This is a genomic window from Pseudomonas sp. PSE14 (assembly GCF_029203285.1).
In the GTDB taxonomy this organism is placed as follows: Bacteria; Pseudomonadota; Gammaproteobacteria; order Pseudomonadales; family Pseudomonadaceae; genus Pseudomonas.
In genome coordinates this window covers 392,647-620,453 of record NZ_CP115669.1, presented here as the reverse complement: position 1 = coordinate 620,453, position 227,807 = coordinate 392,647, and the positions used below count along the sequence as shown (strand labels likewise).

General features: G+C 65.2%; 206 protein-coding genes and 1 tRNA gene (2 of these 207 only partly in view). 103 read left to right on the top strand and 104 right to left on the bottom strand.

Translation table 11 applies throughout. From position 1 onward, the window contains the following. Both O6P39_RS02860 and coq7 read left to right on the top strand, forming a co-directional pair. Positions 1-134 carry the 3' end of a histidine triad nucleotide-binding protein gene (locus O6P39_RS02860; protein ID WP_275609963.1) on the top strand. The gene continues 205 nt to the left of window position 1, outside the view, so the window shows 134 of its 339 coding nt (coding positions 206-339); its start codon lies beyond the left edge, outside the window; the stop codon is at positions 132-134. A 95-nt stretch (positions 135-229) separates the two neighbouring features. Continuing rightward, entirely contained in the window at positions 230-877 is a 648-nt protein-coding gene (gene coq7 / locus O6P39_RS02855; protein WP_275609962.1) for a 2-polyprenyl-3-methyl-6-methoxy-1,4-benzoquinone monooxygenase, read from the top strand. A gap of 176 nt (positions 878-1,053) precedes the next feature. Here the strand turns inward: coq7 and speD are convergent, their stop codons facing one another. Both speD and O6P39_RS02845 read right to left on the bottom strand, forming a co-directional pair. Beyond that, positions 1,054-1,848 (bottom strand): adenosylmethionine decarboxylase, encoded by a 795-nt coding sequence (speD, locus tag O6P39_RS02850; RefSeq protein WP_088420394.1) that lies wholly within the window; start codon positions 1,846-1,848, stop codon positions 1,054-1,056. 222 nt (positions 1,849-2,070) lie between these two features. Next, positions 2,071-2,493 carry an OsmC family protein gene (locus O6P39_RS02845; RefSeq protein ID WP_275609961.1) on the bottom strand — a complete coding sequence of 141 codons (423 nt, stop codon included), beginning with the start codon at positions 2,491-2,493 and terminating at the stop codon, positions 2,071-2,073. Between the two features lie 377 nt (positions 2,494-2,870). Between O6P39_RS02845 and crp the strand changes: the two genes are divergently transcribed. Continuing rightward, positions 2,871-3,518, top strand: a complete 648-nt coding sequence (gene crp, locus O6P39_RS02840) for a cAMP-activated global transcriptional regulator CRP (protein WP_275609960.1) — start codon at positions 2,871-2,873, stop codon at positions 3,516-3,518. A 63-nt stretch (positions 3,519-3,581) separates the two neighbouring features. Here the strand turns inward: crp and trpC are convergent, their stop codons facing one another. From trpC to O6P39_RS02720, 24 genes are all read right to left on the bottom strand, one after another. Beyond that, positions 3,582-4,418: an indole-3-glycerol phosphate synthase TrpC gene (trpC, locus tag O6P39_RS02835; RefSeq protein WP_275609959.1), complete on the bottom strand. Its 837-nt coding sequence runs from the start codon at positions 4,416-4,418 to the stop codon at positions 3,582-3,584. Further along, complete coding sequence (gene trpD / locus O6P39_RS02830) at positions 4,415-5,464, bottom strand: anthranilate phosphoribosyltransferase (RefSeq protein ID WP_275609958.1); 1,050 nt, start codon at positions 5,462-5,464, stop codon at positions 4,415-4,417. Before trpD ends, trpC begins: the two co-directional genes overlap by 4 nt. After that, the gene (locus O6P39_RS02825) at positions 5,461-6,057 is read right to left on the bottom strand and encodes an aminodeoxychorismate/anthranilate synthase component II (protein ID WP_081520759.1); all 597 of its coding nucleotides are present in this window, start codon (positions 6,055-6,057) and stop codon (positions 5,461-5,463) included. The genes trpD and O6P39_RS02825 overlap by 4 nt, the downstream gene beginning before the upstream one ends. A 318-nt stretch (positions 6,058-6,375) precedes the next feature. Then, entirely contained in the window at positions 6,376-6,627 is a 252-nt protein-coding gene (locus O6P39_RS02820; protein ID WP_275609957.1) for a hypothetical protein, read from the bottom strand. Next, positions 6,624-6,980 (bottom strand): hypothetical protein, encoded by a 357-nt coding sequence (locus O6P39_RS02815; RefSeq protein WP_275609956.1) that lies wholly within the window; start codon positions 6,978-6,980, stop codon positions 6,624-6,626. The genes O6P39_RS02820 and O6P39_RS02815 overlap by 4 nt, the downstream gene beginning before the upstream one ends. Then, the gene (locus tag O6P39_RS02810) at positions 6,977-7,606 is read right to left on the bottom strand and encodes a glycoside hydrolase family 19 protein (protein WP_275609955.1); all 630 of its coding nucleotides are present in this window, start codon (positions 7,604-7,606) and stop codon (positions 6,977-6,979) included. The genes O6P39_RS02815 and O6P39_RS02810 overlap by 4 nt, the downstream gene beginning before the upstream one ends. A gap of 1 nt (position 7,607) precedes the next feature. Next, complete coding sequence (locus O6P39_RS02805) at positions 7,608-8,612, bottom strand: contractile injection system protein, VgrG/Pvc8 family (RefSeq protein ID WP_275609954.1); 1,005 nt, start codon at positions 8,610-8,612, stop codon at positions 7,608-7,610. 64 nt (positions 8,613-8,676) lie between these two features. After that, positions 8,677-8,886: a tail protein X gene (locus O6P39_RS02800; RefSeq protein WP_275609953.1), complete on the bottom strand. Its 210-nt coding sequence runs from the start codon at positions 8,884-8,886 to the stop codon at positions 8,677-8,679. Beyond that, positions 8,858-9,763 (bottom strand): phage tail protein, encoded by a 906-nt coding sequence (locus O6P39_RS02795; protein WP_275609952.1) that lies wholly within the window; start codon positions 9,761-9,763, stop codon positions 8,858-8,860. Before O6P39_RS02795 ends, O6P39_RS02800 begins: the two co-directional genes overlap by 29 nt. A 9-nt stretch (positions 9,764-9,772) precedes the next feature. After that, positions 9,773-11,740: a glycine zipper domain-containing protein gene (locus O6P39_RS02790; protein WP_275609951.1), complete on the bottom strand. Its 1,968-nt coding sequence runs from the start codon at positions 11,738-11,740 to the stop codon at positions 9,773-9,775. 139 nt (positions 11,741-11,879) lie between these two features. After that, the gene (locus O6P39_RS02785; RefSeq protein ID WP_275609950.1) at positions 11,880-12,221 is read right to left on the bottom strand and encodes a phage tail assembly protein; all 342 of its coding nucleotides are present in this window, start codon (positions 12,219-12,221) and stop codon (positions 11,880-11,882) included. An 11-nt stretch (positions 12,222-12,232) separates the two neighbouring features. Then, on the bottom strand, positions 12,233-12,736 hold the full coding sequence (locus O6P39_RS02780; protein ID WP_081520768.1) for a phage major tail tube protein: 504 nt from the start codon (positions 12,734-12,736) through the stop codon (positions 12,233-12,235). Positions 12,737-12,748: 12 nt separating this feature from the next. After that, a complete protein-coding gene (locus O6P39_RS02775) occupies positions 12,749-13,909 on the bottom strand; it encodes a phage tail sheath family protein (protein ID WP_275609949.1) in 1,161 nt (386 codons plus the stop codon). 89 nt (positions 13,910-13,998) lie between these two features. Then, positions 13,999-14,517, bottom strand: coding sequence for a DUF4376 domain-containing protein (locus O6P39_RS02770; RefSeq protein WP_275609948.1), 519 nt, complete (start codon positions 14,515-14,517; stop codon positions 13,999-14,001). Between the two features lie 12 nt (positions 14,518-14,529). Beyond that, positions 14,530-16,065 carry a phage tail protein gene (locus O6P39_RS02765; RefSeq protein ID WP_275609947.1) on the bottom strand — a complete coding sequence of 512 codons (1,536 nt, stop codon included), beginning with the start codon at positions 16,063-16,065 and terminating at the stop codon, positions 14,530-14,532. Next, positions 16,056-16,670 carry a phage tail protein I gene (locus tag O6P39_RS02760; protein WP_275609946.1) on the bottom strand — a complete coding sequence of 205 codons (615 nt, stop codon included), beginning with the start codon at positions 16,668-16,670 and terminating at the stop codon, positions 16,056-16,058. The genes O6P39_RS02765 and O6P39_RS02760 overlap by 10 nt, the downstream gene beginning before the upstream one ends. Next, positions 16,663-17,553, bottom strand: coding sequence for a baseplate J/gp47 family protein (locus O6P39_RS02755; RefSeq protein WP_275609945.1), 891 nt, complete (start codon positions 17,551-17,553; stop codon positions 16,663-16,665). The genes O6P39_RS02760 and O6P39_RS02755 overlap by 8 nt, the downstream gene beginning before the upstream one ends. Beyond that, a complete protein-coding gene (locus O6P39_RS02750; RefSeq protein WP_169942377.1) occupies positions 17,550-17,876 on the bottom strand; it encodes a GPW/gp25 family protein in 327 nt (108 codons plus the stop codon). The genes O6P39_RS02755 and O6P39_RS02750 overlap by 4 nt, the downstream gene beginning before the upstream one ends. Before the next feature lie 108 nt (positions 17,877-17,984). Continuing rightward, positions 17,985-18,548, bottom strand: coding sequence for a phage baseplate assembly protein V (locus O6P39_RS02745; RefSeq protein WP_275609944.1), 564 nt, complete (start codon positions 18,546-18,548; stop codon positions 17,985-17,987). Further along, on the bottom strand, positions 18,545-19,072 hold the full coding sequence (locus O6P39_RS02740; protein ID WP_275609943.1) for a hypothetical protein: 528 nt from the start codon (positions 19,070-19,072) through the stop codon (positions 18,545-18,547). The genes O6P39_RS02745 and O6P39_RS02740 overlap by 4 nt, the downstream gene beginning before the upstream one ends. Positions 19,073-19,089: 17 nt before the next feature. Further along, positions 19,090-19,434: a phage holin family protein gene (locus tag O6P39_RS02735; protein WP_024763586.1), complete on the bottom strand. Its 345-nt coding sequence runs from the start codon at positions 19,432-19,434 to the stop codon at positions 19,090-19,092. Between the two features lie 316 nt (positions 19,435-19,750). After that, the gene (locus O6P39_RS02730) at positions 19,751-20,224 is read right to left on the bottom strand and encodes a GNAT family N-acetyltransferase (RefSeq protein WP_275609942.1); all 474 of its coding nucleotides are present in this window, start codon (positions 20,222-20,224) and stop codon (positions 19,751-19,753) included. 80 nt (positions 20,225-20,304) lie between these two features. Beyond that, entirely contained in the window at positions 20,305-20,664 is a 360-nt protein-coding gene (locus tag O6P39_RS02725) for a hypothetical protein (protein ID WP_275609941.1), read from the bottom strand. 20 nt (positions 20,665-20,684) lie between these two features. After that, a complete protein-coding gene (locus O6P39_RS02720; protein WP_275609940.1) occupies positions 20,685-20,894 on the bottom strand; it encodes a TraR/DksA C4-type zinc finger protein in 210 nt (69 codons plus the stop codon). A gap of 415 nt (positions 20,895-21,309) precedes the next feature. On the opposite strand from O6P39_RS02720, the gene O6P39_RS02715 reads away from it, so the two are divergent. Continuing rightward, complete coding sequence (locus O6P39_RS02715; RefSeq protein ID WP_275609939.1) at positions 21,310-22,080, top strand: helix-turn-helix transcriptional regulator; 771 nt, start codon at positions 21,310-21,312, stop codon at positions 22,078-22,080. Between the two features lie 120 nt (positions 22,081-22,200). Then, the gene (locus O6P39_RS02710) at positions 22,201-22,527 is read left to right on the top strand and encodes a pyocin activator PrtN family protein (protein ID WP_275609938.1); all 327 of its coding nucleotides are present in this window, start codon (positions 22,201-22,203) and stop codon (positions 22,525-22,527) included. Between the two features lie 219 nt (positions 22,528-22,746). Here O6P39_RS02710 and trpE read toward each other — a convergent pair whose 3' ends face one another. From trpE to O6P39_RS02660, 10 genes are all read right to left on the bottom strand, one after another. Next, positions 22,747-24,240, bottom strand: a complete 1,494-nt coding sequence (gene trpE, locus O6P39_RS02705; protein WP_275609937.1) for an anthranilate synthase component I — start codon at positions 24,238-24,240, stop codon at positions 22,747-22,749. A gap of 123 nt (positions 24,241-24,363) precedes the next feature. Next, entirely contained in the window at positions 24,364-25,185 is an 822-nt protein-coding gene (locus tag O6P39_RS02700; RefSeq protein WP_275609936.1) for a phosphoglycolate phosphatase, read from the bottom strand. Continuing rightward, complete coding sequence (gene rpe, locus O6P39_RS02695; RefSeq protein WP_254470221.1) at positions 25,185-25,859, bottom strand: ribulose-phosphate 3-epimerase; 675 nt, start codon at positions 25,857-25,859, stop codon at positions 25,185-25,187. Before rpe ends, O6P39_RS02700 begins: the two co-directional genes overlap by 1 nt. A 201-nt stretch (positions 25,860-26,060) precedes the next feature. After that, on the bottom strand, positions 26,061-26,888 hold the full coding sequence (locus tag O6P39_RS02690; protein WP_275609935.1) for an ABC transporter permease: 828 nt from the start codon (positions 26,886-26,888) through the stop codon (positions 26,061-26,063). A 10-nt stretch (positions 26,889-26,898) separates the two neighbouring features. Next, on the bottom strand, positions 26,899-28,149 hold the full coding sequence (locus O6P39_RS02685; protein WP_275609934.1) for an ABC transporter permease: 1,251 nt from the start codon (positions 28,147-28,149) through the stop codon (positions 26,899-26,901). Between the two features lie 128 nt (positions 28,150-28,277). Further along, the gene (locus O6P39_RS02680) at positions 28,278-29,327 is read right to left on the bottom strand and encodes an ABC transporter substrate-binding protein (RefSeq protein ID WP_275609933.1); all 1,050 of its coding nucleotides are present in this window, start codon (positions 29,325-29,327) and stop codon (positions 28,278-28,280) included. Between the two features lie 73 nt (positions 29,328-29,400). Beyond that, entirely contained in the window at positions 29,401-30,510 is a 1,110-nt protein-coding gene (locus O6P39_RS02675; RefSeq protein ID WP_275609932.1) for an ABC transporter ATP-binding protein, read from the bottom strand. A 189-nt stretch (positions 30,511-30,699) separates the two neighbouring features. Then, entirely contained in the window at positions 30,700-31,737 is a 1,038-nt protein-coding gene (locus tag O6P39_RS02670) for an ABC transporter substrate-binding protein (RefSeq protein ID WP_275609931.1), read from the bottom strand. A gap of 163 nt (positions 31,738-31,900) precedes the next feature. Then, a complete protein-coding gene (locus O6P39_RS02665) occupies positions 31,901-32,530 on the bottom strand; it encodes a response regulator transcription factor (RefSeq protein WP_152219834.1) in 630 nt (209 codons plus the stop codon). After that, positions 32,527-34,983 carry a sensor histidine kinase gene (locus tag O6P39_RS02660; protein WP_275609930.1) on the bottom strand — a complete coding sequence of 819 codons (2,457 nt, stop codon included), beginning with the start codon at positions 34,981-34,983 and terminating at the stop codon, positions 32,527-32,529. The genes O6P39_RS02665 and O6P39_RS02660 overlap by 4 nt, the downstream gene beginning before the upstream one ends. Before the next feature lie 153 nt (positions 34,984-35,136). Between O6P39_RS02660 and O6P39_RS02655 the strand changes: the two genes are divergently transcribed. Beyond that, positions 35,137-36,192 carry an alpha/beta hydrolase family protein gene (locus O6P39_RS02655; RefSeq protein ID WP_275609929.1) on the top strand — a complete coding sequence of 352 codons (1,056 nt, stop codon included), beginning with the start codon at positions 35,137-35,139 and terminating at the stop codon, positions 36,190-36,192. A gap of 1 nt (position 36,193) precedes the next feature. Here O6P39_RS02655 and O6P39_RS02650 read toward each other — a convergent pair whose 3' ends face one another. The 3 genes from O6P39_RS02650 to O6P39_RS02640 are packed head-to-tail and all read right to left on the bottom strand — an operon-like array spanning position 36,194 to position 38,653. After that, positions 36,194-36,958, bottom strand: a complete 765-nt coding sequence (locus tag O6P39_RS02650) for a DnaJ domain-containing protein (protein WP_275611871.1) — start codon at positions 36,956-36,958, stop codon at positions 36,194-36,196. A 1-nt stretch (position 36,959) separates the two neighbouring features. After that, positions 36,960-37,634: an N-acetylmuramate alpha-1-phosphate uridylyltransferase MurU gene (murU, locus tag O6P39_RS02645; protein WP_275609928.1), complete on the bottom strand. Its 675-nt coding sequence runs from the start codon at positions 37,632-37,634 to the stop codon at positions 36,960-36,962. Next, positions 37,631-38,653, bottom strand: coding sequence for a phosphotransferase (locus O6P39_RS02640; RefSeq protein WP_275609927.1), 1,023 nt, complete (start codon positions 38,651-38,653; stop codon positions 37,631-37,633). Before O6P39_RS02640 ends, murU begins: the two co-directional genes overlap by 4 nt. A gap of 129 nt (positions 38,654-38,782) precedes the next feature. On the opposite strand from O6P39_RS02640, the gene O6P39_RS02635 reads away from it, so the two are divergent. From O6P39_RS02635 to O6P39_RS02580, 12 genes are all read left to right on the top strand, one after another. Continuing rightward, positions 38,783-41,560 carry an LPS-assembly protein LptD gene (locus O6P39_RS02635; protein ID WP_275609926.1) on the top strand — a complete coding sequence of 926 codons (2,778 nt, stop codon included), beginning with the start codon at positions 38,783-38,785 and terminating at the stop codon, positions 41,558-41,560. Next, entirely contained in the window at positions 41,541-42,833 is a 1,293-nt protein-coding gene (locus O6P39_RS02630) for a peptidylprolyl isomerase (RefSeq protein WP_275609925.1), read from the top strand. The genes O6P39_RS02635 and O6P39_RS02630 overlap by 20 nt, the downstream gene beginning before the upstream one ends. Before the next feature lie 114 nt (positions 42,834-42,947). Beyond that, positions 42,948-43,949, top strand: coding sequence for a 4-hydroxythreonine-4-phosphate dehydrogenase PdxA (pdxA, locus tag O6P39_RS02625; protein WP_275609924.1), 1,002 nt, complete (start codon positions 42,948-42,950; stop codon positions 43,947-43,949). 115 nt (positions 43,950-44,064) lie between these two features. Next, positions 44,065-44,883: a 16S rRNA (adenine(1518)-N(6)/adenine(1519)-N(6))-dimethyltransferase RsmA gene (gene rsmA, locus O6P39_RS02620; protein ID WP_275609923.1), complete on the top strand. Its 819-nt coding sequence runs from the start codon at positions 44,065-44,067 to the stop codon at positions 44,881-44,883. Beyond that, positions 44,880-45,260 (top strand): Co2+/Mg2+ efflux protein ApaG, encoded by a 381-nt coding sequence (gene apaG / locus O6P39_RS02615; protein WP_152219814.1) that lies wholly within the window; start codon positions 44,880-44,882, stop codon positions 45,258-45,260. The genes rsmA and apaG overlap by 4 nt, the downstream gene beginning before the upstream one ends. Continuing rightward, positions 45,260-46,084 carry a symmetrical bis(5'-nucleosyl)-tetraphosphatase gene (locus tag O6P39_RS02610; protein WP_275609922.1) on the top strand — a complete coding sequence of 275 codons (825 nt, stop codon included), beginning with the start codon at positions 45,260-45,262 and terminating at the stop codon, positions 46,082-46,084. The genes apaG and O6P39_RS02610 overlap by 1 nt, the downstream gene beginning before the upstream one ends. Positions 46,085-46,127: 43 nt before the next feature. Further along, the gene (glpE, locus tag O6P39_RS02605; RefSeq protein ID WP_152219810.1) at positions 46,128-46,457 is read left to right on the top strand and encodes a thiosulfate sulfurtransferase GlpE; all 330 of its coding nucleotides are present in this window, start codon (positions 46,128-46,130) and stop codon (positions 46,455-46,457) included. A 288-nt stretch (positions 46,458-46,745) separates the two neighbouring features. Continuing rightward, positions 46,746-48,668, top strand: coding sequence for a PrkA family serine protein kinase (locus tag O6P39_RS02600; protein ID WP_015475261.1), 1,923 nt, complete (start codon positions 46,746-46,748; stop codon positions 48,666-48,668). Between the two features lie 103 nt (positions 48,669-48,771). Next, on the top strand, positions 48,772-50,040 hold the full coding sequence (locus O6P39_RS02595; RefSeq protein WP_275609921.1) for a YeaH/YhbH family protein: 1,269 nt from the start codon (positions 48,772-48,774) through the stop codon (positions 50,038-50,040). Next, a complete protein-coding gene (locus O6P39_RS02590; protein ID WP_275609920.1) occupies positions 50,037-51,590 on the top strand; it encodes a SpoVR family protein in 1,554 nt (517 codons plus the stop codon). The genes O6P39_RS02595 and O6P39_RS02590 overlap by 4 nt, the downstream gene beginning before the upstream one ends. 59 nt (positions 51,591-51,649) lie before the next feature. Then, positions 51,650-52,159: a DUF4136 domain-containing protein gene (locus tag O6P39_RS02585; RefSeq protein WP_275611870.1), complete on the top strand. Its 510-nt coding sequence runs from the start codon at positions 51,650-51,652 to the stop codon at positions 52,157-52,159. Positions 52,160-52,326: 167 nt separating this feature from the next. Then, entirely contained in the window at positions 52,327-53,556 is a 1,230-nt protein-coding gene (locus O6P39_RS02580; RefSeq protein WP_275609919.1) for a multifunctional CCA addition/repair protein, read from the top strand. Between the two features lie 109 nt (positions 53,557-53,665). Here the strand turns inward: O6P39_RS02580 and folK are convergent, their stop codons facing one another. Both folK and folB read right to left on the bottom strand, forming a co-directional pair. Beyond that, entirely contained in the window at positions 53,666-54,202 is a 537-nt protein-coding gene (gene folK / locus O6P39_RS02575) for a 2-amino-4-hydroxy-6-hydroxymethyldihydropteridine diphosphokinase (RefSeq protein ID WP_275609918.1), read from the bottom strand. Then, positions 54,193-54,546 (bottom strand): dihydroneopterin aldolase, encoded by a 354-nt coding sequence (folB, locus tag O6P39_RS02570; protein ID WP_138525588.1) that lies wholly within the window; start codon positions 54,544-54,546, stop codon positions 54,193-54,195. The genes folK and folB overlap by 10 nt, the downstream gene beginning before the upstream one ends. 80 nt (positions 54,547-54,626) lie before the next feature. Between folB and plsY the strand changes: the two genes are divergently transcribed. Then, entirely contained in the window at positions 54,627-55,196 is a 570-nt protein-coding gene (gene plsY, locus O6P39_RS02565; RefSeq protein ID WP_275609917.1) for a glycerol-3-phosphate 1-O-acyltransferase PlsY, read from the top strand. 93 nt (positions 55,197-55,289) lie between these two features. Here plsY and tsaD read toward each other — a convergent pair whose 3' ends face one another. Next, positions 55,290-56,315 (bottom strand): tRNA (adenosine(37)-N6)-threonylcarbamoyltransferase complex transferase subunit TsaD, encoded by a 1,026-nt coding sequence (gene tsaD, locus O6P39_RS02560; protein WP_275609916.1) that lies wholly within the window; start codon positions 56,313-56,315, stop codon positions 55,290-55,292. Between the two features lie 201 nt (positions 56,316-56,516). Between tsaD and rpsU the strand changes: the two genes are divergently transcribed. From rpsU to O6P39_RS02530, 6 genes are all read left to right on the top strand, one after another. Next, positions 56,517-56,732, top strand: coding sequence for a 30S ribosomal protein S21 (gene rpsU / locus O6P39_RS02555; protein WP_003085057.1), 216 nt, complete (start codon positions 56,517-56,519; stop codon positions 56,730-56,732). A gap of 196 nt (positions 56,733-56,928) precedes the next feature. Further along, positions 56,929-58,935 carry a DNA primase gene (gene dnaG, locus O6P39_RS02550; RefSeq protein ID WP_275609915.1) on the top strand — a complete coding sequence of 669 codons (2,007 nt, stop codon included), beginning with the start codon at positions 56,929-56,931 and terminating at the stop codon, positions 58,933-58,935. A gap of 79 nt (positions 58,936-59,014) precedes the next feature. Further along, complete coding sequence (rpoD, locus tag O6P39_RS02545; RefSeq protein WP_275609914.1) at positions 59,015-60,871, top strand: RNA polymerase sigma factor RpoD; 1,857 nt, start codon at positions 59,015-59,017, stop codon at positions 60,869-60,871. Between the two features lie 106 nt (positions 60,872-60,977). Next, entirely contained in the window at positions 60,978-64,712 is a 3,735-nt protein-coding gene (locus tag O6P39_RS02540; protein WP_275609913.1) for an EAL domain-containing protein, read from the top strand. 16 nt (positions 64,713-64,728) lie between these two features. Continuing rightward, positions 64,729-64,805: transfer RNA gene (locus O6P39_RS02535), tRNA-Ile, on the top strand. A 127-nt stretch (positions 64,806-64,932) separates the two neighbouring features. Then, entirely contained in the window at positions 64,933-66,006 is a 1,074-nt protein-coding gene (locus tag O6P39_RS02530) for a site-specific integrase (RefSeq protein ID WP_275609912.1), read from the top strand. A gap of 78 nt (positions 66,007-66,084) precedes the next feature. On the opposite strand, the gene O6P39_RS02525 is transcribed toward O6P39_RS02530, so the two are convergent. Beyond that, positions 66,085-67,080 (bottom strand): hypothetical protein, encoded by a 996-nt coding sequence (locus tag O6P39_RS02525; protein WP_275609911.1) that lies wholly within the window; start codon positions 67,078-67,080, stop codon positions 66,085-66,087. Positions 67,081-68,977: 1,897 nt separating this feature from the next. Here O6P39_RS02525 and O6P39_RS02520 point away from each other — a divergent pair. The 14 genes from O6P39_RS02520 to O6P39_RS02455 all read left to right on the top strand — a co-directional run bounded on the left by O6P39_RS02520 (position 68,978) and on the right by O6P39_RS02455 (position 87,980). Then, positions 68,978-69,367 (top strand): conjugal transfer protein TrbJ, encoded by a 390-nt coding sequence (locus O6P39_RS02520; protein ID WP_275609910.1) that lies wholly within the window; start codon positions 68,978-68,980, stop codon positions 69,365-69,367. After that, positions 69,364-70,950: a TraI/MobA(P) family conjugative relaxase gene (gene traI, locus O6P39_RS02515; RefSeq protein ID WP_275609909.1), complete on the top strand. Its 1,587-nt coding sequence runs from the start codon at positions 69,364-69,366 to the stop codon at positions 70,948-70,950. The genes O6P39_RS02520 and traI overlap by 4 nt, the downstream gene beginning before the upstream one ends. Positions 70,951-71,392: 442 nt before the next feature. Continuing rightward, positions 71,393-74,869 (top strand): type I restriction-modification system endonuclease, encoded by a 3,477-nt coding sequence (hsdR, locus tag O6P39_RS02510; RefSeq protein WP_275609908.1) that lies wholly within the window; start codon positions 71,393-71,395, stop codon positions 74,867-74,869. A 79-nt stretch (positions 74,870-74,948) separates the two neighbouring features. Then, a complete protein-coding gene (locus tag O6P39_RS02505) occupies positions 74,949-75,593 on the top strand; it encodes a hypothetical protein (RefSeq protein WP_275609907.1) in 645 nt (214 codons plus the stop codon). Further along, the gene (locus tag O6P39_RS02500) at positions 75,590-76,294 is read left to right on the top strand and encodes a hypothetical protein (RefSeq protein WP_275609906.1); all 705 of its coding nucleotides are present in this window, start codon (positions 75,590-75,592) and stop codon (positions 76,292-76,294) included. The genes O6P39_RS02505 and O6P39_RS02500 overlap by 4 nt, the downstream gene beginning before the upstream one ends. Further along, positions 76,295-76,978 carry a protein phosphatase 2C domain-containing protein gene (locus O6P39_RS02495; protein WP_275609905.1) on the top strand — a complete coding sequence of 228 codons (684 nt, stop codon included), beginning with the start codon at positions 76,295-76,297 and terminating at the stop codon, positions 76,976-76,978. It begins immediately after the preceding gene. Between the two features lie 60 nt (positions 76,979-77,038). Further along, positions 77,039-78,586: a class I SAM-dependent DNA methyltransferase gene (locus O6P39_RS02490; RefSeq protein ID WP_275609904.1), complete on the top strand. Its 1,548-nt coding sequence runs from the start codon at positions 77,039-77,041 to the stop codon at positions 78,584-78,586. Then, the gene (locus O6P39_RS02485) at positions 78,579-79,964 is read left to right on the top strand and encodes a restriction endonuclease subunit S (protein ID WP_275609903.1); all 1,386 of its coding nucleotides are present in this window, start codon (positions 78,579-78,581) and stop codon (positions 79,962-79,964) included. Before O6P39_RS02490 ends, O6P39_RS02485 begins: the two co-directional genes overlap by 8 nt. 114 nt (positions 79,965-80,078) lie before the next feature. After that, a complete protein-coding gene (locus O6P39_RS02480; protein WP_275609902.1) occupies positions 80,079-81,365 on the top strand; it encodes a hypothetical protein in 1,287 nt (428 codons plus the stop codon). A 109-nt stretch (positions 81,366-81,474) separates the two neighbouring features. Continuing rightward, positions 81,475-82,401, top strand: coding sequence for a restriction endonuclease (locus O6P39_RS02475; RefSeq protein ID WP_275609901.1), 927 nt, complete (start codon positions 81,475-81,477; stop codon positions 82,399-82,401). Positions 82,402-82,486: 85 nt separating this feature from the next. Beyond that, positions 82,487-82,801 (top strand): hypothetical protein, encoded by a 315-nt coding sequence (locus O6P39_RS02470; protein ID WP_275609900.1) that lies wholly within the window; start codon positions 82,487-82,489, stop codon positions 82,799-82,801. A 948-nt stretch (positions 82,802-83,749) separates the two neighbouring features. Continuing rightward, positions 83,750-84,073: a hypothetical protein gene (locus O6P39_RS02465; protein WP_275609899.1), complete on the top strand. Its 324-nt coding sequence runs from the start codon at positions 83,750-83,752 to the stop codon at positions 84,071-84,073. Positions 84,074-84,234: 161 nt separating this feature from the next. Next, positions 84,235-86,415 carry an EAL domain-containing protein gene (locus O6P39_RS02460; protein ID WP_275609898.1) on the top strand — a complete coding sequence of 727 codons (2,181 nt, stop codon included), beginning with the start codon at positions 84,235-84,237 and terminating at the stop codon, positions 86,413-86,415. Then, positions 86,412-87,980, top strand: coding sequence for a PAS domain-containing methyl-accepting chemotaxis protein (locus O6P39_RS02455; RefSeq protein ID WP_275609897.1), 1,569 nt, complete (start codon positions 86,412-86,414; stop codon positions 87,978-87,980). The genes O6P39_RS02460 and O6P39_RS02455 overlap by 4 nt, the downstream gene beginning before the upstream one ends. Positions 87,981-88,119: 139 nt before the next feature. On the opposite strand, the gene O6P39_RS02450 is transcribed toward O6P39_RS02455, so the two are convergent. The 4 genes from O6P39_RS02450 to O6P39_RS02435 form a co-directional block, all read right to left on the bottom strand. Further along, positions 88,120-89,469: a glutamine synthetase family protein gene (locus tag O6P39_RS02450; protein WP_275609896.1), complete on the bottom strand. Its 1,350-nt coding sequence runs from the start codon at positions 89,467-89,469 to the stop codon at positions 88,120-88,122. A gap of 76 nt (positions 89,470-89,545) precedes the next feature. Next, a complete protein-coding gene (locus O6P39_RS02445; protein WP_275609895.1) occupies positions 89,546-90,097 on the bottom strand; it encodes an XRE family transcriptional regulator in 552 nt (183 codons plus the stop codon). 13 nt (positions 90,098-90,110) lie between these two features. Further along, positions 90,111-91,400: an FAD-binding oxidoreductase gene (locus tag O6P39_RS02440; RefSeq protein WP_275609894.1), complete on the bottom strand. Its 1,290-nt coding sequence runs from the start codon at positions 91,398-91,400 to the stop codon at positions 90,111-90,113. Between the two features lie 106 nt (positions 91,401-91,506). Then, positions 91,507-92,265: a hypothetical protein gene (locus O6P39_RS02435; protein ID WP_275609893.1), complete on the bottom strand. Its 759-nt coding sequence runs from the start codon at positions 92,263-92,265 to the stop codon at positions 91,507-91,509. Between the two features lie 288 nt (positions 92,266-92,553). Between O6P39_RS02435 and fnr the strand changes: the two genes are divergently transcribed. Then, positions 92,554-93,264 (top strand): fumarate/nitrate reduction transcriptional regulator Fnr, encoded by a 711-nt coding sequence (gene fnr / locus O6P39_RS02430; protein ID WP_275609892.1) that lies wholly within the window; start codon positions 92,554-92,556, stop codon positions 93,262-93,264. Between the two features lie 204 nt (positions 93,265-93,468). On the opposite strand, the gene O6P39_RS02425 is transcribed toward fnr, so the two are convergent. Together O6P39_RS02425 and O6P39_RS02420 are read right to left on the bottom strand one after the other, a co-directional pair. After that, on the bottom strand, positions 93,469-95,442 hold the full coding sequence (locus O6P39_RS02425) for a PhoX family phosphatase (RefSeq protein ID WP_275609891.1): 1,974 nt from the start codon (positions 95,440-95,442) through the stop codon (positions 93,469-93,471). A 206-nt stretch (positions 95,443-95,648) separates the two neighbouring features. Further along, positions 95,649-96,356: an MOSC domain-containing protein gene (locus O6P39_RS02420; protein ID WP_275609890.1), complete on the bottom strand. Its 708-nt coding sequence runs from the start codon at positions 96,354-96,356 to the stop codon at positions 95,649-95,651. Positions 96,357-96,456: 100 nt separating this feature from the next. Here O6P39_RS02420 and O6P39_RS02415 point away from each other — a divergent pair, with 100 nt between their 5' ends. Further along, positions 96,457-97,335 carry a LysR substrate-binding domain-containing protein gene (locus tag O6P39_RS02415; RefSeq protein WP_275609889.1) on the top strand — a complete coding sequence of 293 codons (879 nt, stop codon included), beginning with the start codon at positions 96,457-96,459 and terminating at the stop codon, positions 97,333-97,335. Positions 97,336-97,826: 491 nt separating this feature from the next. Here the strand turns inward: O6P39_RS02415 and O6P39_RS02410 are convergent, their stop codons facing one another. From O6P39_RS02410 to bioB, 10 genes are all read right to left on the bottom strand, one after another. Further along, complete coding sequence (locus O6P39_RS02410; RefSeq protein WP_275609888.1) at positions 97,827-99,605, bottom strand: acyl-CoA dehydrogenase C-terminal domain-containing protein; 1,779 nt, start codon at positions 99,603-99,605, stop codon at positions 97,827-97,829. A gap of 207 nt (positions 99,606-99,812) precedes the next feature. Then, positions 99,813-101,609: an acyl-CoA dehydrogenase C-terminal domain-containing protein gene (locus O6P39_RS02405; protein WP_275609887.1), complete on the bottom strand. Its 1,797-nt coding sequence runs from the start codon at positions 101,607-101,609 to the stop codon at positions 99,813-99,815. 116 nt (positions 101,610-101,725) lie between these two features. Beyond that, the gene (locus tag O6P39_RS02400; RefSeq protein ID WP_275609886.1) at positions 101,726-103,006 is read right to left on the bottom strand and encodes a GGDEF domain-containing protein; all 1,281 of its coding nucleotides are present in this window, start codon (positions 103,004-103,006) and stop codon (positions 101,726-101,728) included. A 171-nt stretch (positions 103,007-103,177) separates the two neighbouring features. Then, positions 103,178-104,983: a phenylacyl-CoA dehydrogenase gene (locus tag O6P39_RS02395; RefSeq protein ID WP_275609885.1), complete on the bottom strand. Its 1,806-nt coding sequence runs from the start codon at positions 104,981-104,983 to the stop codon at positions 103,178-103,180. Between the two features lie 308 nt (positions 104,984-105,291). After that, positions 105,292-105,522, bottom strand: a complete 231-nt coding sequence (locus tag O6P39_RS02390) for a hypothetical protein (RefSeq protein WP_275609884.1) — start codon at positions 105,520-105,522, stop codon at positions 105,292-105,294. A 74-nt stretch (positions 105,523-105,596) separates the two neighbouring features. Next, on the bottom strand, positions 105,597-106,280 hold the full coding sequence (gene bioD, locus O6P39_RS02385; RefSeq protein WP_275609883.1) for a dethiobiotin synthase: 684 nt from the start codon (positions 106,278-106,280) through the stop codon (positions 105,597-105,599). 87 nt (positions 106,281-106,367) lie between these two features. Then, entirely contained in the window at positions 106,368-107,171 is an 804-nt protein-coding gene (bioC, locus tag O6P39_RS02380; RefSeq protein ID WP_275609882.1) for a malonyl-ACP O-methyltransferase BioC, read from the bottom strand. Then, complete coding sequence (locus tag O6P39_RS02375; protein WP_275609881.1) at positions 107,164-107,889, bottom strand: alpha/beta fold hydrolase; 726 nt, start codon at positions 107,887-107,889, stop codon at positions 107,164-107,166. The genes bioC and O6P39_RS02375 overlap by 8 nt, the downstream gene beginning before the upstream one ends. Beyond that, complete coding sequence (gene bioF, locus O6P39_RS02370) at positions 107,882-109,087, bottom strand: 8-amino-7-oxononanoate synthase (protein WP_275609880.1); 1,206 nt, start codon at positions 109,085-109,087, stop codon at positions 107,882-107,884. The genes O6P39_RS02375 and bioF overlap by 8 nt, the downstream gene beginning before the upstream one ends. A 146-nt stretch (positions 109,088-109,233) precedes the next feature. Continuing rightward, a complete protein-coding gene (bioB, locus tag O6P39_RS02365; RefSeq protein WP_207888149.1) occupies positions 109,234-110,292 on the bottom strand; it encodes a biotin synthase BioB in 1,059 nt (352 codons plus the stop codon). A 239-nt stretch (positions 110,293-110,531) separates the two neighbouring features. Between bioB and O6P39_RS02360 the strand changes: the two genes are divergently transcribed. From O6P39_RS02360 to rarD, 6 genes are all read left to right on the top strand, one after another. After that, positions 110,532-110,825 (top strand): hypothetical protein, encoded by a 294-nt coding sequence (locus O6P39_RS02360; RefSeq protein ID WP_275609879.1) that lies wholly within the window; start codon positions 110,532-110,534, stop codon positions 110,823-110,825. Positions 110,826-110,934: 109 nt separating this feature from the next. Further along, complete coding sequence (locus O6P39_RS02355) at positions 110,935-111,591, top strand: ComF family protein (RefSeq protein ID WP_275609878.1); 657 nt, start codon at positions 110,935-110,937, stop codon at positions 111,589-111,591. A 93-nt stretch (positions 111,592-111,684) separates the two neighbouring features. Beyond that, positions 111,685-112,449 (top strand): TOBE domain-containing protein, encoded by a 765-nt coding sequence (locus tag O6P39_RS02350; RefSeq protein WP_275609877.1) that lies wholly within the window; start codon positions 111,685-111,687, stop codon positions 112,447-112,449. 111 nt (positions 112,450-112,560) lie between these two features. Continuing rightward, positions 112,561-112,971, top strand: a complete 411-nt coding sequence (locus tag O6P39_RS02345; RefSeq protein ID WP_275609876.1) for a substrate-binding domain-containing protein — start codon at positions 112,561-112,563, stop codon at positions 112,969-112,971. 56 nt (positions 112,972-113,027) lie between these two features. After that, positions 113,028-114,002: a serine/threonine protein kinase gene (locus O6P39_RS02340; RefSeq protein WP_275609875.1), complete on the top strand. Its 975-nt coding sequence runs from the start codon at positions 113,028-113,030 to the stop codon at positions 114,000-114,002. Positions 114,003-114,317: 315 nt separating this feature from the next. Further along, positions 114,318-115,205 (top strand): EamA family transporter RarD, encoded by an 888-nt coding sequence (gene rarD / locus O6P39_RS02335; protein ID WP_275609874.1) that lies wholly within the window; start codon positions 114,318-114,320, stop codon positions 115,203-115,205. Between the two features lie 658 nt (positions 115,206-115,863). Here rarD and O6P39_RS02330 read toward each other — a convergent pair. Together O6P39_RS02330 and O6P39_RS02325 are read right to left on the bottom strand one after the other, a co-directional pair. Next, entirely contained in the window at positions 115,864-116,382 is a 519-nt protein-coding gene (locus O6P39_RS02330; protein ID WP_275609873.1) for a glycine cleavage system protein R, read from the bottom strand. A 13-nt stretch (positions 116,383-116,395) separates the two neighbouring features. Then, the gene (locus tag O6P39_RS02325) at positions 116,396-116,845 is read right to left on the bottom strand and encodes an N-acetyltransferase (RefSeq protein WP_275609872.1); all 450 of its coding nucleotides are present in this window, start codon (positions 116,843-116,845) and stop codon (positions 116,396-116,398) included. Positions 116,846-117,139: 294 nt separating this feature from the next. Here O6P39_RS02325 and O6P39_RS02320 point away from each other — a divergent pair, with 294 nt between their 5' ends. Further along, entirely contained in the window at positions 117,140-119,317 is a 2,178-nt protein-coding gene (locus O6P39_RS02320; protein WP_275609871.1) for a malate synthase G, read from the top strand. A 703-nt stretch (positions 119,318-120,020) separates the two neighbouring features. Continuing rightward, positions 120,021-121,550, top strand: a complete 1,530-nt coding sequence (locus O6P39_RS02315; RefSeq protein WP_275609870.1) for an NCS1 family nucleobase:cation symporter-1 — start codon at positions 120,021-120,023, stop codon at positions 121,548-121,550. A gap of 42 nt (positions 121,551-121,592) precedes the next feature. Here the strand turns inward: O6P39_RS02315 and pcaD are convergent, their stop codons facing one another. Then, on the bottom strand, positions 121,593-122,390 hold the full coding sequence (pcaD, locus tag O6P39_RS02310; RefSeq protein WP_275609869.1) for a 3-oxoadipate enol-lactonase: 798 nt from the start codon (positions 122,388-122,390) through the stop codon (positions 121,593-121,595). A gap of 97 nt (positions 122,391-122,487) precedes the next feature. Here pcaD and O6P39_RS02305 point away from each other — a divergent pair, with 97 nt between their 5' ends. Continuing rightward, complete coding sequence (locus O6P39_RS02305; RefSeq protein WP_275609868.1) at positions 122,488-123,363, top strand: LysR family transcriptional regulator; 876 nt, start codon at positions 122,488-122,490, stop codon at positions 123,361-123,363. Here O6P39_RS02305 and O6P39_RS02300 read toward each other — a convergent pair whose 3' ends face one another. After that, positions 123,364-124,116 carry a glutathione S-transferase family protein gene (locus tag O6P39_RS02300; RefSeq protein WP_275609867.1) on the bottom strand — a complete coding sequence of 251 codons (753 nt, stop codon included), beginning with the start codon at positions 124,114-124,116 and terminating at the stop codon, positions 123,364-123,366. Positions 124,117-124,288: 172 nt separating this feature from the next. Between O6P39_RS02300 and O6P39_RS02295 the strand changes: the two genes are divergently transcribed. The 3 genes from O6P39_RS02295 (at position 124,289) to O6P39_RS02285 (ending at position 128,368) form a co-directional block, all read left to right on the top strand. Continuing rightward, a complete protein-coding gene (locus O6P39_RS02295) occupies positions 124,289-124,807 on the top strand; it encodes an RNA polymerase sigma factor (protein WP_275609866.1) in 519 nt (172 codons plus the stop codon). After that, on the top strand, positions 124,804-125,766 hold the full coding sequence (locus O6P39_RS02290; protein ID WP_275609865.1) for a FecR family protein: 963 nt from the start codon (positions 124,804-124,806) through the stop codon (positions 125,764-125,766). The genes O6P39_RS02295 and O6P39_RS02290 overlap by 4 nt, the downstream gene beginning before the upstream one ends. A 205-nt stretch (positions 125,767-125,971) precedes the next feature. Further along, positions 125,972-128,368: a TonB-dependent siderophore receptor gene (locus tag O6P39_RS02285; RefSeq protein ID WP_275609864.1), complete on the top strand. Its 2,397-nt coding sequence runs from the start codon at positions 125,972-125,974 to the stop codon at positions 128,366-128,368. A 231-nt stretch (positions 128,369-128,599) separates the two neighbouring features. Here O6P39_RS02285 and O6P39_RS02280 read toward each other — a convergent pair whose 3' ends face one another. Then, positions 128,600-129,457, bottom strand: a complete 858-nt coding sequence (locus O6P39_RS02280) for a protein phosphatase 2C domain-containing protein (protein ID WP_275609863.1) — start codon at positions 129,455-129,457, stop codon at positions 128,600-128,602. 80 nt (positions 129,458-129,537) lie between these two features. Here O6P39_RS02280 and O6P39_RS02275 point away from each other — a divergent pair, with 80 nt between their 5' ends. Beyond that, positions 129,538-130,497: a lyase gene (locus tag O6P39_RS02275; protein WP_275609862.1), complete on the top strand. Its 960-nt coding sequence runs from the start codon at positions 129,538-129,540 to the stop codon at positions 130,495-130,497. 16 nt (positions 130,498-130,513) lie between these two features. Next, the gene (locus tag O6P39_RS02270; protein ID WP_275609861.1) at positions 130,514-131,137 is read left to right on the top strand and encodes a glutathione S-transferase family protein; all 624 of its coding nucleotides are present in this window, start codon (positions 130,514-130,516) and stop codon (positions 131,135-131,137) included. Between the two features lie 275 nt (positions 131,138-131,412). Here the strand turns inward: O6P39_RS02270 and O6P39_RS02265 are convergent, their stop codons facing one another. From O6P39_RS02265 to O6P39_RS02245, 5 genes are all read right to left on the bottom strand, one after another. Beyond that, positions 131,413-131,712 carry a hypothetical protein gene (locus tag O6P39_RS02265; RefSeq protein WP_275609860.1) on the bottom strand — a complete coding sequence of 100 codons (300 nt, stop codon included), beginning with the start codon at positions 131,710-131,712 and terminating at the stop codon, positions 131,413-131,415. Positions 131,713-131,723: 11 nt separating this feature from the next. Continuing rightward, entirely contained in the window at positions 131,724-133,169 is a 1,446-nt protein-coding gene (creD, locus tag O6P39_RS02260) for a cell envelope integrity protein CreD (RefSeq protein WP_275609859.1), read from the bottom strand. A 241-nt stretch (positions 133,170-133,410) separates the two neighbouring features. Further along, positions 133,411-134,832 (bottom strand): two-component system sensor histidine kinase CreC, encoded by a 1,422-nt coding sequence (gene creC, locus O6P39_RS02255; protein ID WP_275609858.1) that lies wholly within the window; start codon positions 134,830-134,832, stop codon positions 133,411-133,413. Then, on the bottom strand, positions 134,832-135,521 hold the full coding sequence (creB, locus tag O6P39_RS02250) for a two-component system response regulator CreB (RefSeq protein ID WP_275609857.1): 690 nt from the start codon (positions 135,519-135,521) through the stop codon (positions 134,832-134,834). The genes creC and creB overlap by 1 nt, the downstream gene beginning before the upstream one ends. A 66-nt stretch (positions 135,522-135,587) precedes the next feature. Further along, positions 135,588-136,115: an ATP-dependent zinc protease gene (locus O6P39_RS02245; RefSeq protein WP_275609856.1), complete on the bottom strand. Its 528-nt coding sequence runs from the start codon at positions 136,113-136,115 to the stop codon at positions 135,588-135,590. Between the two features lie 137 nt (positions 136,116-136,252). Here O6P39_RS02245 and O6P39_RS02240 point away from each other — a divergent pair, with 137 nt between their 5' ends. Continuing rightward, positions 136,253-137,152, top strand: a complete 900-nt coding sequence (locus O6P39_RS02240; RefSeq protein WP_275609855.1) for an acyltransferase — start codon at positions 136,253-136,255, stop codon at positions 137,150-137,152. A gap of 8 nt (positions 137,153-137,160) precedes the next feature. Here O6P39_RS02240 and O6P39_RS02235 read toward each other — a convergent pair whose 3' ends face one another. After that, the gene (locus O6P39_RS02235) at positions 137,161-137,715 is read right to left on the bottom strand and encodes a DUF2780 domain-containing protein (protein ID WP_275609854.1); all 555 of its coding nucleotides are present in this window, start codon (positions 137,713-137,715) and stop codon (positions 137,161-137,163) included. A 101-nt stretch (positions 137,716-137,816) separates the two neighbouring features. Next, entirely contained in the window at positions 137,817-138,350 is a 534-nt protein-coding gene (locus tag O6P39_RS02230; protein WP_275609853.1) for a DUF2780 domain-containing protein, read from the bottom strand. Positions 138,351-138,627: 277 nt separating this feature from the next. On the opposite strand from O6P39_RS02230, the gene mdtD reads away from it, so the two are divergent. Next, complete coding sequence (gene mdtD, locus O6P39_RS02225) at positions 138,628-140,064, top strand: multidrug transporter subunit MdtD (RefSeq protein ID WP_275609852.1); 1,437 nt, start codon at positions 138,628-138,630, stop codon at positions 140,062-140,064. On the opposite strand, the gene O6P39_RS02220 is transcribed toward mdtD, so the two are convergent. Beyond that, a complete protein-coding gene (locus O6P39_RS02220) occupies positions 140,065-140,601 on the bottom strand; it encodes a RimK/LysX family protein (RefSeq protein WP_275609851.1) in 537 nt (178 codons plus the stop codon). A 93-nt stretch (positions 140,602-140,694) separates the two neighbouring features. Further along, positions 140,695-140,907: a cold-shock protein gene (locus O6P39_RS02215; protein ID WP_015475193.1), complete on the bottom strand. Its 213-nt coding sequence runs from the start codon at positions 140,905-140,907 to the stop codon at positions 140,695-140,697. 321 nt (positions 140,908-141,228) lie between these two features. On the opposite strand from O6P39_RS02215, the gene dbpA reads away from it, so the two are divergent. After that, on the top strand, positions 141,229-142,605 hold the full coding sequence (gene dbpA, locus O6P39_RS02210) for an ATP-dependent RNA helicase DbpA (RefSeq protein WP_275609850.1): 1,377 nt from the start codon (positions 141,229-141,231) through the stop codon (positions 142,603-142,605). Between the two features lie 196 nt (positions 142,606-142,801). Next, positions 142,802-144,997, top strand: a complete 2,196-nt coding sequence (gene yccS / locus O6P39_RS02205; protein ID WP_275609849.1) for a YccS family putative transporter — start codon at positions 142,802-142,804, stop codon at positions 144,995-144,997. Positions 144,998-145,052: 55 nt separating this feature from the next. Here yccS and O6P39_RS02200 read toward each other — a convergent pair whose 3' ends face one another. The 8 genes from O6P39_RS02200 to rpmE form a co-directional block, all read right to left on the bottom strand. Continuing rightward, entirely contained in the window at positions 145,053-145,784 is a 732-nt protein-coding gene (locus O6P39_RS02200) for a transporter substrate-binding domain-containing protein (protein WP_275609848.1), read from the bottom strand. A 67-nt stretch (positions 145,785-145,851) separates the two neighbouring features. After that, positions 145,852-146,667, bottom strand: coding sequence for a phosphatase PAP2 family protein (locus O6P39_RS02195; RefSeq protein WP_275609847.1), 816 nt, complete (start codon positions 146,665-146,667; stop codon positions 145,852-145,854). Positions 146,668-146,718: 51 nt separating this feature from the next. Then, positions 146,719-147,492: a slipin family protein gene (locus tag O6P39_RS02190; protein WP_275609846.1), complete on the bottom strand. Its 774-nt coding sequence runs from the start codon at positions 147,490-147,492 to the stop codon at positions 146,719-146,721. After that, positions 147,489-148,832, bottom strand: coding sequence for a nodulation protein NfeD (locus tag O6P39_RS02185; RefSeq protein ID WP_275609845.1), 1,344 nt, complete (start codon positions 148,830-148,832; stop codon positions 147,489-147,491). The genes O6P39_RS02190 and O6P39_RS02185 overlap by 4 nt, the downstream gene beginning before the upstream one ends. 141 nt (positions 148,833-148,973) lie before the next feature. Continuing rightward, on the bottom strand, positions 148,974-150,242 hold the full coding sequence (locus O6P39_RS02180) for a malic enzyme-like NAD(P)-binding protein (RefSeq protein ID WP_275609844.1): 1,269 nt from the start codon (positions 150,240-150,242) through the stop codon (positions 148,974-148,976). Positions 150,243-150,345: 103 nt separating this feature from the next. Then, on the bottom strand, positions 150,346-151,755 hold the full coding sequence (locus tag O6P39_RS02175; protein WP_275611869.1) for a M48 family metalloprotease: 1,410 nt from the start codon (positions 151,753-151,755) through the stop codon (positions 150,346-150,348). 38 nt (positions 151,756-151,793) lie between these two features. Further along, complete coding sequence (locus tag O6P39_RS02170; RefSeq protein ID WP_275609843.1) at positions 151,794-152,546, bottom strand: thermonuclease family protein; 753 nt, start codon at positions 152,544-152,546, stop codon at positions 151,794-151,796. Positions 152,547-152,622: 76 nt separating this feature from the next. After that, the gene (gene rpmE / locus O6P39_RS02165) at positions 152,623-152,838 is read right to left on the bottom strand and encodes a 50S ribosomal protein L31 (protein WP_090264577.1); all 216 of its coding nucleotides are present in this window, start codon (positions 152,836-152,838) and stop codon (positions 152,623-152,625) included. A gap of 210 nt (positions 152,839-153,048) precedes the next feature. Here rpmE and O6P39_RS02160 point away from each other — a divergent pair, with 210 nt between their 5' ends. From O6P39_RS02160 to O6P39_RS02115, 10 genes are all read left to right on the top strand, one after another. Then, on the top strand, positions 153,049-155,268 hold the full coding sequence (locus O6P39_RS02160; RefSeq protein WP_275609842.1) for a primosomal protein N': 2,220 nt from the start codon (positions 153,049-153,051) through the stop codon (positions 155,266-155,268). Between the two features lie 212 nt (positions 155,269-155,480). After that, positions 155,481-157,220: an arginine--tRNA ligase gene (gene argS / locus O6P39_RS02155; RefSeq protein ID WP_275609841.1), complete on the top strand. Its 1,740-nt coding sequence runs from the start codon at positions 155,481-155,483 to the stop codon at positions 157,218-157,220. A 6-nt stretch (positions 157,221-157,226) separates the two neighbouring features. Beyond that, entirely contained in the window at positions 157,227-158,057 is an 831-nt protein-coding gene (locus tag O6P39_RS02150) for an SPOR domain-containing protein (protein ID WP_275609840.1), read from the top strand. A 144-nt stretch (positions 158,058-158,201) separates the two neighbouring features. Then, positions 158,202-158,738 carry an ATP-dependent protease subunit HslV gene (hslV, locus tag O6P39_RS02145; RefSeq protein WP_275609839.1) on the top strand — a complete coding sequence of 179 codons (537 nt, stop codon included), beginning with the start codon at positions 158,202-158,204 and terminating at the stop codon, positions 158,736-158,738. Between the two features lie 29 nt (positions 158,739-158,767). Continuing rightward, positions 158,768-160,108, top strand: a complete 1,341-nt coding sequence (gene hslU / locus O6P39_RS02140; RefSeq protein ID WP_275609838.1) for an ATP-dependent protease ATPase subunit HslU — start codon at positions 158,768-158,770, stop codon at positions 160,106-160,108. Positions 160,109-160,200: 92 nt separating this feature from the next. Further along, positions 160,201-160,572, top strand: coding sequence for a DUF971 domain-containing protein (locus O6P39_RS02135; protein ID WP_275609837.1), 372 nt, complete (start codon positions 160,201-160,203; stop codon positions 160,570-160,572). A gap of 569 nt (positions 160,573-161,141) precedes the next feature. Continuing rightward, positions 161,142-162,821 carry a class II poly(R)-hydroxyalkanoic acid synthase gene (phaC, locus tag O6P39_RS02130; RefSeq protein ID WP_275609836.1) on the top strand — a complete coding sequence of 560 codons (1,680 nt, stop codon included), beginning with the start codon at positions 161,142-161,144 and terminating at the stop codon, positions 162,819-162,821. Further along, positions 162,818-163,819, top strand: coding sequence for a poly(3-hydroxyalkanoate) depolymerase (gene phaZ / locus O6P39_RS02125; RefSeq protein ID WP_275609835.1), 1,002 nt, complete (start codon positions 162,818-162,820; stop codon positions 163,817-163,819). The genes phaC (O6P39_RS02130) and phaZ overlap by 4 nt, the downstream gene beginning before the upstream one ends. Positions 163,820-164,135: 316 nt before the next feature. Continuing rightward, the gene (gene phaC / locus O6P39_RS02120; RefSeq protein WP_275609834.1) at positions 164,136-165,818 is read left to right on the top strand and encodes a class II poly(R)-hydroxyalkanoic acid synthase; all 1,683 of its coding nucleotides are present in this window, start codon (positions 164,136-164,138) and stop codon (positions 165,816-165,818) included. Positions 165,819-166,123: 305 nt separating this feature from the next. Next, positions 166,124-166,738 carry a TetR/AcrR family transcriptional regulator gene (locus tag O6P39_RS02115; RefSeq protein WP_275609833.1) on the top strand — a complete coding sequence of 205 codons (615 nt, stop codon included), beginning with the start codon at positions 166,124-166,126 and terminating at the stop codon, positions 166,736-166,738. 49 nt (positions 166,739-166,787) lie between these two features. Here O6P39_RS02115 and O6P39_RS02110 read toward each other — a convergent pair whose 3' ends face one another. From O6P39_RS02110 to O6P39_RS02100, 3 genes are all read right to left on the bottom strand, one after another. Continuing rightward, positions 166,788-167,678 (bottom strand): phasin family protein, encoded by an 891-nt coding sequence (locus tag O6P39_RS02110; protein WP_275609832.1) that lies wholly within the window; start codon positions 167,676-167,678, stop codon positions 166,788-166,790. A 10-nt stretch (positions 167,679-167,688) separates the two neighbouring features. Beyond that, positions 167,689-168,099 carry a phasin family protein gene (locus O6P39_RS02105; protein ID WP_275609831.1) on the bottom strand — a complete coding sequence of 137 codons (411 nt, stop codon included), beginning with the start codon at positions 168,097-168,099 and terminating at the stop codon, positions 167,689-167,691. Between the two features lie 170 nt (positions 168,100-168,269). Further along, positions 168,270-168,545 carry a polyhydroxyalkanoic acid system family protein gene (locus O6P39_RS02100; RefSeq protein ID WP_275609830.1) on the bottom strand — a complete coding sequence of 92 codons (276 nt, stop codon included), beginning with the start codon at positions 168,543-168,545 and terminating at the stop codon, positions 168,270-168,272. Between the two features lie 140 nt (positions 168,546-168,685). Between O6P39_RS02100 and ubiE the strand changes: the two genes are divergently transcribed. From ubiE to O6P39_RS02040, 12 genes are all read left to right on the top strand, one after another. Continuing rightward, positions 168,686-169,468, top strand: a complete 783-nt coding sequence (gene ubiE / locus O6P39_RS02095; protein WP_275609829.1) for a bifunctional demethylmenaquinone methyltransferase/2-methoxy-6-polyprenyl-1,4-benzoquinol methylase UbiE — start codon at positions 168,686-168,688, stop codon at positions 169,466-169,468. Next, a complete protein-coding gene (locus O6P39_RS02090; RefSeq protein WP_275611868.1) occupies positions 169,465-170,091 on the top strand; it encodes an SCP2 domain-containing protein in 627 nt (208 codons plus the stop codon). The genes ubiE and O6P39_RS02090 overlap by 4 nt, the downstream gene beginning before the upstream one ends. After that, positions 170,088-171,695, top strand: a complete 1,608-nt coding sequence (gene ubiB / locus O6P39_RS02085) for a ubiquinone biosynthesis regulatory protein kinase UbiB (protein WP_275609828.1) — start codon at positions 170,088-170,090, stop codon at positions 171,693-171,695. The genes O6P39_RS02090 and ubiB overlap by 4 nt, the downstream gene beginning before the upstream one ends. 83 nt (positions 171,696-171,778) lie before the next feature. Next, entirely contained in the window at positions 171,779-172,192 is a 414-nt protein-coding gene (gene hisI, locus O6P39_RS02080) for a phosphoribosyl-AMP cyclohydrolase (protein WP_024766215.1), read from the top strand. After that, complete coding sequence (locus O6P39_RS02075) at positions 172,182-172,520, top strand: phosphoribosyl-ATP diphosphatase (protein ID WP_045212901.1); 339 nt, start codon at positions 172,182-172,184, stop codon at positions 172,518-172,520. Before hisI ends, O6P39_RS02075 begins: the two co-directional genes overlap by 11 nt. Positions 172,521-172,545: 25 nt before the next feature. Then, positions 172,546-172,794, top strand: coding sequence for a twin-arginine translocase TatA/TatE family subunit (locus tag O6P39_RS02070; protein ID WP_275609827.1), 249 nt, complete (start codon positions 172,546-172,548; stop codon positions 172,792-172,794). Between the two features lie 11 nt (positions 172,795-172,805). Beyond that, positions 172,806-173,312, top strand: a complete 507-nt coding sequence (gene tatB / locus O6P39_RS02065) for a Sec-independent protein translocase protein TatB (RefSeq protein ID WP_275609826.1) — start codon at positions 172,806-172,808, stop codon at positions 173,310-173,312. Next, positions 173,309-174,106, top strand: a complete 798-nt coding sequence (tatC, locus tag O6P39_RS02060) for a twin-arginine translocase subunit TatC (RefSeq protein WP_275609825.1) — start codon at positions 173,309-173,311, stop codon at positions 174,104-174,106. The genes tatB and tatC overlap by 4 nt, the downstream gene beginning before the upstream one ends. After that, positions 174,103-174,810, top strand: a complete 708-nt coding sequence (locus O6P39_RS02055) for a 16S rRNA (uracil(1498)-N(3))-methyltransferase (protein WP_275609824.1) — start codon at positions 174,103-174,105, stop codon at positions 174,808-174,810. The genes tatC and O6P39_RS02055 overlap by 4 nt, the downstream gene beginning before the upstream one ends. A 184-nt stretch (positions 174,811-174,994) precedes the next feature. Then, positions 174,995-176,908, top strand: coding sequence for a methyl-accepting chemotaxis protein (locus O6P39_RS02050; protein ID WP_275609823.1), 1,914 nt, complete (start codon positions 174,995-174,997; stop codon positions 176,906-176,908). Positions 176,909-177,322: 414 nt separating this feature from the next. Next, positions 177,323-178,900, top strand: coding sequence for a methyl-accepting chemotaxis protein (locus O6P39_RS02045; protein ID WP_275609822.1), 1,578 nt, complete (start codon positions 177,323-177,325; stop codon positions 178,898-178,900). A 99-nt stretch (positions 178,901-178,999) separates the two neighbouring features. Beyond that, a complete protein-coding gene (locus O6P39_RS02040; RefSeq protein WP_275609821.1) occupies positions 179,000-179,428 on the top strand; it encodes a UPF0158 family protein in 429 nt (142 codons plus the stop codon). Between the two features lie 166 nt (positions 179,429-179,594). On the opposite strand, the gene O6P39_RS02035 is transcribed toward O6P39_RS02040, so the two are convergent. From O6P39_RS02035 to mexA, 3 genes are read right to left on the bottom strand one after another with little or no spacing between them, the layout of a single operon-like run. Further along, complete coding sequence (locus tag O6P39_RS02035) at positions 179,595-181,043, bottom strand: AdeC/AdeK/OprM family multidrug efflux complex outer membrane factor (RefSeq protein WP_275609820.1); 1,449 nt, start codon at positions 181,041-181,043, stop codon at positions 179,595-179,597. Between the two features lies 1 nt (position 181,044). After that, positions 181,045-184,188, bottom strand: a complete 3,144-nt coding sequence (locus O6P39_RS02030; RefSeq protein ID WP_275609819.1) for an efflux RND transporter permease subunit — start codon at positions 184,186-184,188, stop codon at positions 181,045-181,047. Positions 184,189-184,203: 15 nt separating this feature from the next. Next, positions 184,204-185,361 carry a multidrug efflux RND transporter periplasmic adaptor subunit MexA gene (gene mexA, locus O6P39_RS02025; protein WP_275609818.1) on the bottom strand — a complete coding sequence of 386 codons (1,158 nt, stop codon included), beginning with the start codon at positions 185,359-185,361 and terminating at the stop codon, positions 184,204-184,206. Positions 185,362-185,630: 269 nt separating this feature from the next. Here mexA and O6P39_RS02020 point away from each other — a divergent pair, with 269 nt between their 5' ends. Beyond that, on the top strand, positions 185,631-186,065 hold the full coding sequence (locus O6P39_RS02020; protein ID WP_275609817.1) for a MarR family transcriptional regulator: 435 nt from the start codon (positions 185,631-185,633) through the stop codon (positions 186,063-186,065). 52 nt (positions 186,066-186,117) lie between these two features. Here the strand turns inward: O6P39_RS02020 and O6P39_RS02015 are convergent, their stop codons facing one another. The 3 genes from O6P39_RS02015 to O6P39_RS02005 all read right to left on the bottom strand — a co-directional run bounded on the left by O6P39_RS02015 (position 186,118) and on the right by O6P39_RS02005 (position 188,941). Further along, the gene (locus O6P39_RS02015; RefSeq protein WP_275609816.1) at positions 186,118-186,693 is read right to left on the bottom strand and encodes a YceI family protein; all 576 of its coding nucleotides are present in this window, start codon (positions 186,691-186,693) and stop codon (positions 186,118-186,120) included. A 27-nt stretch (positions 186,694-186,720) separates the two neighbouring features. Beyond that, positions 186,721-187,275, bottom strand: coding sequence for a cytochrome b (locus O6P39_RS02010; RefSeq protein WP_275609815.1), 555 nt, complete (start codon positions 187,273-187,275; stop codon positions 186,721-186,723). 178 nt (positions 187,276-187,453) lie between these two features. Further along, complete coding sequence (locus tag O6P39_RS02005; RefSeq protein ID WP_275609814.1) at positions 187,454-188,941, bottom strand: flavin monoamine oxidase family protein; 1,488 nt, start codon at positions 188,939-188,941, stop codon at positions 187,454-187,456. Between the two features lie 191 nt (positions 188,942-189,132). Here O6P39_RS02005 and O6P39_RS02000 point away from each other — a divergent pair, with 191 nt between their 5' ends. Beyond that, on the top strand, positions 189,133-190,536 hold the full coding sequence (locus O6P39_RS02000) for an adenosylmethionine--8-amino-7-oxononanoate transaminase (RefSeq protein ID WP_275609813.1): 1,404 nt from the start codon (positions 189,133-189,135) through the stop codon (positions 190,534-190,536). A gap of 65 nt (positions 190,537-190,601) precedes the next feature. Beyond that, the gene (locus tag O6P39_RS01995; protein WP_275609812.1) at positions 190,602-191,321 is read left to right on the top strand and encodes a 16S rRNA (uracil(1498)-N(3))-methyltransferase; all 720 of its coding nucleotides are present in this window, start codon (positions 190,602-190,604) and stop codon (positions 191,319-191,321) included. A 121-nt stretch (positions 191,322-191,442) separates the two neighbouring features. On the opposite strand, the gene O6P39_RS01990 is transcribed toward O6P39_RS01995, so the two are convergent. From O6P39_RS01990 to pilG, 9 genes are all read right to left on the bottom strand, one after another. Beyond that, complete coding sequence (locus tag O6P39_RS01990; protein ID WP_275609811.1) at positions 191,443-192,057, bottom strand: LysE family transporter; 615 nt, start codon at positions 192,055-192,057, stop codon at positions 191,443-191,445. Positions 192,058-192,098: 41 nt separating this feature from the next. Further along, entirely contained in the window at positions 192,099-192,599 is a 501-nt protein-coding gene (locus O6P39_RS01985; RefSeq protein ID WP_275609810.1) for a chemotaxis protein CheW, read from the bottom strand. A 16-nt stretch (positions 192,600-192,615) separates the two neighbouring features. Next, entirely contained in the window at positions 192,616-193,647 is a 1,032-nt protein-coding gene (locus tag O6P39_RS01980; protein ID WP_275609809.1) for a chemotaxis protein CheB, read from the bottom strand. Beyond that, positions 193,640-202,066 carry an Hpt domain-containing protein gene (locus O6P39_RS01975; protein WP_275609808.1) on the bottom strand — a complete coding sequence of 2,809 codons (8,427 nt, stop codon included), beginning with the start codon at positions 202,064-202,066 and terminating at the stop codon, positions 193,640-193,642. The genes O6P39_RS01980 and O6P39_RS01975 overlap by 8 nt, the downstream gene beginning before the upstream one ends. Positions 202,067-202,090: 24 nt before the next feature. Next, positions 202,091-202,954, bottom strand: coding sequence for a CheR family methyltransferase (locus tag O6P39_RS01970; protein ID WP_275609807.1), 864 nt, complete (start codon positions 202,952-202,954; stop codon positions 202,091-202,093). Positions 202,955-203,013: 59 nt separating this feature from the next. Further along, positions 203,014-205,062 carry a methyl-accepting chemotaxis protein gene (locus O6P39_RS01965; protein WP_275609806.1) on the bottom strand — a complete coding sequence of 683 codons (2,049 nt, stop codon included), beginning with the start codon at positions 205,060-205,062 and terminating at the stop codon, positions 203,014-203,016. Positions 205,063-205,142: 80 nt separating this feature from the next. Beyond that, positions 205,143-205,679 (bottom strand): chemotaxis protein CheW, encoded by a 537-nt coding sequence (locus tag O6P39_RS01960; protein WP_275609805.1) that lies wholly within the window; start codon positions 205,677-205,679, stop codon positions 205,143-205,145. A 62-nt stretch (positions 205,680-205,741) separates the two neighbouring features. Further along, positions 205,742-206,107 carry a twitching motility response regulator PilH gene (gene pilH, locus O6P39_RS01955; protein WP_009615257.1) on the bottom strand — a complete coding sequence of 122 codons (366 nt, stop codon included), beginning with the start codon at positions 206,105-206,107 and terminating at the stop codon, positions 205,742-205,744. A 46-nt stretch (positions 206,108-206,153) separates the two neighbouring features. Beyond that, positions 206,154-206,561 carry a twitching motility response regulator PilG gene (pilG, locus tag O6P39_RS01950; RefSeq protein ID WP_015475142.1) on the bottom strand — a complete coding sequence of 136 codons (408 nt, stop codon included), beginning with the start codon at positions 206,559-206,561 and terminating at the stop codon, positions 206,154-206,156. 269 nt (positions 206,562-206,830) lie between these two features. On the opposite strand from pilG, the gene gshB reads away from it, so the two are divergent. The 7 genes from gshB to O6P39_RS01915 all read left to right on the top strand — a co-directional run bounded on the left by gshB (position 206,831) and on the right by O6P39_RS01915 (position 212,803). After that, on the top strand, positions 206,831-207,793 hold the full coding sequence (gshB, locus tag O6P39_RS01945; RefSeq protein WP_275609804.1) for a glutathione synthase: 963 nt from the start codon (positions 206,831-206,833) through the stop codon (positions 207,791-207,793). A gap of 54 nt (positions 207,794-207,847) precedes the next feature. Continuing rightward, positions 207,848-208,741 (top strand): energy transducer TonB, encoded by an 894-nt coding sequence (locus O6P39_RS01940; protein ID WP_275609803.1) that lies wholly within the window; start codon positions 207,848-207,850, stop codon positions 208,739-208,741. Between the two features lie 76 nt (positions 208,742-208,817). After that, positions 208,818-209,387, top strand: a complete 570-nt coding sequence (locus tag O6P39_RS01935) for a YqgE/AlgH family protein (protein WP_275609802.1) — start codon at positions 208,818-208,820, stop codon at positions 209,385-209,387. Continuing rightward, positions 209,384-209,821: a Holliday junction resolvase RuvX gene (ruvX, locus tag O6P39_RS01930; protein ID WP_088416421.1), complete on the top strand. Its 438-nt coding sequence runs from the start codon at positions 209,384-209,386 to the stop codon at positions 209,819-209,821. The genes O6P39_RS01935 and ruvX overlap by 4 nt, the downstream gene beginning before the upstream one ends. A 151-nt stretch (positions 209,822-209,972) precedes the next feature. Next, the gene (gene pyrR, locus O6P39_RS01925; protein ID WP_275609801.1) at positions 209,973-210,485 is read left to right on the top strand and encodes a bifunctional pyr operon transcriptional regulator/uracil phosphoribosyltransferase PyrR; all 513 of its coding nucleotides are present in this window, start codon (positions 209,973-209,975) and stop codon (positions 210,483-210,485) included. A gap of 45 nt (positions 210,486-210,530) precedes the next feature. Beyond that, the gene (locus O6P39_RS01920; protein WP_275609800.1) at positions 210,531-211,535 is read left to right on the top strand and encodes an aspartate carbamoyltransferase catalytic subunit; all 1,005 of its coding nucleotides are present in this window, start codon (positions 210,531-210,533) and stop codon (positions 211,533-211,535) included. Further along, positions 211,532-212,803, top strand: coding sequence for a dihydroorotase (locus O6P39_RS01915; RefSeq protein ID WP_275609799.1), 1,272 nt, complete (start codon positions 211,532-211,534; stop codon positions 212,801-212,803). The genes O6P39_RS01920 and O6P39_RS01915 overlap by 4 nt, the downstream gene beginning before the upstream one ends. A 283-nt stretch (positions 212,804-213,086) precedes the next feature. On the opposite strand, the gene O6P39_RS01910 is transcribed toward O6P39_RS01915, so the two are convergent. The 5 genes from O6P39_RS01910 to pilT form a co-directional block, all read right to left on the bottom strand. Further along, positions 213,087-214,256 carry a cystathionine gamma-synthase gene (locus O6P39_RS01910; protein WP_275609798.1) on the bottom strand — a complete coding sequence of 390 codons (1,170 nt, stop codon included), beginning with the start codon at positions 214,254-214,256 and terminating at the stop codon, positions 213,087-213,089. Continuing rightward, positions 214,253-215,626: a cystathionine beta-synthase gene (locus tag O6P39_RS01905; RefSeq protein WP_275609797.1), complete on the bottom strand. Its 1,374-nt coding sequence runs from the start codon at positions 215,624-215,626 to the stop codon at positions 214,253-214,255. The genes O6P39_RS01910 and O6P39_RS01905 overlap by 4 nt, the downstream gene beginning before the upstream one ends. A 225-nt stretch (positions 215,627-215,851) precedes the next feature. Then, positions 215,852-216,256: a TM2 domain-containing protein gene (locus O6P39_RS01900; RefSeq protein WP_275609796.1), complete on the bottom strand. Its 405-nt coding sequence runs from the start codon at positions 216,254-216,256 to the stop codon at positions 215,852-215,854. A gap of 92 nt (positions 216,257-216,348) precedes the next feature. After that, positions 216,349-217,494 (bottom strand): PilT/PilU family type 4a pilus ATPase, encoded by a 1,146-nt coding sequence (locus O6P39_RS01895; protein WP_275609795.1) that lies wholly within the window; start codon positions 217,492-217,494, stop codon positions 216,349-216,351. A 106-nt stretch (positions 217,495-217,600) separates the two neighbouring features. After that, positions 217,601-218,635, bottom strand: a complete 1,035-nt coding sequence (gene pilT, locus O6P39_RS01890; protein ID WP_151189058.1) for a type IV pilus twitching motility protein PilT — start codon at positions 218,633-218,635, stop codon at positions 217,601-217,603. Between the two features lie 73 nt (positions 218,636-218,708). On the opposite strand from pilT, the gene O6P39_RS01885 reads away from it, so the two are divergent. The 12 genes from O6P39_RS01885 to O6P39_RS01830 form a co-directional block, all read left to right on the top strand. Continuing rightward, positions 218,709-219,398, top strand: a complete 690-nt coding sequence (locus O6P39_RS01885; RefSeq protein ID WP_275609794.1) for a YggS family pyridoxal phosphate-dependent enzyme — start codon at positions 218,709-218,711, stop codon at positions 219,396-219,398. A 17-nt stretch (positions 219,399-219,415) separates the two neighbouring features. Further along, positions 219,416-220,249, top strand: coding sequence for a pyrroline-5-carboxylate reductase (proC, locus tag O6P39_RS01880; RefSeq protein ID WP_275609793.1), 834 nt, complete (start codon positions 219,416-219,418; stop codon positions 220,247-220,249). Positions 220,250-220,262: 13 nt separating this feature from the next. Then, positions 220,263-220,856, top strand: a complete 594-nt coding sequence (locus tag O6P39_RS01875; protein WP_275609792.1) for a YggT family protein — start codon at positions 220,263-220,265, stop codon at positions 220,854-220,856. Between the two features lie 5 nt (positions 220,857-220,861). Further along, positions 220,862-221,152, top strand: a complete 291-nt coding sequence (locus tag O6P39_RS01870; RefSeq protein ID WP_275609791.1) for a DUF167 domain-containing protein — start codon at positions 220,862-220,864, stop codon at positions 221,150-221,152. A gap of 118 nt (positions 221,153-221,270) precedes the next feature. After that, on the top strand, positions 221,271-223,238 hold the full coding sequence (locus tag O6P39_RS01865; protein ID WP_275609790.1) for a dynamin-like GTPase family protein: 1,968 nt from the start codon (positions 221,271-221,273) through the stop codon (positions 223,236-223,238). A 75-nt stretch (positions 223,239-223,313) separates the two neighbouring features. Next, entirely contained in the window at positions 223,314-224,453 is a 1,140-nt protein-coding gene (locus tag O6P39_RS01860; RefSeq protein ID WP_275609789.1) for a homoserine O-acetyltransferase, read from the top strand. A gap of 11 nt (positions 224,454-224,464) precedes the next feature. Then, the gene (gene metW / locus O6P39_RS01855) at positions 224,465-225,085 is read left to right on the top strand and encodes a methionine biosynthesis protein MetW (RefSeq protein ID WP_275609788.1); all 621 of its coding nucleotides are present in this window, start codon (positions 224,465-224,467) and stop codon (positions 225,083-225,085) included. 20 nt (positions 225,086-225,105) lie between these two features. Continuing rightward, complete coding sequence (locus tag O6P39_RS01850; RefSeq protein ID WP_275609787.1) at positions 225,106-225,528, top strand: DUF4426 domain-containing protein; 423 nt, start codon at positions 225,106-225,108, stop codon at positions 225,526-225,528. After that, on the top strand, positions 225,525-226,118 hold the full coding sequence (gene rdgB / locus O6P39_RS01845; RefSeq protein ID WP_275609786.1) for an RdgB/HAM1 family non-canonical purine NTP pyrophosphatase: 594 nt from the start codon (positions 225,525-225,527) through the stop codon (positions 226,116-226,118). The genes O6P39_RS01850 and rdgB overlap by 4 nt, the downstream gene beginning before the upstream one ends. Next, positions 226,115-227,302 (top strand): radical SAM family heme chaperone HemW, encoded by a 1,188-nt coding sequence (hemW, locus tag O6P39_RS01840; protein ID WP_275609785.1) that lies wholly within the window; start codon positions 226,115-226,117, stop codon positions 227,300-227,302. The genes rdgB and hemW overlap by 4 nt, the downstream gene beginning before the upstream one ends. Before the next feature lie 72 nt (positions 227,303-227,374). After that, positions 227,375-227,698, top strand: a complete 324-nt coding sequence (locus O6P39_RS01835; RefSeq protein ID WP_207887084.1) for a DUF3392 domain-containing protein — start codon at positions 227,375-227,377, stop codon at positions 227,696-227,698. Positions 227,699-227,739: 41 nt separating this feature from the next. Next, a protein-coding gene (locus tag O6P39_RS01830; RefSeq protein ID WP_275609784.1) for a hypothetical protein crosses the window boundary here: on the top strand, positions 227,740-227,807 show its beginning. The gene runs 187 nt beyond the window's last position; 68 of the gene's 255 nt are visible here — the first part of the coding sequence; its start codon is at positions 227,740-227,742; the stop codon falls past the right edge of the window.

Sequence of the window (227,807 nt, the reverse complement as noted above, 5' to 3'; positions counted from 1 at the left end):
GCCTGGCCCAGGAACTGGGCTGCGACGAAGGCTTCCGCGTGGTGATGAACTGCAACGACCTGGGTGGGCAGACCGTGCACCACATCCACATGCACGTGCTCGGCCAGCGCCAGATGCACTGGCCGCCGGGCTGACAGGTAACCTGGGGACTCTTTGCGCGCACCACGGCAAGACCTGTCATCCGCCATCCGGTAAACTGCCGGGCGAATGTTCTTTCCGGAGGTGCGCCATGTCCGCCGACCGTCACTACTCCCCCGCCGACCGCTTCCTGCTGCAAGCCGATGCCGCCTTGCGCACCCTGCTGCCGTTCAGCGGCCACCCGGGGCGCCCGTCGCCGGCCATCGTCCAGCCCGACGCCGAGCTCAGCGAAACCGATGCCCGTCATGTCGCCGGTCTGATGCGCATCAACCACACCGGTGAAGTCTGTGCCCAGGCGCTCTACCAGGGCCAGGCGCTGACCGCCAAGCTGCCGCACGTACGTAAAGCCATGGAAGTCGCCGCCGACGAGGAAGTCGACCACCTGGCCTGGTGCGAACAGCGCATCCGCGAACTGGGCAGCCGACCGAGCCTGCTGAATCCGCTGTTCTATGGCCTGTCGTTCGGCGTTGGCGCGGCCGCCGGTCTGATCAGCGACCGCGTCAGCCTCGGTTTCGTCGCCGCCACCGAGGATCAGGTGTGCAAGCACCTCGACGAGCACCTGACCGAGCTTCCCGCCGAGGACCAGAAGTCCCGCGCCATCCTCGAACAGATGCGCACCGACGAGCAGCACCACGCCACCAGCGCCATCGAGGCCGGCGGCCTGCGCTTCCCCGCGCCGGTGAAGTTCGGCATGACCCTGCTGTCGAAGGTGATGACCAAGTCAACCTACCGGATCTGAGCCGGCCGGAAACAAAAAGGGGCACCCGGTGGGTGCCCCTTTTTCGTTTCTACTATCGAGCGTTACGAGCGCAGGAGAGACAAGGCGAAAAGTCGGGATGAAAGCGGAGTTTGCTGCAGCAAATGAGCATTTCGGCCCGGCTTTTCAACGCCGTATCTCCCAGCGCAGTAGCTCGATCAGCGCGGCATGTTGCGCGCGTAGAATATTTCCAGCATCTCGTGACGCACACGCTCCTCCACCTGCTTGCGCTGCTCGGGCGACAGGTTGCTGGTCGCATCGCCGAACAGGTAATTGTCCAGGTCGAACTCCTTGAGCAACATCTTGGTGTGGAACATGTTCTCCTGGTACACGTTCACGTCGGTCATCTGATAGGCCTCGTACGTGTCGTCGGAGAGATAGTTCTGGATCGAGTTGATCTCGTGGTCGATGAAGTGCTTCTTGCCTTCCACGTCACGGGTGAAACCGCGCACACGATAATCCACGGTGACGATGTCCGAATCGAACTGGTGGATCAGGTAGTTGAGCGCCTTGAGCGGCGAGATGACGCCGCAGGTCGACACATCGATGTCCACCCGGAAGGTCGCGATGCCTTCCACCGGATGGATCTCCGGATAGGTGTGCACGGTGATATGGCTCTTGTCGAGGTGCGCCAGGATGGTTTCCGGTAGCGGCCCCGGGGATTCCTCGATCTGGCTGTCGGTCGGGGTGACCGGCTGCTCGGAGATCAGGATGGTCACGCTGGCGCCTTGCGGATCGTAGTCCTGACGGGCGATGTTCAGGATGTTTGCGCCAATGATGTCGACAACATCGGTGAGGATCTGCGTGAGACGCTCGGCATCGTACTCTTCGTCGATGTACTGCACGTAGGCCTGCTGGTCTTCAGGCGTCTCGGCATAGCAGATGTCATAGATGTTGAAGCTCAAGGTCTTCGTCAGGTTGTTGAACCCGTGGAGCTTGAGTTTGCTTTTCACCGTGGGAACTCTCTTCAATGCGGCTCTGCCGCGTGGTTGAGCATGCCCGTCAGATGCGTACGGCGCACCTGCGTAGGACGGTTTACACCTCTTCGCGATGGCGATTGTGGTTGCTTGGTTTCGAGCCGGAGGGCCCTGAAAAAAGGTGGCGCATTATGCAGAGGTCAGGCGACCTCTGCCACAGTTTGCGCACCCTTGATGATGAAAGGATGAACCTGGCTGTCAGCCCAGCTCGACGATCTCGTAGTCGTGGGTGATCTCGACGCCGGCGCGGCCCAGCATGATCGAGGCGGAGCAGTACTTCTCGGCCGACAGCTCGACCGCACGCTTGACCTGCGCTTCCTTCAGACCACGGCCCTTGACTACGAAGTGCACGTGGATCTTGGTGAACACCTTGGGGTCTTCGGTGGCGCGCTCGGCTTCGAGGAAGGCTTCGCAGCTTTCCACCGGCTGGCGTCCCTTCTTCAGGATGCTCACCACATCGAAGTTGGTGCAGCCGCCCAGGCCCAGCAGGAGCATCTCCATCGGGCGCACGCCCAGGTTGCGGCCACCAGCATCCGGCGGGCCATCCATCACCACCACGTGGCCACTGCCGGACTCACCGAGAAACATCGCTTCGCCAGCCCACTGGATTCGCGCTTTCATTGAGAAGAACTCCGCCGAAAAAAGGGGCGCCAGCTTATCACAGCCCTTTCGACCGCCCAGTGGAGCCGCCGGCTGTTAGCTGTGTCGCAATTCAGCGAGGATCACTGTCATTTATTGCTTAAGCTGGCGCCATTTTACTGGCACACTCTCGGAAATTGCCCCGACGAATGTTCCGGTTTTCTCATTGTTGGTAACACGTCGTCTGTTAATCTCTTGCCCAATTACCTACAGGCAAGTCATTGCACCAAGGGGCAATCTTGCCGCCCTGGGGATCGAGGGGGATCCAGCCAGGGACATGCGGCGCCACTCATACTGAATAAAAAATCATTAGACGCCTGTTGTGCAAAGGCCACTCTTTTACTTTCCGGGACTCGGGCATGGTAGCTATTACCCTTACACCCAAAATCAAGAACCTCGACAAGTTGCTCGCGCACTGCCACCGCCGCCGCTTCACCGCCAAGAGCACCATCATCTACGCCGGCGACCGCTGCGAGAGCCTGTTCTTCATCATCAAGGGCTCGGTGACCGTACTGATCGAGGACGATGATGGCCGCGAGATGATCATCGGCTATCTCAATACCGGCGACTTCTTCGGAGAGATGGGGCTCTTCGAGAAGGAAGGCAGCAGCAACCAGGAGCGCAGCGCCTGGGTCCGCGCCAAGACCGAATGCGAAGTTGCCGAGATCAGCTACACCAAGTTCCGCGAACTGAGCCAGCAGGATCCGGAGATTCTCTTCACTCTCGGCAGCCAGATGGCCGATCGCCTGCGCAAGACCACCCGCAAGGTCGGCGACCTGGCCTTCCTCGACGTGACCGGCCGTGTCGCCCGCACCCTGCTGGACCTGTGCCAGCAGCCAGACGCCATGACCCACCCGGACGGGATGCAGATCAAGATCACCCGCCAGGAGATCGGCCGCATCGTCGGCTGCTCCCGCGAAATGGTCGGCCGCGTGCTCAAGAGCCTGGAAGAACAGGGTCTGGTGCACGTGAAGGGCAAGACCATGGTGGTCTTCGGCACTCGCTGAAGCTCCCCCCCAGAACACAAAAAAGCCGGCAATCGCCGGCTTTTTTGTTGTTCGCAGGAACGATCAATCCGGGTCGGAGCCCAGCTTGACCTTGCTGTGTTCGGGGAAGAACAGGCGCTTGAGCTCGGTACCCGGCTCCTCGGCACGCATGAAGGCTTCGCCGACCAGGAAGCCGAACACGTCGCTGACTTCCATCAGCTCGACGTCGGCGCGGTTGAGGATGCCGCTCTCGGTGATCACCATGCGCTCGCGCGGGATTTCCGGCAGCAGGTCCAGGGTGGTCTCCAGGCTCACCTCGAAGGTGTGCAGGTTGCGGTTGTTGATACCGACCAGCGGGGTGTCCAAGGTCTTCAGCGCACGCTCCAGTTCAAGCGCATCGTGCACTTCCACCAGCACGTCGAGGCCGACGTCCTTGGCCACCGAGGCCAGCTCGGCCATGCGCACGTCATCCAGCGCCGAGACGATCAGCAGGATGCAGTCGGCGCCAATGGCACGGGCTTCCACCACCTGGTACGGGTCGATCATGAAGTCCTTGCGAATCACCGGCAGCTTGCAGGCCGCTCGGGCTTCCTTGAGGTAAGCGTCGCTGCCGAGGAAGAAGTCGATATCGGTCAACACCGAAAGGCAGGTAGCGCCACCCTCTTCGTAGCTTCGGGCGATATCGGCAGGGTCGAAGTTCTCGCGAATGATGCCCTTGCTCGGCGAAGCCTTCTTCACCTCGGCGATCACTGCCGGCTCGCGATGCTTGGCGCGCTCCAGCAGGGCATTGGCGAAACCGCGCGGTGCTTCCGCGGCTCGCGCCAGCTGCTCCAGCTCGGCGATGCTCACGCGGGTGCGGCGTTCGGCGACTTCTTCGGCCTTGCGGGCCAGGATCTTCTGCAGAACCGTCGGCACACTCACTGTGCATTCTCCTCTCGGTAAACGGCGGTGAAGGCCGCCAGCTCTTCCATTTTTTCCCGCGCCAACCCCGTGTGCAGGGCGTCGTGGGCCAATTGCATGCCTTCGTGCAGGCTGGTGGCCAGGTCTGCGGCGTAGAGCGCGGCACCAGCGTTGAGCACGATCAGTTCGGCAGCTTTCTGCCCGGCCTCGGTCTTGCGACGACCGAGGGCATCGCGGATCAGCTCCAGGGATTGCTGCGGGCTGTCCACGGTCAGGCCGATCAGGCTCTGACTCTTGATGCCGAAGTCTTCGGGCTGCACTTCGTATTCGGTGACCACGCCGTCCTTCAGTTCGGCAACGTGGGTCGGCGCGGCCAGGCTGAATTCGTCCAGGCCATCGCGGGAATGCACCACCAGGATGTGCTCGCTGCCCAGGCGCTTGAGCACTTCGGCCAGCGGGCGGCACAGCGCCTGGCTGAACACGCCGACCACCTGGTGCTTCACGCCCGCCGGGTTGGTCAGCGGGCCGAGCATGTTGAACAGGGTACGCAGGCCCAGCTCGCGGCGCGGGCCGGCGGCATGCTTCATGGCCTTGTGGTGGACCTGGGCGAACATGAAGCCGACGCCGACGGTCTCGATGCAGCGCTTCACCTGGACCGGTTTTAGGTCCAGATAGATGCCGGCGGCCTCCAGCAGGTCGGCGCTGCCGCTCTTGCCGGAGACCGCACGGTTACCGTGCTTGGCGACCTTGCCGCCCGCTGCGGCGACCACGAAGGCCGCCGCCGAGGACACGTTGAAGATGTTCGCGCCGTCGCCGCCGGTGCCGACCACGTCGACCACGTGCTTCAAGCTGTCCAGCTCGACCTGGTCGGCCAGCTCGCGCATCACGGCCACGGCGCCGACGATCTCGTCGATGGTCTCGCTCTTCATGCGCATGCCCATGAGGAAGGCGCCAATCTGCGCGTCGGTGCACTGCCCGGTCATGATCTCGCGCATGACGTCCTGCATTTCCTCGGTGGTCAGGTCCAGCTGGTTGACCACGCGGTTGAGGGCTTCCTTGATATTCATGCGCGCACCCCGCCGGTCTGCTTGAGGAAGTTGGCCAGCATTTCGTGGCCCTGTTCGGAAAGGATCGACTCAGGGTGGAACTGCACGCCCTCGACGTTCAGCGTCTTGTGGCGCAGGCCCATGATCTCGTCGACCGAGCCGTCTTCCAGCGCCGTCCAGGCGGTGATCTCCAGGCAGTCGGGCAGCGTCTCGCGCTTGACCACCAGCGAGTGGTAGCGGGTCTGGGTCAGCGGGTTGTTCAGGCCGGCGAACACGCCCTGGTCCTTGTGGAACACCGGGCTGACCTTGCCGTGCATAACCTGGCGGGCGCGCACCACATCACCGCCGAAGGCCTGGCCGATGGACTGGTGGCCCAGGCACACGCCCAGCAGCGGCAGCTTGCCGGCGAAGCGTTCGATGACTTCCAGGGACACGCCCGCCTCGTTCGGCGTGCACGGGCCGGGGGACAGGACGATGCGTTCGGGGTTGAGCGCGGCGATCTCGTCGACGCTCAGTTCGTCATTGCGAATGACGTGGATGTCGGCCTTCAACTCGGCGAAATACTGCACCAGGTTGTAGGTGAAGGAATCGTAGTTATCGATCATCAGCAGCATGTCTGCTCGAACCTCAATGATTGCACTGCTTTCGGATCGCGCCATCGTCGACACCCGATGCGGCCCTGCGGGCTGCGCGAATCTGGCAATTATGCCAGCGGATGGAGGGAATGGACGCGTAAGAAGAGACCGGCGTCATGCCGGGAAAGAAGGAATCAGGCGCGCCAGCGCCAACGGGCGAATGCCTTGAGGAGGGAGGTAATGATGCGGCTGCGGTGGATCACGGTTGCGGTCTCGCCTAGCAATGGCCGAACAGTAGCCCAAGGCCGGGCGCCAGCGCAATACGCACGGCGCCCCTGCCGACGAAGGTAGGAAGGTTCAGCGGCACGCATCGAGCGCGGCGCGCAGGCGGGTTTCGTAGGCCAGGTGCTGCTGACGTTCGGCCAGCAACGCCCGTACCTTGGTTTGCAGATCGTCCGCCGGGCGCAGGTCGGCGGTGACGAATCGGGGGAGCTCGATGGATGGCGTCTGGCACGGTACCGGGACGGGAACACGAACTTCCACCGGCTGGGGCACGGTGCTTGTGCAGCCGGCAATAGATAGCAGCAGGGCGAGCAGCGGCAGCTTCATGGCGTTAGCTCCCGGTCGATCAGCTGACGCACCACGGCGCACTCCTCGCCCTGGCTGCGTTCCAGCAGAAGCCGGCTGGCAGCGGCTTCGTGGCTTTCCGCCTGCTCGCGAGCTTGAGCCAGGGCGCGCTCGGCGGACTCCGCGCGCTGGCGAGCGGCCCGTTCCAGCGCATCTATCTGCCCGTTCTGCAGCGCCAGCTGCGCTTCCAGCGCCTTTCCGGCATCGCTGCAGCGCACCTGCTCCAGGCGCAAGCGTTCCAGTTGCCCACCATAGAAACGAGCCATCAGCCAACCGCCGACATAGCCGCTGAGCAGAATGCCCGCAACGCCCAGCGCCAGCCTGATGCGACTCATCCCAGCACCTCCTGTGCCCGCAGCCACAACCGCGTGCGTTCCTCGAGCCCATTCAACCCGCCGTTGATCGTGCGAGTGATTTCCTCGAAGCGCCCACTGTCGGCCAACTCGTTCAGGCCGTGGCGCTGCCACCACCAGGCGGCGGACCGGCAGGCCCAGCGCGGTTCGCCAAGCAACTGCGGGCGCGCGACAAAGGGTTGCGCGAGTCCCTCGCCGACCGCCCGGTAATTGCTCCGCCCAGTCACCTGCAGCAACCCACGCCCGCGAAAGCGCCAGCCATCGCCGGAAGCTTCGTCCCCATTGCCATTGCGCCCGGCGTAGACGATGTTCGCAATGCGTTCGGGCTGGTAGGCGATCTCACGCGCCAGCGCCGTGGGCGAGCCATCGGCGCTGCGAAAACGTCGAGGCCAGACGGCCGCCAGACGTTGAGCACTGTAGGTCAGGCTCTCCACGCAACGGCTCAGCTGTGCACTCTCATGGCCGATCTGGGCGAGGAAGGCGGCAGCACGAGGCGGCGCGTCGATTCCGAATTCCCCCATGGCGGCGTCGAGTGCCGGAAGAAAAACGCCCGCGACAGGGCGAGCGTTGGGCAGGATCAGCAGCAGCTGGCGTTCGTCGATTTGCATATCAGCCACCCTCCCCTGCCTTGCCTTTCCCCTGCGCCCCGCCGTTGCATTTCACCGTGGTGGTCCAGCCGCCGGCAGAGTAATGCTGGGTGACCGAGTCAATCAGGTAGCGCCCATCGAGCCCCGCCTTGAAACCTTGCAGGTCAACAGTCAGCTCGGCGAACAGATCGGCGCGGCCGGGCAAGTCCAGCTGCACTTCAGCACTGTTGCGATTGAATTCGGCCAACCGTGCGGCGGCGACACGCCGGGCCGCCGCTTCGTCCGGCTGCGGGTGGCGATCACAATGCTCGGCGGCAACCTTCGATGGAGCGTCCGGGTTGGCCACGCGCACCTGCCTCTGCACGCCATCGGCGCCGCGATAAGGCACCTTCACCGCCGCCACCACCTTGCGATCGTCCAGGGTGAAGCGGAAGGCGCTGACATCACCACGCCCCAGCACCGGTATCTCCAGCACTTGGCCACTGGCGCTGCGGCCGGACTGACGCGGCTGCACCAGCAGGCTGTTGTTGGCCAGCTTCGCGGTGCAGTCGTACAGCCGCGCCAGGCGGGTGATGAAATTGAAGTCCGACTCGCGGATCTGATCGATACGCGCGATCACCGTCTCGACACTGCACGCCGCCCGCCAGCCATTGCGCGCCGCGATATCCGCCACGACGCTCGCCAGGCTGGCGCCCTCCCAGTGGCCGCAACGGCTGGCCTTGCCTTGTCCGCGCATGTCACCGCTCTTGCCCTTGATCACCAGGTTGTCCGGCGTGCCGCTATAGGTCAGCGTATCCACCACATAGCGGCCCATACGCGTGAGCGGAGCACCGTCGTAGCCGAGGAAGACTTCCAGCGCGGCCCCGCGACGCGGCAGGATCACCGCGCCGTCGCGGTCGTCGATGGTGATCTGGAAGGTGTCCGACTCCAGGCCGGGTTTGTCGGTCAGCTGCAGCTCGATCAGCCGGTCACTGACCAGCGGGGTGATGTCCGCACCGTCGGCGCTGATGCGAAAGACTGGTTTCATAAGCCCCCCTGAATGAAAAGGCCCCGCCGAAGCGGGGCCTGGTTGTGGAAGCGATCAACCGTGGTCACTCCCACAGGCGCACGCTCTGGTCAGCCGGCGCGGCCAGTTCCGGCAAGTGGATGATCACTCCCGCTCGCAGCGGTTGCGGTTCGTCGGCGAGTCCAGGGTTGGCATCGAGCACGGCCTCCACGCAGCCATTGAGGTGGCCATAGCGCTGGTAGCACAGGCGGTCCAGCAGGTCGCCATCAGCGCTTCTGACTATCGTCGTCGCCATAGCGGGTGAACTCCAGGTCGAGGGTTTGCTGACGCGGTACGCCATTGGCGAACAGCGCCTCCTGCGTCTCCGTGATCTTGGTCAGGCACCAGTTGCCCAGGTCGTCGCCACGGCCCGTGCCGAGGTGGACCGGTTCGCGCAGCGCCGCGATATCCCGCAGCGTGCGCGGCTGGTTCCAACCGACCCGCTGAGCGGTATCGCCGGCGCGGATGAACAGCGGCATCACCACGCCACTGAGCGTGAGGGTTTCCGGGCCCAGGCCGACGCTCTGCTGAGCGCTGCGCCGCCCCAGCCGCGCCTGGTCCCTCCAGGCGTAGCTGCTGGTGCGCGTCAGGCGTTGGAAGCCGGTGGTGTCGACGTTGAAGTAGTAGGTGTGCTCGGTCGACTTCAGCGGCGTCATGATCAACAGGTGCTGCGGTACCTTGCACATCTGCTCGGAGGGATCGAGCTTGGGCGCCAGCACCGAGGTCGGCAGGATGTCGCCCAGGCGCGGGTCGATCTTGCCCAGGACCTTGTTCACCGCCTGCCCGGCGCGACTGACCTCCTCGCCCAGCTTCTTCACCCGCTCGTTCACCTCGGTAGCGACGCGCTTGGCCTTGTCGATGTCCTGCTGCAGCTTTTCCTGCTCGCGCTGGGCCTTGTTCACCACGTTCTGCAGCTTGCCCTGGGCGCGCAGGACGCCGTCGGTGACGCGCTTGAGCTTGGCCGCCGCCTCGGCTGTCACGCCGGGCAAGCCCTCGAGCGCGGAGACGCCACTGCGGATGTGCAGCATGGCCTTGTCCAGCGGCTCAGCGACCTGCCCCAGGTCGCGCCGGGCAGCCGTGGCGGCGCCGGCGATCTTGTCGAGGCCGGCATGGAACTGTTCCAGATAGGTCATGCGGCCTCCTTACACGACGACGGTATCGAACAGCGCATTGCGCTGACGTTCCTGCTGGGCTTCGCCGATCAGGCGACGCAGGGTCGGGATCAACTCGTCCAGCAGTTGCTGTGGGTTAACGATATTGCCCGCCACGTTGATGCTGACCTGCGGCGAGAAGGTCCAGTTGGGCGGGCCACTGGCAACGGGTGTTGCAGCGGCCGGAGCTGCGGGTTGCGGCGCAGCGGGCGGCGGTTTCGGAGCGTTGTCGGACGGGCCGAGCAGAGCGCCGGCCTTGCCGCCGATCCACTCGCCCACGCTCGCTCCGATGGCGCCGCCCACCAACGTACCGACCACTGGGATCGGGATTAATGTGCCCAGCGCAGCACCAGCAGCCGCACCGATGGCCGAGCCGCCCGCCTTGCCATAGCCGACTGCCTTTTCTTGTGGCGACTGATTGCTGTTGTAGATGGAAGCGACATCGGTAATTGCCAGCGCTGCGTTGACCGGTCCGAAACGCCTCAGTGCGGTGCCCGCACCCCGCGCCAGGCCGCCCACCGCCCGCCCGACACCGGAGGTGCCAACCGTTCTTGCCAGGCTCGCACCACGGCGCAACATACCGCCCGCCACGCGCCCGCCCCGCGAAGAACGAACCGTCTGCGCAGTCCTCCCAATCCATCCGGAAGCGGCACTGGCGGCGCGTCCCAGCGTGGATCGCGCACGTTGGAGGATGCTACCGCGTGAACTCTTGCCGGTGCCCTCCGGCCTGGTCTTGCCACCGGACTTCCCCTTGCCTTTGCCCCTCGGACTGCGATCAGGCACATCGCCGAAGCTGCCAGCTGGCCAGTTGGTGACGAAGACGTCCTGGACATCACGCTTGCCCCAGTTCCCGGGCAGCAATCCCCTAGCGTCCTGGGCGAACTGCTTGATACCGATGGCCGACTTCACCGCCAGCAATCCACCACCCATCACCGCCGCCGCGGTCAGCAGGAAATCATTGCTCTTGAGTAACGCATCGCCGATCTGCAGCATCGCGCCGCTGATCAACTGTTCTTTCTGCTCCAACTGGCCCAGCGGCGACTCGCGACGTTTCTCCACACCTTGCTGCAACAGATCGGCATGCGCGGCAGCAAGGGCTTGTCGGGACTGAAGCAAACTCTCGACCTTCTGCGCATCGCCCGTCCGGATCGTGGTCAACCCAGTGAGCAGATCACGGCTGAACAGCTCTACCGACGGAGCTTCTTTCTGACCGCGCCAGGCCACCGCACTCAGCGCACGCGCCAGATCCGCCGCGTTGTTAATGCCGCCCTTCTGCTGCAGCTCACTGACCAGCTGGGCCGCAGTTTCCGTCGACACGCCCTGGCCCTGGGCAAACTTCGCCGCCACCGGCAGCATCGCGGCCACGTCGCTCAGCGGGATCTTGCGCTCGACCATGGCTTGCGCGAGATCCAGCACCTTGTCACGCGGCATCGCGGCGTCGTGTCCCGCCTGTACCACCCGGTCGCTCAGCGCAGCTTCAGCAGTCGGATCGTATGGCTGCCCCGCTGCCTCGCGCACTTGCATCAGCCGCCCGCGGAACGCGAGGGTCGTGCCGACCGAGGAGCGCAGAACGTCGCCGACTGAGTTCAATTCAAACAGAGACTTGGTCGCCGTCTCCAGGCGCTGCCAATCGTTCGCCGGCGCGCTCGCAGCCGGCGCCATACTGACTGTGATTTTTGGCAGGCGAATGTCCAACGGCCGCAACGCCAGCAGGTCGATGATCCGCCGCAACGCCAACCGCGTTTCGCCCGCATTGCGCTCGCTGGCGCGATGGCGGATGTCCTGGTTGTCCTGGACGACCTCGACTTCATTCGCCAGCGTCATCAGCGGCAGGCGCGGGTCCAGCCAACCGACGAGGGTGCCCAGGCGCGTGGCGGCATCCCCGACCACCCTCCCGAGCGTGCTGCCCAGACCCACGATTGCGCCTATCGCCAGTTCCGGCTTCTCACTCATATTCATTTCACTTGCCCCTTTGACGACAAAGGAGCGCCGGTTACCCGACGCTCCCTTCAGGGCGAACTAGCCCACCTCATTCCCCAGCCACCAACGCAGGTCGCTGAGGGTCATGCGCTCCAGTTCGCCGGCCGTGAAGCCCGACTCAGTCGCCAGTCGCCGCGCCAGCTGGCGCATCAGTGCGAAGCTCATCGCCGTCCTCTCGCACCAGGCGAAAGTAGGCGTGCTGCAGGCGCTGGTAATCGCTGAGCTTCAGCCCCTCCAGGTCCTGGCGGCTGACCTGCAGCAGCGAGGCGAACAGCTGCAGCTCGCGCTCCTCGTCGTCGCTGGCCACCTTGCTGGCCAGGCGAATGTCACGCACCGTCGGCGCGCGCAGGGTGAGAGCGTCGACCTCGACGCCGTTGCAGGAGGTCGGGCGGGACAGCTTCACCACCGCCGTGTCCTCGGACAGGCTCAGCCACGCGGGCTGTTTGACGGAGTCTTGCATCAGGGTTCTCCTCAGACGCCCAGGTCGTTACGCATGGCGGCGAGCTGGTCGACGCCGTCGATCTTGCGCACCGAGTTGGCCGGGTCGATCTCGAACATCTCGCGGCCTTCGACTTCCAGCTTGTAGTAGGAGACCGCCACGCTGTAGGTGCAGGCGGCCAGGTCGCCGGCCTTCCAGTCGCCCGGGTTGATCTCCTTGAGCAGGCCGCGAACGGTGGCGACCACCGGCACGGTGCCGCCCTTCTGGGTCTTGAAGGAGCCGCGGAAGGTGCCGTTGAAGGCGCCCTGGTCGCTCAGGCCGAAGAACTTCATGGCCTCGCGGCGCGCGCCGTTGGTGGTGAACTTGGCTTCCATCGCCTCCAGGCCGACATCGAGCAGGACCGGCGCATCCATGCCGCCGGCACGGTACTCCTGGGTCTTGACCTTGAGGGTCGGCAGGGTCAGGGACGGCACGTCACCGGCGAAGCTCACGCCGTCGACGAAGAGATTGGTGTTGGTGAGGATCTGCGGAATCATCGATAGGTCTCCTTAGGCTGCGTCCAGAACTTCGGTGAGCCACTGATCGGTCACCTCGACGCGGAAGTTGGGGTTCTCGGCAGGCGGTACGTCGGTGAAGCGGATGTTCCAGTACACCTTGCCCTGGGCCAGTTGGCTGGCAGTGTTGAGTTCCGGGTCGGCGTAGACCTCGAAGTCGATCACCGCGCCCTGGTTCTTCAGGTCGCGCATGAAGGCCTGCAGGCCCTCGGTGACGTCTTTCACGTAGGTCTTGGTGATGCCGCGGTCGACCGCCCACTTGTGCCCGGCGAGGATGGCGTCCATCACCATGTCCATGGTCCGCACGCGGGTCACGAAGGCCCATTTGGCGTCGCTGGAGAGAGTGCGGTTGCCCCACAGGCGGTAGCCGTCGTCACGGATGATGGTGGTGATGCTGGCGTTGTTGAGCAGGTTGGCGCGGCAGGTCTCGTCGCCGTCGAGGAACTCGATGGGGCGGCCGGTACCGGTGATGCCGAGCAGCTCCTTGTTCGACGGCGAGGACCAGAAGCCGTACTGGCTGTCGGTCCAGGCGAACAGCGCGGCGGCGTTGGCCGAAACCGGCGCATCGACGGTGGCGCTGCTGGCGGTGTCCCAGTACTGCACGCCCGGATCGACCAGGTAGATGCGCTTGCTGCCGAACTCGCCGGCGTAGGCGATGGCCGCTTCGTCGGTGGTGTTGGGGCCGTCGACGATGGCGATGGCGCGCAACTTGTCGGCCAGCGCACCCATGGCGGTGGCCACCGCCTGGGTGGCAGAATGCTTCGGCGCGACCAGCAGACGGGGCTGGGCGTTGAAGCGCGACTTGCCGTCGAGCAGCGCCTGCAGGCCGGTACGCTGGCCGGCCTCGGTGACCGTGCCGATGATGGCGGAAGTCAGCTGCGCGGCATCCTCCACCTTGGCCACGCCGACCGCCACAACCACCGCGGCGGACTGGGTGAAGATCGCGGTGCAGGACTTGTAGATCGCCGACGCGGTACCGAAGGCGGCGGCCGCTTCACGCAGGCTGGTCAGCAGCACCGGCACGTCCGCTTTTGCGGTCAGCGTGGCCTCGGGGGTGAAGGTATCCACCAGACCGATGATCGAGGACGACGGCAGCGCAATGGTGCGCGCGCCGACGTCGACATTGGTCACGGTGACGCCGTGAAAGAAGCTCATAGGGTTTTCTCCAGACATAAAAAAACCGCCGGGAGGCGGTTGGGTGTGCCCTGGTCGCGGGTGCGATGGGCGGGGATACGGGTGTTGTGTCAGGTGGGCCAACCCTCGTTGAGCATCGTCTGAGCGAAGGTCCCGTTTTCCAGATGGGCAAGCAGTTCGGCCTCGCGATCGAAGCAGACCTGCACGTGAGCGCGTATGGCGCTGGCGATGCTGAGGATTTGCTTTGCATCCAGATCAACGAAGCCTGCCTCAGTCTTCCACTGACACACATAATCCGGGGAGAGCATTGAGGCCACAGCAGCGCCGGTAACCAGACCCTGGCTCTCTCGATCAGTAGAAATGGCCAGTCCGCCTACTTTCAGGCCGGCGGTTTCTGCCTGGTAACGGCGAACCGCGATGTCGCGGGCATAACGTTCGGGACTGGTGTCCACAAGAGGCGAACGGAGGGTCGGCCGACCGTGCTCATCCGCCTCAATGCGCAATCCGCTCGACTGACCGACCAGGAGCGCATTGCGTTCTTCAACAGTAATTTCAACAGCATCCGACGGAATGGCCGCGCCGTGGATGTCGCCAGAATAGAACCCGCCGGTAGCTTTCGAGTAATACATGGATTTCTCTCCTCAATATCCGATCGCTATCCAGCGCACGTTAAGCGCGGCTGAAGAATAACTGTTGAATAGCGAAATCTTCGTTTTATCGGGCGCCGCAGTGCCAATCGATCCATTCGGTGGAGAGGTTGCTACCCAACTTGCGGTCGCCTGCAGCATTCCGTTGGGCCATGCAATGGGCAAAGTTTGATCTGTCGGTACGTTATTCGCTGCAACGTTTGCCATGCCCCACTGAATAATCAAACCACCAGGCAACTTCTGGTAACCGTTGCTTTGTTGGTTCGATACAAAATCAGCGTTGCTCCCTAGCCCACAAGTCGACTGCAAGCTCTGCCACGTTGTGCTAGTAACTGCTACCAGAGTAATACTCTGCCCAAACGCGACCCTGATTAAGGCAGTTCCACCCATGGAGATATGATTTATCGTAGCGCCCGCTCCCGGGACAATGCTCAGCGACTCCCCTGTCGTGAAAATCGTGACAGATGCTCCAAGAGGTAGCCCGAGGCTATTGGGCGTCGGCATCGTGAAGGTGAGATTATTTACGCCCACGTACAATGCCTTGCCGACATCAGCCGCGGTCATAGTTCTTGAAGCAACAATCACTCCGTAACCGGCGAACGAGCCCAATGCTCGCTGCACAAACTCAGTCGTTGCAAGCGAAGTGTCATTGTCGAACTGGACTGGAGTGGGCGCCTTTGGATCTCCAGTGAAGGCTGGTGACACCAGCCTCGCCAAACCATTGGTAATGTTCTGGAACAACAGCGCCGTGGTACCAAGAACAACTGCCCCATCGGTCACTAACTGCCAAACGCTATCCGCCTGTGCAGTACCGCTCTCCACGGTAACCGTCAGCCCTGGCGTCACCTCACTGCTCTCATCTGCATCTGTAGCGCGCTTCCAGGCATTGGCGGCGACGACATACAAGCCGTTGTCCACTGCATTGCTCTGGTTCTTCACCAGAACGCGGTCACCCGCCGCCAATGCAACACCATCCAGCGTCTGCAATCCGCTCAGGGTGATGCTGGCGGTAGTCGCCGCACGCACCGACTGCTTGTAGTCCAGGCGATTCAGCGCGGTGACGATGGAGTTGTCCACGTACTCCCGAGTCGCCAGCACCACACTCGGATCGATCTTCAATTCCACCGATGCCGCATTGCTGACGATCAGCACGATGCGCACGGTCTGGGTGCGGCCGCTGCCTTCGGCCAGTTGCGGTTTATAGGAGGGCGCGCAGTTGGCGTAGGCGATCAGCGCGCCGGCCTCGTCGTACAGGCCCATCTCGCGGATCCACCAGCCGCCGACTTCTTCGGGGATGACCTGCTCGGCGATGATCTGCGCGCTGTTGGCCGGGTCGATGCTGAGCTGGTTCAGCGGCGCCCGGCGCACTTCGTTGACCAGTGCCGTACGGCTGGCGTCGGGGGTCGGCACGTTGCCGCCGCCGTCGCCCACGGCGAGCTGGGTGATTTTCAGGGTGGTGCCCAGCGCGGTGGCATTCGCCAGCTTGCCGGCACCGATCGTGGTGAGGAGTGCGTAGTAGGTTACGGCCATGGGTAGACGCTCAAGCTATCGATGGTGTGCTCCCGTCCCGGCAAGCCGTAGCTGCCGAGTGTTTCGATCACATCCGGGAGGTAGGGATAGACGGTGACGATGTCGCCGTCGTATTGCCCGGAGCCGACGTTGATCCGCCCCTGGGATTCCAGGCTGATATCCAGCCCGATGAGGTGCCGCGTGAGCGGTTTGGCGTCTTCGATGAGGCGCTCCACCTCCTGGTACATTTCCTCGCTGATGCCGCTGTCGAGCACGCCGATGCGCAGGCGGAAGGTTCCCGGTTCGCCCATGGGCGTGCCCTGCCACCACTCGATGATCTCGATCAGGTAGCCCAGCGGCTCGATCACCCGCCGCAGTGCGGCGATGGTTCCCTTGTGCTGGTGGATGCGGAACGCCGCGGCCACCGCCTTGCGCTTCACCGTCTCGCTCCAGGCCGGGTCCCAGCGGTCCACCGACCAGGCCCAGGCGAGGTACGGCAACAACACCACCGGGCAGCGCTGCGGGTCCATGAGCTCGCGCAGCGGCACAGGCAGATCGCCGACCTGCACGTCAGCCAGCGCGCGCTCCAGCGGCGTCGAGTTGATCGGCAGCAGGCGGCTACTCATCCGAACCTCCCACACGGATCTGGTAGCCGCTGCAGTACGCCGCCTGGGTGGCGTCGAGCACCACGTCGGCCGCCGGCTTGGCCAGTTCGACACGCTGCACGCCTTCCACATGCAGGGCGGCGAACAGCGCGCTGCGGCGGATGTCGCGGCCGATGCGGCGCTGGGTGGCGATGTAGGTCTGCAACGAGGCCTCGGCGGCCTGCTGGATCAACTCGGCTTCCGGGCCCGGGTAGATGTAGAGCACCGCGTCGACCTGGTACGGCACGATAGCGGCGGACTGCACCGTGAGACGGTCGCCCACCGGGCGCACATCTTCATCGTTCAGCGCACTGCGCACCGCCTGAAGCAACTCTTCCGAGGCGGCGCCATTGCCCTCGGAGGACAGCACGCTGACCAGCGCCTCGCACGGCTGCGGGCTGATCGCCGAGACATCGGCGATGCGCCCGTCGGCGCCGAGCGCGAAGGCAACATAGGCATTGCGCGGGCCGGCGACGGAAAGCTGGTCGAAAGCCAGTTGGGTGCGGTTGCGCAGCGAATCGTCGCCTTCCAGCACGGCCGGAGTCGGTGGCGAGGTCGTGGCATCCGCCTCCTGGATCACCAGGCGTTTCACGTTGTAGCCAGCGGCCAGTTGGTCAAGGTCACCCTGGGTCGCATAACCCAGCATCACCGCACGGGCGGCGTCGTTGATCCGGGCGCGCAGCAGCAGCTCCCGATAGGCCGCCAGTTCCAGCAGCTTGACCACCGGATCGGACTCCAGCGCGGCGTTCCAGCCCTCGCCCATGGCACGGCGAAAGTCCGCCAGCAGCTCCTCGTAGAGACTCTCGTAGTTGAGGTCCTCCACCACTTCCGGGGCGGGCAGTTGAGACAGGTCGATGAGGCTCATGCCGCCACCTCCAGGCCGACTTCGTCGCCCAGGTAGATGCCGCGCAAGCGCAGCGAAACGCTGCCGCCCATCACCGCCGTCACCTGCACCGAACTCAGGCGCAGGCGCGGTTCCCAGCGGCCGATGGCGCGGGCAACTTCAGCCTGCACGGCGCCCTTCCAGCCTTCGGTCACCGGCAAGTCGACCATGCGCCGCAGGCGGCTGCCGTACTCGGGACGCATGCGCCGGCTGCCCAGCGGTGTGCCAAGGATGTCCTCGATGGATTGCTTGAGGTGCGCCAGGCCGCTGAGCGGCTGGCCGTTGCGTCGATCCATGCCGATCATGGCCATGCCCTCCGCCGCTCGGGGTGCGCACAGGATTGTTTGCCCATGGCAGTTCTCCAGAAATGCAAAGGCCCGCGCAGGGCGGGCCGGGTTGAAAGTGGAAAGGCGTCAGTGGGTGTGGTGGTTGCTGTTGCCGGCGGTGTCCATGATCGAGCCGGTGCTGCTGATGTTGCCGTTCACTGTCAGCGCGCCCTTGATGCTCACCGGCCCGCTCAGCTGGATGCTCGCGGCGGTGACGCTCACGGCACCGGGGTCGATCACCACCTGGGTGCCGCCGACCTTCACCGTGGCGCTGCCGGCCGGCAGTTGCAGGTCGTAGCGGTGCGCCTGCCAGTCGTAGCTCAGCACCGCGCCGTCGGGGAAATGCCAGCTCTCCACTTCGCCACGATTGCTCGGTGCCGCCGCTGCCGCACCGAACAGACCGGGCACGAAGGTGCCCATGGCTGCCATGCCGGACGGGCTGAGCAGCACGCCCTGCTCGCCCAGGCTCGGCGCTCGCCAGTGGCGCGCGGCACCCGCCGCCTGGGCGTGCCAGCGCACCCAGGCGCTGGTCCATTCGCCGGAGCGCACGCGCACCCGCGCCGCCGCCAGGTCCACCGCCACCACTTCGCAGGGCATGACCAGCGCGGCCAGCATGCGGTCGTGCTCGGCGCTCACGTAGTCCTGGTTCATTGCAGGGCTCCCGGATCGAAGTAATCGTCCTCGTGGCCGGGACCGATTTCGGGATCGAAACCGAGCCTGAGGCTGCCCGGCGGCTGGTCTTCCCACAGCCACTCGGTCTCGCCCAGCAGCACCGGCTGCCGCCATTCGACCAACCAGACGCGGCACGCCGCCAACGCCGGATCGTCAGTCTCCGGCTGCGCCTGGATGAAGCTCACCGGCTCCAGTTCCAGCCCCCAGTTCTGCGCGCGCAGCAGGATGGTCAGCGCAGCGACGTTGCGCAGCGCCAGGGCTTCGGCTTCGTCGTCACGCTCCACCAGGACGCGCGCCTGCATCTGGCAGATCAGGGCCGTCTGGCCATTGCCGGGGTCCTGTCCCGGCAGCAGGCCGGCACACTCCAGCGCCAACGCAGGGAGCGTCACTGGTACGCTGCGCAAAGGGCCGCGCAGGAAGGTGCCGATCTCGGTCAGGCGCGCGGTCAGCGTCTGCTCCACCGTGTCGAGCAGTAGCGCCAGGGTCAAAGGTTGTTCCGACATGTCGTCTCCTTGCAGCTTCACTCTTGCCCGCGCTCGCTCGGCGGTAGTTCGCACACGCCCAGGCGCTTCGCCGCCCAGCGTTCGTAGAGGCCGACGGCGATCTCCGCGCCGGCCGCCGCAGTCAAGCTGCCGATGGCGGCGGCCAGCGTCAGCGAGGCGCCGCAGGCCATGGCCAGGAACATCACGGCCATGCCGCAGACGATGGAGGCGCCGGAGCGTAGCGCCAGTCGCCGCAGCAATCGCCAGCCGCCCAGGCCCGCCTTGTCGGCGCGCCACATTTCACCGCTGATGCCGCCCGCGACAGCGAGCAAGATCAGCCCCCACAAAGGCACGTCGGCCAGGGTCTGAGGTTCGTTGCCCATTGGCTCACCTTGGATAAAGACGCCCGCGAACGGGCGAAACCGGCGGCTATCAGCCAACCGGGGATGACTGCCGACGTGCTCGCCGGCCACCCGCCGCCACGGCGGATCAGAAAAACGCGGGCATGAAAAAGCCCGGCTCAGTGGCCGGGCTTTTCGGGGTTTCGCGTTGTGCTCCCTGGGGACGCACCTTTACAAGAATGACTACTTTGTACCCCCCGATTCCCGCCGGAACAAGGCTTGTTGGGGAATGCACGGCAATAGGTGGATGACGAACCGGAATGTGCAGTCGAAACGCGGAAATCCGGCTTCGGAAATTTCAGAGTGCCTTGATCATCAGCACCGTCGTGAAGCCGCTGTGCCACTCCTCGTCGGGGTAGAAATCGACTTCCGCGTAGCCGTGCTTGCCATAGAAGGCGCGCGCCTGGTTGTTGAAGGTGTCCGTTTCCAGTCGAACCTGGAGATACCCCGCCCTGGCGATCTCAGCTTCGGCATGACTCAGCAGTGCCGCGCCGATCCCCAGGCGCTGCCGCTGCACAGAGACATGCAACGCATCGATGAAGTCGTCGCGCCAGTCGAGCAGGCCGACGACCTCGTCATCGATACAGGCGACATGGAATAACGGTAGGCGCTCGCGCACATAGGCGGCGGTGTGCGCGGAAGACTCGAAGCGCTCGATGGCTTCGGCAGTCAACGCGGGCTTCCAGGTGGCTTCGTAGGTTTCGCCAAGGATGCGCAGGATGGCATCGGCATCGACGGGTTCGGCGCGGCGAATGAGGATAGGCGTTTTCATGGAGCGCGAGCATAGCGCAACACTGCACGCGAAAAGCACGAAGCCCAGCACTGGGCCGGGCTTCGGAGGGCGGGAAAGATTCAGGCGGCGCGGCGCATCAGCCGCGACTGGATGCTCTGGTGCGCCACGTGCAAACGCAGGTAGAAGGTATTGCGGCTGCAGCGGCAGTGCCGGTACTTCTGCGACGCCTCGCTGTCGCGGTTGAGGTAGTGCTCGGTGACCACGTCCTTCTGCTCGTCGGGCAGTTGGTTGATGATCAGGTCCAGCTCGGCGACACGGTCGAGGATCACCCGGCTGCCCCGCGTGCCGCGCACCATCTCGCCCTTGTTGGCGATCATCATTGCCAGCAGGTTGCCGCCGGCGTAGCCGCCACCGGCGCTGCCAGGGTTGTGCATCTCTTCGGCCCAGAGCTTGAGCATTTCGTCGATGGGTTTGATCACGGCGTTTCTCCCGAGGCGGCTCAGTGCCGCCGCTCCAGTTCATCCAGTGCCTGGCAGTCGATGCAGCGGGTGCAGCCGGGCGCGGCCAGGCGTCGCGCCGGCGGGATGTCGTCGCCGCAGTCCTCGCAGGACTCGGCGGAGCTGACGGCCACCGCCGGCCGGCGGCTGAGCAGCAGGTCCTCGATGCGGTCGAGCACCAGGTCGTTGGCGTAGTCGGCGATATCAGCCACGGCGCACCTCCGCTCGGGCGAGGGTGACGGGCCGCGAGGCGCGGTTCGGGTGTTGCTTCATGAAGGTCCTCCTGGCGACGTGCCCTCCGTGGTCGCCGAGCCTTCGGCCGCCTGGGGTGGTCAGTCGCGATCTGTTCGTCGCGGACGCCCGCCCTTCGCGGCAGCGTCCCTTGCCGGTACGCGGGCGGCACCTCCCTGGCCCGCCCGCGCCCTCCAGCCTGCCCCGCGCATCACGGTCTGCAGGCAACCTGCGGCCTCCTTGCCGCAGCGGTGGGGAAGCCGTTGCTTCCCGTCAGCCCATGCCGGTTTCTCGTCTGCTCGGTGGGCTGCTGGTTTTTATGATTACAACCATAGCTATATTTAGTCAACACCAAGGCTATTTACAGCCTACAACCCAGGAGGTAGAGTGCCGGCCATGGACAAGACACCCTCATCGACGCTGGCCGACCGCCTGAAGCAGGCGATGGCCTCGCGCAACCTCAAGCAGGAAACCCTGGCCGAAGCCGCCGGGGTTTCGCAGAACACCATCCACAAGCTGACCTCGGGCAAGGCGCAGAGCACGCGCAAGCTGATCGAGATCGCCAGCGCGCTGGGCGTCTCGCCGACCTGGCTGGCGACCGGCGAAGGCATGCCTACGCAAGCCGCCGGCGTGCCAGCCACGCTCCCCGCCGATGGCAGCCCGCTGCGACTGGAACCGCTGCACCCGTGGGATAGCGATACGCCGCTGGACGAGGACGAAGTGGAACTACGCCTGTACAAGGAAGTGGAACTGGCGGCCGGCGCCGGCCGCACCGCAGTGCGCGAGATAGAGGGGCGCAAGCTGCGTTTCTCCTACGCCACGCTGCGCGCGGCGGGGGTCGATCCGGCGGCGGCGATCTGCGCCCAGCTCACCGGCAACAGCATGGAGCCGCTGATCATGGATGGCTCCACCATCGGCATCGACACTGCGACCACGCACATCACCGACGGCGAGATCTATGCCCTGGAACACGAGGGCATGTTGCGGGTGAAGTTCGTCTATCGACTGCCCGGCGGAGGTATCCGCCTGCGCAGCTTCAACCGCGAGGAATACCCCGACGAGGAGTACCCGCCGGAGCAGTTCGACAGCGGGCAGATCCGCATGATCGGCTGGGTGTTCTGGTGGTCCACCGTGCGCCATCGCCGCGCGCCGACCCTGGTGCGCTGAAGCCCTTTCGCAGCATGAACCCCGCTTCGGCGGGGTTTTTCTTTGGCCGGCGATTGAAGCAAAATACAACCTTTGCTATATTTACACTTGTCGCCACCACCATCGGAACAGGAGAGTCCCATGCAGTCGACCGCCGATATTCGCCCCGCCCCGCGCCCGGAGACGGTGAGCCTGGTCTATCAGATTTTCGGGGACGTCCTGGTGCCGCTGGAGCAGGTACGCGAGCGCTGGTTCCGCAACCTGAACCGGGAGAACTTCAGCAAGGCCCTGTCCTGCGGGCGCATCGCCCTGCCGGTGACCACGCTGGACGACAGCCACAAGGCGATGCAGTACGTGGCGGTGGATCATCTGGCGGCTTATGTGGAAGAGCGTTCCCAGCAGGCTGACGCCGCCCTCGCCCGGCGCAAGGCGAACCTGCAGGTGATGGAAGCACGGCAGGCGGGGTGAGCCGAACGCCACGCCCTGTAGGAGCGAGCTTGCTCGCGAACCGGCCTAGTGACGGAGCAGCCGGCGAAATCTGTTCGCGAGCAAGCTCGCTCCTACGAAGAGTCTTGCTTCCCTGATAGTTCTGCGCAGGGATCCCTCCTCATCCAGAACACAGGTGTAACCCGCTCCTACGGAAAAGAAAAGGCCCCGCCGAAGCGGGGCTTTTTTCGAGTCAGCGACTCAACCGTTGCCGTGCAACTTGGCGGTGTGTTCAGCCAGCGCCACGGCGCGGAACATGGCGCGGCGCTTGTTGATGGTTTCTTCCCACTCCGCCGCCGGCACCGAGTCAGCAACGATGCCACCACCCGCCTGGACATGCAGTTCGCCGTTCTTGATCACCGCGGTGCGGATCGCAATGGCAGTGTCCATGTTGCCGTTCCACGCAAGGTAGCCGACTGCACCGCCGTAGACGCCGCGCTTGACCGGCTCCAGCTCGTCGATGATTTCCATCGCGCGAATCTTCGGCGCGCCGGACAGGGTGCCGGCCGGCAGGATGGCGCGCAGGGCGTCCATCGCGGAAAGCTCGGGCTTCAGCTGGCCGTTCACGTTGGAGACGATGTGCATGACGTTGGAGTAGCGCTCGATCACCATCTGCTCGGTGACCTTCACCGTGCCGGTGTCGGACACGCGGCCGACGTCGTTGCGGCCCAGGTCGATGAGCATCAGGTGCTCGGCGATTTCCTTGGCGTCGGAGAGCAGGTCCTCTTCCAGCGCGCGGTCGGCCTCCTCGGTCGCGCCACGGGGGCGGGTGCCGGCGATGGGGCGCACGGTGACTTCGCCGTCCTCGACCCGCACCAGCACTTCCGGCGAGCTGCCGACGACGTGGAAGTCGCCAAAGTTGAAGAAGTACATGTACGGCGTCGGGTTGAAGCAGCGCAGCGCGCGGTACAGATCGATGGGTGCAGCCGCGAAGTCGATGGACATGCGCTGCGACGGCACCACCTGCATGCAGTCGCCAGCCAGGATGTATTCCTTGATGGTACCGACGGCGCGCTCGTAGTCCTCGCGGGTGAAGCTGGCGCGGAACTGCGGTTCCGGGGCGTTGACCGCACTGAAGTCCAGGCCACGGCGCGGGGTGATCGGCTGGCGCAGGCGCTCCAGCAGTTCTTCCAGCTGCGCCAGGCCCTTGTCGTAGGCGTCGGCCTGGGCCGGGTCGGCGAGAACGATCGCGTGCATCTTGCCGGCGAGGTTGTCGAAGACCACCACCGCGTCGGAGACCATCAGCAGGATGTCGGGGTTGTTCAGCGGATCGGGGTTCGGGCACTGCGCCAGGCGTTGCTCGACGTAGCGCACGCAGTCATAGCCGAAGTAGCCGACCAGGCCGCCGTTGAAGCGCGGCAGACCGGCGATGGTCGGTACACGGTAGCGGTCCTTGAACGCTTCGACGAAGGCCAGCGGATCGGCACATTCGAAGCTCTCGGTCTCGACGCCGTCGACCTTGATGCTCGCCTGGTGGCCGTACACGCGCAGCACGGTGCGGCTGGGCAAACCGATGATGGAGTAGCGCCCCCACTTCTCGCCGCCCTGCACGGATTCGAGCAGGTAGGTGTTGGGGCCATCGGCAAGCTTCAGGTAGATCGACAGCGGGGTGTCGAAGTCGGCGAGGGTTTCGCAGGTCAGCGGAATGCGGTTGTAGCCTTCGGCGGCCAGGCGCTGGAATTCTTCGCGGGTCATGATCAGCCTCGTGGAATATGAGCCTGCTCAGGATCTCGCCGATGTGCGGGAGAGGGTGAACAGGCTTTGAGGAGGAAACGGTCTAGGTTGCACACACACGCCGGGTGAACCGGCCAGGGGATGTCAGGCGCGCCAGCGCCAGCGGGCCAGGGCCTTGATGACTTTCATCCAGAGTGTGTGGGGAGCCGTATCCACGGTGCGATCTCGCTTGGCGGGGTTGGAGCTGTGGTCGGGCAACACTATCGCGTTGCCTTTATCGAAGCAAGGCAGCAATTGGCGCAGATCGTCCACCACCACGGTCGGTGCTTCCTCGGTGATCGGGCGGCCGTGGTTGTAGCCGTAGCTCAGACCCACGCTGCGCACGCCGGCGGCCTTGGCGGCGAGGATGTCGTTGCGCGAGTCGCCGACGAACAGGGCTTCATCCTCCGACACGCCGGCCATCTTCATCACGAACAGCAGCGCGGCCGGGTCGGGTTTCTGCTGCGGCAGGGTGTCGCCGCCGATGATCCAGCGGAAGAACTTGCCCAGCTTCATCTCGTCCAGCAGCGGACCGACGAAGCGCTCGGGCTTGTTGGTGATCAGCGCCAGTTCGACATCCTGCTTCTTCAGCCACTTCAGGGTGTCCACCACGCCGGGGTAGACCACGGTGAGCGCGTGGCTGTCGGCGTAGGCGTCCATGAAGAGTTCGAGGGCGCGCTCGGTGTCCTCTTCGCTAACCCCCTCGTGCTCGATGTCGTTGGCCAGGGCGCGGCGCACCAGTACGCGCGCGCCGTTACCAACCCAGTGACGCACGGCGTCCAGGCCGGCGGGCTGGCGACCGAGCGCCAGCAGCATCTTGTCCACCGCGGCGGCCAGGTCCGGGACCGAGTCCACCAGGGTGCCGTCCAGGTCGAACATCACCAGACGCGGCAGGTGCCCGGCGAACAACGGCTGCGCGGCGCTCATCACTTGCGCGCCTGCGCCAGCTCGGCATGCATGGCGCGGATGACCTCGGCGTAGTCCGGTGCGTTGAAGATGGCGGAGCCGGCGACGAAGGTGTCGGCGCCCGCTTCGGCGATTTCGCGGATGTTCTTCACGTTCACGCCGCCGTCGATCTCCAGGCGGATGTCGCGGCCGGAGGCGTCGATCAGCGCGCGGGCTTCGCGCAGCTTGTCGAGGGTGCCGGGGATGAACTTCTGCCCGCCGAAGCCGGGGTTCACGCTCATCAGCAGGACCATGTCGATCTTGTCCATCACGTACTTGAGCGCGTCCAGCGAGGTGGCCGGGTTGAACACCAGGCCGGCCTTGCAGCCGCCATCCTTGATCAGTTGCAGGGAGCGGTCGATGTGCTGCGAGGCTTCCGGGTGGAAGGTGATGTAGGTGGCGCCGGCTTCGATGAAGTCGCCGATGATGCGGTCCACCGGGGAAACCATCAGGTGCACGTCGATGGGCGCGGTGACGCCGTACTTGCGCAGGGCCGAGCAGACCATCGGGCCGATGGTGAGGTTCGGCACGTAGTGGTTGTCCATCACATCGAAGTGGACGATGTCGGCGCCGGCAGCGAGCACCTTGTCCACATCCTCGCCCAGGCGGGCGAAGTCGGCGGAAAGGATCGACGGAGCGATGGCGTAGGGTTGCATGGCGCACCTCTGTGGGCGAAATCACGGATGGCGCGCATTGTAGCCGCTCGGGCGGCTCGAAGGGGGCCGTACTGATGATTGCACCGATAGCCGATACAGAAAGTGCGGTAAATGAGGCGGGAAAGCGGAGAAAAAGATCGCGGATCGATCCCGCCGCTGTGGGTGAGCACGGCGACGAAACCGTCCGCGAAACACTGTGGATCAGGCAGTCGGTGCGGTCCGCATCTTCTCGCTGCGGCCGCGCAGCCACTCGAGGGTGAGCAGGAGCAGGACGGAGAAACCGATCAGCAGGGTCGCCGCGGCGGCGATGGTCGGGCTGAGGTTCTCGCGGATGCCGCTGAACATCTGGCGCGGCAGGGTGGCCTGCTCGGGGCCGGCGAGGAACAGGGTCACCACCACTTCATCGAAGGAAGTGGCGAAGGCGAACAGCGCACCGGAAATCACCCCGGGGGCGATCAACGGCAGGGTGACCTTGAAGAAGGTCAGCACCGGCGGCGCGCCCAGGCTGGCGGCGGCGCGCACCAGGTTGTAGTTGAAGCCCTGCAGGGTCGCCGACACGGTGATGATCACGAACGGCACGCCCAGCACCGCGTGGACGATGATCAGCGAGATGTAGCTGTTGCCCAGCCCCAGCGGCGCGAAGAACAGGTAGCTGGCCACACCGATGATCACCACCGGCACGACCATCGGCGAGATCACCAGGCTCATGACCAGCGCCTTGCCGCGGAACTCGCCGCGGGTCAGGCCGATGGAGGCCAGGGTGCCAAAGACCATGGCCAGCACGGTGGCCGCCGGGGCGACGATCATGCTGTTGGTCAGCGAACGCATCCACTCGGCGGAGTTGAAGAAGTCGGCGTACCAGCGCAGGGAGAAGCCCTGCAGCGGGTAGACCAGGAAGGTGCCGGAGTTGAACGACAGCGGCACGATCACCAGCACCGGCAGCACCAGGAACAGCAGCACCAGGCCGCAGAGGATGCGCAGGGTGTAGAACCACAGGCGCTCGACCGGGGACATGTAGGGACTCAGCATTTTCTTCTCCTCAGCCCAGGCGCAGGCGGCTTGCGCCCACCAGCCAGCCGTAGATCACGTAGAGCACCAGGGTGGCGAACAGCAGCAGGCCGCCCAGGGCCGTGGCCATGCCCCAGTTGATGGTGGTGTTGGTGTAGAAGGCGACGAAGTAGCTGACCATCTGGTCGTTCGGGCTGCCCAGCAGGGCCGGGGTGATGTAGTAGCCGATCGACAGGATGAACACCAGCAGGCAACCGGCGCCGACGCCCGCCACGGTCTGCGGGAAGTAGACCTTCCAGAAGCTGGAGAACGGGTGGCAGCCCAGCGAGATGGCGGCGCGCATGTAGCTGGGGGAGATGCCCTTCATCACGCTGTAGATCGGCAGGATCATGAACGGCAGCATGATGTGCACCATGGAGATGTACACGCCGGTGCGGTTGAACACCAGCTGCAGCGGCTGGTCGATCAGCCCCATCTTCAGCAGCGCGCCGTTGATCAGGCCGCCGGACTGCAGCAGCACGATCCACGCGGCGACACGCACCAGGATCGAAGTCCAGAACGGCAGCAGCACCAGGATCATCAGCAGGTTGGACTTGCGGGTCGGCAGGATGGCCAGCAGGTAGGCCAGCGGGTAGGCCAGCAGCAGGCAGATCACGGTGATCACCGCGCCCATCCAGAAGGTACGGGCGAAGATGTCCAGGTAGATCGACTGGTCGGGTGTCGCGCGGGCGATTTCACCCAGGTCGTCGATACGGTGATCGAGCGCCGCCAGCAGGTAATAGGGGGTGACGTGGCTGGCGTTGCGGCGGATCGCCTGCCAGTAGGCCGGGTCGCCCCAGCGCTCGTCGAGGCCTTCCATCGCGTCCTTGTACGACGCCGGCTGCTCCTTGAACGGCAGCGCGCGGGCAGTCTTGGACAGCAGGCTGCGGTAGCCGGCCAGCTCCATGTTCAGGCGCTTGGAAAGGTCACCGATGGTCTGGTTCTTGCGCGCGGCGACCAGGTCTTCGCTCAGCGCCTTGTACACCGCATCCGAAGGCAGCGACTTGCCGTCCCATTCGGAAATGGCATTGACGGTCAGCGGCAGCGAGCCGACGACCTCGGGGTTGTTCACGCTCTTGTAGAGCAGCGCCGCGATGGGCACCAGGAAGGTCAGCAGGAGGAAGACCAGCAGCGGCAGGATCAGCGCCTGGGACTTCAAACGGTTCATCCGCTCCGCACGCGCCAGGCGCTGCTTGAGGGTGGTGGTGCCGGCGACCTCGTTCAGGGACACAGCGGTGGCCATAGCGAACTCCGGTAAAACAGGCCGCCCGGGAGCGGCCAAGGTGTGGTGTCAGGAGGAGCCGCCGCGAGGGGGCGCTGCGACTCCGGTCCGCCGTGGCTCGAACGGCCACGGCGGTCAGGCACTGCGTCTTACTTGGCAGCCCAGGCGTTGAAGCGCTGCTCCAGCTGCTCGCCGTAGTCAGCCCAGAAGGTCACGTCCATGCCCACCTGGCCCTGCATGTTTTCCGGGGTGGTCGGCATGTTGTGCAGCAGTTCCTTGCCGAGCAGCGGCACGGTGTTCTTGTTCACCGGGCCGTAGGCGATGTTCTCGGCGTAGATCTTCTGCTGCTCGGGCTTGACCGAGAAGGCGATGAACTTGAGGCTCTCCTCGACTTTCTTGGCGCCCTTCGGGATGGCCCAGGCGTCGAAGTCGTAGATGCCGCCGTTCCAGACGATCTTCAGGTTGCTCTCCTTCTGCACGGCAGCGATGCGGCCGTTGTAGGCAGAGCTCATGACCACGTCGCCGGAAGCGAGGTACTGCGGCGGCTGGGCGCCGGCTTCCCACCACTGGATGCTCGGCTTGATCTGGTCGAGTTTCTTGAAGGCGCGGTCCTGGCCTTCCTTGGTGGCCAGCACCTTGTAGACGTCCTTGGGCGCGACGCCGTCGGCCATCAGGGCGAACTCCAGGGTGTACTTGGCGCCCTTACGCAGGCCGCGCTTGCCCGGGAATTTCTGGGTGTCCCAGAAATCGGCCCAGCTGGTCGGAGCGGTCTTGAGCTTGTCAGCGTTGTAGGCCAGGACGGTGGACCACACGAAGAAGCCAACGCCGCAGTTGGTCACGGCGCCCGGTACGTAGTCGTCAGCCTTGCCGAGGATGGCCGGGTCGATGGGCTCGAACAGGCCTTCGTCACAGCCGCGGGCCAGTTCCGGCGATTCCACTTCCACCAGGTCCCAGGAGACGCTGTTGGTGTCGACCATGGCCTTCACCTTGGCCATCTCGCCGTTGTACTCGCCAGCGACGATCTTATCGCCGGTGCTCTTCTGGTAGGGCTCGTAGAACGCCTTCACCTGGGCGTTCTTGTTGGCGCCACCGAAGGACACCACGGTCAGGTCGGTGGCGGCCATCGACTGGGCCGCGCAGGCCAGGCCGACGCTCAGTGCCGCGAGCTTCAGGCCCGCTGCTTTCAGGGACTTCGACATTATTGTTCTCTCCACAGTGTGCAGGTTTGTTTTTCTTGGATGCATCAGGCCCGGGAGTGGCCGGGCCTTGGTGTCACGCCGCCGGCAGAGGATCGAGCGCGCGGACGTGCTCGACGGCCCAGCCCAGCGGTACTACATCGCCAACGCTGAGCGCGGGATCGAGCTCGGCGATCGGCTGCTTGACGAAGAAATCGGTACGGCCACACACCTCCAGGCGGATGCGCACGTGGTCGCCCAGGTAGATGAACTCGGCGACGCGGCCGGAGAAGCGGTTCACGCAGTTTTCGCTGTGACCGTTCAGGCGCACGCGCTCGGGACGGATCGACAGGCTGACGGTGTCACCGACGTTGCCGACGTTGACCGCCAGCGCCTCGACCTTCTCGCCACGGGCCAGGCCCACGGTGCAGCGGTCGCCATCGCGGGCCTGCAGCTGGCCGGCGATACGGTTGTTCTCGCCGATGAAGTTGGCGACGAAGGAGTTGCGCGGGTGCTCGTAGAGCTCGGCCGGCGGGGCGATCTGCTGGATCTCGCCCTGGTGGAACACGGCCACGCGGTCGGACATGGTCAGCGCCTCGCCCTGGTCGTGGGTCACGTAGACCACGGTCACGCCCAGGCGCTGGTGGATGTGCTTGATCTCCATCTGCATGTGCTCGCGCAGTTGCTTGTCGAGCGCACCCAGGGGTTCGTCCATCAGCACCAGTTGCGGCTCGAAGACCAGCGCGCGGGCCAGAGCCACGCGCTGCTGCTGGCCACCGGAAAGCTGGGCGGGATAACGACCGGCGAAGGTATCGAGTTGGACCATCGACAGGGCGCGCTTCACGCGCTCGGTGACGTCGGTCTTGCTCATGCCGCGCACGGACAGCGGGAAGGCCAGGTTCTCGGCCACGGTCATATGCGGGAACAGGGCATAGTTCTGGAACACCATGCCGATGTCACGCTTGTGCGGGGGAACGTTGTTGATGGCGCGGCCGGCGAGCTGGATTTCACCGGCGGTGGGGGTTTCGAAACCGGCCAGCATCATCAGGCTGGTGGTCTTGCCGGAACCGGAAGGCCCCAGCAGCGTCAGGAATTCGCCTTTGCGAATGTCCAGATTGAGGTCCTTCACGATGAGCGATTCGCCGTCGTAGCTCTTCTGCACACCACGGAAGCTCACCAGCACATCGTTTGCCTGATTCTCGGCCATAACCGCACCTTTGTTTTTTTGTAAATGCCGTTGATCTCAAGCCTAGAGAAGCTGGACCTGCGCGCAAATCGGGCGGTATGAGAGATTGCTATAAGGCTTAGAGAGGATGCTTTGTAGGGATCGCCCTACAAAAAGTGGCGAAATGGCATATCGAACCCGCTGCTTGCGCGACGGGTCCGACACCCGCCTTCAGCGCTTGGCCCAGGCCTGGAAGCGCTTCTCCAGGGCATCGCCGTGCTCGGCCCAGAACGCTACGTTCATGCCGACGGCGTTGGCGATGTTCTGCGGCGCGGTGGGCAGGTTGGCGGCGACGTCCGGCGCCAGCAGCTCCACAGCCTTGCGGTTGGTCGGGCCGTAGGAAATATTCTCGGCAAAGGCCTTCTGCTGCGGCGGCTGACTGGCGAAATGGACGAACTGCTCGGCCAGCTCCTTCTTGAACACGCCCGAGGGCAGCGCCCAGAAGTCGAAGTCGTAGATGCCGCCGGCCCAGACCATGCGGAAGCCCTTCTGCTCGCCCTGCGCGGCGGCGATCCGGCCATTGTAGGCGGAGCTCATCACCACGGTGCCGTCGGCCAGGTCGCGCACCGGATCCTGCCCGGATTTCCACCAGTTGATGTTCGGCTTGAGTTCGTCGAGCTTGCGGAAGGCGCGGTCGACGCCCTCGTCGGTGGCGAGCACCTTGTAGACATCCCTGGGTGCCACGCCGTCCGCCATCAGGGCGAATTCCAGGCTGTATTTGGCGCCCCAGCGCAGGCCCCGCTTGCCGGGGAATTTCTTGGTGTCCCAGAAGTCCGCCCAGCCGCTGGGCGTGCCTTGCAGCTTGCTCTGGTTGTAGGCCAGCAGGGTGGTCCAGACGAAGATGCCGACGCCGCAGGGTTGCACCGCGCCGGGGACGAAATCGGCGGCATTGCCGACGGTCTTGGCGTCGAGTTTCATGAACAGCCCTTCCTCGCAGCCACGGGCGAGTTCGGGAGCCTCGACCTCCACCACATCCCAGGACACATGGCTGATCTCCACCATGCGCTTGAGCTTGGCCAGGTCGCCGTTATAGGAGCCGTGCACGACCGCCGTATCGGTGGCTGCCTTGAAGGGTTTGTAGAAGGCCGCTTCCTGGGCTTCCTTGTTGGCGCCGCCAAAGGAAATCACCGTGACATAGTCCGCCAGCGCCGGCAGCGCGACGCTCCCCAGCAGGCCGACCAGCAGCCCTCCCCTTACCGCTCGCAACATCTTCTTCTCCTTGTTATCACGACGTACCGCATGAAGCGGGCAATGATTCCCTGCCTCACGCTGGCTAGATAGACGGCTTCTTACAAAAATCGGACACGTCGCACAGAGCGAGGGGAAAATTCAGCGGGCGAACTGTCGCAGATCAAACAGCGAACAGGCCAATTCAAAGGAGCTTGTGCTCCATGGCGTAGCGCACCAGGTCCGCCACCGAGTTGGCGTTGAGCTTCTGCATCAACCGGGCCTTGTGGGTGCTGATGGTCTTGCTGCTGACCGCCAACTGCTGGGCGATCTCGTTGACGCCCTCGCCATGCACCAGGCGCTCGAACACCGAGAACTCCCGCTCAGAGAGCAGCGCGTGGGGCGGCCGCGAGTCGGTCAGGCCGACTTCGAAGACCATGCGGTCGGCCAGGTCCGGATCGATGTAGCGGCCGCCGCTGGCGATCTTGCGGATCGCGGTGAGCAGCAGCGCCGGGTCGCTGTCCTTGGTGGCATAACCGGCGGCGCCGGCCTTCAGCGCACGGGCGACCATCTGCACTTCGTCGTGCATCGACAACATCAGGATCGCCGGCGGGTTATTCAGTGCGCGGATTCGGGGGATGGCTTCCAGGCCGTTGACGCCGGGCATGGAGATGTCCAGCAGAACCACCTCGCACGGAGTCTGGCGCAGCGTTTCGAGCAGCTGTTCGCCGTTGGTGGCCTCGCCCACCACCTGCAGGTCCTTGGCCATGCCGATCAGCTGCTTGATGCCCTCGCGCACAATCGTATGGTCTTCCGCCACCAGCACTCGAATCACCGCCACTCCTCCCGTTCGTTGTCATTATCGTTAGGGTTGTCGCCATAACCGTCGTTGCCCAGGGGCACCCGGATCCACAGCGTGGTGCCCTCCCCGGGCTGGCTGTCGATCTGCAGCGTGCCGCCGAACATCAGCACCCGCTCGCGCATGCCCACCAGGCCGAAGGACACGCCCTGGCGCGTGGCGCCGGGGTCGAAGCCCACGCCATCGTCTTCGATGCGCAGGCACAACTCGTCGCCCTCGACGCCCAGTTGCAGCTCCACAGTATGCGCCTGGGCATGGCGCATGACATTGGTCAGCGCCTCCTGGAGGATGCGGAACAGGCCGATGGCCTTGGCGTCCGACAGCGCCGGTGGGTTCTCCGGCACCTGCACCAGGCAGGGGATCTGCGTGCGCGCCTCGAAGCGCCGCGCCTGCCATTCGACCGCCGAACCGATGCCGGCATCGAGGATCGGCGGACGCAGCGCGGTGGCCACGTCGCGCACCAGCTGGAACAACTGGGCGATCAGGCGCTTCATATTGTCCAGGCGCTCGCGCAGGCCGCCGTCCAGCTCGGCGTAGGCCAGCTCGCACATCGAGGTTTCCAGCTTGAGCACGGTGAGCACCTGACCGAGTTCATCGTGCACTTCCCGGGCGATCCGCGCCTTCTCCTCCTCCCGCACGCTTTCCAGGTGCGCGGACAATTCGCGCAGTTGCGCGCGGGACTCGCCCAGCTCCAGCTCGATCTGCTTGTTCTCGGTGATATCCCAGACCACGCCGTCCCAGGCCAGGCGGCCGTCGTCGAGGGTCCGCACGGTGGCCTTGATGTCCACCCAGCGCGGCTCATGGCTGCGAGTGAGGATGCGCCCCTGCCAACGCCAGTTGCTGCCGCTTTCCACCGCCTGCAACTGGCTGGCGAGATAGCTGTCGCGTTCGGAGGGCACCACCAGCCCCATGATCCCGAGGCCGCTCTCGCGCAGGTAGCCGGGGGCGTATCCAAGGGAAGTCTCGCTGCCGCCGGTGATGAAGCTGATGTAGGCGAAGTCGGAGTCATCCTCCGGCGCGTTGGGCTCCAGACGGAACACCAGCCCCGGCACGTTGGCGGCGATGCCCTGCAGGCGCGCCTCACTTTCCTCCAGCGCGGCACGGGCGCGGCGGCGCTCGGTGACGTCGTTGAGGAACACCAGCAGGTATTCGGAATCGCCGAAACGCAGGAAACTCAGCGAGACATCCGCTGGCAGCCACTGGCCGTCGGCGCGCAGGCACTGGGTCTCGAAGCTCAGCGGCGCCTCGTCGGCATTGCGCGCGCGGCGCCAGAGGTTGAGCCAACGGTCCATGTCCAAGGTCGGTTCGAGGTCCGCCAACGGGCGATCTACCAGGCTGCCCGGCAGATAGCCGAGCATTTCCTCGGCGGCGCGGTTGGCATAGCGCACGTGGCTGTCCCAGTTGACCCAGAGAATGCCCACCGTACTGCTGTCGATGGCGAACTGGGTCAGGCGCAGCGCCTGCTCGGCAGCCTGGCGCAACTCGATATCGCGCCGCGCCGCGACCAGGCGCGACTCCAGCGCCCGATGCTGGCGGCGCTGCAACAGCAAGGCGCCGGTGGCGAAGGCCAGCAGCAGGCCGAGCAGGATGCAGAGGTTCTGCCAGAAGCCCGGCGAGGAGCCCAGGCGCGGATAGGTCGGTTGCAGCCAGCGCTCGTGGAGCTGGTCCAGGTCCTTGGCCGGCACCGCGCGCAGGGCCGCATCGATGATCGACGCCAACTGCGGCAGGTCGCGCCGGGTGGCGACGCGCAGCAGCTGCGGGTAGCCGATATCGGCCACCACCGAGAGGCCGGTGAACTCGGTCTCGCGGGTCAGGCGCGCCAACTGCGCCTCGTCGATGACCGCATAGTTGGCTTCGCGGCCGAGCACCTTGCGCAGCGCCTCGCGGTCACTGTCGACCACCTGCAGCGCAAGGCTCGAATAAGTGCCGCGCAGGTAATCCACCACCGATCCGGGCCCGCGGACAGCGACGGATTCACCATCGCCGAGGTTGTCCAGCTCCACCGAGGTACCGCTGCGGCGGTCGCCCACCACCAGGCGCGGTACGCGCAGATAGGGGTCGGAGAACAGCCAGTCGCGCAGCGCCGCCGGCGTCTGACTGATGCCTGGCGCCAGGTCGATATCCCCGGAACGCACCGCACGCTCCAGCGCCGCCGGGTCCGAATAGGTGCGCCACTGCAGGGTCACTCCCATGGACTTGGCCAGCCATTCCAGCAATTCCACGTTCGCTCCGGACAGCTGTTGCAGGCGCCGGTCCTGCTGCACATAGGGCGCCTCCAGCAGCGTACCGACGCGCAATTGCGGGTGCTCGGCCAGCCACGCGCGCTGCGCCTCGTCCAGCGTCAGCGACGGCGCAGCGGTCTCCGCCGCGACCAGCAACGGCAGGCAGCACAGCCAGAACAGACAGGCTTTCCAGAACAGACGACTCATGCCGACAGCACCCCAGGATTCGATCGCGCCAGTAAACAGCCGGCATACCTTACAGCAACCCCAGTGGAACCCGGCATGGCCTGCGCCTGACAAACCCAATAACAGCCGCTAGGCTGGCCGCACTCGCGCCCGCCCTGGACATGGATATCGCCGATGCCGCACCTGCCTCGCCCTACCCTGCTCGCCCTCTGCCTGTCGCTCGGACTGACGCCCCTGTCGACAACATGGGCCGAAGCAACCAAGCCCGCCGCCGAGGAGAAGCCTGCGGCTGCGCCGGCGGTGCGGGTGCAGGTCAGCGAACGCAGCCAGGACGACGCCAGCGGCCTGGAGCGGCAGTTGCCGGAACAGGAGCGGCAGATGCTGCAGGCGGGTGACGAAAGCTTCCTCGCACTCTGGCTGCCGGCCAACACTGCCGAGGCGGAAGGCGTGGTGATCCTGATCCCCGGCGACGGCGAAAGCGCCGATTGGCCGGTGGCGATCAGCCCGTTGCGACGCAAGCTGCCCGACGCCGGCTGGCAAAGCCTCAGCGTGACCCTGCCCGACCCGCAGAGCACCGCCCCGGTGCCGCGTCCGGCCGAGTCGGCGGACAAGGCCAGCGCGGACACCGACGCCACCGCCGCCGACAGTGCCAGCAAACCGGAAGTGACGGGCAGCGCCGGTAACGCCACGCCAACCCCGGAAAGCACCGGCGAAGCCGGCAGCGCCGAGCCGGCCCAGGCCAGCCCGGCAGAAAGCGCGCCGACACCGACCGACCCGGTGGCGCTGCGCAAGGCCCACGCCGAGCGTGTACTGGCGCGCATCCAGGCGGCGGTCGATCTGGCCGAGCAGCACAAACCCAGGACCATCGTCCTCCTGGGGCACGGCACCGGCGCCTACTGGGCAACCCGCTACCTGGGCGAACGCGCGCCGGCCGATATCAAGAATCTGCTGCTGGTGGCGCCGGCCATGCCGCGCGACTTCCTGCCATCGCTGGAAGAAACGGTCCCCCTGCTCAACCTCGCCACCGGCGACTTCTACTACAAGGACAAGGCCGCCGACCGCGCCGCAGCACAGCGGCGCCTGCAGGCCAGCAAACGGCAGAAGTCACCGAACTACATCCAGATCGGCATGAACGCCCTGCCCGCCGACCTCGCCACCGAGCAGGAACAGCTTTACCGCCGAATTCGCGGCTGGCTGTCGATGCACCGGGAGCCGATCGAGCAGCCCTGATTCAGCGGAAGCCGCGACGCTGCCGGACCAGCAGGTAGGCGGCCTGGATCTCGCGGGTTTTCTCGGTGGCGGCAGCGATGCGCTCGGGGCTCGCGCCCAGGCCTTCGAGCTTGTCCGGGTGGTTCTGGCTGACCAGCTTGCGGTAGGCGCGCTTGATCTCCTCCGGCTCGCTGTCCGGCGTCACGCCCAGCACGCGCAAGGCCTGGGTATAGGACTCGCGCGGCGTCACCGCTGGCTTCGCCCGCTCCGCGCTCGCGGCCAGGGCCTGAATGCGGGCGCGCGAAAGACCGAGCCAGTCACCCCATTGCAGGATCAGGTGTTTCTCCGCCGAACCCGGCGCACCGGCCGCCCAGGCCATGCGCCAGCAAGCCAGCAGCAGCCCTTCCGCTGTGGCTTCATGGCCGCGCCGCTGGCGCAGGCCGATCTCCAGCAATTCGCCGCCCTTCTTGCCGCGCCCGAAGGCCTCGATGGCCTGGCGGCGCGCATGGTCGTCCAGTTGCAGGCGCAGCATTTCCGCGCGGGCCTGCTGGATGTGTGCGTCATGCACACGCCCCCGGCTCTTGGCCAGGCAGCCGAGCAGGAGGAACAGCAGCTCGCGGTCACCGACCTGCGGACCACCGCGCAACTGCTCCAGCAATCCGCGCCACGAGCGCACTTTCAGACGGCGATCGAGCACCTGGCCAAGCAGCCCACCGAGCAGGGCTCCGGGAATGCTCGCCAGCGCCCAGCCGGCGAGCAGGCCCAGCAATGTGCCCGGCCAGAACACCTCAGCCCTCCGCCAACTGGCGTTCGACGTCGGCCAGACGCTCATGGGTGCCGACATCGACCCAGCGCCCCGCATGCAGGACGCCACTCACGCGCCCCGCTGCCATCGCCTGGCGGAGCAACGGAGCCAGCTTGAAGGCACCGGGCTCGCAGCCATCGAACAACGCGGGATGCAGGACGGCGATGCCACTGTAGGTCAGACTCGGTTCGTCTTCGCGGTAGTCGCTCACCCGGCCATCACGCAGGCAGAAATCGCCGCGCGCGTGATGCCCGGGATTGTCCACCAGCACCAGGTGCGCCAGATCGTCCTCGGCCAGCGCACCGTGCAGGCTCGCGTAGTCGAAGTCGGTCCAGATGTCGCCGTTGGCGATGACGAAGGCTTCGTCCCCCAGCAGCGGCAGCGCCTTGAAGATGCCTCCTCCGGTTTCCAGCGGCTCGCCTTCGGCCGAATAGCGGATGCTCACCTCGAACTGCGCGCCGTCGCCCAGATAGTCCTCGATCTGCTGGCCGAGCCAGGCGTGGTTGATCACCAACTGATCGAAACCGGCACGGCGAAGCGCCCGCAGTTGGTACTCGATCAGCGGCACGCCACCTGCGCGCACCAGCGGCTTGGGCGTATGCAGGGTCAGCGGGCGCAGGCGTTCGCCCTTGCCCGCGGCGAGGATCATGGCCTTCATGCGGGATGTGTCTCGTCTTTGGGCAGGCTGGCCAGCAGCGCGGCGAGGTCGGCCAGTTCGGGACGACGGGCGATGACGTTTTCCAGGTAACGGAAGAAGCGCGGCACGTCGCCCAGGTAGCGTGGTTTGCCGTCGCGGTGGCAGATGCGGGCGAAGATGCCGATCACCTTGAGGTGGCGCTGTGCGCCCATCAGGTCGCTGGCGCGCAGGAAGTCCTCGAAGCGTTCCGGCAGCGGAATGCCGGCGGCCTGTGCCTTGCGCCAGTAGCGCGACAGGCCATCGTGCACGCGCGGCTCCGGCCAACTGAGGAAGGCGTCCTTGTAAAGGCAGGTCACGTCATAGGTGACCGGGCCGTAGACGGCATCCTGGAAATCCAGGACCCCCGGATTCGGCTCGCTGAGCATCAGGTTGCGCGGCATGTAGTCGCGGTGCACCAGTACGCGCGGCTGATCGAGCGCACTGCCCACCAGCAGGTCGCAGGTGCGCTGCCAGGCGGCCAGCTGCTCGCCCTCCAGGGTAACGCCCAGGTGGCGCTGCAGATACCAGTCGGGGAACAGCTGCAGCTCGCGGCGCAGCAGGGCTTCGTCATAAGCCGGCAGGCGATCGGCGACGTCCACCTGCTGGAAGGCTACCAGCGCATCGAGCGCAGGCTCGAACAGTTCCTCGGCGTTCTGCGGGTTGAGCACGTCGAGGTAGGTCTGACGGCCGAGATCGCTGAGCAGCAGGAAACCCTGCTCGACATCCTCGGCGAGAATCTTCGGCACGTGCACGCCGGCTTCGGCCAGCAAACCGGCGACCTTGACGAAGGGACGGCAATCTTCCTGGGGTGGCGGCGCATCCATCACGATCAGGCTGCGGCCATCGCCCTGCCAACGGAAATAACGACGGAAGCTGGCATCGCTGCTGGCCGGCGTCAGGCTCGCCTCGGGCACCGGGCCCCAACCTTCGGCATTGAACACAGCGGGCAAACTCAAGTCCAACCAGCCGATCATCTGCTGGTAACGGGCATCCTGTGACATCTTTATGGGTTCTCCACGGCCCTAGCCGTTGCGCGGGTCATGCTTTATTATCCAGCATCTTTTTGAGCCCATCGAGAGGCTCGCGGTCCTCACTGGGCCGATGGCTTGCAGGAAGCCCGGATTAACAAGATGGCAGTGAATTTCCCCGTGTTCCGTAGAAAATTCCCCTTACTGGTGACCGGTGGCCTGCTGGCTATTCAGCCGCTCGCCTCTGTGACCGCGGCACCCGGTCAGCAGTTCGCCTGCCAACCCTCTGCCTCCGGTGCCTGGAATTGTGCACCGCAGGAGAGCGCAACCAGCATTCCGCGTCCGCAACACAGTGCCACTGCCGTGAGTGCGGGCGCCAGCACCGCCGCCAGCGGCGAGGCGGCCGGCGGCTCGACCTCCAGCGCTGAAGAGCCCAAGCAACTGGTTACCCAGTCCGGCGGCCGTGGCCTGAAGTCGCGCAGCACCGACTACAGCCACCTCGACTGGGTTCCGCGTGAGAAGCTGACCGCCGCCCAGTTGGCAGAGATGGGCCCGTACTGCAGCGGCGAATACGTCGAGCCGGTGCGTCCAGGCATGAACGACAAGACGCCGAACGACGAGGCGCCAACCTACGTCTCGGCCAAAGTGTCGCGCTACGAGCAGGAAAAGCAGATCGCCACCCTCGCGGGTAACGTGGTCCTGCGCCAGGGCAGCATGCAGGTCGAGGCGGACGAAGCCAACCTGCACCAGGCCGAGAACCGCGGCGAACTGGTCGGCAACGTCAAGCTGCGCGACAACGGCGCGCTGATCGTCGGCGACCACGCCGAGCTGCAACTGGACAACGGCGCTGCGAAGATCGACAACGCCGAATACGTCATGCACCAGGCCCAGGTACGCGGCAGCGCGCTGTACGCCAAGCGCCAGGAAGACGCGATCATCCAGCTCAAGGACGGTACCTACACCCGCTGCGAACCCAATAGCAACGCCTGGGTCCTCAAGGGCAACAATATCAAGCTGAACCCGGCCACCGGTTTCGGCACCGCGACCAACGCGACCTTGCGGGTGAAGGACATTCCAGTGTTCTACACCCCGTACATCTATTTCCCGATCGACAACCGTCGCCAGTCCGGTTTCCTGCCGCCGTCGTTCGCCACCTCGACCGATACCGGTTTCACCCTGACCACGCCGTACTACTTCAACCTGGCGCCGAACTACGACGCCACGTTGTACCCGCGTTACATGGTCAAGCGTGGCCTGCTGATGGAAGGCGAGTTCCGCTACCTGACCCACACCAGTGAAGGCCAGTTCAACGCGGCCTACCTGAACGACAAGAACGATGACCGCAAGGACTTCCCGCAATACACCGACACCCGTTGGCTGTATGGCTGGAAGAACGTCAGCGGCCTGGATTCGCGTCTGCTGGCGCAGGTGGACTACACCCGCATCAGCGACCCGTACTACTTCCAGGACCTGGACACCTCGCTGGGCATCGGCTCGCCGACCTATGTGAACCAGCAGGGCTCGCTGACCTACCGCGGCGACAGCTACACCGCGCGCCTGAATGCCCAGGCCTATCAGTTGGCGACCGTGACCGACGTGACGCCGTATGATCGCCTGCCGCAGCTCACCCTGGACGGTACGCTGCCGTTCAATCCGGGCGGCCTGAAATTCACTTACGGCACAGAGCTGGTCCGCTTCGACCGCGACCTGGATGAAGGCCTCTACGTTCCCGACGAAGACAATCCGACATTCCAGGTACCGCGTCCGGACACCAACATCCAGGGCCTTGCACGCGCGACCGGCGATCGTTTCCACGCCGAGCCGGGTATCAGCCTGCCGATGAACCGCAGTTGGGGCTTCATGACCCCTACCGTCAAGGGGCTCTATACCAAGTATGACCTGGACCTGGATGGCAAGGGTCAGCAATACATCACCCAGAACCAGCCCTGGCTGAACTACGACAGCAGCCCTGACCGCTCGCTGACGCTGGCCAAGCTGGACTCCGGCCTGTACTTCGACCGCGACACCACCTTTGGTAGCACCAAGTTCCGCCAGACCCTGGAACCGCGCGCGATGTACCTGTACGTGCCGTACAAGAACCAGGACAACCTGCCGACCTTCGACACCGGCGAATTCACCTTCAGCTACGATTCGCTGTGGCGTGAAAACCGCTTCACCGGCAAGGACCGCATCGGCGACGCCAACCAGCTGTCCCTCGGCCTGGGCTCGCGCTTCATCGAGGACGACGGATTCGAGCGCGCCTATATTGCCGCCGGCCAGATCTACTACTTCAGCGATCGCCGCGTACAACTGCCCGGCCTGACCGAGAACGACCTGGCAGTCAGTGGCGCAAGCAACCCGGACGCCGATACCTGGCGCTCGCCGTACGCCCTGACTGGCATCTATCGCTTCAACCATGACTGGTATGCAAGCTCGGACTTCAACTGGAATGCGGACAGGCACCATACCGACAACGGTAACCTGATGTTCCACTACCAGCCCGAAGCCGATCCACGCAAGGTACTGAACGCCGGCTACCGCTATCGCTCGGATACCAAGCGATTCGATCCCAATACCGGGAAGTTCGAATACAACAGCGACCAGTACAAGATCAACCAGCACGACTTCTCGTTCATGTGGCCGGTCGTGCCTCAGTGGGCCGCCATCGGCCGCTGGCAGTTCGACTACAACCAGAGCCGCACGCTGGAAGCCTTCGGTGGCTTCGAGTACGACAGCTGCTGCTGGAAGCTGCGCCTGATCAATCGCTACTGGGTCGACTACGACGACGAGGATTACGTGACCTCGACGTCCAAGGCCGACCACGGTGTATTCCTGCAAATCATCTTGAAAGGCCTTGGCGGCGTGGTTGGCAACCAGGTGGAAGGCTTCCTCGACCAAGGTATCCAGGGTTATCGTCAACGTGAAGACAATGCTATGTAAGGCCCTGCGCCCGCTGATGCTGGGCGCGCTGTTGGCAAGTTCCGTCGTGCACGCCGAAGTGGTTCCGCTGGACCATGTAGTCGCCATCGTCGATAACGACGTGGTGATGCAGAGCCAGTTGGACCAACGCCTGCGCGAAGTCCGTGCAACCATCCAGAAGCGTGGCGCGCCGCTGCCACCAGAACATGTTCTGACCCAGCAGGTGCTCGAGCGCCTGATCATCGAGAACATCCAGCTGCAGATTGGCGACCGTTCCGGCATCCGCATCACCGATGAGGAGCTGAACCAGGCCATGGGCACCATTGCCCAGCGCAACAACATGAGCCTGGATCAGTTCCGCGCCGCCCTCGCCCGTGACGGCCTGTCCTATGACGACGCCCGCGAGCAGGTGCGCCGCGAGATGGTCATCAGCCGCGTGCGTCAGCGCCGCGTGGCCGAGCGCATCCAGGTCAGCGAGCAGGAAGTGCAGAACTTCCTCGCCTCCGACATGGGCAAGATCCAGCTCTCCGAAGAGTACCGCCTGGCCAACATCCTGATCCCGGTACCCGACGGCGCCTCGCCGGAAACCGTACAGGCCGCTGGCCGCCAGGCCGCCGAGCTGTACCAGCAACTCAAGCAGGGCGCGGACTTCAGCCAACTGGCGGTGTCCCGCTCGGCCGGCGATAACGCCCTGGAAGGCGGCGAGATCGGCTGGCGCAAGGCTGCCCAGCTGCCCTCCCCGTTCGACAGCATGGTCGGTAGCCTGGCCGTCGGTGACGTGACCGAGCCGGTGCGCACCCCGGGCGGCTACATCATCCTCAAGCTGGAAGAGAAGCGCGGCGGCAGCAAGATGCTGCGTGACGAAGTACACGTCCGCCACATCCTGCTCAAGCCCAGCGAAATCCGCAGCGACGAAGAGACCCAACGCCTGGCCGAGAAGCTCTACGAGCGCATCCAGGCTGGCGAGAGCTTCGCCGAACTGGCGAAGAAATACTCCGAAGACCCGGGCTCCAAGCTCAACGGCGGCGACCTCAACTGGGTCGACCCGGAGTCCCTGGTACCGGAATTCCGCGAGGTGATGAACAACGCGCCGCAGGGCCAGGTCACCAAGCCGTTCCGCTCGCCGTTCGGCTGGCACGTGCTGGAAGTCCTCGGCCGCCGCGCTACCGACAGCAGCGACAAGTTCCGCGAACAGCAGGCTGCCCAGACCCTTCGCGCACGCAAATACGACGAAGAACTGCAGGCCTGGCTACGGCAGATCCGCGACGAAGCCTACGTCGAGATCAAGCAGTAAGCAGTGCACGTCGCTCCGAAGAAACCCGGCCATGGCCGGGTTTCTTTTTATCCGCGTCCAGCTTCGTCGTAGAGTAGGCGCATCCGCTCCAACGCCCTGATTCGAGATCACCTGATGAGCACTTCTGCGCTTTTTGCCCTGACCCCCGGCGAGCCCGCCGGCATCGGCCCCGACCTCTGCCTGCTGCTGGCCCGCGAGGCCCAGCCCCACCCGCTGGTCGCCGTCGCCAGCCGCCAACTGCTGGCCGAGCGTGCCGAGTTGCTGGGGCTGAACATCACCCTGCTGGAGGTTGGCCCCGATCATTGGCCAAGCACGCCGTCCTCCGCCGGCAGCCTGTATGTCTGGGACACCCCGCTGGCCGCTCCCGTCGAACCGGGCAAGCTGGACAAGGCTAACGCCGCCTACGTACTGGAAACCCTGACCCGCGCCGGCCAAGGCTGCCTGGATGGGCACTTCGCCGGGATGATTACCGCACCGGTGCACAAGGGCGTGATCAACGAGGCAGGCATCGCCTTCTCCGGCCACACCGAATTCCTCGCCGACCTGACCTCCACCGCCCAGGTCGTCATGATGCTCGCCACCCGCGGCTTGCGCGTGGCCCTGGTGACCACCCACCTGCCGTTGCGGCAGATCGCCGACGCCATCACCCCGGAGCGCCTGGAGCGCGTCACCCGTATCCTCCACGCCGATCTGCGCGACAAGTTCGGCCTGGCCAACCCGCGCATCCTGGTCTGCGGCCTGAACCCCCACGCCGGCGAAGGCGGCCACCTCGGCCACGAGGAAATCGACGTCATCGAGCCGACCCTGGAGCGCCTGCGTACTGAGGGCATGCAGCTGATCGGCCCACTGCCGGCCGACACCCTATTCACTCCCAAGCACCTGGAGCACTGCGACGCGGTGCTCGCCATGTACCACGACCAGGGCCTGCCAGTGCTCAAGTACAAAGGTTTCGGCGCGGCAGTAAACGTCACCCTGGGCCTGCCGATCATCCGCACCTCAGTGGACCACGGCACCGCCCTGGACCTCGCCGGCACCGGTCGGATCGACAGTGGCAGCCTGCAGGTCGCTCTGGAAACCGCCTACCAGATGGCCGAAGGCGGCGCCGTACGGCGCTGAATCCCGCCTTCCGTTCGGCCAGCGTTTCGTGCTGGCTGCGCGGGGCTGGTAAACTGACGGTTTTTCGTCCCCAGCTCGCAGCCTCGCGCTCCCAGCTGCTCCTCCGGAGCCCTTGATGTCCGAACTCTTCCAACACCGCGCCCGCAAACGCTTCGGCCAGAACTTCCTGCACGATGCCGGAGTGATCCACCGCATCCTGCGCGCCATCGCCGCCAAGGAAGGCCAGCACCTGCTGGAAATCGGCCCGGGCCAGGGCGCCCTGACCGAAGGCCTGGTGGACAGCGGCGCCAAACTCGATGTGATCGAGCTGGACCTGGACCTGATCCCGCAACTGAAATGGCGCTTCGGCCTCAAGCCCAACTTCAGCCTGCATCAGGGCGACGCCATGAAGTTCGACTTCGCAAGTCTCGTCGCCTCCCCGGAGGACAAGCTGCGCGTGGTCGGCAACCTGCCCTACAACATCTCCACGCCGCTGATCTTCCACCTTCTGGATCACGCTTCGATCATCCAGGACATGCACTTCATGCTGCAGAAGGAAGTGGTGGAGCGCCTGGCCGCCGAGCCTGGCAACGGCGACTGGGGCCGCCTGTCGATCATGGTGCAGTACTTCTGCCGCGTGGATTACCTGTTCACCGTCGGCCCGGGCGCCTTCAACCCGCCGCCGAAAGTCGAATCGGCGATCGTGCGCCTGGTGCCCTATACCGAACTGCCGCACCCGGCCAAGGACCACCGCCTGCTCGAACGCATCGTCCGCGAAGCCTTCAACCAGCGGCGCAAGACCTTGCGCAACACCCTGCGCAACCTGATGAGCGTGGAAGAGATCGAAGCCGCAGGCGTAGACCCGACCCTGCGCCCTGAGCAACTGGACGTGGCCGACTTCGTCCGCCTGGCCAACCGCCTGGCCGACCACCCTGCGCAGGACACTTCCGCATGAGCGATCCGCGCTACAACGTCACCGTCAGCGTCACCACCCGCCACCTGCCGGAGCAATCCCAGCCGGAACAGCAACGCTACGTGTTCGCCTACACCGTGACTATTCACAACCAGGGCGAACAGGCCGCCAAGCTGCTCACCCGCCACTGGGTCATCACCGACGGCAACGGCCATGTGCAGGAAGTGCGCGGCGCCGGCGTGGTCGGCGAGAAGCCGCTGATCGAGCCGGGCGCCAGCCACACCTACACCAGCGGCACCGTGCTCGCCACCCAGGTGGGCAGCATGCACGGCAGCTACCAGATGATCGCCGACGACGGCCATCACTTCGACGCCGAGATTCCGGTGTTCCGCCTGGCCGTGCCGGGGGCCCTGCACTGATGGCCACCTACGCCGTCGGCGACCTGCAGGGTTGCCTGGAACCGCTCAAGTGCCTGCTCGACCAGGTGAAGTTCGACCCCGCCAAGGACAAGCTCTGGCTGGTCGGCGACCTGGTCAACCGTGGCCCGGCCTCGCTGGAAACCCTGCGCTACCTCTACTCCATCCGCGAGTCGCTGGTCTGCGTGCTGGGCAACCACGACCTGCACCTGGTGGCCGTGGCCTACAACACCGAGCGCCTGAAGAAGAACGACACCCTGCGCGAGATCATCGAGGCCCCGGACTGCGCCGAGCTGATCGAGTGGCTGCGCCAGCAGCGGCTGGTCTATCACGACGACGCGCGCGACTTCACCCTGGTGCACGCCGGCATTCCGCCGCAGTGGTCCATCGAGAAGTCCCTGCAGCGCGCCGCCGAAGTCGAGGCGGTGCTGCGCGACGACGAGCAGCTGCCGCTGTTCCTCGATGGCATGTACGGCAACGAGCCAGCCAAGTGGGACAAGAAGCTGCACGGCATCGAGCGCCTGCGAGTGATCACCAACTACTTCACGCGCATGCGTTTCTGCACCCCCGAGGGCAAGCTCGACCTGAAATCCAAGGAAGGCCTGGACACCGCCCCTCCCGGCTACGCCCCCTGGTTCAGCTACGCCGAGCGCAAGGCCGCCGGACGCAAGGTCATCTTCGGCCACTGGGCGGCACTGGAAGGCCAGTGCGATGCCCCCGGCCTATTCGCCCTGGACACCGGCTGCGTCTGGGGCGGCAGCATGACCCTGCTGAACGTCGACACCCTCGAGCGCATCCACTGCAGTTGCGCCCGCGAACACCCCTGATTCCAGCGGGGCCAGGCGCCCCGCCTCTTGCGAGGTATCCCACATGAGCGACTTCAAGCGCATCGCCCCCGACCTGGCCCAGCAACTGCGCGAAGGCGGCGCCCAGGTCGTCGACATCCGCGACCCGCAGAGCTACGCCATGGGCCACATCACCGGCTCGCGGCACATCGACAATTACTCGGTGGCCGACTTCATCCGCGAGGCGGACATGGACGCACCGCTGGTCGTGGTCTGCTACCACGGCAACTCCAGCCAGAGCGCGGCGGCCTATTTCGTCCAGCAGGGCTTCTCCGAGGTCTACAGCCTCGACGGCGGCTTCGAACTGTGGCGCAGCGTCTATCCCGCGGATACCAGCGCAGGCGGTTCTGACTGAAAGCCCCTACGAAAGAGTCGGAATAGCCCTTCAAAAAATCTGTAACTTCTCGCGCTTTCGCCCTTTACAGGTCTGAGAACGAACTATCCTTTCCCTCAGGCCATCCAAAACAGGGAGAGCCGGCACACCGGCTTCCGGGTAATCGGCAGTGACCATTTGGGGCGGATCAGGGCAGAGGCCAGGTTCCGTTGGAGTTCTGGGGGATTCTCGCCGGCATCACTGGCGGCCCGACCGCACCCGCACACGACCGATCCCGCGCCGGCTCCATGCATCGAGCGAGGAGACGTCATGAGCATTTTCAGTCACTTCCAGGAACGCTTCGAAGCGACCCGCCAAGAGGAATACTCCCTGCAGGAGTACCTGGATCTCTGCAAGCAGGACAAGACCGCCTACGCCACCGCTGCCGAACGGATACTGATGGCCATCGGTGAGCCCGAGCTACTGGACACCTCCGTCGATTCGCGCCTGTCGCGGATCTTCTCCAACAAGGTGATCCGCCGCTATCCAGCCTTTGCCGACTTCCATGGCATGGAAGAGTGCATCGACCAGATCGTCGCCTTCTTCCGCCATGCGGCCCAGGGGCTGGAAGAGAAGAAGCAGATCCTTTACCTCCTCGGCCCGGTCGGCGGCGGCAAGTCGTCCCTGGCCGAAAAGCTCAAGCAGCTGATGGAGCACGTGCCCTTCTACGCCATCAAGGGCTCACCTGTGTTCGAGTCGCCCCTGGGGCTGTTCAACCCGGATGAAGACGGCGCCATCCTCGAAGAGGACTACGGCATTCCCCGGCGTTACTTGCGTTCGGTGATGTCGCCCTGGGCGACCAAGCGCCTCAACGAATTCGGCGGCGACATCAGCCAGTTCCGCGTGGTCAAGCTGCATCCCTCGATCCTCAACCAGATCGCCATCGCCAAGACCGAGCCGGGCGATGAGAACAACCAGGACATCTCCGCACTGGTCGGCAAGGTGGATATCCGCAAGCTGGAAGAATTCCCGCAGAACGACGCCGACGCCTACAGCTACTCGGGCGCGCTGTGCCGGGCCAACCAGGGCCTGATGGAATTCGTCGAGATGTTCAAGGCGCCGATCAAGGTCCTGCACCCCTTGCTCACCGCGACCCAGGAAGGCAACTACAACAGCACCGAGGGCCTCGGTTCCCTGCCCTACAGCGGCATCATCCTCGCCCACTCCAACGAGTCGGAGTGGCACAGCTTCCGCAACAACAAGAACAACGAGGCCTTCATCGACCGGATCTACATCGTCAAGGTGCCGTACTGCCTGCGCGTCTCCGACGAGATCAAGATCTACGACAAACTGCTGGTCAACAGCTCTCTGGCGCACGCCCACTGCGCGCCGGACACCCTGAAGATGCTCTCGCAGTTCTCCGTGCTGTCGCGCCTGAAAGAGCCGGAAAACTCCAACATCTACTCGAAGATGCGCGTCTACGACGGCGAAAACCTCAAGGACACCGATCCCAAGGCCAAGTCGATCCAGGAATACCGCGATACCGCAGGCGTCGACGAAGGCATGGCCGGGCTATCCACCCGCTTCGCCTTCAAGATCCTGTCGAAGGTCTTCAACTTCGACCCGCATGAGGTGGCGGCCAACCCGGTGCATCTGCTCTATGTGCTGGAGCAGCAGATCGAACAGGAACAGTTCCCGCCGGAAACCCGCGAACGCTACCTGCGCTTCCTGAAGGAATACCTGGCGCCGCGCTACGTCGAGTTCATCGGCAAGGAAATCCAGACCGCGTACCTGGAGTCCTACAGCGAGTACGGTCAGAACATCTTCGACCGCTACGTGCTCTACGCCGACTTCTGGATCCAGGACCAGGAATACCGCGACCCGGAAACCGGCGAAATCCTCAACCGCGCCGCCCTCAACGAGGAACTGGAGAAGATCGAGAAACCCGCCGGCATCAGCAACCCGAAGGATTTCCGCAACGAAATCGTCAACTTCGTGCTGCGCGCCCGGGCCGGCAACAACGGCAAGAACCCCAGCTGGCTGTCGTACGAGAAGCTGCGCGTGGTGATCGAGAAGAAGATGTTCTCCAATACCGAGGACCTGCTGCCGGTCATCAGCTTCAACGCCAAGGCGAGCAAGGAGGATCAGCAGAAGCACAACGACTTCGTCAAACGCATGGTCGAGCGCGGCTACACCGAGAAGCAGGTGCGCCTGCTGTCGGAATGGTATCTGCGGGTTCGCAAGTCGCAGTAGTCTGCCATCGGCGCGGCGGTTTCCGTCGCGCCGGTCGCCGTCGCATTCGGACCTGCTCCGGGGCGGCTCCACGCCGCCGCGCAGCAGGCCCTGAGGAGCATTCATGAGCTACGTCATCGACCGGCGTCTGAACGGCAAGAACAAGAGCACGGTGAACCGCCAGCGCTTCCTGCGGCGTTATCGTGAGCACATCAAGAAGGCCGTGGAGGAGGCCGTCAGCCGTCGTTCCATCACCGATATGGAACATGGCGAGCAGATCAGTATTCCCGGCCGCGATATCGACGAGCCGGTGCTGCACCATGGCCGTGGCGGCCGGCAGACGATCGTCCACCCCGGCAACAAGGAATTCACCTCCGGCGAACACATCCCGCGGCCCCAGGGCGGCGGCGGACGCGGTGGCGGCAAGGCCAGCAACCAGGGCGATGGGATGGACGACTTCGTCTTCCAGATCACCCAGGAGGAATTCCTCGACTTCATGTTCGAGGACCTGGAACTGCCCAACCTGGTCAAGCGTCATCTCACCGGTAGCGACACCTTCAAGACCGTGCGCGCCGGCATCAGCAACGAGGGCAATCCCTCGCGTATCAACATCGTGCGCACCCTGCGTTCGGCCCACGCGCGGCGCATCGCCCTGTCCGGCTCGACCCGCAGCAAGCTGCGCGCGGCCCTGGCCGAACTGGACCGGCTCAAGCGCGAAGAGCCGGACAACCTGGGCGACATCCAGGAACTGGAGCAGAAGATCGCTGGCATGCGTGCGCGCATCGACCGGGTGCCGTTCCTCGATACCTTCGACCTCAAGTACAACCTGCTGGTCAAACAGCCCAACCCGACTTCCAAGGCCGTGATGTTCTGCCTGATGGACGTCTCCGGCTCCATGACCCAGGCCACCAAGGACATCGCCAAGCGCTTCTTCATCCTGCTCTACCTGTTCCTCAAGCGGAACTACGAGAAGATCGAAGTGGTGTTCATCCGCCACCACACCAGCGCCCGGGAAGTGGACGAAGAGGAATTCTTCTACTCCCGCGAAACCGGCGGCACCATCGTCTCCAGCGCACTCAAGCTGATGCAGGAAGTGATGGCCGAGCGCTACCCCACCAACGAGTGGAACATCTACGCCGCGCAAGCCTCGGATGGCGACAACTGGAACGATGATTCTCCGGTCTGCCGCGATATCCTGATGAAACAGATCATGCCGTTCGTGCAGTACTACACCTACGTCGAGATCACCCCGCGCGAGCACCAGGCGCTGTGGTTCGAGTACGAGAAGATCCGCGACAGCTTCGAAGACAGCTTCGCCCAGCAGCAGATCGTCTCCTCCTCGGACATCTATCCGGTGTTCCGCGAGCTGTTCCAGAGGAGGCTCGTCGCATGAGCAAGCGTCAGCCGATTGCCACCGGCTCGGAGTGGACCTTCGAGCTGATCCGCCAATACGACCGCGAAATCAGCCGTATCGCGGAACGTTACGCGCTGGACACCTACCCCAACCAGATCGAGGTGATCACCGCCGAGCAGATGATGGACGCCTACGCCTCCGTCGGCATGCCCATCGGTTACAACCACTGGTCCTATGGCAAGCACTTCCTCAGCACGGAAAAGAACTACAAGCGCGGCCAGATGGGCCTCGCCTACGAGATCGTGATCAACTCCGATCCGTGCATCGCCTACCTGATGGAAGAAAACACCCAGTGCATGCAGGCGCTGGTGATCGCCCACGCCTGCTACGGGCACAACAGCTTCTTCAAGGGCAACTACCTGTTCCGCACCTGGACCGACGCCACGTCGATCATCGACTACCTGGTGTTCGCCAAGTCCTACATCAACAAGTGCGAGGAACGTTACGGCATCGATGCCGTGGAAGACCTGCTGGACTCCTGCCACGCCCTGATGAACTACGGCGTGGACCGCTACAAGCGGCCCTACCCGATCTCTGCCGAAGAAGAGCGGCAGCGCCAGAAGGAGCGCGAGGAGCAGATCCAGCGCCAGGTCAACGACCTCTGGCGGACTATTCCCAAGGCCACCGGCAAGGACAAGGAGCAATCCCTGGCCCGCTACCCCAGCGAGCCGCAGGAGAACATCCTCTACTTCATCGAGAAGAACGCACCGCTGCTGGAGCCCTGGCAGCGCGAAGTGGTGCGCATCGTGCGCAAGGTCGCGCAATACTTCTACCCGCAGCGCCAGACCCAGGTGATGAACGAGGGCTGGGCGACCTTCTGGCACTACACCCTGATCAACGACCTCTACGACGAGGGGCTGGTCAGCGACGGTTTCATGATGGAGTTCCTCCAGTACCACACCAGCGTGGTCTACCAGCCCGGTTTCGACAGCCCCTACTACAGCGGCATCAACCCCTACGCCCTGGGTTTCGCCATGTACCGCGACATCCGCCGCATCTGCGAAAACCCCACCGAGGAGGACAAGCGCTGGTTCCCGGACATCGCCGGCAGCGACTGGCTGGCCACCCTGAAATTCGCCATGAAGAGCTTCAAGGACGAAAGCTTCGTCCTGCAGTTCCTCTCGCCCAAGGTGATCCGCGAGTTCAAGCTGTTCAGCATCCTCGACGACGACCAGAAGGACGACCTGCTGGTCGATGCCATCCACGACGACGACGGCTACCGCAAGATCCGCGAAACCCTGGCAGCGCAGTACAACCTCGGCAATCGTGAGCCGAACATCCAGATCTGGGACGTCGATCGCCGGGGCGACCGCTCGCTGACCCTGCGCCACCAGCAGCACGACCGCAAACCGCTGGGCGACTCTACCGACGACGTGCTCAAGCACCTGCACCGCCTGTGGGGCTTCGACATCCACCTGGAAACCCTGCAGGGCGACAACCTGGTCAACACCTTCCACATGCCCCCAAAGGGTGAACGCGACAGCGAGGAGGGATACCCGCGGCTCGACCTGATCATTCCACCCATTTGATCGGTTGACCGGTGTATCGGGCCGCTTCCAGCATGGCGAGACTCCCCGTGGAGATCGCCATGCGCCTGTTCGCCATCCTGCTGCTCTGCCTTGCCGTCGCGACCTGCACCAACCAGGTGCCGCGGGCCCAGGTCTCCCATCCGGCCGACGCGCGCCTGTCGAGCCTGCGCGACTTCCAGCTGATGCCGCCGGAGAGTGCCGTCGACGCCCTGCCCTACCGCAACCGCTACCCGCTGATCAATGCCCAGGTGCGCCAGGGTCTGATCGAACGCGGCTACCGGGAAAGCGCCACGCCGCAGATCCGCGTCTACTACTGGCTGGCCCTGCAGGACGTGCCGCTGGAGTTCAAGGTTGACACCCCGCCGCCCAATCCGCTGGGGCCCTATCTCGCCATCCATCGCCTGCGCGATGAGACCGGCACCTTGCGCCTGCGCCTGACCGATGCTCAGGAACAGACGCTCTGGGAAGGCACCGTCAGCACCGGCCTCAGCCCCGCCCACGCCAGCGCCGCCCTGCTGCAGGACGCCATTGGCGCATTGCTCCAGCAGGTGCCCGCCGCTACGCCCTAGGTACGCGTCACACCCGTTCGCGAGGAAGCTCGCTCCTACAAACGGGGCAAACCCCGGCTGTTGGAGGAGCGAGCTTGCTCGCGAACCGCCTCTATCCCCAGAAGCCACCGAGCTTGCCCCACTCGCCGCAAACCCCGAAGCTATCCCCCAGAACAGGAGACAGCTTCATGCAGATCTACAAGGTGGGCGGCGCCGTACGCGACCGCCTGCTCGGCCAACCCTTCAGCGATACCGACTGGGTGGTGGTCGGCGCCAGCGCCGACGAGATGCTCGCCCAGGGCTACCGCCCGGTGGGCGCCGACTTCCCGGTATTCCTCCACCCGAAGACCGGCGAGGAATACGCCCTCGCCCGCACCGAGCGCAAAAGCGGGCGCGGCTACGGCGGCTTCACCTTCTACGCCAGCCCCGACGTCACCCTGGAAGAAGACCTGATCCGCCGCGACCTGACCATCAACGCCATGGCCGAGGACGACCAGGGCAACGTGGTCGACCCCTACGGCGGCCAAAAGGACCTCCAGGCCCGGCTGCTGCGCCACGTCTCTCCCGCCTTCGCCGAAGATCCGCTGCGCGTGCTGCGCGTCGCCCGCTTCGCCGCCCGCTACGCGCCGCTGGACTTTACCGTGGCGCCGGAAACCCTGGCGCTGATGCGCGAGCTGTCCGAATCCGGCGAACTGGAAGCACTGACCGCCGAACGCAGCTGGAAGGAAATTTCCCGCGCCTTGATGGAGTCGCGCCCGGACGTATTCATCCAGGTCCTGCGCGACTGCGGCGCCCTCGCCGTGCTGATGCCGGAAGTCGATGCGCTGTTCGGCGTGCCGCAACCCCCCGAACACCACCCGGAAGTGGATACCGGGGAACACGTACTCGCCGTCCTGCGCCAGTGCGCCGAACACGACCAGCCGCTCAGCGTGCGCTGGGCCAGCCTGGTACACGACGTCGGCAAGGGGGAGACGCGCCAGGAGGACTGGCCCAAACACCATGCCCACGAACACCTCGGCCTGCCGCTGATCGATGCGATCAACGCGCGCTTCAAGGTGCCGCGTGAATGCCAGGAACTGGCGCGACTGGTCGGCGAGTACCACACCCACTGCCACCGCGCGCTGGAGCTACGACCGAACACGATCCTGGAGCTGCTGCAAGCGTTCGACGTCTACCGCCGCCCACAGCGCTTCGACGAATTCCTCCAGGCCAGCGAGATGGATGCCCGTGGCCGCCACGGGCTGGAACAGCGTGAATATCCGCAGGCGGACTACCTGCGCGGTGCGGCACAGGCCGCCCGTGCGGTCGCGGTGCAGCCATTGCTGGAAAAGGGATACAAGGGTGCCGAACTGGGCGAAGCGCTCAAGCGCGAGCGTCTGAATGCCCTGAAGGCCTACAAGGAAAACTACGCAAACTGAATCGGCGGAGAAACCCTGCAGGAGCGAGCCTGCTCGCGAACAATCTCACCGATAAGCCCGGTGATATGCGGTTCGCGAGCAAGCTCGCTCCTACGAAGAGCCAGGCAGTTCAAGCCGCCGGATGCGCCTCAAGCAGCGCCGCCGGGGTCAGCTCCGCACCGCGCCACTGGAACGGCACCGGCCAGAGCCGCTGGTCGATCCGTGCCTCAGCCCACAGCTCGGCAAACGAACGCTGCACGCCCGGATGCTTCAACTGCGGCGCCAGCAACGCCAGCGGCCAGAGTACGAAGGCATTCTTCAGCACCTCGGCGCGCGGCAGCGTCAGACCGTCGAACTCGCCATGCAGGTCGCCATACAGCAGCACATCGATATCCAGCGGCAGGCCCTTGCGCTCCGGCGCATAGCGGCCGTTGTCCGCCTCGATATGCTTCAGCCGCAGGCTCAGCTCCGCCAGCGGCAGCTCGGTGCGCGCCACGATCACGAAGTTGTAAAAGGGACCGCTGCGAATACCCACCGGCTCGCTCTCGAACACTGGCGAGCAACGGATATCCTCAAGGAAGCCATCCAGCGCCTCGAGCCCCGCGAGTAGATGGCGCTCGCGCTCGAAATTGCTGCCCAGGCCCAGGTATACCGTCGTCAGCGGCATCCGCGTTCGATCTCCACACCCACGCCGATGGCCGCCGCGACGGCGCCGGGCTTGGTGACTTTCAGGCGCAGCCACTGGATGCCGAATTCCGCCATCAGCAACGCAGCCAGGCGCTCGGCAAAGGTTTCCACCAGCTGGAAATGCGCATCACGGGCGAACGCCATGACCCGTTCGGAGAGCACGGCGTAGTCCAGGGCCTTGGCGATGTCGTCGTCGGCCGCCGCCGGGCGGTTGTCCCAGCCCAGCGTCAGGTCAAGGCGCAAGCACTGCCGGATACCCCGTTCCCAGTCGTAGACGCCAATCACGGTGTCCACTTCCAGCCCCTCGATGAAAACTCTGTCCACTGACTGCATGCTCCAAGGCGACACGACAATCGGCCGGCGCCCCGTTAGAATCGGAAACGACCTCGTCTCCGGTGGAAACCATGTTCTGGTTCTTGGCGATCCTCGCCTACCTGCTCGGATCACTGTCCTTCGCGGTACTCCTCAGTCGCCTGTTCGGCACCGCCGACCCGCGCGCCAGCGGCTCGGGCAACCCCGGCGCCACCAACATGCTGCGCCTGGCCGGCAAGAAGATCGCCATCCTCACCCTGCTCGGCGACCTCGCCAAGGGGCTGCTCCCCGTACTCATCGCCCGACTGATCGGCCTGACCGATGTGGAACAGGCCTGGATCGGACTGGCCGCCGTGATCGGCCACCTCTATCCTCTGTACTTCAACTTCCGTGGCGGCAAGGGTGTCGCCACCGCCGCCGGCATGCTGCTGGCGCTCTACCCGCCGGCTGCGCTGCTCGCGGCAGCCGCCTGGCTGGTCACCTTCAAGCTCTCGCGCACCAGCTCGCTCGCATCCCTGGTGGCCACGCCACTGACCCTGCCGCTGCTGGCCTGGCAGGAACCTTCGGCACTCCTGCCGATGACCGTACTCACCGGCCTGATCGTCTGGCGTCACCGCAGCAATCTGCGCGATCTCATCGCCGGACGCGAACGTCACTTCTGATCCACCAGCTTCCTGTCCGGCAAACCGCGCTGCAAGCGAAAAAACGGCCCATGCCGCTCAGAGCATGTGCCGCGTCGTTTGCAGCTTCATTATTCAGACAGCCGGCAGCGACTCCATTGGCCAGCGCGCCTGCACGCCGATCGAGGGACCATCTTTCTGACCGGCCAACAGCCGCTGGCAGCCAGCATAGGCGATCATCGCGCCGTTATCGGTGCAGAAGCGCGGGCGGGCGTAGAACACCTGGCCTTTCATCTCGCCGAGCATCTTCTCCAAATGCTGGCGCAGTGCCTGGTTGGCGCTGACGCCACCGGCGATCACCAGACTCTTCAGATGCGTCTGCTTGAGCGCGCGGCGGCACTTGATGGTCAGGGTCTCCACCACGGCAGTCTGGAACGCCAGGGCGATATCGCAGCGGGTCTGCTCGTTGTCGTCACCTTCGGCCACACAACGCTGCCAGGTGTTCAGGGCGAAGGTCTTCAGGCCGCTGAAGCTGAAATCCAGGCCGGGGCGATCCGTCATCGGCCGCGGGAAGACGAAGCGACCAGCGGTGCCACGCTCGGCCAGGCGAGCGATCTCCGGACCACCGGGATAACCCAGGCCGAGCAGCTTCGCAGTCTTGTCGAAGGCTTCACCGGCGGCGTCGTCCACCGACTCGCCAAGCAGCTGGTAGCGACCGATGCCATCGACCCGAACCAGCTGGGTATGACCGCCGGAGACCAACAAGGCGACGAACGGAAACTGCGGTGGCTGCTCTTCCAGCATCGGCGCCAGCAGATGGCCTTCCATATGGTGCACGCCGACGGCCGGCACGCCCCAGGCAAATGCCATGGCCTGGGCGCAGGAAGCGCCGACCAGCAGCGCCCCGACCAGGCCGGGACCGGCGGTGTAGGCGATGGCGTCGATGTCTTCGGCCGTGCAGCCGGACTCGTCCAGCACCTGGCGGATCAGCGGCAGCATGCGCTTGACGTGGTCACGGGAAGCCAGCTCGGGGACCACCCCGCCGTACACGCGGTGCAGGTCGATCTGGCTGAACAGCGCGTCGGCCAGCAAGCCTTTTTCGCTGTCGTAAAGTGCGACGCCGGTTTCGTCGCAGGAGGTTTCCAACCCCAGCACTCGCATGGGTTTGAGCCTTTACTCTGGGCAAAATTGAAGCCGCGCATCATAATCGCCGGCTTGGCTTCGGACCAGCGCTTTTCGATCGGAGGCTTTGCATTCCTTCGCCCGAACGTTTAATATCCGCAACCCTTGAAAACCGCCGACTCCCGAACCAACTGTCAGGAGCGCGATAAACCCCCGGTAATCATTGAAGGTACGACCTGGATGCCCGCCGTCAAAGTTAAAGAGAACGAACCCTTCGACGTAGCCCTGCGTCGTTTCAAGCGCTCCTGCGAAAAAGCAGGCGTACTGGCCGAAGTCCGTAGCCGCGAGTTCTACGAAAAGCCGACCGCCGAGCGTAAGCGCAAGGCCGCTGCCGCTGTTAAGCGTCACGCCAAGAAAGTGCAGCGCGAGCAGCGCCGCCGCGAGCGCCTGTACTGAGTTACAGCGCTACGTCGCACGCTTTCCGCATCGCCCGGCCCACTCGCCGGGCGAGTGCCTGAAACAAGGCACGATCACTCCGATTCGCTTTCGCGAACTTCGGAGTTTTTTGCTTTTCCAGCCCATGCTTATTTTGCAAGCCCACGACTAGCCGCTCACGGCTATGCTTGGGTCCACCCTGCGTTCCGATGAGTCTATGGCCGGCCTGATTCCACAATCCTTCATCGATGACCTGCTCAACCGCACCGACATTCTCGATGTGGTGAGCTCGCGCATCCAGCTGAAGAAGACCGGCAAGAACTACAGCGCCTGCTGCCCGTTCCACAAGGAGAAGACCCCCTCCTTCACCGTCAGCCCCGACAAGCAGTTCTACTACTGCTTCGGCTGCGGCGCCGGCGGCAACGCGCTCGGCTTCATCATGGACCACGACCAGCTGGACTTCGTCCAGGCGGTCGAGGACTTGGCCAAGCGCGCCGGCATGGACGTGCCCCGCGAGGAAGGCCGACGCGGCAACAAGCCCCGCCAACCGGTCGATTCGCCGCTCTACCCGCTGCTCAGCGCCGCCGCAGACTTCTATCGCCAGGCACTGAAAAGCCACCCGGCACGCAAGGCCGCCGTGGAATACCTCAAGGGCCGCGGCCTGACCGGCGAGATCGCCCGCGACTTCGGCCTGGGCTTCGCCCCGCCGGGCTGGGACAACCTGCTGAAGAACCTAGGCGGCGACAGCCTGCAGCTCAAGGCCATGCTCGACGCAGGTCTGCTGGTGGAAAACCCCGACAGCGGTAAGCGCTACGACCGCTTCCGCGACCGGGTGATCTTCCCCATCCGCGACAGCCGTGGCCGGGTGATCGCCTTTGGCGGCCGGGTGCTGGGCGACGACAAACCCAAATACCTGAACTCGCCGGAAACCCCGGTCTTCCACAAGGGCCAGGAACTCTACGGCCTGTTCGAAGCACGGAAGAACAACCGGGATCTCGACGAGATCATGGTGGTCGAAGGCTACATGGACGTCATCGCCCTGGCGCAGCAGGGTATCCGCAACGCGGTGGCGACCCTGGGCACGGCCACCAGCGAAGAACACATCAAGCGCCTGTTCCGCATCGTGCCGAACATCCTGTTCTGCTTCGACGGAGACCAGGCCGGCCGCAACGCTGCCTGGCGCGCACTGGAATCGGCGCTGAGCAACCTGCAGGACGGGCGCAAGGTGCGCTTCCTGTTCCTGCCCGAAGGTGAAGACCCGGACAGCCTGGTGCGCGCGGAAGGCCCCGACGCCTTCCGTGCCCGCCTCGCCCACCAGGCCCAGCCGCTGGCCGACTATTTCTTCCAGCAGCTCACCCAGGAAGCCGACCCCAGCACGCTGGAAGGCAAGGCGCACCTGGCAACCCTGGCCGGGCCGCTGCTGGAGAAGATCCCCGGCAACACCCTGCGCCTGCTGATGCGCCAGCGCCTGGGCGAGATCACCGGACTATCGAGCGACGCGCTCAACCAGATCAGCACGCCACGTTCCGGCCATGCCAGCCATGGCGCCACCACCCCCTCGCACGGCCCGGAGCAGCACGCCCACGAGTACGCCGACTACGACATGGGCCAGTTCGCCGACCACGGCGACAACCACTACCAGGATGCTTCGAACTACTTCGAGGCGCCGAAGGATTTTCCCGCTGGCAATGGCGGCGGCAAGCCGGGCAAGAAGCCCTGGAAAGGCGATCGCAAGTGGGACGGCAAAGGCCGCAAAGGCGACTTCACGCCGCGCCAACCGCGCACCGAGATCAGCGTCGAATCGCCGACCCTGACCGCCCTGCGGACCCTGCTGCATCATCCGCAGCTGGCGCAGAAGGTCGAGGATGCCAGCCACTTCGCCAACGAAGGACAGACTTACTCGCAGTTGCTCGCGGCATTGGTCGAAGCACTGCAGAAGAATCCGAAACAGGGCTCGATGCACCTCATCGCGCGCTGGCACGGAACGCCCCAAGGGCGCCTGCTACAGGTGCTGGCGGGGAAAGAATGGCTGATCGGTCAGGACAATCTTGAAAAGCAGTTCCGCGACACCATTACTACACTTGCACACAACCAACTGCTCAGCAGCCGCGAAGCCCGCCTGCAAAGCGTGCTGCGAAAGAATCCCAGTGAACTGACCGACGAAGAGAAAGCGTTATTGCGGGAGCACTACAGCACCGCCTCTTCATCAGGCGCCCAGAGCTGAACTGGCGCCTGAAGCCTCGAATCTGGTATAATCCTCGGCTTAATTTCAGCCCGCCAAGACCTTCAGTGGATAGGGTGTTATGTCCGGAAAAGCGCAACAGCAATCTCGTCTCAAAGAGTTGATCACCCGTGGTCGTGAGCAGGGCTACCTGACTTACGCAGAGGTCAACGACCACCTGCCGGAGGATATTTCCGATCCGGAACAGGTGGAAGACATCATCCGCATGATCAACGACATGGGGATCAACGTATTCGAGACAGCCCCGGATGCGGATGCCCTGTTGCTGGCGGAGACCGATACCGACGAAGCCGCCGCCGAAGAAGCCGCTGCCGCCCTGGCCGCGGTGGAGAGCGACGTCGGCCGCACGACCGACCCAGTGCGCATGTACATGCGCGAAATGGGTACCGTGGAACTGCTGACCCGCGAAGGCGAGATCGAAATCGCCAAGCGCATCGAGGAAGGCATCCGCGAAGTGATGAGCGCCATCGCCCAGTTCCCGGGCGCGGTGGACGGCATCCTCGAAGAATACAACCGCGTGGTCACCGAAGGCGGTCGCCTGTCCGACGTCCTGAGCGGCTACATCGACCCCGATGACGGCAGCCTGCCGGCCGAGGAAGTCGAGCCTGTCGACCTGAAAGACGACAGCGCCGATGCCAAGGCCAAGGACGACGAAGAAGACGAAGAAGGCGACGGCGAAAGCTCCGACGACGACGAAGGCGATGGCGGTCCGGACCCGGAAGAAGCCGCCCGTCGTTTCGGTGCAGTCTCCGAGCAGCTGGACAAGGCCAAGAAGGCCCTGAAGAAGCACGGCCGCGGCAGCAAGCAGGCCAGCGAGGAACTGCTCGCCCTGGCCGAACTGTTCATGCCGATCAAGCTGGTGCCCAAGCAGTTCGACGTACTGGTCGCCAAGGTCCGTGATTCGCTGGACAGCGTCCGTCGCCAGGAACGCGCCATCATGCAGCTGTGCGTGCGTGATGCCCGCATGCCGCGTGCCGATTTCCTGCGCCAGTTCCCCGGCCACGAAACCGACACCGCCTGGGTCGACACCGTACTCAAGGGCAAGCCCAAGTACGCCGAGGCCATCGAGCGTCTGAAAGACGACATCCTGCGCAACCAGCAGAAGCTGGTCGACCTGGAGGCCAGCTCGCAGCTGACCGTTGCCGAGATCAAGGACGTCAACCGTGCCATGTCCATCGGCGAGGCCAAAGCCCGCCGCGCCAAGAAGGAAATGGTCGAGGCGAACCTGCGTCTGGTGATCTCCATCGCCAAGAAGTACACCAACCGCGGCCTGCAATTCCTCGACCTGATCCAGGAAGGCAACATCGGCCTGATGAAGGCGGTGGACAAGTTCGAATACCGTCGCGGCTACAAGTTCTCGACCTACGCCACCTGGTGGATTCGCCAGGCGATCACCCGTTCGATCGCCGACCAGGCCCGCACCATCCGTATCCCGGTGCACATGATCGAGACCATCAACAAGCTCAACCGTATCTCCCGCCAGATGCTGCAGGAGATGGGCCGTGAACCGACCCCGGAAGAGCTGGGCGAACGCATGGACATGCCGGAAGACAAGATCCGCAAGGTCCTGAAGATCGCCAAGGAACCGATCTCCATGGAAACGCCGATCGGTGACGACGAAGATTCGCACCTGGGCGACTTCATCGAGGACTCCACCATGCAGTCGCCGATCGAAGTGGCGACCAGCGAGAGCCTCAAGGAAGCCACCCGCGAAGTCCTCGCCGGCCTCACCGCTCGCGAAGCCAAGGTCCTGCGCATGCGCTTCGGCATCGACATGAATACCGACCACACCCTCGAGGAAGTCGGCAAGCAGTTCGATGTAACCCGTGAGCGTATCCGCCAGATCGAAGCCAAGGCGCTGCGCAAGCTGCGCCACCCGTCGCGAAGCGAGCATCTGCGCTCCTTCCTCGACGAGTAATGAAGAACCCCCGGCCGAAAACCGGGGGTTTTTCTTTGGGGCCTTCCACTGGGCAAAGTGCCACGTCTACACTTCGGCGTAATCCCCCCCTGGAATGAGGCCCTCCATGCCGCGTCTGCAGGCAGTTCTACTGTGGTGCCTCGCATTCTGGGCCGGGCAGGCGCTCGCCCTGAGCCTCACACCCGAGGAACAGCGCTGGCTGCAGGAACACCCGAGCCTGCGCCTGGGCGTCGACACCTCCTGGCCGCCCTTCGAATTCCGCGACAGCGACGGCCACTACCAGGGCCTCGCCGCCAGCTACGCCAACCTCATCGCCCAACGCCTGAACGTCCAGCTGGAACCGGTGGAGCCGGCCAACTGGGGCGAACTCCTGCAATGGGCCCGCGACGAGAAGATCAATATCCTCCCCGGCGTCATGGCTACGCCGGAGCGCGTGGGCTACCTGACGTTCACCCGCCCCTACCTCGATTTCCCGATCATCATCCTCGCGCGCGACGACGGCCCCACACCTCGCAACCTCACGGACCTCTATGGGCTGAAGGTCGGTGTGGTCGCCCATTACGCACCCTATGAGCTGCTGGTCAACAACCACCCTGATATCAGCCTGCAACCGCTGCCCAGCATCGCCGCCGGCCTGCAGGCCCTGGCCACGGGACAGGTCGATGCCTTCGTCGGCGATCTCGCTTCCAGCATCTGGAACCTGCGCCAGCTCAAGCTCGAAGGGGTGCAGATCAGTGGCGAAACGCCTTACCGCTACCAGTTGGCGATGGCCGTTCCGAAAGACCAGGCCATCCTCGCCGGCATCATCGACAAGGCTATCGCCGAGCTCACACCCGAAGACATCGAAGCCCTGCAGGAGCCCTGGGTGGGCGGCCTGCTCGATAAACGGCCGATCTGGCGGGAAATGCTCGGCATCGCCCTCCCCGTGTTCCTGCTGATCGCCTTCACCGTCCTGGTGCTGATCACCATGAACCGCCGCCTGCGCAGCGAAATGCAGCGGCGGGAAAAGCTCGAACTGGCCCTGCGCGACAGCGAGCAGCACTATCGCGGCCTGGTCGAGAGCCTGACCGCCATCGCCTGGGAAATGCGCCTGTCGGCAAACCGCTTCACCTACGTCTCCCCCCACGCCCAACGCCTGCTCGGCTACCCGATCAAGGACTGGCTGGAGCCCGGCTTCTGGCAGCGCACCCTGTACCCGGACGACGCCGAGCAGGCTGTTACCTACTGCATGAGCGAAAGCCAGGCGGGCCGCAACCACAGCTTCGACTACCGCATGCTCGCCGCCGATGGTCGCGTAGTGTGGATTCGCGACATCGTGACACTGATTCAGCACGGCAACGATCAGATCCTGCGCGGCCTGATGATCGACATCACTGAAGCCAAGCAGACCGAACAGGCACTGCGCCTGTCCGAGCAGAAGTTCGCCTCGGTGTTCCACCACTGCCCGGACATCATCGTCCTCGCCCGCCGCGACGACGGAAGGTTGCTGGCCGTGAACCGCACCTTCGAACAGCAGATCGGCATTGCCGCCAGCGAGGCACTGGGTAAGACCTCCACCGAACTGGGCATCTGGGGCGAACCCGGCATGGGGCCGACGATGCTCGCCCGCCTGCAGGGGCAGAACCTCGACAACATCGAGATCCCCCTCAATCGCCGGGATGGCAAACGCTTCACCGGGCTGCTCTCGGCCCAGCACATCGTCCTCGACGCCACTCCCGCCCTGGTCGTGGTGGTGCGCAACATCACCCAGGTCAAGCAAACCCAGGAACAGCTGCGCGTCTCCGAGGAAAAATTCGCCAAGGCCTTCCACGCCTCCCCCGACGGCATGCTCATCACCCGCATCAGCGACGGGCGGCTGGTGGAGGTCAACGAAGGCTTCACCCGCATCACCGGGTACGACCGCGCCGAAGTGGCCCAGAGCTCCACCTTGAGCCTCGGGCTCTGGGCCAACCCGGCCGACCGCGAGCGCCTGCTCAGCTTCATCGACCAGGATTCACGCGTGCAGGACTTCACCGTACAGATCCGCACCCGCGACAGCAGCCTGCGCCTGTGCGAACTGTCCGCCCACCGCATCACCATCGGCAGCGACGACTGCCTGCTGACCATCGCCCGCGACATCACCGAACGCCAACAGATGCAGGAAAAGCTGCAACTGGCCGCCACCGTCTTCGAAAGCACCGCAGAAGGCGTGATGATCACCGACGCCAGCCAACGCATCATCGCCGTCAACCGCGCCTTCAGCGAAATCACCGGCTACAGCGAAGCCGAAGCGCTCGGCCACTCGCCGCGCCTGCTCTCCTCAGGCCAGCACGACAGCAGCTTCTACATAGCCCTCTGGCACCAGCTCAATGCCGAAGGCCACTGGCAGGGCGAAATCTGGAACCGCCGCAAGAACCACGAGCTGTACCCGGAGTGGCTGACCATCAGCGCCGTGCACAACACCGACGGCGAACTGTCGCACTACGTCGGCGTGTTCGCCGACATCTCCACGCTCAAGTACGCCCAGGCGAAGCTCGACTACCAGGCCCACCACGACCCGCTCACCGGCCTGCCCAACCGCCTGCTGTTCGAAAGCCGCCTGACCACCGCGCTCAAGGAAGCCCAGGAAGACCACCACCAGGGCGCCGTGCTCTTCCTTGACCTCGACCGCTTCAAGCACATCAACGACAGCCTCGGGCACCCGGTCGGCGACCTGCTGCTGCAATCCATCGCCCATCGCCTGCGGGATCAGCTGCGTGACATCGACACCGTGGCCCGACAGGGCGGCGACGAATTCATCATCCTGCTGCCCGGCCTGCACCAGGCGGTGGACGCCGAACACGTCGCGAAAAAGCTGCTGCACTGCTTCGAAAGCGCATTCATCGCCGGCGAACAGGAATTCTTCGTCAGCGCCAGCATCGGCATCTGCCTCTACCCCGGCGACGGCAGCGACGTCGCCACCCTGGTCAAGAACGCCGACGCCGCCATGTACCGCGCCAAAGCCCAGGGCCGCAACCGCGTCGAGTTCTACACCCGCGAACTCACCTTCCAGGCCACCGAACGCATGGCCCTGGAACACGAACTGCGCCGCGCGCTGGAAAGCGACCAACTGCAGCTCTACTACCAACCCAAACTGGCGCTGGGCAGCGGCCTGCTGGTCGGCGCCGAAGCCCTGATCCGCTGGAAACATCCGCAATTCGGCGCGATATCCCCGGACCGCTTCATCCCGCTGGCTGAGGAAAACGGCCTGATCCTGCCGCTGGGCGACTGGGTCCTGCGCGAAGCCTGCCGGCAGATGAGCCGCTGGCAGGACAGCCACGCCGCCTTCGGCCCCCTCTCGGTCAACCTCGCCGGCGCGCAACTGCGCCAGCCCCATCTCATCGAACGCATCCGCGACCTGCTCGCCCGCTACCACCTGCAGCCCTCGCGCCTGCAGCTGGAAATCACCGAAAGCTTCCTCATGCACCAGACCGAAGAAGCCCTCGACATCCTCCACGGCCTGAAAGGCCTCGGTGTGCAACTTGCCATCGACGACTTCGGCACGGGCTATTCGTCCCTGAGCTACCTCAAGCAGCTACCGCTGGACATCCTCAAGATCGACCGCTCCTTCGTCCACGGCCTGCCCGACGACCCGCACGACGCCGCCATCGCCCGCGCCATCATCGCCCTGGGCCGCAGCATGAACCTCACCGTGATCGCCGAAGGCGTGGAACACCAGGCCCAGGAACACTTCCTCGAAGCCGAAGGCTGCGACCAGATCCAGGGCTACGCCTTGAGCCCACCGTTGCCAGCCGACGCCTTTGCCAACCGATTCCTCACTCCACTGAACTCGGTTGGCGCTCCGGAAAACGCATCGGTATAATCCGCCGGCCTTCTGGGGGCCTATAGCTCAGTTGGTTAGAGCAGAGGACTCATAATCCTTTGGTCCACGGTTCGAGTCCGTGTGGGCCCACCAAATCAAAAGCCGCGCAGTGCGCGGCTTTTTCATGTCCGCGAGAAAATCAGCTAGACCAGTCCTATAGTCCAAAGGTACAAATTCAGTACAGTGCCGGTACAGCGGCGCACCTTGGGAGCAGGAAAAGATGGCCACCATCGTCAAAACGGATGCCGGTACCTGGAAGGCCCTGGTACGCAAAACCGGCTGGCCAACCAACACCAAAACCTTCCGCACCAAACGAGACGCCGAAGACTGGGCACGCCGCACCGAAGACGAAATGGTCAGGGGCGTGTACATCCAGCGCAGCGGCTCTGAGCGCATGACCTTGGCAATGGCGCTGAAACGCTACCTCAGCGAAATTAGCCCTACCAAGAAGCCGACCACCCAGCGCGCGGAAGCTACCAAGGCCCAGCAACTGATCAGCCACCTGGGCAAATACTCCATGGCCGCCCTCTCCGCTGAAATCATCGCCAGTTACCGCGACACTCGCCTGGCCTCGATCACCAATCGCGGTAAGCCCACCAGCAACAACACCGTGCGCCTGGAGCTGGCCCTGCTCAGCCACCTGTTCACCGTGGCGATTCAGGAGTGGGGATTGGGCCTGAGCTTCAACCCAGTGCTGAACATCCGCAAACCAAGCCCCGGAGAAGGCCGTGACCGGCGCCTATCTGCAGAAGAAGAACGCCGCCTGCTGACAGCCGTAAACAATCACAGCAACCCCATGCTCGGCTGGATCGTCCGCATCGCCCTGGAAACAGGCATGCGTTCCTCTGAGATCACATCCCTGCGCAGGCATCAGGTCGACATGAAAAAGCGCGTAGTGCGCCTCTCAGACACCAAGAACGACAGCGCACGCACCATCCCTCTCAGCAAATGGGCTACAGAAACTTTCCAGGCAGCGCTGAACAACCCTGTTCGGCCGATTGACTGTGACTTGGTGTTCTTTGGCGAACCCGGCAAAAACGGCAAGCGCAGCCCTTACGCATTCACCAAGACCTGGGGCTTGCTGAAGACCAAGCTGGGCATGCCCGACCTGCGCTTCCACGACCTGCGGCACGAGGCGGTCAGTCGGTTGGTTGAGGGCGGCTTATCCGACCAAGAGGTGTCCGCCATCAGCGGGCATAAGTCGATGCAGATGCTCAAACGCTATACCCATCTACGCGCAGAAGACCTTGTAGGCAAACTGGACAAGCTGACCAGCCAGCGCAACGTACCTTAACCGACACACCAAGCGCGCCCAAACCACTACCTGATGCAGAAGCAGAGACTGTCGAGCATTTGGCAGCTCTTGATTAGGTCAGGGCATCTCGATCTCTACCGCGGGCCGCTTCAACCGCTTTTCAGGCCTACCAGCCCCCACCCGACTACCACCCCAACCTGCGCGGCGTTCTGCAGCAGCGCTAAGCCACGCCTCGGCACGAAGCAGCAGATCAAAAACGGCTTTCCGCTCGTCAAGTAGAGAGCGGTGAAAAGCTGATCTCTGCTCACGCAGCACACCGACCTCCAGATCGTGATCATCTAGCGCCTGAATCAAAGTGGGCAGCGCTGCAGCCCCTTCAAAACTCCCCACACGCCTTACCACAAGCTGCAACGTCAGCGGCCTATAACGCTCAAGCCAAGGAACAATCTGGCCAGCGTCAATGGCCTCCTTCCACCACGAGCGCAACTTCTCCTTCCTTGCCTGATTGGAAAGCCTACGGAGGTGATCAGTAAATTGCGGCGACAACTTACGCCCAAACCAGTAGTCGTCAGACCTAGGCCGCAACTGATGCGACTGCTCTTCGCTGACGCCACCAATGGGGACTCGGTGCACCCTGCAGTGTTTATTGCCGTTCAAAACGAACCGCCAGCACATGGAGCAAAAGCAAGGAGCTGGGGCCTCCTGGGCATAACCAAAGATCACATTGATCGCCTGCGCTGCCCCCATTAGCTGCCCCAGTGAAACAAGCAAATCAGGAGAAGCCCGAGCTGGAGAGATCAGGGCATGACCCATTTCGCTAAACGTCACCCAACTCAGTTTTCGTCCATTCAGAAAGACAAGAGCTGAGTTCAAGCCATCAACCAGCCGCTGGTAATCCGCAAGATTGGGATAGCGCACCACGCGCTCCAAAACTTGGCTCACATGCTCCTTCAAGATCCGCCTGAAAATGATTGGCCTCAACGCCTCAGCCGAAGCTTGCCGCGAGATATCGGCTACAAACGGACGCCACATCGGCACACGCAACCACCCATGCTTTACGCAAAGGATGAATTCGACCTCATCAGGCTGTGGTCGGTGATGTTTTCCGTACATGCTAAATGCGCGATCTCAATGCGAAATTCAAAAATCCGACAGAAACCCATCAAACCCCAGACTTCACGCAGGCTGTAGAGTTTTTCAAGTGCCAAATTTTAACTCTTAAAACCGAAAGAGGAATGCTCCTAGGATTTAGCCGTAACTGAACCAAGGAGCACCGTCATGCCCACAACCCAAGAAATTCTGACCGCGCGTTGCGGAATCTTGATGACCTACGAGCAACTGGGAGAAGTCATGCATCGAAGCCCAGAAGCGCTCCGAATCACGCTCTCTGACAACAGGACTGAGTGGGCTCGGAGCATCAACGCAGCCAAGCGGAAATGGGGACGCCGCGTGCTATTTCGCACGGAGGACATTGCGAGACTGATCGACGACGGAATCAGCAACTAAAACGCCCGCCCTCGTATAAAGCGCCCCGATCATGAGCATAAAAATCTCGAGCCTAGTGTGGGAGCACTATCCAGCAGGCGGCTGCGAACTCCTTACGGCCCTGGCCTATGCCGACCATGCCCACGATGACGGAACCAACATCCGCCCCAGCGTCGCTTACATCGCCAAGAAAACACGTCAGAGCGAGCGCAGCGTTCGCCGGTATCTCGCACAAATGCGCGAAAGCGGATGGTTGCTCACGGTTCGGTACGGTAATGGCGGACGCGGGTTTGCCACGGAATATCGGGTCAACCCTCTGTGGATAACTAACCCTGACAAACTGCCACCCTTTGCCCCAGAAGCAAGCGAAACCCTGACAAATCAGGTCAAAAAGGATGACAGCAGAGGTAGCAAAAGGGTGACACCCGTGTCAGCCCAACCATCAAGAACCATAAAAGAACCTACAACAGCGCAAAACGGGCACCTCCCGCCCCTCAAAATCCCCGCAGAGTTATCTGGCCAAAACCGAGCCGCAGCTCAGAAGTTGGTGCACCAGTGCCCTGCGCCGCAGCGTCAGCTTGTCCTCGACGAAGTCGCCGCGCTGATCGCAACAGGCCGAGTCCGAAACCCTCTCGGGTTACTTCGAAAACTAGTGGAAGTGGCTCAGCTTGGTGAGTTTGTGCCCGGTGCAAAACAGCAACCAAGGGAGCCAAACAGAGCAGCAAGCGTACGAAACCACAATTGCGTACCGGATGAGCACTTAGGTCGCCAATCACTGGCTGCGTTACGTGCGAGGCTCGAGAAGCAAAGCGAGCCCAAGCGCCACCAATGACGGAGATCACAGATCTAATGGAACCAACGGCATCGAGGGAGAAATATGGGCACAAACACATCCCAAGCACATGACGGCGCGGAAGCTACGAGGGAAGGCTCATCTGCTCAAACAAAGACCAAGACACTCTCTGAGCGAATCGCCGCACACGTTATGCGAAAGCCTGATGCCAGCATCGCCGCTCGCAACCGCAGCGCTTTTATCTCTCTGCGCGAGGAGATCCAGCTGGCCTACAGCAGCGGCTGGTCACTGCTCGCCATATGGAAACTGCTGCACTAGGAGCAACGAATTCCATTCACCTACCAGGCATTTCGTCGCTACGCCCGACAACTGATCACCGCCCCTCAGCCATCACAAACCACCAAGCAGGAACCTACCCGCCCAAAGGCAATTACGTTCAGCTCAACCGCAACCAAAGGGCATCTGCAGTGAACATGAACAGCCCCTCTGGCGTACAACCTGCCGTTAAAGCGTTCAAAACACGTTCAACCTGCAACTGCAGCGTTCAATACGCAAGAGTTGCACTGCTACGTGTCAACAAGAGGCACGTTAAAAGCGCTGAGATGCGGGGCAGGGTAGTTTGTGCAGGCCCACACCTCCGGTGCGCGCCTTACAAAGAGGCTGTATTCGCGCTTCGCACTCAAGGCCCCACCCTGCCCTGCGGGGTCACAGCAAACAGGCAGGTTGAACGCCATGGGTGAGAGCACCAGCCGGCGTGTGGAGCCGCCCATCAAGGTCTACTGTCTACCTCATGAGCGCGAACGGATACTGCGCAACGCCCAGGCATCTGGGCACAGCGCATCGCGCTACTTGCTCCTGGTGGGCCAAGGCTACGAAGTCTCCAGCATCCTGGATTACAAATACGTCGAGGAGCTGGCAAGGGTGAATGCCGATCAGGCACGCCTGGGCAATTTGCTCAAACTGGCTCTGACCCACTATGACCACCTCCCCGCCTACGGGCAGATGCAGACCAGCCGCACCCTGCAAACGCTGGTGGAGGAAATTCGAGAAAGCCAGCAGACACTACGCTCAACCATGGCTGTCCTGGTCACCCCCATCGCGGCGCGGAGAACCCGCCCGTGATCGCCAAGCATGTAGCCATGCGCTCACTGCGCAAAAGCAGCTTCAGCGAGCTGGTGCGCTACATGTGCGACCCGCAGGACAAGCGTGAGCGTGTCGGTCGCGTACAGATCAGCAACTGCCACTCTCTGGAGGTCGAGGATGCCATCTTGGAGGTCACGGCCACGCAAGCGCGAAACGTGCGTTGCGAGACCGACAAGTCCTACCACCTCATCCTCAGCTTCCGCGCTGGCGAAGAGCCAGACGAAACGGTTCTGGAGCAGATTGAGCAACGTATCTGCACAGGCCTCGGTTACACCGAACACCAACGAATCAGCGCCGTCCATCACGATACCGACAACATCCATATCCACCTGGCCATCAACAAAATCCATCCATCTAAGCTGACCCTCCACTCGCCCTTTCGTGACTACAAGACCCTGAACCAGCTCTGCGAGACACTGGAGCAAGAATTCGGCCTAGAGCGCGACAACCATCAGTCTGAGCGTCAGGCAGCTCGTGGCCGTGCGAGCGACCTAGAGCACGCCGCCGGCGTTGAAAGCCTCATCGGATGGGTTCGTCGTGAGTGCCTGGAACAAATCACCGCCGCCGATAGCTGGAGCGCCCTGCACCAGGTGATGCAAACCAACGGCCTTAGCCTGCAACTACGAGGCAACGGCCTAGTCATTACCAGCGCAGACAACACCACCATGAAGGCCAGCTCGGTATCGCGGGACATATCGAAGACCAAACTGGAAATGGCCCTAGGGAAATTCCAGGCATACGGAGCAAAAGAGCATCGGATACCCGCCCGACAGTATCAGCCGCACCCCATGCGCTCACGTATGGACACCAGCGAGCTGTTCGCCCGCTACCAAGCCGAGCAAACGAGCTGCGCCGCCGCACGCACCAAGGCCACCAGAGATGCTATGGCTACCCGTGACCAGCAGATCACTAACGCCAAGCGTCGAGCAGCCATCAAGCGCAGTGCCTTAAAGCTCTCCGGCGCCGACCGGTTGGCCAAGAAGATCCTCTTAGGTCAGATCAGCAAAACGTTATTGGCAGACATCGACAGCGCAAGAGTGCAACACCAACAGGCGTGCCGTGAGCTGACCCAGCAACACCGCCAACGCAGTTGGCATGAGTGGCTACAGAACCAAGCACGCCTCGGTGATGCAGACGCCCTTGCTGCGCTGAGAGCGCGGCCCTGTGCCAACGGCCTCAAGGGCAACACCCTGAGTGGAGAAGCCAAGGCCACTTCACTCCCTTCACCGGCACTGCCTCCCGACAGCATTACCAAGCAAGGCACCCTGATCTACCGATGTGGCGAGACAACCATTCGCGATGACGGCAGCGCACTTCAGCTGTCACGTAATGCCGATCCAGAAACCGTGATCACTGCGCTGAAGCTGGCTGTTCAGCGCTTCGGGCAGCCGCTCAGCGTGAATGGTTCAGCTGACTTCAAGCAGCAAGTCCTAGAGCTGGCAGCCCAGGAGCGCCTGACCATTCGCTTCCAAGATCCCTTACTGGAAAAACAACGCCTGACACTACTGGCTAGCAAATGCCAGCAATCTGGGAAGAGAACCTCCCTGGGCGTGAGTCGCTAAGTCTCAATGGAGTCAGGCGAACGAAAGCCGGAGATGCTTAACGAAGTGGAGGTAGCCCAACCGGCCCCATCTGAAGAGCCCGACTCACATGCGCCAGGGCTAGCAGCAACACCCCGGGTGTAGGGTCATCCAGAGCGGCCCTCAGATAAGCCCTGATCGTCTCTTCATCCTTCAGATGCGCTGCCGCATCAAATGGCATGTGCATAACTTTCCGCTTCATTACCTTCTCCGTCGAACCATAAGCCAGTAAGGCTGCACTTGCAGCAATCGTTAGGCCTTCACGAAGCCCCGGCGACAGAACGGGAAGCAAACACGAAAGCCGAAATTTAGCAGCTAAATTTTTGCTCCCCCTGCCCCACCCATCTTGAGTAAGCTTCCTGTAGTTCTGCGCAGTAGATCTCAATTTGGCGCAGTTAGAGGAAATGGGCTCAAAGGATCGACCATGGCAGCCAGTAGTAACTTCGCTTTTCTTCAGGAACACGACCCGCTGTTCCTGCAATTAGCCAGCACCGCTGAACAGGTATTCGCCGCCGATCCCAACACCACACTGATCAAACTGCGCCAGTTGGGCGAGGCATTGGCCCAAGATCTGGCTAGCCGCGCCGGTATCGAGTTCGATACCAACACCACTCAGGCCGATCTGCTCTACAAACTCAGCCGCGAAATCCAGCTAGATCAGAACATCCGCGGCCTGTTCCGTACTCTGCGCGTCGAAGGTAACAAAGCCACCCACGAGTTCCGTACCCAGCACCGCGAGGCCATGGATGGGCTAAAGGTCGCCCGCGCTCTGGCCATCTGGTATCACCAGTCTTTTAGCAAGAACGCCCACACCTTCAAACCCGGCCCCTTCGTCACCCCTAGCGACCCCAGCGCTCCGCTACGCGACTTGCAGAGTCAGATCGAACAACTCAAGGCGCAATTGAACGAATCCACACAGCAGTTGGAGAGCAACCAGCAGCTGGCAGAGCTGCACAAGCGTGAAGCCGAAGAGTACGCCGTACTCGCCGAGCAAATGGACGCCGAATCGCGCAGCCATAAGCAGCTGGCTGCCGAGCACGAAGCTGCGCTGCGCAAGCTACGCAGTGAGCACGAGCAACGCATCAAAACCCTGCAGCTCCAGCTATTGACTCAGCCGCAGGCTGCGCAGCAGGTCATGCACTGCACCATGCACGCCACCAGCAGCTTTGACCTGAGCGAAGACCTCACCCGCATCCTAATCGACCAGCAACTGATCGAAGCCGGTTGGGAAGCCGACTCACTCGACCTCACCTACAGCAAAGGTGCACGCCCCGAGAAAGGTAAGAACAAGGCCATCGCCGAATGGCCCACCAGCAACGCCAAGGCTTGCGCCGACTACGTGCTATTCGCTGGACTCACGCCAATCGCCATCGTTGAGGCCAAGCGCAAGCGCATCAACATCGCCGACCGCATCCCCCAGGCCGAGCGCTATGCCCGCGAGTTCAACCTCGCCGCCGAGCATCAGCAGCCCTGGCTACAGGCCGGTCAAGCGCAGCCTTGGAGCGACGGCCAGGGTGGCCACTTCCGCGTACCCTTTGCCTTCGCCTGCAACGGCCGGCCCTTTATCAAACAGCTCGCAGAACAGTCGGGTACTTGGTTCCGTGATCTGCGCAGCCCAGCCAACACTCGCCGGCCACTGCCGGACTTCCACACGCCGGATGATCTGCTTGATCTGCTCAAACGCAGCCAGGCAGAAGCCGAGGCCAAACTCAAAGCCGAAGGCTTCACCTACCTCAAGTTGCGCGACTACCAGGAGAAGGCCATCCAGGCCGTGGAGCAGGCACTGGCCAGTAACCAGCGCGACTGTCTGCTGGCAATGGCTACCGGCACCGGGAAAACCCGCACCATCATTGGCCTGATGTATCGCTTCCTAAAGGCTGAACGCTTTAAGCGCATTCTGTTTCTGGTCGACCGTAGCGCTCTCGGCCAGCAAGCCATCGACTCGTTCAACGACACCACGCTTGAGCAAAACCACACCCTGGCGCAGATCTACGACATCAAGGAGCTCGGCGACATGGCCGCCGAGGCCGAAACCCGCGTTCAGGTCGCCACAGTGCAGGCCATGGTCAGCCGCATCTTCCGCTCAGACAACCCACCGCCCGTAGGCGAGTTCGACTGCATCATCGTCGACGAAGCCCATCGGGGTTATACCCTCGACCAGGAAATGACCGAAGGCGAGCTGGCAGTGCGTGATCACAGCCAGTACCTCTCGCAATACCGCCGCGTGCTTGACCACTTTGACGCCTGCCGCATCGGCCTCACCGCCACCCCGGCCAAGCACACCAGTGAAATCTTCGGCAAACCGGTATTCACCTACAGCTACCGCGAAGCCGTGGCCGACGACTGGCTGGTGGATCACGAACCACCGATTCGCTACGAAACCCAACTCAGCAAGCACGGTATTCGCTTCGAGAAAGGCGAGTCGGTCAGCGTTATCAACACTCAAACCGGTGAGGTCGACGTAGCCGAATTGGACGATGAACTCACCTTCAACATCGAGTCGTTCAACCGCCGCGTGATCACCCCGGCCTTCGACAAGGTCATCTGCGACGAGTTGGCCAAAGAGCTGGACCCGTTTGGCGACGAGAAGACCATGATCTTCTGCGTCAATCAGGCCCATGCCGAGCGTGTCAAAAACCTACTCGACGACGCCTTCAAAGAAGCCTACGGCGAGCAGTACAACCAGGCCGCCGTGGAAATCATCACCGGCCAGAGCGACAAGGTTGAAACGCTGATTCGCCGCTACAAGAACGAGCCCACCCCAAATATCGCCATCACCGTCGACCTGCTCACCACCGGCATCGACGTACCGAAAATCTGCAACCTGGTGTTTATGCGCCGGGTGCGCTCGCGCATCCTCTACGAGCAGATGAAAGGCCGCGCCACTCGCCGCTGCGACGACATTGGCAAAACCGTATTCCGCATATACGACCCCGTCGACCTCTACGCCAGCCTGGAAGCGGTCGACACCATGAAGCCCCTGGTGAAGAACCCCAACATCAGCCTGGAGCAACTGGTCAGCGAACTAACCAGCGGCGCCAGCCATGACGCACCCGGCAGCCAGGACGACAACAGCCACGCCCATGATGTGCTCGACCAGTTGAGCCAGCGCGTGATGCGTATCCTGCGCAAGGCCCAGCACAAGGCCGAGGACAAACCCACGCTGAAGAAAAAGCTCGATGAGCTGCAAGACGTGTGGGGCGTTGAGCCGGCCCAATTACATAAACACCTGCACGACCTTGGCCCGCAGCAAGCGGCCAACTTCGTCCGCCAGCACAGCCAGCTGATCAACCAGCTCGCCGCTGTCAGTGCCCTGCTCGGTTCGGAGAACTACCCGGTTATCTCCACCCACAGCGACGAACTGCTGGTGCGCGAGCAGAACTACGGGCAAAACCAGAAACCAGCCGACTACCTGGAAAGCTTCAACGACTTTATTCGCAACCAACTCAACCAGTCCGCTGCCCTTGGCGTGGTGGTAAACCGCCCCAAGGATCTGACCCGCGAGCAACTGCGCGAAGTCCGCCTGCTGCTCGACCAGCACGGTTTCAGCGAAGCCAGCCTGAAAAGCGCTTGGCGCAACCAGACCAACCAGGAAATCGCCGCCAGCATCATTGGCTACATTCGCCAGGCTGCCATCGGCGAAGCCCTACTGCCCTTCGACCAACGCGTGGCCAAGGCCATGCAAACCATCTACACCCAGCAACCTTGGACGCCCGTACAACGCAAATGGCTGGATCGCCTGGCCAAGCAACTGGTGCATGAAGTGGTCATCGACCCGCAGCAGGTCAACGATGCCTTCCGTAACGACGGCGGCCTCAAAGCCCTGGATCGCAACCTGGGCGGCAACCTGGATCGGGTGCTGGAAGCCTTGAACGAGAACTTGTGGCAAGCAGTTAGCTGAGTGATTGACAGCTGCTATACATGAACGCTTAGACTGTCCTCAGTCCTAGGACAAAGGACAGTCACTAGCCGAGGCCGCAATGAAGAGTCAAGACGTTCTATTGCTGATCAAGTTGATCTGCCTTGAGCAGCGCGAGCGCCTACAGCAAAGGCTCGATAGCGAAACTGCAGAGCTAATTAAACTCGGCGATGTCTACGCATCCGACCAATGGCAAGGCTGGGAAGATCATTCAGAGCAAGATCCTCCCGTCCACCACGACAGCTACTCCGTTCGCGCACTGCAAGCATCACTCGGCATCAGCAAAACCGAAATTGCCTCTGCGCTAAAACGCTGTCAGCACATCGGGTTATTGCGTGTAGACCCAAACACCCAGCTGCCTCGGGTCAACAGCAAAGCACTACTGGGTTTTATCGAACATGGACTGCGCTACGTATTTCCAGTCAAACCGGCAGAAATTGTCCGAGGTATCCCCACCAGTTTTTCCGCGCCCGTGCTGCAGGACAAGCTAATGAGCGGCGGCGACCTTATCCATGTCTGGCCAGACGCTTACGGCAATCGCAAGGGGCAATCCATTACTCCCCTATTCAAGACAGTACCGGGGGCGGTCAAGAAAGACCCTCTCCTATATGAGTATCTGGCCTTGATAGATGCAATACGTCTGGGTAATGCCAGGGAGGCCAATCTCGCCAACCAGATTCTGCGTGAAAAGGTTCTGCAAGCATGAGCCACACACACAACATCCAAATGCTCGAAGTGGTTGCCCAGGCGCTCGCACAAGACTTTTGCCAAGAGGTTGCATTCGTCGGCGGTTGCACGACAGCCCTGCTGCTGACTGATGAACTCAGCCGGGAAGAAGTGCGCTACACCGACGATGTCGATTTGGTTGTTCATCTCACCGGCTATGCCCAGTGGCCAAAGCTGGTCGAGCAACTGCAACAAAAAGGCTTCAGGCAATCACAGCAGGATGACGTCATCTGCCGCCTGCGTCTCGGTGAGTTGAAGGTCGACTTCATGCCCGAAGATGCCGAAGCCGCCGATCTGCTGGGCTGTAATAACCGCTGGTTCAAGGACGGCCTGGCCAACGCACAGTGGCACGCGCTACCTAGCGGCTGCCGAATTCGCCTATTCACCCCACCCTACTTTCTTGGCAGCAAACTGGAAGCCTATGCCGGGCGCGGAATGCAGAACCCATTGGCTAGCCAGGATCTTGAGGACATTCTCAACCTGGTCAACGGTCGCGAAGAACTGTTGCAGGAAGTCGACGCTGCAGCCCCCGAACTACGCGCCTACCTGGCAGAAAAGCTCACCGCACTGCTAGGCACTAACGACTTCGGCTACCTGGTGCAGGACGCCGCTCGTGGCGATAACGAGCGTGAGCAAATTATCTGGCAGCGCTTGCACCATATCGCCCAGGTAGCGACCTGAATGCGCGCAACCCTGCAATGGCACACCCAGGCCGGCACCATCACAGCCGACAACCGGGATACCTGCGCCCATATCGAGCCGGCCCATGCCAGCCTCTACCTGATCGCTGATGGCAGTAGCAGCCACCCTGGCAGCGGCGAACTGGCCAAAGCCCTGCTTGCAAACCTCACCCATGACTTCAGCCTCTTGCCTGCAGCTGAGCGGAACCCAGAGCAACTGGCCGAAGCGCTACTGCAGATAATCGCCAGCAGCCATCAGACACTGCGTGATGAGCACCCACAGGCAGCCTGCAGCTACCTGGTGCTATGCCTGCTCGCCGATGCCGCGTTCAGCATTCACGAAGGCGACTGCTGCCTTGGGCTGATCGAACAAAGCGGCACGATCAACTGGCTGAGCAACGCGCACTGCGCCCTCAACTGGCAAGGCAACCTCACTCACGCAGAAATTGCGCAAGAGCCATCACGCCACAGCCTGACTCGCTGCTTTAGCCCCAGGCGTGCAAGCGATCCCGAGATAAACCACTGGCCTCTTGAGCCAAACCAGCATTGGCTGCTGGCCACTGACGGCTTCTGGGCAGGCCTTAGCCCCCAGGAACAACAGAATTTTTTACGCAACGGCAACCTGCCCGCGCCGCCCACCGATGACGACATCAGCTGCCTGAGCATCATCACACCGCCAACTTGATGAGCCGAATAACACCCCCTATTTGGCTCACGGCCCTATAAATCAGTTTGAGACCCCACCATGACCAACTCAGACATCGTCCAGAAGCTCTGGAACCTCTGCGACGTGCTGCGCGACGACGGCATCAACTACAGCGACTACGTCACCGAACTGGTGCTCCTGCTGTTTATCAAGATGGAATACGAACAGGCCCAAAGCGGCAACCAGTTCGAGCACAAGCTGCCCGCAGGCGCACGCTGGCCGGATCTCACCGAAAAATCCGGTCTCAACCTGCTCAACCACTACCGGCAGATGCTGCTCGACCTGGGCAAGAACGAAGATCCGCTGATTGCAGCCATCTACGCCGACGCCCAGACCCGCCTGAAAGAGCCGCGCCACCTTGAGCAACTGATCAAGAGCCTGGATGGCATCGACTGGTTCAGCGCCCGCCAGGACGGCCTCGGTGACTTGTATGAAGGCCTGCTGGAAAAAAACGCCAGCGAAACCAAATCCGGCGCCGGCCAGTACTTCACCCCGCGTCCGCTGATCGACAGCATTATCCGCTGCATCAAGCCACAGCCCGGCGAAGTGATTCAGGACCCGGCTGCCGGCACCGCAGGCTTTCTGATTGCCGCCGATGCCTATATCAAGCAGCACACCGACGACCTATACGACCTCAATGAGAAAGCCCGCAGCTTCCAGCGCAACAAGGCCTTCATCGGCATCGAACTGGTACCCGGCACGCGCCGACTGGCCCTGATGAACACCCTGCTGCACGGCATGGAAGGCGACGAAGAAGGCGTGGTGCATCTGGGCAACGCCCTTGGCCAGGTCGGCGCTAGCCTGCCGAAGGTCGAGGTAATACTCTCCAACCCACCGTTCGGCACGGCCAAAGGCGGTGGCGGTCCAACCCGCGACGACCTCACCTACAAGACCAGCAACAAGCAACTGGCCTTCTTGCAGCATATCTACCGTGGTTTGAATCCTGGTGGCCGTGCGGCCGTGGTTCTGCCGGACAACGTGCTGTTCGAAGCCGGCGTCGGTACCGAAGTGCGCCGTGACCTAATGGACAAATGCAACCTGCACACCATCCTGCGCCTGCCCACCGGCATCTTCTACGCCCAGGGCGTAAAGACCAATGTGCTGTTCTTCCAGAAAGGCACTGCCGCCAACCCGCGCCAGGAACAAGGCTGCACCCAGCGCGTCTGGGTCTATGACCTACGCAGCAATATGCCCAGCTTCGGCAAACGCACCCCCTTTGGTGCTCAACACCTCAAGCCCTTCGAGGACGCCTACGGCGATGACCCCAACGGCAATAGCTCGCGCGCCGAGAATGTCGAAGGCATTGGCGAGCTCAGCCGCTTCCGAGTGTTTACCCGTGAACAGATCCGCGAACGCGGCGACTCCCTGGATATCAGCTGGCTAAAGGATGCCGATAGCCTGGATGCAGCCGACCTGCCCGCCCCGGAAGTGTTGGCCGGTGAGGCCATGGCCGAACTGACCGAAGCCCTGCATGAGCTGGAAGAGTTGATGAAAGCGCTGGGTGCGGGGGATGAAGTGGCGGCGCAGAAGCAGTTGATGGCGGAGGTGATGGGGCTTTCAGTGGTGCAGGAGGCCGGGGATGAGTGAGTTGCCGAGTGGGTGGAACTACTTCTCGCTGAATGACCTTGGCGGCTTATCCGGCGGCAAGACTCCTTCGAAAGCCAATCCCGTGTTCTGGTCGAGTCCTGATGTTCCTTGGGTGTCGCCCAAGGATATGAAACGGAATTTGCTGGAAGACGCCGAGGATCGAATTTCGCAGGTAGCCGTCGCGGAGGCCAGTATGGCGCTCTATCCGGCGGGTTCGGTTCTGATGGTGACGCGCAGCGGGATTCTTCAGCACACTTTCCCGGTTGCTTTGGCCAGTGCCGAGCTAACCGTCAATCAGGACATCAAAGTTCTGAGGCCAGTCGAGGGCATAGCGCCGAAGTTCGCGTTTTACCTGCTTAAGAGCCACGGGGGCGAAATTCTGTCTGCGTGCTCGAAGGATGGCACGACCGTACAAAGCATCGACTCGGAAAAGCTCGAAGCCTTTCAGTTTCCCTTGCCGCCATTCTCCGAACAAACCCGCATCACCCAAAAACTCGATGAATTGCTGGCCCAGGTCGACACCCTCAAAGCTCGCATCGACGGCATCCCAGCGCTGCTCAAACGCTTCCGCCAATCCGTCCTCGCCGCAGCGGTTTCCGGGCGATTGACGGAGGAGTGGCGTTCGGCGTTTTTTTCCGAGGGTGCCCAAGAAAGCTCGATAACTGGGTGTTCAGAAGATTTTGCCTGGCCTGTTGTACGTCTAGGCGAGGTAGCTCGCGACTTCTCATATGGCAGTTCTTCGAAGTCACAGCCGATTGGCGATATTCCAGTCTTACGCATGGGTAATATCCAAGGCGGTCGCCTTGATTGGGGCGATCTGGTTTTTTCTTCTGACAAAGAGGAAATCAAGAAGTACTCATTGCAGGCGGGAGACGTACTGTTCAACAGAACGAACAGCCCCGAACTGGTTGGAAAGACTGCAATTTATAAAGGAGAGCAGCCAGCTATCTACGCGGGATATCTAATTCGCGTAAGGTGTGGCGAGACACTTGCTCCGGAATTTTTGAATTACTGCCTGAATAGTCCGCAGGGGAGAGATTACTGCTGGCAGGTCAAAACCGATGGCGTAAGCCAATCGAACATCAACGCGAAAAAGCTTGCTGATTTCCGGTTTGGTTTACCCTCCGTTGAGGAACAAAAAGAGATCGTTCGCCGCGTCGAACAGCTCTTCGCTTTCGCCGACCAACTGGAAGCCAAGGTCACCTCGGCCAAAGGCCGCATCGACCACCTGACCCAAAGCATCTTGGCCAAAGCATTCAGAGGCGAACTGGTCCCACAAGACCCGAACGACGAACCGGCCAGCGTGCTGCTGGAACGCATCAAAGCCCAGTGCGCCGCCGCACCCAAGGTCAAGCGCGGCAGAAAGGCCTCGGCGTGAGCCGCATCGAGTCCATCTTTAGCCCTAACGAGTCACTCCGGGTGATTCGCTAAGGCGTTAACCACAATCGAGGCACGGAATCGCTGCATGACTGTATTTACGAATGGAGTTCGAATGGTCGATATCACCTATCGATTCCATCCGGTGGGCCAGGGACTATTCGCATCTGGGCGCATCATCCATAACTATAGATTACACAATTGGACGCCCCCTGCTTTCAGCTGGGTCTACGACTGCGGGACAAGCAGCTCCGTCAGCAAGTTCCTCATTCCTGAGCTCAACCAGTTCGGGGGAGAATCGATGTTAATGGGCAACGGCGTTGATCTCGTCACGCTTTCTCACTTTGACAGCGACCACATTAATGGGCTTACCGAGTTACTCGAGCGCGTTTCAGTTCAAACTCTCCTCTTGCCACTGATCCCTTTATGGAAGCGGCTTGAGCTGGCCTTTATGGATAGTGTTCGTCTGGAAAGTGACACCATGGGCTTCTACCTGAATCCAGTTGCCTACCTGATTAAACGCTTTCCTGAACGAATTCAGACCATAGTGCTGGTGCCCGCAAATTCCCCACCGCCTGAGGAGTTTTACGAGGATATCAACGAACCTAAGCCTTGGGTGGAAGTCGGGCGAAGCTATGTCGCAACCGAGTCCAAGCTAGAGCCAGAAATTGCCGAAGAACTTAAAGAGCTTTCCCAAAATCAGATCCGCACCATTCAGCAGTTAGCACCCGCAGGCACGATTCAGGTTTCTCAGTTTTGGGAGTTCATGCCCTATAACGATCTAGATCTTTGCCCCCCACTGCCCAAGTGCTTGGTTGCCCATGTAAGGGGGCTTCGTGACCTATTGCTTTGTAGCGCTATTTCCAAACGCCAGAGATCTGAGCTGTTAAAGGAAATCAAAATTCACTATGAGCTGCACACTGGCAGCTCTGCCCATGCACGCAACCGTATTTCACTCTTTCTCTATGCAGGCCCTATTGGACGAGTCACCGTATCTAAAACAATTGGCTCTACCTTCATTAGACCGGGCGGCGTGGAGACAAAAGCCAATATCAACCTACCGTTTAGCCCTACGGCACAGCAGCGACTGTCGGTGCTTTACACCGGCGACGGATACCTCAGCGATCAACGCAGTGTTGATGCTCTATTTGCTTATTTAGGATCTTCACGAATTGCCAGCCTAGCCTGCTTGCAAGTGCCACATCACGGAGCCAAATCTAACTGGACAGCAGGGCATGCCGCGCAGTTTGATCCTCATGTGGCAGTATTCTGCAGCGACCCAACCCGGAAGAACCTTAGACACCCACACAGCGAAGTGGTGAACGACTTTAGTGGTTACTCAACCGTATCCGTCGATAAGAAAAGAGGGGCCGTTATCGAGGGAACCCTAGCCCTTCACTGATAAAACTGAAGCTGGGCGAGTTATTTTTCGACCATCAGCTAGATCGCCACGTCCAGCTGCGCGAACACGAAGAGCTTTTGCCTAACACGCATGTAAGGATACAGAGCCAATGTCCGTACCGACCTACGACCAGTTTATCGAACCCGTCCTGCGCTTTCTTGCGGCTCGCCCGAACGGTGCGACAGCAGCGGAAACCCAGGAAGGCGCGGCCCTCGCCCTTGATCTGAACAGCGCTCAGCGCGAGGAAACCATCGCCAGCGGTCAAGCCACCTACAAGAACCGCGCCGGTTGGGCACATGATCGGCTCAAGCGCGCCGGCTACTCCAGCAGCGCCAAGCGCGGCTATTGGAAGCTGACCGAGGCGGGTTTCGCCTTCGCCCAAAGCCACCCGGCCCCGCTCAGCGCCAAGCAGGTCGAGTATCTGGCGGTGAATTTCATAAGCGTGAAGCTGAAGTCCGCCCCCGATGCCGCCTCGTTGGACGAGACCGACGACACGCCGACGCCAGCCAATCTTGCCACCAGCAGCCCGCAGGAGCGCCTCGAACAGGCAATTTATGAGCTGCGGGGCAGTGTCGCCGGCGACCTGCTGGACAACCTGCTGCAAGCCAGCCCGACCCGTTTCGAACATATCGTGCTCGATGTGCTGCATCGTCTGGGCTACGGCGCCAACCGTCAGGCCCTGCAGCAGGTCGGCGGCAGCGGCGATGGCGGTATCGACGGAGTGATCTCGCTGGATGCCCTGGGCCTAGAAAAGGTCTATGTGCAAGCCAAACGCTGGCAAAGCACGGTCGGCCGCCCAGACCTGCAAGCCTTCTACGGCGCCCTGGCCGGCCAGAAAGCCAAGCGCGGCGTATTCATAACCACCTCCGGCTTCACCGCCCAGGCGGTCGACTTCGCCCGTTCGGTCGAAGGGCTAGTGCTGGTCGACGGTAAACGCCTGGTCAACCTGATGCTGGATCACGAGGTTGGCGTCAGTTCGCAGCTCTACAAGGTGCCGAAACTCGACAGCGATTATTTCGACGAATCACTCGGATAGGTTAAAACGCCTCACACAAGCGATGCCAAAGCAGGGCAACAATTATTGCAGACTGCAAATGCTCACCCCCACATAAGGGAAAATAATGACTTATAGAAATATTGAATTCAAAAAAATAGCCCTTCAACATCCTGAAACTTATGTCGCAATGCTGAAGGATGGAGTTGAACATTGGGAGTCAAGCTTTGATAACGCGATATTGTGCGACAACAACTCCGACAACTACCCTGCACTTAGGGCCTTCTTTCTCAGCGAGGGCTATTCATATGATTTTTTTAAAATAGAAGCTGGCGGATGTGACCATACCAACTGGATTCGAGGGCGAAACGGGGATGAGATTCACACCAGCATTAGCTATCAGAGCGCAGACTATATCGAGCTGAATGCCCTTTCAAAATAATATCGCCCCAGCACCTCAGCCCCCTATGCAGGGACCGCAAGTAGCGATGATGGGATAAAGCAAGCGCTGCCTTCCCAGTCAGCGAGGAGGCAGGGCTCTTGGTTTCAAAAGTCTCGACAGTACAAAAATCGGTACACTGGCGGTACAGTGCCCAGCTTTTGCAGATTTCGCTCAATTACGCTTAACCCGCTCTACGACGCTGCCTCCAGCTCACTGTACCTGCGCTAACCTACGCACGATTTCACTGGGCTTGCAGCGTTTCTAGGCAACTCATAATCCTTTGGTCCACGGTTCAAGTCCGTGTGGGCCCACCACCCTTTCAGCAAAAAGCCGCGCGGATGCGCGGCTTTTTCGTTTCCACACGTCAGTGAGCCGATTGAGTGCGCTATTCGGCTCACGAGATGGCCGAATGCTCATCTCAGCAACTGACGAATCGCCCTACGCGTTGCTGAGGCAGATGGAGCAGGTGGAGGGGCAGCTGATGAGCGTGATGGACTGACGGGGCAAGCTCTGGATTCGCTGGAGCGATGCGGTGCGGTTGATGGAAGAGGATCTGCGCTCTCTGCGCTGATCCTCTGGCTGGGCCAGCGCAAGCGTTGTTCGCGATGAAGCCGCGTCCCGCGTTCGCGGGGATGACGGGTGCGGCATGGAAGTCTGGCGTGAAGCCAGCCCCTCACCCCAGCCCTCTCCCGAGGGAGAGGGGGCAGATCGCGCCAACGGCTACCACGGTCTCATCCTTCAATTTCCGCTAGCGCCCCTCTCATCGAAGAGGGGCGTTCCCTGTAAATCCGCACCTCGCTGCGAGCCCACCAGGCTTCCCCTCTCCTCCCACAATGCGAGCCGCATCACACCGACCATCGTCGGGACCCACCTGCGCATGACGGGGATCAATGCTCAATACCCACAGCTCATTAAATTGATGTCCTTTTGCCACCAATGAGCTTTGTCATGACTCTCCACCGGTTCCCGGTGCAGCTGCTGGTCACCTCCCAGGACCCGGCGCAGGCCCGTCAGGTTCGTGCGTTGCTGGCTGCCTACGGTCTCCCCTGTGCGGTGCTCGAAGGCCCTGGGGACTGCGAGCAGGCGCCGCTGTGTCGCTGGTTCAAGGACGCACCCTTGAGCGATGCGGCGCAGCTGCATGCGCTGCTGGCCGATGCCATCGGCGTGCTGGAGCGCAGCCGCCACGCCTTCCGTTCGCGCGAGTTGGGGGAGTTGCGGCGCCGGCTCAGCACCGCGCTGGAGGAGTTGTCGGGGCCGCGCGCACTGGTGTAAAACTCTCCGACCCGCGTTCCGCTGCTGCGGAAGCTGGCTTTGCCGGGCAGGACTTGTGGGCCTGCAAGACAAAGCGCCGTGTTTGTCGCCGTTCATTCGGCTGACGAGCCGGCGCTTTTTTCATGCCCGAACAAAAACCAGCCACCCGCAAGGAGCCAAGCATGGGCCTGGGACCGAAGCTCGACAGCGTGCTCGAGCGCATCGGCCTGTCGATGACGGAAATCGAACAGCGCCTGGAGTACCTGAACTGGGGCGAGGACGATGCCCGTCAGTTGAACGGACGCGCCAGTGAACTCGATCTGTGCCACCGGCAATTCATCGATCGACTCTACGACCATCTCGACCATTTCCCCCACCTGGCGGCGATCCTCGCCGACCCGGCGACGCTGGAGCGCCTCAAGCGCAGCCAGTTCGAGTATTACCGCCAGCTCTGGGACGCCCCGCAGAGCGCCGACTATGTGCGGGATCGCCTGCGCATCGGGCTGGTGCACCAGCAGGTAGGCGTGGAACTGAAGTGGTACCTGGGAGCCTATCGGCTGTACCTGGAGCACATGCTCGACGAGTTGCTGGGCGATGCGCTGGAAACGGCGAGCTTTTCCAGCCTGCTCAAGCGGGTGTTCTTCGACATGTCGCTGGCCATCGATACCTACGGCGCGGCCCAGCGCCAGGCGCTGGAGGACAGCGAGGCGCGCTTCGCCCGTGCCCTGCGCGGGGCCAATGACGGCATCTGGGACTGGGACCTGGGCAACGACCGCCTCTACGTCTCCGAACGCTGGGCGCGCATGCTCGGCCTCTCCCGCGACAACCTGGGCGAGAGCAGCACCAGCTGGTTCGCCCGCGTGCACCCGGACGACCTGCCGGGCCTGCGCCAGGCCATCGATGCGCACCTGCGCGGCAGCAGCCCGCTGCTCAATCACGAGTACCGCATCCGCCAGCGCGACGGCGGCTATCTCTGGGTGCAGGCGCGTGGGGTGATCACCGACGGGCGCATGGCCGGATCGCAGACCGACATCAGCCAGCGCAAGGCCAGCGAGCACCAGCTCAGCCACGCGGCGCGCCACGACCCGCTGACCGGCCTGGCCAACCGCCTGCGCCTGGACGAGCTGCTGCAGCAGGCGCTGATGCGCCAGCGCCGCCCCGGTGCGCGCGAGTCCGCGCTGCTGTTCATCGACCTGGACCGCTTCAAGCTGATCAACGACAGCCTCGGCCACGCGGTGGGCGACCGGGTGCTGGTGGAGGTCGCCCAGCGCCTGCTGCGCTGCCTGCGCCTGGGCGATCACCTGGCGCGCTTCGGCGGCGACGAGTTCGTGGTACTGCTGGACGACCTGGCCAGCCTGAACGATGCCGAGCAGGTCGCCCAGCGCATGCTCGATTACCTGCACCTACCGCTGAACGTGGACGGCCGGACGCTGGTGGTCAGCGCCAGCATCGGCATCACCGGCCTGATCACCGACGGCCAGGCCATCGACACGTTGCAGGCCGCGGACCTGGCGCTGTACCGCGCCAAGGAGGCCGGCAAGGCGCAGTACGCGCGCTTCAGCCAGGAACTGCAGGCTGAGGCGCAGCGCCGGCTCGATCTGGAGAGCGCGCTGGCCCAGGCGCTGCGCAACGAAGAGTTCAGCCTGAACTACCAGCCCATCGTGCGCCTGGACGGCGACGAGGTCCGCTGGGTGGCGGTGGAGGTGCTGCTGCGCTGGAGCCGCGAAGGCGAGGCGGTGTCGCCGCTGCAGTTCATTCCGGTGCTGGAGGAGTCCGGGGAGATCGTCCGGGTCGGCGACTGGGTGCTGCGCCAGGCCTGCCGGCAGACAGCGCTCTGGCAGCGCGAGGGGCGCAAGGACCTGTACTGCTCAGTGAACCTGTCGAGCCGCCAGTTGCAGCAGCCGGGATTCGCCGCGCGGGTCCGGCAGATCCTCGCGGAAAGCGGGCTGTCGCCGTGCAGCCTGGTGCTGGAAATCACCGAGAGCCTGCTGATGCAGGACGGCGCGGAAACCCTCGCCTGCCTGCGCGAACTGGCCGCCCAGGGCGTGCGCCTGGCGCTGGATGACTTCGGTACCGGCTATTCCTCGCTGGGCTATCTCAAGCGCTACCCGCTGCACATCCTGAAGGTGGACCGCAGCTTCATCACCCGCGTGCCCGACGACCCGGAGCTGAGCGCCATCTGCCGGGCGATCATCGGCCTCGGCCATAGCCTGGGACTGGAGGTGGTGGCCGAAGGCGTCGAGCGCCAGACGCACCTGGACTTCCTGCACCAGGAAGGTTGCCGCTATGCCCAGGGCTTCCTGTTCGGCCGGCCGCAGGCGCCGGAAGCACTGTTCGAGAACAGCCCGGAGCTGCCGCGATGAAGCTGAACCTGCCGGTCACCGGGCGCCAGGTCGAGGTCCCGGAACACGCCAATATTCTCTCCACCACCGACCTCAAGGGCGCGGTGAGCCACGTCAACCCGGACTTTCTCGCCATCAGCGGCTTCAGCGCCGAGGAGCTGCTGGGGTTCAACCACAACCGCGTCCGCCACCCGGACATGCCGCCGGCCGCCTTCGCCCACCTGTGGCAGACCCTGCAGACCGGGCGCAGCTGGATGGGGCTGGTGAAGAATCGCTGCAAGAATGGCGATCACTACTGGGTCAGCGCCTTCGTCACGCCGATCCGCCGCAACGGTCGGGTGGCGGAATACCAGTCGGTGCGCACGCGGCCCAGCGCCGCGCAGGTCGAGGCTGCCGAGCGGCTGTACGCCGAGCTGCGGGAAGGCGCGGGAGTGTCCCGGCCGCGCTTGCCGCTGATGGCGCAGTTGCTGATCGGATTGGGCGTTGCTCAAGGGGCTGGGGCCTTGCTGGGGATCTTCTTGCCTTTCTTCGTGCTGCCGGGTTTCCTGCTTTCGCTGGGGCTCGCCGGCGGCTGGGTGTGGCTGCGTCTGCGCCCGCTCGATGCGTTGATCAAACGCGCCCGGAGCATCGCCGACAACCCGCTGAGCCAACGCCTGTACTCGGGGCGAGACGACGAGTTCGGCGAGCTGGATTTCGCCCTGCGCATGCTGGAGGCGGAAACTGCCGCGGTGGTCGGGCGCATGGCCGACGCTTCGCAGCAACTGGCCGAGCACGCCACGGCGCTGGCCGACGCCATGGCCGGCGGCAGCGCGGCCACGCAGTTGCAGCAGCGCGAGACCGAGCAGGTGGCCAACGCCATGCACGAGCTCGCGCAGAGCGTGCAGGAGGTGGCCCGCCATGCGCAGCACAGCGCCGTGGCCGCGCAGTGCAGCGAGCGCATCACCCAGTCCGGACATGACGACGTGCGCAGTACCCGTGGCCAGCTCGCCGAACTGGAAGCCGGCGTGCGCCAGGCCTGCGCCGCCGTCGAGCAGCAGCAGACGCACAGCGAGGCGATCTCGCGGATGCTGGAGGTGATCCGCGACGTGGCCGGGCAGACCAACCTGCTGGCGCTCAATGCCGCCATCGAGGCGGCGCGGGCGGGCGACAGCGGGCGCGGCTTCGCGGTGGTCGCCGACGAGGTACGCGCGCTCGCCTCGCGGACCGAGGAGTCCGCGCGGGATATCCAGGGGCTGATCGGCAATCTGCAACGCGGCGCCGAGGATTCGGTGCGCGCCCTGTGGCACTGCTGCGAGCAGGCGCTGGCCAGCCTGGAGCAGGCCGGCCAGGCCACAGGCACGCTGGAGCGGATCAGCGAGCAGGTGTCGTCGATCCAGCGCATGAGCTTGGAAATCGCCACGGCCATCGAGCAGCAGGGTGCGGCCAGCGAGGAGGTGCAGCGTAGCCTGCAGGCGATCCGTGGATCGGCCGACAGCAACGCGGCCAATGCCGGCACCTGCCAGCGCAGTGCGGCACGCATGGCGGAGTTGGCTGGGGCGTTACGTCTGCTGGCGGAGCATTTCTGGGAGGGAAGCCGGAGCGTCTAAGGCTTGGCGGGGCGACGAAGGAGCTTTTTGTAGGAGCGAGCTTGCTCGCGAACCGGGCCCGCTGCGGGGTTTGTTCGCGAGCAAGGACTAGGCGCCCCCCTCGGTCCTACAGGTCAAGCACACCCTCGGAGCAGAGGGCTCAGAGGAACCAGCGGTACTCCCGCGCGCTGACTTCGTTCATGAAGTCCAGGTGGTCGTGACGCTTGTTCTCGCAGTAGACGAAGACGAACTCGCTGCCCAGGCCATCCTTCACCACCGGATGGTCTTCCATGGCGGCGACGGCGCCGAGCATGTCGCGGGGGAAGTCGATACCGCTGGTGCGATCTTCGTTGAGCGGGGCGATGGGTTCGCGCTGGGCTTCCAGGCCGTGTTCCATGCCGGTGAGGATGGCCGCCAGCACCAGGTACGGGTTGGCGTCGGCGCCGGCCAGGCGGTGTTCGATGCGCAGGTTCTTGCCGTCGGATTCGGGGATGCGGATGCATGCATCACGGTCCTCGAAGCCCCAGCTGGCCTTGCTCGCGGCGTTCACACGGGAGCCGTAGCGGCGGTAGGCATTGTGGTTGGCGGCGAAGATCGGCATGCAGTGCGGCAGCAGTTCCAGGCAGCCGGCCACGGCGTGGCGCAGGGCCTGCTGGTTGTCGCCCTCGAGCAGGTTGTTGCCGTCGCGGTCGTACAGGCTGACGTGCACGTGCATGCCGCTGCCCGGCGCATGCAGGTACGGCTTGCTCATGAAGCTGGCACGGTAGCCGTGCTTGAGCGCCACGCCACGGGTGGCGCGAGCGAATAGCGCGGCCTGGTCGGCGGCGTGCAGGCCGTCGTCGCAGTGGGCGAAGTTGATCTCGAACTGGCCCGGGCCGATCTCGGCGGTGATCACGTTGGCGTCCACGCCCTGCTCGCGGGAAGCCTCGACGATCTCATGGAGCACGTCGGAGAAGCGCGACAGGCGCTCGATGTGCATGTTCGGCTGGTCGTCCTCGTCATCGCACAGCGGGTCGCGCGGGTACTGCGGCAGACCGGCGTCGAGCTTCTTGTCGAACAGGTAGAACTCCAGCTCGAAGGCCACCACCGGGCGGATGCCCTTGGATTCCAGGCGCTGCATGACGCGGGCGAGCACTTCGCGCGGTTCGAACTCGATGGGCGCGTGGGTGCCGTCGGAACTGATCAGCATCTGGCCCAGCGGCTGGTTCTCCCAGCGCACCGGCTTGAGCGAACCGGGGATCAGGCGGCGCGGCGCATCAGGGTCGCCGTCGTTGAAGCAGTAATCGCCGATCGGGTGCAGGCCGCCCTGCGCGCCCAGCAGCACGCAATTCTGCGGCAGCTTCAGCGGGCTGCCGGCGGCGACTTTTTCCAGCATGTCGACGGGGTAGCGCTTGCCGTAGAAGTGACCGGGAATGTCCAGGCAGATCAGGTCGACGTAACGGATGTCCGGGTATTGCTGGCGGAAGGCGCGGACTTCGCTGAGCAGGTCGGGATACATCGGGCGGTTCATGATTTTCTCGGGGCCTTTGTGCGGGGCGCAGCCGGATCGTTTTCCTAAATCAACCCATTCGGGCTGGCTTGGGAAATCAGGTGAAGATCCAGAGCACCCGTGTTGGTTTGTCGGTGAGGTTGCCGTAGCGGAACTGGCTGTGCGGCGGCAACTGGAAACTGTCGTTGGCCTGCAGGGTGACGGTGTCGCCCTCGTACCAGATGGTCAGCTCGCCTTCGAGGACGAAACCGCCCTGCTCCGAGCTGTCGTTCAGGTGCCCCTCGCCGCTGGTGGCGCCAGGGGCGAGGATGCTGTCGAGCATGGAGAAGCCACCGGACATGTTCGGCGAAGCGAGGATGTCGGTGACGCCGCCGGCGTAGTACAGGGTGCGGCGATCGGCCGGGCGGGTGACCCAGTCGAGCTCGCGGCGGGTGTCGCCGGCATAGAAGTAGGTGGTTGGCACCCCGAGGGCTTCGCTGATGGCGGTAAGGTCGGCCACGGTGGGCTGCGACAGGCCGCGCTCGACCTGGGAGAGGAAGCCCACCGAGCGGCCGATCTGTTCGGCCAGCGCGCCCAGGGTGAGGTTCTTGTGCTTGCGCAGGTCGCGGATCAGCGTGGCAAGGTGTTCGTTGGTGACCGTCTGGGTCATGGCGAAATCCGATTCAGAAAAAGTCGCGCAATCGATACCAGGCCTTGCCGACGGCTTCCAGTGGCGCAGCGAATCGCTGACCACCGGGGAACCCGGGATTGCGGATGCGTTGATAGAGGTCAAGCTCGTCGCCGCGTCCCAGCATCGCCTCGCTCACCGCGCGGGCGGCAGCCAGGCTCGGCAGCACGCCGTGGCCGGAATAGCCCTGCAGCCAGTACAGCTCGCCGCGCCGGCCGATGTCCGGGGTACGGCGCATGGTGCAGTCGATGTGGCCGCCCCAGGCGTACTCCAGTTCCACGCCCTTGAGCTGCGGGAACACCCGCTCGATGTAGGGGCGCGTGGCGGCGCGGATATCGCTGGGCATGCCGCCCAGGTAGGTGCAGCCGCCGCCGAACAGCAGGCGGTGGTCGGGGGTCAGGCGGAAGTAGTCGAGGACGAACTGGTTGTCGGTGACGCAGCAGTTCTTCGGCAGCAGCGAGCGGGCCAGCTCCTCGCCCAGGGGCGCGGTGGCGACCTGGTAGGTGCCCACCGGCAGGATGCGTTCGGAGACGTCGCGGTCCAGCCCGTCGATGTAGGCGTTGCAGGCCAGCACCAGGGAGGCGCAGCGCACGCTGCCATGTTCAGTGGTCACCTCGTAGCCGCTGCCGTTCTCGCGGAAGCTCAGGGCGCGGGTCTGCTCGAAGATGCGCCCGCCGGCGCGTTCGAAGGCACCCGCCAGGCCGTAGGCCAGCTTGAGCGGGTTCAGGTGGGCGGAATGGGGATCATAGAGGCCGGCCTGGTAGCGATCGCTGGCGATCCACTCCGGCAGTTCCTCGCGCGGCACGAAGCGCAGGCCTTCGTAGCCCCAGCGGCGGTTGGCCTCGGCCTGCCAGTCGTAGAGCGAGCCGACGCGGCGCTTGAGTACGGCGGTCCACAGGTGGCCGATGCGGTAGTCGCAGTCGAAACCGTGGCGTTGCGGCAGGTCGCGCAGTTCGTGGGCGGCCCAGAGCATGCCTTGCCAGAGGCGCAGCGCGCCTTCATGGCCGAGGTCGGCTTCGATCGGCCCCAGGTCGCTGGACCAGCCCGGCAGGGCCTGGCCGCCGTTGCGCCCGGAGGCGGCCCAGGCGATGCGGCTGGCTTCGATCATGCAGACCTGGCGTCCGCCTTCGGCGAGTTGCAGGGCCGTGTGCAGGCCACTGAAACCGGCGCCGATCACCAGCACTTCGCATTCCAGCGGTTCGCGCAGGGCCTCGCGCGGCTGGATCAGCTCAGGGTTGGCGCCGGCATAGTAAGTACCGACCGGCTCGGTCGAACGCAGGAACATGGCCACCTCGTGAAATTGTTTTGTTTATTTTTCATGAAAAATAACAGAACAAATTTCACAAGGCTAGCCCACCGCATCCCTTATCGACGGAAAGCGGCGTCGAGTATCAGGACGCCAGCACCGCGGTGCTGGATTCCTCTTCACGCTTCTGCCGCATGCTGACCACGATCACCAGCGCCACCAGGATGCCGGCGAGGATCGCCGAGGAGCCGATGGTGCCGAAATCCAGCCCGCCCTTTTCATGGGACTTGGTGAGGAAGTCGCCCAGGGTCGCGCCGAACGGACGGGTGAGGACGAAGGCAACCCAGAACAGCAGCACCGAGGACAATCTGGTGAAGTAGTGCAGCAGGACCACGACCGCGATCAGGCTGCCGATCAGCAGCGCGCCGCCGGCGAAGCCCAGGCCGGAATCGTCGGCGAGGAAGTCGCCCAGCGCGGTGCCCAGAGTGTTGGAGAAGAGGATCGCCACCCAGTAGAACATCTCGCCCTTGAAGCTGCGGATGTTGTCCACCGACAGCGAGGTGCCGCTGAAGCGCCAGGCCGCGAAGATCGCCACCAGGATACTCACCAGAATCGCCGAGCCACTGGCGTAGCCCAGTTCCAGGGTGCGGTCCATGAAGTCCGACATGGTGGTGCCGGCGGTGCTGGTGGAGAGGATCACCAGCCAATACAGCCAGGGCACATGGCGCTTGCTGGCGAGCTGGCCGACCAGGGTGACGAGGAAGACGCTGATGAGGATCAGCGAGCTGATCGCGTAGCCGACGTTCAGGGTCATCGACAGCAGGTCGCCGGCGGTTTCCCCCAGGGTGGTGGCGCAGATTTTCATCACCCAGAAGGCCAGGGTGATCTGTGGCAGTTTGTTCACGAGCAAGACTCCGGAAGTGGGCGGAATGGACGCGCGCCCTTCCCGCCGGCCGCGTCACCGGCACCCGGAGTAACTGTGGGCTCCCCCCAACGACCCCATGGTGCACGGTGGTGAAGACTGAGGTTCGCGCAGTCAAGAAAGGGTCAAGCCGGAATGAAAAATCCATTCGATGCAGGCTTTTCCTGGCCCCCGGCAAGTGACAGATGGCCGTCTGTTGCTATGGTTTGAGGGGGGCGATACGCCCGAGAATGCTGTGCTACGCGTATGGGCCGGCGCATGGGGATAGGGATGAATCAGATGATCAAAGCGCAACCGTACTGCAAGAACTGCCGGCTGGCGCCGCCGACCTTGAGCGACGACAAGATCCAGGAGCTGGAGGCGATCATCAAGCCGGGCCACCTGCTCAACAAGGGCGACTTCGTGTTCCGCCAGGGCGACCCGTTCCACAACGTGTACCTGGTCCGCTCCGGCTCGATCAAGACCTTCACCACCAACGAGCAGGGCCTGGAGAAGATCACCGGATTCTATTTCGCCACCGAGATCTTCGGCTTCTCCGGCATGGGCGAAGGCAGCTACCCGGTATCGGCGCAAGCGCTGGAAAGCACGCTGTGCAGCGAAATTCCCTTCAGCCAGCTGGAAGCGCTGTCGAACCAGATTCCCGGCCTGTCGCACCAGATCATGCTGATGATGAGCCGCAAGATCCGTGAGGATCAGCAGATGAAGCTACTGCTGTCGAGGCTGAACTCGGACTCGCGCATTGCCGCCTTCCTGCTGAACATTTCCGCGCACTTCCGCGACCGGGGGTTCTCGGCCACGCGCTTCCGCCTGAGCATGTCGCGCAACGAGATCGGCGACTACCTGGGGCTGGCAGTGGAGACCGTGTCGCGCAGCTTCACCCGCCTGCAGAAGCATGGGTTGGTGCGGGTGGATGGGCGGGAGACGGAGATTCTCGATTTCACCGAGCTGTGCGCACTAGCCGGGGGTGAGGTCGAGCTTTGAGTGTTCGGCGCCCCCCTCACCCTAACCCTCTCCCGGAGGGAGAGGGAACTGTCCGCAGCAGGATGAAACCCAGGCGTCATCCGGCACAATCGGCCCCCTCTCCCCTTGGGAGAGGGCTGGGGTGAGGGCAACACCCAACACGGGACCTTCCCGGGGTGCCAGCGGTAAAAAACAACCGGCGCCAAACCTTCCCCTCAATACCCATCAAGTCCCGATCACACCCCCATCATCCTTGGTGATCACCAGCGTCGTGGAGCGCGGGATGCTCTTGCCGTCGCTGGCCGGGAAGCTGATGCCCGGGTGCTGGATGTTCACCCACATCGTCCTGCCATCCGGGCTCTGGGTGATGCCGGTCAGCTCGCAGCCGCGCGGGCCGACCAGGAAGCGCCGCACCTCGCGGCTGTGCGGGTCGGCGCAGAGCAGCTGGTTGCAGCCCATGGCGTGCATGGGTTTCTCGGCGTCGTCGTAGTCGGTCTCGATCCACAGGCGGCCGGCAGTGTCGAAGTAGAGGCCGTCCGGCGAGGAGAAGATGTCGCCGTTGATGCTGCCGACCAGGTTCTCCGGCGCGCCGGAGCCCTTCTGCTCGCCGGCCAGCAGGAAGACTTCCCACTGGAAGCGGGTCGCGGTCGGATCACCACCGGCCTCGTTCCAGCGCAGGATCTGCCCGTGCAGGTTTTCCTTGCGCGGGTTGGCCGCGTCCACCGGCTGCTTCTTGCCGCGGCCGTCGTTGTTGGTGAGGCTGACGTAGACCTCGCGGGTGGTCTGCTGCACGGCGACCCACTCGGGGCGATCCATCGGGGTCGCGCCGAGCTTGTCGGCGGCGGCGCGGGCATTGACCAGCACCTCGGCCTGGCTGGCGAAACCGTTCTCGGCGCTCAGGCCGTTCCGGCCATGCACCAGCGGCAGCCATTGGCCGCTGCCATCGGCGTTGAAGCGGGCGACATAGAGGGTGCCTTCGTCCAACAGGTCGCGATTGGCCGCACGGTTATCCGGGTCGTACTTGCCGGCCGGGACGAACTTGTAGATGTACTCGCCCTTGGTGTCGTCGCCATAGTAGAAGGCCATGCGGTTGTCCGCGCCCAGCGACAGGGTCGAGCACTCGCGGCAGAAGCGGCCGACGGCAGTGCGCTTCTTCGGCGTGGACTTGGGATCGAACGGGTCGATCTCCACCACCCAGCCGAAGCGGTTCGGTTCGTTGACGTGGCCGCCGTGTGGCTGGTCGGCCCTGGGGGTGGCGTCGAAGCGCGCGTCCACCGCCTCCCAGGCGTAGTAGTTGCTGAACTGGCCGTTGGACAGGCCGTAGCGCTTGTGCGAAACGCGCTTGGCATAGTCGTCCTTGTCGCGGTTGACGAAGTACTGGTGCCAGTTCTCCTCGCAGGCGAGATAGGTGCCCCAGGGCGTGACGCCCATGGAGCAGTTGTTCAGGGTGCCGAGCACCTGTTTGGCGTCCGGATCGCTGGCGGTGCGCAACAGGTCATGGCCAGCCAGCGGGCCGGACAGTTCCAGCGGCGAGCTGCCGGTGATGCGGCGGTTGTAGCTCGAACCCTCGACGCGCTGCCACTGGCCGCTGGCGTCCTTCTTCACCTCGATCACGCTCAGGCCGTGGGCGGCGATTTCCTTGCGCACCTCGCCTTCCGGGCGACCACGGGAGCCGTCGGGGCGATCCTCGAAGGTCTGGCCCTTGGTGTGCAGCGTCGGGTTGATGTACTCGTGGTTGATCACCAGCAGGCCATGGCTGTCCGGCGCATCCGGGAAAGGGAAGTAGTGCATGCCGTCATGGTTGTCGCCGGCCTGCAGTTCCTGGGCTTTCCAGTCCTCGCTGGCGTCGCCCTTCCAGGCCGGGGAGCCGCTGACCACCGGGTCGCCCCAGGAGAAGAACGGCCGGGCGGTATAGCCTTCGGCGACGATCACCCGGTCGAACTTCGGGTCCTGCTGCACCGGCACGCCCTTGAAGCCCAGCAGCGCGGACGGCACCGGAGCATCGGCGGCGAACAGCGAGCGGCCGGGGAACAGTCCGCCACCGAGAAAGCCGACCGCGCCGAGCACCAGGCTGTTCTTCAGCAGGCGGCGCCGGGCCGGGTCGATCAGCTCGCTCATCGGCACGTTGCCGGAGGGGTTGACCGCCTGGTCATCGAAGGCGGCCAGTCGATCGTGAAAGTCCTGGAATCGTTCGCTCATGGAGGGGTTCCTTCCGCGCGGCCGTCGGCGGGACGGCTCGGGTTGTCAGTAAAAGATATGCGCGGAAGGTTAGGAACGCGGTGTTACGACGGGATGACAGCGCCGCCGGCCCCATCGAGGGAGCCGGCGGCGGGAAGAAAAGCCGCCCCACAGGACCAAGACGACGTCCGGAGGCGGGCGCGAGGGCATTTGCGAAGCAGCGCGGCTCAGGTTTGCAGGCCGCCCTGCTCCGAACATTCGGGGCCCGCCAGGCGGGCCGTCCAGTCTTCCAGCACGCCACTGGTGAGGCGTTGCGCGGCGGTCTTGCGCCAGCGCAGGGAGAGCGCGTCGCAGGCCATCATCAGGCGCAGTCCGGTACGTTCCAGCGGGTGACCGAAGTACCAGTCCAGCAGGCTCGCCACGGAGAGCTGCGGGTAGTGCCGTTGCACCAGTTCCAGCGGTGCGTCGGGTGCAACCATGCCGGCACGACGGACCCGGTAGAACCAGCCGCAGCGCCCCTGCTCCTGCACCTCGAAGGGCAGCTCGGGCAGGTTCCAGCGCCGCGCCAGGCGATAGCTGGGCGAACGCGGCTGGCTCACTTCGATCAGCGCCTCGCCCCAGCGGAACAGGTCGCCGATGCACACCTCGTGTTCATTGAGGCCGAAGGTCGACAGGTTCTCGCCGAAGGCCGGCTGTCGCCAGCGCGTCTGCGGGTGCTGCTTGCGCCAGTGGCGGTAGTGCTCGGCCGGATAGTGGTGCAGCGCGCGGTCCAGGCCGCCATCGCGGCGCAGGTCGGCCCGTGCGTCCCCCGGCAGCCCCTCGGCGCCGAGCCAGACTTCCTGATGCGCTTCCAGCTTGTCGATGTCGCTGAGCAAACCGCCCCAGCTCTCTTCGACTTTGCCTATGAAAACGCCCTGGATGACGATGCTTTCCACCTTTGTCTACCCATCTGAGACAGCGGACAAGCGCTAGAGTAGAGGTCTGGATAGGTGACTATCCATTTCGATTTTCCAGTTTCGTTGATAAGCAGACCTTATGGATTTTCGCCAGCTCCGCTATTTCGTCGCGCTCTATGAGGAAGGCCATGTCGGGCGTGCCGCCGAACGCCTGGCGATTTCCCAGCCGGCGCTGTCGCAGCAGATCCGCCAGTTGGAGCAGAACCTCGACGTGGCGCTGTTCCAGCGCAGCGGCAAGCGCCTGCTGCCCACCGCCGCCGCGCACACGCTGTACAACCACGCGGTGCCGCTGCTGGACGGCCTGGAACGCGCCCGCGAGTCCCTGCGGGCTTATCGCGGGCAGAGCGCGCGGAGCCTGAGCATCGGCGTGTTGCAGACGGTCAACGCCAACCTGGTGCCGCACCTGGTGGAGCGCCTGCACAGCGCGCAGCCGCACGTGCAGGTACGCATCTATGAACTCTCGGGCGTGGAGATCGAGCGACGCCTGCTGGCCGGTCAGCTGGACATCGGCATCGGCTTCCTGCCACCGCGCCAACCGGCGCTGCACGGCGTGGAGCTGTACCCGGACGAGCTGCAACTGGTGATCGCGGCGGACCATCCGCTGAAGGATTTCAAGAAAGTCTCCCTGGCCCAGGCGGCGGAATTGCCGATGCTGTTGCTGGGCGAGGAATTCCGCGCCCGGCAGATCTGGCAGGAGCAACTGGCGGCCATCGGCCGGCGACCACGGGTGCAGGCGGAGCTGAACCATATGAGCGGCATCCTCGACAGCCTGCCGCAGAGCCGCTTCGCCACCGTGCTACCGGGGCGCGCACGACAGATGCACGGCAATCCGAACCTGCTGTGGAAGCCATTGAGCGAGCCGCGCATTCCGCTGAGCGTGGGGCTGGTGTATCGCGACGCGCAGCGGCAGCAGCCGACGGTGGAGCTGTTGCGGTCACTGCTCGACGGGGCGGTTTGAGGATGGGATCAGCGTGTAGGGCGTATAACGTTCGACGTTATACGCCGTTTAACCTCGCCCTCCAGACCACTCCAAGGCTGGCACGAAGCCGCAGCTTCAAGGCTGCCTCGAGCTCACCCCTCGCGTCGACGATAAGCACGGTGTATCGGCGTACAACCGCGAACGGTTGTACGCCCTACGAATAGCCCACCAAAAACCGCAGGCAAGAAAAAACCCCGCTTCTTTCGAAGCGGGGTTTTGCAGACCGATATCCTGACGTCCGTGCTGGCCACCATCCGTGGTGGATTCCCTTGTTTCCGTATTGTCGTTGGCGCTTCCTGCGCAATGTCCTGACTGAGGAAAAGGTTAACCGCGTAAGGACATTTCAGACAGACGCTGATCACCACCAGTGTTTGTAAGCCTAGGCTTACACGTAATCGTGATACCCCGGTTACCAAACCGTATAACCCGCAATAAAAAAGCCCCGCCGGAGCGGGGCTTTTGCGTAGCGCTTAGAACTGCGCGGCGTCCAGCAGGTACAGCGACTCGCTGCCGGCCTTCACCGAGGCGGTCAGGGAGTGGATGCGCGGCAGCAGGCGGGCGAAGTAGAAGCGCGCGGTGCCCAGCTTGCTGGCGTAGAACTCGTCCTGGCCTTCCTTGCCCTGCGCGGCGCGCGCCATCAGGGACCACATGTACGCATAGGCGGTGTAGCCGAAGGCGTGCAGGTACTCGACCGAGGCAGCGCCGATCTCGTTCGGGTTGCCCTTGGCGCGGTCCAGCACCCAGGCGGTCAGCTCGTCCAGGCTCTGCACGGCGGCGTTCAGCGGGCCGGTGAACTCGGAAAGCTCAGCCGACGCCGAAGCGGTGAAGGCGCGAATCTCGTCGGTGAACAGCTTGGCGTAGGCGCCGCCGCTGCCAACGATCTTGCGGCCCATCAGGTCCAGCGCCTGGATGCCATTGGTGCCTTCGTAGATCTGGGTGATGCGGCAGTCGCGCACCAGCTGCTCCTGGCCCCACTCGCGGATGAAGCCGTGGCCGCCGAATATCTGCTGGCCATGAATGGTGGTTTCCAGGCCCATGTCGGTGAGGAAGGCCTTGGCCACCGGGGTCAGCAGGGCAACCAGCTCCTCGGCACGCTTACGGGTGGCCGGCTCTTCGCTGTACTTGGCGGTGTCCAGCTGCATCGCGACGTAGCTGGAGAAGGCGCGGCCGCCCTCGTTCAACGCCTTCATGGTGAGCAGCATGCGGCGCACGTCCGGGTGGACGATGATCGGGTCGGCAGCCTTGTCCTTGGCGACGGGACCGGTCGGCGCGCGGCTCTGGATACGCTCGCGAGCGTATTCCACGGCGCTCTGGTAGGAGCGCTCGCCAGTGGCCAGGCCCTGGATGCCAACGCCCAGGCGCTCGTAGTTCATCATGGTGAACATGGCGGCCAGGCCCTTGTTCGGCGCGTCGACGATCCAACCGGTGGCGCCGTCGAAGTTCATCACGCAGGTGGCGGAGGCCTTGATGCCCATCTTGTGCTCGATGGAGCCACAGGACACGGCGTTGCGCCCGGCCAGGGAGCCGTCTTCGTTGACCATCACCTTCGGCACCAGGAACAGCGAGATGCCCTTGGAGCCGGCCGGCGCGTCGGGCAGCTTGGCCAGCACCAGGTGGATGATGTTCTCGGTGAGGTCGTGCTCGCCGCCGGTGATGAAGATCTTGGTGCCGGAAATCTTGAAGCTGCCGTCAGCCTGCGGTTCGGCCTTGGTGCGGATCATGCCCAGGTCGGTGCCGGCGTGCGGCTCGGTCAGGCACATGGAGCCCGCCCAGGTGCCGGCGTACATGTTCGGCAGGTACTTGGCTTTCAATTCTTCGCTGGCGTGGTTGAGCAGCGACAGGCAGGCGCCGGCGGTCAGCATCGGGTACAGGCCGAAGGACAGGTTGGCCGAGTTGACCATTTCCTCGACCTGGGCGCCGATCACTTTCGGCATGCCCATGCCGCCGAATTCCGGCGCGCCGCCCACGCCCACCCAGCCGCCTTCGGCGTAGGTGCGGTAGGCCTCGGGGAAGCCAGCCGGGGTCTTCACGCCCTCGGCGCTCCAGCTGCAGCCTTCCTCGTCGCCGCTGCGGTTCAGCGGGGCGATCACGCCGCCGGTGACCTTGCCGGCTTCTTCGAGGATCGCGCTGGCGGTCTCGGCGTCGACGGTCTCGGCCAGCGCCGGCAGTTCTGCCCAGAGCTTGGCAACCTCGAAGACCTCATTGAGGACGAATTGCATGTCACGCAGGGGAGCTTTGTAGTCAGCCATGATAAATCCTCGAACGAAAACGACGGCTGATCAGCCAGCCAGCGGTATCAGAATAGGAGGTACGCGAAGGTACGCCGCCGGAGTTTACTCCAACAACTTTTCAGACTTTAAGCGTCATGTTGTGACCACACAACAATAGATTGGTCACGAAATGTAGCTGTGACGAAAAGGCCCGCACACGGCGGGCCTTCTCGTCTGGCGCGCAATTTACAGGGCGAACTGTTCGGCCGACAGGCGCATCAGTACGTCGGAACCGGCCTCCGCCGCCGCCACGTGAGCCTGGGCGCGCGGCAGCAGGCGGCTGAAGTAGAACTCGGCGGTCACCAGCTTCGCCTGGTAGTAGGCCGCCTCGCCGGCACCCTCCTCCAGCTTCTGCTGGGCGACCAGCGCCATGCGCAGCCAGAAGTAACCCAGGGTCACGTAGCCGGAGAACATCAGGTAATCCACCGAGGCGGCACCAACTTCGTCCGGGTTCTTCATGGCGGCCATGCCGACCTTCTGGGTCAGCTCGCCCCACTGCTTGTTCAGCGCCGCCAGTTGCGCGACCTGCGCTTTCAACTGCGGATGCTCGGCCTGCTGCTGGCAGAGCTGGTGGACCAGCTTGGTAAAGCCCATCAGCAGCTTGCCCTGGCTGCCGAGGACCTTGCGCCCCAGCAGGTCCAGCGCCTGAATGCCGTTGGTGCCCTCGTAGATCGGCGCAATGCGGCAGTCGCGTACCAGCTGCTCCATGCCCCACTCGCGGATGAAGCCGTGGCCGCCGAACACCTGCATGCCGATGTTGGTGACCTCAAGGCCGGTCTCGGTCATGAAGGCCTTGCAGATGGGGGTGAGGAAGGCCAGCAGGTTGGCGGCGCGCTCGCGTTCCTCGGCGTCCTGGGACAGGTGCTCGATGTCCAGCAGCTGCGCGGTGAAGTAGGCCAGCGCGCGGTTGCCTTCGTTGAACGCCTTCATGGTCAGCAGCATGCGGCGCACGTCCGGGTGCACGATGATCGGGTCGGCGGGCTTCTCCGGCGCCTTCGGACCGGTCAGCGAGCGCATCTGCAGGCGGTCCTGGGCGTAGCGCACGGCGCCCTGGTAGCTGGTCTCGCCGAGGCAGAGTCCCTGCATGCCGGTGCCCAGGCGCGCATGGTTCATCATGGTGAACATGCAGGCCAGGCCTTTGTTGGCCTCGCCGATCAGGAAACCACGGGCACCGTCGAAGTTCATCACGCAGGTAGCGGAGGCCTTGATGCCCATCTTGTGCTCGATGGAGCCGCAGGCCACGGCGTTACGGGGGCCCACCTCGCCGTTCGCGTCCAGGTTGAACTTGGGCACGATGAACAGCGAGATGCCCTTGGTGCCGGCCGGCGCGTCGGGCAGCTTGGCCAGGACCAGGTGGATGATGTTCTCGCTCATGTCGTGCTCGCCGGCGGAGATGAATATCTTGGTGCCGGTGATCGCGTAGCTGCCGTCGGCGTTGGGCACGGCGCGGGTCTTGATGATGCCCAGGTCCGTGCCGCAATGCGGTTCGGTGAGGCACATGGTGCCGGTCCATACCGCGCTGGTCATGCGCGGCAGGTAGGTGTTCTTCTGCTCCTCGCTGCCGTGGGCGTGAATGGCGGCCATGGCGCCCTTGGTCAGGCCGGGGTACATGCCCCAGGAGCAGTTGGACGCGCCGATCATCTCGCTGACCAGCAGGCCGAGGGACGGCGGCAGGCCCTGGCCGCCGTACTCCGGGTCGCTGGAAACGCCGTTCCAGCCGGCCTCGACGTACTGTGCAAAGGCTTCCTTGAAGCCCTTGGGCGTGGTCACCACACCGTTGTCGAAGTGGCAGCCTTCCTCGTCGCCGGAGCGGTTCAGCGGGGCGATGACCTGCTCACAGAACTTCGCGCCTTCCTCGAGGATGGCGGCGAACATGTCCGGGGTGGCGTCGGTGGCGCCGAGGGCTTCGTAGCGGCCGGTGAAGTCGAAGACTTCGTCGGTGAGGAAGCGCACGTCGCGCAGGGGGGCCTTGTACTCGGGCATCGCGAATCTCCGTTCGGTTCAGGGCGCCAGAGTGGCGCGGATACCTCGAACCTAAAGGCGCACGGACGCCCGGGCAATCAGGCTGCACGCGCTGAATGCGCGGCCATAAGCAGCCATCAACCCGTGCGTACCGCGCCCCGGTGCGCCTGCCCGTGCACTGCCACCCGATTGCGGCCGCCGCTCTTGGCCGAATACAGCGCCTGGTCGGCGCCCTTGATCACTTCTTCCGGACTGCGCCGCTCGCCGTCACGCTCGGCGACGCCGACACTGATGGTTACCGAGACCGTCTGCGCTTCCCTGCCGCTGCGCCTGCTGCGGCCCTGGCGATCGTCCCTGGGCCGGTTGCCACGGTCGCGCAACTGCATCGCGTAGCCCTCGATGGCCTGACGCACCGCGTCCAGGTGCGGCAGGCACTCCTCCACCGACTTGCCGGAGAACACCAGGGTGAATTCCTCGCCACCGTAGCGATACGCCTTGCCGCCCCCGCCGGTGCGCCGCAGCTGGCTGGCGACCATGCGCAGTACCTGGTCGCCGACGTCATGGCCGTGGCTGTCGTTGAATTTCTTGAAGTGGTCCACATCGATCATCGCCAGCACGTACTGCTGGCCGAGGCGCTGGAAGCGCTCGTTCAAGGCGCGGCGCCCGGGCAGCCCGGTGAGCTCGTCGCGGAAGGCCATCTGGTACGCCTCATGGGCCACCGCGCCGGCCAGGTTGAGCATCACCAGGCTGGTCATCACCGTGAGCGCGTGGGGCAGGATGAACACCTTCGGCAGCATCCACAGCAGACCTGCCAGCCCCACCAGTTGCGCGGCGTGCAGCGGCCGTGGCTGGCGCAGGTAGGCAGCGAGCAGGGCGATGAAGGCGAGGATGAAGCCGAAGTAGGACAGTTGCGCCAGGCTCATCCAGCGCCCGTGCAGGGCGGGCCAGTAGACATCGCTGAGCAGTTCGGCCAGCCCCTGGGGGAAACGTTGTGCCAGCGCCGTCGCGGTCGCCGCCACGGCCAGCAGCGCGGCGCCACGGGCCAGCAGGTCCTGCAGCAGGTGCATGCGCTCCTGCCAGATGCCGTACATCCCGTAGAGCAGCGGCAGCAGCACACAGCACAGGTGGAACACCAGCGCCGCGTCCGGTCGCGTCGTGTGATGGGCGCGGTAGTAGTCGACCTGGGTATCGAGCAGGAAGTAGGCGATGTACACCACCCCCAGCATGAACAACTGGCGCTGACGACCATAGACCAGGCACAGCGCGCCCCCGAGCAACAGCAACAAGGTCGGCAGGACGTTGAACAGCGAGATGAAGAATTCGGAGAGTTCGGCCAGGGAGCCGGCGACGATGCCAGCCGGAATCAGCAGCAGGGGGGCAAGGAAGTGGCTGAGCCGGTAGGGGGCCGTGGGTCGCACAAGGGGTTCCGATGCATTGACGCCGGACTCGAGGTCAGCGGACCGGCAAGTGGCGTAATGATGGCACCTTCCGGAGGTATTTGCGTGTCCACGGATACGAAAAAGCCCGCCGGATGGCGGGCTTTTTCCTGTTCAGCAGACGGACGGCGAACCGTCCGTCCATGGCGCTGATCAGTAACCGAGGGCGAAATCTTCCTCGGCCAGGTCCATCAGGTTGTTGGCGCCGGACAGCATGGAGCCAACGTGCGCGCGGGTGCGCGGCAGGATGCGCTGGAAGTAGAAGCGCGCGGTCTTCAGCTTGGCCTGGTAGAAGGCCTCTTCGCTGGTACCGGCAGCCAGCTTCTCGGCAGCCAGGCGAGCCATGTCAGCCCAGAAGTAAGCCAGGGCGGCGTAACCGGAGTACATCAGGTAGTCCACCGAAGCGGCACCGACTTCCTCGCGATCCTTCATGGCGGCCATGCCGACCTTCATGGTCAGCTCGCCCCACTCCTTGTTCAGCGCGGCCAGCGGTGCAACGAATTCCTTCACGGCTTCGTTGGCCTCGTTGGCCTGGCAGAACTTGTGCACGATCTTGGTGAAGCCCTTGAGCGCTTCGCCCTGGGTCATCAGGATCTTGCGGCCCAGCAGGTCCAGCGCCTGAACGCCGGTGGTGCCTTCGTATAGCATGGAGATGCGGCTGTCGCGGACGTTCTGCTCCATGCCGTGCTCGGCGATGAAGCCGTGGCCGCCATAGATCTGCACGCCGTGGTTGGCGGCTTCGAAGCCCACTTCGGTCATGAACGCCTTGGCGATCGGAGTGAGGAAGGCCAGCATCGCGTCAGCGGCTTTCTTCTCTTCTTCGTCCTGGCTGCGCTGCACGATGTCCACCTGCTTGGCGGCGAAGTACAGCATGGCGCGGTTGCCTTCGGCGAAGGCCTTGGCGGTCAGCAGCATGCGGCGCACGTCCGGGTGCACGATGATCGGGTCGGCGGCTTTTTCCGGGGCTTTCGGGCCGGTCAGCGAACGCATCTGCAGACGCTCGCGAGCGTAGGCGATGCCACCCTGGAAACCGATCTCGGCGTGGGCCAGGCCTTGCAGCGCGGTACCCAGGCGAGCGGTGTTCATGAAGGTGAACATGCAGTTCAGGCCCTTGTTCGGCGGGCCGATCAGGAAGCCGGTAGCAGCGTCGAAGTTCATCACGCAGGTGGCGTTGCCGTGGATGCCCATCTTGTGCTCGATGGAGCCACAGGAAACGGCGTTGCGCTCGCCTACGCCGCCTTCGGCGTTGGGCAGGAACTTCGGCACGATGAACAGCGAGATGCCCTTGGTGCCCTGCGGGGCGTCGGGCAGGCGGGCCAGCACGATGTGGACGATGTTGTCGGCCATGTCGTGTTCGCCAGCGGAGATGAAGATCTTGGTGCCGGTGACCTTGTAGGTGCCGTCAGCCTGCGGCTCCGCCTTGGTGCGCAGCATGCCCAGGTCGGTGCCGCAATGCGGCTCGGTCAGGCACATGGTGCCGGTCCACTCGCCGGAAACCAGCTTGGTCAGGTAGGTCTGCTGCTGCTCCGGGGTGCCGTGGGCGTGCAGGGTGTTCATGGCGCCATGGGACAGGCCCGGGTACATGCCCCAGGACCAGTTGGCCTGGCCGACCATCTCGCTGATGGCCATGCCGAGGGATTCGGGCAGCCCCTGACCGCCGTGCTCGACGTCATGGGCCAGGCTCGGCCAGCCGCCTTCGACGAACTGCTGGTAGGCCTCCTTGAAGCCGGTCGGGGTCTTCACGCCTTCCGGGCTCCACTTGCAGCCTTCCAGGTCGCCAACGCGGTTCAGCGGAGCGATTACCTGTTCGCAGAACTTGGCACCCTCTTCGAGGATGGCATTGACCATATCCGGGGTGGCGTCTTGAGCGCCCGGCAGATTCTGGTAGTGCGCTTCGTAGCCCAGCAGCTCGTCGCGAACGAAACGGATATCACGCAAGGGGGCCTTGTAATCAGGCATAGCGGTAAACCTCTACGAAGGGTTCTGGTTAATGGGCGACCGGTCGTTGCGGTCGCAGTGCGGGATCGTTCCCGGCCGCCCAGTCGGTGCGCGCACGCATCCCGACAGTCAAACAGGCGTTTGAAACATACGTTTACGCCATACCCTTGTCAAGCATGCAGACCGACCACCCGGTCACGCTCGCAGGGCTACCGCCGGAGGGCCTTCGCGCCGCCGTCCTGAGATTGATTAAAGCCCATGGCAGAGCGGCCGGCGCGTCACAAGGACAGCCGGCAGGGCGGGAAGAAAATACGGAGGGAAAGCGAACGTCAGGCGCGGATATCGATGAGGGTGCCGAGGGTTTCGTCGGCCGCCTGGATGACTTTGGCGCCGGCCTCGACCTCGTGCTGGCCGCGGCGCAGGTCCACCAGGTGATCCGCCAGGGCGTCGCTTGCGCCGCTGCGGGCGCTGGCGATCCCGGCGCCGGCCTGGTCGACGCGCTGCTGTCCGCTCTGGACCGAGTTCAGGCCCGCGGCAAATGCATTACCGGAGATTTCCATCGGTGCGTCTCCCTGGACAAAAGCAGCCAATGGCCACCATTCAAGCAGACTTCCGCTCGCCCGGCCAGGCGTTGTTACAGATCGAGAATGCTCAGGTCCAGGTGAGCGGCGACTGCGGAGGGCGTCGCCGGCGACAGACGGGGAACCCGGCCGATGCAGGGCGCCGGCAGCCGCTCGGCCAGGGTCGCCAGGTTCTCCTCCAGGCGCGACGTGCTCGGGTCGACGATGTTCGCCACCCAGCCGGCCAGTTGCAGGCCGTCCCGCTGGATCGCCTCGGCACTGAGCACCGCATGGTTGATGCAGCCCAGGCGCACGCCAACCACCAGGATCACCGGCAGGCCAAGGGCGATCGCCAGGTCCGACAGGCTTTCCTCTCCCGACAACGGCACCCGCCAACCGCCCGCCCCTTCCACCACCGTGAAGTCGGCGCCTAGTTGCAGCACCGAACGCACGGCCGGCGCCAGCGACTCGACCTGCAGCTTCACGCCCTTCTCCCGTGCGGCGAGGTGCGGCGCGATGGCGGGCTGGAAGGCGAAGGGGTTCACCTGGTCGTAGGCCAGCGGCAGGCTGCATTCGGCCAGCAGCGCCAGCGCGTCCTCGTTGCGTAGTCCCTCGGGCGTCCGCTCACAACCGGAGGCCACCGGCTTGGCTGCCGCCGTGGACAATCCGGCCAGCCGCGCTGCATGGAGCAGGCCGGCGGCGAGGGTGGTCTTGCCGATCTCGGTGTCGGTGCCAGTGATGAAGTAGGCGTGGGACATAGGTACCTCGGTGCTTTTCCGCAGGTGCGGACTGCGTCCGGGATTAGCCATCGACTCAATGGCCATCGCGGACAGCGTCCGCTCCTACTAAGAATAGATTTTGCGCAGGACGGCGTAGACCACCCGGTAGGTGGCCGGCAGTCCCTGGGGCTGGCGGAATTGTTCGTAAGCGGTGATCAGCGCGCGCACCCGCTCGCGCCCGGTCAGCCCGTCAGGCCGGCCGGGGTTGAGGTTGTGCGCGCCGAGCGCCTTGAGTTCATGGGTGAGGCTGCGCAAATCGGGGAAATGCAGGACGCGGTCCTCGGTGCGCAGTTCCAGCACCTCCAGCCCGCTGGCGGCGCAATGCAGCTGGTAGTCCTCGAACGCGCGGAAGCGGTTCACATGGACGAAGCCATCCACCGCCTGCCAGGCACTGCGCAGCTCGCCCAGGGTGCCGATGCACAGGCTGCTGAACGCCAGCACGCCGTTCGGACGCAGCACCCGCCGTGCTTCGCTCAGCACCGAGGGCAGGTCCGCGCACCATTGCAGCGCCAGGCTGGAGAACAACAGGTCGCACGCCCCGTCGCGCAGCGGCAGATGCTCGGCGTCGCCACCGATGAAATGCTCAGCGCCACCCAGATCGCGGGCATGGCGCAGCATGCCTTCGGCGATGTCGACGGCCAGGCCATGGGCCTGTGGATAGTGCTCCGCCAGGGCGCGGGTGAAATAGCCGGTGCCGCTGCCCAGGTCGACCCAGCGCTCCGGCGCCAGCTCGCCCGGCAACCGCTGCAGGAGCTGCGAGCCGACCGCGCGTTGCAGGTCGGCCACCGCATCGTAGGTCTCAGCGGCGCGGGAGAAGGAAGCGGCGACCTGACGCTTGTCAGGCAGCACGCTGTGACTGCTTTCAGGCATCGTCGCCCTCGTGGATGAATCTCAGGATGGCGGCGGCCGTTTCGTCCGGCTGTTCCAGCGGCAGGCCGTGGCTGGCGTCGGGCACCAGGCTGACTTCGACGTCCGGCAGCCATTCCAGCAGGGCATCGGCGGCAGAGGCCGGCACCAGGGCATCGTTGCCGGCGAACAGGTGCAACTGCGGGCCGGGATAGCGGCTCAGGGCGGCACGGGTATCGAGCTGGCCGAGCAACTGCAGGCCGGCGGTCAGGCCCGCGGCATCCAGTTGCGGCAGCGCCACCTGAAGTTGCCGCGCCAGGGTGCGGGCATCGCGCGCGCCCTGGCTGACCAGCAGGGTGAAGCGCTTGCGCACCAGCTGCGGCTCCAGCAGGAAGGCCTCGAAGAAGTCTTCGAACACCTCGTTGGCCATGGCTTCGGGCCAATCTTCGCGACGACGGAAGCAGGGGTTGCTGGCCAGGGTGACCAGCCCACGGCAGGATTCGCCGCGCCGCGCCGCCAGCTCGGCGGCGAGCATGCCGCCCAGCGACCAGCCGGCGATCCAGGCGTCATGGGGGACGTTGTCGTCCAGTTCGTCGAGCCAGACGCTGGGGTCGGCATCGGTCGGCAGCGGCTCGATCTGCACGTTCAGGTGCGGCGCCTGCTCCAGCAGCGCATCGCGCAGCGGCTCCAGCGGCGCGCTGCCCAGGCCCCAGCCCGGCAGCAGGATCAGTTGGTCACGCATCATCGCCCTCCTCGGCATCGATCTCTGCCAGAAGGCTAGACGACACGCGCTGCCAGCTTTCCGCCAGCGCCACGAGCAGGCGGTCGACCTGCGCCTCGCTGTGCGAGGCGGAAAGCGTCACGCGCAGGCGCGCGGTGCCGGCCGGCACGGTCGGCGGGCGGATGGCGCCGACCAGGATGCCGTGCTCGCGCAGCTCCGCCGACAGGGCCATGGCCTGGCGGCTGCCGCCAATGAGGATCGGCTGGATCGGCGTCGGGCTGTCCATCAGGCGCAGGCCGATGGCCTCGGCGCCGCTGCGGAAGCGGGCGATCAGCGCATTGAGATGGTCGCGGCGCCAGCTTTCGGCGCGCAGCAGCTCCAGGCTCTTCAGCGTGGCGCAGGCCACGGCCGGCGGCTGGCTGGTGGTGTAGATGTAAGGGCGGGCGAACTGGATCAGCGTCTCGATCAGTTCCTCGTTGCCGGCGACGAAGGCGCCCGCGGTGCCAAAGGCCTTGCCGAGGGTGCCGACCAGCACCGGCACATCGTCCATGCCCAGTCCGAAATGTTCGACGATGCCGCCGCCAGTCGCGCCCAGCGGGCCGAAGCCGTGGGCGTCGTCGACCATCATCCAGGCATTCTTCTTCCGCGCCTGCGCACAGAGCGCCGGGAGGTCGGCCAGATCGCCGTCCATGCTGAACACGCCATCGGTCACCACCAGGGTGTTGCCTTCGGCCTTGTCCAGGCGCGCGGCGAGACTGACAGCGTCGTTGTGCAGGTAGCGCGAGAAGCGCGCGCCGGAGAGCAGGCCGGCGTCCAGCAGCGAGGCGTGGTTGAGGCGGTCTTCCAGCACGCTGTCGCCCTTGCCCACCAGGGCGGTGACGGTGCCGAGGTTGGCCATGTAACCGGTAGAAAACAGCAGCGCACGCGGGCGGCCGGTGAACTCGGCGAGCGCCAGCTCCAGCTCGTGGTGCGGGCCGCAATGGCCGTTGACCAGGTGCGAAGCGCCACCGCCCACGCCCCAGCGCTCGGCGCCGGCGCGCAGGGCGGCGATCACCTCGGGGTGATTGGCCAGGCCCAGGTAATCATTGGAACAGAAGGCCAGCATCGGCTGGCCATCGATGAGCACATCCGGCCCCTGCGGGGATTCCAGCAGCGGGCGGCGGCGGTAAAGGTCCTCCGCCTGGCGCTGGGCCAGACGGGCGGCGAGATCGAAAGACATACGCAACCCCGAATCGGCGACGGTCCTCCGGGAAGAGGACCTGTAGGAGCGAGCTTGCTCGCGAACAAGCTTCCAGGGCACTCAGCTGCTGGGCGGTTCGCGATCAAGGACTGGGCGTCCCCCTCGCTCCTACATAGAAAAGCAGATCAGGCCGAAGCCGCGTTGTAGAACAGCTGGGAGTCGCGTTGTTCCACCAGCGCCTGCTCGATGGCGGCCTGGTGCACTTCGTCGGCATGCTCCTCGCGTTCCTCGGGCTTGATGCCCAGGCGCGCGAACAGCTGCATGTCCTTCTCGGCCTGCGGGTTCTTGGTGGTCAGCAGCTTCTCGCCGTAGAAGATCGAGTTGGCGCCGGCCATGAAGGCCAGGGCCTGCATCTGCTCGTTCATCTGCTCGCGGCCGGCGGACAGGCGCACGTGGGATTTCGGCATCAGGATGCGGGCGACGGCCAGGGTGCGGATGAAGTCAAACGGATCGACGTCCTTCTCCTCGGCCAGCGGGGTGCCCTTGACCTTGACCAGCATGTTGATCGGCACCGATTCCGGGTGCTCGGGCAGGTTGGCCAGCTGGATCAGCAGGCCGGCGCGGTCGTCCACCGACTCGCCCATGCCCAGGATGCCGCCGGAGCAGATCTTCATCCCCGCCTCACGCACGTACGCCAGGGTCTGCAGGCGCTCGCCATAGGTGCGGGTGGTGATGATGTTGCCGTAGAACTCCGGCGAGGTATCGAGGTTGTGGTTGTAGTAGTCCAGGCCCGCTTCGGCCAGTGCCTTGGTCTGCTCCTGGTCCAGGCGCCCCAGGGTCATGCAGGTTTCCAGGCCGAGCTTCTTCACGCCCTTCACCATTTCCAGCACGTAGGGCATGTCCTTGGCCGATGGGTGCTTCCACGCCGCGCCCATGCAGAAGCGGGTGGAACCGATGGCCTTGGCTTCGGCTGCCGCTTCCAGCACCTTCTGCACCTCCATCAGCTTTTCCTTGTCCAGGCCGGTGTTGTAGTGGCCGGACTGCGGGCAATATTTGCAGTCTTCCGGGCAGGCGCCGGTCTTGATCGACAGCAGGGTGGAAACCTGTACGCGGTTCGGGTCGAAGTGCGCGCGGTGCACGGTCTGCGCCTGGAACAGCAGGTCATTGAACGGCTGTTCGAACAGGGCACGGACTTCGGCAAGGGTCCAGTCGTGGCGGGTTACTTGGGCTGCGGTGGCACTCATCGGCAAAGTCCTTCGACGCTTGGGGGCGCCTCTTGTCTAAGGTGCCCCGGCGGCGCGCCACCGGGGGAATCAGGCTCAAGGCATCATATGTGGACCTGTGACGCTGTCAACCACTCTCGCGACACAGGTTGACAAGTGATCACTTAATGAACAATTCGATATTCATGCGCCACGATCTGCTGAACCCGGCGCCCCGGATATCGCTCCAATCCAGCAGGACATTCAGGAGTCATCCCCAGATGGGAACCGAAGGATTCTTCGACAGCCTCGGCCAGATGGTCGGCAAGGCCATCCGTTTCATCGTCGATCTGCTGTCGGGCGTGCTCGGCGGCCTGTGGCGCGCCATGGACGATTTCTTCCACGGCCTTGCGCGCGCCGTCGGAATCGACGTCTCGATCTTCAGCTTCGTCCTGCTCTTCCTCGGCCTGCTGCTGCTCTACAGTGGCATCCGCGCCTTCCTGCGGCGCTCGATCTTCGGCGGGCTGATCTGGACGGTGCTGGGGCTGCTGGTCCTGAGCTGGCTGATCCACTGACAGCCGCCGCCCATGGAGGGGCGGAATGCGGTTCTCTCAGGGGTCTCCCATCTGGCAATGGCGCCCCGTCTGGTGGCGCCCACGCGTACGATGCCTGTTGTGTGGTGCGATGACGGAACAGGCCGAGCTGCCATTGTGTCCGGGTTGCGACGATGACCTGCCCTGGCTCACCGGGCACTGCGCGATCTGCGCCCTGCCGCTACCGGTCGCCGGCCTTACCTGTGGGCAATGCCTGCGCCGCGCTCCCGCCTTCCAGCGCGTCGAAACGCCCCTGCGCTACGGCTTTCCGGTCGACGCCCTGATTACCCGCTTCAAACACCAGGCCAACGCGCCCTTCGGCCGGCTGCTCGCGCAGTTGCTGTCGCGCCACCTGAAACATGCCTTTGACGAAGGACTGCCGCGTCCGGATCGTCTCGTACCCGTGCCGCTGTCACGTCAACGCGAGCGCCAGCGTGGCTTCAACCAGGCCGCCCTGCTGGCCGCCTGGCTCGCCGCCCCCCTGGGTCTGCCTGTGGATAACCGCTTGCTGCGGCGCATCCAGGACACTCCCGCGCAGCAGGGCCTGGACGCCGCCGCGCGCAAACGCAACCTGCGCCGCGCCTTCGCCCTGGCCGATGGCGCGCGGATAGAAGGCCTGCACCTGGCGCTGGTGGACGACGTGCTGACCACCGGGGCCACCGCCCAGTTCATCGCCCGCGAGCTGCGCAAAGCCGGTGCCCGACGGGTCGACGTCTACTGCCTGGCGCGCACGCCAGCCCCGGAATAGACGACCGCTCGTCCACATTCCCGGCAATTTTCCCTTGCGTTTTGTCGGCTGGCGACGGAGCCTCGCCGCATACCAATAAGCACTCGCGAAACCATGACCACCCTCAGCCTGCTGACCCAGCACGTCACCCGCCGCCCGCAACGCATCGCCCTGCTCGCGCAGATCGCCCAGCTCGGCTCGATCACCCACGCCGCCAAAGCGGCCGGCATGAGCTACAAGACCGCCTGGGACGCCATCGATGAACTGAACAACCTCTCCGACCGCCCGCTGGTGGAACGCAGCGTCGGCGGCAAGGGCGGCGGCGGCGCACGCCTGACCGCCGACGGCGAACGCCTGCTGGCGCTCTACCAGCGCCTGGAAGCCCTGCGCGAACACATCGTCGAGCATGTCGAGCACCAGGCCGACCTGGAGCTGATCGGCCGCCTGATGATGCGCACCAGCGCTCGCAACCAGTTGCACGGACATATCTGCGCCATCGAGCCCGCCGGGCTCAACGACCTGGTGTGCATCGAGCTGCCCGGCGGCGCGCGCATCCAGGCGCGGGTCACCCGCGAAAGCACCGAGAAGCTTGAGCTGCGCGACGGCCAGCCGGTGGTGGCGCTGATGAAGGCCGGCTGGCTGTACGTCGACCTGCCGCACATCCCCTGCCCGGATGGGCTGAACGCACTGGAAGGGCATATCGACGACATCCGCGAGGCCGACGACGGCCCCAGCGAAGTGCGCATCCAATTGCCCAGCGGGCAGATGCTCTGCGCCCTGACCGATCCGGAGCGCATCGAAATCCTGCGCCTGAAGCCCGGCGCCCAGGTCCGCGCGCAGTTCTCCCCAGCCCAGGTGATCCTCGGCACGCCGCTGTAGTTTCCCTGCCATACATCAAGCCCCGCGCCAGCGCGCCGCGCTCCAATGACCGCCAGAGACTCCCGCCCCTCCCGGGCGGGCCTTGCGGTTCAGCCACACTGGAGCCCCACCATGCGCCGCCTGCTCAGCCTGTTCGCCCTGCCCCTGCTGCTGTCCCTGCCCCTGGCTGGCCACGCCGGCCCCGACGTGCTGCGCATAGGCGCCAGCCAGGCGCTGATGCCAACGCTGGAGCCGCTGGTGGACCGCTACCAGCTCGACACCCACAACAAGGTGCTGCTGATCGGCGGAGCCGACGAGGAACTCGGTGAACAGGTGCGCCAGGGAACGCCCTATGACCTGCTGCTCAGCGCGCAACCCGCGCCGCTGACCCACCTGCACCACCAGGGCCACGGCGAGAAGCCCCTCCCCGTCGGCTGCAAGGCACAGCCCATGCAGGAACTGACGCTGGTGCGGGGCGATCGGCACGAACTGGCCACACATTTCCTCGACTACCTGAAACAGCACCACTGCAACGAACACTGAGGCAAATCGCTCACGGGGTTACACTAGGCGGCCTGCACACTGCCTGGATCGTTGCCATGTCCCATCCCTTCTCCGACCTCACGCCCGACTTGGTTCTGGATGCGGTGGAAAGCATCGGTTTCCTCAGTGACGCCCGCGTGCTGGCGCTCAACAGTTACGAGAACCGCGTCTACCAGGTGGGCATCGAAGACAGCGAGCCGCTGATCGCCAAGTTCTACCGTCCGGGGCGCTGGACCAATGAAGCGATCCTCGAAGAACACGCCTATGCCGCGGAACTGGCCGAATGTGAAGTGCCGCTGGTAGCGCCGCTGGTCCACGAGGGCAAGACCCTGTTCGAGCACGCTGGTTTTCGCTTCACCCTGTTCCCCCGCCGTGGCGGCCGCGCGCCGGAGCCGGGCAACCTCGACCAGCTCTACCGTCTCGGCCAACTGCTGGGCCGCCTGCACGCCGTGGGCGCCAACCGCCCCTTCGAGCACCGCGAGGCGCTGACGGTGGATAACTTCGGCCACCAGTCCCTGGCGACCCTGCTGGAAGGCAACTTCATCCCCAGGAGCCTGCTGCCGGCCTACGAGTCCGTGGCCCGCGACCTGCTGAAGAAGATCGACGAGCTGTACGCGCGCGTGAGCTACACGCCCATCCGCATGCACGGCGACTGCCACCCCGGCAACCTGCTGTGCCGCGACGAGACCTTCCACGTCGTGGACCTCGACGACTGCCGCATGGGCCCCGCCGTACAGGACCTGTGGATGATGCTCGCCGGCGAACGCCAGGAGCGCCTCGGACAACTCTCGGAACTGGTCGACGGCTACCAGGAATTCCACGACTTCGATCCGCGCGAGCTGCCGCTGATCGAAGGCCTGCGCGCCCTGCGCCTGATGCACTACAGCGCCTGGCTGGCGCGCCGCTGGGACGACCCGGCGTTCCCGCCGAGCTTCCCCTGGTTCGGTAGCGAGCGTTACTGGGGCGACCAGGTGCTGGTGCTGCGCGAGCAACTGGCGGCGCTGGATGAGGAGCCGTTGCGGTTGTTCTGAGCCTACACCGGCGTTCATTACCGGCCTGCTGGCCGGATCGCGGACGGAGTCCGCTCCTGCACCGCAGTGGGCGTACGACCGCTCGCGGCTCCCCAGCCCCTGTAGGCGAGCTTGCTCGCGAACCGCATGACACCGGAGCGACCGGGAAACCCGTTCGCGAGCAAGCTCGCTCCTACGAAGAGCTCGCCCCGTAAAGCCAACGTTACGCACATTCACTGCTCCCCAGTCATCGGCCACCTCCCCGGCACAGACAAGCTCCCGCGCGCCCCCTAGAATTAGCCAGCCACTCATTAGCTGCCTAACCAAGGATGTTCCATGGCTACCGCCAATCCCCGCCGGGGCTATGCCCTGGGCCTGACTGCCTATGTCATCTGGGGGCTCTTCCCGATCTACTTCAAACTGCTCGAACGTATCCCCGCGCTGGAAATCATCACCCATCGCGCCATCTGGTCCGCGGTGTTCGGCGCCCTGCTCCTGCTGGTGTGGAAGCACCCCGGCTGGTGGCGGGAACTGCGCGAGAATCCCAAGCGCATCGCCGTGCTCACCGCCAGCGGCCTGCTGATCGCCAGCAACTGGCTGGTCTACGTCTGGGCGGTGAACAACGGCCACATGATCGAGGCCAGCCTGGGTTACTACATCAACCCGCTGATCAACGTCCTCCTGGGCCTGGTGATCCTGCGCGAACGCCTGCGCCCGCTGCAGTGGGTCGCCGTGGGCCTCGCCGCATTGGGCGTGGCGCAGCAGTTGTGGCAGCTGGGCAGCGTGCCCTGGGTATCGCTGGCCTTGGCGCTGACCTTCGGCTTCTACGGGCTGATCCGTAAACAGGCGCCGGTGGCCGCGCTGCCGGGGCTGGTGGTGGAGACCTGGATCCTGCTGCCGCTGGCAATCGGTTATCTCGTGCTGTTTGCCAACGGCCCAAGCGTGCACGCGGACTTCTGGACTACCAAGGACGCCATCTGGCTCGCCGCTGCCGGCCCGATCACCCTGGTGCCACTGGTCTGCTTCAATGCCGCCGCCCGCCACCTGCCCTACGCCACCCTGGGCTTCCTGCAATACCTGGCGCCGACTTTGGTGCTGCTGCAGGCCATCTTCCTGTTCGGCGAGCACCTGGACAGTACCCGTCTGGTCTCCTTCGGCTGCATCTGGCTGGCGCTGGTGGTGTACAGCGTGGACATCTGGTATCGCCTGTCCCGCGGCAACTGATCAATCCTTGACCACCCTACTGAAAGTCCCGATTTTCGGGGCTTTCAGCAAGCCACCACCAGACTATCCACAGCACCATCCCGCACAAACGGGGATAAGCGCCTGGCACGGGCCCTTATCCCCAACTCCGATGCCTCAACGCTGATCCCTCGACTCGCGGGTACACCCTTCGATCATTTTTCATTCAATCTTCGCAAAGCCACGTCCCTTCTGCGATTCGGCGGAATTCCCAGTGTTTTTCCACAGGCTAATCCCCGTGCACTGTGAATCTTCCGGGGAGCGCTGACCGGATCGTGGACAACTCTTCACAAGCCGCGCAAACAAAGGCTTACAGCCATCAGCCCACGGCCTTTCCACAGACTCATCCAGAGGTTTTGTGCACAGCGGCGGGGCGGCGCGTCCTGCGCACCTGCTCCCATGGCGGGAACGGAAGAACCGCTCAGAAAACGAGCAACGCTACCAAAGCCTCGTCACCAGTGGCGTACAGCTGGTTATCAACAGAAAGCTCACGGAGCGATCCACGCGATCTGTGCACAGCGGCGAAACCGATAGTGGATAAGCGCTGATGGACGAGACCCAATGAAAATGGGCTCTCCATGAATCCAATCACAGAGAGCCCACAGACTTATGCACAGGGCAGCGATGGAAGGTCAGCGGATCAATCCCCACTGTGGAAATTCATTTCCACCATCAGGTCGTCCGCCAGCTCCTCCAGACGCGTCTGCAGGGTTTCCAGCGGCAAGGTCAGTGGCACCGCCAGCAACGCTTCAGCGTGGAACAGCGGTTCGCTGCTCATCGGCGCCGGCAGGACTTCGGTGGTCAGGCGCTCCAGGTTGACGCCATGTTCGGTGAGCAAACGCGTGATATCGCGGACGATGCCGGGACGATCGTTGCCCACCAGGTCCAGGTGGATCGGCTTCCAGTTGCATGCCGGCTCGATGCCGCTTTCCGCCAGCAGCACGCGGATGCCGTAGGCCGACAGCCCCTGCAGGCCCTCGACCAGTTCGTCATAGCCCTCGGCGGGAACCGCCACCCGCAGGATGCCGGCGAATTGCCCAGCCATGCGTGACATGCGGCTTTCCAGCCAGTTGCCGCCATGGGCGGCGATGCACTGGGCGATGCGCTCCACCAGGCCGGGCTGGTCCGGGGCGATGACCGTGAGAACGAGGTGATCCATGGTGCAGCCTCCGTCAGGCGGAAAGATCCAGCCAGTAGGTGTAGAACTTCTCGTCGCGCCGATAACCAAGGCGTTCGTAGAGCGACTGGCCGGCACGGTTGGTCTTGGCGGTTTCCAGCATCAGGCCGCAGGCACCAGTGGCCTCGGCATGGGCGCGGCCGGCGTTCATCAGCGCCTCGCCATAACCGTCGCGACGCGCGGCTGGCATCACGTAGAGATCGCTGACCAGCCAGGCCGGCTGCAGCGTCAATGAGGCGAAGAACGGGTAGAGCTGGACGAAGCCCACGGCCAGGCCGTCGATGCTGCGGGCGATGAACACGGTGGACTGGCCGTGCTCGATGCGCGCCTGGAGAAAGCCACGGATCGCCGCATGGGGCGCGGGCACTTCGTAGAAGTCGAGGTAGCCGGAGAACAGCGGCACCAGGTCGTCGAGATCGGCGGGGGTGGCAAGTGTCACGGACATGCGGGATTCTCCAGGGCGGAGAAAGCAGTATAGGCAGGGCATGCGACGCTGGCTGCGACGGGGTGCCACAGGTACCGGATCAAGTCATTCGTATACAGTTTGAAGATTTATCTGGAACAACCCATAAAAACTTTGCGAACATATTAAGCGCTACGTGACTGAGATGCGTACTTTGGTCTAACCGCGACGCAAGCCCACTGATTTTTCCCATGGCATCATGTAGTATTTCGCGGCTCGGACTACAAGGCGATTTGCCTGTGTCCTGAGCTGGTCCTGAGCAGAGTGAGGCAAGCAATGACTGAACGCGTTCAAGTCGGTGGCCTGCAGGTCGCCAAAGTCCTGTTCGACTTCGTAAACAACGAAGCCATTCCCGGCACCGGCGTCGACGCCGGCAAGTTCTGGGCAGGTGTGGAAACCGTAATCAACGATCTGGCCCCCAAGAACAAAGCCCTGCTCGCCAAGCGCGACGACCTCCAGGCGAAGATCGACGGCTGGCACCAGGCCCGCGCCGGTCAAGCGCACGATGCGGTCGCCTACAAGGCCTTCCTGCAGGAAATCGGATACCTGCTGCCGGAAGCGGCTGACTTCCAGGCCAGTACCCAGAATGTCGACGAAGAAATCGCCCGCATGGCCGGCCCGCAGCTGGTGGTGCCGGTGATGAACGCGCGCTTCGCCCTGAACGCCTCGAATGCCCGCTGGGGCTCGCTGTACGACGCACTGTACGGCACCGACGCGATCAGCGAAGAGAACGGCGCCGAGAAGGGCAAGGGCTACAACAAGGTCCGTGGCGACAAGGTCATCGCCTTCGCCCGCGCCTTCCTCGATGAAGCCGCACCGCTGGAGTCCGGCTCCCACGTCGACGCCACCGCCTACGCCGTGAAGAACGGCGCGCTGGTCGTGACCCTGAAGAACGGCAGCGACACCGGCCTGAAGAACGCCGCCCAGTTCCTCGGCTTCCAGGGCGACGCCGCCAAGCCGCAAGCCGTGCTGCTCAAGCACAACGGCCTGCACTTCGAAATCCAGATCGACCCCACCAGCCCGATCGGCCAGACCGACGCCGCTGGCGTGAAAGACGTGCTGATGGAGTCCGCGCTGACCACCATCATGGACTGCGAAGACTCGGTCGCTGCCGTCGACGCCGACGACAAGGTCGTGGTCTACCGCAACTGGCTGGGCCTGATGAAAGGCGACCTGGCCGAGTCCGTGACCAAGGGCGGCAGCACCTTCACCCGTACCATGAACCCGGACCGTGTCTACACCAAGACCGACGGCTCCGAGCTGACTCTGCACGGCCGCTCCCTGCTGTTCGTGCGTAACGTCGGCCACCTGATGACCAACCCGGCGATCCTTGACGCCCAGGGCAACGAAGTGCCCGAAGGCATCCAGGACGGCCTGTTCACCGGCCTGATCGCGCTGCACAACCTCAAGGGCAACACCACCCGCAAGAACAGCCGCACCGGCTCGATGTACGTGGTGAAGCCGAAGATGCACGGCCCGGAAGAAGTGGCCTTCGCCGCCGAAATCTTCAGCCGCGTCGAAGACGTGCTGGGCATGCCGCGCAACACCATGAAGGTTGGCATCATGGACGAGGAGCGCCGCACTACCATCAACCTGAAGTCCTGCATCAAGGCGGCCGCCGAGCGCGTGGTGTTCATCAACACCGGCTTCCTCGACCGCACCGGTGACGAGATCCACACCTCCATGGAAGCCGGCGCCGTGGTGCGCAAGGGCGCCATGAAGAACGAGAAGTGGATCGGCGCCTACGAGAACAACAACGTGGACATCGGCCTGGCCACCGGCCTGCAGGGCAAGGCGCAGATCGGCAAGGGCATGTGGGCCATGCCGGACCTGATGGCCGCCATGCTCGAGCAGAAGATCGCTCACCCGCTGGCTGGCGCCAACACCGCCTGGGTTCCGTCGCCGACCGCCGCCACCCTGCACGCGCTGCACTACCACAAGGTCGACGTGTACGCCCGCCAGGCCGAACTGGCCAAGCGTGCACCGGCCTCGGTGGACGACATCCTGACCATTCCGCTGGCTCAGAACACCAACTGGAGCGCGGAAGAGATCAAGAACGAGCTGGACAACAACGCCCAGGGCATCCTTGGCTACGTGGTCCGCTGGATCGACCAGGGCGTCGGCTGCTCCAAGGTGCCGGACATCAACGACGTGGGCCTGATGGAAGACCGCGCCACCCTGCGTATCTCCAGCCAACTGCTGGCCAACTGGCTGCGCCACGGCGTGGTCACCCAGGAGCAGGTGCTGGAAAGCCTCAAGCGCATGGCTTCGGTGGTGGACCGTCAGAACGCCAACGACCCGCTGTACCGCCCGATGGCGCCGAACTTCGATGACAACGTGGCCTTCCAGGCCGCGCTGGAACTGGTCATCGAGGGCACCAAGCAGCCCAACGGCTACACCGAGCCGGTCCTGCACCGCCGCCGCCGCGAGTTCAAGGCCAGGAACGGTCTGTAAGAACTTCGCGCTGCGATGAAAGAACCGCCCTTCGGGGCGGTTTTTTTATGGTTTCTGAAAGGTGATCGAGGGGCGGCGGGAATCATCGCGGACCTTGTCCGCGAATCCTTCAGCGTGCACCGATTTCGCGGAGAAGCTCCGCTCCTACGAGATCAAGGGCCCCTCACCCTAACCCTCTCCCGCAAGCGGGAGAGGGGACCGTTCGGTGCAGGATGAAACCACGACTTCAACCGGCACGATCTGCCCCCTCTCCCTTTGGGAGAGGGCTGGGGTGAGGGCAAGCGTTGGCACAAATATCTCAGAGGAAGACAGTTGCTCCTACAAGAGCAAGGGGCATCAGAGAACCAACGGCACGAACTCGCAGGACACAGAACGCGATGTTCTCGTAGGAGCTAACTTCATCCGCGATGCCCGCCGTCGCACCAGATCCCCACACGTAACGTCTGTGCACAATTTTTGTGTACAAAATCCCCATTCACACACTCGCCGCACACCAGAAAACCTGACCTGTAAGTCAATGATAAATCTGGAGAAATATTTTCCTGACCGATCAGACAGGCGCAAAGCCCGCACCAAATCAGGGCTCCTGCCGGGTCAGCCATCGAGACCGGAAAGACATCGGGACGCGCCCGGCGCGAACTGGCACGGATTTGGCTTTTGCATACAAACCTAAAAAGCCGTGCATACAAAATCCGAGTAGCCCATGAATTCCAGTCCCACTCATCTGTCCGGCGCTTCCTCCATCCAACCTGTCGACAGAGCGGCGTCCAGCCATGATGCCGCGCCAACCCTGAGCCCGCGCCTGTACAGCGCCGACCTCGCCCCGACCAAGGCCCAGGGCCGCAGCTGGGGGCGCTACAGCCTGTTCGCGCTGTGGACCAACGATGTGCACAACATCGCCAACTACTCCTTCGCCATCGGGCTCTTCGCCCTCGGCATGAGCGGTGCGCAGATCCTCGCCGCCTTCGCCCTCGGCGCGCTGGTGATCTACGGGCTGATGAACCTGTCCGGATACATGGGCCAGAAGACCGGCCTGCCCTATCCGGTGATGTGCCGGATCAGCTTCGGCATCCATGGCGCCCAGGTTCCGGCGCTGATCCGCGCGGTAATCGCCATCGCCTGGTTCGGCATCCAGACCTACCTCGCCTCGGTGGTCCTGCGCGTGCTGCTCACCGCCATCGCCCCCGACCTCAAGCCCTACGACCAGAACTCGATCCTCGGCCTTTCCACCCTGGGCTGGATCACCTTCCTCGGCATCTGGTGCGTGCAACTGGCGATCTTCGCCTACGGCATGGAAATGGTGCGCCGCTACGAATCCTTCGCCGGCCCGATCATCCTGGTCGCCTTCGCCACCCTGGCGGGCTGGATGTACTGGCGCAGCGGCCTGTCCATCTCCTGGTCCAGCGGCAACGCGCCAACCGGCTCGACGATGTGGCTGAAAGTGTTCGGCGCCGCCGCGCTGTGGGTGTCGCTGTACGGCACCATGATCCTCAACTTCTGCGACTTCACCCGTAACTGCCCGGACCGCCGCACCATCAGCGTGGGCAACTTCTGGGGCTTGCCGGTGAACATGCTGGGCTTTGCGCTGATCGCGGTGGTGCTGGCCGGCGCGCAATTCAGCATCGACGGCAAGCTGGTGCAGGGGCCGACCGAGATCGTCGCCGCCATCCCCAACACCGCCGGCCTGGTGCTGGCCTGCCTGGCGTTCCTGATTGTCACCGTGGCGGTGAACATCATGGCCAACTTTGTAGCCCCGGCCTACGTGCTCACCAACCTCGCGCCGAACCTGCTGAACTTCCGCCGCGCCGGCCTGCTCAGCGCCACCATTGCGGTGCTGATCCTGCCCTGGCACCTGTACAACAGCCCGGCGGTGATCGTGTATTTCCTCGGCGGCCTGGGCGCCCTGCTCGGCCCGCTGTACGGCATCATCGTCACCGACTACTACCTGGTGCGCCGTGGCCGGGTGAACCTGCCGGAGCTCTACAGCGAAAGCCGCGAGGCTGCCTACCACTACCGCGGCGGCGTCAACCTGCGGGCCGTGGCGGCCTTCATTCCGGCGGCGCTGATCGCCATCGTGCTGGCGCTGGTGCCGGCATTCGACGCGCTGTCGCAGTTCTCCTGGTTCTTCGGCGCCGGCCTGGGCGCGCTGATCCACTACGCCCTGGCCGACCGCAAACGCAGCTATGCGGAGGTTTCCGGTGAGCCCATCGCGGTGGATGCGGCGCACCACTGATCTGCCGACAAGACAAAGGCCGCCCTCGGGCGGCCTTTTCGTTCAGAGCGCCAGCAGGAAATCCAGCACCGCGCCCTCGAACTCGCGGGGAAACTCGATGTTCGACAGGTGCACCGCCGGTAGCGTCAGCAGGCGCGCACCAGGAATCGCCTCGGCGATCAGCTCGCTGTGGCTGGCGGCGGTCACGGTGTCGAACTGCCCGGCGATCACCAGTGTCGGCAGGCGAACCGCCTTCAGCGCTTCCCGCAGATCGGCCCCCTGGACGGCGGCAAAGGAACCGGCCAGGCCATGCCGGTTGGTCGCCAGCAGCGTGGCGCGGAACGGCTCCACTTCCGGCCGCCGCTGCGCCAGCCAGGACGCCGGGAACCAGTTGGCGAGGAAGGTGGCGGCGGTGCCTTGCAGGTCTTCCGCGTCCAGCACCTCGGCAATGCGCGCGTCCCACTGCTCCTGCGGCCCGAGCCAGGCGGAAGTGTTCGCCAGCACCAGCCGCTCGACGCGTTGCGGCGCATTCACCGCCAGCCACTGGCCGACGAATCCGCCGAGCGAGAGACCGAGGAAATGCGCGCGATGTACGCCGAGCGCATCCAGCAGCTCGATCACGTCTTCGCCCAACCGCGCCAGCGAATAGGGCCCCGGCGGCACGCTGGACGCACCATGGCCGCGAGCGTCATAGCGCAGCACGCGGAAGTGTTCGGTCAACGTGGCGACCTGCCCATCCCACATGTGCAGGTCGGTGCCGATGGAGTTGGACAGCACCAGCAGCGGCAGCTCGGCGGCGCCGTCGAGGCGGTAGGCGATGCGGGCGTTGTCGCGGGTGGTCAGGTAGTGCAGCGAGCTCATGGGAGCATCTCCTCGAGTGAATGTGGAGACGAAGGTAGTTGCGGCAGGATTCCGAAGAAATTACAAAGACCTGAACCAGATTGTCAGGAAAGCTGACATGCACGATTTCACCCTGCACGACCTGCACTGCTTCGACGCCGTCGTCGAGGCGGGCGGTTTCCAGGCGGCGGCGCAGCGACTGCACCGTTCGCACCCGGCGATCTTCGCCGCCGTCGCCCGGCTGGAGGGGCAATTGGGCTTCGAGCTGCTGGACCGCAGCGGCTACCGCGTCGGCCTGACCGCCGCCGGGGCGTCCTTCCACCGCCGCGCCCAGGGGCTGCTCCGCGAGCTGGGCAACCTGCGTGACCACGCCGCGCACCTGGCGGCTGGCGAGGAAAGCGAACTGCGCGTGGTGCTCGGCGACTTCTGTCCACGTCCGGCGCTGCTGGAAAAGCTCGCACGTTTCTTCGCCGAGGAACCGCAGACGCGTCTGCAACTGTATTTCGAGAGCGTCAGCGGCCCGCTGGAGCGGCTACTGGATGACGATGCCGACCTGATCCTGCACCGCGTGGAAAAGGCCGACCCGCGCCTGGAATGGATCGACCTGGGCGACGTCGATTTCGTCCCGGTGATCACACCAACGCTGCTTCCGGATAGGGAAAACGTCACCCCCGAGCACCTGCGCGCGCTCACCCAGTGCGTGATGCGCGACAGCGCCCGGCACTCGCCGCCGGTGGACTACTTCACCCTCGACGGCGCGCCGCAATGCACGGTGCCGGACCAGGCGATGAAGAAGGAACTGGTGCTGCACGGCCTGGCCTGGGGCCACCTGCCGCGTCATCTGATTGAAGAAGAACTGGCTGCTGGGCGCCTGCGCGACCTCAGCGGTGCGCAGCTGCCCGGCCGCCGCGAGGAGCTGGTCGCCGCGCGTCGCCGTGACCGCTCCCACGGGCCGGTGGCGCAGCGGCTCTGGCGCTTCCTCCAGCAAGCCTGATCAGCTGCGGCTCATCGGCCCGCGCACCGGCTGCTCGCGCATGTGGCTGATGGCGCTGACCGGCGCACCGGCGGCCAACAGGGCCTCGCGCTGCTGCAGGATCGGCGTGCGGGCGATGGCGCGTTCGAACAGGTTGAGCTTCTGGAACGCCGGCAGCGCGAAGGCGGCGTCGAGCATCGCCGCCAGCTTCGGCCAGCGCTGGGCGTCCAGCTCGTAACGGGCGAACTGCGCGTTGCGCATGAAGCAGGCGACGCTGATGTCGGCGATGGAGAGCTCGCCGAACAGCCAGCCGCGGGCCGGCAGCTGCGCCTCCAGGTAGTCGAACACCGCCGGAAGGTCCTGCTGGTAGGTCTTCTCCAGCAGCGCCGCATCCGGCTCCCGGCCCCACACCCCACGGCCGATCACCAACTGGTCGAACAGTTGCCAGATCACCACCTGGCCCATGCGGGCGTCGGCGAACTCCTCGATCCAGCGGGCACGGGCACGCTCGGCGATGTCCGTCGGGTACAGCGAGGGCTGTGGATAACGCTCCTCCAGGTACTGGCAGATCACCGAGGAATCGTTGAGCACCAGGTCGCCGTCCACCAGCACCGGCACCTGCCGCAGCGGGCTCAGGCGCTCGAACTCGGCGTTGCCGTAGAAGGGCACGACGGAATCGACGCGGTACTCCACGCCCTTGAGTTCGAGCATGACCAGCGCCTTGCGCACGTAGGGCGAGAGGTAGGAGCCAATGATCAGCAGGGGTTCGCGCATATCGGTTATCCGCCAGAAGGAAGAGGATCGATTGTAGAACGCCGTCGATCCATCGGCGATCGACCGATAAAAGCCGACGAGCGTGATTGCAGCGCCAGCGGCAGTCTGCGATCATTTGCGAATAGTTCTCGTTACTAAATTAGTGCCCGACCTGGGCATGGGGGAGCAAGGGGTGTCGGCCGTCCAGATTGGCAATGGCGAACGCGTTGGAGTGCTGTACCGCGATCATCGCGACTGGCTGACTGCCTGGCTCAACCGTAGCCTGGGCTGCGTGCAGCGCGCCGAAGACCTGAGCCAGGACACCTTCGTCCGCGTGCTCGGCCGCCGCGAGCTGCCGTCCCTGCGCGAACCCCGCGCCTTCCTGGTGACCATCGCCAAGGGCCTGCTGGTGGACCACTGGCGCCGCGTAGCGCTGGAACAGGCCTACCTGGAAGAGCTGCACCACCTGCCCGAGGCCGTGCAGCCTTCAGCGGAAGAGCACTGCCTGATCCTCGCCGACCTGCGCGAAATCGACCGCCTGCTGGGCAGCCTGTCCACCCGCGCACGCCGGGCCTTCCTGCTCAACCGCCTGGACGGCCTGGGTCACGCCGAGATCGCCGAGCTGCTCGGCGTCTCCGTGCCTCGCGTGCGCCAGTACATCGCCCAGGGCCTGCGCCAGTGCTACATCGCGCTGTACGGAACGCCGACGTGAAAGGTCCGGTTTCCCTGCGCGTGCTCGACGAGGCCATCAGCTGGCAGTTACGCCTGGGCTCCGGCGAGACACGCCCCGATGACGAGGCGGCGTTCAGCCGCTGGCATGCCGAGCACAGCGAGCACGCGCGGGCCTGGAGCCAACTGGGGATGCTCGACCGCAACCTCGCCGGCGCCGCGCCCCTGGCGGCGCGCAACGCCCTGCTGCGCTCACCGCGGGAGGCACGGCAGAAGGTCCGTCGACTGGCGGGCAGCGGCCTGTCGCTGCTGCTGGTCGGCGCGCTGGCCCTCGGCGTGGGCAACCGCTACCTGCCCGTGCAGTACGCCTTCTCCGACCTGCTCACCGGCACCGGCGAGCAACGCGAGCTGCGCCTGCCCGACAACACTCTGGTCAAGCTCAACAGCCGCACCGCCGTGGACGTGCGCTTCGACGCCGAGCAGCGGCGCATCGTGTTGCTCAGCGGCGAGATTCTGGTGGAAACCGCCCACGGCGACAGCCGGCCCTTCATCGTCGAGACCCGCGACGGCCGCCTGCGCGCCCTGGGCACGCGCTTCCTGGTGGAGCGCGACGGCGAAGACGGCACCCTGCTCAGCGTCCTGCACTCGGCGGTTGCCGCACGCCCCGAACAGCGGGAGGAGGAAAAGGTCATCGCCCAGGGCCAGCACGTGCGCGTAAGGCCTGACGGACTCGGCCCGGTAGAGGCCAACAGCGCCGTCGCCGACGCCTGGACCCACGGCATGCTGGTGGTGGACAACGTGCGCCTGGCCGAGCTGGTCGAGCGCCTGTCGCGGGAAAGTCCGGGCTACCTGGGCATCGACCCGGCGGTGGCCGACCTGCGCATCACCGGCAGCTTCCCGCTGCACGACATCGGCCTGGCCCTGAGCTCGCTGGAGCCAAGCCTGCCGGTGCGGATCGAGAAGCACGGCCCCTGGTGGTCGCGCGTAGTACCCCGCCGCTGAGGAGCGCTTTCTTGTAGGACCGAGGGGGGCGCCTAGCCCTTGCTCAAGAACGGAGCATCCGGCGCACCGGCGTTATGCGGTTCGCGAGCAAGCTCGCTCCTACGAAAGCCGGTCCCCGCGAAAAAATTTTCACCCAGCCCTATCACTTTTCATTTCTCGCTCGGCAAGGAGGCATCGAGAACGTTTCATCCAGGAGTCGTTGTCCATGCGCCGCCCGTTCGACCTTTCGCTCCGCCCCTGCCTGCTGGCCACGGCCATCCTGTTGGGCTCCCCGGCTTTCGCTGCCGATGCGCAGCGTGACTACCAGCTGCCAGCCGGCCCGCTGTCCAGCACCCTCAACCGCATCGCTGCCGAAGGCGGCCTGAGCCTGAGCCTGGACCCGGCATTGGCTCAGGGCCGCAGCGCCCACGCGGTGCAAGGCCGCTTCGATACCGTCGGCGCGCTGCGCCAGGCACTGCGAGGCACCGGGCTGGAGCTGGTGGAAAGCGGCTCGGGCAGCTACAGCCTGCGCCCGGCGCCGGACGACACCCTGTCGATGTCCGCCACCACCATCAGCGCCGCCCAGGAAGACCCGGACGGTCCGGCGGTCGGCTATGTCGCCACCCGCTCGCGCATCGGCACCAAGACCGATACACCGATCCTGGAAACCGCCAAGTCGATCTCCGTAGCCACCCGCGAGCAGATGCAGGACCGCGCGGTACAGAATATCGACGACGCCGTGCGCTACATGCCCGGCACCGTCGCCAGCAGCTTCGGCAGCGATACCCGCTCCGACTGGCTGCTCGTGCGCGGCTTCAAGCCCACCCAATTCCTAGACGGCCTGCCGATGGCCACCGGCATCTATGCCAACCCGAAGCTGGAAACCTGGGACCTGGAGCGCGTCGCCATGCTGCGCGGCCCGGCCTCCTCGGTCTACGGCCAGACCCCGCCCGGCGGCCTGCTGGACATGAGCAGCCTGCGCCCGCAGGCCGAGCAGTCCAATACCGTCCAGGTGCAGGGCGGCAACTACAACCACAAGCAGATCAACTTCGACAGCACCGGCCCGCTGGATGAGCAGGGCAACCTGCTCTATCGCGTCAGCGGCGTGGCGCGCGACAGCAATACGCAGATCGACCACATCCCGGACAAGCGCTACAACCTCGCGCCGAGCCTGACCTGGAACGCGGACGACGACACCAGCCTGACCTTCCTCAGCCAGTTCACCCGCGACGATACCGGCATCACCACCCAGTTCCTGCCGCTCAAAGGCACCAAGTACGACGCGCCCTTCGGCGACATCTCGCACCACAAGAACCTGGGCGACCCGGACTGGGAAAACTACGACCGCACCACCTGGTGGCTGGGCTACAGCTTCGAGCACCGCCTGAACGACGTCTGGCAGTTCCGCCAGAACCTGCGCTACATGAAGAACGATCTGTCCTTCGATGCCCTGACTCCGGGCGGCTACCTGGAAACCGTCAGCGACGATGGCACCCTCAACCGCGTCAGCACCTCGGTGGACGAGGACGTCACCCAGTTCGTGGTGGACAACAACTTCCAGGCCGACTTCCACACCGGCGCGCTCGCGCACACCGTGCTGCTGGGCCTGGACCACAACCGCAACAACACCAACTACCTGGCGATCTACGGCTACAACGTTCCGCCGACCAACGTGAACGATCCGATCTACGGCCAGCCCATCGTCCGTCCACCGCGCTCCGATGCCTACTACGACTACAACCAGAAGACCTTCCAGACCGGCGCCTACGTGCAGGACCAGATCGCCCTCGACAACTGGCGCCTGACCCTGGGCGGCCGCCAGGACTGGGTGCACACCGGGACCGAATTCCACAACAAGGGCGACGCCACCAGTACCGAGTCGGACAGCAAGTTCAGCGGCAACGCCGCGTTGAGCTACCTCTTCGACAATGGCGTGGCGCCGTACCTGTCCTATGCCGAGTCATTCCAGCCGGCCAGTGGCGCCGACGTCTCCGCCACCGAGTCGTTCAAACCCACCGAAGGCAAGCAGTGGGAACTGGGCGTGAAGTACCAGCCGCCGGGCAGCGACACCCTGCTGACCGCCGCCGTCTACGACCTGCGGCAGAAGAACGTGAGCGTGACCGACAACGTCGGCGGCGTCTCCGTCACCAGTCAGACCGGCGAAGTGAAGGTCACCGGCCTGGAGCTGGAGGCCAACTCCAACCTGAGCGAAAACCTCAAGCTGATCGGCAGCTACAGCTATACCGACACCGAGGTGAAGAAGGGTATCTACGCCGGCAACCGCCTGCAGCGGGTGCCGCGCAACCAGGCCGCGCTGTGGGCCGACTACACCTGGCACGCCGGCACCCTCGACGGCTTCGGCGTCGGCTACGGCGTGCGCTACGTGGGCGACACCTACGGCGACCAGGCCAACTCCTACGACGGCTACACGGGCTCCTACACCCTGTACGACGCCGCGGTGCACTACGACCTGGGCAAGCTCTCCAGCGGCCTCGATGGCGCGTCGGTACAGGTCAACGCCACCAACCTGTTCAACAAGGACTACATCTCCACCTGCGACGGCTACTACTGCTACTACGGCGACCAGCGCAAGGTGGTGGCAAGCCTGACCTACAAGTGGTGATGAGAGGGCGCCTGCCCCAGCCACGGAGCGAATCGGAGGCCAGGTGTACCGGCGTATAACCGCGAACGGTTATACGCCCTACGCCAGGGTCGAGCTCACCGTAGGGCGTATAACGCTCCGCGTTATACGCCGCCTGACCATGGCCAGTCCCGACTCGAGGCCACTCGGCCCGGATCGCGGACGGAGTCCGCTCCTGCGTAATTGCCACCCGGCCGCGCTGCCGGGTAACGCTCAGCGGCGCATTTCCCCCCAGACCACACTGGCATCGTCGTGAATCTTCAGGCGCGGATGTTCCAGCGCCTGGCCATCGGCGGACTCCAGCGCGCGCAGCTCATCGATCAGCGCCTCCACACCGCGCTCGGGCAGCGCCGCGAACAGCGCCTCCAGGTCATAGCGGCGGAACTCCAGCAGGCGGTCGAAGCCGTCGGTCACCAGCATGAACGCCTTCAGCCGCGCGGGATCGAGCACGCGCCGCTGCACCTGTCCCAGCCAGCGGTCGGTCGGGTCGAGCACCCAGTAACCCTGCGCCGTGTTGGCCAGCGCCCGGTTGCGCCGCACCCATTCGCGGCTGGCCTGGAACAGTTGGGCGTGGCTCCAGTCCGGATGCCTCTCGCGCAGCGCCAGCAGGCGCTCCACCGATTGCCGGTCCAGTTCCTCCAGCGGTGTGTCGCCGAAGCTCTCCACGCGTCCGTCGTCCCAGGCCAGGTGGATGCGGCTGTCGCACAGGTTGAGCAACTCCAGCGCGCCGTCGTCCAGCACCCGCAGCAGGCTCAGGCAGGCCGAGGGCAGGTCCAGCTCCGCTGTGGCGGCAACACCCGCGTCACGCCGGAAGTCCTCGGCGATGCCCTGCTGCAAGGCCCGCAGCAGCGCCTCGGTCGGCAACCCCGGCTGGTCCTCCAGCAGGCGCTGCAGGTGACCATTGGCGCACTGCGCCAGCCAGCGCGCATCGCTCTGCACATCCACCAGCCCCGGCCCCAGGCTGGTGGCGCCGTCCAGCACCCAGGCCGCGCCCGCGGTATAACCGATGGCGTCGTCATTGACCGGCGAACCCTGTCGGCACGCCGCACCCAGTAGTTGTATGGTTGTCACGCACTCCACTCCTACATTTCGCCGAACGCCAGGCTCGGCGTACAGTCTCAGCCACTTCCGGACCCGCCAAGGAGAGCCCCATGTCCACCACCCTGCGCGCCCTGCCCCTGCTGCTCGCCGGCCTGTTGCTGGCTGGCGGCGCCGACGCCGCCAGCGTGAAGTACTTCGACCTGCCCAAGGGCTCCGGCCCGCACGATGTCGCCCCGACGGAGGACGGCAAGATCTGGTACACCGCGCAGCATGCCGGCGCGCTCGGCCGGCTCGACCCGCAGACCGGCGCCACCGAGCAGGTCGACCTGGGCAAGGGCTCCGCGCCCCACGGCGTGGTCGCCGGGCCCAATGGCGACGCCTGGATCACCGACGGCGGGCTCAATGCCATTGTCCACGTCGATCGCGAACGCCTGGGAGTGGAAGTCATTCCGCTGCCCAGGGAGGCGGCCAAGGCCAACCTCAATACCGGTGTATTCGATGACGATGGCATTCTGTGGTTCACCGGCCAGAACGGTTTCTACGGCCGCCTCGACCCCGCGACCCGCGAACTCAAGGTCTGGGCGGCGCCCAAGGGCAAGGGGCCGTACGGCATCGCCGTGACGCCCGACGGCGAACTCTGGTACGCCTCGCTGGCAGGCGACTACCTCGGCCATATCGACCCGGTCGGCGACAAGGTCACCCGCATCGACACGCCCAGCGCCGGCAGCGGCCCGCGCCGGCTGTGGTCCGACTCGGTTGGACGGCTGTGGATCAGCCAGTGGAGCGCCGGCCGGCTGGCGCGCTTCGATCCGGACAACAACCAGTGGAAAACCTGGAAGCTGCCGGGCGATCATCCGCAGCCTTATGCCCTCTACGTCGACGCCATGGACCAGGTCTGGCTGAGCGACTTCGCCAGCAACGCCATCCTGCGCTTCGACCCGCAGAGCGAACGTTTCACCGCCTATCCGAGCGACCGCGAGCACGCCAACGTGCGCCAGTTGCTGGGCCGACCAGGCGAGGTCTGGGGCGCCGAATCCGGCACCGACCGCCTGGTGGTCATCCACGAATGAACGCCGAGGAGAACCCATGAGCGTCCGTCCCATCCTGTTCCACGCCGCCGCCTCGCCCTTCGTGCGCAAGGTCATGGTCCTGCTGCACGAGACCGGTCAGCTCGACCAGGTCGAACTCTACGCCGCCGTCCACACCCCCATCGCACCGGACGCCGGCGTGCTGCGGGACAACCCCGCCGGCAAGATTCCCGCCCTGCGGCTGGCCGACGGCCAGGACCTGCACGACAGCCGGGTGATCTTCGAGTACCTCGACCAGCAGCACAGCGGCGAGCCGCTGATTCCCCGTGAAGGCCCGGCCCGCTGGCGGCGCCTGACCCTGGCCTCGCTGGCCGACGCGGTGCTGGATGCCGCCGTGCTGATCCGCTACGAGACCGCCATGCGCCCGCTGGAAAAGCACTGGGACACCTGGCTCGACAACCAGCAACTGAAGATCGTCCGCACCCTCGCCTACTTCGACGGCCCGGCCCACACCGAACTGGCCGAACGCTTCGACGTCGCCGCCATCGGCGTGGCCTGCGCCCTCGGCTACCTGGACTTCCGCCAACCGCACTGGGACTGGCGCGCCGAGTACCCGCGGCTGGCCAAGTGGTTCGCCGAGGTCAGCCAGCGGCCTTCGCTGCAGGCGACCGTGCCGGCCTGATACCCATTACGCAATGCCACCGGAGGAGCGAGCCGGCGAACTCCAGACCCGCCATCCGGCACCGCCCAGCCCCCTCTCCCTCTGGGAGAGGGTTGGGGTGAGGGGCAAGCCCCAGTGCCCAAAGTCACGAGCAACGCCGGTTCGGCACACCACCCGCCGCTGAAACCGCTCATCCCGCACCACCCGCGTGCCCTTCACTTCCCCGAACAACCCGGCGATCCGCCGTGCCAGCCGCCGTCCCATCTCACGCTCCTCGCGCAATCCGCGCCAGGCGCTCATGACTTGTTCCCCAGGCGGTAGATCGGCAGCGCCAGCAGCAAGCCCATCTGCGCAACGCCCATGCACATCTCCAGGAAGGAGCGCACATGGGGATTGTGCGCCGCGTCCTCCACCCCGCTGAGCTGCTCCCAGAGTCCGCCCGGCAGCAGCAGGGCAAGGTGCGCCAACGGCTTGCCGCTGGCGACCAGCAGCGCAATCCAGTCGAAGCGACCGAGCAGCATCAGCACCGGCAGGCACAGTCCGGCGAGCAGCAGGCCAACCAGCAGGCACAGGGAAAAACGCATCAGATTCGGCATCTCGATTCTCCTCAGCGCTGCACGCGCACTTCGTCCAGGGAAAACTCCAGGTCATCGCCGCGCGCCGGCTTGCCGATGCCGTACCAGTCCAGCCGGCGGGTCAGCACCATCACGCCACCGAGCACGCCGAACAGCAGCAGCGAGCCCATCAGCAACGCGTAGTCCTCGGCGCTGAGCAGCGCGTAGAGCATCCCGTAGAGCCCGGCGAGCCCGACGCTGAAGCCGGCGCCGCGCCACAGACTGTGCAGCACATGACAGAGGTAGAAGCCGATCAGCCCGACACAGGCGCCGGCGGAAATCAGGTAGGCCAGCTCGAAGCCCAGGTGCTCGGACAGCGACAGCAGCAGCAGGTAGAACAGCGCCAGCGCCATGCCCACCAGGGCGTACTGCACCGGGTGCACGGCCAGGCGCTTGAGCACTTCGAAGAGGAAGAAGCCGGCGAAGGTGAGGCCGATGAACAGCAGCGCGTACTTCACCGCGCGGTCGGTCTTCAGGTACTGGTCTACCGGGTCCACCAGCGCCACGCCGAAGCGGTGATTGCCGAATTCGCTACACACCGCCGGAGCGACGCGGACCAGGTCCGAGTCATCCGCGGTCACCGCGCGGGCGGCGTCGGCCTGGGACGGCGCCGTACAGGCTTTGAGCTGTTCTTCCAGGTTGGTGGCGAAGAAGCTGGTACGCCAGCGCGCACTGAACCCCTGGTCGCTGGTGCTGCGCTCGGTGGGCAGGAACTCGCCACCGAAGCTCGGGTGCGGCCAGTCCGAAACCAGGTTGACCTGGCTGTCGCGGCCGACCGGGATGATGTCCAGGCGACTGCTGCCCAGCAGCGACAGCTCGAAGGCATAGTCGAAGCGTTGCTCACGGTCACTCGCCTTGAACGGCAGGACGGCGTGCACGCCGTTGCCGAGGAACTGACTCTGGGTGCCGGGCTGGAAGTCGCGCAGCTCACCTTCGACCTTCAGTTTCGGCGCGTTCTCGATGCCGCGCACATCACTGATGCCCACCGCCAGCAGGGGGGCGTCGAAGCGATAGCTCTCCAGGTCGCTGCCGATGCCGTAGTTGGCGGGCAGCACGAAGCCGCCGCTGACCTTGCTGTCGGCGTGATACAGGCGCGCCTCGTAGATACCGCGATGGCGCACTTCGGTGCGCATCTGCCCGTCGAGCAGGAAGGTCTCCGGCAGGAAGAACAGGCGGCCGCGCACCTCGCGCTCCTGCAGCACGCGCTGCTGGCTGCCCTTGTCGATGCGCCAGCTGCGAACGGTGCGGCTGTAAGGCACGATCACCAGCGGCCCGGTGAGTTGCTGGCTGTAGCTGGCACTGCGGGCGATGTCCTGCAGGACCTCGTCGCGGTAGTTCTGACGCTCGTCGACCAGGCCGTCGATCATCAGCAGGGGGATCAGCAGGAGGACGATCAAGAGCGCGATGGCGCCGAGCTTGATGCCGAGTTGGCGATTCATGGGGAGGGCTCTCCGTGGGATGGGGACGGGGAGAGCTTGGGGCGCGGACATGGGGGCGCCGGGAGTGGAATGTGGAGAGTCTGTGGAGTTTGTGTGGAGGGTGGCGCTGCCGTAGGGCATACAACCGTTCGCGGTTGTACGCCGCTACACCTTGCCTCCTCGGCGCCTCCGGGGCTGAACACGGAGTGCACTGAGATCAAGGTCAAACGGCGTATAACGTCGAACGTTATACGCCCTACGCCTAGCCCTGCGCCGGGATCGACAGACTCGCCCGCACCCCACCCTCGGCGTTCTCGACGCGCAGCTCACCGCCATGCAGCGCCGCCACCTCGGCGACGAAGTTAAGCCCGAGCCCGGTGCTCTTGCGCCCGCTGGAGGGGCGCGGCAGGGAGTAGAAACGCTCGGTCAGGCGCGGCAGGGCAAAATCGGGAATCGCCTCGCCCTGGTTGAACAGTTCGACGCGCCAGCCGTTACCTTCCGGCTGCGCGTCGAAACGGATGGCGCCGCCCGCCGGGGTGAAATCCAGCGCGTTGTCCAGCAAGTTGCCCAGCGCCTGGCGCAGCAGGAAACGCTCGCCCAGCACGCTCACCTCCTGCGGAATATCGTTCGCCAACTGCACAGCCTGCACCCGCGCCAGGCGCTCGGCGATCAACTCATCGGCCAGCTCGTGCAGGTCCACCGGCACCCGCTCCTCCAGGCCCTGGCGCTGCTCCACCTGGGCCAGGTTCAGCAGGCGCTCGATCAGCTGCTGCAAGCGCTCGCTTTCCCCGGCGATGTTGCCGACGAAGCGCGCACGCTGCTCGGCCGGCATCTCGCCTTCGAGCAGTTCCGCCGCGCCACGGATCGCCGCCAGCGGGCTTTTCAGTTCGTGGGTCAGGGTGTGCACGTAGCGCTCGACGTAGGCCTTGCCCTCCAGTTGCACGCGCATGCGCTCCACCGCGCCGGCCAGTTGCGCCATCTCGCCGCCCCGGTAGCGCGGCAGCTCGGCGCGCTGTCCCTCGCTGACCGCCTGGGCGTAGCGGGTCAGGCGCTCCAGGGAGCGGCTGAGCCACCAGGACAGCAGCGCGCCGACCAGCAGGCCAAGGACGATCAGGCCCGCGCCCAGCCAGGCGAGGCGACGCTGCGAGCGGTCGATGTAAGGTTGCAGGGTGCGGTTGGGCTTGGAGACCGAGACCACGCCGATGATCTTCTCGCCGTCACGGATGGGCGCGGCGACGTACATCACCGAGGACTCCGGATCGTCCGCCGACTCGCGGCTGGAGCGCGCGCCGTACTGGCCGCGCAGGGTCAGGTAGACGTCGTTCCAGCGCGAATAGTCCTGGCCCACCGCTTGCCCGAGGGAATCCAGCAGGACGATGCCGCGCGCATCGGTGACGTAGATGCGGTGGTTCACCGCCGTCTTGTTCACCCCCCAGATGTCCGCCTGCGGGCTGCGCGCGCCATAGGCGCGAAGCATCTCGGGAAGCCGGCTCTGGTCGAGGGTACCGTTCTTCACGTCGGCCTGCAGCACCTCGGCCAGCAGGTTGGCGGTGTCCACCAGGGTCTCTTCGCTGGACTGGCGCACGCCGGGGCGGATCTCGTCCATCACCGTGCGCAGAACGAACCAGCCGGTCAGCCCGACGAAGAAGAAGTAGACCAGGAAGATCCGCAGCGACAGGCGCATCAGCTCTTGTCCGGCGCGTAGCTGTAGCCCAGGCCGCGATGGGTCTGGATCGGCTCGGCGGTGGCGGCGACCTGGCGCAGCTTGGCACGCAGGCTCTTGATGTGGCTGTCGACGTTGCGCTCATAGCCGGCGTCAGCGGCCACGCCCAGCGCATCGAGCAACTGTTCGCGGCTGAACACCCGTTCCGGGCGCGCCAGCAGGGTCTGCAACAGGCGGAATTCGTGGCGGGTCAGCGTCAACGGCTGGCCGTGGTAGCGGATCAGCACCCGCTCCTCGTCCACCTCGAACGGACCGTTGCCGGCAGCGGCGCTGGCGGGCGTCTCGCGCGGCGCGGTGCGCTTGAGGATGGCCTTCACCCGCGCGGCGACTTCGCGCGGGCTGAACGGCTTGACCACATAGTCGTCGGCGCCGATCTCCAGGCCCACGACGCGGTCGATCTCGGCATCGCGGGCGGTGAGGAAGATCACAGGCACCTCGGAGAAGCGCCGCAGCCGTTTGCAGGCTTCGAAGCCGCTGATGTCCGGCAGGCCGACGTCGAGGATGACCAGGTCGAAGGCCTCGCGCTGCAACCGCTCCAGCGCCACGCCGGCCAGGCTCAGCCAGGTGGTCTCGAAGCCCTCGGCCTGCAGCGCGTAGAGCAGCGTGTCGGCGATGGCGGCTTCATCTTCGACGATGAGGATGTGCGGCATGAGATTCCGGCTCCGTGGAAACTGCCGGCACGGTGCCGCAAGCCCGGCACCGCGTCAATCGCGGCCTCAGCCGCCGGAGCAGTTCGGCTTGCCGGCGCTGAAGCGTTCGCCGGGGTCAACCGCGACGTGGAATTTGCGCAGGCCCTTGGTGCCCATCAGGAAGGGGTAGTTGAAGTGGCTGCGGTCGGTAAGGTTGACCTCGATGGTGCGCTGGTCGCCGCCCAGGCATACCGGCAACTCGATCACCGGGCGCTGGCTGAGGCCGGGGTTGCTGTCTTCCTCTTCGTCCTCGGCGGCGCCTTCGGCGCGGTTCTTGATCTTCGAGATGCGCAGCAGCTTGTGCTCGTACACCGAGTCGCCGCCGTCCTTGGTGGCCAGCTTGAAGCGCACCCAGTCCTCGCCGTCGCGCTGGAAGATCTGGATGTCCTTGGCCGACAGCGACGAGGTGTAGGCGCCGGTGTCCATCTTCGCCTGCAGCGTCTGGTCGAGTTCGGGCAGGCTGACCCATTCGTAACGGCCATAGAGCTTGGGTTCAGCGGCCAGCACCAGGCTGGGGAGGGCGAGCAGGGAAAGCAGTGCGAGGGCGCGTTTCACGCGGAGTCTCCGGGGTGAGGCATGTGCGCATAGGACTAGCACGACGGCCCTTGGTTCGCCACACCCTCCCCGCTTGGGCCACGGGAATTGTCTGCGTATCATGGCCGCGCCACCGTCGCACAAGGAATCGGATCTCCATGCGGGCACTCTCCAAGCACACACTGGCCGGCCTCATCGCCAGCCTCCTGTTGCTGTTCAACACCCTGGTCCTGATCGGCCCGATGCTGCTGATCGCCCTGCTCAAGCTGGTGGTCCCCGGCCAGGCAGCCAAGGACGCCTGCTCGCGCGGGGTGATGTGGATCGCCGAGACCTGGGCCGAGATCGACAAGGCCATCTTCGCCCTGATGACCCCGACCGTCTGGGACATCCGCGGCGGCGACGACCTGCGCCGCGACACCTCCTATCTGGTGATCAGCAACCACCAGTCCTGGGTCGACATCCCGGCGCTGGTGCAGGCGTTCAACCGCAAGACGCCCTACTTCAAGTTCTTCCTGAAGAAGGAACTGATCTGGGTACCCTTCCTCGGCCTGGCCTTCTGGGCGCTCGACTACCCCTTCATGAAGCGCTACAGCAAGGCCTTCCTGGAGAAGCACCCGGAGCTCAAGGGCAAGGACCTGGAGATCACCAGGGCCGCCTGCGAGAAGTTCAAGCGCATGCCGGTGACCGTGGTGAACTACCTCGAAGGCACCCGCTTCACCCCGGCCAAGCAGGCCCAGCAGCAGTCGCCCTACAGGCACCTGCTACGGCCCAAGGCGGGCGGCGTGGCCTTCGTGCTGGCGGCCCTCGGCGAGCAGCTGGATACCCTGCTGGACGTCACCCTGGTCTACCCCAAGGGCCCACGGCCGGGCTTCTGGGACCTGCTGTGCGGGCGCGTGCCACGGGTGATCGTGGATATCCAGGCGCGCGAGATCGACCCTGCGCTGTGGCAGGGCGATTACGAGAACGATCCGGAATTCCGCCAGTACGTGCAGACCTGGGTATCACGCCTGTGGGAAGAGAAGGACGCACGCATCGAGGCGCTGCGCGAGGAATTCTGAAGCGGGGCTCATGCCCCGCGTCCGTTGACCGCAGGAGCCTTCAGCGCTGGCGATGCGGGCATGCCCCAGAGGCCGCCGAGCGTGCCGAGCAACTGGCTGCTCAGGCCCTGTTCGGTGAAGTAGTCGAGGATCACTCCGGCGAAGCGGCCGATCATCGACTGGTCCATGCCCAGCACGCCGAAGATCTGGTCGACGTCCTGCAGGTTGTTGATCCCGCCGAGCAGTGCCGCAGCGCCGCCCAGTCCGCCCAGCATTCCCCCCAGGTCGCCCATGGAACCGCTGCCGGCAAGTTGCTGCGCGTTCGGCATGGCCTTCTGCAGCTGGGTGCTGTCGGTATCCTTCAGGGTATTCAGGGCCAGCCCCAGCAAGGCGCCGGTGCCGCCGATGGCCTGCTGCTCGGTGACGCCCAGTTGATGGGTCAGGTTCGCCAGCAAGGCGTTGGCCGTCTGCGCGGGCGCTTCAGCCGCGGGCGCCGGGTCGGCGGTCTCGGTGAAGGTGGCGGCGAACACGGGGGATACGGCCAGCCAGGCGGCGGCCAGGACAGCGGCGGATTTGGCGAACATCGACGGCTCCGGAGAGGATGCCCGGCCCCGAACAGGGACCGGGTCGTCGATATGACAAAGCGGGCCGCCGGCGGTTCCGCGCCGTCCGGCGGCCCGCTAACTCAGGCGCCTGCGCCCCACAGCCCGCTCAGGCTGCTCAGCACCTGGCTGTTCACACCCTGCTTGCCGAAGTAGTCCAGCAGCACGCCGGCGAACTTGCCGGTCATGCTCTGGTCCATGCCCAGCGCACCGAAGGCCTTGTTCACATCGCCCAGGCTGCTGACGTTGCCCAGCATGCTGCTGGACGCCGTGCCGCCGAGCTGGCCGCCCAGACCGCTCAACGCACTGGCGCCGGACAGCTTGTCGAGGCCGGGAACGGCCTTGAGCAGCTGCGAGTAGTCGCCGCCGCTGAGTTTGTTCTTGGCCAGCCCCAGCAACGCCCCGGTGCCGCCTACGGCTTGTTCGTCGCTGACCCCGAGCTGGCCGGTCAGGGCGCCGAGCAGGCCGCTGGTCTGCGGCGTGGTGGCGACCTGGGCGGTGCTCCCGCCGGTGGCACCGGACACCGCCTTGGCGGCGTCGCCGAGGTTGAAGGCAAATGCGGAAGATGCCGCCAGCACAGCGGCCAGGGCGAGGGTGATTCGGGGTTTGACGGACATCGCTGTCTCCTCTGGGAATTCCGGCAAGCGACCGGACGCCATATCGACCGGCCGGGGGTGACATCGTTCCGCCATGCCAGGCGTTTGCGGCGAAACCCGGCACGCCATCGCAAGCGCGGAAAAAAGTGACCGGTAAAGGTCTAGCACAGCGGTTCCAGAGTGGGGAAGCTGATCCACTGGAGCGCGTTGCGAACCGCCGGCGGCGATCCGCACGTGGATTTCCCCAGTCGCGCCAAGATTCCCTAAGCTAGAGCCATTCCTGACCGATGGATCGACCATGAGCGAACCCTTCACCCTGACGCCCCGCGTGGCCCGCCTGTTGCCCTGGCTGGTGGCCATCGCCTTCTTCATGCAGGCCCTGGACGGCACCATCCTCAACACCGCGCTGCCGAGCATGGCCCGTTCGCTCAACGAAGACCCGCTGCGCATGCAGGGCGTGGTGATCGCCTACCTGCTCACGGTGGCGCTGCTGATCCCCTCCTCCGGGTGGATTTCCGACCGCTTCGGCACGCGCCGGGTATTCCTCTTCGCGATCTTCCTGTTCAGCCTTGGCTCGCTGCTCTGCGCGCTGTCGCCGACCCTCGGCACCTTGGTCGGCGCGCGGGTGGTGCAGGGTATCGGCGGCGCACTGATGATGCCGGTGGGGCGACTGGTGATACTGCGGGTCTACCCGCGCAGCGAACTGGTGCGGATTCTCAGCTTCGTCACCATCCCCGGCCTGCTCGGCCCGCTGGCCGGCCCGACCATGGGCGGCTGGCTGGTGGAATACGCCAGCTGGCACTGGATCTTCCTGATCAACCTGCCGGTGGGGCTGGTCGGCTTCCTCGTCGCCCTGCGCCTGATGCCGGACCTGCGCGGCGTGCGCGCCACGCGCTTCGACAGCGTCGGCTTCCTGCTCTTCGGCGGCGCCATGGTGCTGATCACCATCGCCCTGGAGGGCCTGGGCGAGCTGCACATGCCCCACGTGCGCGTGGTCCTGCTGCTGGTGGGCGGGCTGGTACTGCTGGCGGCCTACTGGCTGCGCGCGCTGAAGATCGAAGCGCCGCTGTTCCCGCCGGCGCTGTTCCAGACCCGCACCTTCGCCGTGGGCGTGCTGGGCAACCTGTTTGCGCGCCTGGGCAGCGGTTCCCTGCCCTTCCTCACGCCGCTGCTGTTGCAAGTGGGGCTGGGCTATTCGCCGGCCAAGGCGGGCATGACCATGATCCCGATGGCGCTGGCGGCCATGGTCATCAAGTCACTGGCCAAGCCGCTGCTGGAGCTGTTCGGCTACCGCAGGCTGCTGGTGGGCAACACGCTGCTGCTGGGGGCGATGATCGCCAGCCTCGGGCTGGTGGACCAGGACGTTTCCTACCCGCTGCTGCTGGTTCAGCTGGCGGTGCTGGGCGGGATCAACTCATTGCAGTTCACCGCGATGAACACCCTGACCCTGATCGACCTGCGCGACGACAACGCCAGCGCCGGCAACAGCCTGCTTTCGGTGGTGATGCAGCTGTCCATCGGCCTGGGCGTGGCCTGTGCGGCGGCGCTGCTGGGGGGCTTCAATGGCGATCTGGAAAGCGCCCAGGGCGACGTGCTGTCGGCCTTCCACGCGACCTATCTGAGCGTCGGACTGATGTCGATGCTGGCGGCGGCGATCTTCTTCCAGCTCAACTCAGAGGACGGCCGCACCACGCCGCGCCGGGTCGACCCGGAAAACGACGTCAACGAGCACTGATCAGGGCTTGCAGCTGGGCGCCAGAGTCTGGGTCTTGGACGAGTCCACCGTGCCCATGTGCTCCAGGCTGCGGCGGCCGAGCAGTACCGGGAATTCCTGGGCCTGGCGGTCGCGCAGGGAGAACTGCTCACGGTAGACCTTGTTGCCCAGGCATACGTCCATCAGCACCACCGGGCTGCGCTCGACGCCATTGGCGGAGTGGAACTTCAGGACGCGCTCGATCTTGCGCTCGAAGGGCAGGCGCAGCTCCTTGCCGGTCGCGGGGTCGGTGACCATCACGTCGTACTGCACCCAGCGCTCGTTGTTCTTCTTGATCCGGGTGATGTTGCGCGCGTCCATCGTGGACGTCTGCGCCCCGGTATCCAGCCGGGCCTTGAGCGCGGTCTCCTCGGGCATCAGCTTGATCGTCTCGGTCCAGCCCCAGGTGCTGGGCTGGGCCGGCTGGACGGGCTGAGCCGGCTCGTCGGCCGCAATGGCGCAGGTGCCGGTAAAGGCGAACAGACCAAGGACCAGCAGGCGGAGGACAGGCGACGACATGGATGGAGACTCCGGAAGGGATAACGGCAGCTTTAGGCAATAAAAAACCCCGGATGTTTCCACCCGGGGTTCTTTGGCTGACGCCAGGGGATCTTAGTTGATCACCTGAACGCGCTCGGCCTGCATGCCTTTCTGGCCCTGCACGACTTCGAAGCTGACCTTCTGGCCTTCGGCCAGGGTCTTGAAGCCGTTACCTTCGATAGCGCGGAAGTGAACGAATACGTCCGGGCCGCTTTCCGGGGTAATGAAGCCGTAGCCTTTGGTCTCGTTGAACCACTTGACGGTGCCGTTCTGACGATTCGACATGGTGTTCTCCTTGGAACGAATTGGAAATTAGCCACGCAAGTGGCCAGGAACTGAGTTGCAAGGAGTTACAAGGAGTCGAGCAGGACGGGGTGGAATAACCGACCGCATCAGGTCACGATCGACGGCGACCCATGCAAACACAGTTCAGGCACTCTACGACAAAAATCTGCGGAAAGCGAATCTGTATAAAAAACCATATGTGCCCGGTCGCGCGTTTTCTGACGAGTGGCCGCAAAGCCTTGCACCGCCGGTATCCCGGCCCGCTGGAAGGCGCCCGCCTGCTACACTGCGCGGCCATATGGATTCACCCGGGCCTCTTTCGTGACCACCTCCGCATTCTCCAGCCTTCCCCTGTCGGCCGACCTGCTGGCCAACCTCGATTCCCTCGGCTACCGCGAGATGACCCCGATCCAGGCCGCCGCCTTGCCTGCGATCCTCAAGGGCCGCGACCTCATCGCCCAGGCCAAGACCGGCAGCGGCAAGACCGCCGCCTTCGGCATCGGCCTGCTCAGTCCGCTGAATCCGCGCTACTTCGGCTGCCAGGCGCTGGTGCTGTGCCCGACCCGCGAGCTGGCCGACCAGGTGGCCAAGGAAATCCGCCGCCTGGCCCGCGCCGCCGACAACATCAAGGTGCTGACCCTCTGCGGCGGCGTGCCCTTCGGCCCGCAGATCGGCTCGCTGGAACACGGCGCCCATGTGGTGGTCGGCACTCCGGGCCGGGTGCAGGAGCACCTGCGCCGCGAGACCCTGAAACTCGACGGCCTGAACACCCTGGTGCTGGACGAAGCCGACCGCATGCTCGACATGGGCTTCTACGACAGCATCGCCGACATCATCGGCCAGTTGCCGACGCGCCGGCAGACCCTACTGTTCTCCGCCACCTACCCCGAAGGCATCGGGCAACTGGCGGCCAAGTTCCTGAAGAATCCCGAGCGCGTGGAAGTGGAGGCGCTGCACGACGACACTCAGATCGAACAGCACTTCTACGAGATCGATCCAAAGCAGCGTCTCGATGCCGTCGTACGCCTGCTTCAGCATTTCCGTCCGCAGTCCTGCGTGGCCTTCTGTCATACCCGCCAGCAGTGCATGGAAGTGGTGGAGCAGCTCAACGCCCGCAAGATTTCCGCCCTGGCCCTGCACGGCGACCTGGAGCAGCGCGAGCGCGACCAGGTGCTGACCATGTTCGCCAACCGCAGTTGCAGCGTGCTGGTGGCCACCGACGTAGCCGCCCGCGGGCTGGACATCGCCGCGCTGGAAGCGGTGATCAACGTCGAACTGTCGCGCGATGCGCAGGTCCACGTGCACCGCATCGGCCGTAGCGGCCGCGCCGGCGAGAAGGGCCTGGCGCTGTCGCTGGTCACCCCCGCGGAGGCCAGCCGCGCCCAGGCCATCGAGGACCTGCAGGGCGCGCCGCTGAACTGGGAGCGCATCGACTTCCTCAAGGCCAACGACGCCCCGCTGCTGCCGCCGATGACCACCCTGGCCATCGCCGGCGGGCGCAAGGACAAGCTGCGCCCTGGCGACATCCTCGGCGCGCTGACCGGCGACGCGGGCCTGAAAGGTACCCAGGTCGGCAAGATCGCCATCTTCGACTTCCAGGCCTTCGTCGCCGTGGAACGCGACGTCGCCAGGCAGGCGCTGAAACACTTCAACGAAGGCAAGATCAAGGGCCGTTCGTTCAAGGCGCGAATTCTCTGAGTGGCTCTTCTGTAGGAGCGAGCTTGCTCGCGAACCGCACGGCATCGGTATCGCCGGCAAACACCGTTCGCGAGCAAGCTCGCTCCTACGAAAAGCCCCTCTGCGCAGCCAAGACAGCTGCGTGTCGCACTCGCGATAGCAGCGCGGCAGACGTTCCGCTAGTCTGAGCGCAGACACCCGGAAGTCCCGCACGCGCATGTTCTCCTCCCCACTGCTCCAGTCCCTGCGGCGCCTCTGGGCGCTGGACAAGTTCGCCTACAGCCTGCGGGTATTCGTCGCCCTGAGCGGGGTCATGCTCGTGTGCTGGCTGCAGGGCCGGCCGGAGCTGGTGATCCCGTTGTTCCTAGGGGTCATCGCCAGCGCCCTGGCGGAAACCGACGATCACTGGCTGGGCCGCCTGCAGGCGCTGCTGGTGACCCTGGCGTGCTTCAGCATCGCCTCGCTGGCGGTGGAGCTGCTGTTCCCCTACCCATTCATTTTCGTCGCCGGCCTTGCACTCTCGACCTTCGCCATGACCTTGCTCGGCGCCCTGGGCGAACGCTACGCAGCCATCGCCTCGGCCACGCTGATCCTGTCGATCTACACCATGATCGGGGTCGACCAGCGCGGCGGCACGCCCAGCGACTTCTGGCGCGAGCCGGCGCTGCTGGTGATCGGCGCCGGCTGGTACGGCCTGCTGTCGGTGCTGTGGAACGCGCTGTTCGCCAACCAGCCGGTGCAGCAGAGCCTGGCCCGGCTGTTCCTCGAACTGGGCCAGTACCTGAAGATCAAGTCGACCCTGCTGGAGCCGCTGCGCCAGCTCGACGTCGAGGCCCAGCGCCTGGCCCTGGCGCGGCAGAATGGCCGCGTGGTGGTGGCGCTCAACCAGGCCAAGGAAACCATTCTCGCGCGCCTCTCCCACGGCCGGCCGAGCCCGAAGATCAGCCGCTACCTGAAGCTCTACTTCATCGCCCAGGACGTCCACGAGCGCGCCAGCTCCTCGCACTATCCGTACAACCAGCTGGCAGAAGCCTTCTTCCACAGCGACGTGCTGTTCCGCTGCCAGCGCCTGCTCAACCAGCAGGGCAAGGCCTGCAGGGCGCTGGCGAAAGCCATCCAGCTGCGCCAGCCGTTCGACTACAACGACAGCGAACTGGCCCTGGCCGACCTCAACGCCTCGCTGGAGTACCTGCGCCAGCAGGGCAACCCGGCCTGGCGCGGACTGCTGCGCTCGCTCGGCGCACTGGCTGCCAACCTCACCACGCTGGACCGCAAGCTCAGTGGCGCAAGCAACCCCGACGCACTGGACGACGAGCAGGACAGCACCCTACTGGACCGCTCACCACGCTCGTTCAAGGATGCGCTGGAGCGCATCCGCCTGCAGGTCTCGCCGACCTCGCTGCTGTTCCGCCACGCCCTGCGCCTGTCATTGGCGCTGGCCGCCGGCTACGGCGTGCTGCACCTGATCCACCCGACCCAGGGCTACTGGATCATGCTGACCACCGTGTTCGTCTGCCAGCCGAACTACGGCGCCACGCGCATCCGCCTGGTGCAGCGAATTTTCGGCACGCTGATCGGCCTGGTGGCCGGCTGGGCGCTGATCGACCTGTTCCCCAACCCGCTGATCCAGTCGCTGCTGGCGGTGATTGCCGGGGTTGCCTTCTTTGCCACGCGAAGCACCCGCTACACCCTGGCCACGGCGGCGATCACGCTGCTGGTGCTGTTCTGCTTCAACCAGGTGGGCGACGGCTACGGGCTGATCCTGCCGCGCCTGTTCGATACCCTGCTCGGCGCGCTGATCGCCGGCGCGGCGGTGCTCCTGGTCCTGCCCGACTGGCACGGCCGCAGCCTGCACCGCCTGGTCGGCGGCACCCTGGCCTGCAACAGCCGTTACCTGCGCGAGATCATGCAGCAGTACGCCAACGGCAAGCGCGACGACCTCGCCTATCGCACCGCCCGACGCAACGCGCACAACGCCGACGCCACGCTTTCCACCACGCTGTCGAACATGCTGCTGGAGCCTGGCCACTTCCGGAAGGACGCCGAGATCGGCTTCCGCTTCCTGGTGCTCTCCCACACACTGCTCAGCTACCTTTCCGCCCTCGGCGCGCACCGCGACCGCCTGCCGCCGGCGCCGAGCGACACCCTGATCGGCGAAGCCGCCGAACGCCTCACCGCCAGCCTCGACGACATCGCCACGCGCCTCAGCGAGCGGCGCCCGGTGGCGATCTACAGCGACGAGGAAGATGCGCTGGCCAAGCGCCTGGAGGAGCTGCCCGAGGAGGAGGACGACGCGCATCGCCTGGTGCAGACCCAGCTGGCGCTGATCTGCCGGCAGCTCACGCCCCTGCGTACGCTGGCGGCACATCTGCTGAAGAAGGATATTGGCGCGGAGCAGGCCGAAACAGCCTGAGTACGCGTCCTTCCCTGTAGGAGCGAGCTTGCTCGCGAACGGATTCGCGGCTGACCTACAACCCATGCTCCCGCATCAGCGCGTCATAACTGCCGTCGGCGCGCATCGCACGAATGGCCTCGTTGAACGCCGCCACGATCTGCGCATGCTTGGGATTGTGCAGGCTGACCAGGATATGCAGCCCCTTCTCCGCCAGCGGCACCGGCAGGAACTCCAGCTGGTCCCGGATCGCCAGCAGCTCTCCAGCGAACTGGTGGCGGGCGGTGACCTCGTCCTCCAGCGTCAGGTCCACCCGCCCGGCCTGCAACATCAGCGCGGCGTTGGCGAAGCTGAGCACCGGCACCCGCTGCAACTGCGCGTCGCGGTCGAACTCGGGGGAATAGCTGTAGCCCCGCACCACGGCAATCCGGTACGGATGAAGGTCGGCAAGGTGCGCGAAGGTGATGGGCGAGCCACGGCGCTTGAGCAGGCGCACGCGGTTGGTCAGGTAGGCCTCTGAGTATTCGCCGAAGGTCTCGCGGTCGGCGCTGTACCAGGCGTCCACCACCAGGTCGTACTCGCCGCCACGCACGCCGTGCAGCACGCGCGGCCAGGGCACCTCGACGTATTCGCTGGCGTAGCCGGCACGCTGCAAGGCCGCGCGCACCAGGTGCACCGCCACGCCGCCGCCCGGCAGGCGGACGTCGGCGTAGGGTGGCCAGCGATCCGCTGCCATACGCAGCACTTCATCGGCACGCGGCGCGACACTGATCAGACATAACAGCAACAACAGCAGGCGCAGCGGCATCGATGCACTCATTCAGGGAAAGAATCAGGCAAGACTAGCCGCAGCCCCCGCCGCTACGCCAACCCGATCAGAACAGCATCGCCGCGCGCAGGCTCATGCCACCGCCGGTCTCGGGGACCACTGTCAGGTTGTAGCGGTCGCGCTCGGGCCCTTCGAGGAACAGGTTGTAGGTGAAGTTGGCGAAGAAGTTGCCCACCGCCATGCCCACCAGCACGTCCGTGGGGTAGTGCTTGTCGCCCTCGACCCGCGCCAGCGCGGTCAGCCCATCGAGCGTGTAGAGCCCGGCCTTGGCGGTGTAGCGCAGGGTCGGGTCCATGTCGATGTAGTCCAGGTTGCGTCGGGTGAAGCTGGTGTGCACGGCGGTGACTGCAGTGTGCTTGGACGGGAAGGAGTCGTCGGGAACGCCATCGGGACGCTCGCGCCCGGACCACTCCTTGGCCTCCTCGACGAATCCGGTCACGGCGTAGCGATCCGCCGCCAGCAGGGCCAGGTTGCGCCCGCGCCAGCTCCATTTCTCCTCGGTGTCCGCCTCTTTCGGCGCAGCGACCAGGGCAGTGGCCACGCTCAACCCGGTGGCAAGATTGAGCATGCGGTCGGCGGCCTGGTTGGCATCGCCACCGAAGAACCAGTCGTGATCGCTCGCCGAGCGTTGCCATTTGTGGTCCCAGTTACCGGCGGCGATCACCGCCGCGCCGGCCACCGGCGCCCAGACATCCGGGCTGACCGCCGCGCGCTGGGCGGAATCGCCCACTCGCGACCAGCTCATCTGAGGTGCGCCTGCGCAACCGAGCAGGCCAGTGGTAACGGCCAGCGTCAGGGCCGTCAGCAAGGTAGGTTTCATCATTTCCCCCAGGGCGCCCACTTCGTCCTGGAATGGACGCATCAATGCATGAGCCTGGAACTATAGACGCTGACTATCCGAAGGAATTTGCCTTCAGTCAGGCTTGGTAGACTTGCCGCCGGGCTCCAGCAGGCCCTTGAGCAACTCGATGGGCATGGGGAAGACGATGGTGGAGTTCTTGTCGCCGGCGATCGAGCCCAGCGTCTGCATGTAGCGCAACTGCATGGCCCCGGACTGGCGGCTGAGCATCTCGGCGGCCTGCATCAACTTCTCGGACGCCTGCAACTCGCCCTCGGCATGGATGACCTTGGCCCGCCGCTCCCGCTCCGCCTCGGCCTGGCGCGCAATGGCGCGGATCATCGACTCGTTGAGGTCGACGTGCTTGATCTCGACGTTGGCGACCTTGATGCCCCAGGCGTCGGTCTGCGCATCGAGGACCTTCTGGATGTCCATGTTGAGCCGCTCGCGCTCGGCCAGCATCTCGTCCAGCTCGTGCTTGCCCAGCACCGCGCGCAGGGTGGTCTGCGCCAGCTGGCTGGTGGCGGCGAGGAAGTTCTCCACCTGGATGATCGCCTTCTGCGGGTCGAGCACGCGGAAGTACACCACCGCGTTGACCTTCACCGAGACGTTGTCGCGGGAGATCACGTCCTGCGGCGGCACGTCGAGCACCACCGTGCGCAGGTCGACCCGGACCATCTGCTGCACCACCGGTATCACCAGCACCAGCCCCGGTCCCTTCACCTTCCAGAAGCGGCCGAGCTGGAACACCACCCCACGCTCGTATTCACGCAGGATTCGCAGCGCGCTGAGCACCAGGAACAGCAGCAGGATCAGCGCCACCAAGAGCCCGAAGGGAAAACCCATCACACACCTCCTGAATCGTCGTTGGCCGCCACTTCCAGGCTCAGGCCGTTACGCGCCATCACCCGCACCCGCTGGCCACTGTGCAGCGGCCGGTTGGCGTGGACCTGCCATTGCTCGCCCTGCAGCACTACCCAGCCGGCGCAAGGATCGTCATCGGCCACCCACTGGATGGTCGCCAGGCTCCCCACCAGGCCCGCCGGACCGCTGACCACGGTGCGACGCCGCGCCTTGATCGCAACACTGAGGACGCCGGCGATGAACAGGGCACTGATGGTCGCCAACGCCACCACCAGCCCCAGGGGAATGCCGAAGCCGGGAGCTTCGGTGTCGATCAGGATCAACGCGCCGACCACGAACGCGGCAATGCCGCCCAGCCCGAGGGCGCCGAAGCTGGGCATGAAGGCTTCGCCGACCATGAAGGCCAGGCCGAGCAGGATCAGCGCCGCGCCGGCATAGCTCACCGGCAACATCTGCAGCCCATACAGCCCCAGCAGCAGGCAGATCGCCCCCAGCACGCCGGGCAGCGTCATGCCGGGATTGGCGAACTCGAAGATCAGCCCATAGATGCCGATCATCATCAGGATCAGCGCCACGCTGGGATCGGTGATCACCGCCAGCAGCCTGGTCCGCCAGTCCGCCTCACGCTGCACCAGCGCCGCGCCAGCCACATGCAGGCGCAGGTCGTGACCTTCGACGCTGACGCTGCGGCCGTCGATCATGGTCAGCAGCATCGGAATGTCCGGCGCCACCACATCCACCACCTTCTCCTTCAGCGCCTCGTCGGCCGCCAGGCTGACCGCCTCGCGCACCGCGCGCTCGGCCCACTCCGCGTTGCGTCCGCGCAGTTGCGCCAGGCCACGGATATAGGCCGAGGCATCGTTGATCTGCTTGCGTTCGAGGGTGCTGCGGTTGTCGTCGGGCTTGGCGGCGCCCTTGTCCTGCGAGCGTTCGGGGTCGGGCATACCGATCGCTATCGGCGTCGCGGCACCCAGGTTGGTACCCGGCGCCATCGCCGCGATGTGGCAGGCGTAGAGGATGTAGGTCCCGGCACTGGCCGCTCGTGCGCCGCCGGGGGCGACATAGCCGGCCACCGGCACCGGGCTGACCAGGATCGCCTTGACGATGCTGCGCATCGCACTGTCCAGCCCGCCGGGGGTATCCATGCGCAGCACCACCAGCGCCGCGCCCTCGTCGGCGGCGCGACTGATGCCGCGCACCACGTAGTCGGCGGTCGCCGGCCCGATGGCGCCGTCCACATCCAGCACCACCGCCGTGGGAGCCGCCAGCGTCCCGCCCGCGCCAAGCAGCAGGAAACAGGCGAGTCGACGGAGCAGCCTCAACATGGCGCCTCCCGGCCGCAGCCGGCGGGCGCCGCAGCGAGTGAATGGACGACGCCCTTCCCTAAAGCATAGCCCTCCGGGCCCGGCCTCCCGCCAGAAACGAAAAACCCCGCCGAAGCGGGGTTTCTCGTGAGCCGTTGCGAATCAGCCGTTGAAGACGTCTTCGACGGACTTCAGCGGGTAGTGCTTCGGATACGGCAGGGTCGCCACGCCGGTCTCGATGGCGGCCTTGGCCACGGCGTCGGAAACAACGGTGATCAGGCGCTTGTCCATCGGCTTCGGAATGATGTACTCGCGGCCGAACTCCAGGGCGCTCACGCCGTAGGCGTCGCACACGTCCTTGGGTACCGGCTGCTTGGCCAGGTCACGCAGGGCCAGGGCGGCGGCGATCTTCATCTCTTCGTTGATGCGGGTGGCGCGTACGTCCAGGGCACCGCGGAAGATGAAGGGGAAGCCCAGCACGTTGTTCACCTGGTTCGGGTAGTCCGAACGGCCGGTGGCCATGATCACGTCATTGCGGGTGGCGTGGGCCAGTTCCGGCTTGATTTCCGGGTCCGGGTTGGAGCAGGCGAAGACGATCGGGTTGGGTGCCATGCGGCTGAGGTCTTCAGCGCTCAGCAGGTTGGCGCCGGACAGGCCGACGAACACGTCGGCGCCATCCAGGGCGTCGGACAGAGTGCGCTTGTCGGTCTCGGTGGCGAACACGGCCTTGTACTGGTTCAGGTCGTTACGGCCAGCGTGGATCACGCCCTGGCGGTCGATCATGTAGATGTTCTCGACCTTGGCGCCCATGCTCACCAGCAGCTTCATGCAGGAGATGGCGGCAGCGCCGGCGCCCAGGCAGACGATCTTCGCGGACTCCAGCTTCTTGCCGGCGATTTCCAGGGCGTTGAGCATGCCGGCGGCGGTCACAATGGCGGTGCCGTGCTGGTCATCGTGGAACACCGGGATGTCGCACTGTTCGATCAGCGCGCGCTCGATCTCGAAGCACTCGGGTGCCTTGATGTCTTCCAGGTTGATGCCACCAAAGGTGATGGAGATGCGCTTGACGGTATCGATGAAGGCCTGCGGGCTTTCGGCGTCGACTTCGATGTCGAACACGTCGACACCGGCGAAGCGCTTGAACAGCACGCCTTTGCCTTCCATGACCGGCTTGGAGGCCAGCGGGCCGAGGTTGCCCAGGCCGAGGATGGCGGTGCCGTCGGAAATGACCGCGACCAGGTTGCCCTTGCCGGTGTACTTGAAGGCCAGTTCCGGATCACGCGCGATTTCGCGCACCGGCTCGGCAACACCCGGGCTGTACGCCAGCGACAGGTCGCGGGCGGTGGCGGTCGGCTTGGTCAGCTCGACACTCAGTTTACCGGGGCGGGGTTGGGCGTGATATTCGAGGGCAGCGGTCTTGAGATCAGACATTTGGGCACTTCCGCTTTTGTTACTTGTTGGACAGACGGGGGTCCGAGCATACGCAGAAAGCCCGCACCTGCCAAGGTAGCCCAAGCCCCTGCTGTCAAGACCTCTAGCGTACGACCTTCAGCCAATCTCCAGATTTTGGCTGGCCGATTGGATACAAGTCATTCAATAAGCGTATACGATTTATCGAGTCAGTTTCCAGACCCGGCCCCGCTTTCGCAAACTCCTCGACAGTCTGCCCGGATTTGACCTGAACGACGGCGATCCGGCGCGGTTGCGCCAGTTTCTTCTCGTCCGCGCGCAGCGGCCGGAAGCTGCGGATCACCTGCAGGAACTGGTCATCCACGCTCTCCAGGGAGGCGCGGCCTTTGACCGCACCCACGAACAGGTAGGCGCGGTCCTTCTGGTAGATCACCGCGACACGGCGCGCCGGCGAGCCGGGCACCACGCCGGTGGCGACGTCCAGGCCGGCCTGCTGGAAACTCTCCTCCCCCGCCAGGCGGCCGCCCGCGCCCTTGCGCAGGAACTCCGCCGGCGTCAACTGGCCATCGCGCTGCACCAGCTTCATGCCGATGTAGGCCTGCTGGTCGGCGGTGAAGCCCACCAGGGCGGTCGGCTGGTTGAGGATGCCCCAGCCCGCCGGGTAGGTCAGGGTGAAGTCCAGCTCGGAGTGGTAGAAGCTCTGCCCGCGGCGCACGCCACTGGAGGCGGAGTCGCCGAAGGGCATGCCATCGATGGCCTTCAGATAGCGTTCGGCGCCAACTTCGTGCTGGCTGTTGCCGGCCAGGGCCTGGGCCGGACCGACCACCTGTTTCAGGCGCTGATCGTTGTCCGGGTGGGTGTCGAACAGGCCGTGGTAGCCCACCGGCTGGGTGGCCTGGCCCTTGCGCCTGGCCTCGTCGCGGGCGAAGTCTTCCTGGTTCTTCAGTACCCGCACCACCTGGATCATCGCGGTGGGGTCGTAGCCGGCGCGGGCCAGGTACTTGGCGCCCAGGCCGTCGGCTTCCAGCTCCATGTCGCGGCCGTAGCCGCGCACAAAGGCGGTGCCCAGCACGTTGGTGAGGTCGGCGGCAGCACCAACCCCGGTGCCGATGGCCACGGCCTGTCCGAGAATGTTCCAGGCGCTGGACTGGCTCTGCTGGCGCACGCTGTGGCGGGCGGTGACGTGGCCGACTTCGTGGCCGAGCACCGCGGCCAGCTCCGCTTCCGAGCCCAGGTAGGCCATCAGGCCGCGATGGATGTAGACATAACCGCCGGGCAGGGCGAAGGCGTTGATGTCCGGGGTATCGATGACGGTGAAGTGGTATTGCAGGTTGGGCCGGTCGCCGGCGCGGGCGACCCGTTCGCCGACCTGCTGCACATAGGCCTGCAGCTTCTCGTCCTCGTAGCGCGGGTACTGCTTGAGGATTTCCTGGCTGTACTTCTGCCCCAGGCCGAGCTCCTCCTGCTCGCTCATCATCACGAAGTCGGTCTTGCCGGTGGCCGGGTTGACCGCGCAGCCCGCCACGACGCTCATCAGCGCCAGCAGGGCAAGGATTCCGAACGAGCGCACGCTCATGGCAATACCTCCATCATCGCCGGGTCGGTCAAAGGCAGCATCCAGCGTGCCTGTCCTGGTTTGATTGCACCGCGCTCGGACCGGTCGATCACCCAGCCGCGCGCTTCCACCTGTCGACCGCGCAGGTCACGCAGGGTTGCACTGTCGAAGCTCTTCAGCAGCCGTGGATCGATACGCAGCACCAGCGGGCCATCGAGATCGATCCACAGGCCACCGCCGTTACGTTGCACCTGTTCGACGCGACCGCGAACCACGGCAAAGCCGCTGTCGTGAAGTTGCTGCGCGGTCTGCACCGGCGTGCGCTTCCACAACCCCAGCCCGGCGCTGCGCGCCTCGCGCTCGGCGCGCTGCTGGCAGGCGGTGAGGTCGGTGTTGGGCGCAATAGCTACAAGGTAGCCCAGGCCTTCGGCGAGCAGGCGGGATTCGAGGTTGTCGCCGCGGGAATCATAGGCGTGGGCCAGGGCGCGGCCGTACTTGTCCTTACCCTGGCGGCCGGCAACCAGGCCAACCTCGCCATTGTTGGCCGCCACCAGTTCCTGCAAGCGGCGCTGCGCGGCGACGGCGAAGGGCTCTTCCGGACGACCACGATGGGCCAGCTCCGGGGCGTTCACGCCGATCAGGCGCACGCTGCGGCCATCGGCGAGCTTCAGGGTGTCGCCATCCACCACCCGCGCCACGCGCACCGTTTCGGGCGACTCAGGCTTCGGGCATGCAGCGGCAGCCGCATCCGCCGCAAAGCAGACGGCCATAAAAAAGGCGCCCACGAGGGACGCCTTTTTCGAGATACCGTGAAAAACCATCGAGGGCCTTTCCCGGAAATCGATCTTACTTCTTGCCACCGAACATGGCGAAACGCTGGTTGAAGCGATCGATACGGCCGCCGGTGTCGACGACTTTCTGCTTACCGGTGTAGAACGGGTGGCACTCGGAGCAGACGTCCAGGTGGATGCTCTTGCACAGGGTCGAACGGGTCTTGATCACGTTGCCGCAGCTGCAGGTAGCTTCGATTTCTTCGTAAGCGGGATGGATTTCCGGTTTCATGATGTCTTCTCTCTGGTTGGTGTGCCGCCACCCAGTCTCTGTCAGAAGCCGAGCCACGGTCATCGAGGACCGCAGGCGGGATCTTTACCGGGCACCGCACAAATTAAGGGCGTGGATCATACCAGAGCTGTTTTTCCACGCAAGTCAAGCCTCGACCGATGGTCACCGGGTGCTAAGATCGCCGCTCCCCGCCGCTCCGGAATCCGCCGCGTGCCCTCACCCTCGATTCTACGCCTCGCCCTGCCCTCGCCGCTGCGCCGCCTGTTCGACTACCTGCCCCCGCGCGGCGTCGATGTGTCGCGCCTGCAGCCTGGCGTGCGGCTGCGCGTACCGTTCGGTCGCCGCGAGATGGTCGGCGTGCTGGTGGACAAGGTGGAAACTTCCGACGTCCCGTCGGACAAGCTGCGCCCCGCCCTGGCCGTGCTCGACCGCGAGCCGCCAATGCCGGCGCACCTGCTGGAGCTGTGCCGCTGGACCGCGCAGTACTACCAGCACAGCCTGGGCGACACCCTTTCCTGGGCGCTGCCCAACCTGCTGCGCCAGGGCGACCCCGCCGAGGCACGCCAGCAGCGCTTCTGGCATGCCGAACCCGGCGCCCGCGAGGATGACCCGCGCCTCGCCCGCGCGCCGCGCCAGCGCGAGACGCTGAAGGTTCTCAAGCAGCACCCCCACGGCGTCGCCCACGAACTGCTCAGCCAGTTGCAGATCAACAAGGACAGCCTCGACCTGTTGCAGGAAAAGGGGCTGGTCTCGCTGGAGGTGCGCGTCCACAGCGTGCCGCCGCACCACGGCCCGTGGCTCGCGCAAGCCGAGCTGCCGCTCAATGCCGAGCAGCGCGCCGCCTTCGAATCCGTGCGCGCCGGCTTCGGCGGCTTCCACAGCTTCCTGCTCGCTGGTGTCACCGGCAGCGGCAAGACCGAGGTCTACCTGCAGCTGATCCGCGAAACCCTGGAGGCCGGCAAGCAGGCGCTGGTGCTGATCCCCGAGATCAACCTCGGCCCGCAGACCCTCTCGCGCTTCGAGCGCCGCTTCAACGCACGCATCGCCCTGCTGCATTCGGCGCTGACCGATCGCGAGCGCCTCGACGCCTGGCTCGCCGCCCGCGACGGCGAGGCGGACATCATCATCGGCACCCGCTCGGCGCTGTTCACCCCGCTGAAGAATCCGGGGCTGATCATCATCGACGAGGAACACGACGCTTCCTATAAACAGCAGGAAGGCCTGCGCTACCACGCTCGCGACCTGGCCATGGTGCGCGCGCGCCTGGAGAACGTGCCGATCCTGCTGGGCTCGGCCACGCCCGCCCTGGAAAGCCTGCACAATGCCCAGAGCGGCCGCTACGGCCTGCTGCGCCTGACCCAGCGGGCCGGCGGCGCGCACCAGCCAAAGTTCCAGCGTCTGGATGTGAAAAGCCTGCCGCTGGATTCGGGCATTTCCATGCCGCTGCAACGCTCGATCAAGGAAACCCTGGCCGCCGGCCAACAGGTGCTGGTCTACCTGAACCGCCGCGGCTTCGCCCCGACCCTGCTGTGCCACGACTGCGGCTGGATCAGCCAGTGCCCGCGCTGCGACGCGCGGATGACCGTGCACCAGGGCAGCGGCGAACTGCGCTGTCACCACTGCGACCACCGCGAGCGGCCGCCGCGCAACTGCCCCAAATGCGGCACCGTGGACCTGCGCCCGGTCGGTGCCGGCACCGAGCGCGCCGAGGAGCGCCTGCGCATCCTCTTCCCCGACTATCCCGTGCTGCGCATCGACCGCGACAGCACCTCGCGCAAGCACGCCATGCGCGACCTGTTCGCCACTATCAATAAAGGCGAGCCGTGCATCCTGGTGGGCACCCAGATGCTCGCCAAGGGGCACCACTTCCCGCGCGTCACCCTGGTGGCGATCCTCGATGCCGACGGCGGGCTGTTCTCCGCCGACTTCCGCGCCAGCGAACGCATGGCCCAGCAGATCGTGCAGGTCGCCGGCCGCGCCGGGCGCGCCGAGGAACCGGGCCGCGTGCTGATCCAGACCCACCTGGCCGACCACCCACTGCTGGTGCAGCTCACCGAACAGGGCTACTTCGCCTTCGCCGACCAGGCCCTGGCCGAACGCCGCGCCGCCGGCCTGCCGCCCTTCGCGCACCTGGCGCTGCTGCGCGCCGAGGCGCACAAGCCGGGGCAGGCCGAGGGTTTCCTCGATGAGGCCTGCGCCGAAGCGGAGCGCTTGCAGGCCACGCTGGGCAGCGACGTGGAGCTTCTCGGCCCGGTGCCGGCGCCCATGGAACGCCGCGCCGGCCGCTACCGCGCCCAACTGCTGCTGATGAGCTCCGCCCGCGCGCCGCTGCACCGACTGCTCACACCCTGGCTGCAGACGCTCGAAGGCATGCCCAGTGGGCGCCAGGTGCGCTGGTCTCTGGACGTCGACCCGATCGACCTTTTCTGACGACTCGCCCGGACGATCTCTTCCCAAGAAACCACCCGGCCTTGCGCATCCGTCCTACATTGACTTCCATCAGCCGCGACGGACGGCACAGCGGCGAGACTGAGCAAGGAGTGCGCCGCGGTTGGCAAGCCATGCCCAGCCACGGATAATGCGCGGTTCTGAGCCCGATAACCGGTCGCGCGCGCCGGATGCACGCGAGCACGGAGAAAACCATGAAAGACACGATTCGCCACCTGATCCAGCAAGCCCTTGTCAGCCTCACCGAAGACGGCACCCTGCCGGCCGGCCTGACGCCCGACATCCAGGTGGAGAACACCAAGGACCGAACCCACGGGGACTTCGCCAGCAACATCGCCATGATGCTGGCCAAGCCGGCCGGCATGAAGCCGCGCGACCTCGCCACCAAGCTGGTCGAGGCGCTGCCGCAGAGCCCGGAAGTGGCCAAGGTCGAGATCGCCGGCCCCGGTTTCCTGAACTTCTTCCAGGACCAGGCCTGGCTCGCCGCCAGCCTCGACAAGGCCCTGGCCGATGACCACATCGGCGTGCGCAAGGCCGGTGCCGCGCAGCGCGTGGTGGTCGACCTGTCCTCGCCGAACCTGGCGAAGGAAATGCACGTTGGCCACCTGCGCTCGACCATCATCGGCGACGCCGTCAGCCGCGTGCTGGAATTCCTCGGCGACACCGTGATCCGCCAGAACCACGTGGGCGACTGGGGCACCCAGTTCGGCATGCTGCTGGCCTACCTGGAAGAACAACCGGTGGACGCCCAGGCCGAACTGCACGACCTGGAAGTCTTCTACCGCGCCGCCAAGAAGCGCTTCGACGAGTCCCCCGAGTTCGCCGACCGCGCCCGTGAGCTGGTGGTGAAGCTGCAGGCCAACGATCCCAAGTGCATCGCCCTGTGGACCCGCTTCAACGACATCTCCCTGTCCCACTGCCAGAAGGTCTACGACCTGCTGGGCGTGAAGCTGACCATGGCCGACGTGAAGGGCGAGAGTGCCTACAACGACGACCTGGCCAACGTGGTTGCCGACCTCACCGCCAAGGGCCTGCTGGTCGAGAGCGACGGCGCCCTGTGCGTGTTCCTCGACGAGTTCAAGAATGCCGAAGGCGAGCCGCTGCCGGTGATCGTGCAGAAGGCCGGCGGCGGTTACCTCTACGCCACCACCGACCTCGCCGCCATGCGCTACCGCCACAAGGTGCTGCACGCCGACCGCGTGCTGTACTTCGTCGACCAGCGCCAGGCCCTGCACTTCCAGCAGGTGTTCGAAGTGGCTCGCCGCGCCGGATTCGTCCCCGCCAGCATGGAGCTGGAGCACATGGGCTTCGGCACCATGAACGGCGCCGACGGCAAGCCGTTCAAGACCCGCGACGGCGGCACCGTGAAGCTGATCGACCTGCTGATCGAGGCCGAGGAGCGCGCCTACACCCTGGTGAAGGGCAAGAATCCCGACTTCAGCGAGCAGGACCTGCGCCAGATCGCCCATGCCGTCGGCATCGGCGCGGTGAAGTACGCCGACCTGTCCAAGCACCGCACCAGCGACTACAGCTTCAACTTCGACCTGATGCTGAGCTTCGAAGGCAACAGCGCGCCGTACCTGCTGTTCGCCTACACCCGCGTGGCGAGCATCTTCCGCAAGCTGGGCAAGAGCTATGACGAAGTGGGCGGCAAGATTGTCCTGCAGCAACCGCAGGAGATCGCCCTGGCCGCGCAACTGGCGCAGTTCGCCGACGTCCTGAACAACGTCGCGGTGAAGGGCGTCCCGCACATCCTCTGCGCCTACCTGTACGAGCTGGCCGGCCTGTTCTCCAGCTTCTACGAACACTGCCCGATCCTCACCGCCGAAGACCCGGCGCAACAGGAAAGCCGCCTGCGCCTTGCCGCGCTGACCGGCCGTACCCTCAAGCAGGGCCTGGAGCTGCTGGGCCTGGAAACCCTGGAGCGCATGTAAGCACCCATGGCGAAGAAGAAACCCGCTCCCAAGCGCGGCGCCAGCCGCTACCAGGCCCCGGCCAAGAAGAGTTCGGTCCCCGGCTGGGTCTGGCTGGTCGCCGGCCTGGCCATCGGCGGCTTCATCATGTTCCTGATGAAGCTGGAGCCGGGTCGCAACGACGTCAAACGCGAGAAGCCCGAGGCGCCCAAGGCCGTCGTGGGCTCCAACAAGCCGTCGGGCACCGTGCAGCAGCAACAGTCCGGCGCGCCGACCGGGGTGAAGCCCAAGTACGACTTCTACACCCTGCTGCCAGGCTCGGAAGTTGCGGTACCGCCGGAGGCCGTACCGCCGCCGGCCAAGCCTGCGCAACCGCAGCAACCGCCGACCGTGGTCGCCACCAAGGAAGAAGCCGAGAAGATCGACACCCAGCGCGCCCTGGCCGCCCTGAGCGGACAGAATCCGCCGCCGCCCGCGGTGGTCAAGCCCGCCGCTACTCCGGCAACCCCGGCTACCGCTGCCGCCACCACCCCGACGGCGACGGCACAGAAGCAGGCGCAGCCCCCGGCAACCCCGACCGCACCGGCCAAGCCCACGCCGCCGCCGGCCGTGGCCGCCACCCAGTACTACCTGCAGGCCGGCTCGTTCCGTAAGCAGTCCGACGCCGACCACCTGCGCGCACAGATCATCATGATGGGCCAGAACGCCCGCGTGGAATCCGGCACCGTGCGCGACGAAACCTGGTACCGGGTGATGGTCGGCCCCTATGGCGACCGCACCAAGGCCTCGGCCGCGCAGAAGCAACTGGCCGGCAACGGCTTCAGCAATCTGCTGTTACAGCAGCGCCAGACCCGCTGATCCCCAGGAAGAATCGAGCCCTGCGCCGACAGGCGGTGTGCGAAAAGCGCGTTCACCGCTCGGCGCAGGACTTGAACCCCGCCTTTGTAGTCCCCATCTGACTCTGCATTCGGGCACATCGCCCCGCAGTGTGGAGTAAGACCCTTGACCACCATCGTATCTGTCCGCCGTAACGGCAAAGTCGTCATGGGCGGCGACGGCCAGGTTTCCCTGGGCAACACCGTGATGAAAGGCAACGCGAAGAAAGTCCGCCGCCTGTACCACGGTGAAGTGCTGGCCGGCTTCGCCGGCGCCACCGCCGATGCCTTCACCCTCTTCGAACGTTTCGAGCAGCAACTGGAAAAACACCAGGGCCACCTAGTGCGCGCCGCCGTCGAACTGGCCAAGGACTGGCGCACCGACCGCTCCCTGAGCCGACTGGAAGCCATGCTCGCCGTGGCCAACAAGGACGCTTCCCTGATCATCACCGGCAACGGCGACGTGGTCGAACCCGAGCATGGCCTGATCGCCATGGGCTCCGGTGGCGGCTTCGCCCAGGCAGCGGCCATGGCCCTGCTGCAGAAGGCCAGCGACGACATGAGCGCCCGCGAGATCGCCGAGACCGCCCTGAACATCGCCGGCTCCATCTGCGTGTTCACCAACCAGAACCTGACCATCGAGGAGCTCGACAGCGCCATCTGAGGCGTTGTCGTTCCGGAGTAACGCATCAAATGTCCATGACTCCCCGTGAGATCGTCCACGAACTCAACCGTCACATCATCGGCCAGGAAGACGCCAAGCGCGCCGTGGCCATCGCCCTGCGCAACCGCTGGCGGCGCATGCAGCTGCCCGCCGAGCTGCGCGCCGAGGTGACGCCGAAGAACATCCTGATGATCGGCCCGACCGGCGTCGGCAAGACCGAGATCGCCCGTCGCCTGGCCAAGCTGGCCAACGCCCCCTTCATCAAGGTCGAAGCGACCAAGTTCACCGAGGTCGGCTACGTCGGCCGTGACGTCGAGTCGATCATCCGCGACCTCGCCGATGCCGCGATCAAGATGCTCCGCGAGCAGGAAGTGCAGAAGGTGAAGTACCGCGCCGAAGATGCCGCCGAAGAGCGCATCCTCGACGCCCTGCTGCCGCCGGCGCGCACCGGGGGCTTCGGCGACGAGCCGCCGCGCGAGGATTCCAACACCCGTCAGCTGTTCCGCAAGCGTCTGCGCGAAGGCCAGCTGGACGACAAGGAAATCGACGTCGAAGTGGCCGACATTCCCTCGGGCGTGGAAATCATGGCCCCGCCCGGCATGGAAGAAATGACCAACCAGCTGCAGAACCTCTTCTCCAACATGGGCAAGGGCAAGCGCAAGACCCGCAAGCTGAAGGTCGCCGAGGCCATGAAGCTGATCCGCGACGAGGAAGCCCAGCGCCTGGTCAATGAAGAAGACCTCAAGGCCCGCGCCCTGGAAGCGGTGGAGCAGAACGGCATCGTCTTCATCGACGAGATCGACAAGATCGCCAAGCGTGCCAACGCCGGCGGCGCCGACGTCTCCCGCGAGGGCGTGCAGCGCGACCTGCTGCCGCTGATCGAAGGCTGCACCGTGAACACCAAGCTGGGCATGGTGAAGACCGACCACATCCTGTTCATCGCCTCGGGCGCGTTCCACCTGTCCAAGCCCAGCGACCTGGTGCCGGAACTGCAGGGCCGCCTGCCGATCCGCGTCGAGCTCAAAGCCCTGACCCCGAGCGACTTCGAACGCATCCTCAAGGAGCCGCACGCCTCGTTGACCGAGCAGTACACCGCACTGCTCAACACCGAGGGCCTGGGCATCGAGTTCGCCGCCGACGGCATCAAGCGCCTGGCGGAGATCGCCTACCAGGTCAACGAGAAGACCGAGAACATCGGTGCCCGTCGCCTGCACACCCTGCTCGAACGCCTGCTGGAAGAGGTTTCCTTCGACGCCGCGGACCTGGCCAGCGAGCACAGCGACAAGCCGATCGTGATCGACGCGGCCTACGTCAACGGCCACCTGGGCGAACTGGCCCAGGACGAAGACCTGTCCCGCTACATCCTGTAAGCGATCCGCATCGCTGCGACGGGGCGCCTCTGGGCGCCCCGCTCGTTTGCGCCGGCGCTACAATGGCCACACGCACGTCTCAGGAGCCGTCCATGCGCATTCCCACCGCCATCAAGCTGCACAAGGCCTCGAAGAAGCTTTCGCTGACTTATGGGGAGCAGTCCTACGACCTCTCGGCCGAGTTCCTACGCGTGCACTCCCCTTCGGCGGAGGTGCAGGGGCATGGCAATCCGGTGCTGCAGGTCGGCAAGCTCAATGTCGGCCTATCCGGACTGGAGCCCGCCGGGCAATACGCGCTCAAGCTGACCTTCGACGACGGCCACGACAGCGGCCTGTTCACTTGGGACTACCTCTACGAGCTGTGCACCCGCCAGGACGAGATGTGGGCAGATTACCTGGCGCAGCTGGAGAAAGCAGGCAAGTCGCGCGATCCGTCGGAGTCCGTGGTCAAGCTGATGCTCTGACAGCTTTCCCTGTAGGAGCGCCCCACGGGCGCAATCGCGAACCAAGTTCGATCCTACAGATCGACTCCGGTGCGGATCTCGTAGGAGCGGACTCCGTCCGCGATGCTCTTCGTCGCTGTGACGCGCATCGCTTCGCTCCACGCCATCCCACAGTCCTAGCCAAGACAAATTACCGCTAGAAGTAATTCGAAACTTCCGCCCTTCGCACAAACCTTCGTCGGGCAATCATTCCGGGGCACGCCATTTGCAACATTCGCCATGCAGACTGGTTCTTGCGTGGTTGCCGTGGACGAGTTCGGAAGATCCCCCCTCTCTAGAGCGCGTTTTCTAACTTTTCCCGACATACTCCTAGGAGAAGGCCCACGCTGCACCAGCTTGCGCGGTGAAGGAAACTCGGGTAACCAAGACAGTGCAATGCATCGCACTTGAGGTTCCTGACTTCCAGTGACGCCGCCAAGTGATGAACCGCGTGGAGTGTTCTCCACGTTCCGCCAACCCGAGCAGTACTTGGCCGCGTCACTCCAGATGAGCCTCGCCAGTATTCGTCTCAGGACAATGGAGCGTCGCCGATGACCCAGAAGAAGAACAACGATCTGCCTCAGCAAGCCGCGGAAAACACACTCAACCTCAACCCGGTGATCGGCATTCGCGGCAAGGACCTGCTTACGTCTGCCCGCATGGTGCTGCTGCAAGCGATCAAGCAGCCCTTCCACAGTGCCAAGCACGTGACCCATTTCGGCCTGGAGCTGAAGAACGTGCTGCTTGGCAAGTCCGAACTCAAGCCGGCCGACGATGATCGTCGCTTCAACGACCCGGCCTGGAGCCAGAACCCGCTCTACCGCCGCTACCTGCAGACCTACCTGGCCTGGCGCAAGGAACTGCATTCATGGATCGGCGACAGCGACCTGTCGGCCCAGGACATCAGCCGCGGCCAGTTCGTCATCAACCTGATGACCGAGGCCATGGCGCCGACCAACACGCTGTCCAACCCGGCGGCGGTCAAACGCTTCTTCGAGACCGGCGGCAAGAGCCTGCTCGACGGCCTCACCCACCTGGCCAAGGACCTGGTGAACAACGGCGGCATGCCCAGCCAGGTGAACATGGAAGCCTTCGAGGTCGGCAAGAACCTGGCCCTGACCGAAGGCGCAGTGGTGTTCCGCAACGACGTACTGGAACTGATCCAGTACAAGCCGATCACCGAGAGCGTGCACGAGCGCCCGCTGCTGGTGGTGCCGCCGCAGATCAACAAGTTCTACGTCTTCGACCTGTCGCCGGAGAAGAGCCTGGCGCGCTTCTGCCTGCGCAACAGCGTGCAGACCTTCATCGTCAGCTGGCGCAACCCGACCAAGGCGCAGCGCGAGTGGGGCCTGACCACCTACATCGAGGCGCTCAAGGAAGCCATCGACGTGGTCCTGGCCATCACCGGCAGCAAGGACCTGAACATGCTCGGCGCCTGCTCCGGCGGCATCACCACCGTGACGCTGCTGGGCCACTACGCGGCCCTGGGCGAGGACAAGGTGCACGCCTTCACCCAGATGGTCAGCGTGCTCGACTTCGAGCTGAACACCCAGGTCGCGCTGTTCGCCGACGAGAAGACCCTGGAGGCCGCCAAGCGCCGCTCGTACCAGTCCGGCGTGCTGGAAGGCAAGGACATGGCCAAGGTGTTCGCCTGGATGCGCCCCAACGACCTGATCTGGAACTACTGGGTCAACAACTACCTGCTGGGCAACGAGCCGCCGGCCTTCGACATCCTGTTCTGGAACAACGACACCACCCGCCTGCCAGCCGCGCTGCACGGCGAGCTGGTGGAGATGTTCAAGACCAACCCGCTGACCCGCGCAGGCGCCCTGGAAGTGTCCGGCACGCCAATCGACCTCAAGCAGGTCACCTGCGATTTCTACTGCGTGGCCGGCCTGTCCGACCACATCACGCCCTGGGAAGCCTGCTACCGCTCCGCGCGGCTGCTGGGTGGCAAGTGTGAATTCATCCTGTCCAACAGCGGGCACATCCAGAGCATCCTCAACCCGCCGGGCAACCCCAAGGCACGCTTCATGACCGGACCGGAGCTTTCCACCGATCCGAAGACCTGGCAGGAAAACGCCAGCAAGCACGCCGACTCCTGGTGGCTGCACTGGCAGAACTGGCTGGCCGAGCGCTCGGGCAAGACCCGCAAGGCGCCTACCGCACTGGGCAGCAAGGCCCACCCGGCCGCCGAAGCCGCCCCCGGAACCTACGTACACGAACGATGAAGACAGAACCTGTCCCGCCCGTCGACGCCGCCCTGGACGACGCCTCCCCGCAACCGACAGCGACCACCGAAGTGGTCGCCGGGCCCCGCCGCGCCAAAACCCGGCGCAGCAGCCCGGAGGTGTTGCCGGACAAGGCGCCGGCTGCCCAGCCCTTCGAGTTCCGCACCATCGAACTCGACGGGCAGACCATCCGCACCGCCGTGCGGCCGGGCAAGGAGCACATGACGCCGCTGCTGATCTTCAACGGCATCGGCGCCAACCTGGAACTGGTATTTCCCTTCGTTGCCGCGCTGGACCCGGACCTGGAGGTGATCGCCTTCGACGTCCCCGGCGTCGGCGGCTCGTCCACGCCCAACACGCCGTACCGCTTCCCCGGCCTGGCCAAGCTGGCCGCGCGGATGCTCGACTACCTGGACTACGGCCAGGTGACGGCCATCGGCGTGTCCTGGGGCGGCGCGCTGGCGCAGCAGTTCGCCCATGACTACCCCGAGCGCTGCAAGAAGCTGATCCTCGCCGCCACCGCCGCCGGCGCGGTGATGGTGCCCGGCAAGCCCAAGGTGCTCTGGCGCATGGCCAGTCCGCGCCGCTATATCCAGCCGTCCTACGGCATACATATCGCCCCGGACATCTATGGCGGCGCCTTCCGCCGCGATCCCAAGCTGGCCCTGGCGTTCGCCAGCAAGGCGCGCTCCTCGGGCAAGATGGGCTACTACTGGCAGCTCTTCGCGGGCCTTGGCTGGACCAGCATCCACTGGCTGCACAAGATCCGCCAGCCGACACTGGTCCTGGCTGGCGATGACGACCCGATCATCCCGCTGATCAACATGCGCCTGATCGCCTGGCGCATCCCCAACGCCGAGCTGCACGTGATCGACGACGGCCACCTGTTCCTGGTGACCCGCGCCGAGACCGTGGCGCCGATCATCATGAAGTTCCTCCAGGAGGAGCGGCAGCGCGCAATCATCCACCCGCGACCGTTCACGCCAAAGGCCAGCTAGGTGTCATGGCTTCGTCATGGCCGGCAGGCACCCTGCCTTGACCAATCGTTTCTCAGTTACTAACAACAAACAGGCGTGTTCGCGGGTATCGACACGTAGCGCCTGATTCGGGACAGCAGGTCCGGGTCGCCCCAAAAGGAGGCCGACTGCTGCCCGACTGCTGATCCGCTGCTCTGTTTTCGAGCAGTTTTTCCTCTTGCGTCGATACCCGTGCATCCCTCGAACCGGCGGCAGCCGCCTGCGATGGGGTCTCCCTGACTCCGGTACAGGCCTTGCTTTGCCATTATCAGGTCGGCCCATTTTCGGAGTGCAATTCATGCGAGAGAAAGCTGAGCCGGGTAACGTCCCCGTCCCCACCGAGTTCATGAATGCGCAGAGCGCCATCGTCGGCCTGCGCGGCAAGGACCTGCTGTCCACCCTGCGCCTGCTCGCTGTGCAGGGGGTGCGCCAGCCGATCCACTCGGCGCGGCACCTGGCAGCCTTCGGCAAGCAGATGGGCCGGGTGCTGATCGGCGACTCGCCGCTGCAACCCAATCCGCAGGACGCGCGCTTCCAGGACCCGTCCTGGCGCCTCAACCCGATCTACCGGCGCACCGTGCAGGCCTACCTGGCCTGGCAGAAGCAGTTGCTGGCATGGATCGACGAGAGCGACCTGGACAGCGACGACCGCGCCCGCGCGCGCTTTCTGCTGTCGATCCTGTCCGATGCCGCCTCGCCGTCGAACACCCTGCTCAACCCGCTGGCGGTGAAGGAACTGTTCAACACCGGCGGCCAGAGCCTGCTCAAGGGTGCGCAGCACCTGCTCGACGACCTGATGCACAACGGCGGCATGCCCAGCCAGGTCAACCGCAACGCCTTCGAGATCGGCCATAACGTCGCCACCACGCCCGGCGCCGTGGTGTTCCGCAATGAAGTGCTGGAGCTGATCCAGTACAAGCCGATGGGCGAGCACCTGCACGCCAAGCCCCTGATGATCGTGCCGCCGCAGATCAACAAGTACTACATCTTCGACCTGACGACGGAGAAGAGCTTCGTCCAGTACGCCCTGAAGAACAATCTGCAGGTCTTCATGGTCAGCTGGCGCAACCCCGATGCGCGCCACCGCGAGTGGGGCCTGTCGACCTACGTCAGCGCGCTGGACGAAGCCATCGAAGCCTGCCGTTCGATCAGCGGCAGCCGCAGCGTCAACCTGATGGGCGCCTGCTCCGGCGGTCTGACCATCGCTGCGCTGCAGGGGCATCTGCAGGCGCGCCGGCAGCTGCGCAAGATCGCCAGCGCCACCTACCTGGTGAGCCTGCTCGACAGCCAGGTGGAAACCCCCGCCGCACTGTTCGCCGACGAGCAGACCCTGGAAAGCAGCAAGCGCCGCTCCTACCAGCAGGGCGTGCTGGACGGCCGCGACATGGCCAAGGTGTTCGCCTGGATGCGGCCCAACGACCTGATCTGGAATTACTGGGTGAACAACTACCTGCTGGGCAAGGAGCCGCCGGCCTTCGACATCCTCTACTGGAACAACGACAACACCCGCCTGCCGGCCGCGCTGCACGGCGACTTCCTCGACTTCTTCAAGCACAACCCGCTGGCCCGGCCGGGAGCGATGGAAGTCAACGGCACGGCCATCGACCTGAAGAAGGTCGCGGTGGATAACTTCCACGTCGCCGGCATCACCGATCACATCACGCCCTGGGACGCGGTCTATCGCTCGGCCCTGCTGCTGGGCGGCGAGAGCCGCTTCATCCTGTCCAACAGCGGGCACATCCAGAGCATCCTCAACCCGCCGGGCAACCCCAAGGCCTGCTACTTCGACAACGGCAAGCTCAGCTCCGACCCGCGCGCCTGGTACTACGACACCCAGCGCCACGAAGGCAGCTGGTGGCCGCTGTGGCTGGAATGGATACAGCAGCGTTCCGGCGAGCGCCGACCGGTGAGTTTCGAGCTGGGCAACGCCGAGTACCCGGCGAAGGAAGATGCGCCGGGCACCTACGTGCACGTGCGTTGAGCGGACAACCCGTTGCGGGTTGTTCGCTCCGCACCTGCAACTGGCACGGTGAGAGGCATCTGTAGGATGGCGAGGCGCGAAGCGATACCCATCGAGTCACGGGCATGCACCACTGATGGGTATCGCTTCGCTCCTCCCATCCTACGAAGGAGTTCCCCTGTAGTTGCGGGAGCGGGCCATGCCCGCGATTCGCGCCCATGCGGCGTGCCTAGGCAGCACCATGCGGAAGTTTGAAATCGGCCGATTGGCAGCCACCCTCCCCTGAAGCTATCGTCGGCCCCACTGCGGCCAGAACCAGAACACGGATGAAAACGCGCGACCGGATCCTCGAGTGTGCTCTGCTGCTGTTCAACGAGCGGGGCGAACCCAATGTCTCCACCCTGGAGATCGCCACCGAGCTGGGCATCAGTCCCGGCAACCTCTACTACCACTTCCACGGCAAGGAGCCGCTGGTGCTGGCGCTGTTCGAGCGCTTCCAGGACGAGCTGGCGCCGCTGCTCGACCCACCGGAAGACGTCCGCCTGGGCGCCGAGGACTATTGGCTGTTCCTGCACCTGATCGTCGAGCGGCTGGCGCACTACCGCTTCCTGTTCCAGGACCTCTCCAACCTCGCCGGGCGCCTGCCTAAGCTGGCGCGCGGCATGCGCAGTTGGCTCAACGGGCTCAAGCGCACCCTGGCGACCCTGCTGGCGCAGCTCAAGGCCCGCGGCGAACTGCGCAGCGATACCGAATCCCTCGGCCAACTGGTCGAGCAGATCACCCTGACCCTGCTGTTCTCCCTCGATTACCAGCGCATCCTCGGCCACCCGGGCGACGTGCGCCATGTGGTCTACCAGGTGATGATGCTGGTGGCTCCGCACCTGCGGGAAGAGTCGCGGCTGTTCGCCGAGCGCCTGGCCGAGCGCTACCTGGAGCGCTGAAATGAAAACGCCCGGCACGGGGCCGGGCGTGGGTACGGCGACAGGCTTATCAGGCCTGGGTCGGCGGCGTCACCGGAGCGGCAGCGGGCGTCACGGCCGGAGCAGCGGCAGGCGCCGCCGGTGCCGGAGTGGCGGCCGGAGTCGCCGGCTTGGCGGCAGCTGGCTTGGCAACAGCAGGCTTGGGCGCAGCGGCTTTCTTCACCGCCGGCTTCTTCGCGGCAGCCGGTTTCGCAGCGGCAGGCTTCGCCGCAGCGGGCTTGGCAGCAGCCTTGGCGACCGGTTTTGCAGCGGGCTTGGCCGCCGGCTTCGCAGCCGGTTTGGCGGCAGCCTTGGCAGCAGGCTTCGCAGCAGCTTTAGCAGCCGGCTTGGCGGCCGGTTTCGCCGCAGGCTTGGCAGCAGGTTTGGCAGCAGCGGTCTTCGCAGCGGGTTTCGCGGCCGGCTTGGCTGCGGCTTTCGCGGCGGGTTTGGCTGCGGCCTTGGTTGCAGGCTTGGCGGCAGCCTTGGCAGCCGGTTTCGCGGCGGGCTTCACACTGACGCCCGTGAGCTTCTCGATCTGCTTGGTCAGGCTCTCGACCTTGCTGTGCAGATCCTTCACCTCATTGCGGCTCGGCACACCCAGGCGGGAAATCGCGCTGTTCAGACGCTTGTCGAACGCTTCCTCCAGCTCGCCCCACTTGTCGATCGCCTTGCCCTTGACCGCCTCGACCTTGGATTTGGCCGAACGCGCGGAAGACTTCACCGCGCCAACGGACTTGTCCACTTCGGTCTTGGCTTCCTTTTCAGCCTTCTCGCCGTCCTTGACCAGGGTCTCGAACAACTTGCTGCCGTCCTTGCTGACCTTCGAGTAGGCCCCCAAGCCGGCCAGCCAGATCTGCCGCGAGTACTTCTCGATCTCGCCGATCCAACTGGACTCTTTATCGGTAGTTTTTTTGCCAGCCATCCTGCTCTCCTTATTGAGTTCTCGCGACACGCTCGAGCGCTTCGCTCAGCGAATCCAGCTTAGCAGAGAGCGCCGCCACATCACGCCTGGAGGGAATTCCGATGCGATTGAGAGCGGCAGCGACGCGGACGTCGAAAGCCTCTTCGATCTTGTCCAGGTTGAACTTGGCCTTCACGCCGTGCAGGCGGCCCTTGACGCTGTCATTGGCGGCATCGATCTGGGTGGTGACCAGCTCGCGGCCCTTCTTCTCCACCGACTCGCCGGACTTGACCAGCTCCTTGAAGTACTCGCTGCCTTCGTGGCCGACCTTGGCGTAGGTGCCCAGGCCCGCGAGCCAGATCTGCCGCGCGTAGTGCTTGGCGTCGGAGTAGAGGGAGGATTCGAGTTCTGCGACTTTCTTCTTGCTGACAGCCTTGGCCATGGTGGCACCTCACAGGATTCAGATTCGATGATGTCGAATAGCTGCCCGCGAAAGGCGGGACTGTGAGCCAAGGTATCGGGGAAAATTAGAAAACACATACCAGCGTTCGCGGGAGCGCCGGCGCCGTCCGCAAAACGGCATGGCCCCGTGGGGAACGGGGCCGCAGAGAATCACGCCAACGCCTTGTCCAGCGCGCGCTCGATCTCGCCCTTGAGCAGGCCGCTCATGGCCGAGAGCATCAGGCCCAGCTTCACGTCCACCGCGATCTTGTCCTCGCCCACCTCGATGCGCCCGTCCACGCCGCTGCGCTTGATCACCAGGGTGTCGCCCTGCCACTCGCTGCTCACGCCGTGCTCGCGGGTGAGCTTGTCGGCAAGCTTCTCTGCCTTGGCGCGGGCGGCCTCGCGGCCGAGGGAATGGGGACGTTCGACGTGGATACGGGACATGCTGGGACTCCGTGACTGACTGACTCCGCGATCATACGCGCCGCGCCGTATCGCCGCACCCCGCCCGGGCTGCGAGCGGGGCGGCGTTTTCCGTGCTTCCTGTTAGAATGCCCGCCACTGACTTCCAGGGTAGAAATGCCATGAGCGAACCGCGCAAGCCCCAAGCCGGCCAGGACAGCGCCGATCCCACCACGCACTTCGGCTACAAGACCGTGCGCGAGAGCGAGAAGGCCGAGAAGGTCGCCGAGGTCTTCCACTCGGTGGCGGCCAAGTACGACCTGATGAACGACCTGATGTCCGGTGGCGTCCACCGTCTGTGGAAGCGCTTCACCATCGAGCTGTCGGGCGTGCGCGCCGGCAACCGGGTGCTGGACATCGCCGGTGGCACCGGTGACCTGACCCGCCAGTTCTCCCGCCTGGTCGGCCCGACCGGCGAAGTGGTGCTGGCCGACATCAACGCCTCGATGCTCAAGGTCGGCCGCGACAAGCTGCTCGACAGCGGCGTTGCCGGCAACGTCAGCTTCGTCCAGGCCGATGCCGAGAAGCTGCCCTTCCCGGACAACCATTTCGACGCGGTGACCATCGCCTTCGGCCTGCGCAACGTCACCCACAAGGACGAAGCCATCCGCTCCATGCTGCGCGTGCTCAAGCCGGGCGGCCGCCTGCTGGTACTGGAATTCTCCAAGCCCACCAGCAGCCTGCTGTCCAAGGCCTATGACGCTTACTCCTTCACCCTCCTGCCGCTGATGGGCAAGCTGGTCACCAACGATTCGGAAAGCTATCGCTACCTCGCCGAGTCGATCCGCATGCACCCGGACCAGGAAACCCTGAAGTCGATGATGGTGGAAGCCGGCTTCGACCGCGTCACCTACCACAACATGACCGGCGGTATCGTCGCCCTGCATCGCGGCATCAAGCCCTGATGACCCTGCTGACCCAGGCCGTGCTGGCCAGCGCCGAAGCCACCCTGAACCGCGTCCTGCGGCTGGACGGCGTGGCGCTGCAGCGCCTGGGCCGACTGGCCGGCGAAGTGCTGGAGGTGGACTGCCAGGCGCCCGCGCTCAGGCTGTTCATCCTCCCCGACGCCGACGGTCTGCACCTGGCCGCGCACTTTGAGGCCGAAGTCGACTGCACCCTGCGCGCACCAGCCGGCAGCCTGCTGCAACTGGCCCTGGCGCGGGACAAGACCCGCGTGCTGCACAGCCCGGAAGTCGAGATGAGCGGCGACAGCGCCATGCTGCTGGAGATTGCCGACATCCTGCAGAGCCTGGAGCTGGACTGGGAATACGAAGTCTCCCGCTGGCTCGGCCCGGTGCCCGCGCACCTGCTCGGCGCGCGCCTGCGCGGCGGCATGGCCTGGGCCGGCGACAGCCTGGAAAGCCTGCGCCTGAGCCTGGCCGACTACCTGGCCGAAGAAAGCCGTACCCTGGTCGGCCAGCATGAAGCCGAAGCCCGCTTCGAAGAGCTGGACCAGTTGAAGATATCCCTCGACCGCCTCGACGCGCGGATTACCCGCCTGACCCAGAAGATCAAGCCCGACGCATGAAGCTGCTCGCCTTCCGCCGCCTGCTGCGCATCCAGCGCGTGGCGATCCGCTACCGACTCGACGACATGGTCCTCGAACTGCCCTTCCTGCCCTGGTGGCTGCGGCTGGTCGGCGGACTGCTGCCGTGGCGCTGGCTGCCGCGCAAACCCTTGCAGCTCACGCGCGGCGAGCGCCTGCGCCTGACCCTGGAAGACCTCGGCCCGATCTTCATCAAGTTCGGCCAGATCCTCTCCACCCGCCGCGACCTGCTGCCGGACGACATCGCCAACGAGCTGGCGCGCCTGCAGGACAAGGTCCCGCCCTTCCCGCCCGAGCTCGCCGTGGCGCGCATCGAGGAGCAGCTGGGGGCGAAGATCGAGCAGGTGTTCTCGCGCTTCGAGCGCGAACCGCTGGCGTCGGCCTCGGTGGCCCAGGTCCATGCCGCGCAGCTCAAGAGCGGCGAAGAAGTGGTGGTGAAGGTGATCCGCCCGAACCTGGAGCCGGTGATCCGCTCCGACATCGCCTGGCTGCACATCCTCGCCCGCACCGCCGAACGCATCTCCGCCGACGCCCGCCGCCTGCACCCGGCGGAAGTGGTCAGCGACTACGAGAAGACCATCTACGACGAGCTCGACCTGCTGCGCGAAGCCGCCAACGCCTCGCAGCTGCGGCGCAATTTCGACGGCTCGCCGCTGCTCTACGTACCCCAGGTCTACTGGGACTGGTGCCGCCCCAAGGTGCTGGTGATGGAGCGCATCTACGGCATCCCGGTCACCGACCTGGACACCCTGCGCGACCAGCGCACCGACTTCAAGGCGCTGGCCGAACGTGGCGTGGAGATCTTCTTCACCCAGGTGTTCCGCGACAGCTTCTTCCACGCCGACATGCACCCGGGCAACATCTTCGTCAGCACCCGTACGCCCTGGAGCCCGCAGTACATTGCGGTGGACTGCGGCATCGTCGGCAGCCTCACCGACGAGGACCAGGACTACCTGGCGCGCAACCTGATCGCCTTCTTCAAGCGCGACTACCGCAAGGTCGCCCAGTTGCACATCGATTCGGGCTGGGTACCGGCGGAAACCAAGGTCAACGACTTCGAAGCGGCGATCCGTACCGTGTGCGAGCCGATCTTCGAGAAGCCGCTCAAGGACATCTCCTTCGGCCAGGTGCTGCTGCGCCTGTTCCAGACCGCGCGGCGCTTCAACATGGAAGTGCAGCCGCAGCTGGTGCTGCTGCAGAAGACCCTGCTGAACATCGAAGGCCTGGGCCGCCAGCTCTACCCGGAGCTGGACCTGTGGACCACCGCCCAGCCCTTCCTCGAACGCTGGATGCGCGACCGCGTCAGCCCAGGCCAGTTGCTGCGCAACGCCCAGCAACACATCGAGCAGCTGCCGCACCTCGCGCAGATGACCCGCGACACGCTCGAACGGCTGTCCCGCGAACCGCAGAACGAAGCCCGCGACGGCAACGGCCAGGCAGGCATGGCCAGCGCCTGGCCGGCGCGTCTGATTGGCGCGGTGCTGGTCGCCGGCGCCGCCGAAACCGGCCTGGCCACCCACAGCCTCGCGGCCTGGCCGGCCTGGGCGATGCTGGCCGGCGGTCTATATCTGATCCTGCGCCGATAGCCAGTCGCCGCCCCGGCTGGCACACTTAAGCGTTGTAGACAGTGGCTCCGGGCACCGCGTGTGCCCGCCGTACGGAACCCGAGATGAAAGACTGGCTGGACGAAATCAAGTGGAATGCCGATGGACTGGTGCCGGCGATCGCCCAGGACCATCGCACCGGTCGCGTGCTGATGATGGCCTGGATGAACCGCGAGGCCCTGGCCCTGACCGCGGCGGAAAACCGCGCCATCTACTGGTCGCGCTCGCGCGGCAAGCTGTGGCGCAAGGGCGAGGATTCCGGGCACGTGCAGAAGCTGCACGAACTGCGCCTGGACTGCGACGCCGACGTGGTGATCCTGATGGTCGAGCAACTGGGCGGCATCGCCTGCCATACCGGTCGCGAAAGCTGCTTCTACCGGGTGTTCGAGAACGGCGCCTGGCAGACCGTCGACCCGGTCCTGAAGGACCCGGATGCCATCTACTCCCACGTAGGTACAGGAAAACCCCATGAGCACTGATACCCTCGCCCGTCTGGCGGAAGTCCTCGAAGCGCGCAAGAATGCCGCACCGGACAGCTCCTACGTGGCCAGCCTGTACCACAAGGGCCTGAACAAGATTCTGGAAAAGGTCGGCGAGGAGTCGGTGGAAACCATCCTGGCCGCCAAGGACGCCGCCGCAAGCGGTGACTGCACGGACCTTATCTACGAAACGGCCGACCTCTGGTTCCACTCCCTGGTCATGCTCGCCGCCCTCGGCCAGCACCCACAGGCGGTACTGGACGAGCTGGACCGCCGCTTCGGCCTTTCCGGGCACGACGAGAAGGCAGCCCGCCAACCGTCGGCCTGAACCCGATTACCTCAAGGAGAACAAGATGGGCATCTTTGACTGGAAACACTGGGTCGTCATCCTGATCGTCGTGGTCCTGGTCTTCGGCACCAAGCGCCTGAAGAACCTGGGTTCGGACGTCGGCGAAGCCATCAAGGGCTTCCGCAAGGCGATGAATACCGAGGAAGACGAGAAGAAAGACCCCAACGCCGCTGCCGGCACCCCGCCGCTGAACCAACCGCACACCATCGACGCCACGGCGCAGAAGGTCGAAGAGCCGGCTCGCAAGGACTGATGGGATAAACCATGTTCGGTATCAGCTTCAGCGAACTGCTGCTGGTGGGCCTCGTCGCCCTGCTGGTGCTCGGTCCTGACCGCCTGCCCGGTGCCGCGCGCACCGCCGGGCTGTGGATCGGCCGGCTCAAGCGCAGCTTCAACGCCATCAAGACGGAAGTGGAGCGTGAGCTGGGTGCGGACGAAATCCGCCGTCAGCTGCACAACGAACACATCCTGCAGATGGAACAGGAAGCCAAGAAGCTGATGGCGCCGCTGACCGACCTGCAATCCCAGGCTCGGGAAACCTTCAACCCGCAGCAGCCGGCCCAGCCCGAAGGCCAGGGCGCGCCCGTCGAGCCGCCCGCGGCGCCGACCATCGCGCCCAACAGCCGCCTGAACAGCCTGCCGGGCGCGGGCATCGTCCCGCCGGCCGCCCCGGAATCGGCGCCTGCCGCCGCGCCACAAGCGCCGGAAGCCAGCCAACCGACCGCCGCGAGCCAGCCGCCCGCTTCGTCCGAGACGCCGCGTAACCCATGAGCGCCGAAAAACCCGACCAGCCCGAAAACGACCAGGAAATGCCCCTGGTCTCGCACCTGACCGAGCTGCGCACCCGCCTGCTGCGTTGCGTGATCGCGATCTTCGTGATCTTCATCGGCCTGCTGTACTTCTCGCAGAAGATCTACGCCCTGGCTTCCGAGCCGCTGCGACGCTTCCTGCCCGAAGGCGCGACGATGATCGCCATCGACCCGGCGTCGGCCTTCCTCGCGCCGCTGAAGCTGACCATGATCGTCGCCGTGCTGCTGGCCATGCCAGTGATCCTCGGCCAGGTCTGGGGCTTCATCGCGCCGGGCCTGTACAAGCACGAGAAGCGCGTCGCCCTGCCGCTGCTGGCCTCCAGCATCGTGCTGTTCTATGCCGGCATGGCCTTCGCCTACTTCCTGGTGTTCCCGTTGATGTTCCACTTCTTCCTCGGCCAGGCCCCGGAAGGGGTGACGCCGATGACCGACATCAACAGCTACCTGGACTTCCTCACCCTGCTGTTCGCCTTCGGCGTGGCCTTCGAGATTCCGGTGGCCACCGTGCTGCTGGTGTGGATCGGGGTGGTCGACGTGGCCTACCTGAAGAAGATCCGCCCCTACGTGATCATCGGCTGCTTCGTCGTCGGCATGATCCTCACCCCGCCGGACCCGCTGTCGCAGACCCTGCTGGCGGTGCCGATGTGGATGCTGTTCGAGGCCGGCGTGCTGTTCAGCCACCTGATCCGCAAGCGCGGCCCGGAGACGGGAGAAGACGAGTCCAAGGGCGACCAGCCGCCGGCTACCCGTCCGTGAACCTGCTGCTGCTCGACGACGCCGACTTCGTCGCGGCGGATCGCGTGATCCTGCGCGACCGCCGCCTTACCCACATGCAGGAAGTCCACCGTGCCGAAAGCGGCGACAGCCTGCGTGTCGGCCGCCTCGGCGGCCTGATGGGCGAAGGCCGCCTGCTGCGCCTGGACGCCAACGAAGCCGAATTGCGGGTCAGTTTCGACCAGGCGCCGCCGGCCAAGCTGCCGCTCACCCTGCTGCTCGCCCTGCCCCGCCCGAAGATGCTCCGCCGCGTGCTGCAGACCGTCGCCGCCATGGGCGTGCCGCGCCTGGTGCTGCTCAACAGTTACCGGGTGGAAAAGAGCTTCTGGCAGACCCCCTTCCTCGAACCCGAGGCGGTGCGCGAGCAACTGATCCTCGGCCTGGAACAAGCCCGCGACACCGTGCTGCCGGAGGTGATCATCGAGAAGCGCTTCAAGCCCTTCGTCGAGGACCGCCTGCCCGCCCTGGCCGCCGGTAGCCTCGGCCTGATCGGCCACCCTGGCCCCTGGCCCGAGTGCCCGCGCGCCCTCGCCGAGCCCGTCACCCTGGCCATCGGCCCGGAGGGTGGCTGGATTCCCTACGAAGTGGAAAAGCTCCGCGAAGCCGGGCTCAATCCCGTCCAGCTCGGCGAGCGCATCCTGCGCGTCGAAACCGCCGTCACCGCGCTCCTGGCACGCCTGTTCTAGTCCAGGCTGGCTCCAGGCCAGCAACCATGCGGCGTCCAGCGTGAACCACCAGTCAGAAAAACACCGCGACAGGCTTCAGTTCCGGGCGCAGGCGCCGATATCCGCAATACCGGTCGCTCCCACTCTGCGCATCTCCCGCTCAGCCATGCGTACCGGCCCTGTTCATCGCTGGAGCCCCACCGCCATGTTCCGCTGGTTCAACAACCTGACTGTCAAACTCAAACTCGCCGCAGGCTTCGGCCTGGTGCTGTTGCTCACCCTGCTGATCGCCCTCACCGGCTGGATCAACCTGGGCAACGTGATCAACCGTGGCGACAAGCTCGGCGAGATTTCCGAGCTGGTGGCCGGCGCCAAGGACCTGCGCATCGCCCGCCTGAAGTTCCAGTCCACCCGCGCGCCGGAAGACGCCAAGCTGGTGGTCGACGCCCTGGACCAGCTGGACCAGCGCCACAAGGCCCTCTACGACAAGTTCAGCGAAGCGCAGGACCGCCGCAAGCTGGACCAGCAGCATGAGCTGTCCGCGGAGTACCGCCGGCTGTATGACGAACTGCTGAAGTCCTTCGCGGCCCGTGACGCCGCCAAGCAGAACCTCATCCGCAATGCCGCGCTCATCACCGGCGGCCTGGAGAAGGCCGAGCAGAAACTGGTCGCCAATGGCAGCAGCGAAAGCCTGCAGCAACTGCAGGCACTGGCCAGCCTGGGCCGCCAGGTGATGGCAGCACGCTTCCAGGTGCTTGCCTACACCAGCGTCGACAATCCCGCGCTGGAAAATACCGCCGTCGACGGCCTCCAGCAGGCCACCCAGGCCGTACAAACGGGCATGCAGCATGCTCCCGCCGACCTGGCCGCCGACTACCAGAGCGCCCTCGATGCCCTGGCCGCCTACCGCGCGGCACTCGATACCTACCGCACCGAGGTCAACGCCAGCCAGGCCGCCCGTGATCGCATGCGCGACGCGGGCGTGCAGATCGAGAAGATCAGCAATGAACTCACCGTCAGCGAAACCGCCAAGCGCGATGCCGGCGTCGCCCAGGCCAAGACCCTGCTCGGCCTCTCCGCGCTGATCGCCCTGGTGCTGGGCCTAATCGCTGCCTGGATCATCACCGGGCAGATCGTCAATCCGCTGCGCGAGGTGCTGGGCCACGCCGAACGCATCGCCGACGGCGATCTCTCTCGCGACATCCACACCAGTCGCTCCGACGAGCTGGGCCAGTTGCAGAAGAGCATGCAGCGTATGAACCTGTCCCTGCGCGAGCTGATCGGCCGCATCCACGACGGCGTGACGCAGATCGCCAGCGCGGCCGAGGAGCTTTCCGCGGTCACCGAGCAGACCAGTGCCGGGGTCAACAACCAGAAGACCGAGACCGACCAGGTCGCCACCGCCATGAACGAAATGGCCGCCACCGTGCAGGAAGTCGCGCGCAACGCCGAGGAGGCCTCCGAGGCCGCCTCCGCCGCCGACCGCCAGGCCCGCGACGGCGAAGGTGCGGTGAACGAGGCCGTGGGGCAGATGGACCGCCTGGCCGGCGAGGTCGACCGCTCCAACGAGTCGGTGCTCAAGCTCAAGCGGGAAAGCGAGAAGATCGGCAGCGTGCTGGACGTGATCAAGGCGGTGGCCGAACAGACCAACCTGCTGGCGCTCAACGCCGCCATCGAAGCCGCCCGCGCTGGCGACGCCGGCCGTGGTTTCGCCGTGGTGGCCGACGAGGTACGTGCCCTGGCGCAGCGCACCCAATCCTCCACCGAGGAAATCGAGGAGCTGATCGCCGGCCTGCAGAGCGGCACCCAGCAGGCCGTGCAGATGATGGAAACCAGCCGCGAGCTGACCGTCAGCACCGTCGACCTGACCCGCCGCGCCGGCGAGCGCCTGGGCGCCATCACCCGCACCGTGTCGACCATCCAGTCGATGAACCAGCAGATTGCCGCCGCCTCCGAGCAGCAGAGCGCCGTGGCCGAGGAGATCAACCGCAGCGTGATGAACGTGCGCGACATCTCCGAGCAGACCGCCGCCGCCAGCGAGGAAACCGCCGCTTCCAGCATGGAGCTGGCGCGCCTGGGCAACGAACTGCAGATGCTGGTCAGCCGCTTCCGCGTCTGATTCCTGCCGTGCTGAAGAAGGCCCGCGCAATGCGGGCCTTTCTCTTTCCGTAGGGCGTACAACCGTTCGCGATCGTACGCCGATACACCGTGATCGTCGGTTGGCGCATGGAGGTGGTTCGAAGCGCTCGGTGACTGCTTTCCGGTCGAAGTCCGTATGGCCGGATGACAAGGCCAGGCGGCGTATAACGTCGAACGTTATACGCCCTACATTCCTGGGGGGCTTCTCGTAGGGCATGCGGGCGTCGCCACGAACATATCGTGACCATATCCGACCTTTAGTTTCCGAAATAGCCGCCGATACTCTCTGGCGCACACAGATGCGCCCCGAGAAAATCCGCCTCACCTGCCCCATCCCGATCCTCCCTGCCCCGGGCCGTCGATCCCGTGGCGAAGCCTTTCTGGAGCTTTCGACATGTACGATTGGTTAGTAGTCCAGCTGGGACGTCTCAACGTCAGCCTCAAGCTGGTGGTGGGATTCGGCATCCTCCTGTTCCTCACGCTGCTGGTCCTGCTCGGCGGCCTGCGCAGCCTGGACAACCAGACCCAACGCGGTGAGCAACTGGCGACCATCGCCGAGCTGGGCAATCTCAGCCAGCAGGCCAACCTCGCCCGCCTGCAGTTCGAACTGGGTGGCGACCGCGCCCAGGCTGAGCGGGTCGAGCAGCACAGCACGAAGATGCTGACGCTGATCGAGCAGCGCCTGAGCGGCAGCGACATCGATGCAGACAAGCTGAACGCCATACGCCAGACCGTGACCGGCTATCAAACGGCCTTCAACGGCCTGACCGGCGCAGGGGGCAGCGCCTCGCAGCAAGCGCGTCAGGCCCTGGACGCCGCCAGCCAGGCGATGCTCGGCGCCAGCACCCGCCTGTACGACGACACCCTGCAACGCAACGCGGCGGAAACCGCCGCCGCCAAGACCCGGTTGATCCTCATCGCCGTGCTGGCCCTGGCTTTCGGCCTGCTCTCCGGCTGGGCCATTAACCGGCAGATCGTCCGCCCGCTGCACGAGGCGCTGGAGCTGGCCGAGTACATTGCAGAAGGCGACCTGTCGCGGAGCCTGGCGCGTGACCTGAACGTGCAACGCCCGGACGAACTGGGGCAGTTGCAGCGCGTCATGCTGCGCATGCGCGAGAACCTGGCCCGACTGATCGGCCAACTCAGCGGCAGCGTCGGCCAGCTGGCCACGGCCGCCGACGAGCTTTCGGCGGTCACCGAGCAGACCCGTGCCGGGGTCAATGCCCAGCGGGTGGAGACCGAGCAGGTGGCCAGCGCCATCCACGAGATGGCCGCCACCGTGCAGGAAGTCGCGCGCAACGCCGAACAGGCCTCCGCCGCCGCGCTGCAGGCCGACCAGCAGGCCCGCCAGGGCGACCAGGTGGTGCAGGATGCGGTGGCGCAGATCGACCGCCTGGCCAGCGAGGTGGATCGCTCCGCCGAGGCCATGGAGTCGCTGCGCAAGGAGAGCGAGAAGATCGGCAGCGTACTGGACGTGATCAAGTCGGTGGCCGAGCAGACCAACCTGCTGGCGCTCAACGCCGCCATCGAAGCGGCTCGCGCCGGCGAGGCCGGGCGTGGCTTCGCCGTGGTGGCCGACGAAGTGCGCGCCCTGGCCCGGCGCACCCAGCAGTCCACCGAGGAGATCGAGGGCCTGATCGCCGGCCTGCAGCGCGGCGCACAGGATGCAGCACAGCGCATGGACGGCAGCCGTCGCCTGACCGGCAGCTCGGTGGAACTGACGCGCCGTGCCGGCGAAGCACTGAGCACCATTGCCCGCACCGTGGCGGACATCCAGGGCATGAACCTGCAGATCGCCTCCGCCGCCGAACAGCAGAGCAGCGTGGCCGAGGAGATCAACCGCAGCGTGGTGCAGGTCCGCGAGATCGCCGACCAGTCCGCCGCCGCCAGCGAGCAGACCGCCAGCTCCAGCACCGAACTGGCGCGCCTGGGCAACGAGCTGCAACTGCAGGTGGCACGCTTCCGTCTGTGAACCCGAACCGGTCGGTGCTCCCGCGCCGACCGGCAATGGCAGGACAGTTGTCATCCGCATGGCGTAGCATCAGTGACTCGCCACTTTGGGAGAGTGACCATGCGCCCGCTGACCATCGACCTCGACGAACTGGCCTTCGCGCTCGATACCCAGGGGATCGATCATTACCTGGACCTCTTCAGTGGCCAGGTGCTGCTGATTCCCGAAGACGATCCCGACCCGGAGCTGGCCGAACTGCTGCACCGCGAGCCGGAGCGCCTGCTGCCCATCGAGCCGCTGAGCAGCGGCCAGTCGCTGGAGCTGATGCGCGACTTCCTGCGCGAGGTGCCCGATCCCCATGCCTACTCCGCCCTGGCCAATGCCATCGAAGGGCGCAAGCCGTTCAAGGCTTTCCGCCATGTGCTGATGGGCTACCCCGAGCTGCTGCAGGCCTGGTACGCCTACCAGGCCGAACGCTTGCGCGAGTGCGCGCTGGATTGGCTGGCCGACAACCATATCCAGCCGGCGACGCGCAGCGCGATGCTCTAGTCCGGCGGGTTCGCGGGCAAGCTCGCTCCTACGAAGAGCACGGAGGCCGGCCCCTGTAGGAGCGAGCTTGCTCGCGAACCAAACTCCGACGCCCGGCGCCCGCCATTTCTGCACAAACAAAAACGCCGCCCCGAAGGGCGGCGTTTTCATTTCCAACCGGGAGCGATCAGCCCTTGGGCGCCTCGTCCTTGATCGGCTTGGCTTCCGCCGCCGTCGCCTGCCAGCCGCCGCCGAGGGCCTTGTACAGGTTGACCTCGCTGGTCAGCTGATTCAGGCGATCGCTGATCAGCTGCTGCTGGGCACTGAACAGCGAGCGCTGTGCATCGAGCAGGGTCAGGTAGTTGTCCACGCCGGTGCGGTAGCGCTTGTCGGCCAGGCGATAGTAGCGATCGCTGGCTTCCACCAACGCACGCTGCGCCTGCAGCTGCTCGCCGAAGGTGCCGCGGGCGGCGAGGCCGTCGGCGACCTCGGAGAAGGCCGTCTGGATGGCTTTCTCGTACTGCGCCACGTTGATGTCCTTCTGCACCTTGGCCAGGTCCAGGCTGGCGCGCAGGGCGCCGGCGTTGAAGATCGGCAGGCTGATGGACGGCTGGAACAGCCAGCTGCCGGAACCGGCGTCGAACAGACCGGAGAGATCCGGGCTGAGACTGCCGGCATTGGCAGTCAGGCTGATGCTGGGGAAGAACGCCGCGCGCGCCGCGCCGATATTGGCATTGGCGGCCTTGAGCTGGTGCTCCGCCTGGAGAATGTCCGGACGGCGCTGCAGCAGGTCGGAAGGCAGCCCCGCCGGTACGCTGGCCAGCAGTTCGTCGTCCAGGCCCCTGCCTTGAGGCAGGTCGGCCGGCAGGCCGGAACCGAGCAGCAGCACCAGGGCGTTCTGGTCCTGGGCGACCAGGCGCGTGTACTGCATCGAGATCGCGCGGGCGCGCTCCACCGAGGTCTGCGACTGGCTCAGGTCCAGCGCCGAGGCGGCACCCACCTCGTAGCTGCGCTTGGTCAGGTCGTAGCTCTTCTGGTAGGTGGCCAGGGTATTGCGAGCCAGCTCCAGCTGGGCCTGGTCGGCGCGCAGCGTCAGGTAGGCGTTGGCGACGTTGGCCACCAGACTGGTCTGGGTGCTGCGGCGTGCTTCCTCGCTGGCGAAGTACTGTTCCAGCGCCTGGTCGCGCAGGGCGCGCAGGCGGCCGAACAGGTCGATCTCCCAGGCGGTGACGCCCAGGGTCGCGCCGTACTGGCTGCTGATCGTCGAGCTGCCGGTCTGCGACAACCTGCCCGGCACGTGCTGGCGCGAACCACTGACACCGGCATCCACCGCCGGGAACAGGTCGGCCCGCTGGATGCGGTACTGCGCCCGGTAGGCTTCGATGTTCAGCGCGGCCACGCGCAGGTCACGGTTGTTTTCCAGCGACACTTCGATCAGCCGCTGCAGCTGCGGGTCCTTGAAGAACTCGCGCCAGCCGATGTCGGCGCCAGCGTTGGCCGGTTTTGCCGCATCGTAGGCTTCGCCCTGCGGATAGGCCGCGGCCACGGGCGCCTCGGGGCGCTCGTAGTCGGGGATCAGCGAGCAGCCCGAAAGCACGGCTGCCGCTACAGCGAGGGACAGGAAGGACTTTCTCATATCAATGCCCCTTCTCGGTGGCGTCCTGTTCCTTGGACGCAGCGTCCTTGAACAGGGTACTGACCACCACGTAGAACAACGGCACCCAGAAGATCGCCAGGACGGTCGCGGTGACCATGCCGCCGATCACACCGGTACCAATCGCGTGCTGGCTGCCGGAGCCGGCGCCAGAGGAGATCGCCAGCGGCACCACGCCGAGGATGAACGCCAGGGAGGTCATGACAATCGGACGCAGACGCATCCGGCACGCCTCGATGGCCGCATCGACGATGCGCTTGCCCTCGCGCTCGTGCAGCTCCTTGGCGAATTCCACGATGAGGATCGCGTTCTTCGCCGACAGGCCGATGGTGGTCAACAGGCCCACCTGGAAGAACACGTCGTTGGACAGGCCGCGCATGGAGGTCGCCAGCAGTGCACCGATCACACCCAGCGGCACCACCAGCATCACCGAGAACGGAATCGACCAGCTCTCGTACAGCGCCGCCAGGCAGAGGAACACCACGATCAGCGACAGGGCATAGAGCGCCGGGGCCTGGGAGCCGGACAGCCGTTCCTCGTAGGACAGGCCGGTCCAGGCATAGCCAACGCCCTTGGGCAGTTGCTGGACGATCTCCTCGACCGCCGCCATGGCCTCACCGGTACTGCGGCCCGGAGCCGGCTCACCGAGGATTTCCATGGCCGGCACGCCGTTGTAGCGCGCAAGCTTGGGCGAGCCGTAGCTCCACTCGCCGGTGGCGAAGGCGCTGAACGGCACCATCTCGCCCTTGTCGTTGCGCACGTACCACTTGTCCAGGTCTTCCGGGCTCATCCGCGCATTCGGGCGACCCTGCAGGTAGACCTTCTTCACCCGGCCACGGTCGATGAAGTCGTTGACGTAGTTCGAGCCCCAGGCGATGGACAGCGTGCTGTTGATGTCGGCGAGGGACAGGCCCAGCGCACTGGCCTTCTCGTCATCGATCAGCAGCTTGTACTGCGGCTCGTCGTTCAGGCCGTTGGGACGCACGCGCTGCAGCGCCGGGTGCTTCGCCGCGAGCCCCAGGAACTGGTTGCGCGCCTGCATCAGCACGTCGTGACCGACGCCCGCCTGGTCCTGGAGGAAGATGTCGAAGCCCACGGCGTTACCCAGTTCGAGCACCGCCGGCGGGGCGAAGGCGAACACCATCGCGTCCTTGAAGCTGAAGAAGTGCTGCTGGGCGCGCTGGGCCAGGGCGAACACGCTGTTCTCCGCACCCGGGCGCTCTTCCCATGGTTTGAGCATGATGAACGCCATGCCCGAACTCTGGCCACGGCCAGCGAAGTTGAAGCCGGTCACGGTGAACACCGAGGCCACCGAGCTGCTTTCCTTGTCCAGCAGGTATTCGCGCATGGAGTCCACCACCACCTGGGTGCGCTCTGCGGACGAGCCGGCCGGGGTCTGCACCTGGGCGAACAGCACGCCCTGGTCCTCGTCGGGGAGGAACGCGGTGGGGATGCGAGTGAACAGGTAGACCATGCCGCCGAGGATCAGCACGTACATCAGCAGGTAGGGGATGCGGTGCTTGAGGATCGACGCCACGCCACGCTCGTAACCGTGGGTGGTGGACAGGAACATGCGGTTGAACCAGCCGAAGAAGCCCCGCTTGTGCTCGCCATGGTCGCCCTTCTCGATGGGCTTGAGCATGGTGGCGCAGAGCGCCGGGGTCAGGATCAGCGCCACCAGCACCGACAGGGCCATGGCCGAGACGATGGTGATGGAGAACTGCCGATAGATCACCCCGGTGGAACCGCCGAAGAATGCCATCGGCAGGAACACCGCCGAGAGCACCAGGGCGATACCCACCAGCGCGCCCTGGATCTGTCCCATGGACTTGCGCGCGGCTTCCTTGGGCGACAGGCCTTCCTCGGCCATCACCCGCTCGACGTTCTCCACCACGACGATGGCGTCGTCCACCAACAGGCCGATCGCCAGCACCATGCCGAACATGGTCAGGGTGTTGATCGAGAAGCCGAAGGCGGCGAGCACGCCGAAGGTGCCCAGCAGCACCACCGGCACGGCGATCGTCGGGATCAGCGTGGCGCGGAAGTTCTGCAGGAACAGGTACATCACCAGGAACACCAGCAGGATCGCTTCGCCCAGGGTCTTGACCACCTCATGGATGGAGGCGGAGACCACCGGGGTGGTGTCGTACGGGTAGACGATCTTCATGCCCTGCGGGAAGAACGGCTCCAGGGTCTTCAAGGTGGAGCGGATCGCCTTGGCGGTGTCCAGCGCGTTGGCGCCGGTGGCCAGCTTGATCGCGATACCCGAGGCCGGCTTGCCGTTGAACTGGGCGTTGATGCTGTAGTCCTGGCCACCCAGGGCCACGTCGGCGACGTCCTTCAGGCGAACCTGGGAGCCGTCGGCGTTGACCTTGAGGAGGATTTCCTTGAACTGCTCGGCGCTCTGCAGGCGGGTCTTGCCGATGATGGTGGCGTTGAGCTGCTGCCCCTTGAGCGCGGGCAGGCCGCCCAACTGGCCGGAGGAGATCTGCACGTTCTGCGCCTGGATCGCCGCCTTCACGTCGGCCGGGGTCATCTGGAAGCTGTTGAGCTTGGCCGGGTCCAGCCAGATGCGCATGGCGTACTGCGAACCGAACACCTGGAAGTCGCCCACACCAGCGGTCCGCGACAGCGGGTCCTGGATGTTGGAGACGATGTAGTTCGACAGGTCTTCCTTGGTCATGCTGCCGTCGGTGGAGACAACGCCGACCACCATCAGGAAGTTCTTCACCGCCTTGGTCACGCGGATGCCCTGCTGCTGCACTTCCTGCGGCAGGAGCGGCGTGGCCAGCTGCAGCTTGTTCTGCACCTGGACCTGGGCGATGTCAGGGCTGGTGCCCTGGTCGAAGGTCACGGTGATGGTCATGCTGCCGTCGGAGTTGGACTCCGAGGAGATGTAGCGCAGATGGTCGAGACCGTTCATCTGCTGCTCGATGACCTGCACCACGGTGTCCTGCACCGTTTCGGCGGAGGCACCGGGGTAGGCGACCTGGATGGCGATGGCCGGCGGTGCGATGGCCGGATACTGGTTCACCGGCAGCTTGAGGATCGACAGACCGCCCGCCAGCATGATCACCAGGGCGATCACCCAGGCGAAGATGGGCCGGTCAATGAAAAACTTCGACATTACGAATCCCCTTGATTAACCCTGCTTGGCCGGCTGTGCGGCGGCGGGCTTGTCGGCGGCGCCGGCGGAGGGCGCCACGTTCTTCGCGGGTACGGCCTTGGCCTGGACGCCCGGCTGGACGTATTGCAGGCCCTCGGTGATCAGGCGGTCGCCTGGCTTCAAGCCGTCGCTGACCAGCCAGTAGGCGCCCACGGTGCGCTCGGCCTTGAGAGTGCGCTGCTCGACCTTGTCGCCCTCACCCAGCACCAGCGCGGTGGCCTGGCCACGGAAATCGCGGGTCACGCCCTGCTGCGGAGCGAGGATGGCCTGCTTCTTCACGCCTTCCTGCAGCTGTGCGTGGACGAACATGCCCGGCAGCAGCTCCTTGTTCGGGTTGGGGAAGATCGCACGCACGGTGACCGAGCCGGTGCCCTGGTCGACCGACACTTCGGAGAACTCCAGCTTGCCCTCCAGCGGGTACTCCGAGCCGTCTTCCAGGTAGAGCTTGACCTTGGCGGCGTTGTCGCCGGCCTTCTCCAGCTGTCCGGCGGCCAGCTCGCGGCGCAGGCGGATCAGCGCAGTGGTGGGCTGGGTCACGTCGACGTAGATCGGGTCCAGCTGCTGCACGGTGGCCATCGCGGTGGCCTGGCCGTTCTGCACCAGCGCGCCCTCGGTCACCGAGGAGCGGCCGATGCGGCCGGAGATCGGCGAGTAGACCTTGGTGTAGCGTACGTTGATCTTGGCGTTGTCCACCGTGGCCTTGGCCTGCAGGTAGGCGGCCTGGGCGTCGGCGTACTGCTGCTTGCTCACCGCCTCGTCCTTCACCAGCTCCTTGTAGCGCTCAGCCTGCTGCTGGGTGGATACCAGGTTCGCCTGGGCACTCTGCAGGGTCGCTTCGTAGGTGGCCGGGTCGATCTGGTACAGCTGCTGGCCTTCCTTGACGTCACTGCCTTCCTTGAACAGGCGCTTGAGGATGATGCCGTTCACCTGCGGGCGAACCTCGGCGATGCGATAGGCAGTCGTACGGCCGGGCAGCTCGGTGCTCAGGGTCACCTCCTGCGACTGCAGGGTCACCACCCCGACTTCGGGGATCGGGTGCTCCTGCGGAGCCGCGCTCTTGTCACAGCCGGCAAGGGTGGCCATGGCGACGAGCAGGGCCGGAACCAGGGCGCGCATGGCTGGCTTTCGTTGCATATCGTTGTCCTCGTGAGCAAAGCATCCGGGGTGGCGCTGGGCTTGCCGGTCCGGAAAAGCTGGCAAAAATACTTACATTCATTAGTGTCTGTAAACGTCCGAAAGCCCTGAGGGAAAACTACTGAAACGATTTAGCTATTGGCCGAATTCGCAGTAGGTTTCCCGCAGGGCGGACGCCTGACAGCATAAAGTTGATAACATCAACTAAAATAAGAAAAATGGTTGATCCAATCAACCGGATTTACATTCCTTTTACCGTGACCGCGCCGATGACCCATACCGTGAATCCCGAGCTGCCGCAGGCCCTGATGAAGGTCTTCGACCACCTGCGCGAAAGCATCCAGGACCAGCTGTACGCCGAAGGTATCGACCTCGCGCCGCCGGACATCCGCCTGCTCGAACTGATCGCCGCCGATGCCGGACAGAGCCTGCAGAGCCTGGGCCGCAAGCTGTGCCGCGACAAGGCGCTGGTCACCCGCAAGATTCGCGAGATGGAAGCGCTCGGACTGGTCCGCCGCGAGCGCAACCCCGGCGACCAACGCAGCTTCCAGCTGTTCCTCACCGAGGCCGGACGGACAGTCGAGTCCCGCACCCAGGCCATCCTCGCACGCACCCATGACGCTCTGTTTGCGCCGCTGGACGATGCCCAGCAACAGTTGCTCACCCACTTGCTCCAGGAGTGCCTGCCAGGCCGCACGGAGTGAGGTGCACAAACGAAAACGCCGGCATTTGCCGGCGTTTTCGCACTGAAGCGTCTTACTGACGCACCCCTTCGACCGACAGGGTCAGCTCCACTTCCTGGGAAGCCGGGCCGAGGTCGCGCTGAATGTTGAAGTCCTTCAGCTTGAGGGTGGTGGTGCCGATGAAGCCGGCACGGTAGCCGCCCCACGGGTCGTCGCCCTGGCCAACCAACTCGGCCTTGATGGTGACCGGCTTGGTCACGCCATTCAGGGTCAGGTTGCCGGTGATCTCGGCGTTCTTGCCATCGGCCTTCACGGCGGTGGACTCGAAGGTCGCGGTCGGGTTCTTCGAAACGTTGAGGAAGTCCGCGCTGCGCAGGTGCTTGTCACGCTCGGCGTGGTTGGAGTTCACGCTGTTGGTGTTGATGGTCACCTTGACCTTGTCGGCGGACGGGTTCTTCTCGTCGAAGGTGAAGGCACCGTCGAAGTCGTCGAAACGGCCATACAGCCAGCTGTAGCCCAGGTGCTTGATGCGGAACTCGATGAAGGCGTGCTGGCCTTCCTTGTCGATCTTGTAGTCCGCGGCCATGGCTTGGCCGGCGGAGAGCAGAGCGGTGCCCAGAGCCAGCGCGGCGAAGGTCTTCTTCAGCATTGAACAATCTCCCTGTGAGTGAGGTTTTTACTTCGCGGCGCGGCCGAGCATGCGTGTCAGCGTGGCGTCGCGATCGATGAAATGGTGTTTGAGGGCCGCCAGGGCGTGCAGCACGGCCAGCACCACCAGTGCCCAGGCCAGGTACAGGTGGATGACGCCCGCTACATCGGCCTGGTCGGGCAGCCCGCTGAGGGTGGCGGGCACGTCGAACCAGCCGAACACACTGATCGGCTTACCTTCGGCGGTGGAGATCAGGTAGCCGGCGATCATTGCGGTGAACAACAGACCATACAGGCCGAGGTGGCCCAGCGTGGTCGCCAGCCGGGTGTTCCGGCCATGGCTGGCCGGGGCCGGCGGCGGCGGGCTGACGAAACGCCAGAGCACGCGCAGAACCAGCGCGATGAGCAGCAGGATGCCGATGCCTTTGTGGATTTCCGGAGCGCGGTGGTACCAGGTGTCGTAGTAGTCCAGCTCGCGCATCCACAGGCCCAGGCCGAACAGGCCGAAGACCACCAGCGCACTGCCCCAGTGCAGGAACAGGCTGACCAGTCCGTAGCGGGAGGGGGAATTACGCCATTGCATCGATCAACATCCTTGAAAAACGGAGGTTCAAGACTAACGGCAAATCCATCGAATAAAAGTGGAAAATCCTGCTTTGAAACATCGATTCACAAGATAGATTGCCGGTGAAAGGGGCGTACCAGAGCCCCAGAAACAACAATGCCGGCTTTCGCCGGCATTGTGTGTAGGACGCTTCCGATCAGAACGGCAGCCAGGACAGGATGCCCTTCTTCTCACCCTTGGCGGCCGGAGCCTCACCAGCGGCCGGCTTGCTGTCGGCCACGGCCATCTTGCCTTCCAGCACCGGCGTCTTGCCGGCATACAGGTCGCGGACCTGGCTGGCGGCGCGCTTGCCGCTGCGCAGCGCGCCTTCCAGGGTGCCCGGGTAGAGGGCATCGGTGTGCTCGCCGGCGAAGGCCACGCGGGACACCGGGGTTTCCCAGACGCGCCAGAAGCGGCTGATCTGGCCCGGGCCATAGGCCAGGTAGGAGCCGCCGGTACCGACGTCGGTGCTGTAGCGGCGCATTTCATAGCCGTCGTACGCGCCGCGCATCTTCGGGTAGTACTTGTTCATGCGGATCAGCACCTGCTCCAGCACCTGGCGGTCGCCGAAGGCCTGCATCACGCGGGCGTTGTCGCCGGACAGGTTGATCAGCACGTTGGCGCCGCCCTTGGTGGCGGGCTCGACCCAGATCATGCCCAGACCCTGATCGCTGAAGATTTCACCGGACAGGCGCGACTTGTCGTCCCACACCGGGCGCTTGAACTTCATCAGGATCTGGTCGCGCCAGCCGTAGTTGGTGCCCTTGAGCGCCGCCTGCTGCTTCTCGTTCAGGCTCGGGATCATGGTGATGTTGCCCAGCGCACGCAGCGGCACGGCCAGTACCAGGTAATCGGCGCTGTAGCCGGTGGGGCCGACCTTGACGGTCACGCCGTCCTTGTCCTGGCTGATCGAGGTGACCTTGGCGTTGGTCTTGATGGTCTTGAGCTGCTTGACGAAGCCCTGGGCCAGCACCTGGCTGCCACCCGGCAGACGCGCGGCACGCAGGTCGCGGTCGTCGACATTGCGGTACACGCGGCCCTGCTGGGCGAGGTACAGCAGCGATAGGCGCGACGGTTCGTCATAGCGCGAGCGGATGCGCTGGTTGACCAGCAGGCGAGCGGTCGGCGACAGGTTCAGCTTGTCCAGCCAGCGCGCGGCGTTCATCTGGTCCAGCGCGAACAGGGTCTTGCTCGACAGTGGGTTGAGCGGGTCCTCGATGGAGGCGGCCAGCTCGTCCAGGGACTTCTCGAAGCGCTCCAGATCAGCGGCGACGGCCGGCATCTTCTGCTTCAGGTCGCTGCTGGAGTAATACACGCCGTCGATCAGGTAGCTCGGCGTACGCACGAACTCGGGGGCCGGAACGGCCTTGATCTTCAGGGTATCCAGGTAGCCGTTGAGCGTCGGCTGCACCTTGGCATTGCCGATCCACTCGCTGGTGGCCAGGCCCGAACGACCGCCCACCTGCGGCTTGGCCTCCAGCACGGTGACCTGCCAGCCGGCCTGTTGCAGCTCGTAGGCCGCCGACAGGCCGGCCAGTCCACCGCCGACCACGATGGCCGTCGGCTGTTTGTCCTTGCCCAGCGCCACCGCGCTGAACACCCCCAGAGCGAGCAACGCGGCAGCGCGCAGCCATCCCATTTTCATCGCCAAGCTTCCCCAATTGGTACAAAGGCGCGAAGCATACGTGAGCGCCCGGAAGCCGAATAGCTGTCTTGGTCGGCAACCTGCGACATGTGTCGTAGGACCCGTCCTTGTTCATCTCAATCGCATTGCATAGGCTTGCCCGACCCTCTCAAGCCGCCAGTCAGACGACCAGCCAGATAAGGAGCAGCCCCATGGGCCTGAATGCCGAGTGGATGCAGCGTGATCTCCAGGTGCTGTGGCACCCCTGCACCCAGATGAAAGACCACGAACGCCTGCCGGTGATTCCGATCCGCCGCGGCGAAGGCATCTGGCTGGAGGACTTCGAAGGCAAGCGCTACCTGGATGCGGTCAGCTCCTGGTGGGTCAACGTCTTCGGCCACGCCAACCCGCGCATCAACCAGCGCATCAAGGACCAGGTGGACCAGCTGGAGCACGTGATCCTCGCCGGTTTCAGCCACCAGCCCGTGATCGAGCTGTCCGAGCGCCTGCTGCGTCTGGCCCCGGCGGGGCTGTCCCGGGTGTTCTACGCCGACAGCGGCTCGGCCGGCATCGAGGTGGCGCTGAAGATGAGCTACCACTACTGGCACAACCTCGGCCAGCCGGAGAAGAAACGCTTCATCACCCTGACCAACAGCTACCACGGCGAGACCGTGGCGGCGATGTCGGTGGGCGACGTGGCGCTGTTCACCGAGACCTACAAGTCGCTGCTGATGGACACCATCAAGGTGCCGACGCCCGACTGCTACCTGCGCCCGGAAGGCGTGAGCTGGGAAGAGCACTCGCGGACGATGTTCGCGGCGATGGAGCAGGCACTGGAGCAGCACCATAAGGAAGTCGCGGCGGTCATCGTCGAGCCCCTGGTGCAGGGCGCCGGCGGCATGCGCATGTACCACCCGGTCTACCTCAAGCTGCTCCGCGAAGCCTGCGACCGCTACGGCGTGCACCTGATCCACGACGAGATCGCCGTGGGCTTCGGCCGCACCGGCACCATGTTCGCCTGCGAACAGGCCGGCATCACCCCGGACTTCCTGGTGCTGTCCAAGGCGCTGACCGGCGGCTACCTGGCGATGAGCGCCGTGCTCACCACCGAGAACGTCTACCAGGCGTTCTACGACGACTACGCCACCCTGCGCGCCTTCCTCCACTCGCACACCTACACCGGCAACCCGCTGGCCTGCGCCGCCGCCCTGGCGACCCTGGACATCTTCGAGCAGGACAACGTCATCGAGGCCAACAAGGCCCTGGCGGCGAAGATGGCCAGCGCCACCGCGCACCTGGCCGACCACCCGCATGTCTCGGAAATCCGCCAGACCGGCATGATCCTCGCCATCGAGATGGTCCAGGACAAGGCGACGAAAACCGCCTACCCCTGGCAGGAACGCCGCGGCCTCAAGGTCTTCCAGCACGGCCTGGAACGCGGTGCGCTGCTCCGTCCGCTGGGCAGCGTGGTGTACTTCCTGCCGCCGTACATCATCACCCCCGAACAGATCGACTTCCTCGCCGAAGTCGCCAGTGAAGGCATCGACATCGCCACCCGCGACAGCGTGAGCGTGGCGGTCAGCGAACGCTTCCCCGGGCATCGCGATCCGGGCTGATCGGCTACAAGCGGCAGGCCGAAAGCTTTAAGCTTGCCGCTTTCCCCTTCTGCACCGATACCGCCATGCGCCTCTCCCGCTTCTTCATCGACGCCTCGCTCTCCCTCGGCCAGCACGAGCTGCCCGAAGCCCAGGCCCACTACATCGGCCGCGTGCTGCGCCATTCGGCGGGCGACGCCGTGCAACTGTTCGACGGTTCCGGCCGCGAATACCTGGGCGAGCTGATCGAAGTCGGCAAGAAGACGGTGCGCGTGGAACTGCGTGAAGCATTCGACGGCCAGCCCGAATCGCCGCTGCGCGTGCACCTGGGCCAGGGCCTGTCCCGTGGCGAGCGCATGGACTGGGCGATCCAGAAGGCCACCGAACTGGGCGCCAGCGAGATCACTCCGATCGTCAGCGAACGCTGCGAAGTGCGCCTGAAGGACGAACGCGCCGACAAGCGCATGGCCCATTGGCGCCAGGTGGCGATCAGCGCCTGCGAACAGTGCGGCCGCTCGATGCTGCCGGTGCTCAATGCGCCGGTCACCCTGGCGGAGTGGCTGGAAAGCTGCGGGGCACAGCTCAAGCTGGTGCTGCACCCGGTGGCGGAGCCGCTGACCAGTCATGACAAGCCGCAGAGCCTGGCTTTCCTGATCGGGCCGGAAGGTGGCTTGAGCGATGCAGAGGTGGAACAGGCGAAGTCGGCCGGATTCCATGCGGCGCGACTGGGGCCGCGGGTGCTGCGGACCGAGACCGCGCCGGTGGTTGCGCTGAGCGTGGCACAGCAGCTTTGGGGCGATTTCTAAACGCATCTGCGTTGGGCGGATTCGCGAGCAAGCTCGCTCCTACAGGCAGTCGGCTGGCACGGTGCGCTTTGGGTAGGAGCGAGATTGCTCGCGAACAGCCCCTGCACTGAGCCCCGGCGATTCAGATCCCCCGCAACGCCAACCCCGCCAACACCAGCAGAACCACCCCGCACAACCCATGGCTCACCCGGTGCCAGCGCGGCGAAGCATTGCGCCGCAGCCAGTCCACCAGTGCCGCGCAGAAGAAGCAGCAGAGCACCGAAGCCGTCATGAAACCGGCGAAGAACACCAGCGAGTCCTGCAGCGTCGGCACACCGTCCACCAGACCGGCCATCGCACCACCCAGCGCCCCCCAGTAGACGATGTTCTTCGGGTTCGACAGCGACAGCATGGCCCCGGAAGCGAAGGCGCCGGCGTTGTGCTCGCCAGTCTCGCCCTCCTCCACCACGCCTACGCGACGGGCGTCAGCCAGGCTCTGCACGCCCAGCCAGGCCAGATAGGCCGCGCTGGCCAGGGTCAGCGGCAGGCGCAGCGTCTCGTGGCCCAACAGCAGCGCCAGGCCGGTCAGCCCGATCAACGCCCACACCGCATCGCCGATCAGCGAGCCGAACTGCACCAGCAGCGCCGGACGGAATCCGCCCTTCAAGCCACGCCGCAGGGTTTCGGCCAGCACGGCGCCGGGCGACAGACAGAAGACAATGCCGAACAGCAGCGCGGCAAAGAACAGGGTCAGCATGGATCAGGCGCTCACTTGCAGGCGGATGTGGGGTGCGAGCGTCAGATCAGGCCGGAATCGGCCAGCATCTGCTCCAGCGCGATCAGGTCGGGAATGCGCGCCTGCTCGTCGCCCAGGTTCACCGCATCCAGTTCCAGCCGCGCCAGCGGCACATCGGCGCGCTGCAGGTCGGCGCCGACTTTCAGCGAGCGCGGAATGCCTTGCACCAGCAGGGCAAGGAACTTGACGTTGGGCCGCCCACCGAGGGCGTTGAGCACGAGCACCCGGGCACCGGCGCTGACTTGCGCCTGGCCGCCGGACGCCGCCTCGAAGGACAGCAGCGGCAGGCGCAGGTCGCGCCAGGCCACCTGCCCCAGGTACCAGGACGGCAGGCCGTCCACCGGGTGCGGTGCGCGGTAGGTGATCAGTTCGGCCACCGCCACGTTGGGCAGCAGCAGGTTGCGGCCGGCCAGCGGCACCAGCAGGCCGGTCAGGCTGTCCGGCGCGGCGTTGGTCGCCACGGCGGGCTGGCCACCTTCCTTGACCACGGAAAGATCACTCATCGCACCACTCCAGCTATCACGTTAGTTCGGCCACGCATTGGGCGGCCAGATGGTTGACCAGCGTCGCCGCGAGCTCGCGCGGATCGCCCGAGAACGTGCTGTAGCCCCCTTCGCGCAGGCTGTCGGGCATGCTCGAACAGGCGCAACTGTCGGCACGCTGGGTCCAGATTTCCGCGCCCTGCCGGCGCACGTAGGCCGCCGCCGCGCTGCCATCGCTGCACATGCCGCTGAAGACGATCACGCCACAGCGATCACCGTACTGCTGGGCCAGGTTGAGCATCATCTGGTCGACGGACGGGCTGTAGGGCTCCGGCCAGGCACGATCGAGGACGCGCATCCGCGCTTCGCCGTCGAACCCCAGCTCCTGGCTGATCGGCACCACCACCACTTCGCCGCAACGCACCGGATCGCCGTCGCGCACGGTGTTCACATGCCACTGGCTGTGACGGCCGACTGCCTGCGGCAGGTTGGCCTCGAACGCCGGATCAATGTGCTGGGCATAGAGAAAACCGACTGGCAGGGCGCCGGGCAGCGCATCGAGGAAGGCCTTCACCGCCGCCGGGCCGCCCATCGACGCCGCCAGCAGCCAGACCTGCGCGGCCGGCTCGCCGGCTTTCAACGGCGATGCGGCGAGGTCGTCGGGCAGCGCCACACGGCTGGGCCGCTGCGCTTCATCGAGCAGCGCCGCGAGACTGCGGCCAACACCGGCGCTGGGGTCGCCCACCAGCTTGCGCAGCTTGGAGACCAGGCGCCGTTCCCAGCGCGGGTAATGTTCGGAATGCCGCTCCGGCGCGTGCCCCTCGCCGAACAGCACGGGTATCCGCGACTGCTCCAGCAGGTTGTCCACCAGGGGCGAATCTTCCTGCTGGGCCAGGTCCACCAGCCACAGGTCGGTCTCGCAGGCGTCCAGTTGCTCGCCGTCCAGGCGCGCCGGGTCGGCGTTGAGCACCACCTGGTAGCCGTGGCCGGCAAGCGCCTGCGCCAGCACGTGGCGTTGCAGGGAGGTATCGGCGATGACCGCGATACGCGGCGTGCTCTGCTCAGACATGGGACTTCACCAGGCTCAGGATGCTCTCCAGCAGTTCAGTTTCCTGGTACGGCTTGCCCAGGTACTGGTTGACGCCGATGGCCAGGGCACGATCGCGGTGCTTCTCGCCGGTTCGCGAGGTGATCATGATGATCGGCAGGTCCTTGAGTTGTTCGTCGTGGCGCACCAGGGTCGCCACCTCGAAGCCGTCCATGCGCGGCATCTCGATGTCCAGCAGCATGATGTCGGGCTTGTGATCCTGCAGCTGGGCGATGGCGTCGACCCCGTCCTTGGCAGTCAGCACGTTCATGCCGTTGCGTTCCAGCAGGCGGCTGGTGACCTTGCGCACGGTGACCGAGTCGTCCACCACCATGACCAGGGTCGGGCGCTGGTGTTCGACTTCCGCCGCCGCAGGGCCTGCCAGCTGGCGGCGCGGCTGGGCTTGCAGCGCGTGGGCATGGCGCACGCGGATAGTCGCCAGCAGGTCGAGAATCACCACCACGCGGCCGTCACCGAGGATGGTCGCGCCGGAGATGCCGGCGACCCCGGCGAACTGCGCGCCGAGGCCCTTCACCACGATTTCGCGGGAGCCCGCCAGGGCATCGACCTGCACCGCCACGGCGTGGTCCGCCGAGCGCACCAGGATCACCGGCAGCGGCAGCGATTGGCCCACCAGTTTCGGGTGCTGGCCGTTATTGAGCAGGTCGCCCAGGTACTTCAGTTCGTAGTCCTGGCCTGCGTATTCGAAGCGTGGCGCAGCGCTGCCCTCGGCCGCAGCCTGCTCGTAGAGCGCCTCCAGCTCGTAGGGGGAAACCCGCACGATACCTTCGATGGTGTTCAGCGGCAGGGCGTACAGGTCCTCGCCGGAGAGCACCATCAGCGCGCGGTTCACCGACACGGTGAACGGCAGGCGGATGTTGAAGTGCGTGCCCTCGCCCAGCGTCGAGTGGATGCTGATGGAGCCGCCCAGTTGTTTCACTTCGGAGGCGGCCACGTCCATGCCGACGCCGCGGCCGGAGATCTGCGTGATCTTCTCGGCGGTACTGAAGCCGGCTTCGAGGATGAACTGCAGCACCTCGTGGTCGGTCAGGTCGCTGTCCTCGGTCATCAGGCCGCGCTCGATGGCCTTGCGCCGCACCGCGTCGAGGCGAATGCCGCCGCCGTCGTCGCCCAGGGTCAGGAGGATGTCGCCGCCCTCGCGGCCCAGGGTCAGGCGGATGGTACCGGTTTCCGGCTTGCCGGCCAGGCGGCGCGCCTCGCCGGACTCGATGCCATGGTCCACCGCGTTGCGCAGCATGTGCTCCAGCGGCGCGACGATGCGTTCGAGCACCGTGCGGTCCATTTCGCCTTCGGCGTTGCTGACCACGAACTCGACCTGCTTGCCCAGCTCGTTCGCCACCTGGCGGACGATGCGGCGCAGGCGCGGCACCAGGCGGTCGAACGGCACCATGCGGGTGCGCATCAGGCCTTCCTGCAGCTCGGTGTTGACCCGCGCCTGTTGCAGCAGCAGGGTCTCGGCGTCGCGGTTCTTCGCGGCCAGGGTTTCCTTCAGGTCGAACAAGTCGGAGGCGGACTCGAACAGCGCGCGCGAGAGCTGCTGCAGCTGCGAGTAGCGGTCCATCTCCAGCGGGTCGAAGTCTTCGTAGCCGGCGCGCTCGGCATCGGCCTGGTGGCGCGAGAGGATCTGCGCCTGGGTTTCGGTATCGAGGCGGCGCAGCTGGTCGCGCACACGCTCGATGGTGGCTTCCATTTCCGTCAGGGTCGAACCGACGTCGCTCACCTGCTGCTCGACGCGACCGCGGAAGATGGAGGTCTCACCGGCGAGGTTGACCAGGCCTTCCAGCAGCTGCGCGGGGACTTTCACCAGTTCCTGCGGCGCACGGCGGGCGGCCGACTCCTGGGCAGCCTCCTGGGCGCGGCGGACGAACGGCAACACCACCGGCGCCTCGACGCGCTGCGGCACGGTGGCGGCCATGATGGCTTCGGGCAGTACGCTCGGCAGCGACGGCGGAGTCGGCACTTCGCTCGGCAGCGGCGCCGGCTCGGGGACGTTAGCCTCGGTTTCGCCCAGGTGCTGGCGCAGCTGGTCGACTTCGGCCTGCAACCCTTCGAAGCCGGACTGCACGTCCAGCAGCAGGCTGTCCGGCCAGGGCGCGCCCTGCTGCTGGGCCTCGGACAGATGCTGTTCAAGGTCGTGGGCCAGGTCGCCCAGGCCGCTCTGGCCGGCCAGGCGCGCACCGCCCTTGAGGGTGTGGAGGATGCGCAGCAGCTCGTCCAGTGCACCGTTTTCGCGCTCGGCGTCCCAGCGACCCAGGGCCTGTTCCATGGCGTCGAGGAGGTCGTCGGCCTCTTCGAGGAAGATATCGAGGATGTCCGCTTCCGGACCTTCCGGCAGGGCCGGCTCGGCGCTCAGTGCTTGCAGGCTGACGCTACTGGGGATGCTCAGTTGCTCGTCGGGGCTTGCGCGAAATCGGTGGATCGCCTCGATCAACGAGTCGCCCTCCGGAATCAGGCGGTGCCCCTGGACGGCTTCGAGCATCTCGGCGAGACGGTCGTGACAGCGCTGCAGCAGCTCAAAGAGCGTGGGACTGGCCCGCAGGCGCCCGCCGCACAGGCCTTCGTAGAGGAATTCCAGCTCGTGGGCGAGATCGCCGATGGGACGGATCTCGGCCATCCGCGCGCCGCCCTTGAGGGTATGCAGATCCCGCTGCAAAGCCTCCAGTTCGACGCTGTTGTCGACGTTTTCCATCCAGCGCTGCAAGGCGCCGGAGGAGCTTTCAAGGATATCGAAACCTTCCTCGAGGAAGATTTCCACCAGCTCCTGGTCGTGTTCGTCGTCCAGCTCGTAGCCGGCGGCGGCGACCGGTTCCGGCGCGCTGTCCTGCGGCGTTTCGGCGATATCCGCCTCGGCCTTGTCGAGGAAGGACTGCAGGTCGACCTCCGGCAGCGTCGCCGGGGTTTCCTCGGCTTCGGCGGCGAGTTCAGGCTCGGCGGGAAGCTCCAGTTCGATCTCCTGCTCCTGCTCCGCTTCGGCGTCCACCTCGAGCGGTGCCTGGGCCAGCGAAGCGCTCAAGCCGGCGGCGGGGTTCTGCCGAAAGGTGCGGATGGTCTGCACCAGATCGGCCGGGTCGGTCAGCGCCTGCCCGGCCTGCAGTTGGTCGAGCTGGGTCGCCAGACGGTCGTGGCAGGTGCGCAGCAGGCCGCCCAGCGCCGGGCTGTGCTGGAAGCGATGGTCCAGCAGCCCTTCGTAGAGCGATTCGAGTTCGTGGGACAGGTCGCCGATCTCGCGGATCTCGGCCATGCGCGCGCCACCCTTGAGGGTGTGCAGGTCGCGCTGCAGGGTCGACAGGGCCGCCAGGGCCTCGGGCGACTGCAGCCACTTCTCCAGCGCCTGGCCGGCGTTATCCAGGATATCCACCGCTTCTTCGAGGAAGATCGCGACCATTTCCTCGTCCAGCGCTTGCGGCGGAGGCTGCGGCGCGGCATACGGACGCGGATCGGCGGCGGTGATGACTTCGTCGTCATCGGCAGGCTGCGCCTGCTCGGTGCTGTCGTTGCGCGGCGGCCAGGTCAGGCCGTCCGGCAGGTCTTCCTCGGCCACCGGGCGGGTGTCGAGGAGGAACTCTTCGTCCTCCGCCGGGAAGTCATCAGCAGTCAGGCTCTCCAGGTCGACGAAGTCCTGCTCCGGCTCAGCCAGCGATTCCAGCAAGCGACGCAGGGCCTCGACCTGTTCCGGGCGGGCGCTGACCTGCAGGGCCGCGGCCACCTGGTCCATCATGCCGATCAAGGCTTCGTGGGCCTCCTCGGCAGCACTGAAGAAGGCATCGCCGACATCCAGGCGACCCTGCTGTACCGCGCCATAGACCGCCAGCAGCGCATCGGCCAGTTCGGCCATCTGCGGCAGCTCGGCCATCTGCGCGCCGCGGCTGAGGGTTTCCAGTTCGTCGTGCAGGGCGCCCAGTTCCTGGCGCTCCTGCGGGTGTTCGCGCCAGCGCCGCAGCAGGTCCTCGGCGTCCAGCAGGATGTCCATGCCCTCGGCGAGGAACATACCGATCAGCTTCGGATCGCTGCCCTCGCCGCTTTCGCCACGGCGCTTGGCCTCGGCGGCCTCCAGGCGCTCCTGGTGGACCTGGGCGATGCGCGCCAGCAGTTCGGCGCTGCCGTCGATGGGCGCCAGCGGGCGGCCTTCCAACAGCTGGTCCAGGCCGACCCGGAACAGACGCTCGGCGCCGTGCAGCAGTTCAGCCTCGCGCAGGTCGATCTGCAGCAGGTTGGTCTTGAACTCTTTCATCAGCCGCTCGAGCGGCGTGGCGATTTCGGCGATCGGCAGAATGCCCGCCATGTGCGCGCTGCCCTTGAGGGTATGCAGGGCGCGCTGCAGGTCGTCGGTCACCGGCTGCGGCAGCTGCTGCGCGCAATCGGCGAGGAAGCCGACCAGGGTCTCCAGATGGGTTTCCGCCTCGTTGCGGAAGATTTCCAGCAGTTGCGGGTCGAGGCTTTCACCTTCGACTTCCGCGCTGCTCGATGCGGCGGGCGCGCTCGCCTCCTCGATGGCGGCCTCGGCAGCAGCGTCCGGCTGCGGCTGTCCACCGCTGGGCGGCGGGACCGGCTGCCCCTTGGCCAGGGCATGCGCGGTGGCGGCCAGGCGGTCAACATCATCGCGCTGGCGCTGGGCGTTGGCGGCGAACTCCTCGACCAGTTCCGGCATCAGTGCAACCACGTCCTGCACCACCTGCTGCACGGCCGGGGTGGTGGAGATGCTGCGGTCGAGCACACGGTTGAGCAGGTTTTCGATGGACCAGGCCAGCTCGCCGATCACCAGCGCGCGGACCATGCGGCCACTGCCCTTGAGGGTGTGGAAGGCGCGGCGGACCTCGGTCAGCGCATCGCGCTCGTCGCCGTTCGCCAGCCAGGCAGGCAGGTGCTCGCCGATGGTTTCCAGCACCTCGCCGGCTTCTTCGATGAAGACCTCGCGCAGCTCCTCGTCCATCGGCTCTTCGTCGGCCGGTGGCGGCAGCAGGCTGGGCGGCACGTCCTGCGCCGGCGGGTTGATGGCCTGGGTGGGTGCGGCCATCACTTCGGCGAGGGACAGGGGCTTCGCCACCGGCTCGGCGACCGGCTCCAGCACGGGCGGAGGGCTCGGCAGCTCGACTTCCGGCAGGTCGAGGTCGGCGATATCCAGTTCGTTCCAGTCTTCCACCGGCGCGAGCGGCTCGCTGCTGTCAGCGGCCAGGGCATCCAGCTCCAGCGGCGCATCCAGGCTGAAGTCGATGCCGTCGGCCAGGGCGGGCGTCTCGGGCAGCTCGCCGAGGGTCCAGTTGTCATCGCTGACCAGCGGCTGTTCGGCGGTGGGCAGTTCGACATCCCAGCTCAGCTCATCCGCCGAGGCAATCGGCGCGGCCGGGGTCGGCTCGAGGGCGGCAGGGAGCTCGTCCAGTGCCAGCGGCGCATCCAGGCTGAAGTCGACGCCTTCGGCCAGGGCGGGTGTCTCGGACAGCTCGCCAAGGGTCCAGTTGTCATCGCTGACCAGCGGCTGCTCGGTGGTCGGCAGATCGACGTCCCAGCTCAGTTCGTTCGCCGGGGCGGCGGAGGCGGTCGGAACCGACTCCAGGGTGCCTGGGAGTTCGTCCAGGGTCAGCGGCGCATCCAGGCTCAGGTCCACGCCCTCGCCGACGGCGGGAGTCTCGGACAGCTCGCCGAGGGTCCAGTTGTCGTCGCTCACCAGCGGCTGTTCGGCGGCCGGCAACTCAACAACATCCCAGCTCAGCTCGTCCGCCAGGGTGGTCGGCTCGACCGGGGTCGGCTCGGTGGCGCCCGGGAGTTCGTCCAGGGTCAGCGGCGCATCCAGACTCAGGTCGACGCCTTCGGCCAGGGCGGGCGTCTCGGACAGCTCGCCGAGGGTCCAGTTGTCGTCGCTCACCAGCGGCTGTTCGGCGGCCGGCAGCTCGACGACATCCCAGCTCAGCTCGTCCGCCGAGACGATCGGCGCGGCCGGGGCCGGCTCGATGGCGCCGAAGCTCTCATCCAGCGCCAACGGTGCCATGGCATCCGCAGACGGCTGGCTCGGGTCACTGCTCAGCCAGTCCTCTTCGACGGCGAGCGTGCTGTCGCCAACAGGCTCAAGCGAACCGCTCGCCTCGTCGGTCCTGGCCGGCGCTTCGCTCAGCTCAGGCTGGGCGGGAAGCTCGTTGGGCTCGGCGCTCAGGTCGAGCGACTCCCAGAGGTTATCTTCCGAGGCCACGGGTTCGACGATGTTGTCCAGCTCCCAGGCCGGTTCGCCCAGCTCCGGAGCCGGGGCATCCAGCGCCAGGGGCTCCAGCGGGGCATCCGCAGCAAGGTCGACTGGCGCGGCAGCCGGCTCATCCAGCAGGCTTTGGCCCCAGTTCAGCCCCTCGAGCGCCTCCTGGCTGGCCTCCGGCGCGGCGTCTGGTTCGTCCAGCACCCCTGCGCCCAGATCGGCCACTGGCTTGGTATCGAGTTGCGGTGGTTCGAACGTCGGCGCTTCGACCTGGAGATCGTCGAGGGTCAGTTCCTCCGTCGGTGCCAGGGTGCTGAAATCGTCTACCGTGGCGTCGGGTAGTTCTTCCACCGGCTCACCCAGCGCCGCCAGCGGGGCGCTCGGCGCCTCCGGCAGCTCCGGCTCGGCGGCAAGGTCGGCGGCCAGGGCCGCGCTGGCGAGCACATCGATTTCATCCAGCGGATTGTCCAGCGGCGCCGGAGCCGGCGGCTCGACGGCATCGAGGATCGACGGGCGCGGCTTGAGGGAGTAGCCCAGGCTTTCCAGGCTTTCCTCGGCCACGTCGAGAATCAGGTCGCCCTGGGTGCCCTGGTCCTCGGACAGGCGCTCCAGGTAGTACTCGACGCTGGTCATGGCGTCGGCGAGGGTGTCGAGGCTGTGCCAGTCCGGCACGGCCTGGCGCACCAGCAGTTGTTCCTGGATGTAGCGATTGCAGGATTCCAGCAGTTTCGCCGCACGTTCCTGGGAGATCATCGCCAGACCACCGCGCACTTGCGTCAGCAGCTCCGGCACGCGGGCCAGGTGCTGGTGGTTCCATTGCGAGGCGATGAACTCGATGATCGCGTCCTTGGCCAGCTCCAGGCCATTGCGCGCTTCCTTGATCACCACCTGGTGGATCTGCTCGACATCGGTGGTCGGCAGGCGGCTTTCCTCGCTGCCCGGCTGCTCGCTCGGGCCGACCATGCCGGCCAGGGTCGCCTCCACGTAGAGCAGCGCGCCGGCCACGTCCATCAGCGTCGCATCGTCGGGCTTGCGCTGGCCGCGCGCCAGGGCGCCGACCACGTCGATCTGGTCGAGGATGACCTTGCGCGGCTGGCCGAAGCCCAGCACCGCGAGGGTGTCGGCGATCTGCTTGAGCGGTGCCAGCAGGCTTTCCAGCTCGCCCACCACGCTGCGGTCGCTGCGCACGAAAAGGTCGAGGCTGTCCTTGACCCGTACCAGCTCCTCGCACAACGCGCCCACCACCGAACGCATGGCGTCGCGGTCGGGGCCGGCCAGGCGGGCACGCTCCTCGTCGACCACCGCCGCGCCGGGCAGGGCGTCGTCCAGGCGGTACTCGTCCTTCACCGCGCGCACGCGCGGCGACTGGTCGGAGGCCTTGGCCACGTAGAACAGCAGGTTCTTGATCAGTTCATCCGGCGCCGGCTGGTTCATCGCGTCGGCGCCCTGCTCGACCAGGCGCTTGAACTCGCGGTCCACCTGGCGCAGCAGGTTGCGCATGGAGGTGCCGTTGGCAATGCTGCCGTTGGCCAGGCCTTCGACGATCGCCGAGGCGATCACCCACAGACGGCCCAGCGGCGCGTCCTTGCACAGCGACTCCAGGCGGGCGAAGACGCGCGCCATGTAGCCCAGGTTGGTCGGCAGGTCCTGGTTGCGGATGACGCCGACCAGAGCGACCTGCAGCATCTGCCGCAGCTTGCGCAGCAGCGTGGTGAACTCGGCGGTACGCAGGCGCGCCAGGGCATCCACCGGCAGCGCCGCGGCGCCGCGAGAGAGGTCGGGGGCGAACAGGCTGGTTTCCGACAGCAGCTTCTCGCCACGGGCGGTGCGCAGGTCGTTGAGCAGCGGCAGCACGACCATCGGCAGGTCGCGGCGGGCGCTCTGGATGCGATCCAGGTACACCGGTAGTTGCAGGATCGCCTGCATCAGCACTTCCAGGGCCTCGCCCTGGCTGGTGACGCGCTGGTCGATCAGCGCCTGGGTCAGGTGCTCCATCTCTTCGGCGAGCAGTGCCGCGCCGTAGAACTCCACCATCTGCAGGGTGCCCCGCACCTGGTGGATATAGGCCAGGCAAAAGCCCATCCGCGTCGGGTCCTGGGGATTCTCGACGTAGGATTCGAGCGCCTGCCGCGCCTGCTTGAGCGTTTCGGCAATCTCGCCTTTTACCCATTCCAGGGCGACATAATCGTGCCGATCACCCATAGCCACTCCACTCATGTGTCTGTGTCATCCCTTCCGGGTAAAGGCCAGAACGCGCTCGTCGGCGACCGGTTCGAGGGCCGGATGGTGCCAATCCACCACCTCGCCGACTCCGACCACCAACAGTCCCCCCGGCGCCAGCCGCTCGGCCAGGCGATTGAGGATTTCCCGCCGCCGCCAGCGGCGGAAGTAGATCAGCAGGTTCTGGCAGAAGATCACATCCATGCCGGACATTGGCGCCTGGGCCAGTTCCAGCACATTCAGCCGGGCGCAGCAGACGCGCTCGACCAGATTCGGTACCACCTGATAACGCCCGTCGTCCCGTACGCTGAAAAAGCGCCCGGTCAACGCCGCATCGATCTCATCCAGCTTGCGTGCCGCGTACACCGCCTCGCGCGCCTTGCTCAGGGCATTGAGGCTGATGTCGGTCCCGGTCACGCCGAACAACGGCGTGCGCCCGGCGGCCTCCAGGACCTGCGTGGCGACCATGGCAAGGGAGTATGGCTCCTCGCCGCTGGAACAGCCCACACTCCACAAGGCCAGCGGCCGGCCCTGGCCGACCTCTTCGAGACGCTGGCGCAGGTAGCGCTCGAGCAACTCGAAGGAGGGTTTGTGGCGAAAGAATCGGGTTTCCTGAACGGTGAGACGGTCCAGCAGGTTCGACCATTCCACGGCGCCACGCGGGCCGTCGGTGACCTGCCGGTAGTAGCTGCCGTAGTCGCTGACGCCCAGTTCGCGCATGCGGGCGCCCAGGCTGGTCTGCAGGAAGGCGCGGCGTTGCTCGTTGACGACAACGCCGGTGCGGTCTTCCAACAGTGCCTGCCAGTCGCGGAATTCCGCGGCCGACATGTCGGCCAACGGCTGCAACGACCAGACGCCACTTGCCTGCATGTCGCGCCCCTCGCTCAAGACTATCGTGCGCTACCGCCCGGGCAGCGCACCTCCCCTGCTCAGGCCTGTTCCGCGAGGTCCGGCAGTTTGAAGCCGGATACGGAATTACGCATTTCACTCGCCATCTTCGCCAGGTTACCGATGCTGCGCGCGGTGGCGGTGGTACCGGCGGAGGTCTGCGAGGTGATCTCCTGGATCACGTTCATGGTGTTGGAAATGTGGCCGGCGGAGGACGCCTGCTGACGGGCGGCGTTGGAAATGTTCTGGATCAGCGCCGCCAGGGTCTTGGATACCTTCTCGATCTCTTCCAGGGCCACACCGGCGTCCTGCGCCAGGCGGGCACCGCGCACCACCTCGGAGGTGGTCTGCTCCATCGAGATCACCGCTTCGTTGGTGTCGGTCTGAATGGTCTTCACCAGCGCTTCGATCTGCTTGGTCGCCGCGGAGGAACGTTCCGCCAGGCGCTGTACTTCGTCCGCTACCACGGCGAAGCCGCGGCCCGCGTCGCCCGCCATGGACGCCTGGATCGCGGCGTTCAGGGCGAGGATGTTGGTCTGGTCGGCAATGTCGTTAATCAGGCTGACGATGTCACCGATCTCCTGGGACGATTCGCCCAGGCGCTTGATTCGCTTGGAGGTGTCCTGGATCTGCTCGCGGATGTTGTCCATGCCGGTGATGGTGTTGTGCACCACTTCGTTGCCCTTGTTGGCGATGGCTACGGAACGTTCCGCTACCGCCGAGGACTCGGAGGCGTTCGCCGATACCTGGTCAATGGACACGGCCATTTCGTTGATCGCGGCGGAGGCGCCGGCGATTTCCTGGGCCTGGTGCTCGGAAGCTTCGGCCAGGTGCATGGCGGTGGCCTGGGTTTCCTGGGCGGCGGCGGCCACCTGCACGGCGGTCAGGTTGATGGTTTCCACCAGCTCGCGGAGCTGGTCGATGGAGTAGTTGATGGAGTCCGCGATCGCACCGGTGAAGTCCTCGGTCACGGTCGCGGCTACCGTCAGGTCACCGTCGGCGAGGTCGGCGATTTCATCGAGCAGTCGCAGAATCGCCGCCTGGTTACGGTCGTTCTTCTCGGCGGTTTCGGCCAGACGGCGGTTGGTTTCACGCACCATCACCAGACCGATGAGGATGATCGCGCCCAGGGCGATCACGCCCAGCATGGCGCTGGCGACCTGGTTGAAGACACGGCCCCCGGCGAGGTTCTCGAAGCCGCTGGCCAGGGTGGAGGCCTTGTCCAGCAGGACCTGCGAGCCACCGAAGATGGTGTTGGCCGCTTCACGGACCTGGAACAGTTCCGGGGAGGTCTCGAGGATCTCGTCCACCGAACCGGAAACGAATTCGAAGAGTTCGGAAATCTCGTTGAGGCGGTCCACCGCCTCGGCGTTGGTCACCTTGGAGATGCTCATCGCCGCGTTGCCTTCCTTCATGCCCTTGAGCACGCGGCCGAACAGACTGGCGTCACGGCCGAAGCTGTCGGCGGCCTGGACGGAGTTCTCGTCACCGGCCAGCACCTTGTTCACCGAGCCAAGGATACGTTCGGCCAGCAGCGACTGGCGCTGGGCTACCGCAACCTGGTCGGCCGGAGCGCCGTTTTCCAGCAGGATGTCGACGACCTCTTCGTACTCCACCTGCAGCTGCGGGATGGTTTCGGCCAGCGTCGCGGCCACCTGGTGCAGCGACAGTACGGTCTGCTCGCTGGCCAGGATGGAGTCGGTGTTCTTGCGCAGGGTGTCCCAGTCCTTCTGCACTTGGGCCATCTGCGGTTGTACCGAAGCGGGGCTGGGCGGCAGGCCGGTGGTTTCGTCACCCTTGACCAGGATGTTCCAGCGCTTCTCGAAGTCGTTGCGCGCATCCTTGAGCAGCTTGAACGCCTCGCCCTTGCCCGCCGCGGCTTCCGTGGCGTTCTTGGCGATACGCTGGGACAGCACGCGCAGTTCGCCGGCGTGGCCGATGTACTGTTTGTCGTGGTCCGCCTGGGTGTTGAGGTAAGCGAAGTTGGCGAACAGCAAGACGATCGCCACGATCAGGACCACGAAGAGTCCAAGGATCAGCGAGCTGCTACGCGTGCCCGAAAAGAGACTGCCTGCCTTGATTTTTTTCATATACGGCCCCCGCCTGGACCCCCACGCTTACGGTTTCCATGTCACACACGGGCTGGCGAGCCAGCCCAACCGGTCAAAATCTAGCTGGCGACGTCGAGAAACGCCGGGTGTTGCGCCAGCGCATGCGGGCTGAACACCAACCAGGGCTGTTCTCGATTGAAGACGCCATGAATAAAGGGTTGCAGGACCGCTTCGAGGGGCGGCAGCTGCTCGCTGAAGGTTTCCACCGGGAAGTGCTGCATGCCGAACACCTCATCGACGATGAGGCCGGCGAAGACTTCCTGGTGTTCCACCACCAGCACGCGCCGCTGTTTGCGCAGAGGCGACAGCTCCGCGCCGAGGAAGCCGCACAGGTCCATGATCGGCAACAGGCGGCCGCGCACGTTGGCGACCCCCTTCACCCAGTCACGGACACCGGGCAGCAGTGTGTAGCGCGGCTCGTGAAGAACCTCGCCGACCTCCCCCATGGGTGCCACGAACAGGCGCCCGGCCATGCGAAAGCCAATTCCGTTCCAGCTCTGCGCCACTTCGCGCTGCGCAGGCAGGCCCGCGGCCAGCAGACGACAACGCTGATCGATCTGGACGAGAACCTCGAAAGGACTCTGGACTTCCGCCATGCCGGCCCTGGCCTTCTTTAATAATTATGTTCTTGAAGACTTTCAGCGCGTGCGGCCCGGCTTCAGCCGGCCAGCACCGCATTGATGGTCTTGAGCAGTGTTTCTTCGTCCACCGGTTTGGTCAGGTAGTCGCGCGCGCCCTGGCGCTTGCCCCAGACCTTGTCGGTCTCCTGATCCTTGGTGGTGACGATGATCACCGGAATCGCGCTGGTTTCCGGGTCCTTGGACAGCTGACGAGTGGCCTGGAAGCCATTCAGGCCGGGCATGACGATGTCCATCAGGACCACGTCCGGCTTCTCCTGGCGGGCCAGGGCCACGCCGTCGGCGCCGTTCTCGGCCTTGAGTACCTGATGCGAATGCTTTTCCAGCATCGCGGTCAGCTTGTACATCTCGGTCGGCGAGTCATCAACAATCAGAATTCGAGCCATTGTGGTCCCCATACGGAAAAGGCGTCACCGGCGGCTGGGCCGGACTTCAGGAAGCGTGCTCCACCGGGGTAAAGTCAGGCACATGGGTCTTGATCGCGCCGAGCAGCTCTTCCTTGCTGAAGGGCTTGGTGAGGTACTGGTCGGAACCGACGATGCGACCCTTGGCCTTGTCGAACAGGCCGTCCTTGGAGGACAGCATGATCACCGGGGTGGATTTGAAGGCACTGTTGTTCTTGATCAGGGCGCAGGTCTGATAGCCATCCAGGCGGGGCATCATGATGTCGACGAAGATGATGCTGGGATGGGTATCGGCAATCTTGGCCAGGGCGTCGAAGCCGTCGATGGCTGTGATGACATCGCAGCCGACTTTCTTCAGCAGGGTTTCGGCGGTGCGACGAATCGTCTTGGAGTCGTCGATCACCATCACTTTCAAACCGTCGGAATGCTGTTCCATGTTCGCCCTTACCATCTCGGTGAATCGTTTTTCCACTTTTTATATCAGTGCGCGAGCGCCCTGCCACCGTCGGGCTGCGACCCAATCGTGGGAACCTTTTACCACAATCGTCAGAATCTTTACCACGCCCAGCAAATTCAGGCCATAAGACCCGGAACGCGCAGGCTTTTTCCTTGACCGAGCGCACATCCAGCGCCACCCTGAGCATCCTTTTTCAGCCTTTTCGACGGTGCTCTTCACCGCCCTCTTCAGTCCCAGGAGGACATCCCATGAGCGTACGCCTCGGGATCGTGATGGACCCCATCGCGCAGATCAATTTCAAGAAGGACAGCTCGCTGGCCATGCTGCTGGCTGCCCAGGCCCGTGGCTGGGAGCTGTTCTATATGGAACAGCAGGATCTTTACCAGAAGGAGAACGTGGCCCGTGGCCGCATGCGCCCCCTGAAGGTCTTCTACGATCCGGCCCACTGGTTCGAGCTGGACGCGGAAATCGACCAGCCGTTGTCGGAGCTGGATGTGATCCTGATGCGCAAGGACCCGCCCTTCGATAACGAATTCGTCTACTCCACCTACCTGCTGGAACAGGCCGAGACCGCCGGCACCCTGGTGGTGAACCGCCCGCAGAGCCTGCGCGACTGCAACGAGAAGTACTTCGCCACCCTCTTCCCGCAGTGCTCGCCGCCCACCGTGGTGAGCCGCCGGTCCGATATTCTGCGCGAGTTCGCCGCCGAGCATCGTGACATCATTCTCAAACCCCTGGATGGCATGGGCGGCTCGATGATCTTCCGCCACCGCGAAGGCGACCCGAACCTCTCGGTGATCCTCGAGACCCTGACCCGCCACGGCCAGCAGCAGGTGATGGCGCAGCGCTACATCCCGGCGATCAAGGACGGCGACAAGCGCATCCTGATGATCGATGGCGAGCCGGTGGAATACTGCCTGGCGCGCATCCCGGCGCAGGGCGAGACCCGTGGCAACCTGGCCGCCGGCGGCCGTGGCGTGGCCCAGCCGCTGTCCGAGCGCGACCGCTGGATCGCAGCGCAAGTCGGCCCGGAGCTGCGCAAGCGCGGCCTGCTGTTCGTCGGCCTGGACGTGATCGGTGAAAACCTCACCGAGATCAACGTCACCAGCCCGACCTGCATCCGCGAGATCGACGCGGCCTACGACACCCGTATCGGTGAGAGGCTGATGGCAGTCATCGACGAAAAGCTCAAGGCGCGTAGTGCGTCATAGACTTTTATAAGCCTCGTGGGCAGACTTTCGCCCACTTTGGCCTAGTGACCCGCAATGAACGCTGCAACCCATTCCGACTTCCCCGTGTCCTCCGGCGTACGCCCGGCGGACCGGCTGGGTTTCACCCTGTTCGTTGCGGCCATCGTGCACGTGGCCGTGCTGCTGGGCGTGGGCTTCACCATGCCCATGCCCAGCCAGCTGAGCAAAACCCTGGAAATCACCCTGGCCAGCTTCAAGAGCGAGAAGGCGCCCGAGAAGGCCGACTACCTCGCCCAGATGAACCAGCAGGGCAGCGGTACGCTGGAACACAAGGCGATCCCCAAGACCACCGAGCAGGCGCCGTTCCAGGACACCGAGGTGAAGAAGGTCGCGCCGCCGGCTACGCCGAAGCAGGCCAAGAGCCCGGAAGCGCCCAAGACCGCCGTCGCCACCCGCAGCCCGCGCCCGGACAAGGTCCAGGCCAAGGCGCAGACGCCCAAGGCGGAAACCGTCGCCAAGCCCGCGCCGCAGTTCGATTCCAGCCAGCTCTCCGCGCAGATTTCCAGCCTCGAAGCCGACCTCGCCCGCGAACAGCAGGCGTACGCCAAACGCCCACGCATCCACCGCCTGAGCGCCGCCTCGACCATGCGCGACAAGGGCGCCTGGTACAAGGAAGAATGGCGCAAGAAGATCGAGCGCATCGGCAACCTGAACTACCCCGACGAGGCCCGCCGCCAGCGCATCTACGGCAGCCTGCGCCTGCTGGTATCGATCAACCGCGACGGCTCCCTCTATGAAGTGCAGGTGCTGGAGTCCTCCGGCCAGCCCATGCTCGACCAGGCCGCCCAGCGCATCGTGCGACTGGCCGCGCCCTTCGCGCCCTTCTCCGGCGACCTGTCGGACATCGACCGCCTGGAAATCATCCGCACCTGGCGCTTCGAACGCGGCGACCGCCTGTCCAGCCGCTGAGCCTGTCGTGCCTGAAGGCACGCGGTGGCGTTTTCAAGGCTTGTCCCTTTGGTCCGCAGGCCTGAAACTAGCTGGCATGAAAAGCACAGCCGCAAGCTCTCTCAAGCACCACTTCCTGATCGCCATGCCGCACATGGCGGATCCCAACTTTGCCCAGACCGTCACCTACATCGTTGACCACAACGAGCAGGGTGCCATGGGCCTGATCATCAACCGCCCAAGCGGTCTGAGCCTCTCCGACGTGCTCGAACAGCTGCGTCCGGACGAACTGCCGCCGGCACGCTGCCAGGGCATGGTCATCTACAACGGCGGCCCGGTGCAGACCGACCGCGGCTTCGTCCTGCACCCCGCCGGACGCAGCTACCAGGCCACCCTGGAGCTGGGCGAGCTGTCGCTATCCACTTCCCAGGACGTGCTGTTCGCCATCGCCGACGGCAGCGGCCCGGCACAGCACCTGATCACCCTCGGCTACGCGGGCTGGGATGCCGGGCAGTTGGAAGCCGAACTGACCGACAACGCCTGGCTGACCTGCCCCGCAGACCCCGCGGTGCTCTTCGAGGTGCCGGCCGAGCAACGCCTGTCCGCCGCCGCCGAGCGCCTGGGGATCAACCTCAACCTGCTCACCGCCCAGGCCGGGCACGCCTGATGTCGAGCAAACCCCTGCGCCTGCTCCTGGGCTTCGACTACGGCACCAAGCAGATCGGCGTCGCCGTCGGCCAGGCCATCACCGGCCAGGCCCGCGAGCTCTGCGTACTCAAGGCGCAGAACGGCGTGCCGGACTGGAACCGCGTGGAAGCCCTGATCAAGGAGTGGCAGCCCGACGCCATCGTCGTCGGCCTGCCGCTGAACATGGACGGCACCCCCAGCGACATGAGCGAACGCGCCGAAAAGTTCGCCCGGCGCCTGCACGGCCGCTACAACCTGCCGGTGCACACCCACGACGAACGCCTGACCACCTACGCCGCCAAGGGCGAGCGCCTGGCCCAGGGCCAGCGCGACGGCTACCGCGAGCGCCCGGTGGACGCCCTGGCCGCCGCCCTGCTGCTGGAGGGCTGGCTGGCCGAAAACGCCCCCGCCTGACCTGCGACCTGATCTGCAAAAAAGCCCCCTTGACCTGTGACAGCGCCGGGGGAGCGAAAGCCGCTAAGCTTGCCGGACCAGTCCTTCCCGGAACGGTCCGCCCCGATGGCCGCCCGCGCCGGGTGGCCTCGCCAACCGAACCGGAGACGTCATGACCCTGCCCAGCCCCGCCGAACTCCTCCCCCGCATGGCCACCGACCTGCGCAACTACCTGGCGCAGCGCAACATCGACTCGCCGCGCTTCGTCGGCATCCACACCGGCGGCATCTGGGTCGCCCAGGAACTGCTCAAGGAACTGGGCAGCGACGAGATCCTCGGCATCCTCGACGTTTCCTTCTACCGCGACGACTTCACCCGCAGCGGCCTGCACCCACAGGTCCGTCCGTCGGAGCTGCCCTTCGAGATCGACGGCCAGCACCTGGTACTGGTGGACGACGTGCTGATGAGCGGCCGCACCATCCGCGCCGCGCTCAACGAGCTGTTCGACTACGGCCGCCCGGCCAGCGTGACCCTGGTCTGCCTGGTGGACCTGAACAAGCGCGAACTGCCGATTCGGCCGGATGTCGTCGGCGAAACCCTGTCGCTCGCCCCCAATGAGCGGGTAAAATTGCGCGGTCCCGCACCACTTGTCCTCGAGCGCACGCTTCTCAGCCCCGCGCTGTAACTTCGCGCGCCCGGACATCCACCACCTACTTTCAGGGCCTGCCACATGCCGACCGACGCCAAGCGCCCGCTGCAGCTCAACGACCTGGGCCAGCTGCGCCACTTCCTCTCGCTCGACGGGTTGTCCCGCGAACTGCTGACTGAAATCCTCGATACCGCCGACTCCTTCCTCGAAGTCGGTGCCCGCGCGGTGAAGAAAGTCCCGCTGCTGCGCGGCAAGACGGTGTGCAACGTGTTCTTCGAGAACTCCACGCGCACCCGCACTACCTTCGAACTGGCTGCCCAGCGCCTGTCCGCCGACGTCATCTCGCTGAACGTGTCGACCTCCTCGACCAGCAAGGGCGAGACGCTCACCGACACCCTGCGCAACCTCGAAGCCATGGCCGCCGACATGTTCGTCGTGCGCCACAGCGACTCGGGCGCGGCGCACTTCATCGCCGAGCACGTCAGCCCCAACGTCGCCGTGATCAACGGCGGCGACGGCCGCCACGGCCACCCGACCCAGGGCATGCTCGACATGCTCACCATCCGTCGCCACAAGGGCAGTTTCGAGAACCTCTCGGTGGCCATCGTCGGCGACATCCTGCACTCGCGTGTGGCGCGCTCCGACATGATCGCGCTGAAAACCCTGGGTTGCCCGGACATCCGCGTCGTCGCCCCGCGCACCCTGCTGCCGGTCGGCCTGGAAGAGCAGTACGGCGTGAAGGTGTACACCGACGCCAATGAAGGCCTGAAGGACGTCGACGTGGTGATCATGCTGCGCCTGCAGCGCGAGCGCATGGCTGGCGGCCTGCTGCCCAGCGAAGGCGAGTTCTTCAAGCTCTACGGCCTGACCGGCAAGCGCCTGAAGCTGGCCAAGCCCGACGCCATCGTCATGCACCCCGGCCCGATCAACCGCGGCGTGGAGATCGACTCCGCCGTGGCCGACGGCGAACAGTCGGTGATCCTCAACCAGGTCACCTACGGCATCGCCATCCGCATGGCCGTGCTGTCCATGGCCATGAGCGGCCAGAACGCCCAACGACAGCTGGAACAGGAGGACGCGCAATGACCGTCAGCATCCGTGGCGCCCACCTGATCGACCCCGCCAGCGGCCTGGACAAGGTCTGCGACCTGCACATCGAAGCCGGCAAGATCATCGCCATCGGCGAAGCCCCCGAAGGCTTCCACGCCGCCCAGGAAATCGACGCCGCCGGCCTGATTGCCGCGCCCGGCCTGGTGGACCTGAGCGTGGCCCTGCGCGAGCCGGGCTACAGCCGCAAGGGCAACATCGAAAGCGAAACCCGCGCCGCCGCCGCCGGTGGCGTGACCAGCCTGTGCTTCCCGCCGCACACCAAGCCGGTGCTGGATACTTCGGCAGTGGCCGAGCTGATCCTCGACCGCGCCCGCGAGGCCGGCAACGCCAAGGTCTTCCCCATCGGCGCCCTGACCAAGGGCCTGGGCGGCGAGCAGCTGTCCGAACTGGTCGCCCTGCGCGACGCCGGCTGCGTGGCCTTCACCAACGGCCTGGCGCCGATGGCGAGCAACCGCGTGCTGCTGCGCTCGCTGGAGTACGCGGCGACCTTCGACCTCACCGTGATCTTCACCTCCCAGGACCATGACCTGGCCGAAGGCGGCCTCGCCCACGAAGGCCCGACCGCCAGCTTCCGCGGCCTGGCCGGCATTCCGGAAACCGCCGAGACCGTGGCCCTGGCCCGCAACCTGCTGCTGGTGGAACAGTCCGGCGTGCGCGCGCACTTCAGCCAACTGACCAGCGCCCGTGGTGTCGAGATGATCGCCCAGGCCCAGGCACGTGGCCTGCCGGTGACCGCCGACGTGGCGCTGTACCAACTGATCCTCACCGACGAAGCGCTGGCGGACTTCTCCAGCCTGTACCACGTACAGCCGCCGCTGCGCTCGCGCAAGGACCGTGATGCGCTGCGCGAAGCGGTGAAGAGCGGCGTGATCCAGGCCATCGCCAGCCACCACCAGCCCCACGAGCCGGACGCGAAGAACGCCCCGTTCGCAGCGACCGACCCGGGCATCAGCAGCGTCGAACTGCTGCTGCCGCTGGCCATGACCCTGGTGCAGGACGGCCTGCTCGACCTGCCGACCCTGCTGGCACGCCTGTCCAGCGGCCCTGCGGCGGCCCTGCGCCTGCCGGCCGGCAAACTGGCGGTGGGCTCGGCGGCGGACGTGGTGCTGTTCGAGGCCGACGGCCAGACCCTGGCGGGAGAGACCTGGCACTCCCGTGGCCAGAACTGCCCATTCCTCGGCCACTGCCTGCCGGGCGTGGTGCGCTGCACCCTGGTGGACGGGCATATCGTCCACGCGGTGTAACGCCCTACCCGCCCATGAAAAAGCCCGCCAATCGGCGGGCTTTTTCATGGGCGGCGATCGTCAAGCAGGAGCCTCGACGTAGGATGGGTGGAGCGGAGCGATACCCATGCTGTCGGTGCCACGAATGTTGGGTATCGCTTCGCTCCACGCCATCCTACGAAGGAGCAGGCGTGCGCGGCTTCGCCCCTTGTAGGGGCGAGCTTGCTCGCGAACCGCCCAACCTTGGCGCTCGGGATGTTCGCGAGCAAGCTCGCTCCTACGAAAAGCGGTCCGATGCGGGGTTTCAGATCATCGCCAGCGCCTTGGCCAGGTCGGCGCGCAGGTCCTCCACGTCCTCCACGCCCACCGACAGTCGGATCAGCGAGTCACCAATCCCCAACTCCGCGCGGTTCTCCGCCGGGATGCTGGCGTGAGTCATGATCGCCGGGTGCTCGATCAGGCTTTCCACCCCGCCCAGGCTTTCCGCCAGGGCGAACAGCTGGACGTTCTCCAGGAAACGCTTCGAACCCGCCAGGTCGGTATTCAGGTCCAGTGAGATCATCCCGCCGAAGCCTTTCATCTGCTTGCGCGCCAGCTCGTGCTGCGGATGCGACGGCAGGCCCGGATAGTAGACCCGCTTCACCTGCGGCTGCTGCTCCAGCCACTTCGCCAGTTCCAGCGCGTTGGCGCAGTGCCGTTCCATGCGCAGAGCCAGGGTCTTCACCCCGCGCAGGGTGAGGAAGGCGTCGAACGGGCCGGCGATGGCGCCCACCGAGTTCTGCAGGAAACCCAGGCGCTCGGCGAGGTCGGGGTTGTCGCCGACGATGGCGATGCCGCCGATCACGTCGGAGTGGCCGTTGAGGTACTTGGTGGTGGAGTGCACGACGATGTCGAAGCCCAGGTCCAGCGGGCGCTGCACGTAAGGACTGGCGAAGGTGTTGTCGGCCACGCAGAGGATGCCGCGCTCGCGGCAGGTGCGGGCAATGGCGGCCAGATCGGTCAGGCGCAGCAGCGGGTTGCTCGGGGTTTCCACCCAGACCATGCGGGTCTTGTCGGTGAGCGCCGCTTCCAGCGCGCTGGGCTGGGCCAGGTCGGCGAAGTGGAAATCATGCCCGGCGCTGCGCCGGCGCACCCGCTCGAACAGGCGGAAGGTGCCGCCGTAGAGGTCGTTGCCGGAAACCACGTGCGAGCCGGCGTCGAGCAGCTCCAGTACCGCCGAGATGGCCGCCAGCCCCGAGGCGAAGGCGAATGCCTTGCTGCCGCCTTCCAGGTCCGCCACGCAGCGCTCCAGCGCCCAGCGCGTGGGGTTGTGCGAACGGCCGTAGTCCAGGCCCTTGTGCACGCCGGGGCTGTCCTGGCGGTAGGTGGAGTTGGCGTAGATCGGCGGCATGATCGCCCCGGTGGACGGGTCCGGCGCCTGCCCGGCGTGGATCACGCGGGTGGCGAAACCGAGGCGGTCGTCGTGCTGGCTCATGCGAGGGTCCTCCGCAAATGGTTGAGCAAATCGAATCGTGTGATCAGGCCATGGAAGCCCGAGGCGTCGGCGATGATGGCGACCAGTCCGCGCGCCAGCACGGCTTCGAGCTCCTTGAGACTGGCGCCCGGCGCAAGGGTTTCCGGGGCCGTGCTCATGGCGCTGGCGACGTCGCTGCGAAAATGTTCGGGGTCGTCATGCACGCCCAGCAGGATATCGGACTCGTCGATAACCCCGACCAGGCGCTGGCCGTCGAGTACCGGGAGCTGGGAGATGTCCGCCAGGCGCATGCGCTGGAAGGCGGTAAGCAGGGTGTCGCCGGGGCCGACGCTGACCACCCGGCCCTCTTCGAAACGCCGCGCGACGATGTCGCGCAGGTCGCCGTAACGCTTGCGCTGCAGCAGCCCCTGGTCGGTCATCCATTGGTCGTTGTAGATCTTCGAGAGGTAGCGGGTGCCGGTGTCGCAGACCAGGCTGACCACCCGCTTGGGCTCGGTCTGTTCGCGGCAGAAGCGCAGCGCGGCGGCCAGCAGGGTGCCGGTGGACGAACCGGCGGCGATGCCTTCATTGCGCAGCAGCTCCCGCGCGGTGCGGAAGCTCTCCTCGTCGCTGATGGAGTAGGCGTGTCGGACGCTGGAGAGGTCGGCAATCGACGGCACGAAGTCCTCGCCGATACCCTCCACCGCCCAGGAACCGGGTGTGCCCAACTGACCGGAGCGCGAGTACTCGGCCATGATCGAACCCACCGGGTCGGCCAGGACCATTTCCAGCTTCGGCTGGACCTTCTGGAAGAAGCGGGTCAGCCCGGTCAGGGTGCCGGCGGAGCCGACGCCGACCACCACCGCGTCCAGATCATGGCCGGTCTGCGCCCAGATCTCCGGGCCGGTGCCGGTTTCGTGGGCCAGCGGGTTGGCGGGGTTGTTGAACTGGTCGGCGAAGAAGGCATCGGGCAGTTCCTTCGCCAGCCGCGCGGCAACGTCCTGGTAGTACTCGGGATGGCCCTTGCCGACGTCGGAGCGGGTGATGTGCACCTCGGCGCCCATGGCGCGCAGGTGCAGGACCTTCTCGGTGGACATCTTGTCCGGCACCACCAGCACCACCCGGTAGCCCTTGGCCCGGCCCACCAATGCCAGGCCCAGGCCGGTGTTGCCAGCGGTGGCTTCGACGATCACGCCACCGGGCTTGAGCCGGCCCTCGCGCTCGGCGGTTTCGATCATGGCGACACCGATGCGGTCCTTGATGGAGCCGCCAGGGTTCTGCGATTCGAGCTTGAGGAACAGGGTACAGGGTCCGGTATCGAAGCGCTTGACGCGGACCATGGGGGTATTGCCGATCAGGTCGAGTACGGCGGGGCGGGATTCGTTGCTCATGGCAGCCACTCCTTCTGGGCGCCATGGGGATCGCCCGGCGGCGCCTGCTACTGTCCTCCTGACCTTAGGCGGGCGGCGGTGCTCGCGCCAGGCGGTGCGACGAAAGACGGCGGAGTTGTTTTTCGTAGGAGCGAGCTTGCTCGCGAACGTGCTGCCCGGCAGCGCTGGCCTTGAAGCGGTTCGCGAGCAAGCTCGCTCCTACAAGGGAGGGGGTCCGCGCAGGCGTCAGATCCGCTGCGGCCCGTTGCGCTCGGAAATCTGGCTGTTCAGCGTCCAGAAGTCGTAGAGCACGCCGATGAAGAACAGCCCGCCGGTGAACAGGTAGAGGATGCCGGTGAGCCACTTGCCCATGTACATGCGGTGCACGCCGAACACGCCGAGGAAGGTCAGCAGGATCCAGGCGACGTTGTAGTCTACGCCGCCAGACCGATAGCGCCGGTCTGCCGCGTCATCCATGGAGGGGATGAGGAACAGGTCGATGATCCAGCCGATGAAGAACAGGCCGAGGGTGAAGAACCAGAGGGTGCCGGTGATCGGCCGACCATAGTAGAAGCGGTGCGAACCGGTGAAGCCGAAGATCCACAGCAGGTAGCCGATGACCTTGCTGTGGGTATCAGGGTTGGCGGACATGCCTTTCTCCCGTGTCGTTGCGGTACGCTCAGGATAAACGAAAAGCCCGCGCTAGGCGGGCTTCTCGGGTGCCATCTGCTCGGAAAGCAGGCTCAGCGGAAACGGCGGCTGGGGTCGTCGTCGCTCATTTCCAGGGTCAGCCCCTGGGTCATGGTGGAGAGATGGTCGGCGTCGGTTTCCGAGCCCAGCTTGATCATCAGGCGCAGGTCGTTGGCCGAGTCGGCGTAGGCCAGCGCGTCTTCGTAGGTGATCTCGCCCTGGCTGTAGAGCTGGTACAGCGCCTGGTCGAAGGTCTGCATGCCCTGCTCGGTGGAGCGCTTCATCAGCGGCTTGAGCTCGTGCACTTCGCCCTTGCGGATCAGGTCGGCGGCCAGCGGGGTGTTCAGCAGCACCTCGATCACCGCGCGGCGGCCCTTGCCGTCCGGGGTCGGTACCAGTTGCTGGGCGACGATGGCCTTGAGGTTCAGCGACAGGTCCATCCACACCTGGTCATGCCGGTCGGCCGGGAAGAAGTGGATGATCCGCTCCAGCGCCTGGTTGGCGTTGTTGGCGTGCAGGGTCGCCAGGCACAGGTGGCCGGTTTCGGCGAAGGCCACCGCGTGGTCCATGGTCTCGCGCGAGCGCACCTCGCCGATCATGATCACATCCGGCGCCTGGCGCAGGGTGTTCTTCAGGGCCACTTCGAAGGAATCGGTATCCAGCCCCACCTCGCGCTGGGTGACGATGCAGCCCTGGTGCTGGTGGATGAATTCGATCGGGTCTTCGATGGAGATAATGTGGCCGGTGGAGTTCTTGTTGCGGTAGCCAATCATCGCCGCCAGCGAGGTGGACTTACCGGTACCGGTGGCGCCGACGAAGATCACCAGGCCGCGCTTGGTCATCGCCAGCTTCTTGAGGACTTCGGGAAGCTTCAGATCCTCGAAGGTCGGGATGTTGGTCTCGATGCGGCGCAGCACCATGCCCACCAGGTTGCGCTGATAAAAGGCGCTGACGCGGAAACGGCCAACGCCGCGGGCGCTGATGGCGAAGTTGCACTCATGGTTCTCGGCGAACTCGCGGCGCTGCTGCTCGTTCATCACCGAGAGCACGGTCTCGCGGGTCTGCTCCGGCGACAGCGCGGTCTTGGTCACCGGCAGCACCTTGCCGTTGACCTTCATCGAAGGCGGCACGCCCGCCGTGATGAAGAGGTCGGAGGCACCCTTTTCCACCATGAGGCGCAACAGCTTCTCGAATTCCATGATCGTTCTCGCGAAGGTTCACGCTGACTGCGACAAGGCTGTCGAATCACGGAGCGAGTGCGTGTGGCGCGCTCCGTGCGCCGGGCCGGGGAGCGGCCCGGTGGGGTTAGAAGTTTTCCGGAATCTTGGCCTTCTCCTTGGCCGCCTCGCGGGTCACCAGACCCTTGGCGACCAGGCCCTTCAAGCACATGTCCAGGGTCTGCATGCCGATCGCACCGCCGGTCTGGATCGCCGAATACATCTGCGCGACCTTGTCCTCGCGGATCAGGTTACGGATCGCCGGGGTGCCGATCATGATCTCGTGAGCCGCGACACGGCCACCGCCGATCTTCTTCAGCAGGGTCTGGGAAATCACCGCCTGCAGGGATTCGGAGAGCATGGAACGGACCATGGACTTCTCCTCGGCGGGGAATACGTCGACGATACGGTCGATGGTCTTGGCCGCGGAGGTGGTGTGCAAGGTGCCGAACACCAGGTGACCGGTTTCCGCAGCGGTCAGCGCCAGGCGGATGGTCTCCAGGTCGCGCATCTCGCCCACCAGGATGATGTCCGGGTCCTCACGCAGGGCCGAGCGCAGCGCCTCGTTGAAGCCGAGGGTGTCGCGGTGTACCTCGCGCTGGTTGACCAGGCACTTCTTCGACTCGTGGACGAATTCGATCGGGTCTTCGACGGTGAGGATGTGGCTGTACTTGGTGTTGTTCAGGTAGTCGAGCATCGCCGCCAGCGACGTGGACTTGCCCGAACCGGTCGGGCCGGTCACCAGCACCAGGCCGCGCGGCACGTCGGAAACACGTTTGAACACTTCTCCCATGCCCAGGTCCTCCATCGTGAGTACCTTGGAGGGAATGGTACGGAACACGGCGCCGGCGCCACGGTTCTGGTTGAAGGCGTTGACCCGGAAACGAGCGACCCCGGGGACTTCGAAGGAGAAGTCGGTCTCCAGGAATTCTTCGTAATCCTTGCGCTGCTTGTCGTTCATGATGTCGTAGATCAGCGCATGGACCTGCTTGTGCTCCAGGGGCGGCAGGTTGATCCGACGAACATCGCCATCGACGCGGATCATCGGCGGCAGACCGGCCGAGAGGTGCAGGTCCGAAGCGCCCTGCTTGGCGCTGAAGGCGAGCAACTCGGTAATATCCATGGGACTCCCCAATCAAGAGCAAGCAGGTAGAATGCCGCAGAACTCGCAGCAGCCGGGCGGAAAAGCGACGGTAATGTCCACGATAGCAGAGAATATTGCAAAGGTTCGCGCACGCATCCGTGAGGCGGCGCAAGCTTGTGGGCGTGCCCCGGATACGGTGCGCCTGCTGGCGGTCAGCAAGACCAAACCCGCCGCCGATATCCGCGAGGCATTCGCCTGCGGATTGGCCGATTTCGGCGAGAACTACCTGCAGGAAGCGCTGGCCAAGCAGACAGAGCTGGCCGACCTTGCGCTGACCTGGCATTTCATCGGCCCGATCCAGTCCAACAAGACCCGGCCGATCGCCGAGCACTTCCAGTGGGTGCACTCGGTGGACCGCCTGAAGATCGCCCAGCGCCTGTCCGAACAGCGTCCGGCGCACCTGCCGCCGCTGAACGTGCTGCTGCAGGTGAACGTCAGCGGCGAGGACAGCAAGTCCGGCTGCTCTCCCGAGGAACTGCCCGCCCTCGCCCAGGCGGTGGCACAGTTGCCCAACCTCAAGCTGCGCGGCCTGATGGCGATTCCCGAACCGACTGAAGATGTTGCCGCACAGCACGCTGCATTCGCCCGCCTGCGCAAGGCGATGCACGCCCTGAACCTCGGCCTGGACAGCCTGTCCATGGGCATGAGCCACGATCTCGAAGCCGCCATCGACGAAGGCGCCACCTGGGTGCGGATCGGTACCGCCCTGTTCGGCGCCCGCGACTACGGCGCTTCGCACTGAATAAAGGAAGAGACTTAATGAGCAGCACCCGCATTGCCTTCATCGGCGCCGGCAACATGGCCGCCAGTCTCATCGGCGGCCTGCGCGCCAAGGGCGTCGAAGCCAGCCACATCCGCGCCAGTGATCCGGGCGCCGAGCAGCGCGCGAAGATCGCCGCCGAGCATGGCATCGAAGTCGTCGCCGACAATGCCAGCGCAGTCAGTGGCGCCGACGTGGTTGTCCTGGCGGTCAAGCCACAGGTCATGAAGGACGTCTGCCAGGCCCTGGCGCCGGCGCTTTCGGGCAACGCCCTGATCGTCTCCATCGCCGCCGGTATCCCCTGCGCCAGCCTCGAACGCTGGCTGGGCCCGGTGAACGGCCAGCCGCGCGCCATCGTCCGCTGCATGCCCAACACCCCGGCACTGGTCGGCCTGGGCGCCAGCGGCCTGTACGCCAACGCCAGCGTCAGCGCCGCCCAGCGTGAGCAGGCGCAGAAGCTGCTGAGCGCCGTCGGCATTGCCCTGTGGCTGGACACGGAGAAGCAGATCGACGCGGTCACCGCCGTTTCCGGCAGCGGCCCGGCCTATTTCTTCCTTCTCATGGAAGCCATGACCGCCGCCGGCGAGAAGCTCGGCCTGTCCCGCGAGGTTGCCGGCCAGCTGGCCCGCCAGACCGCCCTGGGCGCCGCGCAGATGGCCACCACCAGCGATGTCGACCCGGCCGAACTGCGCCGCCGCGTGACCTCGCCCAACGGCACCACCGAAGCTGCCATCAAGACTTTCCAGGCCAACGGTTTCGAAGCGCTGGTAGAGAAGGCGGTAGGCGCCGCCGACCATCGCTCCGCCGAGCTGGCCGAACAACTGGGTCAATGACAAGGAGCCCTCAATGACCGGTCTTTCCACCGCCGCCATCTACGTCATCCAGACCCTCGGCAGCCTGTACCTGCTGATCGTCCTGCTGCGCTTCATCCTGCAACTGGTGCGCGCCGACTTCTACAACCCGCTCAGCCAGTTCATCGTGCGCGCCACCAAGCCGCTGCTGAACCCGCTGCGTCGCATCATCCCCGGCTTCGGCGGCGTCGACTTCGCCTCGCTGGTGCTGGCCATCCTGGTCCAGCTGGTGCTGATGATCGTCACCCTGACCCTGATGGGCTACGGCGTCGGCGGCTACATCCTGCAACTGCTGGTGTGGTCGGTGATCGCGGTGACCTCGCTGTTCCTCAAGGTGTTCTTCTTCGCCCTGATCATCAGCGTGATCCTCTCCTGGGTCGCCCCGGGCAGCTACAACCCCGGCGCCCAGCTGGTGAACCAGATCTGCGAGCCCTTCCTGGCACCCTTCCGCAAGCTGCTGCCAAACCTCGGCGGCCTGGATATCTCGCCGATCTTCGCCTTCATCGCGCTGAAACTGATCGACATGCTGGTGATCGGCAACCTGGCCGCGATGACCGGGATGCCGCAGATCCTCAGCCCGTTCATGTAATTGGCATGCCGTTCTACCACTGGGACGGCGAGGACCTGATCCTCGACTGCCACCTGCAACCCAAGGCGAGCCGTGACGAGTTCGCCGGGTTGCACGGTGAGCGCCTGAAAATCCGCCTCACCGCGCCGCCCGTGGAAGGCAAGGCCAACGCCCATCTGCTGGCCTTCCTCGGCAAGGCCTTCGGCGTGCCCAAGAGCCAGGTGAAACTGGAAAGCGGCGAGCTGAACCGGCAGAAACGTGTGCGCATTCCCAAGCCGTCGAAGCTCCCGGAAGAGCTGGGGATTACCGCTCGGTAGCCTTGGCCGACCTTACGCGCGGTATTGTGATGAAGGCCAATTGACGCTACTGCGCGCCATCGCATAATCCGGGGTATTCATCCCCGCGCAGGACGCGCCAGCCTAAGGAACCGCCTGAATGAGCATGGAGCGTCTCAGTCAGCAGATCGATGCCTACGTTACCTGGAAGCGGGAGCTGGTCCGGGAGATCACCCGTTATCGCAGCCTGCTGGAGCGTTGCCGGCTGAACACGCCGGACATCGAGAGCCGCCTCGAACGCACCCTGCGCCTGTTGCGCGTCGACCACATCACCCTGGCCTTCGTCGGCGAGTATTCGCGCGGCAAGACCGAGCTGATCAACAGCCTGTTCTTCGCCGGCTACGGCCGGCGCATGCTGCCGTCCCACGCCGGGCGCACCACCATGTGCCCCACCGAGCTGTTCTTCGACCCGCGCTCGGAGCGCCCCTACATCCGCCTGCTGCCGATCGAGACCCGCGTGGCCGACGCCAGCGTCGCGCAGTTCAAGCGCATTCCCCGGCACTGGGTGAACATTCCGCTGGACACCTCGGACCCGGCGAACATGGCCGAAGCCTTCGCCCAGGTCGCCAAGACCAAACCACTGCCGGTGGAACAGGCCATCCAGCTGGGCTTCCACCCGGACCTGCTGGAAACCACCGACAAGCCCGGCATGGTGCTGGTGCCGGCCTGGCGCCATGCGCTGGTCAACTTCGACCATCCACTGCTGCGCCAGGGACTGCGCATCCTCGACACTCCGGGCCTGAACGCGCTGGGCAGCGAGCCCGAACTCACCCTGTCGATGCTGCCCGCCGCCCAGTCGATCCTGTTCCTGCTGGCCGCCGACACCGGCGTCACCGCTTCCGACATGGCGATCTGGGAGAACCATATCCGCCAGCTGAGCGAGGACAGCCACACCACGCTCTACGCGGTGCTGAACAAGATCGACGTGCTGTGGGACGACCTGGCCGGCGAAAGCTTCGTGCAGGGCGCTATTCGCCAGATCCAGGAGGCCACCGCACGCCAGCTGGGCATCGCCCGCAACGACGTGCTGCCGCTCTCGGCCAAGCAGGCACTGCTGGCCAAGGTGCGCGGCGACCGCGAGCTGCTGGCCCGCAGCCAGTTGGAAAGCCTGGAGGACCTGCTCTGCGAGCGCATCGTCACGCAGAAGGAGCGCCTGCTCGAAAGCGCCGTGGTCGGCCAGGTGTTGTCCCTGGCGCACAACACCCAGCACACCCTGCGCGTGCGCCTGGAGAAGGTGAAGGAGCAGCATGCGCTGCTCGACAGCCAGCAGCACGACAGCGGTCAGTTGCTGTTCGAGCTGACCGCCAGGACCAAGGAAGACCACAGCCAGCACCACAAGCGCCTGCTCAACCTGAAGACCAACCAGCGCCTGCTGCGCCACCAGGGCGAGCAACTGCGCGAGGCGCTGCACCCCGAGCGCCTGGAACTGCATCTGAAGCGGGTCCACCAGAAGCTGCGCGGAAGCTGGACCACCGTGGGCATCAACCAGGCGATCCTGCAGTTCTTCCACACCGTGCAGGGGGACCTGGTCGGCCTGCACCATGAGGCGGAGACGGCCAACCGCATGGTCGCGGCCATCTACCAGCGGCATAACCAGGAAAACCCGCTCAACGCCCTGGACGCCCCGCAGTTCAGCGTCGAGCGTTACCTGCGCGAGCTGGCCAAGCTGCAGGACAAGGCCGACCGCTTCCGCCTGCACCTGAAAACCCTGCTCACCGAGCAGCGCACCCTCACCCGACGCTTCTTCGCCACCGTGGCCCAGGAAGTCATCGGCCTGCACCTGCGCCTGCGCGAGGAGGCCGAGCAGTGGGCCACCGATGCGCTGATGCCACTGATGCAGTACAGCCTGGAGCACAAGCAGTTGCTGGAAACCCACATGCTGCGGCTCAAGGCGCTGGCCCAGGAAACCCAGCAGGCACGGCAGCGCTCGCTGCTGCTGGGGCGCTATACCGACGAGCTGGAAAAGCAGCTCGCCGAGGCCTCCGACATCCTCCGCCAACTGCGTCGCCCCTCGCCGCTGCACCGCCAAGCCAAGGTCGTCACACTACCCGGCTCGCAGCGCGCCTGAACCCCGCCCCAGCGCTTGCCGCTAGGGGCGGCGCTCTTTAGACTGGCTCTCCTTTTTTATTCATGAGCTGGGTCGATGCCAACAGTCTTCCCCGAAGATTCCGTCGGTCTGGTCTCCCCCCAGACGTTGCAGTTCAATGAGCCGCTGCCCCTGGCCTGCGGCAAGACGCTGCCCGAATACCAGCTGGTGATCGAGACCTACGGCGAGCTGAACGCCACGGCGAGCAACGCCGTGCTGATCTGCCACGCGCTGTCCGGCCACCACCACGCCGCCGGCTACCACAGCAGCGAAGACCGCAAGCCCGGCTGGTGGGACAGCTGCATCGGCCCCGGCAAGCCCATCGACACCCGCAAGTTCTTCGTCGTCGCGCTGAACAACCTGGGCGGCTGCAACGGCTCCACCGGGCCGACCAGCCTCAATCCGGCCACCGGCAAGGTCTATGGCGCCGACTTCCCGGTGGTCACCGTGGAAGACTGGGTACACAGCCAGGCGCGCCTGGCCGACCGCCTGGGCATCGACCAGTGGGCGGCGGTGATCGGTGGCAGCCTGGGCGGCATGCAGGCCCTGCAATGGACCATCAGCTACCCCGAGCGCGTGCGTCACTGCTTGTGCATCGCCAGCGCGCCCAAGCTGTCGGCGCAGAACATCGCCTTCAACGAAGTGGCACGCCAGGCGATCCTCTCGGACCCCGAGTTCTTCGGCGGCCATTTCCAGGAGCATGACGCGATCCCCCGCCGCGGCCTGAGCCTGGCGCGAATGGTCGGGCACATCACCTACCTCTCCGATGACGCCATGGGCGCCAAGTTCGGCCGCGACATGAAGTCGGAGAAGCTCAACTACGACCTGCACAGCGTCGAGTTCCAGGTGGAAAGCTACCTGCGCTACCAGGGCGAGGAATTTTCCACCCGCTTCGACGCCAACACCTACCTGCTGATGACCAAGGCGCTGGACTACTTCGACCCCGCCGCCGCCCATGGCGACGACCTGGCGCGAACCCTGGCCGGAGTGAAAGCGGACTTCTGCCTGATGTCCTTCACCACCGACTGGCGCTTCTCCCCGGCGCGCTCGCGGGAAATCGTCGACGCCCTGCTGGCGGCGAAGAAGAACGTCAGCTACCTGGAAATCGACGCACCGCAAGGCCACGACGCCTTCCTGATGCCGATTCCCCGCTATCTGCAAGCCTTCAGCGGTTACATGAACCGCATCAGCGTATAAGAAGGAACGCCATGCGCGCCGACCTGGACATCATCCAAGACTGGATCCCCGCCGGCAGCCGGGTACTCGACCTGGGCTGCGGCGATGGCGAATTGCTCGCCTGGCTGCGTGACCACAAGCAGGTCAGCGGCTACGGGCTGGAAATTGACGCCGAAAAGATCGCCAAATGCATCGAGCGTGGCGTCAACGTCATCGAACAGGACCTGGACAAGGGCCTGGACAACTTCGGTAGCAACAGCTTCGACGTGGTCGTGATGACCCAGTCCCTGCAAGCCCTGCGCTACCCGGACAAGGTGCTGACGGAAATGCTGCGGGTGGGCAAGACCTGCATCATCACCTTCCCCAACTTCGGCCACTGGCGCTGCCGCTGGTACCTCGCGCGCAACGGTCGCATGCCGGTGTCGGACTTCCTTCCGTACACTTGGTACAACACGCCGAACATTCACTTCTGCACCTTCCGCGACTTCGAGGCCCTGTGCCGGCAGTTGCAGGTGAAGGTTCTCGACCATCTGGCGGTGGACCGCGAGCACCAGCATGGCTGGGCCTCGCGAATCTGGCCTAATCTGTTGGGTGAGATCGGTATCTACCGGGTCAGTGGCCCTGGCGTGCAGGACCATCGCATCGCCATCTGATCGCCCCCAGGAGAACTATCATGCGCCGCCTGCTTACCTTCATCGCCTGCCTGGTCTTGGCCCTGCCCGCCGTCGCCGAGCAGGTCAAACGCCTGGGTGACCTCCAGGTCCACTACAGCGTGTTTAACTCCAGCTTCCTCCAGCCCAAGGTCGCTCAGGCCGTGGGCGTGGTGCGCAGCAAGACCCAGGGCGTGGTCAACATCGTGCCGCTGGACACCAACGGCAAGCCGGCCAACGCCACGGTCGCCGGCAGTGCCAAGAACCTGATGGGCCAGGAAATCCCCCTGACCTTCAAGCGCGTGGTCGAGGAAGGCGCCGTCTACAACCTGGCGCAGTTCCCCATCGAAGGCCGCGAGACCCTGACCTTCACCATCCAGGTCCAGTCCGGAGGCGGAGCTCCGCAGAGCTTCGACTTCATGCAGGAAATCTTCCCCGACGAATGATCAAGCTCGAACAACTGGTGCTGGCCAGTCACAACGCCGGCAAACTCAAGGAACTCCAGGCCATGCTCGGCGCCCACGTGAAGGTGCGCTCGATCGGCGAGTTCAGTGATGTGGAACCGGAAGAAACCGGTCTTTCCTTCGTCGAGAACGCCATCCTCAAGGCCCGCAACGCCGCACGCATCTCCGGCCTGCCGGCACTGGCCGACGACTCGGGCCTGGCGGTGGACTACCTCGGCGGCGCGCCGGGCATCTATTCCGCCCGCTATGCCGACGGCAAGGGGGACGCGGCGAACAACGCCAAGCTGCTGGACGCCCTCAAGGACGTGCCGGACGAGGAGCGCGGCGCCCAGTTCGTCAGCGTGCTGGCCCTGGTCCGCCACGCCGACGACCCGCTGCCCATCCTCTGCGAAGGCCTCTGGCACGGCAGCATCCTGCGCGAAGCCCGCGGCGAGCACGGCTTCGGCTATGACCCGCTGTTCTGGGTGCCAGAAACCGAATGCTCCAGCGCCGAACTGCCGCCAGAGCAGAAGAACCAGCTCAGCCACCGCGCCCGCGCGATGGCCCTGCTGAAGCAGCGGCTGGGTCTATGAGCCAGGCAGGAAGCCACGGGCTCGACGCCGGGCCGGTGGTTTCCGGCTTCCGCCTGCCGCCGCTGTCCGCGTACGTGCACATCCCCTGGTGCGTGCGCAAATGCCCCTACTGCGACTTCAACTCCCACGCCGCCGGCCCCGAACTGCCGGAAGACGCCTACGTCGAAGCGCTGCTGGCCGACCTGGCCGCTGACGGCGCGCACGTGCACGGCCGCAAGCTGACCTCGATCTTCTTCGGAGGCGGCACGCCGAGCCTGTTCTCCGCCAGCGCATTGGGGCGCATCCTCGAAGGCCTGGAAAAGCAGGTCGGTTTCGAGAGCGATATCGAAATCACCCTGGAAGCCAACCCCGGCACCTTCGAGCAGGCCAAGTTCGCCGATTACCGCAAGCTCGGCATCAACCGCCTGTCCATCGGCGTGCAGAGCTTCCAGGCCGAAAAGCTCAAGGCATTGGGCCGCATCCATGACGGCGAGGAAGCCGTGCGCGCCGCCGAAATGGCCCGCCGCGCTGGCTTCGACAACTTCAACCTGGACCTGATGCACGGCCTGCCGGAGCAGAGCGTCGCCGATGCGCTGAGCGATCTGCAGCAGGCCATCGCCCTGGCACCGACGCACCTGTCCTGGTACCAGCTGACAATGGAACCGAACACGGTGTTCTGGAGCCAGCCGCCGGAGTTGCCTGAGGACGACCAGCTGTGGGAAATCCAGGAAGCCGGCCAGGCCCTGCTCGCGCAGGCGGGCTACCTGCAGTACGAAACCTCCGCCTACGCCCGTGACGGCAAGCGCGCGCGGCACAACCTGAACTACTGGACCTTCGGCGACTTCCTCGGCATCGGCGCCGGCGCCCATGCCAAGCTGAGCACGCCGGAGGGGCGCATCCTGCGCACCTGGAAGACCCGCCTGCCGAAGGACTACCTGAACCCGGAGAAGCCCTTCCAGGCCGGCGAACGTGACCTGGAAGCGGACGACCTGCCCTTCGAGTTCATGATGAACGCGCTGCGCCTGACCGACGGCGTCTCCGCGGCGACCTTCACCGAGCGCACCGGCCTGCCATTGGCCGCCATCGACGAAGCCTGCCGGCAGGCACGCAAGGACGGCCTGCTGGTCGACGACCCGCAGCGCCTGGCCCCGACCGAACGCGGCCAGCTATTCCTCAACGACCTGCTGCAGCGTTTCCTGCCTTGAGAAGCGGCCGGGCGACGTCATCGTTGCCCGCCGTGTACACTCCCCGGCGACTCTCGATCCCAAGGAGCCCCAATGGACTTCGCGCTCGACCTGATTGCCAACGTCTCCCGCTGGTGCCGTGGCCATTTGTCCGATATCGCCCTGGCGATCATGGCCACCGTGCTGGTGCTGTTCGGCCCGGCCATCAATGCGTGGATACAGCAACGCATCGGCAGCCTGAACTTCGTCTTCCGCACCCTGCTGTTCGTGCTGATCTGCGCCGTGGGCTACGGCCTGGCGATGGTCTTCGTCACCCCGTGGCTGGCCAAGGGGCTGGGTTACTTCAACAACTACACCCTGGCGCCGATCCTGCTGCTAGTGTTCTTCGTGATTGGCATGATCGCCGACCGCAGCTGACCTGCGTGCTTCCGGCGGTTGGCCCCACCGCCGGAGGACACATGAAACCGATCAAGCACCTCTACCTGCACTTCACCGACGGCCAGCGCCTGGCGCTGCGCTTCCCGCA

Excerpts from the sequence above, each read along its gene's own strand:
- coq7 (WP_275609962.1), top strand. The coding sequence starts at position 230 with ATGTCCGCCGACCGTCACTACTCCCCCGCCGACCGCTTCCTGCTGCAA.
- O6P39_RS02845 (WP_275609961.1), bottom strand. The coding sequence starts at position 2,493 with ATGAAAGCGCGAATCCAGTGGGCTGGCGAAGCGATGTTTCTCGGTGAG.
- crp (WP_275609960.1), top strand. The coding sequence starts at position 2,871 with ATGGTAGCTATTACCCTTACACCCAAAATCAAGAACCTCGACAAGTTG.
- trpD (WP_275609958.1), bottom strand. The coding sequence starts at position 5,464 with ATGAATATCAAGGAAGCCCTCAACCGCGTGGTCAACCAGCTGGACCTG.
- O6P39_RS02825 (WP_081520759.1), bottom strand. The coding sequence starts at position 6,057 with ATGCTGCTGATGATCGATAACTACGATTCCTTCACCTACAACCTGGTG.
- O6P39_RS02820 (WP_275609957.1), bottom strand. The coding sequence starts at position 6,627 with ATGAAGCTGCCGCTGCTCGCCCTGCTGCTATCTATTGCCGGCTGCACA.
- O6P39_RS02815 (WP_275609956.1), bottom strand. The coding sequence starts at position 6,980 with ATGAGTCGCATCAGGCTGGCGCTGGGCGTTGCGGGCATTCTGCTCAGC.
- O6P39_RS02810 (WP_275609955.1), bottom strand. The coding sequence starts at position 7,606 with ATGCAAATCGACGAACGCCAGCTGCTGCTGATCCTGCCCAACGCTCGC.
- O6P39_RS02805 (WP_275609954.1), bottom strand. The coding sequence starts at position 8,612 with ATGAAACCAGTCTTTCGCATCAGCGCCGACGGTGCGGACATCACCCCG.
- O6P39_RS02800 (WP_275609953.1), bottom strand. The coding sequence starts at position 8,886 with ATGGCGACGACGATAGTCAGAAGCGCTGATGGCGACCTGCTGGACCGC.
- O6P39_RS02795 (WP_275609952.1), bottom strand. The coding sequence starts at position 9,763 with ATGACCTATCTGGAACAGTTCCATGCCGGCCTCGACAAGATCGCCGGC.
- O6P39_RS02790 (WP_275609951.1), bottom strand. The coding sequence starts at position 11,740 with ATGAATATGAGTGAGAAGCCGGAACTGGCGATAGGCGCAATCGTGGGT.
- O6P39_RS02785 (WP_275609950.1), bottom strand. The coding sequence starts at position 12,221 with ATGCAAGACTCCGTCAAACAGCCCGCGTGGCTGAGCCTGTCCGAGGAC.
- O6P39_RS02780 (WP_081520768.1), bottom strand. The coding sequence starts at position 12,736 with ATGATTCCGCAGATCCTCACCAACACCAATCTCTTCGTCGACGGCGTG.
- O6P39_RS02775 (WP_275609949.1), bottom strand. The coding sequence starts at position 13,909 with ATGAGCTTCTTTCACGGCGTCACCGTGACCAATGTCGACGTCGGCGCG.
- O6P39_RS02770 (WP_275609948.1), bottom strand. The coding sequence starts at position 14,517 with ATGTATTACTCGAAAGCTACCGGCGGGTTCTATTCTGGCGACATCCAC.
- O6P39_RS02765 (WP_275609947.1), bottom strand. The coding sequence starts at position 16,065 with ATGGCCGTAACCTACTACGCACTCCTCACCACGATCGGTGCCGGCAAG.
- O6P39_RS02760 (WP_275609946.1), bottom strand. The coding sequence starts at position 16,670 with ATGAGTAGCCGCCTGCTGCCGATCAACTCGACGCCGCTGGAGCGCGCG.
- O6P39_RS02755 (WP_275609945.1), bottom strand. The coding sequence starts at position 17,553 with ATGAGCCTCATCGACCTGTCTCAACTGCCCGCCCCGGAAGTGGTGGAG.
- O6P39_RS02750 (WP_169942377.1), bottom strand. The coding sequence starts at position 17,876 with ATGATCGGCATGGATCGACGCAACGGCCAGCCGCTCAGCGGCCTGGCG.
- O6P39_RS02745 (WP_275609944.1), bottom strand. The coding sequence starts at position 18,548 with ATGAACCAGGACTACGTGAGCGCCGAGCACGACCGCATGCTGGCCGCG.
- O6P39_RS02740 (WP_275609943.1), bottom strand. The coding sequence starts at position 19,072 with ATGTCGGAACAACCTTTGACCCTGGCGCTACTGCTCGACACGGTGGAG.
- O6P39_RS02735 (WP_024763586.1), bottom strand. The coding sequence starts at position 19,434 with ATGGGCAACGAACCTCAGACCCTGGCCGACGTGCCTTTGTGGGGGCTG.
- O6P39_RS02730 (WP_275609942.1), bottom strand. The coding sequence starts at position 20,224 with ATGAAAACGCCTATCCTCATTCGCCGCGCCGAACCCGTCGATGCCGAT.
- O6P39_RS02715 (WP_275609939.1), top strand. The coding sequence starts at position 21,310 with ATGGACAAGACACCCTCATCGACGCTGGCCGACCGCCTGAAGCAGGCG.
- O6P39_RS02710 (WP_275609938.1), top strand. The coding sequence starts at position 22,201 with ATGCAGTCGACCGCCGATATTCGCCCCGCCCCGCGCCCGGAGACGGTG.
- trpE (WP_275609937.1), bottom strand. The coding sequence starts at position 24,240 with ATGACCCGCGAAGAATTCCAGCGCCTGGCCGCCGAAGGCTACAACCGC.
- O6P39_RS02700 (WP_275609936.1), bottom strand. The coding sequence starts at position 25,185 with ATGAGCGCCGCGCAGCCGTTGTTCGCCGGGCACCTGCCGCGTCTGGTG.
- rpe (WP_254470221.1), bottom strand. The coding sequence starts at position 25,859 with ATGCAACCCTACGCCATCGCTCCGTCGATCCTTTCCGCCGACTTCGCC.
- O6P39_RS02690 (WP_275609935.1), bottom strand. The coding sequence starts at position 26,888 with ATGCTGAGTCCCTACATGTCCCCGGTCGAGCGCCTGTGGTTCTACACC.
- O6P39_RS02685 (WP_275609934.1), bottom strand. The coding sequence starts at position 28,149 with ATGGCCACCGCTGTGTCCCTGAACGAGGTCGCCGGCACCACCACCCTC.
- O6P39_RS02680 (WP_275609933.1), bottom strand. The coding sequence starts at position 29,327 with ATGTCGAAGTCCCTGAAAGCAGCGGGCCTGAAGCTCGCGGCACTGAGC.
- O6P39_RS02675 (WP_275609932.1), bottom strand. The coding sequence starts at position 30,510 with ATGGCCGAGAATCAGGCAAACGATGTGCTGGTGAGCTTCCGTGGTGTG.
- O6P39_RS02670 (WP_275609931.1), bottom strand. The coding sequence starts at position 31,737 with ATGTTGCGAGCGGTAAGGGGAGGGCTGCTGGTCGGCCTGCTGGGGAGC.
- O6P39_RS02660 (WP_275609930.1), bottom strand. The coding sequence starts at position 34,983 with ATGAGTCGTCTGTTCTGGAAAGCCTGTCTGTTCTGGCTGTGCTGCCTG.
- O6P39_RS02655 (WP_275609929.1), top strand. The coding sequence starts at position 35,137 with ATGCCGCACCTGCCTCGCCCTACCCTGCTCGCCCTCTGCCTGTCGCTC.
- murU (WP_275609928.1), bottom strand. The coding sequence starts at position 37,634 with ATGAAGGCCATGATCCTCGCCGCGGGCAAGGGCGAACGCCTGCGCCCG.
- O6P39_RS02640 (WP_275609927.1), bottom strand. The coding sequence starts at position 38,653 with ATGTCACAGGATGCCCGTTACCAGCAGATGATCGGCTGGTTGGACTTG.
- O6P39_RS02635 (WP_275609926.1), top strand. The coding sequence starts at position 38,783 with ATGGCAGTGAATTTCCCCGTGTTCCGTAGAAAATTCCCCTTACTGGTG.
- pdxA (WP_275609924.1), top strand. The coding sequence starts at position 42,948 with ATGAGCACTTCTGCGCTTTTTGCCCTGACCCCCGGCGAGCCCGCCGGC.
- rsmA (WP_275609923.1), top strand. The coding sequence starts at position 44,065 with ATGTCCGAACTCTTCCAACACCGCGCCCGCAAACGCTTCGGCCAGAAC.
- apaG (WP_152219814.1), top strand. The coding sequence starts at position 44,880 with ATGAGCGATCCGCGCTACAACGTCACCGTCAGCGTCACCACCCGCCAC.
- O6P39_RS02610 (WP_275609922.1), top strand. The coding sequence starts at position 45,260 with ATGGCCACCTACGCCGTCGGCGACCTGCAGGGTTGCCTGGAACCGCTC.
- glpE (WP_152219810.1), top strand. The coding sequence starts at position 46,128 with ATGAGCGACTTCAAGCGCATCGCCCCCGACCTGGCCCAGCAACTGCGC.
- O6P39_RS02600 (WP_015475261.1), top strand. The coding sequence starts at position 46,746 with ATGAGCATTTTCAGTCACTTCCAGGAACGCTTCGAAGCGACCCGCCAA.
- O6P39_RS02595 (WP_275609921.1), top strand. The coding sequence starts at position 48,772 with ATGAGCTACGTCATCGACCGGCGTCTGAACGGCAAGAACAAGAGCACG.
- O6P39_RS02590 (WP_275609920.1), top strand. The coding sequence starts at position 50,037 with ATGAGCAAGCGTCAGCCGATTGCCACCGGCTCGGAGTGGACCTTCGAG.
- O6P39_RS02585 (WP_275611870.1), top strand. The coding sequence starts at position 51,650 with ATGCGCCTGTTCGCCATCCTGCTGCTCTGCCTTGCCGTCGCGACCTGC.
- O6P39_RS02580 (WP_275609919.1), top strand. The coding sequence starts at position 52,327 with ATGCAGATCTACAAGGTGGGCGGCGCCGTACGCGACCGCCTGCTCGGC.
- folK (WP_275609918.1), bottom strand. The coding sequence starts at position 54,202 with ATGCCGCTGACGACGGTATACCTGGGCCTGGGCAGCAATTTCGAGCGC.
- plsY (WP_275609917.1), top strand. The coding sequence starts at position 54,627 with ATGTTCTGGTTCTTGGCGATCCTCGCCTACCTGCTCGGATCACTGTCC.
- tsaD (WP_275609916.1), bottom strand. The coding sequence starts at position 56,315 with ATGCGAGTGCTGGGGTTGGAAACCTCCTGCGACGAAACCGGCGTCGCA.
- rpsU (WP_003085057.1), top strand. The coding sequence starts at position 56,517 with ATGCCCGCCGTCAAAGTTAAAGAGAACGAACCCTTCGACGTAGCCCTG.
- dnaG (WP_275609915.1), top strand. The coding sequence starts at position 56,929 with ATGGCCGGCCTGATTCCACAATCCTTCATCGATGACCTGCTCAACCGC.
- rpoD (WP_275609914.1), top strand. The coding sequence starts at position 59,015 with ATGTCCGGAAAAGCGCAACAGCAATCTCGTCTCAAAGAGTTGATCACC.
- O6P39_RS02540 (WP_275609913.1), top strand. The coding sequence starts at position 60,978 with ATGCCGCGTCTGCAGGCAGTTCTACTGTGGTGCCTCGCATTCTGGGCC.
- O6P39_RS02530 (WP_275609912.1), top strand. The coding sequence starts at position 64,933 with ATGGCCACCATCGTCAAAACGGATGCCGGTACCTGGAAGGCCCTGGTA.
- O6P39_RS02525 (WP_275609911.1), bottom strand. The coding sequence starts at position 67,080 with ATGTACGGAAAACATCACCGACCACAGCCTGATGAGGTCGAATTCATC.
- O6P39_RS02520 (WP_275609910.1), top strand. The coding sequence starts at position 68,978 with ATGGGTGAGAGCACCAGCCGGCGTGTGGAGCCGCCCATCAAGGTCTAC.
- hsdR (WP_275609908.1), top strand. The coding sequence starts at position 71,393 with ATGGCAGCCAGTAGTAACTTCGCTTTTCTTCAGGAACACGACCCGCTG.
- O6P39_RS02505 (WP_275609907.1), top strand. The coding sequence starts at position 74,949 with ATGAAGAGTCAAGACGTTCTATTGCTGATCAAGTTGATCTGCCTTGAG.
- O6P39_RS02500 (WP_275609906.1), top strand. The coding sequence starts at position 75,590 with ATGAGCCACACACACAACATCCAAATGCTCGAAGTGGTTGCCCAGGCG.
- O6P39_RS02495 (WP_275609905.1), top strand. The coding sequence starts at position 76,295 with ATGCGCGCAACCCTGCAATGGCACACCCAGGCCGGCACCATCACAGCC.
- O6P39_RS02490 (WP_275609904.1), top strand. The coding sequence starts at position 77,039 with ATGACCAACTCAGACATCGTCCAGAAGCTCTGGAACCTCTGCGACGTG.
- O6P39_RS02485 (WP_275609903.1), top strand. The coding sequence starts at position 78,579 with ATGAGTGAGTTGCCGAGTGGGTGGAACTACTTCTCGCTGAATGACCTT.
- O6P39_RS02480 (WP_275609902.1), top strand. The coding sequence starts at position 80,079 with ATGGTCGATATCACCTATCGATTCCATCCGGTGGGCCAGGGACTATTC.
- O6P39_RS02475 (WP_275609901.1), top strand. The coding sequence starts at position 81,475 with ATGTCCGTACCGACCTACGACCAGTTTATCGAACCCGTCCTGCGCTTT.
- O6P39_RS02470 (WP_275609900.1), top strand. The coding sequence starts at position 82,487 with ATGACTTATAGAAATATTGAATTCAAAAAAATAGCCCTTCAACATCCT.
- O6P39_RS02465 (WP_275609899.1), top strand. The coding sequence starts at position 83,750 with ATGACTCTCCACCGGTTCCCGGTGCAGCTGCTGGTCACCTCCCAGGAC.
- O6P39_RS02460 (WP_275609898.1), top strand. The coding sequence starts at position 84,235 with ATGGGCCTGGGACCGAAGCTCGACAGCGTGCTCGAGCGCATCGGCCTG.
- O6P39_RS02455 (WP_275609897.1), top strand. The coding sequence starts at position 86,412 with ATGAAGCTGAACCTGCCGGTCACCGGGCGCCAGGTCGAGGTCCCGGAA.
- O6P39_RS02450 (WP_275609896.1), bottom strand. The coding sequence starts at position 89,469 with ATGAACCGCCCGATGTATCCCGACCTGCTCAGCGAAGTCCGCGCCTTC.
- O6P39_RS02445 (WP_275609895.1), bottom strand. The coding sequence starts at position 90,097 with ATGACCCAGACGGTCACCAACGAACACCTTGCCACGCTGATCCGCGAC.
- O6P39_RS02440 (WP_275609894.1), bottom strand. The coding sequence starts at position 91,400 with ATGTTCCTGCGTTCGACCGAGCCGGTCGGTACTTACTATGCCGGCGCC.
- fnr (WP_275609892.1), top strand. The coding sequence starts at position 92,554 with ATGAATCAGATGATCAAAGCGCAACCGTACTGCAAGAACTGCCGGCTG.
- O6P39_RS02425 (WP_275609891.1), bottom strand. The coding sequence starts at position 95,442 with ATGAGCGAACGATTCCAGGACTTTCACGATCGACTGGCCGCCTTCGAT.
- O6P39_RS02415 (WP_275609889.1), top strand. The coding sequence starts at position 96,457 with ATGGATTTTCGCCAGCTCCGCTATTTCGTCGCGCTCTATGAGGAAGGC.
- O6P39_RS02410 (WP_275609888.1), bottom strand. The coding sequence starts at position 99,605 with ATGGCTGACTACAAAGCTCCCCTGCGTGACATGCAATTCGTCCTCAAT.
- O6P39_RS02405 (WP_275609887.1), bottom strand. The coding sequence starts at position 101,609 with ATGCCCGAGTACAAGGCCCCCCTGCGCGACGTGCGCTTCCTCACCGAC.
- O6P39_RS02395 (WP_275609885.1), bottom strand. The coding sequence starts at position 104,983 with ATGCCTGATTACAAGGCCCCCTTGCGTGATATCCGTTTCGTTCGCGAC.
- O6P39_RS02390 (WP_275609884.1), bottom strand. The coding sequence starts at position 105,522 with ATGGAAATCTCCGGTAATGCATTTGCCGCGGGCCTGAACTCGGTCCAG.
- bioD (WP_275609883.1), bottom strand. The coding sequence starts at position 106,280 with ATGTCCCACGCCTACTTCATCACTGGCACCGACACCGAGATCGGCAAG.
- bioC (WP_275609882.1), bottom strand. The coding sequence starts at position 107,171 with ATGCCTGAAAGCAGTCACAGCGTGCTGCCTGACAAGCGTCAGGTCGCC.
- O6P39_RS02375 (WP_275609881.1), bottom strand. The coding sequence starts at position 107,889 with ATGCGTGACCAACTGATCCTGCTGCCGGGCTGGGGCCTGGGCAGCGCG.
- bioF (WP_275609880.1), bottom strand. The coding sequence starts at position 109,087 with ATGTCTTTCGATCTCGCCGCCCGTCTGGCCCAGCGCCAGGCGGAGGAC.
- bioB (WP_207888149.1), bottom strand. The coding sequence starts at position 110,292 with ATGAGTGCCACCGCAGCCCAAGTAACCCGCCACGACTGGACCCTTGCC.
- O6P39_RS02360 (WP_275609879.1), top strand. The coding sequence starts at position 110,532 with ATGGGAACCGAAGGATTCTTCGACAGCCTCGGCCAGATGGTCGGCAAG.
- O6P39_RS02355 (WP_275609878.1), top strand. The coding sequence starts at position 110,935 with ATGACGGAACAGGCCGAGCTGCCATTGTGTCCGGGTTGCGACGATGAC.
- O6P39_RS02350 (WP_275609877.1), top strand. The coding sequence starts at position 111,685 with ATGACCACCCTCAGCCTGCTGACCCAGCACGTCACCCGCCGCCCGCAA.
- O6P39_RS02345 (WP_275609876.1), top strand. The coding sequence starts at position 112,561 with ATGCGCCGCCTGCTCAGCCTGTTCGCCCTGCCCCTGCTGCTGTCCCTG.
- O6P39_RS02340 (WP_275609875.1), top strand. The coding sequence starts at position 113,028 with ATGTCCCATCCCTTCTCCGACCTCACGCCCGACTTGGTTCTGGATGCG.
- rarD (WP_275609874.1), top strand. The coding sequence starts at position 114,318 with ATGGCTACCGCCAATCCCCGCCGGGGCTATGCCCTGGGCCTGACTGCC.
- O6P39_RS02330 (WP_275609873.1), bottom strand. The coding sequence starts at position 116,382 with ATGGATCACCTCGTTCTCACGGTCATCGCCCCGGACCAGCCCGGCCTG.
- O6P39_RS02325 (WP_275609872.1), bottom strand. The coding sequence starts at position 116,845 with ATGTCCGTGACACTTGCCACCCCCGCCGATCTCGACGACCTGGTGCCG.
- O6P39_RS02320 (WP_275609871.1), top strand. The coding sequence starts at position 117,140 with ATGACTGAACGCGTTCAAGTCGGTGGCCTGCAGGTCGCCAAAGTCCTG.
- O6P39_RS02315 (WP_275609870.1), top strand. The coding sequence starts at position 120,021 with ATGAATTCCAGTCCCACTCATCTGTCCGGCGCTTCCTCCATCCAACCT.
- pcaD (WP_275609869.1), bottom strand. The coding sequence starts at position 122,390 with ATGAGCTCGCTGCACTACCTGACCACCCGCGACAACGCCCGCATCGCC.
- O6P39_RS02305 (WP_275609868.1), top strand. The coding sequence starts at position 122,488 with ATGCACGATTTCACCCTGCACGACCTGCACTGCTTCGACGCCGTCGTC.
- O6P39_RS02300 (WP_275609867.1), bottom strand. The coding sequence starts at position 124,116 with ATGCGCGAACCCCTGCTGATCATTGGCTCCTACCTCTCGCCCTACGTG.
- O6P39_RS02285 (WP_275609864.1), top strand. The coding sequence starts at position 125,972 with ATGCGCCGCCCGTTCGACCTTTCGCTCCGCCCCTGCCTGCTGGCCACG.
- O6P39_RS02275 (WP_275609862.1), top strand. The coding sequence starts at position 129,538 with ATGTCCACCACCCTGCGCGCCCTGCCCCTGCTGCTCGCCGGCCTGTTG.
- O6P39_RS02270 (WP_275609861.1), top strand. The coding sequence starts at position 130,514 with ATGAGCGTCCGTCCCATCCTGTTCCACGCCGCCGCCTCGCCCTTCGTG.
- O6P39_RS02265 (WP_275609860.1), bottom strand. The coding sequence starts at position 131,712 with ATGCCGAATCTGATGCGTTTTTCCCTGTGCCTGCTGGTTGGCCTGCTG.
- creD (WP_275609859.1), bottom strand. The coding sequence starts at position 133,169 with ATGAATCGCCAACTCGGCATCAAGCTCGGCGCCATCGCGCTCTTGATC.
- creC (WP_275609858.1), bottom strand. The coding sequence starts at position 134,832 with ATGCGCCTGTCGCTGCGGATCTTCCTGGTCTACTTCTTCTTCGTCGGG.
- creB (WP_275609857.1), bottom strand. The coding sequence starts at position 135,521 with ATGCCGCACATCCTCATCGTCGAAGATGAAGCCGCCATCGCCGACACG.
- O6P39_RS02240 (WP_275609855.1), top strand. The coding sequence starts at position 136,253 with ATGCGGGCACTCTCCAAGCACACACTGGCCGGCCTCATCGCCAGCCTC.
- O6P39_RS02235 (WP_275609854.1), bottom strand. The coding sequence starts at position 137,715 with ATGTTCGCCAAATCCGCCGCTGTCCTGGCCGCCGCCTGGCTGGCCGTA.
- O6P39_RS02230 (WP_275609853.1), bottom strand. The coding sequence starts at position 138,350 with ATGTCCGTCAAACCCCGAATCACCCTCGCCCTGGCCGCTGTGCTGGCG.
- mdtD (WP_275609852.1), top strand. The coding sequence starts at position 138,628 with ATGAGCGAACCCTTCACCCTGACGCCCCGCGTGGCCCGCCTGTTGCCC.
- O6P39_RS02220 (WP_275609851.1), bottom strand. The coding sequence starts at position 140,601 with ATGTCGTCGCCTGTCCTCCGCCTGCTGGTCCTTGGTCTGTTCGCCTTT.
- O6P39_RS02215 (WP_015475193.1), bottom strand. The coding sequence starts at position 140,907 with ATGTCGAATCGTCAGAACGGCACCGTCAAGTGGTTCAACGAGACCAAA.
- yccS (WP_275609849.1), top strand. The coding sequence starts at position 142,802 with ATGTTCTCCTCCCCACTGCTCCAGTCCCTGCGGCGCCTCTGGGCGCTG.
- O6P39_RS02200 (WP_275609848.1), bottom strand. The coding sequence starts at position 145,784 with ATGCCGCTGCGCCTGCTGTTGTTGCTGTTATGTCTGATCAGTGTCGCG.
- O6P39_RS02195 (WP_275609847.1), bottom strand. The coding sequence starts at position 146,667 with ATGCGTCCATTCCAGGACGAAGTGGGCGCCCTGGGGGAAATGATGAAA.
- O6P39_RS02185 (WP_275609845.1), bottom strand. The coding sequence starts at position 148,832 with ATGTTGAGGCTGCTCCGTCGACTCGCCTGTTTCCTGCTGCTTGGCGCG.
- O6P39_RS02180 (WP_275609844.1), bottom strand. The coding sequence starts at position 150,242 with ATGTCTGATCTCAAGACCGCTGCCCTCGAATATCACGCCCAACCCCGC.
- O6P39_RS02175 (WP_275611869.1), bottom strand. The coding sequence starts at position 151,755 with ATGAGCGTCGTGGCGGGCTGCGCGGTCAACCCGGCCACCGGCAAGACC.
- O6P39_RS02170 (WP_275609843.1), bottom strand. The coding sequence starts at position 152,546 with ATGGCCGTCTGCTTTGCGGCGGATGCGGCTGCCGCTGCATGCCCGAAG.
- rpmE (WP_090264577.1), bottom strand. The coding sequence starts at position 152,838 with ATGAAACCGGAAATCCATCCCGCTTACGAAGAAATCGAAGCTACCTGC.
- argS (WP_275609841.1), top strand. The coding sequence starts at position 155,481 with ATGAAAGACACGATTCGCCACCTGATCCAGCAAGCCCTTGTCAGCCTC.
- O6P39_RS02150 (WP_275609840.1), top strand. The coding sequence starts at position 157,227 with ATGGCGAAGAAGAAACCCGCTCCCAAGCGCGGCGCCAGCCGCTACCAG.
- hslU (WP_275609838.1), top strand. The coding sequence starts at position 158,768 with ATGTCCATGACTCCCCGTGAGATCGTCCACGAACTCAACCGTCACATC.
- O6P39_RS02135 (WP_275609837.1), top strand. The coding sequence starts at position 160,201 with ATGCGCATTCCCACCGCCATCAAGCTGCACAAGGCCTCGAAGAAGCTT.
- phaC (WP_275609836.1), top strand. The coding sequence starts at position 161,142 with ATGACCCAGAAGAAGAACAACGATCTGCCTCAGCAAGCCGCGGAAAAC.
- phaZ (WP_275609835.1), top strand. The coding sequence starts at position 162,818 with ATGAAGACAGAACCTGTCCCGCCCGTCGACGCCGCCCTGGACGACGCC.
- phaC (WP_275609834.1), top strand. The coding sequence starts at position 164,136 with ATGCGAGAGAAAGCTGAGCCGGGTAACGTCCCCGTCCCCACCGAGTTC.
- O6P39_RS02115 (WP_275609833.1), top strand. The coding sequence starts at position 166,124 with ATGAAAACGCGCGACCGGATCCTCGAGTGTGCTCTGCTGCTGTTCAAC.
- O6P39_RS02110 (WP_275609832.1), bottom strand. The coding sequence starts at position 167,678 with ATGGCTGGCAAAAAAACTACCGATAAAGAGTCCAGTTGGATCGGCGAG.
- O6P39_RS02105 (WP_275609831.1), bottom strand. The coding sequence starts at position 168,099 with ATGGCCAAGGCTGTCAGCAAGAAGAAAGTCGCAGAACTCGAATCCTCC.
- O6P39_RS02100 (WP_275609830.1), bottom strand. The coding sequence starts at position 168,545 with ATGTCCCGTATCCACGTCGAACGTCCCCATTCCCTCGGCCGCGAGGCC.
- ubiE (WP_275609829.1), top strand. The coding sequence starts at position 168,686 with ATGAGCGAACCGCGCAAGCCCCAAGCCGGCCAGGACAGCGCCGATCCC.
- ubiB (WP_275609828.1), top strand. The coding sequence starts at position 170,088 with ATGAAGCTGCTCGCCTTCCGCCGCCTGCTGCGCATCCAGCGCGTGGCG.
- hisI (WP_024766215.1), top strand. The coding sequence starts at position 171,779 with ATGAAAGACTGGCTGGACGAAATCAAGTGGAATGCCGATGGACTGGTG.
- O6P39_RS02075 (WP_045212901.1), top strand. The coding sequence starts at position 172,182 with ATGAGCACTGATACCCTCGCCCGTCTGGCGGAAGTCCTCGAAGCGCGC.
- O6P39_RS02070 (WP_275609827.1), top strand. The coding sequence starts at position 172,546 with ATGGGCATCTTTGACTGGAAACACTGGGTCGTCATCCTGATCGTCGTG.
- tatB (WP_275609826.1), top strand. The coding sequence starts at position 172,806 with ATGTTCGGTATCAGCTTCAGCGAACTGCTGCTGGTGGGCCTCGTCGCC.
- tatC (WP_275609825.1), top strand. The coding sequence starts at position 173,309 with ATGAGCGCCGAAAAACCCGACCAGCCCGAAAACGACCAGGAAATGCCC.
- O6P39_RS02050 (WP_275609823.1), top strand. The coding sequence starts at position 174,995 with ATGTTCCGCTGGTTCAACAACCTGACTGTCAAACTCAAACTCGCCGCA.
- O6P39_RS02045 (WP_275609822.1), top strand. The coding sequence starts at position 177,323 with ATGTACGATTGGTTAGTAGTCCAGCTGGGACGTCTCAACGTCAGCCTC.
- O6P39_RS02040 (WP_275609821.1), top strand. The coding sequence starts at position 179,000 with ATGCGCCCGCTGACCATCGACCTCGACGAACTGGCCTTCGCGCTCGAT.
- O6P39_RS02035 (WP_275609820.1), bottom strand. The coding sequence starts at position 181,043 with ATGAGAAAGTCCTTCCTGTCCCTCGCTGTAGCGGCAGCCGTGCTTTCG.
- O6P39_RS02030 (WP_275609819.1), bottom strand. The coding sequence starts at position 184,188 with ATGTCGAAGTTTTTCATTGACCGGCCCATCTTCGCCTGGGTGATCGCC.
- mexA (WP_275609818.1), bottom strand. The coding sequence starts at position 185,361 with ATGCAACGAAAGCCAGCCATGCGCGCCCTGGTTCCGGCCCTGCTCGTC.
- O6P39_RS02020 (WP_275609817.1), top strand. The coding sequence starts at position 185,631 with ATGACCCATACCGTGAATCCCGAGCTGCCGCAGGCCCTGATGAAGGTC.
- O6P39_RS02015 (WP_275609816.1), bottom strand. The coding sequence starts at position 186,693 with ATGCTGAAGAAGACCTTCGCCGCGCTGGCTCTGGGCACCGCTCTGCTC.
- O6P39_RS02010 (WP_275609815.1), bottom strand. The coding sequence starts at position 187,275 with ATGCAATGGCGTAATTCCCCCTCCCGCTACGGACTGGTCAGCCTGTTC.
- O6P39_RS02005 (WP_275609814.1), bottom strand. The coding sequence starts at position 188,941 with ATGAAAATGGGATGGCTGCGCGCTGCCGCGTTGCTCGCTCTGGGGGTG.
- O6P39_RS02000 (WP_275609813.1), top strand. The coding sequence starts at position 189,133 with ATGGGCCTGAATGCCGAGTGGATGCAGCGTGATCTCCAGGTGCTGTGG.
- O6P39_RS01995 (WP_275609812.1), top strand. The coding sequence starts at position 190,602 with ATGCGCCTCTCCCGCTTCTTCATCGACGCCTCGCTCTCCCTCGGCCAG.
- O6P39_RS01990 (WP_275609811.1), bottom strand. The coding sequence starts at position 192,057 with ATGCTGACCCTGTTCTTTGCCGCGCTGCTGTTCGGCATTGTCTTCTGT.
- O6P39_RS01985 (WP_275609810.1), bottom strand. The coding sequence starts at position 192,599 with ATGAGTGATCTTTCCGTGGTCAAGGAAGGTGGCCAGCCCGCCGTGGCG.
- O6P39_RS01980 (WP_275609809.1), bottom strand. The coding sequence starts at position 193,647 with ATGTCTGAGCAGAGCACGCCGCGTATCGCGGTCATCGCCGATACCTCC.
- O6P39_RS01975 (WP_275609808.1), bottom strand. The coding sequence starts at position 202,066 with ATGGGTGATCGGCACGATTATGTCGCCCTGGAATGGGTAAAAGGCGAG.
- O6P39_RS01970 (WP_275609807.1), bottom strand. The coding sequence starts at position 202,954 with ATGCAGGCAAGTGGCGTCTGGTCGTTGCAGCCGTTGGCCGACATGTCG.
- O6P39_RS01965 (WP_275609806.1), bottom strand. The coding sequence starts at position 205,062 with ATGAAAAAAATCAAGGCAGGCAGTCTCTTTTCGGGCACGCGTAGCAGC.
- O6P39_RS01960 (WP_275609805.1), bottom strand. The coding sequence starts at position 205,679 with ATGGCGGAAGTCCAGAGTCCTTTCGAGGTTCTCGTCCAGATCGATCAG.
- pilH (WP_009615257.1), bottom strand. The coding sequence starts at position 206,107 with ATGGCTCGAATTCTGATTGTTGATGACTCGCCGACCGAGATGTACAAG.
- pilG (WP_015475142.1), bottom strand. The coding sequence starts at position 206,561 with ATGGAACAGCATTCCGACGGTTTGAAAGTGATGGTGATCGACGACTCC.
- gshB (WP_275609804.1), top strand. The coding sequence starts at position 206,831 with ATGAGCGTACGCCTCGGGATCGTGATGGACCCCATCGCGCAGATCAAT.
- O6P39_RS01940 (WP_275609803.1), top strand. The coding sequence starts at position 207,848 with ATGAACGCTGCAACCCATTCCGACTTCCCCGTGTCCTCCGGCGTACGC.
- O6P39_RS01935 (WP_275609802.1), top strand. The coding sequence starts at position 208,818 with ATGAAAAGCACAGCCGCAAGCTCTCTCAAGCACCACTTCCTGATCGCC.
- pyrR (WP_275609801.1), top strand. The coding sequence starts at position 209,973 with ATGACCCTGCCCAGCCCCGCCGAACTCCTCCCCCGCATGGCCACCGAC.
- O6P39_RS01920 (WP_275609800.1), top strand. The coding sequence starts at position 210,531 with ATGCCGACCGACGCCAAGCGCCCGCTGCAGCTCAACGACCTGGGCCAG.
- O6P39_RS01915 (WP_275609799.1), top strand. The coding sequence starts at position 211,532 with ATGACCGTCAGCATCCGTGGCGCCCACCTGATCGACCCCGCCAGCGGC.
- O6P39_RS01910 (WP_275609798.1), bottom strand. The coding sequence starts at position 214,256 with ATGAGCCAGCACGACGACCGCCTCGGTTTCGCCACCCGCGTGATCCAC.
- O6P39_RS01905 (WP_275609797.1), bottom strand. The coding sequence starts at position 215,626 with ATGAGCAACGAATCCCGCCCCGCCGTACTCGACCTGATCGGCAATACC.
- O6P39_RS01900 (WP_275609796.1), bottom strand. The coding sequence starts at position 216,256 with ATGTCCGCCAACCCTGATACCCACAGCAAGGTCATCGGCTACCTGCTG.
- O6P39_RS01895 (WP_275609795.1), bottom strand. The coding sequence starts at position 217,494 with ATGGAATTCGAGAAGCTGTTGCGCCTCATGGTGGAAAAGGGTGCCTCC.
- pilT (WP_151189058.1), bottom strand. The coding sequence starts at position 218,635 with ATGGATATTACCGAGTTGCTCGCCTTCAGCGCCAAGCAGGGCGCTTCG.
- O6P39_RS01885 (WP_275609794.1), top strand. The coding sequence starts at position 218,709 with ATGTCCACGATAGCAGAGAATATTGCAAAGGTTCGCGCACGCATCCGT.
- proC (WP_275609793.1), top strand. The coding sequence starts at position 219,416 with ATGAGCAGCACCCGCATTGCCTTCATCGGCGCCGGCAACATGGCCGCC.
- O6P39_RS01875 (WP_275609792.1), top strand. The coding sequence starts at position 220,263 with ATGACCGGTCTTTCCACCGCCGCCATCTACGTCATCCAGACCCTCGGC.
- O6P39_RS01870 (WP_275609791.1), top strand. The coding sequence starts at position 220,862 with ATGCCGTTCTACCACTGGGACGGCGAGGACCTGATCCTCGACTGCCAC.
- O6P39_RS01865 (WP_275609790.1), top strand. The coding sequence starts at position 221,271 with ATGAGCATGGAGCGTCTCAGTCAGCAGATCGATGCCTACGTTACCTGG.
- O6P39_RS01860 (WP_275609789.1), top strand. The coding sequence starts at position 223,314 with ATGCCAACAGTCTTCCCCGAAGATTCCGTCGGTCTGGTCTCCCCCCAG.
- metW (WP_275609788.1), top strand. The coding sequence starts at position 224,465 with ATGCGCGCCGACCTGGACATCATCCAAGACTGGATCCCCGCCGGCAGC.
- O6P39_RS01850 (WP_275609787.1), top strand. The coding sequence starts at position 225,106 with ATGCGCCGCCTGCTTACCTTCATCGCCTGCCTGGTCTTGGCCCTGCCC.
- rdgB (WP_275609786.1), top strand. The coding sequence starts at position 225,525 with ATGATCAAGCTCGAACAACTGGTGCTGGCCAGTCACAACGCCGGCAAA.
- hemW (WP_275609785.1), top strand. The coding sequence starts at position 226,115 with ATGAGCCAGGCAGGAAGCCACGGGCTCGACGCCGGGCCGGTGGTTTCC.
- O6P39_RS01835 (WP_207887084.1), top strand. The coding sequence starts at position 227,375 with ATGGACTTCGCGCTCGACCTGATTGCCAACGTCTCCCGCTGGTGCCGT.